Consider the following 230686-nt stretch of genomic DNA (forward strand, 5'->3'; position numbering starts at 1 on the left):
GTTCTCGTGGACCTACTCCGCGACCCAGGACAGCGACACCTACGTCTGGCGCACGCCGGACGGCACCCTCACCGGCACCGCGCAGCAACCCACTGTGGACGTCGCGGCGGCGGGTCCGCTGTGCCTTGAGGTGAAGGTCGTGCGCGCCGACGGGAAGCACGCCGCCGCCGAATGGTCGCCTCGGGGCTGCGGCGAGTAGATGCGCCGGCTGCGGTCGGTGCGGCGCTTGCGTCCCGGTTGGTGAAACGCTGTTCCAAATAGTTACCCACCGGGTGCAACGAACTCCCCTAGGGTTTCGATACGCCGGATTGGCAGCCTGAATCGCTTGCGCACTGGGGGAACCCTTGTCTTTCCTGCGCCGCCACCGCACCGCCATCGCATCGGGTGCGGTGCTCAGCGTCGCCGCCGCGCTGCTGGTCGCCTACGCGTTCTCGTCACAGGGCCACCCCGTTCGCCAGGTGGAGCTCAATGACGGTGGGATCTGGGTGACCAGCGACCGGGACGGGCTTTTCGGCCGGGTGAACAAACCGGTCGGCTCTTTGGACGCGGCCTTCTACCCGCCGGGCGGAGCACAGCAGTCCTACCAGTTGGACATCGCGCAGGACCGGGCCGCCGTCGTCGCGTGGGACCGCGCGGGCGGCAAGCTCTACCCGGTCGACACCGCGCGCGCCGTCACGCTCGGCGAACAGGGCGTCACGGTGCCCGGGTCCGCGCAGGTGGAGCTCGCGGGCGGCACGCTGGCCGTGCTCGACCCGGCCGAGGGCCGCGCGTGGGCCGTGCGGGTCGACCCGAAGGCCGGCGTCTCCGCACTGGCCGAACTGGACGCCGCTGGTCCGCCGATCGCCGACGTGGACGGCAAGGCCGCCATGGCGGTCGGTGTGGACGGCGTGCTGCACGTGGTCGCCGAGTCGGGCAAGACCGCGGCGGTCCGCCCGGACGGCGCGGGGTTCGCCGCCACCGAGCACGGCGACCTCGGCCGTTCGGTGGACGACCCGAAGGTGACCGCGGTCGGCGACCTGCTCGTCGTCCTCGACGCCGGCTCCGGCACGCTGCTGCTGCCCGACGGCGGCACCGCCTCGGTGGGCCAGGACGCGGTCCCCCAGCAGCCCGGCCCGCGGGCCGACGCGGTCGTGGTCGCGACCAGGACCGCGCTCAAGTCCGTCAAGCTCGGCGGTGGCGGTGTCACCGAGCTGTACCGCTCGGACGGCGCGCCGGCCGCGCCGGTCCGGCTCAACGACTGCGTGCACGCCGCGTGGGCGGGGGCGACCGGCGGTTACGCGCGCTCGTGCGGCGGCGCGCCGGTCGCGCCGGGCAACCTGAAGGACGAGGCGGCCCTGGTCAAGCCCGCGTTCCGGGTGAACCGGGGCGCGGTGGTGCTCAACGACCTGGACACCGGCGCGGTGTGGGACCTGACGTCGCAGAAGAAGGTCGACGACTGGTCGTCGGTGAAACCGCCGCCGCAGCAGGAGAACGACGAGGACCGGGACAAGAACAACACCGACGCGGCGCGGGACAAGCCGCCCAAGGCGGTGGACGACGTGCTGGGCGCGCGTCCCGGCCGGACCACCGTGCTGCACGTGCTGGACAACGACTCCGACCCGTCCGGCGACATCCTGGCGGTCTCCGAGGTCACCGCGCCGGACAACGCCGCGGCCACGCTCGCCATCGCGCCGGACGGCCAGACCGTCGAGGTCACCCTGCCCGAGGACAGCGGCGACGTGCACTTCCGGTACACCGTGGACGACGGGCGCGGTCTCAACGCGACCGCCGCGGTGACCGTGCAGGCCCGCACGCCCGAGCAGAACGCGCTTCCCGCGCCGCGCAAGGCCGCGCGGCCCAAGGACTGGACGGTCGCCTCCGGCGGCCGGCTGACCATGCCGGTGCTCGCGGACTGGCGCGACGACGACGGCGACCCGATCGTGCTGGTGGAGGCGAACGCGCCGGCGGGGCTGGCGACCACCACGCCCGCCGGGTTCGTGGAGTTCGCCGCGCCGGTCGCGGGCGGGTCGCAGCCGGTCGACTTCACGGTCACCGACGGGGTCGGCGAGCGGACCCGGGGTTCGGAGCGGGTCACCGTGCAGGCCGCGTCGGACGCGACCACGGTCGCCCCGACCGCGCAGCCGGACGTGGTGCGCGGCCAGGTCGGGCGGCCGGTCGAGGTGCAGCCGCTGGACAACGACCTGCCCGGCTCGGACCCGACGGACCCGACCGCCGCGCTGCGGCTGGCCGCCGAGGTGGCCACGCCGGAGGGCGTCACCGTGGTCTCCGACCTCAAGGCCGGCACCGTCGTGGTGACCGGCGCCAAGCCCGGCACGATCGTGCTGGAGTACACCGCCGCGTTCGGCAACGCGCCGTTCGCGAAGGCCGGCATCCGGGTGGACCTGTCGGCCGCGCCGGACTCGCCGGTCCCGCCGGTGGCGATGCCGGACACCGCCGTGCTGCGCGGCCAGCAGCCGGTGCTGGTGGACGTGCTGGCCAACGACTTCAGCCCGTCCGGCGGGCTGCTCGCGGTGCAGCGGGCGACCGCGGTGGGCGAGCAGCTCGAAGTGGCCGTGGTGAAGGGCCGCTGGCTGCGGATCAACGCGCTGGACCCGGTGCTGGAGCCCAACCCGCAGCTCGTCCGGTACACCGTCACCGACGGCGTGACCGGTCCGGTCAACGGCGAGGTCACCGTCACCCAGCTCCCGCCGCCCGCCGACGACACCCCGGTGCCCAAGGACGACCGGGCCACCGTGCGCGCCGGTGACGCCGTCGCGATCCCGGTGCTGGACAACGACATCTCGCCGGACGGCAGCACGCTCACCCTCCAGGCCAACGTCCGCGACGCGCCCGAGCGCGGCCGGCTCAACACCACCACCCGGGACGGCCGCACGGACGTGGGCACGGCGTACGTGTCGGGCCGGCTGGTCCGCTTCGTCGCACCGTCCACTGTGGACGTGCCGACGTCGGTGACGGTGGAGTACGTGGCGCAGAACGCGTCCGGCGACCAGGCCGTGGGCCGCGCGCACGTCACGGTCAACCCCGCGCCGACGCCGACCACGCCGAACCAGCCGCCCGCGCCGCGCCCGGTGGAGGTGCGCGCGGTGGCCGGCGACACGGTGGTCATCCCGGTGGCGACCAGCGGCGTCGACCCGGACGGCGACTCGGTCGCGGTGTCCGGCATCGGCTCGCCCGCCACCCTGGGCCGGGTGCTCGGCCTGGGCGCGACCTCGCTGACCTACCAGGCGTTCCCGGCCTCGGCGGGCACCGAGCAGTTCACCTACGTGGTGACCGACTCGTTCGGCAAGCGCGGCGAGGCGACGATCCGGGTGGCCGTCGTGCCGCCGGGCGACCCGCAGCCGCCGGTCGCGGTGGACGACGTGGTGACCGCCGCGCCGGGCACCGAACTGGTCGTCGACGTGCTGGCCAACGACTTCCGCGACGACACCGCCGAGCTCGAACCGCTGGCCGGCCGCAACCCCGGCGTGCAGGTGACCGGCGAGGACGGCCTGGTCAAGCTGACCGCGCCGAAGGCGGACGGCAAGCCGACCGTGGTCGCCTACGGCATCAGCAACGGCATCGGCCGGATGTCGGTGGCCACGCTGACCGTGCGCGGCCAGGAGGACTACAACGCCCCGCCCACGGCCGGCGACCTGTTCCCGCGCCCGTCGTTCGACGCCAGGACCGTCGAGGTGGAACCGCTCAAGGAAGCGGGTGACCAGGACAGCGCGGAGCTGAAGATCACCAGGGTGTTCCGCGACGACGCGAAGGTCTCCGGCGAGAAGGTCACCGTGCCGGTCGGCGAGCACCCGCGCACCATCGCCTACGAGGTGACCGACGACGGCGGCGCGACCGCCGTGGGCTTCATCCACGTCCCCGCGCCCGGTTCCGGCGGCCCGTACGTCAAGCCGGACCAGGTGGTCGACGTCCCGGTGGACGGCACGGTCACCGTCACGATCGCCGACCACCTGGTGGTGCCCTCGGGCCGCAAGCCCCGGCTGACCCTCACCGACAAGGTGTGGGCCGCGCCGGCCGGGCTGACCGTCGTGCCGCAGGGCGACCAGGAACTGGTGCTCACCGCCAAGAACGGCTACACCGGCCCGGCGGCGGTGACGTTCCAGGTCACCGACGGCGAGACGCTCACCGACGGGCTGACCGCCGTGGTCACCATCCCGGTGCAGGTCGGCCCGGACACGCCGGTGCTGCGCTGCCCGGACGGCGCGCTGACCCTGATCGAGGGCGGCCTGCCGGTGCGGGTGGACGTCACGACCGTCTGCCACGTCTGGGTCGCCGACCGCGCCAAGGCCAAGGACCTGCGCTACTCGGCGTCGTGGAAGGACCAGCCGGCCGGCGTCTCGGTGGACGGCTCGGGCAGCCGGGTGCTGGCCATCACCGCCGCCGCCGGCGCGGCGCCCGGCTCGTCGGGCGTGCTGGAGGTCTCGGTCGACGGGGCGGGCTCCGCCAAGGCGCTGCTCGCGGTCCGGGTGGCCGCCGCGCCGCCGCCGTCGGTCTCGCCGGTCACCGTGGACGGAGTGAAGGCCGGCGACACGGCGTCGGTGAACCTGCTGCCGTACGTGCGCTCCCAGCTGCGGGACCAGAAGGTCTCCGTGGTGGCGATCAACCAGGTGTCGGGCGGTGCGGCGTCGGCCACCCCCGAGGGCTCGTCGGTGCGGATCGTGCCGGGCCAGGACACCAACGGCACGCTGGTGTTCAACGTCGTGGTGACCGACGTCCCGGACGCCGGCCGTGACGACCGCAAGGTCACCGGCCGGATCACGCTGAACGTGCTGGGCGTGCCCGACGCGCCCGGCACCCCGGCGCCCGGCCGCGCGGTGCAGAGCAAGGTGGTCGAGCTCTCGTGGGCGGCCCCGTCGGGCAACGGCACGCCGATCGACTCCTACGAGGTCGACTACGGCAGCGGCAAGCAGACCTGCGCCGCGTCGCCGTGCGCGATCACGAACCTGGACAACGGCACCGCGTACACGTTCACCGTCCGGGCGCACAACCTGGTCGGCTGGAGCAAGCCCAGCGGCCGGTCCGACTCGGCGCAGCCGAACACCGTGCCCGGCGCGGTCACCGGGCTGGTCGTCGCGGACCCCCGGGACGGGTCGCTGCGGTTGAGCTGGACGGGCGCGCAGAACGACGGCTCGCCCGTGCTGCGGCACGAGGTCTCGTGGGCGGGCGGCGGCCGGACCACGGTCACCGGGAACAGCGCGACGGTGACCGGCCTGGACAACGAGACCAAGTACGTGTTCACGGTGATCGCGGTCAACTCGCAGGGCCCCGGCCCGGCGGCGACCGTCGAGGGCCAGTCCTCGGGCTCGCCCGCCCGGCCCGGCGCGCCGACGTTCAGCGCCGCCGACTCGACCGGCGGCGGCAGCAAGGCGGTGACGGTGTCGTGGGGCGCGGTGAGCCCGAACGGCCCCGGCCCGACCACGTACACGGTGCAGCGCACCGGCCGGGGCGACAAGACGGTGTGCTCGAACGTCCAGGCCACCAGTTGCACCGACGACGGCCTGGCCAACGACGGCACGGTCTACAGCTACGCGGTGACCGCGAGGAACGCGGCCGGCGAGTCGTCCGGGGCGGGGCCCGCCGCCGAGCTGGAGGCCACCTCCACACCGGACCCGATCCGGAACTTCACCGCCGAGCCGACCGGCAAGGACGGCCAGGTCGAGATCGCCTTCGACGCGCCGCCGTCGCACGGCCGCACGAACACCGTGACCTGCACGTGGAGCGGTGGTTCCTGCGGCACGTGGAACTACGACCCGGACGGCCGGGACAACGTGGAGCACACGATCAACGGCCTGCCCAACGGCGCGGCCGTGCCGATCACCCTGCAGACCTGCAACGGCAGCGGCGGCGGCTCGCACGCGGGCAACCCGTGCAACACCCCGGTCACCGCCGAGGCCACCCCGTACGGTCCGATCAAGGATCTGAAGATCGTGACCTGCGACTGCGACGGCGCGGTCGAGTTCACCGTGAGCGTCAACCCGAACGGCAAGCCCGCCACGGTCCGGATCCAGACCAGCAAGCAGGACCGGACGTTCACCACCTCCGGGTCCGCGTGGAGCTGGTCCGGCAAGGACAACGTCGGCTACAACGCCTCGGACACCATCCGGGTCACCGTGACCGACAACGGGCGTGCGCCGGTCAGCGGGGAGAAGACGCAGACCACCGGTCCGCCGCCGGCGGCGGTGTTCGTGACCAAGGGCGCGGCCTGCGGTTCGGGCGGCTGCACCGGGGCCGGCGTGTGCACGACGAGCGACTGCGCCTACATCACCGTGCAGACCAAGGACTTCACCGCTTCGGTCACCTGCACGTTCACCAGCGACCACGGCCCCGACGGCTTCGTCAACGAGACGTTCGGGCCGAACGAGACCAGGCAGACCCGCAACTACTACGGCTACAAGGGCGAAAAAGTCACCGTCACCTGCGGCGGTGTCTCCGGCTCGATGGTCTGGTAGTGGCGCACGATTCGAGAAAAGGAACTCCCATGGCGGCCTCACCGGAGCAGGCGCGCATGTTCGCGCAGACCTTCGACCAGATGGTGCTCAACATCTCCCGGGCGATCGTCGGCAAGGACGACGTGGTCCGGCTGGCGTTGACCTGCCTGCTGTCCGAGGGGCACCTGCTGCTGGAGGACTACCCCGGCACCGGCAAGACCTCGCTGGCCAAGGCGGTCGCGGGCACCGTGCAGAGCTCCAACTCGCGCATCCAGTTCACGCCCGACCTGCTGCCCTCGGACGTGACCGGCGTGCAGGTCTACGACCAGCGCACCCAGCAGTTCGAGTTCAGGCCCGGCCCGATCTTCCACTCCATCGTGCTGGCCGACGAGATCAACCGGGCCTCGCCCAAGACCCAGTCGGCGCTGCTGGAGGTCATGGAGGAGGCCCGGGTCACGGTGGACGGCACCACCCGGCCGGTGGGCAGCCCGTTCATGGTGATCGCCACCCAGAACCCGATCGAGCAGGCGGGCACCTACCGGCTGCCCGAGGCGCAGCTGGACCGGTTCCTGATGAAGACCAGCGTCGGCTACCCGGACCACAACGCGACCGTGGCGCTGCTCGCCGACGCCGCCACCCGCGACCGCACCCAGGCGCTGCGGCCGGTGATCTCCGGCCAGGCGGTGGCCCAGATGGCGGCGGTGGCCGACCAGGTGCACGTCGACCCGGCCGTGCTCGGGTACGTCAGCCGGCTGGCCGAGGGCTCGCGGACGCACCCGCACGTGCGGCTGGGCGTGTCGGTGCGTGGCTGCCTGGCCTACGTGCGGTGCGCCAAGACGTGGGCCATCGCGCAGGGCCGCAACTTCGTCGGCCCGGACGACGTGAAGGCGCTGGCGCTGCCCGTGCTGGGGCACCGGATCCTGCTCAAGACCGAGGCCCAGTTCGACGGCGTGACCGTCGAGCAGGTGGTCGGCCAGTTGCTCGCGGACGTGGTGCCGCCGGTCGAGCGGGTCGCATGAGGCGGCTCGCCGACCTGCTCACCGTGATCACCCCGCTGGGCCGGGTGGTCGCGCTCGGCTCGGTGCTGCTGTGGTGGGTGGGCGCGCAGCTGGGCTGGACCGAGCTGGTGCTGGCGGGCGCGACCGGGCTCGTCGTGTTCGGCCTGGCCTGCCTGCTCACGCTCGGGCGCGCGGCGCTGCGCGTGCGGGTCGAGCTGGACCGGCAGCGGGTCGTGGTGGGGCGGCAGGTCAACTGCACGGTGGACATCGCGCAGACCACCGCGGGCCGGCTGCTGCCGTTGACCCTGGAACTGCCGGTGGGCGAGCAGGTCGAGGTGTTCGACGTGCTCGGCGGCGGCCGGCGGGCGTTCCCGATCCCGACCCGCAAGCGCGGCGTGATCGCGGTCGGCCCGGCGACGACCGTGCGCGGCGACCCGCTGGGGCTGTTGCGCCGCACCGTGACCTGGACCGACCCGGTGGAGCTGTTCGCGCACCCGGTGACCGTGCCGCTGGACTCGCTGGCCGCCGGCCTGCTGCGCGACCTCGAAGGGCGCGCCACCACCGACCTGTCGATGAGCGACCTGGCGTTCCACGCGCTGCGCGAGTACGCGCCGGGCGACGACCACCGGCACATCCACTGGCGCTCGTCGGCCAAGCTCGCCGCGCCCGGCCGGTTCCTGGTGCGGCAGTACCAGGACACCCGGCGCGCGCACCTGGCCGTCGTGGTGGACGGGTCCGCCGGGTCCTACCCCGACCCCGAGCACTTCGAGACGGCCGTGTCGGCGGGCGCGTCGATCGCCGCGCGGGCCATCACCGACGAGGTGGAGACCACCGTGCTGGCCGCGGGCCACGTCGCGCACCGGGCCGGGCTGCGGCCCGCGATGGACGCGCTGACCCGCTGCGACCTCGGGTCCGAACCGCTGGCGGAGCTGGTGTCCCGGACGGTCCGGATCATGCCGGACGTGACCACCGCCGTCGTGGTGACCGGTCCGAAGCCGACGTTCGTGGAGCTCCAGTCGGTGATGGCGGCGTTCGCGAGCGAGGTGCGCACGGTGGTGGTGCGGGTGGACCACGAGAACCGCACCGCGCTGACCGGTGACGTGCTCACCCTGCGCGAGCTGTCCGACCTGCCGATGCTGCTGTCCGGAGGTGGGCTCGGGTGAGGCTGTCCTGGCCGCGGCGGGCGGACTTCGCCGACGCGGGGTTCCTCGCCGCGCTGTTCGCCCTGGCGCTGGTGGGCTTCCACACCACCTACACCGGGTGGGCGTTCTTCGGCGTCGGCCTGGCCGGGCTGGTGCTGGGCGTGCTGGTCGGGTTCCTGGCCACCGGGCTGCGCCAGCCGATGATCACCGTGGCGTTCCTGACGCTCGCGGTGTTCTTCCTGCTCGGCGGCGCGGTCGCGACCCGCGAGCGGGTGGTGGCCGGGGTGCTGCCGACGTTGGAGAGCGTGAGCGGGCTGGCCGACCTGTCGGTGAACGCGTGGAAGCAGCTGCTGACCACGCTGCCGCCGGTCGACGGCGGCGGGCCGTTGCTGGTGATCCCGTACATCCTGGGGCTGCTGTGCGGGTCCGGCGGGTTCACCCTGGCCCGGCGGGTCCCGGCGAGCGCCGCGCCGGTCCTCGCGCCGCTGCTGGTGCTGGCCGCGGTGATCCTGCTGGGCACCGGCGAGGAGACCGTCTTCGTGCTCGGCGTCGCGTTCGCGCTGGTGGCGCTGGCCTGGGCCGGCGTCCGGTCCCGGCGGTCGCGCCGGTCCTCGGCCGGGCTGCGCCGCGCGGCCACCGCGCTGGTGCTGCTCGGCGTCGGCGGCGGCCTGGTCGGCGGGGTCGGCGCGCTGCTGCCCGGCGCGGGGCACCGGCTCGTGCTGCGCGACTACGTCGAGCCGCCGTTCGAGATCGGCGTGTACGCGAGCCCGCTGGTCGGCTACCGCAAGTACACCAAGGACGCCAACCAGCTCTGGGACCAGACCCTGTTCACCGTCAAGGGGTTGCCGGAGGGCGAGCGGATCCGGATCGCCGCGCTGGACGACTACGACGGCTCGGTCTGGGCGGCCACCAACGGGCCGCGCGAGGTGGGCGAGCGCAACGGGTTCCAGCGGGTCGGCGCGCGCATCCCGGCGGTCGGCGAGGGCCGCGAGGTCGAGCTGGCGGTGACCGTCGAGCCCGCGTTCGAGTCCGCCGAGGAGGTCAACGCGTGGCTGCCCGGCGCGGGCAAGGCCACCCGGATCTCGTTCGAGGGCGACCGGGCCGCGTCGCACACCGAGCAGTTGCGCTACAACCTGGCCACGGCCTCCGGGATCGTCGCCGACCGGTTGCGGGCCGGCGACAAGTACACCGTCCAGGCGGTGCTGCCCTCCGGTGACGTGCCCGAGGACCTCCAGCCCTACGGCCGGCCGGTGGTCTCGGACCTGGCGTTCGTGCGCGGCAAGGCGCAGCAGTGGGCGGGCGGCTCGCCGAACCTGGGCGACAAGCTCCGCGCGGTCGCCGGCCACCTGCGCGACAACGGCGCCTACACCGACGGCGGGCCGGGCGAGACCGAGTACCTGCCGGGGCACGGCCTGGGCCGGATGGCCGCGTTCTTCAACGCCGCCAAGCCGGTCGGCAACGACGAGCAGTACGCGGCGGCCTACGCGCTGGTCGCCAACCACCTCGGGATGCCCGCCCGGGTCGTGCTCGGCGCGACCCCCGGCAAGGACGGCGTGGTGCGCGGCGAGCACGTGCACGCGTGGGTGGAGATCCACGTGGCCGACGGCCGCTGGCTCGCGGTCTCCGACTTCGTGCCGGACCGCTCCAAGCGGCCGGACCGGCAGCCGCCGCAGCAGGTCGACAACACCGACGCCTCGATCGTGCCGCCGCCCAACGCGATGCGGCTGCCCGACTCGCTGACCGACGCCGGCCGGGTGGAGGCCAACTCCGGGCGGCGCGGCGTGGCCGAGGACGCCTGGGTGGTGCCGTCGTGGCTGCTCGGCGTGCTGACCTGGGCCGGGCCGCCGGTGCTGCTGGTGGTCTCGGTGGTGCTGGCGATCGTGCTGCTCAAGACGCGCCGCCGGGTCCGCCGGCGGTCCACCGGGCCGATGGCGCTGCGGGTCGCGCGGGCCTGGCGGGACCTCGTGGACCACGCCCGCGACCTGGGCGCGAAGGTGCCGCTCGGGACGACCCGGCTGGAGGAGGCCGAGCACCTGGCGCACGCCTGGACGGCCGGGACGGTCGTGCCGCCCGCCTCCACGTGGCCGGTGCGCTCGGGTGCCGAGGAGCTGCCCGGGTTCGTCGAGCCGACCGTGCACAGCCCGTTGCAGCTGCGCGACCTGGCGCGGGCGGCGGACGCCACCGTGTTCGGGCCGGGCGAGCCCGGCGAGGGTGTGGTGGCGGACTACTGGCAGCGGGTGGACAAGGCGCGGCGCTCGCTGGGCCGCGGCCTGCCGTGGTGGCGGCGGTGGTTCGGGGTGGTCAACCTCCGGTCGTTCCGCCACCGCTGAGACCGGTGCGCCCGAGCCGCCGGCACCCGCTCGGGCGGCCGGCCCGCCGGACCCGTCCGCCGCACCGGCTGCCGAGCCCGGCTCCGAGCACCACCGGGCCGCCGATGCCACCGGCATCCCGCCGGCGGTGATCGCCAAGGCAAGAGCGGCTGTCGACTCCGAGGAGTCGACAGCCGCTCTTGGTCGTTCAGGCGGTGCTGTGCTTCAGGTGGTGCTGTCGTTCAGGTGCCGGCAGCTCAGCAGGCGCCCAGGTCCTGCCACACGGCCCAGGAGTTCGGGTGACCCGGCTCCGCACCGGTGGAGTACCAGGTGGACTTCCACTTGTGCTCGTTGTGCGACACCTCGTCGTTGGGCACGTACGGGGAGCTGGCGCTCCACGCCGGGATCCCGTCGCAGCCGCCCGGACCGCCGCCACCGGTCACCGTGAGGGTGTAGGTGGCGGTGTGGTTGCTGTCCGTGCCGGTGGCCGTCACCGTGATGGTGTACTGGCCCTCCGGCGTGGCCGAGGTGGTGGCGATCGTCAGGGTCGACGTCTCACCGGACTCGATCGACAGCGGGTTGAACGTCGCCGTCGCGCCCGTCGGCAGGCCGGTCGCCGAGAAGTGCACCTTGTGCGGCGAACCGGCCGTGGTCGTGGTGCGCACGGTCGAGGTCACCGAGCTGCCCGCCTGGACGCTGCCGCTGCTCGGGTCGAGTGCCACCGAGAAGTCGTTGGCCGGCGGCTCGCCCCCGATCCGCAGCTGGTAGGTCGCCGAGTGCGTGGCCGCCGGGCCGGTACCCGTGACGGTCACCGTGTAGGTGCCGGCGGGCGTGGCCGCGGTGGTGGCGATGGTCAGCTTGGACGACTCGCCCGCCGCCAGCGTGGCCGGGGCGAAGCTCGCCGTCGCACCGGCCGGCAGGCCGGCCGCGGTGAGCGCGACCTTCTGCGACTCGCCGGAGGTCACCGTCGTGCCGACCGTGGTGGTCAGGGTGCCGCCCGCGTTGGTCTCGCCGCTGGCCGGGTTGAGCGCGATGGCGAAGTCGTCCTCCGCCGGGGCGGTGCCCACCGTGAGGTTGTAGGTCACGGTGTGCGTGGTGCTGCCCTGGCCGCGGACGGTCAGCGGGTAGGTGCCCGCCGCCGTGCCCGCCGCCACCGCGATGTTCAGCGTGGACGAACCGCCCGAGGTGACCGACGCCGGGTTGAGCGTCGCGGTCACGCCGCTCGGCTGGCCGGTGACGGTCAGCGCGACCGCGTGCGGCTGGCCGGTCACCGTCGTGGTGCGCACGGTGGACGAGGTGGTGCCACCGGGTGCGACCGTGCCGGCGGACGAGCTCAGCTCCAGGCCGAAGTCGTTCTGCTGGGTCGGGGTGCAGGTCGGCTCACCGGACTGGGCCGGGACGCTGACCGCCAGCCACGCCGCCTTGACCGCGTTGTACTGCGCGCACGTCGGGTCGAGCGTCTTGGCGGCGGTGAGGGTGCCGATGCGGTACTTGAAGTGCGTCTGGGTCGACGTCTTGAGCAGCATCGCGTTGTAGAACACCCGGCCCGCGGCCTGGATGCCGATGCCCTGGACCGTGGAGCTGTTGCAGGTCGGGCTGGTCGGCTTGCCGCCGCCGGGGTTGGAGCCCTCGGCGAGCAGGTAGAACCAGTGGTTGAGCGGACCGGCCGCGGCGTGCACCTCGGTGCCGGGGATGGCGCTGGACCAGCAGTTCGGGTGGCCGCCGACGGCCTGCGGGTTGTACATGTTGCGGATCGGGCCCTGGCCCACCAGGTTGACCGACTCGCCGACCAGGTAGTCCGGGGTGTCGAACGGGGACGGCTCGGCGGCGTAGGCCTCGGTCAGCGCGCCGAGGATGTCACCGGTCGCCTCGCCCAGGCCGGCCTCGCGACCCGCGCCGCCGGGGGTGTACTGGTCGATCGCGTGGCCGTGCTCGTGGCCCACGACGTCCATCGACGCGATCCACTGGTTCGCGTTGTTCCGGCCGATCTCGATGTGCTGACCGGTCCAGTAGGCGTTGACCTTGTCCAGGCCGACCTTGACCGTGACGCCGCGGCCGTTGCCGTCGATGCCGTTGCGGCCCAGCCAGTTCTTCAGCATGTCCCACTGCTTCTGGGTGGACCAGAGCGTGTCGGCGCAGCCGGTTTCCTTGCTGGTGGCCCGACCCGTGCCGAAGGAGTTCGACGGCTTGGAGAAGGGCTGGTTGGTGGAGTAGTCCACGCACCGCAGGCCGGGGCGGGTGTCGTCCACCGTGCTGTTGTTGCTGGTGTCGATGTTGAGCGGGTTGGGGCCGTTCCACTCGCTCTGCCCGGTGCCCGCGTGGACGTCGTCCACCTGGTCCTCGACGACGCCGTTGTGGGCGTTGACGTAGACGTGCAGGCGGCTCGGCGCGCCGGCCCGGGTGCCGCTCACCAGCACCTCGTAGACCAGCTTGTCCTTCTCGCCGGCCAGGACGGACAGGGTGCCGCCCTCGACCTTGTCCACCTTGGACAGCTGGGCGCGGGCGATGCTCTTGGCCCGAGCCACGCTGATCTTCGCCCTGGTGTCGACCGCCAGACCGCCTTCGTTCGCGGCGACGGTGTCCAGGACCTTGCCGGCCGCGTCGGTGGAGACGACCGCGTCGCCCCCGATGACGGGCAGGCCCTTGTAGGTGCGGTCGTAGGACACGTAGAACAGGTCCTTCGAACCGGGGATGCCGCCCTTGTGCACGGCACGGCGTTGGAACTGCTCATCAGGGCCCTTGGCCAGGGCGTCCAACCCGGACGCCGCGGCCTGGTCGGCCGCAGCCGTGGCCAGGGCGACCGGACTGGCCGGTGCCGTCGGCGCCGCTTGCGCGGCGCTCGACGCGGCCTGGACCGACAGTGCGACCAGGCACGCGGCCAGGTACACGCCGATACTGCGTTTCATGCCAGCTCCTCAGGCACGCAGGGAATACCGAGGACTCGGACGACGAATGTCCCAGTCACGAGCGGCGACCTCGATAAAAACAAGTCCCTGTGTAACGCCCGCCGGGTACCCCATCGAGGTTTAACCGTTGCCAGTAGCACCGGTCTACCCGATATTGAGCTGTTCGGGCCAATTGTCCAGGACCAGTGCGCCGGCTGGTCATATCGCCTGATCTATGGCCTGTTGATATGCCGCCGAACGGTCGTGTCCGAATTGTCGAATGTCCCGTCCGGCCGCCGGCCCGGTGTCCGCTTCCGGATAGTGTCCGATTTCCGACGCCGGTGGCAACAGTTGCGCCGCAGGTCAGGGGGCGGCCGGTCGGCGCGCGGGTGGCGCCGGCCCGGTTGGTCCGGTCCGCTCCCGCCGTGCGGCGGTCGGTGCGCCGGGTGGGCCCGCCGGGAGTCGGTGCGGGTGCTGTTCGCCGGAACGCCGGGTCGCGCCGTCCGGTTCGATTGGCGGTGTCGCCGTCCGGCTGGGTGAAATCACCGGGGCGCTTCTTCCTGCATACCCGCCCGCGCCTTCCGGGAAAACACCCGGGACAGCTCCGGTGGGTTTTTCACCGCGTTCGGCGGTGCCCGTCGGGACTGGGTGGAAGATCGACTGGGCCGGCCGGCGGCGGGGTGGCCGACCCGTCGGCGGACCGGCGGGCCGCAGCCTGCCGGGTCCGCCGCGGAACGGTCCGCGCGGTGCCCTTGCGTATCGAGACGGTTATCGAACGTGACCGCCGGAATCCATTGGTAGCGAATTGGTGACTCTCGGTCTGCGGCAACTGCTGTCCGTCCCCTGTGAGGAAGATGGACACCTCGCGGCTACTGGTTCTTGTGCTGTCGTCCACCGGCGGAACCAAGCATTCGTCGTGGCGTCGGGGGCGCATCCGAAGTGATGGGAGAAACCCGATGGCGGTCGCGCGTTTTCAGATCTACCGGTCTTCGGCGTCCGGGGTGACCTGGCGGTTCTTGTCCGCGAACAACCGCAGCCTCGGTCAGGCGGTCGGCGGGTTCCCGTCCGTGGACGCCTGTGCCCGGGCGGTGGCGGAACTGCGGGAGAGCCTGGTGAACAGCACGCCGGCGTTGTCCCGGGACACCCAGTTGTGGTCGTGGCGGCTCAGACTCGGCGGCACGGATCTCGTCGTGTCCAGCCGCAGATATCACCGGCGGGTGCAGGCGCAGTACGCCTGCCGCAGTTTCCTGGATCTCGTCGGGCCGGCCCCCGTCGCGGCCGTGGAGCATTTCTGATGCGGGATTCCGGTGTTTGTGCGCAGGGCTGTTCGGAGTATCGGACACCAATTCGTTTCGGCCGTTCGTCCGTTGTTCACGAACCCATCCGGGCCCGGCCAACTGGGCGGGATCTGCTTGCCGCGCCAGCCCCGAGCAGAACGCGGAGCCACCGAAGATGACCCAGCTGATGGACGCGCCACCGGTCGCGCCGCCGGACGAGCCACGCCGACGCGTGGCCGCGCCGGGCGGTATCGACCTGGTGTTCCGGCTGATGCTCCGGGTCGCCGGTCTCGCGGTGCTGGTGATCATGGCGACGGTCGGCCTGTTCCTGCTCACGCAGGGCACGGAGGCGTTCTCGGCGGCCGGGTTCGACTTCCTGACCACCCAGGCGTGGGAGCCGGACTCGCTGAACTTCGGCATCGCCGCGGTGCTGATCGGCACCCTGCTGATCGCCTCGGTCGCCCTGGTGGTGGCCTTCCCGCTGGCGCTGGGCGTGGCGCTCTACATCTCCGAGTACGCGCCGCGCGGCCTCAAGCGGCTGCTGACCAGCATGATCGACCTGATGGCCGCCGTGCCGAGCGTGGTCTACGGCCTGTTCGGCTCGGTGTTCCTGCAGTGGCAGGGGGTGGACATCCCGCGCTGGATCTCCATCCAGTTCGGCTGGATCCCGTTCCTGGACGTGGACGGGGCCGACCCGACCAACCCGCTGTCGACCGACGCGGCGTACGTCACCTCGACCTTCTGGGCCGGCCTGATCGTCGGCTTCATGGTCATGCCGTTCATCTGCTCGGTGATGCGCGAGTCGTTCACCCAGGCCCCGCAGGGCGAGCGGGAGGGCGCCTACGCGCTGGGCGCGACCCGGTGGGGCGTGATCCGCAGCGTGGTGCTCCCGTTCGGGCGCAGCGGCATGATCGGCGGCACCATGCTCGGCCTCGGCCGGGCGCTGGGCGAGACGATCGCGGTGGCGATGATCATCGCCCCGGTCTTCGCCGTCCAGACCCAGATCCTGGGCAGCGGCGGCAACTCGGTCTCCGCGCTGATCGCGATGCGCTGGGGCGCGGCGACCCCGTTCGGGCTGTCCGCGCTGATGGCGGCGGGCCTGGCGCTGTTCCTGCTGACGCTGGTGGTCAACTTCGCGGCCTCCGCCGTCATCGCCCGCAGCCGTTCCGGCCAGGGGAGTGACTGATGACCATGACCGAACCCGGCGCGAGACCCACCGACGTCACGCAGGAGATCCGCCTCCAGCCGCCGACGACCGCGCCCCGAGCAGGACTGCCCCAGGAAGGACTGCCCCAGGAGGGCGCGGCACCCCAGGGTGTTGCGCCGCAAGGCATGCCGCCGCAGGGAGCGCGCCAATGGGCAGCGCCACCGCCTGAGGTCCGGCGGGCGACCGGCACCCGGAGCGGCGCGGACGTCGCGGCGGTGCTCGGTGCGCTGGTCGCCGCCGTCGCGCTGACCGGGCTGCTGTTCGACCAGATCGCGCCGTTCTCCGGCGCGGTCGGGTTCATCGCCATCGCCTACCCGGTGTTCCTCGGCCTCTACGCGCTGCTGGTGTCGTTGGAGGACAACGGCCTCGCCGTGCGGGACAAGGTCGCGAGCGCCGTCGTGCACAGCCTCGCCCTGGTCGCGCTGGGCGCGCTGGTGTTCATCGTCGCCTACCCGATCGTGATGGGCGCGGAAGCGTTGAGCCACGCCAACTTCTTCACCGACGACATGGCCGACGCGGGCACCCTCGACCCGCTGGAGCTCGGTGGCGTGCTGCACGCCGCGGTCGGCACGCTGCAACAGATCACCATCGCCCTGGTGGTGACCGTGCCGCTCGGCCTGACCTGCGCGGTGTTCCTCAACGAGACCCGGGGACTGTTCACCCGCCTGGTCCGCACGGTGGTCGAGGCGATGACCGCGCTGCCGTCCATCGTGGCGGGCCTGTTCATCTACGCCTCGCTGATCCTGATCGTCGGCTTCGAGCGGTCCGGGTTCGCCGCGGGCTGCGCGATCAGCGTGATGATGCTGCCGATCATGATCCGGGCGGCGGACGTGGTGCTGCGGCTGGTGCCCAGCTCCCTCAAGGAAGCCTCGCTGGCGCTGGGGGTCGGGCAGCTGCGCACCGCGTGGCACGTCACCCTGCCCACCGCCCGCTCCGGCCTGACCACCAGCGTGCTGCTGGCCACCGCGCGCGGCATCGGCGAGACCTCGCCGGTGCTGATCACGGCGGGCTTCACCCCGTTCCTCAACTGGAACCCGTTCGTCGGGTCGCAGGTGTCGCTGCCGCTGGCCACGTTCCAACTGGTGACCTCGTCCGAGGAGACCATGAAACAGCGCGGTTTCGGCGCGGCCGCGGTGCTGATGGCCCTGGTGCTGGTGCTGTTCGTGCTGGCCCGCGTGGTCGGCGGTCGCGCTCCCGGCGAGCAGTCCACCGGGCAGTCCCGCCGCCGCGCCCGCGCCTCCGCGCACGACCTCGCCCGTTTCCAGGCCACCGAAGGAGAATCATGACCAGGCCCATCCTGGCGGTCCTCGCCGTGCTCGGCCTGCTGCTCGGGTCCACGCCGTCCGCCCTCGCCGCCCAGAACTACACGCCGATCAGCGGCGCGGGGTCGACGTGGAGCTACAACGCGCTCGACCAGTGGCGCAAGAACGTCGTCCAGTACGGGATGCGGATCAGCTTCTCCGGCACCGGCTCGACCGACGGCCGCAACCAGTTCCGGTCCGGCCAGGTGGACTTCGCGGTCTCCGAGATCCCCTTCGGGCTCAAGGACGGCGACAAGGTCGAGCCCTCGCCGGACAAGGACTCCTTCGCCTACATGCCGATCGTGGCCGGCGGCACGTCGCTGATGTACAACCTCAAGATCGGCGGCAAGCGGGTCACCAACCTGCGGCTGTCCGGTGAGGTGGTCACCAAGATGTTCACCGGCGCCATCACCTCGTGGGCCGACCCGGCGATCGCCCGGGACAACCCCGGCCTGAAGCTGCCCAACCGCAAGGTGGTGCCGGTCGTCCGGTCCGACGGCTCGGGCACCACGGCGCAGTTCACCACGTGGATGGCGTCACGGCACCCGGCGGTGTGGGACGACTACTGCCGCCGCGCCCAGCGCGCCACGCCGTGCGGCTTCACCTCCAACTACCCGCTGATCTCCCCGGTGGTCGGCCAGAACGGCTCGCTGGGCGTCGCGAACTACGTGCGCCAGGAGGGCAGCGAGGGCTCGATCACCTACGTCGAGTACTCCTACGCCCGCAACGCCCGGTTCCCGGTGGCGAAGCTGCTCAACACCAAGGGCTACTACGTCGAGCCGAAGGCGTCGGCGGTCGCCGTGGCGCTGCTCAAGGCGCGCATCCGCGACGACCTGACCCAGGTGCTCGACGACGTCTACACCAACGACGACGCGCGCAGCTACCCGATGTCGAGCTACAGCTACATGATCCTGCCGGTCAAGGAGACCGGGAAGTTCAACGGGGACAAGGGCCGGACGCTGTCCGACTTCGCCTACTACTTCCTGTGCGAGGGCCAGCAGCAGGCCGACCGGCTCGGGTTCTCGCCACTGCCGATCAACCTGGTGCGGGCGGGCATGGACCAGGTGGCCCGGGTGCCGGGGACCACCAAGCAGAACAAGGACCTCGGCAAGTGCAACAACCCGACGTTCTCGGCCGACGGGTCGAACACGCTGGCCACCAACGCGCCGCAACCGCCGGACTGCGACAAGCAGGGCCCCGCGCAGTGCGCGGAGGGCACCGGCGGCGCGACGGAGAACACCGAGTCCGGCGGGGACGACCCGGCTGACGAGGCCGCCGCCGAACAGCCCGGCACCGAGGCCGCCGCCGCCCAGACCACCGGCACCGAGGCACCCGCCGAACAAGCCGCCGTCGCGGACGAACCGGCCAACGCGCGGACCAAGTCCGTGCAGGGCGCGTCGGCCGTGCCGGTGTCGGTGGACATCCGCGAGGACGACACGGTGCTGCTGATCTCGGTCGCGGCCGTGCTGCTGGCCGCGCTCGTGGTCGGTCCGCCGCTGGTCGCCAGACACCTGCGCAGACGGGAAACCACCAGATGAGACGCCTGCTGCTCGCCGCTGTCGTGCTGCTCACCGGGCTCGCCGTCTGGCCGAGCGCGGCCACCGCCCAGAACAGCTCGTCGGAGGTCACCGCCTCCGGCCGGGACGGGTTCGCGGACCTGAAGGTCACCGTCACCCAGACCACCGGCCTGATCAACCAGACCGTCCGGATCCGCTGGACCGGCGGCAAGGAGACCGGACCGGTCGGCCGACTGGCCACCAACTACCTGCAGGTCATGCAGTGCTGGGGCGACGACCCGGCCGGCCCGACCCGCGAGCAGTGCCAGTACGGCGGCCTGGAGGCGCAGAACGGCCTGGGCCTGGGCGACTACACGCGCAGCCGCCGGATCCGGCTGTCCACCATCGTCGACCCGGCCGAGAAGGACCCGCCCGCGCCCGGCGCGTACCTGCCGTTCCGCTCGGTGCAGGGCGAGACGACCACCTCGTTCGGCAAGTACTTCGACGGCGGCACCACCAACGAGGTGCCGTTCGCCAAGACCCGCCCGGACGGCACCGGCGAACTGGACTTCGAGGTGCAGACCGCGCTGGAGGCCTACGGGCTGGGCTGCGGCAACGTCCGCGCCGACGGCCCCGACCAGGGCAGGCCGCGGCACTGCTGGCTGGTCGTGGTGCCGCGCGGCGACACCGAGGTCGACGGCCGCAAGCCCGGCGTCGACCACACCAGCGGCAACCTCGACACCTCGCCGCTGAGCCAGACCAACTGGAACGCCCGGATCGCGGTCAAGCTGGAGTTCCAGCCGGTCGGCCGGGCCTGCCCGCTCGGGGCCGTCGAGCGCTCGCTGACCGGCCACGAGTTCGTCGCCGACGCGATGGCCCGCTGGCAGCCCGCGCTGTGCGCCGACGGCGGCACCACCTACGGCTTCACCCAGGTGCCCGACGGCATCGCCCGCGACCTGCTGGTGCAGGAGGAGCCGGGGATGGTCTTCGTGGCCGACCCGCAGGCCGCCGGGGACCGGTCGCCGGACCGGCCGGTGGTCTACGCGCCGGTCGCGGTCTCCGGGTTCGCGATCGCGTTCGTCATGGAACGCCAGTCGCGCGGCCCGGAGGTGGAGCCCGACCCGGGCGTCTGGATCCAGGACGGCTCGCCGATCGCCGACCTGAAGCTCAACGCCCGGCTGGTCGCGAAGCTGCTCACCCAGTCCTACCGGGACGCGGTGCCGGGCAACCAGCCGTACCTGGCGAAGAACCAGCGGCGGCTCAACGACGACCCGGAGTTCCTCGACCTCAACCCGGAGTTCAAGACCTTCGGCGTGCTGATGAACGCCCTGGACATCCTGTCGCCGTCGGTCGACCTCGACGCCACCACCGCGCTGTGGACGTGGATCGCCGCCGACGCCGACGCGCGGGCGTTCCTCGACGGCACCCCGGACCCGTCCGGCATGGTGGTCAACAAGAACTACCAGAACCTCTCGCTGCCGCTGCCGAACTTCCCCAAGCAGGACCTGAGCTGCCGCGACGTGCCCAACGTCGGACCGGACTGCGCGCTGCTGGCCCGGCCGCTGGCCGCCGACCTGCACGAGGCCGGGCGCGGGATCAGCCGCGGCGACACGCTCGGCAAGTCGCCCAACGGCCTGCCCGACCCGGCCGACCCGACCAAGCCCGGCTACTCGCGGTCCCCGCGCCAGCCGGTCGGCGAGCGCAGCATGCTCGCGGTCGTGGACACGGCCACCGCGGCCCGCTACGGCCTGCCCACGGCCGCCCTGCGCAACGCGTCGGGCAACTACGTGAAACCGGACGACGCGGGCCTCACGGCGGCGCTGGGCCAGCTGAGCGCGACCGACGTGCCGGGCGTGCGCCGGGCGAACCCGGCCGCCAAGGCCGCCGACGCCTACCCGCTGCCCAGCGTCACCTACGCCGCCGCCGTGCCCGCCGCCATGGACACCAGGGCGGGCGCGGAGTACGCGCGGTTCCTGCGCTACGCCACCGGCCCCGGCCAGACCCGGGGCGAGGCGACCGGGCAGCTCCCGACCGGCTACCTGCCGCTGCCCGACGAGCTGCGCGAGCAGGCCGCCGACGCGGCCGCGGTGATCGAGCGCGACGCCGGCAAGCAGACCACCGCGCCGGAGGAGTCCCAGGAGACCACCGCGGCGGTCGTGAAGCCCAAGCCCGCGCCCGCCGCGGTGCCGACGGCCGCGCCCGCGCCGGCCGCCGCCGTGCCGCCGCCGGCGGCGGCGGCGAAGGCGACCTCGACGGTGCCGGTGGCCGCGCTGCGCGACACGCCGGCGACGCCGGTCGCCTGGGTGCTGCGCTACCTGCTGGCCGGCCTGCTGATCGCGGGCGGCGTGGCCACCGCGGCGGGGCCGGTGCTGCTGCGGCTGGGCGGCCGGGTGCGGCCGTGACGCCACCAAGACCTGTCCGCCGGGCCGACCCGGGCGCGACACACCGCACGACGGCCGGGTTCGGCCGCGGGGCAGGGAAGAGGGGGAGGTGAGGGCCGCCCGGCCCGCGCGGAGTTGCCGCTGCGCGCAGGCCGGACTGACACCAGCGAGACCGGCGCCGTGACCACAAGCCGAAGCGCCGGACCAGTGAGCGGACAGCAGTCCGCGCACCCTTTTGCGAGAAAAGGATACATGCAGTGAGCAGGAAGCGTTTGCTCTGCGCGGCCTTCGCCGCTGTCGCCACCGTCGCTCTCGTGGGCGGTCCCGCACAGGCCGACCCGACCGGCACGCCCACCTACCGGGACATCGCCATCGTCGGCTCGGACACCACCCAGACCGTGATGAACGGCCTGTCCGACGCCATCACCGTCGGTGGCTCCAAGCGCCTGGGCTCCTACGACGCCCGCGGCAGCGAGACCATCAAGACCAAGGAGGCCGGCTGCGTCCTCCCGCGCCCGGCGTCCTCCGGCGCGGGCGTGACCGCTCTGGTCAACTCGATCGAGGCCGGCGACAACTGCGTCCAGGCGGCGCGCTCGTCGTCGAACAACGCGGCGTCGTACGCGGGCAAGAACCTGACCTACGTCCCGTTCGCGGTCGACGCCATGACCTACTCGGTGCGCGGCGACAGCACGCTGAGCAAGAAGCTCACCACGGCGCAGCTGAAGTCGATCTACAACTGCACCGCCCCGGGCTCGGGCACCAACTTCAAGCCGCTGCTGCCGCAGTTCGGCTCGGGCAGCCGCGACTTCTTCCTCAAGCAGCTGGGCCTGACCAACGCGGCGAACTACACCACGCAGTTCCCGTGCGTCAGCGACATCGACGTCAACGGGGAGCCGATCCAGGAGCACGTCGGCACGTACCTCACCGACACCAAGCACATCCTGCCGTACTCGATCGCCGTCTACCTGTCGCAGGTCTACGGCAACGCACCGGCCGCGCAGGGCAAGGCGGTCCTGGCGACGTTCAACGGCGTGGCCCCGTCGCAGCTCAACACCGCTTCGACGTTCAAGCGGGACGTCTACAACGTCATCCCGTCGGCGAAGGTCGCCGACCCGACCTACGCCCAGGTCTTCGTCGGCAACACCTCGCTGGTCTGCGCCAACACCGGCGTCATCACGACCTACGGCTTCGGCGTGAACCCGAACTGCGGCAAGACCGACCTCGTCACCCCGCCCGCCCCGTAGTCGCCTGCTCCCCGTACCGGAAAGGTCTGCACACCTGTGCGCACTGACACCGCAATCCGTCGCCTCCTCGGTGGCGCCGTCGTGATCGCGGCCGCCGCCGCGGCAACCCTGGGCACCGCCGGCACGGCGCTGGCCGCCCCGCCCGCGGGCAACCTGGGCTCCCTGACCATCAACAAGACCAGCGGCTCCGACGTCGAGGCGCCGACCTACACCACGTCGGCGGGCTGCACCGCCGACTCGGACGGCTACAGCCTGTTCGTCTACGGTCCGGGCGGCTTCGAGAACGGCCTGATCGGCACCACGCCGACCGACGTCGGCTTCTCCACCAGCGGCCCGATCACCGTGTTGCAGGGCCAGTCCTTCAAGGACATCGCGGTCGACAACAGCACCACCGTCACGCCGGGCGTCTACACGATCGCGGTGAACTGCGTCGACCTGTTCACCACCGAGGTCAAGGGCACCTTCACCCGGACCCTGACCTTCACCAGCGCCACCCAGTGGACCGCGGTGGACGCGGTCTCGACCAGCACCGCGCTGGCCGTGTCGCCCAACGCCCCGGTCACCGCGGGCACCCCGGTCACGCTGACCGCGTCGGTCACCCCGGCGTCGGCCACCGGCACCGTGCAGTTCAAGGACGGCGCGGGCAACCTGGGCGCGCCGGTCGCGGTGTCCGGTGGTTCGGCCACCCTCACCACGACCGACCTGGCGCCGGGCGCCAGGTCGCTGACCTCGGTGTTCACCGGCTCGGCCGGCCACATCCAGGGCTCCACCTCCCCGGCGGTGTCCTACCAGGTGAACGCCCCCGCGGCGATCACCACCACGACCGCGCTCGCGGTCTCCCCGAGCGGCTCGGCGGAGCAGTACTCCGCCGTGACGCTCAGCGCGACCGTGGCCCCGGCCGCGGCGGTGGGCACCGTGCAGTTCCTCGACGGTGCGGCCAACCTGGGCAACCCGGTGGCGGTCGTCGGCGGTTCGGCCACGCTGACCACCTCCACCCTCGCCGAGGGCGCGCACAGCTTCACCGCCAAGTTCGTCCCGGCCAACGCCGCCGCCTACGAGCCCTCGTCCTCGGTCGCGGTCCCGTTGACGGTCACCCCGTTCGCGGGCAAGTCCGCCAGCGAGACCATCACCACCGAGGTGCTCGCCGGTGAGCTGCTGATCAGCGTCGCCAACCAGAACGTGGTCCTGCCCTCGCCGGTCATGGCCGCCGACGGCTCGCTGCTGACCACGGCCGGCGCGCTCAACCCGATCACCGTCACCGACACCCGCGCGGGCAACCCGGGCTGGAACGTCTCCGGCCAGGTGACCGACTTCGCCGCCGGCTCGAACGCGATCAACGGCGCCAACCTCGGTTGGTCCCCGAAGGTCGTCGACAAGTCCCCGGTGCAGAACATCACCACCGGCCCGGTCGTCGCGCCGGCCGACGCGATCGTGCCCGGCGCCTCGGCGCCGGCCGGTCTCGGCCTGGCCTCCTCGCGCACCCTGGCCACCGCGGCCGCGCTGGGCGGCAACGGCACCGCGAACCTCGGCGCGGACCTCGCGCTGAAGGTGCCGACCTCCACCCTCGCGGGCACCTACACGGCGATCCTCACGCTGACCGCCATCTGATCGGAACCACGGTGGGGGCGGGCTTCCCGTCCGTCCCCACCCTCCACAAAGGACTATGCAGATGATCTGGCGCCGCGCGTTGGTGCTCGCCGTCCTGGCGCTCGGGCTCGCCGTCCCGCAGCCCGCGCAGGCGGCCGGGCCGACCACGTTCGGGGTGCGCCCGGCGACCGCGCAGGCGCCGGACACCCGCAACAACTTCAGCTACAGCGCCACGCCCGGCGCCGTCGTCAAGGACCACGTGGCGGTGTCCAACGTCGCCGAGGAGCCGGTGACGCTGCGGGTCTACGCCAGCGACGCCTTCAACACCCCCGACGGCGGGTTCGACCTGCTCGCGGCGGGCAAGGACCCGGTGGACGTCGGCCGGTGGTCCAAGGTCGACAAGAACGAGGTGGTCCTCCCGGGCCGCACCACGGCCATCGTGCCGTTCACGCTGACCGTCCCGACCAACGCCACGCCCGGCGACCACACCGGCGGTATCGTCGCGTCGCTCACCACCGAGGCGACCAACGCCGAAGGCCAGAAGGTCGCCGTCGAGCAGCGCGTGGGGGCGCGGGTCTACCTGCGCGTCTCCGGCGACCTCCGGCCGGGCCTGGCGGTCGAGGACTTCACCGCGTCGTACTCGGGCAGCCTGTTCGGCCTCGGGACGACGGCGGTGGGCTACACCGTGCGCAACACCGGCAACGTCCGGTTGGGCGGCCGGCAGCAGGTGCGCGTCGAGACCCCCTGGGGCTCCGTCACCGACGGCCCCGCCCTCCCGGACCTGCCGGAACTGCTGCCGGGCAGCACCCGCCGGGTGGAGACCGCGGTGGACGGGGTGCTGCCCGCCGGCTGGGTGACCGCCCGCGTGCACGTCGACCCGGTCGCGCCGCAGGCCGTCGAACCCGCGCCGGCCGCCGTCGACGCGAGCGCCACCACCGCCGCGGTGCCGTGGCCGCTGGTGGCCCTGCTGCTGCTGGTCGCGGCCTTCCTGGTCCACCGGCGGCTGCGCCGCAAGCCCACCGCTCCCGAACCGCTGCCGGAGGCCGAACATGTCCCCGCGTGACCGCTTGTCGTTGGCCGGTCTGGTGTTCGCGCTGTGCGCGCTGTTCCCCGGCGTCGCGCAGGCCGCGCCGCTGGGCGACCTGGTGGTGACGCCCGGCGAGAGCAGGGACGCCGCTCCGGTGCGCATCGCCACCTCCGCCGGGTGCCCGAAGGCCGCCGACGGCTACGTCGCCACGATGCGCGGCGCGGGACTGCCCGCCGAGGGCCTGGTGATCGTGGCCAACAGCGATGTCGGGCTGTCCCACGACCACGCCTTCGAGGTGCCGGTCGCGTTGACGTTCAAGGACTTCGCGGCCGACAACAACGTGACGTTCAGCGGGAAGTACGAGCTGGCGCTGTCCTGCATCGACTCGTTCACCCAGCAGGACCACGGCGGGTTCACCGGCACGCTGGACTTCGTCGAGCCGGCCCGGTACGTGGCCCTGGGCCCGGCGAAGGGCCCGCAACGCCCGACCGCGCCGCTGGTCGTGCCCGTCGACCCGCCCGCACCCGGCGGCGAGCAGGCCACCCCGCCCGCCTCGGGCAATCCCGCCCCGCCCGCCTCGGGCGATCCCGCCCCGCCCGCCGAGCAGGAGCAGCCGGCCCAGCCGCAGGCCGCCGCGCCGGTGCAGACCGGTGGCGGACAACCGTTGCTGTACATCGCGATCGGGGTCGTCGGGGCCGTCGCGGTGATCGCGGCCGGGTCCTTCCTGCGCCGCCGCCGGTCCACTGACTGATCCACCCTGAACACGGAGGAAACGCTCATGCGCAAGCGCCAACTGGTGGCGGCCTCGGCGGCGGTGCTGGCCGCAGTCGGCACCGCGGTGGTCCTCACCGCGGCACCCGGTCAGGCCGAACCCCCGGTCGCCACGCTGGGCAGCCTCAGCGTCGACCCGGCCACCGGCAAGGACGTGCAGGCCCCCACGTACACCACGTCGGCGGGCTGCTCGGCGGACTCGGACGGCTACAACCTGTTCGTCTACGGCCCCGGCGGCTTCGAGAACGGCCTGATCGGCACCACGCCGACCGATGTCGGCTTCTCGACCGGCAACCCGATCACCGTGTTGCAGGGCCAGTCGTTCAAGGACATCGCGGTCGACAACAGCACGACCATCAAGCCGGGCGTGTACACGATCGTCGTGAACTGCGTGGACATGTTCTCCACCGAGGTCAAGGGCACGTTCACCCGCAAGCTGTGGTTCACCGACGCCACCAACTTCCGGTCGACGGACCCGGACGAGCCCACCTCGACCACGACGACCACCACCACGACCACCACCACGGAACCGACGACCACGACGACGGAACCGACCACCACCACGACGGAACCGACCACGACGACCACGGAACCGACCACCACGACGACCGAGCCGACCACCACCACGACGGAACCGACCACGACGACCACGGAACCGACGACCACCACGACGGAACCGACGACCACCACCACCGAACCCACCACGACGACCACCGAGCCGACCACCACGACCACGGAACCGACGACGACCACGACCGAACCGACGACCACGACCACGACCACCACCACGACGACCACGACGACCACCACCGCGCCGACGACCGAGCCGACGACGACCACGACTCAGCCGACGACGACCACGACCACCGCGCCCGGCCGCACGCTGACCCCGAACAAGAACAGCGGCAAGGACGTGGAAGCGCCTCGGTACACGACGTCCGAGGGCTGCGGCACGGACAACGCCGCCGACATGGTCAACCTGATCATCAGCGGCCCCGGCGTGTTCAAGGACGGCCTGGCGGGCTCGGGCAGCACGGACGTCGGCTTCTCCAAGACCGACCCGATCACCCTCCAGCAGGAGCAGAGCTTCAAGGACCTGGCGAAGGACGCCGAGGGCGAGATCGTGCCCGGTGCCTACGTCGTGACGCTGAACTGCGTGGACGGCTTCGTGGGCACGGTGTTCCGCAGCTTCGCGGTCGGCCTGAGGTTCACCACCGCCACGGACTGGGAGGTTGTCGGCCCCGTCGAGCCGACGACCACCACGACCACGACGACCACCACCACCTCGGGCGGCGCCACCACCGACCCGAACACCACCGACCCGACGACCGACCCGACCACCACCACGGACCCGGCCGGCACCGACCCGCAGGCCGGTGGCCTGGCGGACACCGGTGCCAGCGTCGGCTTCCTGGTGCTGATCGGCGGCCTGCTGCTGGCCGGCGGTGGCCTCGTGTTCGTGGCCGCGCGCAGGCGTCGGGCCTGATGCTCACCGCCCGGACCGCGCCCACCGCGCGGTCCGGGCGTCCGTCGTGGAAAGGACCGCCGTGACCATGGTCGCCGAACCGCCGCCCCCCGCCCCGCCGATCCCGCTGCCCCCACCGGCACCGCTGCCGCCGCGCGGCAACCCCGGGCTGCGGCTGGCCGGTCAGATGGTGGTCATCGTGGGCGGGCTGATGCTGTGCTTCGTGGTGCAGTTCGCGGCCCTGGGCACGCTCAAGCACGGCCGTGACCAGAACCGGGCGCACGAGGAACTGCGGGTGCTGCTCGCCAACGCCACCGCGCCGGTCTCGGCGGTGGACGAGGGCGGCCGGCTGCTCGACTCCGGGACGCCCCTGGGCATCCTGGAGATCCCCCGGCTGGGCGTGCGCGAGGTGATCGGCGAGGGCACGTCGGCGCGCGCGCTGAAGTCCGGTCCCGGCCACCTGCGGGACACGCCGATGCCCGGCCAGGCCGGGGGCAGCGTGATCCTGGGCCGGCGCGCCGGGTACGGCGGTCCGTTCGCGCAGTTGGACAAGCTCACGCCGGGTGACGTGGTCAAGGTGACCACCGGGCAGGGCGAGCACACGTTCCGGGTGCAGGGCACGCGCCGCGCGGGCGACCCGCAGCGGCACGTGCCGCAGGCGGGCAAGGGCGGGCTGACCCTGGCCACCGCGGACGGGTCGTACTTCCTGCCCACCGACGTGCTGTGGGTGGACGCGAAGCTGACCTCCGACGTGCAGCCGAACTCCGGCGCGCTGCCGAAGTTCGCGGTGCCGGACAACGAGCAGGTGATGGCGGGCGACCAGGAGGCGCTGGTGCCGGTCGCGCTGTGGGCGCTGGTGCTGGCGGCGGGCGCGATCGCCGTGGTGTTCCTGCACGTCCGCGTCGGGCGGTGGCAGGCGTGGGTGGTGGGCGTGCCGCTGCTGGGCGCGCTCGGCATCACGCTCGCCGACCAGGCCGCCGCGCTGCTGCCGAACCTGATCTAGGAGACCGAAGATGACCCAGACCACGACCCAGGCGATGACCCGGACCACAACCCAGGCGATGACCCGGACCATGGTGCCCACCGGCCAGGCGGCGCTGGACGCGCGGGAGATCTCGGCCTGGTTCGGGGACCGCAAGGTGCTCGACCGGGTGTCGCTGGCGATGCCCGCCGGGTCGGTGACCGCGCTGATCGGCCCGTCCGGCTGCGGCAAGTCCACGTTCCTGCGCACCCTCAACCGGATGCACGAGCTGATCCCGTCGGCGTCGCTGGCGGGCGAGGTGCTGCTGTTCGGCAAGGACGTCTACGACCCGGGCGTGAAGCTGACCGACGCCCGCCGCGAGATCGGCATGGTCTTCCAGAAGCCGAACCCGTTCCCGGCCATGTCGATCTACGACAACGTGGTCGCGGGCCTGAAGCTGACCGGCGGGCGGGCGCGGCGGGCGGAGAAGGACGCGCTGGTCGAGGAGTGCCTGGGCAAGGCGGGCCTGTGGGTCGAGGTCCGGGACCGGCTGCGCCAGCCCGGCGGGGCGCTGTCGGGCGGCCAGCAGCAGCGGCTGTGCATCGCGCGGTCGCTGGCGGTGCGGCCCAGGGTGCTGCTGATGGACGAGCCGTGCTCGGCGCTGGACCCCACGTCGACGCGGCGGATCGAGCAGACCATCCACGAACTGGCGCACGAGGTGACGATCGTGATCGTCACGCACAACATGCAGCAGGCGGCGCGGGTCTCGCAGCAGTGCGCGTTCTTCCTGGCCGAGCAGGGCACGCCGGGCGTGATCGTCGAGGCGGGCGACACGAAGACCATCTTCGAGGCCCCGTCCGACCAGCGCACCGCCGACTACGTGCACGGCCGCTTCGGCTGAAAACCCCCGCACCCGACCCGGGTGTTGCGCCACAATGGCCGACCGGGGTGGTGGAGCGCGGGGGTCGCGGTGGACGTCGTGGAGCTGGACCCGCATCGGGCGGGGATCGAGGAGTTGGCGGAGTACTACCGGGTCCGGCAGGACGGCCGGGACCCGGAGGACGACGACAGACCGGACTTCGAGGCCGCGGTCGAGCGGATGCGCAACCCGTTCCCCGGCCTCGGTGAGGCGTCGTTCCGCCTGGTCCGCGATGCGGGCACGGCCGTGGCCGTGGCGTACCTGCGGTTCCCGGAGGACCAGAACGCGCACATCGTCGTCGTGGACGTGATCGTGCACCCGGACCACCGCCGGCGCGGCGTGGGCACGAAGGTGCTGCGGCACCTGGCGGCGGAGTTCGCCGCGCGGGGCCGCCGGGTGGTCGAGGGCTGGCTGGTGCCCGAGGACGGTCCGGGCGACCTGTGGGGCCGGGGGCTGGGCTTCCGCACGGTCCGCGCCATCGCCCGGCTGCGACTGGACCTCGCCACGGCCGACCGCGCGCTGTGGGACGTGCCGCCGCCCGCCGGGTACCGGGTGGCGCGGTGGCCGGTCGCCGTGCCGGAGGAGTACCTGGAGTCCTACGCGGTGGCGCGCGGCGCGATCCACGACGCCCCGATCGGCCAGACCGAGTTCCGCCCACCGGAGTGGACCGCCGAGCGCGTCCGGGAGTACGAGGCGCAGGCCCGTGAGCAGGGCAACGACCAGCGCGTGGTCGTCGCACTGCACGGCGACACCGTGGTCGGCCTGAGCGAGGTGCTCATCGTGCCGCACCACCCGCAGGAGTGCTACCAGGGCGACACGGCCGTCCTGACGGCCCACCGGGGCCACCGGATCGGCCTGTGGCTCAAGGGCGAGATGGCCCGCTGGCTCACCGAGGACCGCCCGGAGGTGCGCCGGCTGTCCACCGCGACCGAAGGCGACAACGACCACATGATCCGGGTCAACCACGAGATGGGCTTCCGGTCGCTCACGTCGTCGCTGGTGATCGCCTGCCCGGTCGCCGACCTGCGCTGAGGGGTCCTGCGACGGTCTACGCCGACCGCGCTACGACCACGACAAGTACCGTCGACGCCTGCGCGCCACGGGAATCGCGCCTCGGATCGCCCGTCACGGTGAACCCCCACGGCTCCTACCGACACGTCCAGCGATTCTGTCAGGACCTCCGAGGGGTCAGCGCGCTTCCCTGGTGCGCCACAGCAGCAGCACGAAGTACGGCGTCCCGACCAGCGCGATGACCAGCCCGGCCGGCACCTGGGCCGGCGCGATCACGGTGCGGCCCAACGTGTCCGCGAGGCTCACCAGCACCGCGCCGACGGCCGCCGCCACCGGCAGGACCCGGGCGTGCCGGCCGCCGACCAGCGACCGCGCCAGGTGCGGCGCGACCAGCCCGACGAACGCCACCACGCCGATCGCCGACACCGCGGCCGCCGCCAGGATCCCGGCCGACACCAGCACCACCAGCCGCGACCGCTCCACCCGCAGCCCCAGCACGCGCGGCGTGTCGTCGTCGAGGACGTGCAGGTCGAGTTCCCGCTGCCGGGCCCACAACAGCGGCGTGAGCACGACCAGCGCCACCGCCACCGGCAGCACCTGCTCCAGCGTCCGCCCGTAGGTGGAGCCGGACAGCCAGGTCAGCGCCTTGGCCGAGTTGTACGGGTCGGAGGTCACGATCAGCAGGGTGATCAGCGCCATCCCGCCGGACCACATCGCGATGCCGATGACCACCAGCCGGTCCGGGTCCAGCCCCGAGCGCCACGCCAGCCCGTAGACCAGCGCGAACGCCGCCGCCGCGCCGAGCCCGGCGGCACCGGCGATCTGCCACGCCCCGGCCAGCGGCACGAGCGTGATCAGCGTGATCGCACCGACGCCCGCGCCGGCCGTGATGCCCAGCAGACCGGGCTCCGCCAACGGGTTGCGGCTCACCGACTGGATCCCGCAGCCCGACACGGCCAGCGCCGCGCCGGCCGTCAACGCCGCCAGCACCCGCGGCAGCCGTTGGTCCAGCACGAAGGTCAGCGCGGTGCCGGTCCGCCCGCCGACCCAGTTGACCAGGTCGCCCAGCAGCACCAGCCGGTCGCCGAACAGCATCCCGGCCACCGGGGCGAGCACCACCAGCGCGGTCAGCACGCCGCCGACCACGGCCAGCCGCCGCCGCGACCCGGCCACGCCGACCCGTCCGGCGGGAGCCGCCCGACCCGCCCGGCCGGACGACGTGCGCCCGCGCCGCGCCAGCCAGATCAGCACCACCGCGCCGAGCAACGTCGTCATGACGCCGGTCGGCACGCGCAGCGCCTCGGCCGAGCCCAGCACCGCGCGCAGCAGCACGTCCGCGCCCACCACGAGCAGCACGCCGACCAGACCGGACACCGGCAGCAGCACCCGGTGGCGGCCCAGCTTCGGCGCGACCGGCACGAGCAGCTTCACGATCACCGGCGCGCACAGCCCGACGAACCCGACCGGCCCGGCCACGGTCACCGCCGCGGCGGTCAGCGCCACGGTCAGCAGCACCGTGCCGATCCGGGTCCGGCGCACCCGCAGCCCGAGCACGGCGGCGTTGTCGTCGCCCAGCGCCAGCACGTCCAGCGACCGCCCCATGGCGACCAGCGCCAGCACGGCGAGCGCCACGACGGGCGTCATCCGCGCGGTGGCGTCGAGGTTCGCGACGGTGAGCGACCCGCTGCCCCAGGCGAACAGCCCGGAGGTCTCCTGCTCGTACATCAGCAGCAGCAGGATGGTCAGCGACTGCAACGCCAGCGCGACCGCCGACCCCACCAGCACCAGCCGGGGACTGGTTCCCCCGCCGCCGGACAGGCCGAGCACGAACGCCGCCGCGCCGAGGCCGCCGACGAACGCGGCACCGCCGGCGGGCAGCGTGGGCAGGCTCAGCCCGAACGCGGCGATCGCGACCACGGCCAGGTGCGCGCCCGCGTTGACCGCGAGGGTGTCCGGCGAGGCCAGCGGGTTGCGCGCCACGGACTGCATGCCCGCGCCGGCCACGCCCAGCGCGACGCCGAGCAGCAGCGCGGTGAGCAGGCGCGGCACCCGGGACCCGGCGAGGACCGCGTGGGTCTCCGGGGTGCCTTGTCCGACAAGGGCTTGGAGCACGTCGAAGACGCCGGTGGCGGACGTGCCCTGGGTGAGGTGGACGGCGGAGAGCACGACGATGAGCGCCGCGATCCCCGCCGTCACGGCGGCGGTGCGGACCACGTCAGGCGGTGACGGCCTTGGCGATCTGGTCGGCGAGCGCGCCGACCGTCCTCGGCCCGCCGAACATCCAGGTGCCCGACGCCAGCTTGGTGATCTTCTTCGAGGTCACGAACGGCAGCCGCTGCCACACCGGGTTCTGCTCCAGGCCGGTGGCGAACACGTCCTCCTCGGAGGCCACGTAGAACATGACGGTCTTCGGGTCGGTCACCGCGGTCAGGCCCTCGACGTCGGTCTGGCCCAGCCCCCACTGCGAGTCGACCTGGCCGGTCCAGGTGTTCTTCAGGCCGACCTGCTCGGCGATGTCGGAGATCAGCGAGCCCTTGCCGAACGGGCGGATGCTGACCGTGCTGCCCTCCAGCCAGCCGTCGGCCATCAGGAACGGGGTGCCGGTGGCGCCCTTGGCCTCGACGGCCTTCTTGCCCTCGGCGAGCTTGGCGTCCATGTCGGAGAGCAGCTTGTCGCCCTCGGCGGACTTGCCGACGGCCTTGGCGATGATCTTCACGTCGTCACGCAGCCGGTCGAGGTTGCGGGTGGCGTCGCTGGTCTTGGTCACCAGGACCGGGACGTACTTCTCCAGCTGCGGCACCAGGGTCGACTCGCGCTCCTCGGCCATCACCACGACGTCCGGGTTGAGCGCGACGATCGCGTCCACGCTGGGCTCGTTGCGCTTGCCGACGTCCTTGACCGAGGCGTCCAGCGTGACCGCGGTGTCCCAGACCTTGAAGCCCGCCACGTCGGCCACGCCGACCGGCTGCACGCCCAGCGAGGCCACGATCTCGGCCTCGGCCCACTCCAGCGCGACGACCTTCGTGGCGGGTGCCTTGAGCTCCACGGCCTTGCCCCGCGAGTCGGTCACCGTCACCGGGCCGCCGGCCGCGGCGGTCTCGCCGGTGGACGGGGCGTTCTCCGTCGTGCCGCAGGCGGTCAACGCGATCGCGGCGGCCGCGATCAGGGCGGGGATGCGCATGGTGCTCTTCTCCGTTGTGGTTTCGGGCGGAGTGCTCCTCGGGCGGAGCGTTCTCGGGTGGGGTGCTTTGGGGTGGGGTGCTTTGGGGTGGGGTGCTTCGGGTGGGGTGCTCTGGGTGGACTGCTTTGGGGTGGGTGCTGCCGGTCAGACGGGGCGGGGCGTGTGCCGGCCCAGCGGGCGGCAGTGGATGGCCCCGGTCACCGGGTCGTCGGCGACGTGGACCGCGATGCCGTAGGCCTCGCTGAGGTGCGCCGGGGTGAGGACGTCGCGGACGTCGCCGGCCGCGACCACCCGGCCCTCGTTGAGCAGCACCACCCGGTCGGCGATGATCGCCGCGTGGTCCAGGTCGTGCAGCACCACGCCCACCGCCACGTCGTGGTCGTTCGCCAGGTCGCGGACGACGTCGAGGACCTCGACCTGGTAGCGCAGGTCGAGGTGGTTGGTGGGTTCGTCCAGCAGCAGCGCGGAGGTCTCCTGCGCCAGGCAGGAGGCCAGCCAGACGCGCTGAAGCTCGCCGCCGGACAGCTCGTCCACGCCGCGCTCGGCCATGTCGGTCACGCCGGTCAGCGCCATGGCGCGGTCGACCGCGGCGGCCCCGTCGGTGTCGACGCCGCGCCAGCCGGAGCGGTACGGGTAGCGCCCGTAGCCGACGACGTCGCGCACGGACACCCCGGACGGGGTGGGGCGGTGCTGGGTGAGCAGCGTGACGTTGCGGGCGAACTCCTTGCCGGACAACGCCGAGCCGTGCCAGACCCGGCGCTCGCCGAGCTGGACGTCGCCGTCCTTCGGCTTGTGCAGCCGGGCCAGCGAGCGCAGCACCGTGGACTTGCCCGAGCCGTTGGGCCCGACCAGCGCCGTCACGGTGCCGCGGTGCAGTTCGAGCGAGACGCCGTGCACGACGGTGCGGTCGTGGTGTGCGAGCACCAGACCGTGACCGGCCAGCAGCGCGCCATCGCCCTTGGACATGAAGGGGAGCCTAACCTAAGCCGCTGATTAACCCATCCGGGCGTGATCTACTGCACTCTTCGGTCGAGTTGATCACTCTCCGGGGTTGCTCCTCGGGCGCGCCTGCCACGTGACGTGTACTCACCACGGACCGCGACCGGCACCACCACAACGGTCGAGACGCCGCCGTGGCCCGCCCCGCTTCGGAACCCCGCACCCCGGCCCGCCGCACGACCCGAAGTGGCACGTCGGAAGCGTCTCCACGGCCCGTGCGGCCGGCTCGCCCCGCGCCGCACCCGCAAAGTGCGGACACCCTGGGCACCCCGGCGTTGCGCCAAGGGGGCGACACCGCTGCCCGAACGTGTGGAACCGGCGCTGGGGGGCTTGGCCGACACACCCCGCGACTGGTTGCGTGCTCCCAGTATTCGTGTGGTCATCGGAATCGCGCGACCACCCAGAGGAAGGCACCAACCGATGCAGCCGTTCCAGTTGCCGGAGTTCTACATGCCCCACCCGGCGCGGCTGAACGCGAACCTGGAGCGCGCGCGGACCCACAGCAAGGGGTGGGCGCACCGGATGGACTTCATCGACGTGCCGCAGCACGGCACGGTGATCTGGACCGACGACGACCTCGACTCGCACGACTACGCCCTGCTCTGCGCGTACACCCACCCGGACGCCACGGCGGACGACCTGGACCTGGTCACCGACTGGTACGTCTGGGTCTTCTACTTCGACGACCACTTCGTGGAGCTGTACAAGCGCAACCCGGACGACATCCAGGGCGCGAAGGCCTACCTCGACCGGCTGCCGCTGTTCATGCCGGTCGACGGGGTGATCACCGAGGAGCCGACGAACCCGGTCGAGAAGGGTCTCAAGGACCTCTGGGAGCGGACCGTCCCGGCGCACTCGATGGACTGGCGGCGGCGCTTCGCCGACAACACCAAGCACCTGCTGGACGAGTCGATGTGGGAGCTGCTCAACATCAGCGAGGGACGGCTGTCCAACCCGCTGGAGTACATCGAGATGCGGCGCAAGGTCGGCGGCGCGCCGTGGAGCGCGAACCTGGTCGAGCACGTCACCGGCCTGGAGGTGCCCGCGCGGATCGCGCTGTCGCGCCCGCTGGGCGTCCTGCGGGACACCTTCTCCGACGCCGTGCACCTGCGCAACGACCTGTTCTCCTACGAGCGCGAGGTGCTCGACGAGGGCGAGCTGAGCAACGGCGTCCTGGTGCTGGAGAAGTTCCTCGACATCCCGACCCAGGAGGCCGCCGAGGCGGTCAACGACCTGCTCACCTCGCGGCTGCACCAGTTCGAGCACACCGCCGTCACCGAGGTCCCGCCGCTGCTGGACGAGCACGGCATCGACCCGCTGGGCCGGCTGGCCGTCGGCGCGTACGTGAAGGGCCTGCAGGACTGGCAGTCCGGCGGCCACGAGTGGCACATGCGGTCCAGCCGGTACATGAACAAGGGCGCGCTGCACGCGAACCCGGTGCTCGGCGGTCCGACGGGGCTGGGCACGCAGGCGCTGCGCTCGCTGGTTGCCACCGCGCCGCAGCGGCTGCGCTCGTACACGCGGGTCCCGTTCACCGCTGTGCCGCCGCTGCCCGCGCCGAAGTCCGTGCTGGAGATGCCGTACCCGCTCACCGTCAGCCCGCACTGGCACGACGCCAAGGAGGCCAGCGTCCGCTGGTCGGCCGAGATGGGTCTGTTCGACGACGGCTTCGGCATCTGGACCGAGGAGAAGGTGCGGGACTACGACTTCGCGCTGTGCTCGGCGGGCATCGACCCGGACGCCACGGCGGCCGAGCTGGAGATCTCGGCGATGTGGCTGACCTGGGGCACCTACGGCGACGACTACTACCCGAGGGTGTACGGCAAGGCGTCGGACATGGGCGCGGCGCGGGTCGCGACCGGGCGCCTCAAGCAGCTGCTCGCGGTCGAGGGGCCGGCCCCGATCGCGCCGGTCAACCCGATGGAGCGCAGCCTGGCCGACCTCTGGGCGCGGACCACCGCCCCGATGCCGCCGGTCAACCGGGAGAAGCTGCGCGCGGCGCTGGTGGTGATGCTGGACAGCTGGGTGTGGGAGCTGAAGAACCAGCACGAGCACCGCGTGCCGGACCCGGTGGACTACGTCGAGATGCGCCGGCAGACGTTCGGCTCGGACCTGACGATGAGCCTGGCCCGGTTCGGCCACGGGGGTCTGATCCCGGACGAGATCTACCGGACGCGCGCCATCCGCAACATCGAGAACTCCGCGATCGACTACGCGACCATGCTCAACGACCTGTACTCGGTGCGCAAGGAGGTGCAGTACGAGAGCGAGGTGCACAACATGGTCGTGGTGGCCTCGACGTTCCTCGACATCGACCTCGAACGCGCCTACGCGATCACCGCCGACCTGGCCAACCAGCGGCTGCGGCAGTTCCAGCACAGCGTCGACCACGAGCTCCCCGCGCTGTTCGAGGAATTCGACCTGGAGGCCGACCAGCGCGCCGCGCTGACCCGGCACGCGGACGAGCTCAAGGACTGGGTGGCGGGCATCCTGCACTGGCACGAGGAGGTCGACCGGTACCGCGAGTCCGCGTTGCAGCGGCACTTCGCCGGTCACCAAACCCTTGCGCCCCAGGCGTTCCGGGGTCCGACCGGGTTGGGCACGGCGAGTACCCGGATCTTGGTGAACAACGGGTAACGGGTGCGTTGACGTCCAATTTCTATTAATTGAACAATGATCGCGGCGTGATTCACGGAACTTTTTCCGGCAATTCGTGAATCCGGTGGCATCATGGCGATCGTGACCGAGGGGCGGGTGCGGTACCGGTTGCTCGGACCGGTTACCGCACACCTCGACGGCCACCAGGTCCGGCTCGGCGGCCCCAAGCAGCGGTCCGTGCTGGCCGCCCTGCTGCTCAACGCCGGCCGGGTGGTCTCCGAGGAGCAGCTGATCGGGCTGGTCTGGGACGGCGAACCGCCCTCCAGCGCCCGCGGCCAGCTCCAGGTCCGCGTCTGGGAACTGCGCAAGCTGCTCGGCAAGGCGGCGATCGTCCGCCGCGCGCCCGGCTACCTGGTCGAGGTCCGCCCCGACCAGCTCGACCTGCTGGAGTTCGCCGACCACGTCACCGCCGCCCGCGCCGACCTGGCGCAGGGCCGCGCCGAGGCGGGCATCGCCACCCTGCGCGCGGCGCTGGCGCTCTGGGCGGGCCCGGTGCTCGGCGGCACCACCGACGCCCTGGTGGAACGCGAGGCCCGGCTGCTCGAAGAGCGCCGGATGGCCGCGCTGGAAGACCTGTTCGACGCCGAGCTGACCGCCGGCCGGCACGCCGAGGTCATCGGCGAACTGCGCCGCGCCGGCGAGGAGTACCCGTTCCGCGAACGCCTCCAGGCCGCGCTCCTGCTCGCCCTGCACCGCTCCGGCCGCACCTCCGAGGCGCTGGCCGCCTACGCCGGCACCCGGCAGCGGTTCGCCGACGAGCTGGGCATCGAACCCGGCCGCGCCCTGCAGGACCTGCACGTCCAGGTGTTGCGGGGCGACGACCCCGCACCGCCGGTCGACCCCGCGCCGCCGGTCACCCCCGCGCAGCTCCCGCACGACGTGCGCGGCTTCACCGGCCGCACCGCCCAGCTCGCCCGGCTCGACACCGGCGACCTCTGGGTGATCACCGGCCCGCCGGGCGTCGGCAAGACGGCGCTCGCCGTGCGCTGGTCGCACCGGGCGCGGGGCCGCTTCCCGGACGGCCAGCTCTACCTCGACCTGCGCGGGTTCGACGCCGACCACGACCCGGTCGCGCCCGCCGCCGCGCTGGCCCAGCTCCTGCGCGCGCTCGGCGTCCGGCACCTGCCCGCCGCGGTGGACGAGCTGGCCGCGCTGTACCGGAGTTCGCTCGCCGACCGGCGGGTCCTGGTGGTGCTGGACAACGCCCGCGACGGCGACCAGGTCCGGCCGCTGCTGCCGCCGGCGGGCACCGCGCTGGTCACCAGCCGGCACCGGCTCGGCGACCTGGTCGCGCAGACCGGCGCGGGCGCGCTGCCGCTGACCGTGCTGCCCGCCGAGGACTCCCGCGCCCTGCTGCGCGGCGCGCTCGGCGACGTGGACGCGGCGGCCGTGGACGAGCTGGCCGCGCTGTGCGGCCACCTCCCGCTGGCGCGTGCGGAGTCGCCGCGGCCAACCTCGGCGGCGACCCGGCCCACACCGTCGCCGACCTGACCGCCGAGCTGCGCCGAGGCCCGCTCGCCGGGCTCACCGTGGACGGGGCCGACGAGAGCCCGCTGACCCGGGCGTTCCAGGTGTCGCTCGACGCGCTGCCGGCCGCGCCGCGCCGGCTGTTCGCGCTGCTCGGGCTGGTCCCCGGGCCGGACTTCACGGCCCGCGGGTGCGCCGCGCTGCTGGGCGCGCCGGTGCCCGAGGCGGCCCGCCTGCTGCGCCGGCTGGCCGCCGCGCACCTGGTGGAGCAGCACGTGCCCGGCCGGTACCGGCAGCACGACCTGGTCCGCGACTTCGCCCGCGCGCAGCCCGCCGAGCCCGGCGCGTGGGACCGGCTGGTCGCGTTCCACCTGGCCGCGGTGGACGCCGTGGACGGGCACTTCAGCCGGCACCCGCTGCGGCTGCCCCGCGAGTCCGCACCGGCCTGCGTGGTCGGGTTCGCCGACTCGGCCGAGGCGGTGGCGTGGCTGGAGGCCGAGCAGGACAACCTGACCGCCCTGCTGCGCCAGGCCGCCGTCCAGGGACCGCACCCGACGGCGTGGTACCTGGCCGACGCGATCCGCTCGGTGTTCCTGCACCGGGGGCTGCGCGCGGAGTGGTTGGCGGTCGCGGTCCCGGTGCTGGCGGCGGCGCGGGGCGTGCCCCGGGTCGAGGCGCTGATGTTGCAGAGCATCGGCGCGGCGTGCGTGCACCTGGGGCGGCGGCAGGAGGCCGTGCGGCACCTGGAGGCCGCGCTGGCGGCGCACCGCCGGTGCCGGTGGCCCGAGGGCGAGGCGGCGACGGTGAACAGCCTGGGCATCGCGCTGCTGGCGTGCGGCCGGCTCGGCGACGCGGCCGACCTGTTCACCCGGGCGCTCGCGCTGGAGACGGCGAACGGGTCGCCGACCGGCCGGATGATGGCGTTGAACAACCTCGGTTTCGTGCACCGGCAGCTGGGCGAGCTGGCCGAGGCCATCGGGCACCTCGACCTGGCGCTGGAGCTGAGCGCGCGGGAGCGGTCGAGCTGGGGCGAGGCGGTGGCGCGGGTCAACCTCGGTTACGTGCGCCGGCTGCTGGGCGACCCGGCGGGGGCTCGCGAGCACCTGCTGGCGGCGTGCGCACTGCACCGGGGCCTGGGAAACCGGTACGGCGAGGCGTCCGCGCTGGTCGGGCTGAGCGTGGTGCACGCCGACCTGGGCCAGCACGCGCAGGCGCGGGCGGACGCCGAGGCGGCGCTCGCGGTGGCCCGCCAGGAGGCGAACCGGGACACCGAGGTCGGCGCGCTGACCGCACTCGGCCGCGCGCTGGCGGCGTCGGGCTCGGTGGTCGACGCGGAGGCGCTGCACCGCCAGGCCGTCGAGATCGCCCGGCGGTGGGGCTCGCCGTGGCACGTGGCGGAGGCGTCGGCGGGGTTGTGCGTGACGTTGGGGTTGCGCGGGTTGCCGGAGGCGTCGGTGCTGGCGGCGGAGACGTTGGCGTTGGCGCGCGGCCATCGGATCGTGCTGGCCGACGAGGAGAGCCTGCTCGCCCTCGCCTGAGCCGGTGTGCCGGTCCGTCGCGTTGTGGGCGGCTCACGTCGTGCTGCGGCGCCTTTCCCGACTGCCGGTGTGGTGGGCGCCGATCCTGTCGCGCGGCAGATCGTCGGGCGCCGGGCGGTGGGGCTCGCCGTGGCACGTGGCGGAGGCGTCGGCGGGGTTGTGCGTGACGTTGGGGTTGCGCGGGTTGCCGGAGGCGTCGGTGCTGGCGGCGGAGACGTTGGCGTTGGCGCGCGGCCACCGGATCGTGCTGGCCGACGAGGAAAGCCTGCTCGCCCTCGCCTGAGCCCGCGCGTCTCCTGGCTGAGCCCGCGCGCCTTCGGCCGGATCCAGCCGACCGCCGGTGCACCTCTCGCTGCTCGTCCCTCCGCGCATCTTCGCACGTCAACGGCTCCCTTTCGGTCGTGGAAGCGGAACGGAACCGGCGTGGAAGCGGGCCCGCCTAGCGTCGCTGCGCTGCGCAAAGTCGACTGGGGGAGCGGTATGTCGTCGCGGAAGCGGGATGTCGGGTTGCTCGGGCTGCTGTGGACGTCCACACCGGCCAAGCTGACGGCCCTGACGCTGGTCGTCGCGGTCACCGCGACGGCCGGGGGTGACGCGGTCAACGGCTGGGGCGGGTCGGCGGAGTACGCCGCCGACGCCATCACCCAACCCGGACCCGCCCAGCGGTGGGGCACCGCGCAGGCCGGCGGGCACCTCGAAGGCGAGCCGGCCAACCACACCGTGCCCACGTCGCTGCGCGGCCGGTACCCCAAGGTCGACTGGGACGTCCAGCCGCACAACACGGCGACCACCGAGGACCCGCCCGCCACCGGGACCACCGGCTACGAGCAGGGCAAGAGCACCGAGCGCCCGGAGGCCCGCAGCCGGTACGAACGGGTCTACCGCAACCCCGACGGCACCGAGACCACCGAGTTCTCCGCCACCCCGGTCAACTACCGCGACGGCGACCGCTGGCAGCCGATCGACCCGAACCTGGTACCCACCGACCAGGGCTGGCACAACGCCGCCGACCAGGTCGACGTCCGGATCGCCGACCGCTCCGACGCGCCGGACCTGGCCACCCTGGTCGTGGACCAGGACCACCAGGTCTCCTACGGCCTCGCCGACGCCCGCCGCGCGGACGGCCGGGTCGACGGCAGCACGGTCACCTACCGCGACGTCCAGTCCACTGTGGACGTGAAGCTGGAGTCCACGGCCGGTGGTGTCAAGGAGACCCTGGTCCTCAACACGCCCGGGTCGCCGACCAGCTTCGTGTTCCCGTTGACGCTCAAGGGCCTCACGCCCCGGATCGCCGACAACCAGGTGGTGCTCGCCGACGCGTCCGGCACGACCCGCGCGGTGATCCCGCCCGGCGACATGGTCGACGCCGACAACAACCGCTCGACCGCCGTCACCTACCGGCTGATCACCCGCGACAACCGGCCCGCGCTCCAGGTCGACCTCGACCAGAACTGGCTGAAGAGCGCCAAGTTCCCGGTCGCCGTCGACCCGACCGTGCAGCTCCCGGTCGAGGGCGCGAACGCCGACAGCAGCATGTACGTGAACGGGTCGTCCTCCTCACCGGGCGGCACCACGCTGCTGGTCGGCGACAACGCCGCGTCCTACCTGAAGTTCGGCGGCCTGGTCGACAAGCTGCGCCACCACACGATCTTCGGCGCGCAGCTCTGGCTGGTGAACTACGACTCCGACTCGTGCAAGCCGCGCGAGGTCCGGGTGCACCCGGTGACCGGCGGCTGGACCTCCGGCGGCTCCTACTCCTACCCCGGCCCGGCGGTCGGTGGCGAGCTGGCGTCCCGGTCGTTCGCGCACGGCCACATCGCGTTCGGCGACTCGTCCTCGAAGTGCCCGACCGCCGGCGAACTGGTGAACCTCGGCACCGGCGGCCGCGACCTGGTGCAGAAGTGGGTCGACGGCACGCAGGCCAACGACGGCATCTCGCTGCGGGCCGGCGGTTCGCTGTCGGGCAAGAAGTTCACCGGCCCGGCCACCGCCAACCCGCCGAAGCTGTTCGTCACGCACAGCCCGTACAACGCGACCTACGCCCTGGCCGACCCGGTGCCCGACCCGCCGGTGCTGCAGAACCAGGACGGCAAGGTCAAGATCGCGGTCACCAACAAGAGCGCCGCGAACTGGGCCCCGGGCGACTACTACCTGGCCTACCGCGCCTACAACGCCAAGACCGGCGCGTCGGTGACCCAGCAGCGGTCGGCGAACCTGCCGGGCACGGTCAACCGCAACGCCCGCGTCACGCTCGACGCGACGGTCAAGGCGTTGCCGCCGGGCAAGTACTTCCTCGACTTCACCATGGTCAAGACCGGCGGCCCGGTGTTCACCGACCACCAGGTGCCGCCCGGCCGGATCGTGCTGGAGGTCTTCGACATCCCGCCGGTGGTGCAGGAGCTGTACCCGCCCAACGGCTACCGCGCGCCCACCCTCACCCCGCAGCTCTGGGCGCGGGCGCTGGACATCGACGCGCCGCCGTCGGTCTCGATGCAGTTCAAGTTCGAGGTGTGCGAGCGCGACAAGGACGGCAAGCCGGTCAACTGCACCAACTCCGGCTACCAGGCCAAACCCGCGTGGACCGTGCCCGCCGGCACGCTGGCGTGGAGCAAGGCCTACGACTGGCGGGCCTACGTCAAGGACGCGAACAACGAGATCACCTCGCCCTACTCGACCGTGCTGACCGCCGTGCCGCAGCCCGAGATCACCTCGCGCCTGGCGGGCGGCACGGCGGCCGACGAGGACCAGGACTTCGACCCGCAGTCGGGCAACTTCTCCACGGCGGCCGTCGACGCGTCGGTCACCACGGTCGGCCCGGAGCTGCGCCTGGTGCGCACCTACAACAGCCTCGACCCGCGCCGGGACGGCCTGTTCGGCGCGGGCTGGAGCACCCGGTACGACATGAAGCTGGTGCCGGACGACGACGGCTCCGGCAACGTCGTGATCACCTACCCGGACGGCCGCCAGGTCCGGTTCGGGCGCAACGCCAACGGCACGTACTCCGCGCCGTTCGGCCGCACGGCCCAGCTCACCGTCGACAGCGCCGCGTGGAAGCTGCTCGACACCGCGGGCACCACCTACCAGTTCTCGTTGAACGGCAGGCTGAACCGGATCACCGACAGCGCCAACCGCTCGGTCGTGCTGACCTACAACACGACCGACGGCAAGCTCGCCAAGGCCCAGGTGTCCAACAGCCAGACCAACACGGCGGGCCGGTTCCTCGCGTTCGGCTGGACCGGGAACCGCGTCACCAGCGTGAAGTCCGACCAGACGACGTGGACCTACACCTACACCGGCGACCTGCTGACCAAGGTGTGCGGCACCGGCTGCACCACCTACGAGCACAGCGCCGGCACGCACTACCGCAGCTCCGTGCTGGACTCGCGCCCCGAGTCGTACTGGCGGCTGGGCGAGCCGGACGGCACGGCCGCCGCCAGTGAGGTCGCGGTCAACCTCGGCAAGGACGCGGCCACCTACAAGAACATCACGCTCGGCACGGCCGGCGCGGTCACCGGCAACACGGCGGCGACCTTCAACGGCACCGGCTCCGCCGTCGAACTGCCCAAGGGCACCTTGAAGAAGAGCCGTGACGGTGCGGTCGAGCTGTGGTTCAAGGCGTCGGTCACGGGCGCGGGCGGCCCGTTGCTCGGCTACCAGGACAAGGCGCTCGGCAGCACGTCCACGACCGGCGTGCCGGTGCTCTACGTCGGCACGGACGGCAAGCTGCGCGGCCAGTTCGGCACCGGCAGCATCGCGCCCATCACCTCCGCCGCCGCCGTGAACGACGGCAAGTGGCACCACGTCGTGCTGTCGTCCATGGGGGACAAGCAGACCCTGTACCTGGACGGCGCGAAGGCCGGTGAGCTGGCCGGCAAGCCGATCGACCACTCGCTGCTGACGTTCAACCAGGTCGGCGCGGCCTACGCGACCGGCACGTGGCCCGCGTGGGGTGCCACGCCGCAGCGCCACTTCGCGGGCGTGATCGACGAGGTGGCCTACTACACCGGTCCGGTCGGTCCGCAGAGCGCTTCCGCGCACCGCAACGCGAGCAACCAAGCCGACCAGCTCTCGAAGATCACCCTGCCGAGCGGGAAGACCGCGACGACGGTCGCCTACGACACCACCCTGGACCGGGTGCGCGAGTACACCGACGAGAACGGCGGCACGTGGAAGATCGGCCCGCCCGCGGTCTACGGCGGTGACGACGACCTGCGCGGCACGGTCGAGGTGCTGGACCCGGCGAACCGGCCCAGCCTCTACGAGTACGACGCGATCGGCGGCTGGCTGCTGCGGCTCGGCCGGCCGCTCGGCCTGGAGGCCCGCCCCGAGGACCGGCCCGGCCCGCCGACGACCACCCCGGTCCCGCCGACCGAGACGTGCGGCAGGCCGGACCCGAACGACCCGGCGTTCTGCACCACGATCCCCGGCAACTCCGGCGGCCCGGTGTTCGTCCGCTACAACACCGAGGGCATGAGCATCCGGTCGTACTCCTACGACGACAACGGCCAGCTCACGACCGTGACCGACGAGAACGGCGACACCGTCGGCCTGACCTACGACAGCCGGGGCAACATCGCGTCCCGCAGGACGTGCCGCGCGGCGAACGACTGCCAGACCTCGTACGAGACCTACCCGACGACCGTCACCAGCGAGTTCGACCCGCGCAACTTCCTGCCCGCGGAGTCGCGCGACGGCCGTTCGGCCAACGCCACCGACACCACCTACCGCACGACCTACAGCTACCACCCGACCGGCCAGCTCGCGCAGGAAACCGGCCCGGACGGCAGTTTCGTCAAGCACACCTACACCACGGGCGCGGAAGCGGCGGTCAACGGCGGCAACCCGCCCGCCGCCCTGCTTGCGTCCACTGTGGACGCTCGCGGCAAGACGACCCGGTTCGCCTACTACGCCAACGGCGACCTGGCACGGATCACCGGGCCGAGCGGGCTGGTCACCGAGTACGGCTACGACAACGTCGGCCGCCGCACGTCGGCCAAGCAGATCTCGGACACCTTCCCCCACGGCGTCGTCACCACCTACACCTACGACGCCATGTCACGGCCCGCGACCGAGACCGGCCCGGTCACCACGGACGCCGTGACCGGCCGCAAGCACCAGAAGCGCAGCACGACCACCTACGACGCGGACGGCAACGCCACCCAGGTCGAAGTGGTCGACGTGCAGGGCAACGACCCGCCGCGCACCACCAAGTACGAGTACGACTCGCACAACCGGATGGTCCGCGTGACCGACGCCGAGGGCGGTGAACGGTCCTACGAGTACGACGTGTTCGGCCTGCGGACCTCGGACACCGACCCGAACGGCAACCGGGTCGACTACGCCTACACCTCCCGCAACGACATCGCCGAGGTGCGGATCCGGGACTGGCGCAGCGACCCGGCGGGCGCGCCCGCGACCGACGGCACCCTGCTCCTCCGGTCGCTGTCCTACGACTTCGCCGGCCGCCTGGCGAGCGAGACCGACGCCATGGGCCGGCGCACCGAGTTCCAGTACTGGGGCGACGGGTCGTTGCGCCGCAAGGTGCTCAAGGACTTCCACAACCCGGACGGCAGCAAGCGCGACTTCGTGCTGGAGGAGAACACCTACGACGGCGCGGGCAACCTGGTCCGCAGGGCGACCGGCAACGGCAAGTCCGTCACCGAGCACACGATCGACCGGTCCGGCCGCGTCGCCACCGCGACCGTCGACCCGGCCGGGCTCAAGCGCTACACGACGTTCTCCTACGACGGCAACGACAACGTGACCCGGACCGTCACCACCGGCAACCCGTCGAACGTGCCGTGGGCGGTGTCCGCGACGCCGGAGACCGTCGACTACCGGTACGACGACGCCGGGAACGTGGTGGAGGAGTCCGTCACCGACGGGGCCACCACCCGCACCACGACGTTCGGCTACGACCAGCGCGGCCACCAGACCTGGGTCGAGGACCCGCGCCAGAACACCACGACCTACACGTTCGACGAACTGGGCCGGCAGGTCACCGAGTCCGGCGCGGCGGTGTCGGTGGAGCGCGACGGCGGCCCGGCGAGCACGGCGATCCCGACCGTGAAGACCGGTTACAGCACGTACGACGAGGTCGCGGCGGTCGCCGACGAACTCGGCAACACCACGACGAACACCTACGACAAGCTGGGCCGGCTGACCGTCACCGCCGATCCGGGCTACACCCCGCCGGGGTCGACGCAGGCGATCACCGCGACCCTGCGCGCGTCCTACGACGGCAACGGCAACGTCACCGAACTGGTCGACGCCCGGAACAACGCCACCCGGTTCACCTACGACCAGTTGGACCGCCCGGTGGTCAAGGACCTCCCGGCGCACAGCGGTCGCGCGCTGTGGCGCTACGCCTACAGCAGGTCCGGGCGGCTGCTCTCGGAGACCGCGCCGACCGGCGCGCGGGTCGAGACGACCTACGACGACCTGGACCGGCCGATCACCGGCACCGAGTACGAGCGCAAGCCCACCACCGGCACGTACACGTCGTGGCGGCGCTTCGACGACCTGGGCAACGTGACCTCGGACGTCACCCCGTCCGGCGCGTCGGTGGCCAACACCTACGACACCCTGGGCCAACTGGTCAAGACCGTCGACCCGGCGGGCGTGCCGACGCACTACGGCTACGACCGCGCCGGCAACCGGGTCCGGGTCACCGACGGCCTGGGCCGCACCACGCAGACCGGCTTCGACCCGTTCGGCGACAAGGTCTCCGAGGCCGAGCTGAAGCCGGACGGCACCCCGTTGCGCAGCACCAGGTTCGGCCACGACGTGGTCGGCAACCTCACCAGCGTCACCGACGCCAGGCAGAACACCACGACCTTCGAGTTCGACGCCGGCAACCGCCTGGTCAAGCAGCTCGAACCCGAGGGCGTCACGCAGGCGTTCGGCTACGACGCGGCCGGCAACCTCACCCGGTACACCGACGCGCGCGGCAACACGACCATCACCACCTACAACTCGTTGGGGCTGCCCGAGAAGGTGATCGAGCCCGCCACGGCGACGCACCCGGACGACCGCACGTGGACCACCGAGTACGACGCGAACGGCAACCAGGTCAAGCTCACCGCGCCCGGCAACGTCGTGCGCACCCTGACCTACGACGCCGCCAACCAGCTCACCGGCGAGACCGGGACCGGCGCGGAAGCCCCGACCAGCGCCCGGGACATCGCCTACGACCCGATGGGCCGCACGGTCCGGGTCAACGACGACACCTACACCTACGACGACCGGGGCAACCTGATCGCCACCGCCGGCCCGGCCGGCAGCGCCGAGTTCGGCTTCGACGGCGACCGGAACCCGGTGTCCCGCAGGGACGCGGCGGGCACCTCGGCCTACACCTACGTCAAGGGCCGCCTGGCCACGGTGGCCGAGGGCCTGGCCGGGGTCACCCAGACCTACGGCTACGACGCCTCCGGTGCGGTGAAGACCATCGGCTACGGGGCCGGGCGCACCAGGACGTTCGGCTACGACGACGCCGGCCGCCAGGTCTCCGACGTGCTGGCGGGCAGCGCCGGGACGATCGCGTCCACCGGCTACGGCTACGACGACAACGGCCAGATCACCAGCAAGACCGCCAACGGCGTCGAGACCACCTACAGCTACGACGACGTCGGCCGGCTGACCGGCGAGACCACCAACGGCACCACCACCGCCTACGAGTGGGACAAGGCGGGCAACCGCACCAAGGCCGGCGCGAAGACCGCCGCCTACGACGAGCGCAACCGGCTGCTCTCCGACGGCGACTACACCTACTCCCACACCGCGCGCGGCACGGTCGCCGGGCGCACCAGCTCCGGCCACACCGAGCCGTTCACGTTCGACGCGTTCGACCGGATGACCGTGGGCGCGGGCCAGAAGTACACCTACGACGGCCTGGACCGGGTCGCCACCCGCAACGGCACGGCGTTCACCTACGCCGGCGGGGCCGACGAGGTCGTGTCGGACGGCAGCGGCACGTTCGCCCGCGGCCCGGGTGACGAGCTGCTGGCCACCAAGAAGGGCGACACCAAGCGGGTCCCGGTCGCGAACGGGCACGGCGACGTGGTCGGCGCGTTCGCCCCGGACGGCCAGAACCTCAGCGACAGCACCGCCTACGACGCGTTCGGCAAGGTCACCGCGAAGACCGGCGACACCGGCGCGCTGGGCTACCAGGGCGACTGGACCGACCCGGCCACCGGGCACGTCGACATGGGCGCGCGCTGGTACAACCCGGCGACCGGCGGGTTCGACTCGCGTGACGACATCCCGTTCCAGGGCGGGGACTCGGTGCGCGCCAACCGGTACGCGTACGGCGCGGCCGACCCGGTCGGCCAGGTCGACCCGGACGGGCACTGGTCGTGGCCGTGGGACTGGTTCGACGACGATGACGACGAGCCGTCCACCACGGTCGTGATGCAGGACTGCTACTTCTCCTGCAACACCGAGTACTCGATGTACCTGGCGATCATGAGGCAGGCCGAGGTGCAGGGCTGCCTGGCTCGTGGCGGCAAGAACTGCGGCGGCCACAAGTCCCAGAAGCCGCCGCGCACCACCTACCCGTCCTACGCGCCCGGCCCGTCCTACAGCGGTCGCGGCGGTGGCGGCGGGAGCTGCGGTGCCTGCTACAACCCGAGCGCGGCCGAGCGCGCGGAGGCGGCCCGGCGCGCCGAGCACGCCCGCAAGCAGCGGGTGACGGCGCAGGCCCGTGCGGCGGCGCAGTACTCCGCCCGGCACACTCCGCGCACGGTCGCCGGCGCGGCCGTCAAGCCGGTGCTGAACATGCCGAAGACGGTGTCCTCCAACGCGAAGCTGCCCGCCAACCAGGTCGGCGCGAACAAGGACGTGGTGGCCGACGCCAAGCGCGGCACCGACCGCATCTACCAGGCGGCGGTGCAGAAAGCCGGCCAGGTCGTGCAGAACACGTCCAAGGCCAGTCGGCCCGGCTCGGGTTCCGGGGGCGGCGGGTTCTCCTGGAAGTGGCAGGGCTGGAAGAACGAGGGCCTCGGCCTCCTGAAGGGGCTCGGCGAGATCACCGGCATCTCCGACGGCGTGCGCTGCGTCAAGGACGGCGACGGCGAGAGCTGCCTGTGGGCGCTGGCCACCGTCGGCGGCCTGATGCTGGGCGGGGTGCCCGGTGTCCTCGTGCGCGGCGCGAAGGGCGTCAAGTACGGCGTCAAGTACGGCGACGACATCGCCAACGCCGCCTGCTCGATCGTCGGCGGCAACAGCTTCGCGGGCGACACCCCGGTCCGGATGGGCGACGGGACCACCAAGCCGATCAGCGAGATCGCGGTGGGCGAGCAGGTCGCCGCCGTCGACCCGACCACCGGGCGGTCCGGGGCGCACGAGGTCACCGACCTGATCCGCGGCACGGGCGAGAAGCGGATGGTCGAGCTGACCATCACGCTCGACGGCCGCACGTCCACCCTGACCACCACCGCCGGCCACCCGTTCTGGGCCGACGGCGCGTGGGCCGAGGCGGACGAACTCCGGGCGGGCCAACACCTCTACGAAGGTGTGGTGGTCGCCACGCGGACGTGGACCGAGTCCCGCTCGGTCTACAACCTGACCGTGGACACGCTGCACACGTTCCAGGTCGTCTCCGGCGACGCGGACGTGCTGGTCCACAACAAGGGCAAGTGCGGCAAGGCGCTGGAGAAGGTCGGCAACGGCCTGCGCTCGGCCAAGAACGGCGTCGTCACCGGAGCACGGGCCGTCCGCGACGGCGTCGGCAAGGGTGCCGCCGCGGTCGGCCGGGGCATCTCGGCCGGCGCGACGCAGGTCAAGAACGGCGCCAAGTGGCTCGCGGAAGCCCTGGTCACCAGCCCCGCCAAGTACGTCCGGGCCAACCCGCGCCGGTTCTTCTTCAAGTGCGTCGGCAAACCCGCGAGCGCGCTGGGCATCGGCTACATGCTCGACCAGACCGGGATCGGCGTGACCGCGGCGGCGATCATGGCCTCCAACTGCGCGTGGGACATGTTCCACGACGCCTCGCCCACCCTCAAGCCCTAAGCCAAACCATGAGGTCCAAGGAGAAGGTGTTGTCAGCCAAGAGATTCGGCACCGGACTGCTCGCGGTCGCCGCAGCGGTGCTAGCCCTGGTCGCGGTGCCGAGCGCACCGGCGGCGCACGCGGACGCGGGCAGCGGGGGCGGTGACTACGTCCAGCTCAACGCCCACGCGCAGGTGCTCGACACCCGGGACGGGACGGGCACCGCCAAGGGGCCCAAGGGACCCGCCAGCACGACGGCGTTCCCGGTGCTCGGCGTCGGCGGCGTGCCGACCTCCGGCGTCGGCTCGGTGATGGTGCGGGTGGCGATCCTCGCGCCGTCCGCGCCGACGTGGCTGGAGCTGTGGCCCGACGGGACCACCCGGCCGACCAACCTCACCGCCGTCACCGCGAACGCCGGCGAGGACCTCGCCACGTTCACCGCGGTGAAGGTGGGCGCGAACGGCAAGATCGCGGTCTACAACGCGTCCGGCAACACCGGGATCGTCGTGGAGGTGCACGGCTACTTCAAGTCGGCGCAGGGCACCAACGGCGGCGGTTTCGTGCCGGTCACCCACACCCGGCTGATCGACACCAGGTCCGGTCTGGGCACCGCGAAGGCCACCATCCCGGCCGGCGGGACCCGGACCGTCACGCTGACCGGCGGCCTGGTCCCGGCCGGCGCGCAGGCGGCGTGGGTCAACCTCGCCACGCCCGGCACGTCGGCCAAGGGCTGGTTCAGCTACGCGCCGACCGGCGGCTCGTCGCGGCCGGTCCTGAACTACGTGCCGGGGACCACCCAGCAGGCCGCGGTGATCCAGCTCCCGGCCGACGGCAAGGTGACCTTCACCAACAAGGGCACCGCCGCCGTCGACTTCATGGTCAACGTGCAGGGGTACTACACGGCGTCGGCCACCACGGGCAGCGGGTTCCGCCCGGTCGGGCAGCGGCTGATCAACACCCGGACCGTCGGCGCGGGCGTGCCGCTGGCCGGCAAGAGCACGGTCGACGTGCAGGTCGCGGGCACGTACGGGCTGCCCACGCGCGGGATCGCGGGCGTCGCGGTGACGCTGATCGCCACGCCCCAGGTCGCCGGCGCCGGGTACCTGAGCGCGTGGCCGCTGGGCCAGGCCGACCCCGGGATCACGGTGCTGGACTTCAAGGAGAAGTGGCGCGCCAACACGATGGTCCTCAAGCCCGGGACGGACGGCAAGATCCGGGTCCGCAACGGCAGCGCCGAAGAGGTGCACCTCATCGTCGACATCCAGGGCTGGTACGCCGAGCCGCTGCCGGCCGTGCCGGTGGTCCCGGACAGCCGGACCACGATCTTCCAGGCCGCGCCGGTCGCCGGCGCGCGGGTCGGGACGCTGGAGTACGCCTACACCGACAACGCCGGGCGGGTCGTGTTCGGGCACCAGCAGGACGTCGACAACTTCGGGTCGGTCCAGTGGACGGTGATCTCGGGCAGCGAGGCGTTCACCGGGCAGCCCGCGATCGCGCAGCTGCCGGACGGGCGGATCCAGGTGACCGCGCAGAACCGGGACGGTGACGTCTGGGCCGCGACGCAGACCGCGGCCGGCGCGGCGACGTGGAACGCGTGGGCCGACTTCGGCGGTTCGATGGCGGCCGCGCCCTCGGCGGTGAAGGTCGGCGGGTCGCTGGTGCAGTTCGCGGTGGACGTCGACGGGAAGCTGTGGGCGTACGAGCAGAAGGGCCTGGTGCCGTTCTGGCGCAACCTCGGTGACCAGGACCTGGTCGGCGGGGTCACGGTGGTCGCGGTGCGCGACGGCGTGCGGGTGTTCGGGCTCGACGGCTCGGGCGCGGTGCGGACGGTGCAGTACTACAACGACGGCTCGCTGTCGGGCTGGACGAACCTGGGCGGAACCGGCTCGGCCGGCACCCCGGCGGTCGTGGTGCGGCCCGGCTACCAGTTGCAGGTGTTCGTGCGCGGCGGCGGCGGGCAGATCGTGAGCAAGGTGCAGGACGGCGCGGGCACGTGGCCGGGTGACTGGACGGAGATCGGCACCGCACCGGAGGGCTTCGCCCCGGCCGGCGCGCCGGCGGCGGTGCTGGACCCGTCGCTGGGCCGGGTGGCCGTGGTGGTGCGGGGGACCGATGGCGAGATCTCGAAGGTGTGGGAGAACTCGGTCGGCAGCAACACCTGGGGGACGTGGAGCTGGCTGGTCGAAGGTGTCTCGGACCCGGCGGGAACGGACCCGACGGTGCAGCCGTTCGCCAACGCCAACGGCGACTCGTGGCTGGTGACGTTCCGCAGCCCGAACGGCACCCCGAGGTTCGCCGACCGCCGGTGGTGAGCGCGGAGAGGTGAAGCCGGGCCGGAGTCGCTGGACGACTCCGGCCCGGTCGGTGTTACCGCTGGTGGTGGAGGAACGCGGCCCAGGCGGACTCGGTGAACGCGAGCCGAGGCCCTTCGGCCTGCTTCGAGTCGCGCACGGCCACCGGCCCGGTGGTGGGGAATCGGACGGAGACGCAGCTGCCGTTCTCGCCGCTGTAACTGCTGGTACGCCACACAGTGAGCTCCTACGTGATCAGCGATTCGATCAGCGTCGCGCTGTCGGTGGGCGACAGGGCGACTTCGTGCAGGCTCTGCGTGGTCAAAGTATAGGCGTGGACCAGGGGCGGATCGTTCACGAAGGCCGCCGCGTCCTGTAGCTCCACGTAGCAGATCGGCCGGGCGTCGACGAACTGCAACAGCATGAACTGGCCGGTGATCGCGGCGTGCGGGCCGTCTGCGGGGCGGACCACCTGGATCGTCACGTCGGGCCGCTCGCCGAGCGCCAGGAGGTGGCGGTACTGCGCGCCGCGGACCTCCGGCGTGCCGACTCGGAGGCGGAGCGCCTGCTCGGTGAAGACCGCGTGCAGCGCCAACCCCTTGTCGAGGAGCAGGGTGCGGTGCATCCGGAGGTCGACCAGGCGCTCGGCCTGGTCCGGCCGGACTCGGCTGGCGTGGGCGGTCAGCGCTCGGGCGTAGTCCTCGGTCTGGAGCAGCCCCGGCAGCAGGACCGGCTCGAAGACGAACTCCCGGTGGGCGAGTGCCTCCAGCCCGATCATCGTGCGCAGCCAGTCGGACACGACGTCGGACCAGGCGCCCAACCACGACGCCTCGTGCGCCCTCGTCGTGAGTTGGGTGATCCGGTCGACGTCCTCCCGGTGGACCCGGCACGCCGCCAGGATCCGGCGGATGTCGCCGGGGTATTGCGTCGTTCTGCCGTGTTCCAGATGGCTCAGTTTCGGTTTGCCGATTCCGCACAAATCGGCGAGTTGGGTTAGCGACAACCCGGCCTCGTTGCGGTAACGAGCGAGTTCGACCCCTATCAACCATTGCAGTGCTGTCGGTGCGACCACTTCGAACATGGTCCAACGCTATCGCGGGAGCTCGCCGCCCGCGTATCACTCGATTGTGCGATGGCAGCCCTACACGTTTAATATACTCTGGATTTCATGAATCTCACGACCCTTATGGATGTGCCGTCGGACGCGGCCATCTCCTACGAGCTGTACGCGGACCGGGCGCTCGAACTGTCCATCGGGCGCACTGGCGACTCCTCCAGCGTCGGGCTGGTGGAGGGGGTCTCGTTGGCCCTCGGTGAGGAGGCCGTGCAGCGGCTCATCGACAAGCTCACCGAGGGGCTCAACGAAATCCGGTCGGCGGTCAGCCTCTGACGTACTCCCTCCCCGACACCACCTCGAACGGCAGGTGCACCAGCGTCGCTCCACCCCGTTCGACCCGGAACTCGTCCAGTGCGCCCTTGAACCGGTCCGCGCCGTCCGGGCGCGCGCCCAGCTGGAAACCGTCCACGGCGAATCCGTCGCTGTAATTCAGCGAGCCCCGGATCTCCGCACGTCCCGACACCACTCCGTCCACCGACAATTCCAGCCGGTCCCCGGTCCGGCGCAATTCGGCCCGGTGCCACTTGCCGTCACCGAACGCGGCCACCGCCGACGGGTCCTCCGCCGCCACGCCAAAAGCGCCGGCGTCGGTCTGCACCCACGCCAACAACCGGTCCTTCGACGGCTGCGCGCGCAACCACAACGCCCGTTCCGTCGCGCCGACCCCGTACGCCCACACCAACACCTGGTCCCCACCGCCGCTGTACTTGAACGACGTCGACACCGCGAAATCCGCGCCGTCCACCGGCTCGTACGGCACGACCACCGAATCGTCCACCCCGTCGAACGCCAACCCGCGTCCGACCGCACCCGCCGTGGTCGCCGCGCCACCGCGCACCGCCGCGTGGTTGCACCGCTGTGAACCGTCCGGCGTCCCGGGGCCGGCGGGCACCCGCACGACGTCGTGCGCCTGGGTGTTCTGGCCGTCGAAGCCCCACCGCAGCACCGGAACACCCGCGATGTCCAGCTTCACGTCGTCCAGCACCCCGTCCAGCACGTCCGACCCGTCCGGCTTCGACCCGACCCGCACGCCCAACGGCCCGCCGACCGACCCCGTCAACCCCGTCGCCACGGCCGGCGCTCCGCCGTCCACCGACAGCTCCACCCGATCGCCGACGCGGCGTAGCACCAGCTGGTGCCACTTGCCGTCGCCGAACGCCGCCGCGTCCGTGCCGTCCTTCACCTGCACGGCGACCTGGCCCACGTCGGTCTGCACCCAGCCGTACAGCCGGTCCGAGCCGGGCTGCGCGCGGACCCACACCGACGGCTTGCCGGCCGTCGCGCCGTACGCCCACAGCAGCGCCTGGTCCGCGCCGCCCTTGTGCTGGAACCACAGCGAGTACGTGAAGTCCCGCCCCCCGGGGTCCAGCGCGGCCAGGTACGGCACCTCGGCGCCGGGGTGCGTGCTGTCGACGTCCAACGCCGAGCCGAACTTCCCGGCGACCGGTACCCGGTGGCCGCCCAGCAGGGTGCCGTCCGCGCAGTGCCCGGTCAGGTCGTCGGTGATCGCCACCGTCGTCCGGGTGGCCGTCGCCGCGCCGTCGACCGTGACCAGCGGCAGGTCGGCGACCACCCGGCCGGCCCTGGTCAGCGTGAAGTCCTTCAGCGTCCCGGTGAACGGGTCCGCCCCGTCCAGGCGCGCGCCCAGCCGGATCCCGGTGCGGCCGCCGACCTGGCCGACCACTCCGGCGACGCCGGTCGCCGAGGTCGAGGCCGCGTCCACCGCCAGGGTCACCTGCCCGGCCTGCCGGGTCAGGGTGAGCTGGTGCCACGCGCCGTCGGCGAACGCGCCCGGCACCGACGTGGTCGCGCCGCCGCCGCTGCCCTGCACCCAGGCCACTACCTGGCCCGACTTGGCCACCCGCAGCCAGACCTGCGGCACCGAGCCGCCTTGGCCGTAGGCCCAGAACAGCGCCTGGTCGGCGGTGGAACCGTTGTGCTTGAACGAGAAGCTGACCGTGAAGTCGTCCGCGCCGACGTCCAGCGATCGCGTCCACGGCAGGTCCGCCTGCCCGACCAGACCACCGCCCACCGAGCCGCGCACGTAGGCGTCGTTGGCCTCCGGTGAGACGTCCGGCGAGGTCGGGCCGGGTGCCGGGGTCGCCGGGCCGGCGGGGTTGGTGCCGCCGGGGACCTGTGCCTGCTGGGTGGTGAAGCGGGTGAAGCGGATCTCGTCGGCGGAGAACTTCTCGCCGCCCTCGTACAGCAGGCCGATCTCGCCCGTGGTGAGTTCCGCGAGGTCCGAGTAGCCCGCGCGGCTGCCGTTGACCAGCCCGCCGGCGGTCCACGTGACGCCGTTGTCGGTCGAGTGCCGGATTCGCATCAGCTTGCGGTCCTGCGGGTCGGACGGGCCAGCGAACAGCAGGGTTCCGCTGCGCAGCGCCAGAACGCTGCCCTGCACGTCCGGCGTGGTCAGCGTGGGGATGGCGGTCGACGCGGAGACCGACGCGCCGCCGTCCTTGCTGATCGCGCGGGTCCGGTGGTGGCCGGTGGCGATGTGGTTGCGGCCGGCCACGTAGACGTCGCCGTTGGGCAGTTCGGCCACCGACATCTCGCCGGGGTTGAGCTTGCCCTCGACCAGCGAGTCCGGGGTGGTGCTCGCGTGCCAGGTGTCGCCGTGGTCGGTGCTGTAGAGGACGCCGGCGTAGACGTGCCCGTCGACGCCCTGGTGCGCGCCGACGACGAGGTTGCCGTTGCGCAGCTGCACGCCGTGCGACGGTCCGGTGGCGAACCAGCCCCGGGTGGAACCGGCGAACGACGCCGGGATCTGCCGGGACGTCGACCAGGTCAGGCCGTCGTCGTCGCTGTGCTGCACCCACGGGAGCCGCTCGCCGCCCGGCACGGCCGGGTTCGAGGTCGACAGCAGGAACACCCGGCCGGTCTGCGCGTCGACCACGGGGGCCGGGTTGCCGCGCGTGTACGGGGCGAACGGGTTGTCGCCGAAGCCGCGCAGCACGACGCGCGTCGGGCTCCAGGTGCGGCCGTCGTTGGTGGATCGGCGCACGACCAGGTCGATGTCGCCGCGGTCGGCGCACGACGGCGACCGCCGGCCCTCGGCGAACGCCAGCAGCGCGCCGCTCGCGGTGCGGACCAGCGCGGGGATCCGGTAGCAGCCGTAACCGCCGGTCCCGGATTTGAACAGCACGTGCTCCACACCGATGCTGGACGTGGAGGGCGCCACCCCGCTCGCGGCGGCCACGGAGGAGCCGGCGAGCAGGAGGGCCAGGACGGTGACGAGGAGTCTCACCCCGGCAGGCTAGGAACCGCGGCTTGCGTTCCACTTCCGTCCGACTTCCCCGGTCCGCGACGGGAAGCGCGGACCAGTGCGTTCTCCGGAAATCCCGGCCGGTGGGGGAGCACCCACCGGGATTGCCGAACCCCTCGCGAAGACGGGACTGTGGGGTAGCCCGTCCGGGACGTCACCGGTCTGCCGTCATGCCGACCACCCTGCTCCGACGCTCCCGCGCCGACCTAGGATGAATCTTGAACCAGCACGTCAAGGGGGTGCGGCGTGGAGTTCGGGCTGCTCGGGCCGGTCGAGGCGCGCGAGGGCGGCCGGCCGGTCGACGTCGGGCACGCCCGGCAGCGGGCGGTGCTCGCGGCGCTGCTGCTGGAGGACGGCCGGCCGGTGTCGGTGGACCGGCTGGTCGACCGGGTCTGGGGCGAGCGGCCGCCGCTGCGCGCGCGGGACACCCTCTACGGGTACGTCTCCAAGCTGCGCGCCCGGATCCCGATCGAACGCCGGCCCGCCGGGTACGTGCTGGCGACCCAAGCCACCGACCTGCACGAGTTCCGCGAGCTGGTCCGGCAGGCCCGGTCCGCGCCCGCCGCGCAGGCCGCGCCGCGCTACGACCGGGCGCTGGGGTTGTGGCGCGGCGAGGCGCTGGCGGGGCTGGACTCACCCTGGTTCGCGGCCACCCGGGACGCGCTGCGGGCCGAGCGCAAAGCCGTCGAACTGGACCGCAACGACGTGGTGCTCGACCTCGGCGGGCACGTCGCCCTGCTGCCGGAGCTGCTGGCGCGCGGCCAGGACGACCCGGTCGACGAACGGCTCGCCGCGCAGGTGATCACCGCGCTGCACCGGGCCGGGCGCACGTCCGAGGCGCTCCAGCACTACGAGCACCTGCGCCGGTCGCTGGCCGAGGAGCTCGGCGCGGACCCCGGCCCGGCGCTGCGGGACCTGCACCGGGAGCTGCTCGGGCCGGAACCGGCCGTGCCGCGCCAACTGCCCGCGCCGCAACGCTGGTTCACCGGGCGGGAGCGCGAGATCCGGGAGCTCACCGACACCGGGTCGACGGTGGTGATCACCGCCATCGGCGGCGCGGGCGGGATCGGCAAGACCGCGCTGGCCCTGCACTGGGCGCACCTGCACGTCGAGGACTTCCCGGACGGGCAGCTCTACGTGAACCTGCGCGGGTTCGACCCGGCCGGCGAACCGGTCGCGCCCGGCGCGGCGCTGCGCGGGTTCCTCGGCGCGCTGGGGGTGCAGGACCCGCCGCAGGACCTCGACGCGCAGGCCGCGCTGTACCGGAGCCTGGTGGCGGACAAGCGGTTGCTCGTCGTGCTGGACAACGCCCGGGACAGCGCGCAGGTCGCGCCGCTGCTGCCGGGCGGGCCGCGCTGCACGGCGTTGATCACCAGCCGCCGGCAGCTGCTGGGCGTGATCACCGAGCACGGCGCGAAGTCCGTGTCGTTGGCCGTGCTGGACGAGCCGGCGGCGCGGGCGCTGCTCACCTCGCGGCTCGGTGACCGGGTGGCGGCCGAACCGGACGTGGTGCGGGCGCTGCTGGAGCTGTGCGGCGGGCTGCCGCTGGCGTTGAGCATCGTGGCGGCCCGCGCGGTGACCCGGCCTGACCTGCCGCTGGCGGTGCTGGCCGAAGAACTCGCGGAGAACCGGCTGGACGCGTTGGACGACCTGAGTTCCAGCCTCCGCACGGTGTTCGCGTGCTCGTTACGGGTGCTGTCCGCCGACGCGGTCGGGCTGTTCGGGCTGCTGGGCCTGACGGTGGCGGCGGAGCTGAGCCTGCGCTCGGTCGCCGCGCTGGCCGGGCTGCCGGTCGCGCGGACCCGGGCGTTGGCACGGGAGCTGGAGTCCGCGCACCTCGTGCAGCAGCACGTGCCCGGCCGGTACCGGCTGCACGACCTGGTGCGCCTGTACGCGGCGGAGGTCGCGCCGGCCGACGACGTGCCGCTGCGGCGGTTCGTCGGGTACTTCGCGGCCACCGCGTACGCCGGTGACCGGCTGATCGAACCGCACCGGCCGCCCGTGGACCCGCCGGCGGGCGAACCGGTCGCGCTGCCGGACGTCCCGGCGGCGATGGCGTGGTTCGACGGCGAGTACGAGTCGTTGCTGGCGGCGCAGCGGCAGGCCGTCGGGCGGCGGTGGCACGACCTGGTGTGGGTGCTGGCGTGGGCGTTGACGAACTACCACCTGCGGCGCGGGCACGCGGCCGAGGACCTGGCGGTGTGGCGGGAGGCGCTGCCGGCCGCCGAGGCGCTGGCGGACGTGCCCAAGCAGGTCGCGGCGCACAAGTTCGTCGGGATGGCGCTGGTCGACGTCGGGGTGTACCCGGAAGGGCTGGCGCACCTGGGGCGGGCGCTGGACCTCGTAGACGACGACTACGACCGGGCCGGCGCGCACCGGGCGATGGCGTGGGGGCTGGAGCGGCAGGGCGACCTCGCCGGGGCGCTGGCGCACGCGGACGCGCAACTAACCCTGTTCCGCACCTTGGGGATCCCGGTCCGGGTCGCGGAGGCGCTCAACGACGTCGGGTACCGGGCGGCGAAGCTCGGCGACCACGCGCGCGCCGAGGCGTGCTGCGGGGAGGCGTTGGCGCTCAACCGGGAGCTGGGGCACCGCGACGGCGAGGCGGCCACGTCGGACAGCCTCGGCTTCATCGCGTTCCGGCACGGGCGCGCGGACGACGCGGTGCGGCACTACCGGTACGCGCTGGACCTGTACCGGGAGCTGGACAACTCCTACGAGGAGGCGAGCGTGCTGCGCCACCTCGGCGACGTCCACGCCGACCTCGGTCAGCCGGACGACGCCCGCGCGTGCCGGCGGGCGGCGTTGACGTTGTTCGAGGCGCAGGGACGGGTGGAGGACGCGGCCGAGATCGCCCACCTCATCGGCTGACCGGGGCGCGGGTCGTGACCGTGCCGCTCGCCGACGCCGAGGTGACAGCCCTGTTCGCACCCGCGCGTGAAATACCCGTCGATGAGATACCCCGTTGATCGGATAGCCAGTCGACGGTGTGGGCGGCCGAGGCCCGGCCCACGGTGGGCGGAGCCTCGGCGCACTTTCACTCCGTTACAGATTGTGCTTCTTGACGTGTGATCTGCTGTCTTGCCTGGTCAACCGCAGGCGACACCGGCGTGGAGTCGGTGATGACGGTCAGGCCGGGCTCGGCTGGAACCGGTGCGGCGGCCTGGTCGGCGACCGCGCTCGACATGGGGGCGAATACCGCGCTCAGGACGAGCGCGGCGACCGCCGCGATCAATTTCCATGAAAGAATGATTCGGAGGCGACCGCGTTCTCCCGTCCACTCGATCGGCACAACTTGGACTATGTGCCGGAAACGTCTGCGCCTTTTGCCTCGGAGGTGTCGGACGGGGAAATTCTCACGGCCGCACCGTCGGCCGGTCGACCGAGCCGGACGAGCAGGTCGGCGGCGTGACCAGGGCCCGGGAGTGCGGCGAGTTCGGCGCGCAGGCGTTCGGCGGCGAGCCGGTGGGCGGGCTCCGCGAGCAGGCGCGACACCGCTTTCCCGACCTGTTCGGGAGTCGCGGTGACGGCGTCGAGGGCGAGGCCCGCGCCCAGCGCCACGCACCGCTCGGCGTTCGTGAGCTGGTCCGCGCCGAGCGGGATGACCAGGTGGGGGAGGCCGTGGGTCAGCGCGCCCATCACGGTGCCCGAGCCGCCGTGCGAGACGACCGCGGTGCAGCGGGCCAGCACCTCGTCCTGCGGCACGTACCGCTCCACCCGGATGTGCGCGGGCTGCGGCCCGAACACGGCCGGGTCGATCTCGCGGCCCACGGTCACCAGGACGTCGGCCGGCACCTCGCGCAGTCCGGCGAGCACCCGTTCGAACAGGTCGCCGGACTCCAGGCCGAACTCGGTGCCCAGCGTGAAGTAGACGAGCGGCTCCGCCGGCCGGGCGACGGCGGGCAGCGGCGGGCGGACGGCGTGCTCGGTGTCGTGCCGCCACGTGTCCGGCGCGCGGAAGCCGGGCGGGAACGGGGACAGCACCAGGTGGCGGCCCGGCGCGGTCAGCTCCGGGTCGGCCGGCAGGCCGCACTCCCGTCGGATCTCGGCCAGCGGTTCGCCGACCACGTCCGGGCGGATCAGGCCGCCGGCGGCGGTCACCAGGACGATCGCCCACGGGATCCCGCGCTCCTCGGCGGCGATCATGGCCGCGAAGTCGAACTCGTCGCACACCACCACGTCCGGCCGCCGGTCCGCCACCAGCGGCCGCACGAGCGGGAGCCGCGCGCGGGTCGCCTTCCGGGCGAAGTTCTCGCGCACCTCCCACTCGCACAGCTCCGGTGACGGCGGTATCAGCGGCTTGCGCTCGCGCGGGGACCGGTCGGCCGGCGGCCCCAGCCGGTGGAAGGCGTAGCCGGCCCGCTCGACCAGGCCGCCCAACGAGTCCGACGCGGCCCACAGGACGCTGTGGCCGGCGTCGGCGACCGCGCGCGAGATCGGCAGCAGCGGGTTGAGGTGGCCGGGCCCGCCGACGCAGGTGAACAGGTAGCGCACGGCGCCACCCTGCCGGCCCGGACCGGTCCGGGCCACCCGATTCCCCGCCGGCCAGGGCCGTTCACGATCCGCGACAGACCGGTGTGAGGTCCCGCCGCCAGGGTCTGCGTCGTGCGGGACGAGCCGCACCTGGTGAATGGGGGAACGGATGAGGTTCGGACGTATCGCGGGGGTGTTCGTCGCCGTGGTGCTCGGCCTGGTGGCGATGGCCCCGGCCGCGTCGGCGGTCCCGGACGGCACGGTGCTGGACCAGTGGCGCTGGCAGAGCTGGGCGACCGGCGGGTACCTGGACCACAACCCGGCCGACGGGGTGCACACCCGCGCCGAGAACCGCGGTCCCCACCAGTGGTGGGAGGTGACCAGGTACAGCGACGGGACGCTGCGGTTCATGAACGTCGCGACGAAGATGTGCCTGGACAACAGCGAGCACGGCGTGCGCGGCTTCGGGTGCAACGACGGCCCGTGGCAGCGCTGGCGAACGGGGTCGTGGGGCACCACGTACGAACTCGTGAGCATGTGGAACAACCACTGCTTGGACAACAGCCACGAAGGTGTTCGCACGATGGGCTGCAACGGCCTGGCGTACCAGCGCTGGAGGTAGCCGCCCGCCGGTGGGACGGCCCCGCTGCCCGGTCACCGCGAGACCGGGCGGCGGGGCCGTCCCGTCGCGAGCACGGCCGTGCCGACGACCGCCAGGGCGCCCAGGACGGCGACGCCGACCCGGAACCCGGTCGACCCGTTGCCCGCCAGGCCCGCCACCAGGGCCGCGACCGCCGGGCCGACGGTCGTGCCGAGCATCCGGGCGGTGCCGCTGATGCCGCCCACCGCGCCTTCCATGCCCGCCGGGGCGACCGACATCAGCAGGGTGTTGATCGCCGCGTTGAACAGGCCCTGCCCGACGCCGATCACGGCCAGCCGCCAGACCAGGCCCCACATGTCGTCGACCGGCAGCAGCAGGGTCGCCATCCCGGCCACGGTGACCACCGCGCCGACCACCCCGACCAGCCACGGGCCGTGGCGGTCGGCCAGGTTGCCGCCGATGGAGGCCAGTGCGGCGACCCCGCCCACGAACACCAGCAGCGCCAGGCCGACGTCCTCCGGGCTGCCGCCCAGCACGTCGGACACGAAGTACGGCACCAGGAAGAACATCAGCCCGCCCAGGGCCGCGAACAGCAGCAGCGTCACCAGCGGCCGGGCGAAGCGGGCTTGCCGGACCAGCGTCAGCACCGGTCGGGACGCGGGCAGCCGGCCCCACAGCACGGCCAGCGCCACGGCCACCAGCGCCACCCACGGCCGGTCCTCGAACGCCAGCAGCACGGCCGTGATCGCGCCGCCCAGCAGCACCGCCTCCAGCAGCAGACCGCGATCCGGCAGCGGCAGCCCGCGCCCGTCGCCGCGCACCGTCCGCAGCACCAGCAACACCACCGCGACCAGCAGCGGCATCTTCAGCAGGAACACCGCGCGCCACCCGAACGCCCCCGCGACCAGCCCGCCCAGCGGCGCACCGGCCAGCCCGCCGACGGTCATGATCGTCATCACGTACCCGACGGCCCGCCCGCGCTGCTCCGGCGCGACCGCCGCCACCACGATCGGCATGTACCCGGCGAGCACCAGCGACCCGGCCACGCCCTGCAGCACCCGGCCCAGCACCAGCACCCAGAACGAGGGCGCGACGGCCGTCAGCACGCTCGCCAGCCCGACCCCGGTCAACGCGAGCAGGAACGCCGACCGCACGTCGACGCGGTCCACCCACCGGCCGGCCGGGATCGCGATGGCCGCCATCGGCAGCGTGTAGGCCAGCAGCACCCAGGCCGCGGCGGACGGGCCGACGTCCAGCTCCGCGCCCATGCTCGGGAGGGCGACGGCGGCGACGGTCATCTCCGTGGTGACCGCCAGCATCGCCATCGCGAGCGCTACAACCGGTGCCCATCGCGTCTTGACCTGCGTGTCCTGTGTCATGACCTGAAGTTATGTGCAGGTACTGGCCAGTCGCATCCGTCGACTGACCAGTCATCCGACAGATGCCCGGCGGTCGGGCCCGTCCCTAGCGTTGTGGTCATGAGCGAACGAGTGGACAACGTGATCAAGCTGGCCGTCATCGTCGGGAGCACCCGCAAGGGCCGGTTCGCGCCGGTCGTGGCGAACTGGTTCGCCGAGCAGGCCGGGCAGCGCGAGGACCTGGCGGTGGACGTGCTCGACCTGGCCGACGTCGGCCTGCCCGACGTGCTCAACGGGTTCGGCGAGGAGCCCGCCGACGAGGTGAAGGTGGTCTCGCCCCGGCTGGCCGGCGCGGACGCGTTCGTCGTCGTCACCCCCGAGTACAACCACAGCTTCCCCGCGCCGCTGAAGAACGCGATCGACTGGCACTACACCGAGTGGCAGGCCAAACCGGTCGGGTTCGTGTCCTACGGCGGGGTCGGCGGCGGGCTGCGGGCCGTCGAGCAGCTCCGGCAGGTCTTCGCCGAGCTGCACGCGGTGACCGTGCGGGACACGGTCAGCTTCCACGGCGCGTGGTCGCGGTTCGACGACGACGGCGAGCCGCTGGACCCGGAGGGCGTGAACGGGGCCGCGAAGACCATGATCGACCAGCTGGTCTGGTGGGGCGCGGCGCTGCGCGAGGCCCGCGACAAGCGGCCGTACGGGGCCTGACGTGCACGCCGTCCTGCTGCGCGGGTTCGGGTCGCCGGCCGAGCTGCGCTACGAGGAGACCGCCGACCCGGTGCCCGGCCCCGGCCAGGCGCGGATCGCGGTGCGGGCCGCCGGGGTGCACCTGGTGGACGCGGCGATCCGGGCGGGCCGCGCGGACTGGCTGCCGCTGCCGGAGCTGCCGGCCGTGCCGGGCAGCGAGGTGGCCGGGGTGGTCGACGCGGTCGGTGCCGGGGTGCCGGACTCGTGGCTCGGGCAACGCGTGGTGGCCCAGCTCGGCCTCGCCCACGGGGGGTACGCCGAGCTGGCCGTGCGGGAGGTCGGCGCGCTGCACGTGGTCCCGGAGGGGCTGGGGTTCGCCGAGGCGGTCGCGATGATCTGCACCGGCGGCACGGCGGTGGGCGTGCTGGCGGCGGCGGCGCTCGGCCCCGACGACGTGGTGGTGGTCACCGCCGCCGCCGGGGCGGTCGGGCACCTGCTGGTGCAGGGCGCGTCCCGGGCGGGCGCGCACGTGGTCGGGCTCGCCGGCTGCGGGGAGAAGCGCCGCACGGTGCTGCGCTGCGGCGCGGCGGTCGCCGTGGACTACCGGCAGCAGGGGTGGGTCGAACGGGTGTGCGCGGAGCTGGGCGGACGTGAGGTGACGGCGGTGCTGGACGGGGTCGGCGGCGGGCTCGGGCGGGGCGCGGTGGACCTGCTCGCACCCGGCGGGCGGGTGGTGATGTTCGGCTCGTCGTCGGGCGCGCCGACCGAGGTGACCACGGCCGACCTGTTCGACCGGGCGCTGAGCGCGACGGTCGGGGTCGGACCGCACGTGGTCAAGCGCGCGGGCGGGTTGCGGGCGCTGGAGTCGCGGGCGCTGGCGGACGCGGCGGCGGGCCGGTTCACACCCGTGGTGCGGTCCTACGGGCTGGCCTGCGCGGCGCGGGCGCACGAGGAGCTGGAGAGCCGGCACACCGTCGGCAAAGTCGTCCTGGTCCCGGCCGGCTAGGGTCGGGGACATGCTGCACGGGCGTTCTTCCGCACTCGCGCGGGTCGACGGGCTCCTCGCCGACGCCCGCGCGGGCCGCAGCGGCGTGCTGGTCGTGCGCGGCGAGGCCGGGATCGGCAAGTCCGCGCTGCTCGACCACATCGTGGCCGACGGGTTCCGGGTGCTGCGCGGTGTCGCCGTCGAGTCCGAGTCCGGGCTGCCGTTCGCGGGGCTGAACCTGCTGCTGGGCCGGGTGGTGGACCGGGCCGACCGGCTGCCGCCGAACCAGGCGGCGGCGCTGCGCGCGGCACTGGGTCTGGCCCCGGCCGACGGCGTGGACCGCTACCTGGTGGGGCTGGCCGTGCTGACGCTGCTCGCCGACCTGGCCGAGCAGGGGCCGGTGCTGTGCCTGGTGGACGACGCGCACTGGCTGGACGCGGGGTCGTCGGACGCGCTGGTGTTCGCGGCGCGCCGGCTGGAGGCCGAGGGCGTGGTGGTGATCTTCGCCGCGCGGGACCTGCACGCGCCGCCGTTCCCCGCGCCGGGCCTGCCCGAGCTGCGGTTGACCGCACTGTCCACCGAGGACTCCGCCGCGCTGCTAGACGAGCACGCCGCCGACCTGCCCCGGTACGTGCGGGACCAGATCGCGGTCGAGGCGCGCGGGAACCCGTTGGCGCTGCTGGAACTCCCGGCCGCGCAGCGCGAGGGGCACCTGCCGGCGGCGCACGCCTACCGGGTCGGCGCGCTGCCCACGCACAGCCGGATCCAGCAGACCTTCGCCGACCGGATCGGCGCGCTGCCCGCCGGGACGCGGGACCTGCTGCTGGTCGCGGCGGCCGACGACACCGGCGACCCGGGTGTGGTGTTCAAGGCGGCGGCGGCGCTGGGCGCGGGCGTGGCGGACCTGGAGGAGGCCGAGCGCCGGCAGTTGCTGCGCACCGACGACGGCCGGCTGACCTTCCGGCACCCGCTGATCCGCGCGGCGGCCTACCAGAGCGCGCCGCTGGTGCGCCGGCTCGCCGTGCACCGGGCGCTGGCGGGCGCGCTGGGCGACGAGTTCCGCCGGGCCTGGCACCTGGCCGCCGCGACCACCGCGCCGGACGAGGAGGTCGCGGCGGCCCTGGCGCGGTCGGCCGAGGACGTGCGCGGGCGCGGCGGGTCGGTGGCCGTCACGGCGGCCTACCAGCGGGCCGCGGAGCTGACCCCCGATGCGGCGCAACGGGGTCGGCGGTTCACCGCCGCCGCCGCCGCGGCGGCCGAGGCGGGGCAGTTCGACCGGGCGGGCGTGCTCGCCGATCAGGCGGCCGAGCTGGTGGGGGAGCTGCTGGAGCACGTGCGGGTGTTCCAGATCCGGGCGGAGCTGGCCAGTGAGCAGGGCCGGTCGGCCGAGGCGGCGGCCACCCTCGCGCGGGCCGCCCAGTGCGCCGCGCACGCCGACCGCGAGCTGGCCGGCGAGCTGCTGTTCAGCGCCGCGCTCAGCGCGTGGACGGCCCGCGACCACGACGCCGTGCGGACGATCGCGGAGCAGTCCGCGGGGCTGCCCAACGAGGCCGAGGTGCGGGCGGTGGCGCGGGCCGCGCTGGGGCTGGAGGGCACGGACGTCGCGGGCGCGCTGGCGGCGATCCGGGAGCTGCTGGCCGCCGACCTGCCCGGCCGGCACGGCAACGCGGTGGTCTCGTGGTGGAACCTGATCGTCGGCGACGACGAGGCGGCGCAGGACAGCGCGGTCACCCTGGAGCGGGAGTGCCGCGCGTCCGGCGCGCTGGGCGTGCTGCCCCGGGCGCTGGCCTACCTGGCACGGGTCCGGCTCCACCAGGGCCGGTTCCACGACGCGTGCGCGACGGCCGAGGAGGGGCTGCGGCTCGCCGACGACATCGGCCAGGTGTTCAGCGTCGGGTACCTGCACAGCGTGCTCTCCGAGCTGGCCGCGATCGAGGGTGCCGAGCAGCGGTGCCGGGAGCTGGTCGCGAACCTGACCGGCGGTCCGCCGCTGTCGATCCGCGGGCAGTGCGCGCTGGCGTTGCTGGACCTGGGCCTGGGGCGGTACGACTCGGTGCTGGAACGGCTCGCGGACGTCGCGGCCGGCGCGCACCGGCTGTACGCGATCGGCAGCCTGCCGGACATCGTGGAGGCCGCGGTGCGGACCGGGAAGGCCGACGTGGCAAGGGATGCCGCCGACTGGTACGACGAGTGGGCGCAGACCACCGGCCAGCTCTGGAGCCGCGCGGTGGCGGCGCGCTGCCGGGCGCTGCTCACCGACGAGGAGCGCTGGTTCGCCGAGGCGGTCGAGCTGCACCGGACGTCCGGGCGGCCGTTCGAGCGGGCCCGGACCGAGCTGCTCTACGGCGAGTGGTTGCGCCGCGAACGCCGGCGCGGCGACGCCCGCGCGCACCTGCGCTCGGCGCTGGACGCGTTCGACCGGCTCGGGGCCGCGCCGTGGGCGGCCCGCGCCCGCACCGAGCTGCGGGCGACCGGCGAGAGCCACACCCAGCCGGGCCCGGACCCGTTGAGCGCGTTGACGCCGCAGGAGCTCCAGGTGGTGCGGATGGCGGCGGAGGGGTTGAGCAACCGGGACATCGGCGCGCAGCTGTTCCTGAGCCCGCGCACCGTCGGCTACCACCTCTACAAGGCGTACCCGAAGCTCGGCGTCGCCTCGCGGGTGGAGCTGGGCCGGCTGGACCTGTCCGGCTGACGCCGGCACCGGGGTGCCGGCGCGGTGACGCCGAGTGGTCTAGACCCATTGACTTGATCTCGCCGGGGTGTTCACGCTGGGCACCTGGCCGGCCGCCGCCTGCCCCCGAGGAGGTCCAACGGTGAAACTCCGAGCAAGGTCGGCGCGCGCGCTCGCCGGCCTGGTGCTGGTCGTCGGCACGACAGTGGTGTGGAACGCGGGCTCGGCCCCGGTCGCCGCCATCGCGGCCGAGCCACTGCAGAGCGTCGTCCCGGTCCCGGCCTCCGTGCAGGCGGTGCCCGGCGCGGCGCACACCCTCAACGCCACCACCAAGATCTACACCACCGCGGCGGCGCACGGCGTCGGCGACCACCTGGCCGGCGTGCTGCGGCCGTCCACCGGTTACCCGTTCCCGGTCGAGGACACCACCGGCACCCCCGCCGACGGCGTCGCGCTGCTGATCGGCGGAGCGCCGTCGACCGTGGGCGACCAGGGCTACCAGCTCACCGTCGCCGCGGCCGCGATCACCCTGCGCGCCAACACCGCCGCCGGGCTGTTCGCCGGCGTGCAGACCCTGCGCCAGCTGCTGCCCGGCAAGGTGGAGAGCGCCACCCCGCAGACCGGGCCGTGGACCGTGCCCGGCGCGACCATCACCGACCACCCCCGGTTCACCCACCGGGGCGCGATGCTCGACGTGGCCCGGCACTTCCACCCCGTCGCCACGGTGAAGCGGTACCTCGACCAGCTGGCGCTGTACAAGGTCAACTACTTCCACCTGCACCTGACCGACGACCAGGGCTGGCGGATCGTGGTCGACAGCTGGCCGAAGCTCGCCACCCACGGCGGCAGCACGCAGGTCGGCGGCGGGCCGGGCGGGTACTACACCAAGGCGCAGTACCAGGAGATCGTCGCCTACGCGGCGGCGCGGCACATCACCGTGATCCCCGAGGTCGACCTGCCCGGCCACACCAACGCGGCGCTCGCCTCGTACGCCGAGCTGAACTGCAACGGCGTCGCGCCCGGCCTGCGCACCGACATCGCGGTCGGCTACAGCTCGTTGTGCGTGAGCAAGGACATCACCTACAAGTTCGTCGAGGACGTCATCCGGGAGATCGCCGAGCTCACCCCCGGACCGTACTTCCACATCGGCGGCGACGAGGCCAGCGCCACCACCGACCAGGACTACCAGACCTTCATGAACAAGGTCCTGCCGCTGGTCGCCAAGTACGGCAAGAAGCCGATGGGCTGGCACGAGTTCATCAAGACCACCACCGACACCGCGGCCGTGCCGCAGTACTGGGGCACCACGACGTCCAACGCCGTCGTGCAGGCCGCCGCCGCGCGCGGCGCGAAGGTGCTGATGTCCCCGGCCAACAAGGCGTACCTGGACATGAAGTACAACCCCAGCACGCCGCTCGGCCTGAGCTGGGCCGGGATGATCGAGGTGCAGGACGCCTACAACTGGAACCCCGGCACGCACCTGAGCGGGGTGCCCGAAACGGCGGTCCGCGGCGTCGAGGCTCCACTGTGGACGGAGACGATCGTCACCCCGGCGCACATCGACTTCATGGCGTTCCCGAGGCTCGCCGCGATCGCCGAACTGGGCTGGTCGCCGTGGTCGACGCACAACTGGGACGCGTTCAAGGTCCGGCTCGGCGCGCAGGCCCCGCGCTGGACCGCGCGGGGCATCGAGTTCTACCGCTCGACCCAGGTCCCCTGGGACAACGGGGGGACCACGACGACGACCACCACCACGACCTCTGGTGTGCCGTCCGGTTCGTGGGCACCATGGATCGGATACGCGACCGACGCCCAGGTCACCTACAACGGCGGCACGTACCGGTGTCGCCAACCGCACACCTCGCAGCCGGGCTGGGAGCCGACCAACGTCCCGGCCCTCTGGCAGCGGGTCTAGTCCCTCCGCCGGGAGGCGTGCCCGGCACGCCTCCCGGCCGGCGCCGTCGAGCTTCTTCGCCCGCGTCGGCACGGGTCCGGCGGGACGCTCGCGCAGATCGCGCGGGTCGACGGCCACCCGTCCTCCGACCCGGCGCTGCTCCAGCCGCGGGCGGCGGTCACCCACCTGCCGGTCGCCTTCGCCCCGTCGGTGCCGACCGGCTCCACGGTCCGGATCCCCGGCTGGGGCCTGACCTGCGTGGGGTGCGCGCCCGGTCTGCAGTGCGGCGCGGGCCCGGCGGACTTCTGCGTCGGCGGGCCTGGCGTCGCGCAACGCGGCGACCGGATGCCGGGGCGGCCCGTGGGTCTTCGTCGACGTGCCGGCGCACCGGACGTGGATCGAGACCCACACCGGCGGGTGAACCACCCGTGCGGCGGCCCGGTTTCACCCGATCCGGGCCGCCGAGACGGGCCGCTGGTCGACCGGGTAGGTGGCCGACGACGAGGTGTTGACGCTCCACCGGTACCGGGTGAACTCGCCGGTCTCGTCGGAGGCGTAGAACATCATGTGCCCGATGCCCGCGCCGGCGGTCTGCGCGGTGGCGTTGAAGATCCGGCTGTCCGGGTACGCGAAGTAGCCGCCCACGCCGTGCAGGCCGTGCGGCTCGGCGGTGCAGTCCACGACCTCGACCGCGTACTGGGTCTCGCCGGGGAAGTTCAGGCTCGCCACGGGCGCGGTGTAGGTGCCGCGCACGGACCGCACCAGCACGATGTGCCCGGTGTTGGTGTCCTGCTCGTTGCGGTAGTCGACGGCGACCAGGTCGCCGGGGCGCAGGTCGGCGACCCGGAGCACCCGCCGGAAGTGCGGGACGCCGCCCCGGGCGAAGGCCGCCCGGTAGTCCCGCGCGAACGGGCTGGCCAGTCCGAAGTGGGTGGTGAAGAACTTCCGCGTGGCCCACCGGTAGGTCCGCCGCAGCACGGCGGTCTGGAACGACGCGCACTGGCTCTGGTTGACCCAGGTCGACGCGTCGCCGGGCGAACCCCACCGCACGACGTTGGGCTGGTCGGGGTCCTTGTAGGTGTTGTTGGCCAGCGGGCAGGAGGGCAGCGACAGGTAGCCGACGAGCTGTTCGGCTTCCAGCAGGTGCGGTGTGGACGTCCGGTGTGGACTCGGCGCGCCGGCCTTGTCGGGCGCGGTCGCCCTCGGAGGCGCGACGGCGGTCCCCCCTCGGGCCGATCTGCGGGACAGGTCCATCGTGCGACTCCCCCTCGTCGATGCGGGCCCGCACACCGTAGTCGACGTCGAGGCTCGGGTCAGCGGACGTAGACCAGGACCAGCGTGGTCAGGACGGTGCAGCCGGCCAGCACCGCGGCCAGCCCGGTCATCGCCGCGCCGGCCGAGAGCAGCACCCGGGTCAGCAGGCCCAGGACGCGGCGCAGCAGCCGGGCGAGGCCCAGGACCAGGGCCATCGCCCCGATCATGACCATGACGACGAAGGGCGTCCACTCGGTGGTGTCGGCGGCTTGGGCTAATGAGGCAAGCGTGTTCATGGCAACCCCCGGATGGCTTCCTGGGTGAACTTCACTCAGCTCACTGAAGTTGACTGAACCTCAGCGAGTTTCAGCGTAAGGTCCCCTGTAGTGCCTGGCAAGAGGCATGTGGGGGCTACGGGCGAGGTAACGGGTCGAAGAGAGCGCGCACGATCGTGTATGTTGCGCCCTTCAGCTTGTATGCTGAAGTTCACTGAAGGGCGTGGCGACGTGGTCGGATCGGGCGAGTCCACTGCCTTGGCGCACCGCCTGCGGGCGTTGCGCGAGGAGCGCTGGCCGGACCTCGTCATCACCCAGGGCGACCTCGCGGCGGCGTTCAGCGCCGAGAAGCCGGCGAGCGTGCCGCTGCTGTCGTCGTGGGAGAGCCGCAGCCACCCCAAGGTGCCGCCGCTGAGCCGGCTCGCCGCCTACGCCACCTTCTTCGCCACCCGGCGCTCGGTCGCCGCCCGCCCGTACCGGCTGCTGCCGGTGGCCGAGCTGACCGACGACGAGCTGCGGCAGCGCGAGGACCTGCTCGCCGAGCTGACCGCGCTGCGCGAGGCCGAGCAGCTCGACGCGGGCGCGGCGCCCGACGTCGACCGCAACGGCCGCCGCGAGTTCTGGTACTTCCCGGACCGCAACAACATCACCATCGTGGTCGCCCAGCTCCCCCGGGAGATGCGCGAGGCGATGCCGTACGCGGACCCGACCCAGCCGGACTACATCGAGCTGTACACCTACGCCGACCTCGACGCGCTGATCGAGCTGCACGGCCACATCCGGGCGCTCAACCCGCGCAGCCGGGTGCACTTCCGGACCGCCGCCGGGCTGGCCACCGACGACTACACCTCGCACCTGGTGCTGCTCGGCGGGGTCGACTGGAACGTGGTCACCCGCGAGCTGCTGGACCGGGTCGACCTGCCGGTCAGCCAGGTCGGCCGGCACGACGAGTCCGAGTCCGGCGGTTTCGTCGTCGCGCGGGACGGCACCGAGCGGATCTTCACGCCGAAGCTGAGCCGCCACGGCGACCGCGAGGTGCTGCACGAGGACGTCGCGCACTTCTACCGCGGACCGAACCCGTTCAACCACAAGCGGACGGTCACGATCTGCAACGGCATGTACGGCCGGGGGACCCTCGGCGCGGTGCGTGCCCTCACCGACGAGAGGTTCCGCGACCGCAACGCGGAGTACCTGCGCACGACCTTCCCCGGTCTGGCCGCCTACAGCGTGCTGACCAGGGTGTCGGTGGTCAACGGGCGGGTGGTCACACCGGACTGGAGCCTGCCCGGGTCCCTACTCGACGAATGGCCGGAGGGCCGGGGTTGACCAGCTCCCCAGGGTCGACCGCCACCGCCGCACGGGTGATCGGTCACCACGGGTCGCACCGCGACCTGCTGCGCACGGTGACGAGCGCGGCCGTGCCGACGTCGAGGATCGACGCGATCGTCGTGCCGACCGCGCGCCACCCGGCGGCGCTGGACGCCGCCCTCGACCTGGGCGCGCGGCTGGGCTGCGCGGTGGTCGCGCTGTGCAGCCGCTACTCGTCGGCCGACCAGGTCGCGGCCCGCGCCCGCCCCGGCGGCGAGCTGGTGGCCGTGGACACCGACCGGCTGCCCGCCGGGCTGCTGCCCGAGTTCGGGACCACGACCATGCTCGCGGGCACGATCTTCGAGCGCCGGGTGGACACCAGCCTCAAGCGCAACCTCGGCCTGCTGCTCGCGGGCGTGGCCGGCTGGCAGCGGGTCGCGTTCCTGGACGACGACATCGCGGTGCCCGACCCGCAGGACCTCAACCGCGCCGCCGGCCTGCTGGACACCGCCGACGCCGCCGCGCTGGCCGTGCAGGGGTTCCCGGACAACTCGGTGGTCTGCCACGCCTACCGGGAGGTCGGCGGCGCGCAGGAGACGTTCATCGGCGGCGGCGCGCTGGTGGTCGGGCGGTCGCTGATGCGGTCGTTCTTCCCGAACGTCTACAACGAGGACTGGTTCTTCCTGCTCGACGACCGGGGGATCGGCAGCTCGGCGGTGGTCGGCCGGGCGCTCCAGAAGGTCTACGACCCGTTCGCGAACGACCAGCGGGCGCGCTCCGAGGAGTTCGGCGACTGCCTGGCCGAGGGCCTGTTGGCGCTGCTGGACGACGGCGGCACGCTGGACCGCGCGGACGCGGAGTTCTTCGCCCGGTTCATCGCCGACCGGCGGGCGATGATCAGCGACATCGTGGCACGGGTCGCGGCCCGGCCGGTCTCCCCCGAGCGCGACCGGATGCTGGTCGCGCTCAAGGCGGCCCGCGGCCGGTGCCTGCTGATCACCCCGGAGCTGTACGTGGACTACCTGGCGGCGTGGCGGCGCGACCGCCGGATGTGGCGCACGCACCTCGCGGTGGTCGGCGCGCGACTGCTGCCGCGCAAGCGCCACCACCGGGCCGCCCCGCTCGGCCTGGCCAAGGCGCTGGCCGAACTGGGCCTGGTCGACCACGCCCGCCACGTGCAGCCCTGATCCCGGCACGTCCAACCCTGAGGCCGCTGCCCCGACCCTGGCGCGTCCGGCAGCAAGGCTGAGGCACTTCGGCCGCGGCACGTCCGGCTGCGAGGCCCTGCCCCCGACGCGGCACGTCCGGCAGCGAGGCGACGGCCCCCGACCCGGTGCGTCCGGTTGTGAGGCCCGTGGTTCCAGAGCGTGGCGTCGGGTGCCGGGGCATCGGGCCGCTCCCATGTGGCGGAACGCTCAACGATCGCGCTCGGCGGGCGATTACCCTGGTCACGCCCGGTAGCAGCGAACGTGGAGGCGGTTGGATGACGAGCACCGATGGTCGGCGGAAGTGGCTGACCGTCGCCGACGAGGTCGCCGCGGGGCTGCGGGTCGACGCCGCGCAGCGGGACCGGGCGGGGGCCGAACCGGTGGTCGAGGTCGAGGCGCTGCGGCGGTCCGGCCTGGTGACGATCGAGGACTGGGGCACCCAGCAGGCGGTGACCCGGGTGATCGGGGCGGCCGACGCCAACGTCGGGCACCTGCTCGGGTACCACTACCTCCAGGTGTGGCGGCGCGGGCTGTTCGACGGGACCGTGCTGGTCGAGGACCCCGGCCTGTTCTGGGCCGGCGTCAGCAACCCGCTCGACGCCGCGCTCAAGCTCACCCCGACCGACGGCGGCTTCACCGTCAGCGGGCGCAAGACCTTCGCCACCGGCGCGTCGGTCGCCGACCGGCTGGTGGTCAGCGCGACCCGCGCCGACACCGGCGCGAAGGTCACCTTCACGCTGGACGCCAAGTCCCCCGGCATCACCTACGCGGGCGACTGGGACAACATCGGCCAGCGCCTCACCGCCAGCGGCGGCGTCGTGTTCGAGGACGTGCCGGTGCCCGCCGAGCGGGTGCTCGGCACCCACGACGAGACCAGCCCGCGCCAGTCGCTGGCCGCGCTCGGCTTCCAGGCCGTGCTCGCCCAGGTGTACGTCGCGCTGGCCGAGGGCGCGCTGGCCGAGGCCGCCCGGTACACCCGGGGCACCACCCGGCCGTGGTTCCTCTCCGGTGTCGACAGCGCCACCGCGGACCCGTACGTGCTGGCCACCTACGGCGAACTGGTCTCCGACGTGGAGGCCGCCGGGCTGCTGGCCGACCACGCGGCGACGGCGCTCGGCGACGCGGGCGACCGGGGCGCGGAGCTGACCGTCGAGCAGCGGGCCTCGGTGGCCGCGTTGATCTCCTCGGCCAAGGTCGTCTCGACCAAGGTGGCCAACCAGACCACCAGCCGGGTCTTCGAGCTGTGCGGCGCCCGCGCGACGGCCGCCGGCTACGCCTTCGACCGGTTCTGGCGCAACGCCCGCACGCTCACCCTGCACGACCCGGTGTCGTACAAGGCGCGCGAGGTCGGCGCGTACTTCCTGACCGGCGAGCGGGCCCCGTTCACCGGGTACAGCTGATGGACCCGGTCCTCGCGCACAGCGTCCGGCTCGCCGACGACGGCGTGCACGTGCTGGACCGGCGGGACTTCCCGTTCACGCGCACCTGGGTGCGCTGCACGACCACCGCCGAGGTGGCCAAGGCCATCGAGGACATGGTCACCCAGTCGTCCGGTCCGTACTTCGCGGCGCTGTGGGGCATGGTGCTGGCCGCGCGGGAGGCGCGCGGCCTGCCCCGCGCCGAGGGCCGCGCCCACCTGGAGCGGACCGGGGAACTGCTGGTGGCGACCCGGCGCACCAACAACCACCTGCGCAAGGCGGTCGCCGCGGTGCTGGCGGGCGTCGACGCCTCCGACGACCTCGAAGCGGGCGCGTTCGCGGGCGCGGTGGCCGGTGACGAGCGGTACCGGAGCCGGAGCCGGGCGCTGGGGGAGCACACCGCGCGGCTGCTGCCCGACGAGGGCGCGGTGCTCACGCACTGCTGGGCCGACCTCTACCTGACCGAGACGGTCAAGGCGGCCGACGCGCTGGGCAAGCGGCTGCGGTACTTCTGCACCGAGACCCGGCCGTACCTCCAAGGTGCGCGGCTGACCGCCGAGACGCTGGCCGAGATGGGCGCGGACACCACGCTGATCACCGACGGCATGGGCGCGGCGGCGTTCCAGGCGGGCGAGGTCGACGTGCTGCTGACCGCCGCCGACCGGGTCACCATGGACGGGCACGTGGTCAACAAGATCGGCACGCTGGGGCTGGCGGTCGCGGCGTCCGCCTTCGCCGTGCCGTTCCTGGCCATGGTGCAGGCCCCGGACCGGCTCGCGCCGGGCGCGGCCGACGTGCCGATCGAGTTCCGGCCCGGCGACGACGTGCTGCACACGCTGGGCCGGCGCACCGCCAGCGCCCGGGTGAAGGGCTGGTACCCGGCGTTCGACGTGACACCGCCGCGGTTCGTGTCGTCCGTGGTCACCGACCGCGGCGCGTACGCTCCCGACCGCCTGCACGAGTACTACGACGGCGAGGAAGTACATGACTGAATGGGTCGTGCTCGACATCGAGGGCACGCTGTCCGCGACCGACCAGGTGCTGGTCGTGCTCTACGACTACGCCCGGCCCCGGCTCGGGCCGTGGATCGACGAGCACGGTGACGACCCCGTTGTCGCGGAAGCGGTCCGGCAGATCCGGGAACTGTCCGGTGTGGACGGTGGGACGGCCGACCTGGTGCGCGTGCTGCACGGCTGGATGGACGCCGACCAGAAGGTCACGCCGCTCAAGACGTTGCAGGGCCTGATCTGGCAGCGCGGGTACGCCGAGGGCGACCTGGTCGCGGAGTTCTTCCCGGACGTGGTGCCGGCGCTGCGCAAGTGGCACGAGGACGGCGTGCGGCTGGCCGTGTTCTCGTCCGGTTCGGTGGCCGGGCAGGTGGCCTTCTTCGGCCACACCCGGGACGGCGACCTGCGCGGGCTGTTCGAGCACCACTTCGACACGGTCAACGCGGGCCCGAAGCGGGAAGCCCCGTCCTACCGGGCGATCGCCGCCGTGCTCGGCTCGGACGACATCACCTTCTACTCCGACGTCCCGGCCGAGCTGCACGCCGCCGCCGAGGCGGGCTGGCGGACCGTCGGCGTGGCCCGCCCCGGCGAGCCGTACGGCGACGCGGACTTCAGTCCACATCGGACGGTGAGCGCGCTGTGACGCCCGGCGCGGCGTTGGCCGCCGAGTGCGCCCGGTACACCGCGATGGGCTGGATGCGCGGCACGTCCGGCAACCTGTCCGTGGTCGTGGACCGCGACCCGCTGCGGCTCGCGGTGACGGTGAGCGGGCGCGACAAGGGCGAGCTGACGGCGGACGACGTGGTGCTGGTCGACGCCGAGGGCCGGACCGACGACCCGGTGAGGGTGCCCTCCGCCGAGGCCGGCCTGCACGGCCGGATCGCGGCGGTGACCGGGGCGGGCGCGGTGGTCCACGTGCACGCGCTCGCGCCCGTCGTGGCCGCCGAGCACTGGCCCGACGGCGTGGAGCTGCGCGACCTGGAGATGCTCAAGGGGTTCGGCCGGCGGGCGCACGACGACACCGTCCTGATCCCTGTCGTGCTCAACGACCAGGACATGACGGTGCTCGGCGACGCGTTCGAGGCCGGGTACCGCGCGGACGTGCCGGCCTTGATCGTGGCCCGGCACGGGGTGTACGTGTGGGGCGCGGACCTGCACCAGGCGCGCCACCGGCTGGAGTGCCTGGAGTGGCTGCTGCGCTTCAAGGTCGAGACGAGGAGGGACCCGCGATGACGTTGCTGACCGTGTGGCCGGACACCGAGCCCGACACCGTGCTGGTGCGCACGGCGGCCCCGGACCTGATCGCCGACGAGCTCAAGCGGTTGGGCGTGCGGTACGAGCAGTGGCCGGTGCTGCCCGGGGTGACCCGGGAGAACGCCCTGGAGGTGTACGCCGACCAGGTCAAGAGGGTCACCGAGACCGAGGGCTACGTCCTGGTCGACGCGATGGAGATGACCCCGTCCGACGACCCGGAGTGGCTGGCGAAGGCCGGTGAGGCGCGGCTGAGGTTCCTGGCCGAGCACACCCACGACGACGACGAGGACCGGTTCTTCGCGCGCGGCTCGGGCGTGTTCTACCTGCACGTCGAGGGCAAGGTGCATGCCGTGCTGTGCGAGGCCGGCGACCTGCTCAGCGTGCCGGAGAACACCACCCACTGGTTCGACATGGGCACCCGCCCGGACTACGTGTCGATCCGGTTCTTCCACGACGACGACGGCTGGGTGGGCAACTTCACCGGCAGCGAGATCGCCAAGTCCTTCCCCACCTTCGACGCCCTCACCGCGGGTCGCTGAGCGAGGCGAGTTCGGCGGCGAGGTTGGCCTTGGCGCGGGCCTCCCAGCGGTCCCGGGCCTGCGGGGTCGCGTAGAGCGGGTCACGGGCCAGCAGGCCGCGCAGGACCTGCGCCCGCCCGGCCCGCCACGCCTCGTCCGGCACGTGGGCGTACTCGCGCCGCACGGCCTGCCGATAGCGCTCGTACCCCTGCGCGTCCGAGCCCAGGATCGCCAGGTCGGCGTCCATCAGCAACGCGGTGAGCTCGTCACCGGCCTCGTGGTCGATGGTGGCCAGCACCAGGGCCGCGACCCGGTCCGTGACCGGGTCCGCGTTGAGGCCGGCCTCGGTCAGCCGCTCGACCGCCCACGCCGCGCTGGCCCGCTCGTCGTCGCCGGGCTGGCCGTCGTAGACCACGTCGTGCGCCAGCGCCGCCAGCACGAGCACCGCCTGGTCGGCCAGGGAGCGGTGGGCCGCCAGGAGCTCCACGTCCCGCACGACGGCCAGCACGTGGTCGGCGTTGTGGTAGCCGCGGTGGGGTTCGCCGTACCGCGCCGCCAGGTCACCCGCCGTACCCGGCCGCCCGCCCAGGACCCGGACCGCCTTGTCCCACAGCGCCGCCAACATGCCGGCGACTCTACGGCGACGGCGACGGCGACGGTGGCGCGGCCCGGTACCGATCGGTCGCGGCCACCCAGCACCGGACCAGCAGCCGGCGCACCCCGATCCAGTGGTCGAGCAGCTCGGCGGGGTAGGCGCGCTGCACGGCGGCGCGGTCGAGCAGCCGGCTGTCGGCCGCGCACGCCACGTCCCAGCCGACCGGTCCGCGCCAGGCGTCCTCGAAGTCGTTCCACACCGGACCGCCGGCGGTGAACAGCACGTTGTGCGGGTGGGCGTCGCCGTGCAGCGCCTGGACCGGCAGCTCGGGCCACCCGGCCGCCACCGCGTCCCGCTCGGCCACTAGGTCCGCCGGCCGGCTGAGCAACGCCAGCACGGCGTCGATGTCGTCCAGGGGTCCGCGCGCCGGAAGATCGCCGGTGAAATGGGCTAGTTCCTGATGAAGCTCGCGCAGAAGGGCGGCAAACGTCGTGGAATCGAGCGTCCGCTCGGCCTGGTGCGGGACGTGCTCCGCGAGCGCCACCACCCAGCCGCCCTCCCGCACCGGAGCCGCGACCGGCGCGACCACCGGCACCCCGCGCCCGGCCAGGAACCGGCTCAGCTCGTCGGCCCGCGCGAAGTGCCCGAACACGTCCCCACGCACCGAAGCCGTCACCGCGCCCACCCGAGCCACGACCGCCGCCGGCCGCAGGTGGACGAGCAGGTTGCTGCCGTCCTTGAGCACCGCCAAGTCGTCCACAGGCAGCCCCAACCGCCCACCCACCACCCGCACCGCCCCCAACGCCGTCCCCATGACCGCCCCCATCCCCGTCCCCATGACCAGCATGTTTCCAACTGGTCGACCACCGCGCGGGGCCGCGTCGGGAGGTCACGCCCGGTTTCCGACGATTGCGCTTTTCGATCGGCGGAAACCGGGCGTGACCTGCCGACCTACCGGCGGCCCCGCCCCGCGACGCCGCAGGCGGCGCAAATCCAACACTGTGAGCTGCGCAACCTTGCTTGATCCGGCACGAGGCCCAGGCGAGCCGCCCTGAACGTGTCCGTCTACGATCCGGGGAGCCCGAGTGGCCAGCCATTCGGTCACGCCAGAAACAGGACAGTGCAGGAGGCACCGTGACGGCCGTAGCCCCGCAGCCGATCGCTACGCGGCCCTTCGGGACTCGCGAGGCGGTCAAGGGTTCGTTCCTGCTGCGGATGTTCCGCACCACGGACCACAAGCAGATCGGGATCATGTACCTGGTCACCTCGTTCGCCTTCTTCATGGTGGGCGGCGCGATGGCCATGCTGATGAGGACCGAGCTGGCCCGTCCGGGAATGCAGTTCCTCAGCCAGGAGCAGTTCAACCAGCTGTTCACCATGCACGGCACGGTGATGCTGCTGCTCTACGCGACCCCGATCGTGTTCGGCTTCGCGAACTTCGTGCTGCCGCTCCAGATCGGCTCCCCGGACGTGGCGTTCCCGCGCCTCAACGCGTTCTCGTACTGGCTGTACCTGTTCGGCGGCCTGATCGTGATGGCGGGTTTCCTCACGCCCGGTGGCGCGGCCGACTTCGGCTGGTTCGCCTACACCCCGCTGTCCAACGCCATCCACTCGCCCGGCGCGGGCGCCGACCTGTGGATCGCGGGCCTGGTCGTGGGTGGTCTGGGCACGATCCTCGGCGCGGTCAACATGATCACCACGGTGGTCTGCCTGCGCGCGCCCGGCATGACGATGTTCCGGATGCCGATCTTCACCTGGAACATCCTGGTCACGTCGGTGCTGGTGCTGCTGGCGTTCCCGATCCTGACCGCCGCCCTGCTCGGCCTGCTCGCCGACCGGCACCTCGGTGCCCACGTGTTCGACGCGGCCAACGGCGGCGTGATCCTGTGGCAGCACCTCTTCTGGTTCTTCGGCCACCCGGAGGTCTACATCGTCGCCTTGCCGTTCTTCGGCATCGTGAGCGAGATCTTCCCGGTGTTCAGCCGCAAGCCGATCTTCGGCTACAACGGCCTGGTCTACGCGACGCTGGGCATCGCGGCGCTGTCGGTGGCGGTGTGGGCGCACCACATGTACGCCACGGGCGCGGTGCTGCTGCCGTTCTTCGCGTTCATGACCTTCCTGATCGCGGTGCCGACCGGCATCAAGTTCTTCAACTGGATCGGCACGATGTGGAAGGGGCAGCTGACGTTCGAGACACCGATGCTGTTCAGCATCGGCTTCATCGTCACCTTCCTGTTCGGCGGCCTGTCCGGCGTGCTGCTCGCGGCCCCGGCCATCGACTTCCACGTGTCGGACACCTACTTCGTGGTCGCGCACTTCCACTACGTGCTCTACGGCACGATCGTGTTCGCCACGTTCGCCGGCATCTACTTCTGGTTCCCGAAGATCACCGGCCGGATGCTCGACGAGCCGCTGGGCAAGCTGCACTTCTGGACCACGTTCCTGGGCTTCCACGCGACGTTCCTGGTCCAGCACTGGCTGGGCAACGAGGGCATGCCGCGCCGCTACGCCGACTACCTGCCGTCGGACGGCTTCACCACGCTGAACACGATCTCCACGATCGGCGCGTACATCCTCGGCGCGTCCACGCTGCCGTTCATCTGGAACGTGTTCAAGTCCTACCGCTACGGCGAGACCGTGCACGTGGACGACCCGTGGGGCTTCGGCAACTCGTTGGAGTGGGCGACCTCCTGCCCGCCGCCGCGGCACAACTTCACCGAGCTGCCCCGGATCCGCTCCGCGCGCCCGGCGTTCGAGCTGCACTACCCGCACATGATCGAGCGCCTGCACGAGGAAGCGCACGTCACGTTCACCGGCAAGACCATCCCGCACGACAAGGCCAAGTCGACGGTCTTCGAGAAGGCCGGTCAGGCCGTGCAGTCGGGCACGGCGTCCGAGGGCACCGAGCACGACCACAAGTAACCTGAGCGCAGGTTCAACGACGAGCCCCGACGACCGCCTGGTCGTCGGGGCTCGTTGCTTTCTGGCAGAGGAGTTACCGGTGAGCAAGCCCAGCGCGACGCCCGTCCTGATCACGGTCACCGGCCCGGACAAACCGGGCGTGTCCTCCGTGCTGTTCGCGGTGCTGACCCGGCACGGCGTCGACGTCCTCGACGTCGAGCAGGTCGTCATCCGGGGCCGGCTGGTGCTCGGCGTGCTGGTCTCCGCCGGGCACGACCCGGAGGGGTTGCAGGAGACGGTCGAGCAGGCGATGGCCACGGTGTCCATGCACGTCGAGGTGGAGATCGGCGCGGACGGCAAGCGCACCGCGCGGCTGGAGTCCACCCACGTGGTGATCCTGCTCGGCCGGCCGGTCACCGCGCGGGCGTTCACCGAGGTGGCGCGCCGGCTCGCGTCGCTGGGCGTGAACATCGACGCCATCCGCGGCGTCGCCGACTACCCGGTGACGGGCCTGGAGCTGCGGGTCTCGGTCGCGGCGGACACCGCCGAGGCGGACGCGGCGCTGCGCGAGGCGCTGGCCGAGATCTCGGTGCGGGTCGACCTGGACATCGCGGTCGAGCGCGCGGGCCTGACCCGGCGGGCGAAGCGGCTGGTGGTGTTCGACGTGGACTCGACCCTGATCCAGGGCGAGGTGATCGAGATGCTGGCCGCGCACGTGGGCGTGGAGCCGCAGGTGAAGCAGATCACCGAGGCCGCGATGCGCGGCGAGCTGGACTTCGCCGAGTCGCTGCGCCGCCGGGTGGCGCTGCTGGCCGGGCTGGACGAGTCGGTGCTGGACGAGGTCGCCGGGTCGCTGGAGCTGACCGCCGGCGCGCGGACCACCGTGCGGACGCTCAAGCGGCTCGGGTTCCGCTGCGGCGTGGTCTCCGGCGGGTTCACCCGGGTGATCCGCTCGCTGGTGGACGACCTGGGGCTGGACTTCTGCGCGGCCAACGAGCTGGAGGTGGTGGCCGGGAAGCTGACCGGGCGGGTGGTCGGCGAGATCGTCGACCGGCCCGGCAAGGCGGTGGCGCTGCGCCGGTTCGCCGAGCAGGAGGGCGTGCCGCTGGGGCAGACCGTCGCGGTCGGCGACGGGGCCAACGACATCGACATGCTGGGCACCGCCGGGCTGGGCATCGCGTTCAACGCCAAGCCCGCGCTGCGCGAGGTGGCCGACACCGCGCTGTCGCACCCGTTCCTGGACGCCGTGCTGTTCGTGCTGGGCGTGACCCGGGCCGAGGTGGAGGCGGCGGACGCGGCGGACGGGCTGGAGCTGGAGCGGCTGTGAACGAGATCCTGCGGATGCTGGTGGACCGGCACTACGCCACCGACGAGGAGGACCCGGCCGAGGTCCGGGCGATGCCCGTGGTGCTGCGGATCGAGCGGGCCGACCCGCCGTGCCGGACCGACGTGCTGGAGGCTGCCGCCGCGGCGGCCATCGCGGTGTGCCTGGACCCCCGGGCCGAGCCCGGCGGCGAGTGGCACGACGACGTGGTGGCGTGGGTGCGCGGGCGGATCCGGAAGGTGTCGCGGCGGGCGCGCGGGGCGCACTGGGAGGCCGTGCAGGCGCTGCCCGGGGTGACGCTGACCGTGGGCCGGGCGCAGGTGCGGGCGTTCGTGCCGGCCCGGGTCGTGGACCTGCCCAAGGAGCTGTCCCGGTTGCAGATCTCGGGCAGCGAGCTGCCGGGGGACGAGCCGGGCCCGGTGCCCGAGGGCGCCCACCTGCTCTGGCTCAACCCGAGGGTGGAGATGACGGCGGGCAAGGCGGCGGCCCAGGTGGGGCACGCGTCCATGCTGCTGGCGCCCACGCTGTCCGAGGAGGAGCTCAAGGAGTGGGCCGCGCTGGACTACCGGTGCGCGGTGCGCACGCCGTCCCCGGCCGAGTGGGACGCGCTGCTGGCCCGGCCGGGCGTCGTGGTGGTGCGCGACGCCGGCTACACCGAGGTCGACCCGGGGACGGCAACCGTGGCGGTGTGTAGGTCGTGATCTGACCTACATGGCCCGTAGCGTCCCGGTCATGACGATTCTGGTGACCGGGGCGACCGGTGTGGTGGGGCGGAACGTGGTGGCGCGGCTGGTGGCGGCCGGCGAGTCGGTGCGGGTGCTGTCGCGGCGGCCCGCGACCGGGCTGCCGCCGTCGGTCGAGGTGGTGGCGGGCGACCTGCTGGAGCCGCGCGACGAGTGGTTCGCGGGCGTGGACCGGCTGTACCTGTTCCCGGCCGGGGACGGCGCGGTCGCGCGGCGGGCCGTCCGGTGCGGGGTGCGGCGGATCGTGGACCTGTCGGCCGCGTCGGTGACCATCGGGCTGTACGAGAACCCGGTGGAGGCGGCGGTCGAGGCGTCCGGCGCGGAGTGGACGCACGTGCGGCCGGGCGGTTTCATGACCAACCTGCTGCCGGCGTGGGCCCCGTCGATCCGGGCCCGACGGGTGGTGCGCCACCCGTTCCCGGACGAGGCCGGCGTGCCGGTGCACGAGGCGGACGTCGCGGCGGTCGCGGTGGCGGCGTTGCTGGAGGACGGGCACGCCGGCCGGGCGTACACGCTGACCGGGCCGGAGCTGATCACCAACCGGGACCAGGTGGCCGCGATCGCCGCCGCGCTGGGCGAGGAGGTCCGGTTCGAGGTGGTGTCCCGGGAGGTGGCGCGCGAGGAGATGCGGGCGCTGGGCGGGTTCGCCGCCGACCACGCCGACCTGCTGCTGGGCTTCGTGAACTACGGCGGCGGCGAGTCCTCCGGCGAGGGCTTCTCCGACGACGACTACTCGGCCCTGCTCAAGCCCTGGCCGGACGTCGAGACCGTGCTGGGCCGCCCCGCCCGCTCCTACGCCCGGTGGGCGCGCGACCACCTGGCCGACTTCCGCTGACGAATCCGCCGCCGAACCCGACCGGGCGCGGCGGCCGGCCCCGGTCGATCGGGGGCCCGGTCGGAGACCTCGCCACGTCCGGGTCACCGACACACCGGTGGCCGGCTCACCTCGGAGACACGAGCTAGTTCGCGGCGTCCAGGCGCTTGAGGGCGGCGCGGACGACCTCGGGGTCGTAGGTCGTCCAGAACGGCGGCAGCGACGCGCGCAGGAAGCCGCCGTAGCGGGCCGTCGCCAGGCGCGGGTCGAGGATCGCCACCACGCCCTTGTCGTTCATCGAGCGCAGCAGGCGTCCCGCGCCCTGCGCCAGCAGCAGGGCGGCGTGGGTCGCCGCCACGGTGAGGAAACCGTTGCCGCCGCGCGACTCCACGGCCTTCTGCCGGGCGGAGGCCAGCGGGTCGTCCGGGCGCGGGAACGGGATGCGGTCCATCACCACCAGTTGCAGCGCCGGCCCCGGCACGTCCACGCCCTGCCACAGCGACAACGTGCCGAACAGGCACGTCTTCGAGTCCTCGGCGAACCGCTTCACCAGCTGCCCGGTGGAGTCGTCGCCCTGGCACAGCACCGGGTAGTCGATCTTGCCGCGCAACGCCTCGGCCGCCGCCTTGGCCGCCCGCATCGAGGAGAACAGGCCCAGCGTCCGGCCGCCCGCCGCGTTCACCAGGCCCTCCAGCTCGTCCACGTAGGACGGTGGCAGGCCGTCGCGCCCCGGCGGGGGCAGGTGCCGGGCCACGTAGAGGATGCCGCTGCTGCCGTGCTCGAACGGCGAGCCCACGTCGAGGCCGGACCAGCGCGGACCGCCGTTGTCCGACGGCACTTCCTTGTCGCTCGCGGTGCCCTCGGCCTTCTTCGCGCCCGACGCGGCCGGCAGCCCCCACTGGCGGGCCAGGGTGTCGAACGTGCCGCCCAGGGTGAGCGTCGCGGAGGTCAGGATGGTGGTGCGCTTGCCGAACAGCCGCTCGCGCAGCAGCCCGCCGACGCCCAGCGGCGCGACGCGCAGCGACGGGGCCTTGGAGCGGTCGGCGAAGTCGCCGGACACCCAGACCACGTCGTGGTCGTCGTCGAACGCCGTCAGGATCCGCGCGGCGCAGTCGTGCACGTCGTCCAGCAGCGAGCGCGCGAGCTTGCGGGACGTCGCGCCCTCGACGTCCTCCTTGCGCTCCGGCCCGAGCGAGGTGATGCAGGCGTGCGCGGCGTCCTTGGTCGCCCGCAGCGCACCGGTCAGCGCGGGCGGCAGCGCGTCCAGCCGGCCGACCGGCGCGTCCTCCAGGATCATCGCCAGGCCGTCGCTCGCCTCGGCCATCCGGTCGGCCACGTCCTGGTCGATGAGCCGGCCGCAGCGGCGGGCGGCGGTGGCGACCAGCGACGCGCTGAGCTCCTCGGTGGCCACCGACGTGATGCGGTCGACCAGGTCGTGCGCCTCGTCGATCACCACCACGTCGTGGTCGGGCAGCACCTGGTAGCCCTCCAGGGCGTCGACGGCGAGCATCGCGTGGTTGGTGACCACGACGTCCGCCCGGCCGGCCTGCGCGCGGGCCCGCTCGGCGAAGCAGTCCACGCCGACCGGGCACTTCGCCACGCCCAGGCACTCGCGGGCGGTCACCGAGACCTGCCGCCACGACTGGTCGCTCACGCCCGGCACCAGCTCGTCGCGGTCACCGGTCTCGGTGTCCGACGACCACTCGTGCAGCCGCTTCACCTCACGGCCCAGCCGGGACACCGTGAACGGGTCGAACAGGCCCGCTTCCTCCGGCTCGTCCGGCGCGCCGGTGTGCACCCGGTGCATGCACAGGTAGTTGCGCCGGCCCTTGAGGATCGCGAACCGGGGCTCGCGGCCCAGTTCTTTGCGCAGCGCCTTGGCCAGCCGGGGCAGGTCGCGGTCCACGAGCTGGCGCTGCAAGGCGATCGTCGCGGTGGAGATGACCACCGTTGACTCGGCGGCCACCGCGTGCCGGATCGCGGGCACCAGGTAGGCCAGCGACTTGCCGGTCCCGGTGCCCGCCTGCACGGCCAGGTGCTCGCCGGTCCGGATGGAGCGCTCGACCGCCTCGGCCATGTCCACCTGGCCCTCGCGCTCGGCTCCGCCCACCGCCTCCACGGCCACGGCGAGCAGGGTCCTGGTGTCGGGGATGGCGGTGGTGGACGGCACGGTGAGACGGTACCCGGCGGTGCCCTCAGGACGCGGCCAGCACCCGCCGGCCGAGCTCGACCACTGCTCGGCGGTGCCCTTCGGCGAGTTGGGCGTTCGGGTCGTGCCGCGCGGCGACGATCTCCCGCACCGGCCCGGCCAGGTCGGTCCAGTGCGCGGCGGCCAGTTCACCGGCCCGCGACTTGCCCACGATCTCGCCGGTGCGGATGGTGTGCCACAGCCGCGCGGGCCCCAAACCCAGCCACAGCACGCCATCCCGGAACACCGGACCGGTCGCCGCCGCCGCGTGGTCGAGCAGTGGCTGCCAGTACTCGCGCAGGTTCGTGCGGCAGTAGTCGGCGACTTCCGCCGCGGTGACGGGGAAGTGCGGGCGCGCGCCGCGCAATGTCCGGGAGTACAGGTTCAGCTGGTGGCGCAACACGGGCGTGAGTTGGGCGGGTGGGTCCGCGTGCAGTTCGCCGTCACGGGCCCACGGGCCGGGTTCGCCGTCGACCAGGTACGCCACGTCCAGCTCGGGCGTCAGCGCGGCGGACAGCGCCGCCAGGTCGGTCTCGGTGGGCGTGCGGGACAGCTCCACCACGAGGTCGAGGTCGGATCCCGGTGCGAGGTCGTCGAGCGTGGCGGACCCCACCACGTGCACCGCGACGACCAGGCCCGGGGCCGACCGGTCCAGCAGCGCCAAGTGCCCGGTCACTTCCGCTTGACGAGAGCCCACGCGGCCGGCAACAGGCCCGCCGCGAGCGCGATCTTCAGCGCGTCACCGAACAGGAACGGGGTCACGCCCAGCGAGAGCGCCTTGCCGAAGCTCACGTTGGCCGCCGCCATCAGCCACGGCACGCCGAACGCGTAGATCACCAGGTTGCCCACGGCCATCGTGCCGACCGTGCGCAACGGGGTGCGGTCGCCGCCGCGGCCGGCCAGGTGGCCCACCAGGACGCCGGCGAACACGAAGCCCACCACGTAGCCCAGCGACGCGGGCATCCCGGAGGACGCGCCCTGGAACCACGGCACCCCGGCCACGCCCGCGATCAGGTAGAGCACCATCGCCGCGCCGCCGCGCTGCCACCCGAGGGCCGCGCCGACCAGCAGGGCGGCGAACGTCTGGCCGGTGAGCGGCACCGGGCTGCCCGGCACGGGCAGGGCGATCTGCGCGGCCAGCCCGGTCAGGCCGGCGCCCGCGACGACCAGCGCGATGTCGCGGGCCAGCGCACCGGGGACCAGGTCGGCCAGCACGCGGCGGCCGTTGACGGCGAGGACGGACACAGGGACCTCCAGGGATCGACTCGGACCGAGGTTAACCAACGATCACTTCCCCGGTCTTTGTCGGAGGTCTACAAAGTCGCCCACGTCACGCCGGCGGTCCCGCACCGTGGAACTCCTCACCCGTGGAGGGCGACCTTTCCGCCCGGCCGCTCGGTGTTGCGGCGCGTCTTGGTCCAGCCGTCGCGTCCCGCATCAGCGTGCCGAGCAGCTGCATCCAACATGGGTGTCGAGGCTGAACCCCGTGCGCCACTCCGCCGTGAGCAGGTGCACGCCGAGTTCGAAGTTCTCCAGCAGCGACCCGCGCCACGGCTGCCCGGTCGGCGTCGGCGTGCCGGCCCATCCACAGCGCGACCGTGCGGTAGGCGTCGTTGAGGGCGTCGCAGTTGACGGTCCGGTCGTCGGAGTCGTCGTCGACGATCCAGACGTGCGCGAGCGGGAACGTGGTGCGCAGGTTAGGTCAGCAACGCGGCGCTCATCGTCAGGGCGAGGCCCTGGGTGAACCCGAGCACGTCGAGGCTCACGACGCCGCCGGACCGGCCCCGGACACCACCCCGCACGTCGGGGCGGCGGGTTCCCTGGGGCTGGCGCGTCATCGCCGGGTCGCCGGCCACGCGAACGCGACCAGCGCGGCCTCCGCCGTCCGGTAAGCGCGCTGCGCGACCACCAGCCCCACCGCCGCCACGGCCAGGGGCGCTATCCCCCGATCGAGACGTTCGGTCCGAGGCATGGCACACGCCGCTGAACAGGTTCCTTCATCCGACCGGGGGCCGCCCAATGGGGCTACCCGGAGGACATCGGCCCGGAAAGCGGTGATCCGCATCGCCGGATCGGGTGACAACGTGAAGTTCTTTCGACGTAGGGGCCGACTCTGGGTGGTCGTAGTTGGGCGGTTCGAGTGGAGGCCGTCCTCCTTTGCGGTCAGCACCCCTTAATCCGACGGGTGGAACGCCGATAGGGGCAAATGCTCGATCAGAGTGGTCGAGCCCTGTGGGGAAGGGAGTTCCATGCGCGTCCGAATGACGGGCCTGGCCGGACTGGTCGCCCTCGCGGCGCTCCTGGCCGGCGTCCCGCCCGCCGCCGCGGCCCCCGGCGACGCCTCCGCCGCCGGCGTGCGAGCGGGCCTGTCGCTGCTGGGCGGCGAGGCGCTCGCGGCCGGCCCGTTCGCCGCCGCGACCGCCGACGGGCCCACGACCGGCACGTTCGCCGGCGTCGCCCTGCCCGACCTGCTCGCCACGGGCGTGATCACCACCGCCGCGTCCCGCGACGAGGGCACCGGCGCGGTCGGGTCCCGGGCGAGCACCGCCGACGTGCGGCTGGACCTGCTGGCCTCGGTCACCGGCGGCATCTCCGCCACCGCCGTCGAAGCCGGGTGCTCGGCCACCCAGAAGGGCGTCGCCGGCACCACCGAGCTGGTCGGGCTCGACCTCGGCCGGCTCGGCGAGGTCGACGCCCGACCCGCGCCCAACACCGTTGTCGACGTCGAGCTGCTGGGCGTGGACATCGCCCGGATCGTGCTCAACGAGCAGACCGCCGACCCGGACGGCGGCCTGACCGTCAACGCCGTGCACCTGTCCCTGCTCGGCGGCGTGCTCGGCTCGATCGGCACCGGCGACGTGGTGCTGTCCTCGGCGACCTGCGGCCCGGCCGGCCTGCCGATCCCGGTGGCCTCCGGCGCGGGCCTGTGGATCGGGCTGGCCGGGCTCGCCGTGGCCGCCGTCCCGGTCACCGTGGTCGCGCTGCGCCGCGGCCGCGAGAACCCGGCGGTCTGAGGTGTACAAGGTGCTCGGGATCGCCGCCGGCACCGGCCTGGGCTCGCTCGCGATGACCGGCGCGGGCGTGACGCGGTGCGTGGCCGCAGGCGTGGTGTTGCCGGCGGGCGTGTTGCCGGCCCACGCCGCCCGTCGCCGCCGCGCCGCCCCGGGCGCCTGATGCGAGCGGTGTCCGGCCGCCGTGCCCCACCGGTATCGCGGGACACCGGACACCGCGGTCCCCAAGTCGACGCGCCGCGCGGTCCGCACCGCGGCGCCCCCTGCGACGAAGGAGCGATGTGAAGGAAGTACTGCTGCTCGCCGGCACCCGCCCCGAGGCGGTGAAGATCGCGCCGGTCGCCCTGGCGCTGGCCGACCACCCGGTGCTGCGCCCGCTGATCGTCCACAGCGGACAGCACGAGGGCCTGGTGGAACAGGCGCTCGGCGCGTTCGACCTCAAGCCCGACATCGTGCTGACCACCCCGCGGGTGACCGGCAGCCAGGCCGAGCTGGTCGCCGCGCTGGTGCCCGCGCTCGACCAGGTGCTCCGGGTGCGCGACCCGGCCGTCGTGCTGGTGCAGGGTGACACCACCACCGCGCTGGCCGGCGCGCTCGCCGCGTTCTGGCGCGGGATCCCGGTGGCGCACCTGGAAGCCGGGCTGCGCACCGGCGACCTGGCCGGGCCGTTCCCCGAGGAGGGCACCCGGCAGATGATCGCCCGGATCGCCGCGCTGCACCTCGCGCCGACCGACGACGCGGCCACGGCGCTGGTGGGGGAGGCGCTGCCGGCCGCCGAGATCGTGGTCACCGGCAACACGGTGGTGGACGCGGTGCGCCGGGTGGCCGCCGCCGCCCTGCCGGTGCGCGACCCGGCGCTGGCCGCGCTGGAAGCCGACCTCGACGCGACCGGTGACCGGCTGGTGCTGGTCACGGTGCACCGCCGGGAGTCCTGGGGCGCGCCGCTGGAACGCGTGCTGCACGCCGTGCGGGCGCTGGTCGACCGGCACCCCGACGTGCGGGTGCTGCTGCCCGCGCACCCGAACCCGGCGCTGCGCGCGACCGCCCGGCAGGTGTTGGGCGGTCACGCCCGGATCGTGGTCGGTGAACCCCTGGACTACCCCGACCTGGTGCGGGCCCTGCGCCGGTCCGCGCTGGTGCTCACCGATTCCGGCGGCATCCAGGAGGAGGCCCCGTCGTTCGGCGTGCCGGTGCTGGTGCTGCGCTCGGCCACCGAGCGGATGTCCGCCGTGGACGCCGGCTGCGCGTGGCTGGTCGGCACCGACACCACCCGGATCCTGGCCGAGGCGGGCTGGATCCTCGGGTCCCGGCTGCGGTTGCCGCCGGGGCGCAACCCGTTCGGCGACGGCCGGGCCGCGATCCGGGTGCGCGGCGCGCTGGAACGGCTGGTGGGCTCGCCCGCGCTCCTCGCGCCGCTCCCGGTGCGCGCCCGCCGGTGATGGCGCAGCGTGACCGCTCACTCGATCAGGTACTCAATTTCGCCCCGAGGGTGACATGTCGCAAGGCGGGGCAGCGCACGTCCCGTGCCGATCGATCATTCCGTGGGAACGCAATTCGAGAAGGGCACCCCATGAACCACATCCTCGCGCGCCGAGCCGGGGCGGTGGCCGCTGCGCTGGCGCTCTGCCTGGTCGGCGCGCCCGCCCAGGCGGCCACCCCGCCGGGCGTCGCGTCCGCCGGTTCGGCCGACTTCACGCGGGCGGGACGGCACGTCGTCGTGCCCGCGCTCGCGCCGTGCTCGGTCGGCGGGCCCACCACCGCCTCGTCGAGCGCGGTCGCCGAGGCGGGCATCCGGTTCGGCGCGGGCAGCTCCACCTGCACCACCACGGTGATCGACGCGCAGAACAACACCACCGAGACCAGGTCCTCCGCCCAGGGCGTCGACTTCGAGCTCTCGGCGCTGACGACCGCGGGCGGCGCGCGGCTCAAGGTCGGCCGCTGGCAGGTCTCCTGCACCGGCCGGGAGGACGGCACCGCGGCCGGCTGGGAGCTGGAGGGCCTCAGCGGGTTCCCGGGGCTGCCCAAGGACATCCCGGCGAACTACCGCTACGAGGTGAAGGGCTCGACCGGCGTGGTGCTGGCCGAGATCACCTTCAGCGAGGTCCTGCTGCCCGAGCCGAACGACGGCAGCCTGACCATGAACCTCATGCACCTGCGCTTCGCCGAGGCGTCCGGCGCCACCGGTGACGTCGTGGTCGGCGCGGCCTCCTGCTCACCGACCCCGTGACCCCGTCCCGGCCCCGCCCGTCGCGGCGGGGCCGGGTGTCCCGTCAGCCGGTCTGCGAGGCCGGTTCGTTCGGCCGGTTCGTTCGGCCGGTTCGTCCGGCCCGTTCGTGGGGCTGGGTGTCGGTTCGGCCGGTCTGCGGGGGCCGGGTCGGCGTGTGGCGCACCAGGCGGGGAGTGGGTCAGCCGACGTGCGGCGCGCCCTCCAGGGTGACGCCCGCCTCGCGCAGCCGGTCCAGCGCGGTGTCGACGGTCGCCCGCGCGACACCCGCCGTGAGGCCGAGCAGGACCGTGGTGGCGAAGCCCGCCGACGCGGCGTCGAGCGCGGTGGCCCGGACGCAGTGGTCGGTGGCGATCCCCACCACGTCCACCTGCTCCACCCCGCGCCGCCGCAACCAGTCCGTCAACGACTCGCCGCCGCCCGACGCGCCCTCGAAGCCCGAGTACGCCGCCGCGTAGGCACCCTTGGAGAACACCGCCTCCACCGGGGTCACGTCGAACTCCGGGTGGAACGACGCCCCGGCCGTGCCGGCCACGCAGTGCACCGGCCACGAGTCCACGAAGTCCGGCGTCGCACTGAAGTGGTCGCCCGGGTCCACGTGGTAGTCCCGGGTCGCCACGACGTGGTCGTAGCCGCCCGCCGCGACGTGCGACGAGATCGCCGCCGCCACCGCCGCGCCGCCCGGCACCGCGAGCGATCCGCCCTCGCAGAAGTCGTTCTGGACGTCCACCACGATCAGCGCCCTGGTCATGCGCACACCTCCTGCAACCTAGAGGAACGTCGTCGGGATCGCGGGCTCGCCGCGGGACAGCTTCAGGCCCTCCCACGGCACGGTGACCAGCGCGGCGCGCAGCCGTTCCCGGCTCTCCGCCAAGGTGTCCAACCCGTCGGCGCGCTGCCCGTCGCGCACCAGCGGCACCGGCAGCAGCCGGTCGTCGGGGCCCAGCTCGGGCGTCTGGGCGTTGGGGAACACGACCTCTTCCAACGCCGTCCCGGTGTCCTTGTGCCGCCGCAGCGCGTTCTTGCGCCCGCCGCGGGACTCCTTGTGGGAACTGCGCTTCGCGACCGGCCGGCCGGCCACCTCGACCAGCTTGTAGACCATGCCCGCGGTCGGCGCGCCGGACCCGGTGACGACCGACGTGCCGACGCCGTACGCGTCCACGGGCTCGGCGCGCAGCGCGGCGATCGAGTACTCGTCCAGGTCGCCGGACACGACGATCCGGGTGTTCTTCGCGCCCAGCGAGTCGAGCTGGTCGCGCGCCTGCCGGGCCAGCACGCCCAGGTCGCCGGAGTCGATCCGGACCGCGCCCAGCTCCGGCCCGGCCACCTCGACGGCGGTCTTGATGCCCGCGGTGATGTCGTAGGTGTCCACCAGCAGTGTGGTGCCCGCGCCCAGGGCGTCCACCTGCGCCTGGAAGGCCTCTTCCTCGCTGTCGTGCAGCAGGGTGAACGCGTGCGCGCAGGTCCCGGCGGTCGGGATGCCGTGCCGCCGGGCGGCCTCCAGGTTCGAGGTCGCGGTGAAGCCCGCCAGGTACGCGGCGCGCGCCGACGCGACGGCGGCGTCCTCGTGCGTGCGGCGCGACCCCATCTCGATCATCCGCCGGCCGTTGGCGGCACCGACCATGCGGGCCGCGGCGGACGCGATCGCGCTGTCGTGGTTGAGGATCGACAGGGCCAGCGTCTCCAGCACCACGCCCACGCCGAACGAGGCCCGCACGGACAGGATCGGCGAACCCGGGAAGTACAGCTCGCCCTCCGGGTACCCGTCGACGTCGCCGGTGAACCGGTAGTCCGCGAGCCACGAGAGCGTGGCGTCGTCCACCACGTTCGTCCGCTCCAGCAGCTCCAGCTCCGCCTCGCCGAACCGGAACGCCTCGATCGCGTCCAGCAGCCTGCCGGTGCCCGCCACCACGCCGTAGCGCCTGCCCTCGGGCAGCCTGCGGGCGAACACCTCGAACACGCACGGACGGTCCGCGGTGCCGTCGCGCAACGCCGCGGCGAGCATCGTCAACTCGTAGTGGTCCGTGAACAGCGACGTCGACATGAGGTCAAAGCCTAGGCTCGACGGGGCCGTTGCCGCAGGAGGTGGACCTATGGGCTCCGCCACGCAGGGGAACATGACACCATTGGCGGTATGACCACGCCCGTCGAGCATGAGCGGACGCAGGTTGACCCGGCGCCCGAGGAGGTCCGCACCGAGGACCGCCCTTGGCAGACGCTGGTCTGGAACGACCCGGTGAACCTGATGTCCTACGTGACGTACGTGTTCCAGAAGCTGTTCGGCTACAGCCGCGACCACGCGACGAAGCTGATGCTGGACGTCCACCACAAGGGCCGGGCGATCGTGTCGTCCGGGTCCAAGGACAAGATGGAGGCCGACGTGGCTAAACTGCACGCGGCCGGGCTCTGGGCGACCATGCAGCGTTCGTCGTGAAGAAGTGGACCCGCTCCGGCGACGTCGTGCTGGGTCGGTTCGACCGGCAGGAGGCCGCGGTCGTGCGCGGCCTGGTCAGCCAGATCCAGGACATGCTGCTGGCCCGCGCCGAAGAGGCCCCGCAGGACGAGCTGGCCGAGCTGACCGGGATCAGGACCGGTTCCTCGACCCCGCCGGACGACCCGATCCTGGGCCGGCTGCTGCCCGACTTCCACCGGCTCGACCCGGACGCGCCCGACCCGTCCGAGGTCGACTCGGCCAACGCCCTGCGCTCGCTGCACGAACCCGAGCTGCTCGACCACAAGAGCGGGGTCGCCGCGGTGGTGCTGGAGACGTGCCCGCCCGACGGCGGCGAGGTGCGGCTGCGGCTGGAGCAGGCCGAGGCGTGGCTCTCGGCGCTCAACGACGTGCGGCTGGCCCTGGGCACGGCGCTGGACGTGCAGGACGACATGCCCGACGAACTGCCGTCGGACGACCCGAGGTCGCCGCACCTGGGCGTCTACCACTGGCTGACCTGGGTGCAGGAGACCCTGGTCGAAGCCGTGATGGACTGATGCCCGCCGGCCTGCTGCTCGGTCGCGGGCCCGGGGTGGCGGTGCTGCTCGCGCCCGAGGGGGCGGTGGCCGGCGTCGACGTCCGGGGCGCGCCGTGGGGGACCCGCGAGCTGGACCTGCTCGACCCGTCCACCCTGGTCCAGCGGGTGCACGCGGTCGTGCTGGCCGACGGCCCGGCGTCGGTCGGCGGCGTGGTCCGGTGGCTGGCGGAGCGGCACTTCGGGTTCCCGGTGGGACGTGCCCCGCACGAGGTGGTGCCGATCGTGCCCGCCGCCGCAGTGGGCCGTAACCCGGATGACCTGGGTTTTTCGGCGTGCGAGGCGGCGGGGCCGGTGGAGCCGGGCGCGCTCGTGGTGGTGGGGGAGACCGTCGCGGCGTTGGTCGTGGTCGACGCCGAGTTGGACAAGGCCGCGTGCCGCCGGGTCGCGATGTCCGCCCACGACGGTCTGGTCCGCGCCGGGCTGCACCTGCCCGCGACGGTGTTCGCCGTGGCCACCGGGGTCCCGACCGGCACGAGCCTCAACGACCTGTGCGCCGTGGCCGCCGACCAGGTGGCCGAGGGTGCCCGCTGACCTGCCCGATCGCAGGTGGTCGCACTGCCGCCGGCCGGTCGGGCCGCGCCCCGACCACGGGTGCAAGTGCGGGTTCTCACACACCGGGACGACTTCCGCCACCACGTAGGATGAGGGCGTGCTGGTGATTCGCCGTGACCTCGTCGACGCGATGGTGGCGCACGCCCGTCGCGACCACCCCGACGAGGCGTGCGGGATCATCGCGGGCCCCGAGGGCTCCGACCGCCCCGAGCGGTTCATCGCGATGGACAACGCCGAGCGCTCGCCGACGTTCTACCGGTTCGACTCGGCCGAGCAGCTCCGGGTGTGGCGCGAGATGGACCGCGCGGACGAGGTGCCGGTGGTCGTCTACCACTCGCACACCGCCACCGAGGCGTACCCCTCGCGCACGGACGTCTCCTACGCCAGCGAGCCCGACGCCCACTACGTCCTGGTGTCCACCAAGGACCCGGAGCAGCACGAGCTGCGCTCCTACCGGATCGTGGACGGCGTCGTGACCGAAGAACCGGTCGAGGTCGTCGAGTCGTACATGTTCGCGCACAACGGCGCGGACGACACGCCCGACTGCCGCTGAAGCGCCGTCGCCCGCCACATCTCCCGATATCCGGCTCCTCTCGGAGGTTCCAGCATGTCCGTCACCGTCTCCATCCCCACGATCCTGCGCACGCACACCGCTGGGCAGAAGTCCGTGGAGGCCGCGGGTACCACGCTCGCGCAGGTCATCGACGACCTGGAGGCCAACCACGGTGGCTTGAAGGCGCGCCTGGTCAAGGAAGGCGCGCTGCACCGCTTCGTCAACGTCTACGTCAACGACGAGGACGTCCGCTTCGCGGGCGGGCTCGAAGCGGCGGTCAAGGACGGCGACACGGTCACGATCCTCCCGGCCGTCGCGGGCGGCTGAGCCATGGCTCGGTACGAGTCGCTGCTGGACGCGGTCGGCGGCACGCCCCTGGTGGGCCTGCCCCGGCTGTCGCCCTCGAAGGACGTCCGGCTGTGGGCGAAGCTGGAGGACCGCAACCCGACCGGCTCCATCAAGGACCGCCCGGTCCTGATGATGATCGAGGAGGCCGAGCGGTCCGGGCGGCTCACCCCCGGCTGCACCATCCTCGAACCGACCTCGGGCAACACCGGCATCGCGCTGGCGATGGCCGCCAAGCTCAAGGGCTACGGCCTGGTGTGCGTGATGCCGGAGAACACCTCGACCGAGCGCAAGCAGCTCCTCCAGGCCTACGGCGCGCGGATCGTGTTCTCGCCCGCCGCCGGCGGCTCCAACCAGGCGGTGGCGCGGGCCAAGGAACTGGCCGCGCAGAACCCCGACTGGGTGATGCTCTACCAGTACGGCAACCCGGCGAACGCAGGCGCGCACTACCACGGCACCGGCCCTGAGATCCTCAAGGACCTGCCGACCATCACGCACTTCGTGGCCGGCCTGGGCACCACCGGCACGCTCGTCGGCGTCGGCCGCTACCTGCGCGAGCAGAAGCCCGGCGTGCAGATCATCGCCGCCGAACCGCGCTACGGCGAGCTGGTCTACGGCCTGCGCAACCTCGACGAGGGCTTCGTGCCCGAGCTGTACGACGCGGAAGTACTCACCGGCCGCTACTCGGTCGGCTCGTACGACGCGCTGCGCCGCACCCGGCAACTGCTGGAGGTGGAGGGCATCTTCGCGGGCATCTCCACCGGCGCGATCCTGCACGCCGCGCTGGCCGCCGCCGAGAAGGCCGTGATCAAGGGCGAATCGGCCGACGTGGCGTTCGTGGTCGCCGACGCGGGGTGGAAGTACCTGTCTACTGGGGCTTATGCGGGGACGCTGGACGAGGCGGCCCAAAGACTTGATGGTCACCTCTGGGCTTGAGGGAGGTGTTGGATTGCCGCGACTCCGTCGCGGCGGGCTCGGCCGCCTGGAAGTCGGCTCATCGCACCGTTTTCAGCCCGATCGGTAAAGCGTGATCGGGCTGAAAACGGTGCGACAAGCCGACGCGGCCTCGCGTGGTGGTCCCGTTTGGAGGATGGGTGACTACGAACGGGCCGGGGGGGACGAAAAACGGGGCCGGGGGACTGAAAGCTGGCCGGGGGGCTAAAAGCTTGCTTGGGGCTGAAAGGCTTGCTGGGTCCTGAAAGCTTGCTTGGGGTTAGGGGGCTGCTACTCGGCCCTTGGGGGTGATCTTGCCTGGGCAGAGGTGCTTGGCTTTGAGGCCCTTGACGATCTGGGGGACCGCGTCGACGGTGGTCTGGTAGCCGTCGTGCATCAGGATGATGTCGCCGGACTTCGCGGCGGTGGCGGAGCGGACGATCGCCTCGGTCGGCACGCCGCTCCAGTCGACGGTGTCGACGGTCCACAGCACTTCGGTCAGGCCCTGGCGGCGTGCTTCGGCGCGCACGGCGTCGTTCGTGTCGCCGTAGGGCGGGCGGAACAGGGTCGGCGTGCGTCCGGTGGCTTCGCGCAGCACGTCCTGGGTCCGGGAGAGTTCCGCGGTCAGCTCGGTCGGCGGGAGGGTGGTCAGGGCGGGGTGCGACCAGGAGTGGTTGCCCAGCCAGTGGCCCGCCCGCACGGTCTCGCGCACCAGGTCCGGCCGCTCCTCGGCGCGCGCCCCGACGTCGAAGAACGTCGCCCTGGCGCGGGCGGCTTTCAGCGCGGCCAGCAGCGGGCGGACGAAACCGGGGTTGGGGCCGTCGTCGTAGGTGAGCGCCACGTACCCGGAACAGCCGGGTGCGGCATTCGCCGGAACGACCGGTGCGACGAACAGCAGCGCGATCACCAAGAGGGTTCTCGACAGCATCCACTACTCCCTAGGGGACGGGCGGCCTGCGGTCCCACTATCGGTTCACCGGACGTGAGCCGACAACGGTTTCCCTTCGTTCTGCAACTTGCCGCTGTCGTGTTGGGCCGGATGAAAAGCCGTGGTCGTCCGTTCGGTGCTATCCGGCCCGTCCGAGGTGTTCCTACGATTCGGACGACCAGGGCCCGACTACCCGGTGGTGTGTGAATTGAGCCTGTCCGAACCGGACCGCGAACTGCTCGCCCGCGCGCTCGCGGTGGCGCGTGCGCACAGCCGCTGGCGGCACCACACGGTGGCCGCCGCCGCGCGGTCGGTGGACGGGCGCGTGTTCACCGGGCTCAACGTCTTCCACTTCGCCGGCGGCCCGTGCGCGGAACTCGTGGTGATCGGCGCGGCGGCGGCCGAGGGCGTCTACGACCTGGACACCGTGGTGGCCGCCGACGCGACGGGCGTGGTGCCGCCGTGCGGGCGCTGCCGCCAGGTGCTCTCCGACCTGGTGCCGGACGTGACGGTGCTGGTCACCGAGACCGAGAAGGTCCCGGTCGGCACCCTGCTCCCGAGGGCTTACCGCTGGTCGGAGCACCTGTCGACGCTGGAGCAGCGCCGCCGTCAGTGAGGGCGGGCGACGAGGTCGCGGACCAGGGCCAGCTCGCGCACCACCTGGTCGCGGGGCAGCGGGTCCAGCGCCACCTCGTCACCGGACTCGATCGGCCCGGTCGCGTACACCCGCACCGGCTCGTCCTTGTGCGGGCCCTGGAGGATCACCGTCACGGTCGTCCGGTCGACCGGGTTCAGCACCCGGTGCAGGACGTCCGAGGCGAGGAAGTAGCTGCTGCCCGCGGTCAGCTCGGCGTCGAAGCCGCAGCGCAGCCGGGCCGGGCCGGTGGGCTCCAACGAGTAGCTGGAGCTGCCCCGGTGGCCGTGGTAGCGGAAGCCCTCGAACTCCTCGCCGCGCTCGTCGGGCCGGTACTGCTGGAACCGGTAGCCGCCCACCAGGATCGCCGAGGCGAAGTCCCAGCGGTGGTCGTGCACGTTCTCCGCGGTGGGTGCCGATCCGGGTGCGGGCCGCCACACGTGCAGCCGGAGCCGGAACTCCTCCCCGGCCAGCAGGACGATCTTGAGGAAGCCGTTCGGGTGCCGGTAGGCGTGGTCGGGCAGCTCGCCCGCCGAAGCCCGCGCCAACACGCGGTCCAGGAATCGCGGGTGCGCCACCCGGCGCACGCAGTCGTGCAGCGCGTGGTCGTCGCCCGCCCGGTGCGCGGCGACGAACCCGGCGATCTCGCGGGACAGTTCCATGGAATACCGCCGTCCTCTTCTAGCCGAGGGCGATGTGCGCGTTCCGGAACAACGGTTCGCCGGTCACCTCGCGGAGCACCGGCAGGAATTCCGGCAGGAGTACCGCGTCGTCTTCCCGGTCCACTTGGACTTCGAGCAGCCAACAGGTCCGGCGGGCCGGCTCGAGGATGTGGTCCACCTCATACAATCGTCCCGTCCAGTGGAATGTCCGGCGGATTTTCCGGACGACCTGCCGGGAGTCGTCCCGGTCGGCCCGCAGCCGTTCGTACTCGGCCCGGTCCACGCCCACCTCGTCGACCATGCGCACGCCCGGCCGCAGTGTCCGCAGGTGGGCGTACTCGTAGCTGGTCAGGCCGTTGCCGGTGCGCCGGCGGATCCGCTTCTCCTCCACTTCGGTGACCCGCAGGTAGACCTGTTCGAACTCGATCCGGCCGACCGCCGATCCGGCCAATGCGGACCAATCAGGTTCCGCGCCGAGGAGGAACTTGCGTTCGATCTCGACCGACACCGGACCCCCGGTTGATGCATTCGAGTGAACCTCGTCCATTGATATTGCCAGGTCCGGCCCGAGCGCTTTCCGCAATATTGCCGTTAGTCGGCTGCTATCGTGCCGCCATGCAATTGACGGTGCTCGGGTGCTCGGGTAGCGCACCGGGTCCTGATCTGCCCACTTCGGGGTACCTCGTCGAAGTGGCCGGGGTCCGGATCGCGGTGGAACTCGGTGGCGGCGTGTTCGGCGCGCTCCAGCGGCGGTGCGACCCGTTCACGCTCGACGCCGTGCTGCTGTCGCACCTGCACCTCGACCACTGCGCGGACTTCAGCGCGCTCACCACCTACCTGCGCGCCCACCCGGCCCCGCCCGCGTCGTTCGGCCGGCTCCCGGTGTTCGCCCCGCCGCACGCGCCCGACCGGCTGGCCGCCGCGCACGCCGCGTCGGAGGAGGAACTGGCCACCCTGCGCCTGGCGGACACGTTCGACTTCGTGCCGCTGGCCGCCGGCACCTTCCACGTCGGCCCGGTGACCGTCGAGGTGGCCGCCATGCGGCACATCTGCGAGGCCTACGCGTTCCGCATCTCGCACGGCGACACGTCCCTGGTGTTCACCGGCGACACCGTGCCCTGCCCGGAACTGGTCGCCCTGGCCCGAGGCGCGGACCTGCTGCTGGCCGACGCGGCATGGCGGGAACAGGCCGGGCGCGCCAACTACCTGCACATGAGCGGCCGGGAGACCAGCGTCGTGGCCACCGAGGCCGGCGTCGGCCGGCTGGTGCTCACGCACGTCCTGCCGTGGTCGGACCGCGACGGCGTGCTGGCCGACGCGACCGAGGCGTTCGCCGGCCCGGTCAACCTCGCCCGACCGGGCGACGTCTACCAGGTCCGGGTGACCCAGGAGGCCGACACCGCCTGAGGCGCGCTACCCCGCGAACGCGGTCGACGGCCGGCCCTCGCCCACGCCCGGCAGCACCAGCACGGAGCCCGCCAGCTCGCTCAACGCGTCACCGGACAGCCCGACCCGCGCGGTCGTCACGTACAGGTCGGTGAAGTCCTGGCCCCCGAACGCGCACGCGCTCGGCTGGCCCACCGGCAGCTCGACCTCGGTGTCGATCCGCCCGTCCGGCGTGTACCGGCGCACCGCCGCGCCACCCCACAGCGCCACCCAGACCGCGCCCGACGCGTCCACGCACAGCCCGTCCGGCAGCCCGCGGTCCACCTCGACGAGCGTGCGGCGGTTCGTGGCGTCGCCGGTGTCGCGGTCGAAGTCGAGCACGTCGATCCGGCGGGTGGCCGAGTCGACGTAGTACATCAGCGTCCCGTCCGGGCTCCAGTCGATGCCGTTGCTGCACGTGACGTCGCCCAGCACGACCTTCGCGTCCCCGGTCGGGGCGACCCGGGCCAGCCAGCCGCCGGGGTCCTCGTCGTAGCGGGTGGTCCCGGCCCACAGCCGGCCCGCCGGGTCGACCGCCGCGTCGTTGCCGCGCACGCCGTCGCGCGCCCAGTAGACCAGCCACGTCTTCGCGCCGTCCCGGTCGACCAGCGCCACCCCGTCGCGCAGGTTGAGCACCAGCCCGCCCCTGGTGCGCGGCTTGGCCGCGCCGACGTGCTGCGGCACGTCGAGCACCGCGTCCTCGTCCCGGCCCGGCGAGTACCGGTGCACCTGGCTCGCGAGGATGTCCACCCAGACGAGGGTCCCACTGCCGTGGTCCCAGGTGGGTGATTCGCCCAACTCGGCCTCGGTGCGCACGGCGACTTCGATCGACACCGGCACAGCCTAGGCCCGGCGCACCGGGAAGTACCGCAGGCGCACCCCCTGACCTCGGAACTCGACCGTCTCGCAGAGCGCCTCGACCGTGACCCGGCGCGCGCGGTCGTCACGAATCCGCGCCCTGCGACCGCCCCTTCACCCGTAACCTGAAGTCGTGGATCCCACGGTTGTGTCGCCGGCCCCGCCCACCCGGTCGCCGGCCAAGCGCGTCATCCCGCCGAACCCGCTGCTGTCGGCGGCGGTCGTGGCCGGGTTCGTCGCCCTGTTGTTCGTCGTCGAGGGCATCGACACGGCCCTGGGCGGCAGCCTCGACCACGACGGCGTCATCCCCCGCGACTTCACCGAGTGGGACAACATCCTCTGGGCGCCGGTGCTGCACGGCGGCTGGGAGCACCTGACGGGCAACGCGCTGCCGCTGCTCGTCCTCGGGTTCCTGGCCACCTCCGGCGGCCTGAAGCAGTTCTTCCAGGTCACCGCCGTGATCTGGCTGACCGACGGCCTGGGCGTGTGGCTGGCCGGCTCACCCGGCAGCCACATCGGCGCGTCCGGCCTGATCTTCGGCTACCTGGTGTTCCTGCTGGTGCGCGGCGTGTTCGCGCGCGCCACGGCACAGGTCGTGGTGGCCCTGGCGGTGTTCGCGGTCTACGGCGCGATGCTGTGGGGCGTGCTGCCCGGCCAGCCCGGCATCTCCTGGGAGAGCCACCTGTTCGGCGCGCTCGGCGGCGTGCTCGCGGCCTGGGGCGTCGCCCGGGACCACCACCGGGCCGCCGCCGCGTGACGTCCGCGAACGCGCCGATCGGCATCTTCGACTCCGGGGTGGGCGGCCTGACCGTCGCCCGCGCGATCATGGACCAGCTGCCCGAGGAGAGCATCCGCTACGTGGGCGACACGGCCAACGCCCCGTACGGCCCGCGACCCATCGCCGAGGTGCGCGAGCTGACCCTCCGACACCTCGACCGGCTGGTCGAGGACGGCGCGAAGCTGCTGGTGATCGCCTGCAACACGGCGTCCTCGGCGTGCCTGCGCGACGCCCGCGAGCGCTACGACGTGCCGGTCGTGGAGGTGGTGCTGCCCGCCGTCCGGCGCGCGGTCGCCACCACCCGCACCGGCAAGGTCGGCGTGATCGGCACGGTCGGCACCATCGGCTCCGGCGCGTACCAGGACTCGTTCGCCGCCGCCCCCGACATCGAGGTCACGGCGGTCGCCTGCCCGCGGTTCGTGGACTTCGTGGAGCGCGGCACCACCTCCGGCCGCCAGGTGCTCGGCCTCGCCCAGGCCTACCTGGAGCCGTTGCAGCGCGCCGAGGTCGACACGGTCGTGCTCGGCTGCACCCACTACCCGTTGCTGACCGGTGTCATCCAGCTCGCCATGGGCGACCGGGTGACGTTGGTCTCCAGCGCCGAGGAGACGGTGAAGGACGTGGTCCGGGTGCTGACCGACCTCGACCGGTTCCGCTCCGGCGACCCGGACCTGCGGTTCTCCAGCACCGGCCCGGCCGACCTGTTCGCCCGGTTGGCGCACAGGTTTCTGCCTCGGCTGGAAAACGCGTCTTTCCACCCGCACGAATGATTTGGCACTCTCCAACGGTGCTGTTGACCATCCTCGGCTGCTCGGGCAGCCTGCCGGGGCCGGACGGCCCCGCATCCGGCTACCTCGTCGAGGCGGACGGCTACCGTCTCGGGCTCGAACTCGGCAACGGTGTGCTGGCCTCGCTGCAAGCGCACTGCGACCCGTTCTCGCTGGACGCGCTGCTGTTCTCGCACCTGCACCCGGACCACTGCGCCGACTTCACCACGCTCGCGGTGATGCGCCGCTACCACACCCACCCACCGCACGACACGACCGAGCGCAAGCTCCCGGTGCACGCGCCCTCCGAAGCGCCCCGGCGCTTCGCCCGCGCCTACGCCGAGAACGCGGAGGAACTGCGCACCGCCGACCTGTCGGACGTGTTCGAGTTCCACGCCTTGGGCGCCGAGCCGTTCCGGGTCGGCCCGTTCGAGATCACCGCCGCCCGGGTCGACCACCCCGGCGAGGCGTACGGGTTCCGCATCGCCACCGAGAACGCGGCGCTCGCGTTCACCGGCGACAGCGGCCCGTGCGCCGCGCTGGGCACTCTCGCCCACGGCGTCGACGTGCTGCTGTCCGAAGCGACGTGGACGCACGCCGACGACCGCCCGCCGGGCACCCACCTGTCCGGCGTGCAGGCGGGCGACCTGGCCGCCGCGGCGGGCGCGGGCCGGCTGCTGCTGACCCACGTCGCGCCGTGGACCGACCCGGAGGCGGTGCTCGCCGAAGCCCGCGGCCGGTACGCCGGGCCCGTCGAACTCGCACGTCAGGGCCACAAGTACGCGGTTGACGAGCCGGTCGTCCGGGTAATCGGCGGACATGGCAACTGATGTCGTCGACCTGATCCTGGCCGACCACCGCCGGTTCGAGGAGCTGTTCCGCGAGCTGCGGGACCGCTCCGCGGACCGCGCCGCCCGGCTCGGCGAACTGGCCGCCCTGCTGGTGGCGCACGCCGAGGCGGAGGAGTCCGAGGTCTACCCCGCGCTCAAGCGGTACAAGAAGGTGGACAACGACGAGGTCGACCACGGCGAGGAAGAGCACGCCGAGGGGCACCAGGCGCTGCTGGCGCTGATGGAGGTGACGGACCCGGAGACCGAGGAGTGGGAGTCGAAGCTGGAGGAACTCGTCGAAGCGCTCAACCACCACGTGGACGAGGAGGAGCGGACGCTGCTCAACGACGCGCGCGAACAGGTCGCCGACGACCGCCGCACCGAGCTGGGCAAGGCGTTCGCGGAGGCGCGCCAGGCCCTGCTGGACGACGACTGCGGTGACCTGGAGTACGTGCGCCGGATCGCCAGGGCCACCGCCGACCGGATCGACTAACGTCGGTCGGGTGTCGAACGTCGAGGTGCGCAAGGTCGGTCAGCACGAGTTCGTGGCCACGAACGACCGCGGTGCCTCGGTGCCGATCGGGCGGGCGGGCGCGCAGGGCTCGTTCAGCCCGGTGGAGCTGCTGCTGGCGGCGATGGCGGGCTGCGCGGTGGTGACCGTGGAGACGCTGGTCCACCGGCGGGTCGGCGAAGGTCTGTCGGCGCGGGCCGACGACGTGCGCCCGGAAGGCGCGCACGAGCTGCACGAGGTGCCGGTGACCCTGGAGTACGACGTGTCGGCGTTGACCGACGAGCAGCGCGCAGCGCTCGACGTGACCGTCCGGCGGGCCATCGACCAGTTGTGCACCGTCTCCCGGACCCTCCAGAAGGCCCCGCCGACCCCGCTGCACCTGCCCGGCTAACCGGGCAGCGGCGTGCGCGGGTCGCGCTGCACGGCCTTGAGCCACCACTCGGGCGGGGCGGGGCTGCGCACGTCGGCCGTGGGTTGGTCGGGGTGCAGCCCCAGCCGCCACAGCGCGTCGGCCCGGACCCGGACGGCGACCCACCCGCGCCAGCAGCCGTCCGGACCGACGCCGCAGGCCAGGTCCCAGCGGACCTCGTCGTCGCGGAACGGCAGCCAGTCGACGCCGCGCTCGCGCAGTCAAGCGCGCGTGGCCATCGCCGGCGCGGGGCGGCCCGGCAGGTTCTCGTAACCGATGACGGCGATCCACTCGGCACCCGGCGCGTCCACGGCGTCCATGGTGCCGGGTGGCCGGCCGCAGGTCACGCCGTTTCGCGGCTAGCTCTGGCCGACGCCGTCCCACACGGCCGTCGACCCGCTGTGCCCGATGCGCACGGTCTGCACGGTCACCGCCGCGCCGGCCGCGACCACCAGCACCGCCACCACGACCAGGATCCGCCGCCACGTCTTGGGCACGGCGGTGTCGTCCGCCGCGGCGGCGCGCTCCCGGTCGGCCAGCCGACCGGCGACCAGCAGCGCCACCACCAGCACGCCGAAGCCGAGCGCGAACGGCAGCAGGTCGTTGCCGAGTTCGGCGTGTCGCGCGATCAACGGGTTGCCCAGGGCCGCCATGCGCTCGTTGAGCAGCTCGCCCGCCTTCTGCGCGGGCAGCACCGAGCCGACGCCCAGCAGCGTGATCCCCAGCAACGGCCACGCGTAGCGCTGACGCCACTTCGGCACCACCGCCAGCGCGGCCGCTGCCACGGCGGACAGCGGGAGGAGCACCACCACGGCGTGCACCAGCAGCGGGTGCGCGGGAAGTCCGAAGATCGTCGAAAGGCCGTCTGCGAGTGCCATGCCTCTCCCTACGCCAGTGGGACGTCCCCAGGTTCAGCGCCTTAGGGTAGTGCCGTGCTGAGAACCGATGGCAGGAACGACGACGTACTGCGCGACATCCGGATCACCCGCGGCTACCAGCAGTGGCCGGCGGGCTCGGTGCTGATCGAGTTCGGCAACACGCGCGTGCTCTGCGCGGCCAGCGTGACCGAAGGTGTCCCCCGGTGGAGGTCGGGCTCGGGTCTCGGCTGGGTGACCGCCGAGTACGCGATGCTGCCCAGCGCCACCCACAGCCGCAGCGACCGCGAGTCCGTGAAGGGCCGGATCGGCGGACGCACCCACGAGATCTCCCGGCTGATCGGCCGGTCGCTGCGCACGTGCATCGACCTGGCCGCGCTGGGCGAGAACACGATCGTGATCGACTGCGACGTGATCCAGGCCGACGGCGGCACCCGCACCGCGGCCATCACCGGCGCGTACGTGGCGCTGGCCGACGCCATCACGTGGCTCGGCGCGGCCGGCCGGCTGGCCGACCCCCAACCGCTGTCGTGCGCGGTGTCGGCGGTGTCGGTGGGCGTCGTGGACGGCCGGGTGCGCCTGGACCTGCCGTACGAGGAGGACTCGCGCGCCGAGGTCGACATGAACGTGGTCGCCACCGACGCGGGCACCCTGATCGAGATCCAGGGCACCGGCGAGGGCGCGACGTTCGCGCGGTCCACTCTGGACAAGATGCTCGACCTGGCGCTGCAGGGCTGCGCCGAGCTCAACCGCGTGCAGTCCGAAGCGCTGGCCCAGCCCTACCCCGGCGTGCTCCCCGAACCGAAGGGCCGCAAGAAGTGAAGGTCCTGCTCGCGTCCCGCAACGCCAAGAAGCTCGGCGAGCTGCGCCGGATCCTGGTGGCCGAGGGCCTGTCCGGGATCGAGGTCGTCGGCCTGGCAGACGTCCCGGAGTTCCCCGAGGCCCCGGAGACCGACCCGACCTTCGAGGGCAACGCCCTGGCCAAGGCCCGCGACGCCTTCGCCGCCACCGGCCTGCCGGCCGTGGCCGACGACTCCGGCATCGAGGTCGACGCCCTCAACGGCATGCCCGGAGTCCTGTCGGCTCGCTGGTCGGGAGCCCACGGCAACGACGCCGCGAACCTCCAGCTGGTCCTGGGTCAACTCCGCGACGTCCCGGACGAGCGCCGGGGCGGAGCGTTCGTCTGCACGGCGGCCCTGGTGGCGGCCGACGGCGTGGAGGTGGTGGTCCGCGGCGAGTGGCGAGGCACGATCCGCCGCGAACCCGCCGGCACCAACGGTTTCGGCTACGACCCGATCTTCCAGCCCGAGGGCCAGGACGTCACGTCGGCCGAACTGTCCCCGGAGGACAAGGACAAGCTCTCCCACCGAGGCCGAGCCCTGCGCCTACTGCTGCCCCACCTGAGGGAACTCGCTCAGGGAAGGTAGCGGACCTTGACGTTCGGACCGGGCTCATCGAGCCCGGTGTGCCGGTCCGAACGCCACAAGGCCAACGACACATCATGTCCCGCAACGGGCTCAGGTCCGATCAGCGGGCGGCAAGCGGTCGGCCGGGTGATCGGGTGGTCAGGTCGTCGCGGCGGCCGAGACGACGCCGACACCGGCCGCGATGAGGGCCATGCCGGCCAGCGTGGCCGGGCCGATCGGGTCGGCGAACAGGACGCGGCCGGCCACGGCGACCAGCGCGATCCCGCCGCCGGCCCAGACCGCGTAGGTGATGGCCACCGGCAGCCCGAGTCGGATCACCTGGGATTCCAGGTAGAACGCCGCCGCGTAGCCGACCAGCAGGCCGAGGGTGGGCAGGAGTCTGGTGAAGCCGTCGGAGGCTTTCAGGCACAGCGTCGCGAAGACCTCGAACACGATGGCGAGGCCGAGCAGTGTCCACTTCAGCATTTCGGGTGTCCCGAGAACGGTGTTCGGTTGTGGGCGCGGGCGGATCAGCCCGGCGTCAACCGCCGCGAGCGGGGAAGTGGACCCGGAGGACGAACTTGGAGCGGGGAGCGTCGGGTGTCGTCGCGCGACACACGGATATCACCCTTACGGAGGTCTGAGCGGCCCGAGCGGCCTGGCCTCGACCTCCAGTCTACCCGCCACCGCGCCCGCACCGGGCGGACCGGGCGCGGGCGCGGTGGGCGTGGGAAGGGTCAGGCGGGCAGTTCGCGCAGCAGCTTCGCCACGTGACCGGTCGCGCGGACGTTGTACATCGCCTTCGCGACCTTGCCCTCGGCGTCGACGAGGAAGGTCGAGCGGATGACGCCCATGACCGTCCGGCCGTAGTTCTGCTTCTCGCCGAACGCGCCCCACTCGGCCAGCACCTTGCGGTCCACGTCGGACAGCAGCGGGAAGTTCAGGCCCTCCGCCTCGGCGAACTTGGCCAGCTTCTCCGGCTTGTCCGGCGAGATGCCCACGACGTCGTAGCCCGACGTCGCGAGGTCGCCGATGCTGTCGCGGAAGTCGCACGCCTGCTTGGTGCAGCCCGGCGTCCCGGCGGCCGGGTAGAAGTAGACGACCACCGAACGACCCAGGTAGTCGGAAAGCGAGACGGACTTGCCCTCGCTGTCGGGCAGCGTGAACGCCGGGGCCTTGTCACCGGGGGACAGGCGCTTCTGCTCGGTCATGGCGCAAACGCTACAGCCCACACCCGACAGTCCCCGGCCGACGCCGGCGGTCGACGTCCACCCGCTGATGGCGAGGGCGGGGCGGAATCGCGTGGTGCTGCCGGCCCCCGGCGCGGGATCGTGTGACGCTGCTCGCCTCGGCGCGGGATCGCTCCGCGACCGGCCACCAAGCGCCCGGCGAGGTCGTGCGGCCCGGACGGGCGGGGCCGTCACGGTGGTGGCCAAGGCCGGGGCGAGCCGGCAGGCGACCGGCTCGTGCCGCGAGGCCAAGGCCGGGCGAGCCGGGCGAGTCGTGCGCTTCGTGGCGCCGGTGGGTCAGGCGATGCCCTCGAACGTGGCGCTGGGGTCCTGGCCGGCGCCGTTGGGCTCGATCACCAACTGCATCCGGACCTGGTTCTCGGGCACGGCGAACGCCAGGGTCAGCATGGTTTCGCCGCCGGGCGGGACCTCGGTCACCGCGGCTCCCAGGCCGTTGAGGCCCTGTACCGAGTCGAGCACCTCGGCGGCCGGTTCGCCGCCGACCAGGGCGCGGACGGTGAGTTCGCTGGTGCGATAGGTGGTGCCGGTGCCGTTGACCAGGGTCAGCACGAACGCGGTGGTGCGCGCCGCCTTCGGGAACGAGGTGTCGCTCGGCTTGAGCGACTTGGCCGGCGAGACCGTGATGGACAGCCCGTCGGACCAGACCCGGCGCGAACCGAACGCGGCGGAGTCGGCCGCGGGCGGCGCGTTGTTCGGGTTGTCGTGGGTGCTGGAGGTCGTCTCGGGGACGGACGACTCGGACAGCGCGGAGTGGTCCGCGCATCCTGCCAACGCCCCCGCCAGGCACAGGCCGACGGCCAGTCTGGCGAACTTCACGAACCTCCCCTTCCCGCCCCGGCGGTGGGCTAGCGGCGACTCCCACCACCATGACGGCGCACGGGGGTGCTCGGGGACGGATCGGGGGGCTTGATTCGCACCTGGTGCCGGCCTGTGGCCAAGCCGTGATGCCCGGCCGCCGCCCGCGTGGGCGGCGCCACACTTTCGGCGGCGCTGCCCACGCGGACCGCGGCGGCGTCCGATCGGGCGGGACTCGCCACCCGGAAGTAGGGAGCGCGTCGGGGGGCCTGCGCGCTCAACAGGATCATCGCGCGCTGGCGCCCGGTTGCTACACCTCGACTTCAGTCTTCACTCGTTCGGATGAACCCGAGCTGGCGGCGAGTTCCGCGAGCAACTCGTAGGACCGCAGCCGATCAGACTGGTCGGCGACCATCGTGGTGACCATCAGCTCGTCGGCCAGCGTGTCGGCGAGGAGCTGTTCGAGCTGGTCACGAGCCGTCTTCGGGTCGCCGATGACCTGCGAGTCCAGCCGGTCGCGGATGATCAGCCGGTCGATGTCGGTGTACGGGTGGTCGGCGGCCTCCTGCGGCGTCGCCAACGGCCCCGGCCGGTTCTGCCGGAGGCGGAGGAAGGCCAGCGCCTGCGGCGCGGCGATCCACCGGGCGTGCTCCTCCGTGTCGGCGATGATCGCCGAGGCGCACACCATGGCGTGCGGCTCGGCCAGGACGGCGGAGGGTTGGAAGCGCTCGCGGTAGAGCCGCAGCGCCGGGATGGTGTTCTCCGCGCTGAAGTGGTGGGCGAACGCGAACGGCAGCCCGAGCAGGCCCGCGACCTGCGCGCTGTAGCCGCTGGAGCCGAGCAGCCAGACCGGCGGCTTGTTGCCCTGGGCGGGCACGGCGGAGAGCGCCTCGGTGCCGTCGAAGTAGCCCATCAGCTCGGAGAGCTGCTGCGGGAAGTCGTCCACCGACAGCGGCCCCTCGGTGCGTCGCAGGGCGCGCGCGGTCCGCTGGTCGGTGCCCGGCGCACGGCCGATGCCCAGGTCGATCCGGTCGGGGTGCAGGGCGGTGAGCGTGCCGAACTGCTCGGCGACGACCAGCGGCGGGTGGTTGGGCAGCATCACACCGCCCGACCCGACCCGCAGCGTGCTCGTGGCCGCGGCGACGTGACCGATCAGGATCGCCGGGGACGAGCTGGCGATCCCGGGCATGTTGTGGTGCTCGGCCAGCCAGAAGCGGTGGTAGCCGAGCTGCTCGACGTGCTGCGCCAACTCCCGGGTGTGCGCCAGGGCGGTCCGCGCATCCGTCGCCGTCGTGACCGGCGCGAGGTCTAGGACGGACAACGGGACGTCACGAAGTCGACTCATACCTCCCATCAACGCCCACCGATACAGATGCCTTCCTCATGTGACCCACCGCACCGCCCTGATGCCAAGGACGCCAAGGACGCCACAGCGGTACGCGCTGCCGGGATGCGGCAGGGCGCGGCAGGGCGCGACAAGGGCGCGGCAGGGCGCGACGCACGGGCCCCGGCCCGGACTTCAACCACCGCCGGGTAGAGCCACGCCCGTCCGGACCTCGGCCCGCACCCGAGGCCCGTCCGGCCCCTGGCACCCCTCAGGCGGTCGCGAACCATCGCGTCGGCGGCGGTCCACAGGCGCTGGCCGCCGGCAGTGCGGGGGCACCCGAGCGCCCTGACCGTCGACGTCGGCCGTGCCGCCGGTGGTGCGGTGCGGCGCGTGGACCATCGGCAGCCCGCGGGCCGCCCGGATCGCGGTCGGCGGTGGGCTTGGGCGGTCTCCGGTCGGACGGCTGAGTGGTCGCGTCAGCGCGTCAGCGCGTCAGCGGGGCCAAGGGGCCGGTGGGTCAGCGCGTCATTGGGTCAGGACTCGGTCTGCCAGGTACACCGCCTTCGTCACTGTCGTCAGGCGGTGGGCGGAGGTGTCCCAGGTCGTCCCCACCGGCTCCAGGGTCAGCACGGCCATGATCTTGCGGTCGGCCGGGCCGTAGGTGCCGGTCGTGTGCATCGCCGGGCGGGTCAGGTCGACGTCCGCCGCCGGGGCCGTCCGGGGCGGCGGGCCGTCCTTCGCGGCCGGCAGCGGGGTGCGGTCGTGGGGTGGTTCGACGCACGGGCGGGGCGGGGTGTCGCCGAAGCGGGACCAACCTTGCTTGTACGCGACTTCGCCCGGGACCGCCGACGGCAGGCCGAACGACTGGTCGAAGCCGTCCGTCGCGCACGTCGTCGCCTGGTGCAGGTTGTCCATGATGAACGCGCGGTACTTCGGGTGCGCCTCGTCCAGCACGTACCGGTAGATCTTCACCACGTCCGCCGCGCTGAGCGCCGTGTACCCCCAGAAGCCGACGTCCACCGGCGGCGCGGTGTCCTCCAGCCCCAGCTTCGCCGCCATCCGCTCGACGATCTTCTCCCAGCCGTTGAGCACCCACAGCTCGCTGGCCGCGTAGTCGTCGCTGGAGCGCAGCATCGGCACCAGCCGGTTCAGGTCCTCCGGCGGGATGGTGGCGTCCGGCCCCCGGGCCTCCAGGTAGTCGAGCGCTATCAGCAGTTTCACCACCGAAGCCGATCTGATCTGTTTGTGCGAGTTGTGCGACAGCGTGGTGCGGCCCAGTGCGCGGTCGTAGACGGCGAACGCCACCGTCACGTCCGAGGGCACGGCGGACTGCGGCGACGGGACCTCGGGCGCGGCCGTCGCGGGCAGTGCGGTCGCGGCCAGGAGGGCCACCACCGCCAGGGTCAGGGTGCGAGTCTTGATCATGCCCACGACGGTAGCGAGGGGGTCTGACATTTGGGTCACACCGGGGAAGCCCCGGGCACCGGGGGACGTTGCCCCGGGTATGGACGTCGTGGTCGTCGGTGCAGGTCAGGCCGGTCTTTCGGCCGCCTATTTCCTCGATCGGGTGAACCTGGAGCACGTCGTCCTGGATGCCGACGAAGGCCCCGGCGGCGCGTGGCGGCACCGCTGGCCGACGCTGCGGATGGCGACCGTCCACGGCATCCACGACCTGCCGGGCATGCCGTTCGACCCGCCCGACCCGGCCGCGCCCGCGAACGAGGTGCTGCCCGCCTACTTCGCCGATTTCGAACGCCGCAACGGCCTCCACGTCCGCCGTCCCGTGCACGTGCACGCCGTCCGCGACGACCACGGCACGCTCAAGGTCGAGACCGACCACGGCACGTGGCACACCAAGGCGCTCGTGAACGCCACCGGCACGTGGACCCGCCCGTTCTGGCCCCGCTACCCCGGCCAGGAGCTGTTCCGCGGCCGTCAGCTGCACTCGTCGCAGTACAACGGCCCGGAGGAGTTCACGGGCAAGCACGTCGTCGTGGTCGGCGGCGGCACGTCCGCGGTGCAGCAGATCCTGGAGATCGCCCGCTTCGGCACCACGACCTGGGTCACCCGCCGCGAGCCCGAGTTCCGCGACGAGCCGTTCACCCCCGAGGTGGGCCGCGCGGCCGTCAAGCTGGTCGAGGACCGGGTCAGGGCGGGGCTGCCGCCGCGCAGCGTCGTCAGCGTCACCGGCCTGAGCCTCACCCCGCCCGTCCTCGACGCCCTCCGGGACGGCACCCTCGCCCGCCGGCCGGTGTTCGAGCGGATCACCGAGGACGGCGTGGTCTGGCCGGACGGCCGCACCGAACGCGCCGACGTGATCCTGTGGGCCACCGGCTTCCGCGCCGCCGTCGACCACCTCGCCCCGCTCGGCCTGCGCGGGCCCGGCGGCGGCATCCGGCTCGACGGCACGCGGGTCGTCGCCGACCCGCGGATCCACCTGGTCGGCTACGGCCCCTCGGCCAGCACGATCGGCGCGACCCGCGCGGGCCGCGCCGCCGCCAAGGAGATCCGGGACCTGCTCACGCGGGAGCTGGTCGCCTGAACACCCGGTGCCCCAGCACCTTCCCGGCCAGGCCGAGCCGGTAGCGCAGCACGTCCCACCGCCCGACGCCCCGCCGCGCCAGGAACTCCCGCGCGGCGGCGGCGTCGAAGAACCACGGGAACAGCGACGACGGGTCGTCGAACCCCTCCCAGAGCCGTTCGCCGATCTCCGGGTGCCGGGAGGCGGCGATCAGCACGTCCTGCTGGTAGCCGGTCAGCGGGGCCATCAGCCCGTTGGACAACCCGTTGGCGTACCGGCCGACCTCCCAGAACTCGTCGAACCGCGCGCGCAGCCACGTCGCCGTCCCGTCGTAGTCGTCCAGGCGCGCGGCGAAGAACCGCGCCATCCGGGTCGCGTTGTTCGCGCCCTGCGCGGCGATCGGGTCGTTGAGCACGACGGCGTCGCCCAGCCCGAGCACGTGCCGCCCGGACCGCAGCACGGCCACCGGTTCGCGCACCGCCGGCACCACGGATCCTCTGATCCACGTGGTTTCCCGGGTCGGCCGCGTCGGCTCCAGGAACGCGGACTGGCCCGGCAGCATCTCGTCCACCAGCCCGCGCAGCACCGCCAGCCCTTCCGAGGCCGTGGTGACCCCGCCGAACCGGTCCGCCGGCCCGCCCGGAACCGACTCGACCACGATGCTGCGCGACGCGCCGACGTCCTTGTCCCAGAACGGGATCCAGAACACCTCGGCGACCCTGGGCACGAACGTGAACACGATGTCGCGGTGCCGGGGGTGCGCGTCGAGGTCGTAGTCCCGGACGTTCACCATGAACAGGCTGCGCTGCGCGGAGGTGTGCACCGAGCGCACCGGATCACGCGCGAACAGCCCGCGAAAACCCTTGTGCCCCACGGTGACCACGACCAGTTCGTGCGTCGCCGTCAGCGATTCCAAGTCGCCCGGCGTCACCGACCCGGTCACCACCGTCGCCCCGCGCGCGGCCAGTTCCCGCAGGCCGTGGGCGTACTTCAACCGCTGGTCCACGGCCAGCGCGGGCTTGCGCAGCGGCGCGTCGACGGAGAACGCCACCAGCCGGTCACCGGTGTAGAGGTCGAGCCGGATCCGCCCGGCGCGCGGCGCGTCGGGGAACAGGTCCAGCCCCAGCGACGCCTCGTAGTCGACCTGGTCGCCGAACAGGCACGCGGTGGGCCGGGCGCCGGACTCCAGGTGCTGCTCGGCGGTGAGGTCCGAGCACAGCGTGACCCGCCACCCCCGGCGCAGCAGTGCGGCGGACAGCACGATCCCCGCCTGTCCCGCACCCACCACCGCGACCGATCGCACCCGTCCGATCCTTCTGGGCCGGGCTGTTCGGTGCCAATCCGGCGTTCGGGTCGACTAGCCTCGACAACGTGGTCAGGGGAGTGCGCGCGGTGGCCGGCCTGCTGCTCGGGTTCTTCTCCGGGCTGGTCGGCCTGCTGGTGGTGGTGCTCGCCCGCCCCGCCGCGCAGGGGTTCGCCGACTGGGAGCGCCGCCGGATCCGCCGGTTCCTCGACCTCGACAGCGCCGAGCCGACCCGGCCGCGCGCGATCCGCTACCTGCTCGTCCGCGCCCCGGTCGGCCTGCTCGGCGGTTTCGTGCTGTCGTGGCTGTTCTACGGCCTGGCGCTGGGTGCCATCGCCGCGCAGCGGATCATCGTCAACGGCTTGGACGGCATCGACTGGTACGACGACGTCACGGCCACGGTCTGGACCGCCGCGATCGGCGGTGTCCTGCTGTACGTGGAGGTGCAGGGGATCATCGGGGTGGTGGCGCTGGAGGCCAAGGTGGCGCGGCGCTGCCTGGGCCCCAGCGAGGCGGAGCTGCTGCGCCGGCGGATCGACGAGCTGGCGGAGAGCCGCGCCGGGGTCGTGGCCGCCGTGGACGCCGAGCGCCGCCGGATCGAACGGGACCTGCACGACGGCGTGCAGCAGCGCCTGGTGGCCCTGGGGATGCTGCTGGGCCGGGCCCGGCGACACCCCGAGCACGCCGACGAGCTGCTCCGGCAGGCCCACGAGGAGTCCCGGCACGTGCTGGAGGACCTGCGCGACGTGGCCTGGCGGGTGTACCCGGTGGCCCTGGACTCGCTCGGCCTGGCCGACGCGCTGGAGACCGTCGCGGACCGCTCCTCGATCCCCATCACCATCCACTGTGGACACCACGAGACGTCCACGCCGGTGCGCACCGCGCTGTACTTCGTGGTGTCCGAGGCGGTGACGAACGCCGTGAAGCACTCGGGTGCGACGATGATCCGCGTGGACATCACGGGGGACGGGGACGAGGTGCGGGTGCGGATCGAGGACGACGGCGTCGGGGGAGCGGACCCGGCGGGCGGCGGCCTGGCGGGGTTGGCCCGGCGGGTGTCCGCGCTGGACGGGCGGTTCGCGGTGCGCAGCCCGGCCGGCGGCCCCACGGTGATCACCGCGGAGGTCCCGTGCGGGTGATCCTGGCCGAGGACTCGACCCTGCTGCGCGAGGGCCTGTCGCGGCTGCTGGTCGAGGAGGGGCACGACGTGGTGGCGTCGGTCGGCGACGCGCAGGCGCTGCTCGACGCGGTGGCCGCGCACGTGCCGGACGTCGTGGTCACCGACGTGCGGATGCCCCCGACGAACTCCGACGAGGGCCTGAAGGCCGCGCTGGAGATCCGCCGGAGGCATCCGGGGGTGGGTGTGCTCGTGCTGTCCCAGTACGTCGAGCAGCGCTACGCCGTGGACCTGCTGACCGGGCACGCCGAGGGCGTCGGCTACCTGCTCAAGGACCGCGTGGTGCAGGTGGAGGAGTTCCTGGACGCGCTGCGCCGGGTGGGCGCGGGCGGCGCGGCGTTCGACCCGGAGGTGGTCCGCCGCCTGCTGGCCAGGTCCGCGCACCCGCTGGACGTGCTGACCGCGCGGGAGCGGGAGGTGCTGGCGCACATGGCCGAGGGCCACACGAACAACGCGATCGCGGCGAAGCTGCACGTCTCGCGCAGTGCCGTGGAGAAGCACGTGAACTCGATCTTCGACAAGCTCCGGCTGTCCGATGTGGACGGCTACAGCCGAAGGATCCTGGCCATCCTCCGCTACCTCCGCGCCTGAACCACCCCCCGCACTACCTCCGGGCCCGTTCCTTGCCCTTCACCAGCCGCGCGACCACGAACCAGCCCACCGCCAGCACGACCGCCCCCAGCACGACCTTCGACGCCACCCCGAGGTACTGCTCCACGACGTGCCAGCTCTCGCCCAGGTAGTAGCCGGCCAGGATCAGCGCGGTGTTCCAGATCGCGGAGCCCGCCGCGGTCAGCGCGAGGAAGCCGGGCAACGGCATCCGCTGCACGCCCGCCGGGATCGAGATCAGGCTGCGGAAGATCGGGATCATCCGGCCGAAGAACACCGTCGCCTTGCCGTGCTTGTCGAACCACGCCTCGGTCTTGTCCACGTCGGACACCTTGACCAGCGGCATCTTCGCGGCGATCGCCCGCACCCGGTCCCGGCCGAGCAGCGCGCCCACCCAGTACAGCACCAGCGCGCCCACGACCGACCCGGCGGTGGTCCACAGGATCGCGGCGAGCAGGCTCATCCCGCCCCGGCTCGCGGTGAACCCGGCCAGCGGCAGGAACACCTCGCTGGGCAACGGCGGGAACAGGTTCTCCAGCGCGATCGCCAGCCCGGCGCCCGGTGCGCCGAACTTCTCCATCAGGTCCACGACCCAGTCGACATCCATGATCGCCACGCTACGAAGGGGACGGGGGCCGGTGCCATGATGCGGGCCGTACAACCGGGGTGTGGAAAACCTCAGTGCGCGGCGCGCGCGGCCAACCCCTTGGAGTACTGGGTGATCACCAACTGGAGCACCCACCGGTAGAGCCACCCGGTGCCGCGCACCTTCGGCTCGAACGACGAGTGCCAGCGGATCCGCGTGCCACCGCTGTCCGGGGCGAGGTCGATGGACGCCCGGTAGCCCCGGATGGCGAGGCCCGACAACAGCACGTAACCCACCCTCCGGTTGGGCGTGAGCTCGACCACCTCCTCCCTGGTGGGGTTCCTCCTGCCGCGGTTGTGAAACACCCGCACCTCGCCGACGCCGTGCGCGTCACCCGCCTTCTCGCGCTCGTAGCGCAGTACCGGCGACCAGTCCGGCCAGGTCGCGCTGTCCGCCGCGAGCCGGTACACCCGGGCCGGGTCGGCCGGGCTGTGCACCGTGACGTCCACTATCTGTACCATGTGGTACATGTACCATCCGGTACATGGCTGGACAAGAGGCGAAGGACCGCCTGCTGGAACGGGTCGTCGAACACCTCGCGCGGCACGGGATCGGCGAACTCAGCCTGCGCCAACTCGCCGCCGCTCTCGGCACCAGCCACCGGATGCTGATCTACCACTTCGGTTCGAAAGAGGGCCTGCTGGTCGAAGTCGTGCGGGTCGTGGAGGCGAACCAGCGCGCGCTCCTGGCGTCGCTCGAAGCCGACGACCACGCCGAACTCGGCCGCGCGTTCTGGCGGGCGCTGACCGATCCCGCCCTGCGCGCCCACGAGCGGCTGTTCTTCGAGCTCTACGGCCAGGCCGCGCAGGGCCGTCCGGGCACCACGGCGCTGCTGGACGGCATCGTGGACTCGTGGGTGGAGCCCGTCGCCGCCCTCGAACGCGCCCGCGGCCACCCGCCCGAGCGGGCCCGCGTCCGCGCGCGGCTGGGCCTGGCCGTCGCCCGCGGCCTGCTGCTCGACCTGGTCGCCACCGACGACGAGGAGGGCGTCACCGCCGCGATGGACCTCTTCCTGGACCTGATGGCCGACTAGGATCGGCGCGGTGCGGCAGATCCCGGTGATCATCGTGGCCGGGTTCCTCGGCTCCGGCAAGACGACCCTGCTCAACCACCTGCTGACCACCGCGCGCGGCACCCGGATCGGCGTGGTGGTCAACGACTTCGGCGCGATCGGCATCGACGCGATGACCGTCGCCGGCCAGGTCGACTCCACGGTCTCGCTGAGCAACGGCTGCCTGTGCTGCGCGGTGGACGCGAGCGGGCTGGACGACCTGCTCGACCGGCTCGTGGCGCAGGTCGACGTGATCGTCATCGAGGCCAGCGGACTGGCCGAGCCGCAGACCATGGCACGGCTGGTGCTCGGCAGCGAGAACCCGCGCGTCGCGTACGGCGGCCTGGTGCTGCTGGTCGACGCGGCGGAGTTCCCGCACGACCTGGAGAAGCACCTGCGCGTCGCGGACCTCGTGGTGCTGAACAAGATCGACCGGGTGGACGACCCGGAGCTGATGCTCGACGTGGTCGACCACCTCAAGCCGGGCGTGCCGGTGGTGCCGGCCGACCACGGGCGGATCGACCCGGCCCTGCTGTTCGACCCCCGGGAACGCCCCGCGCACGGCCAGCTCTCGTTCGAGGACCTCCTGGACGAGGAGCACACCCACGTCCACTACGACTCCGTGGAGTTCACCGGGGAGGCCATGAACCCGGTGCGGCTGATGGCTTTCCTCGACCAACGCCCGGCGGGCCTGTACCGGGTGAAGGGTTTCGTGCGGTTCGACGTGCCCGGCCACCGGCAGCGGTTCTCGCTGCACACCGTCGGCGCGTTCCTGAGGTTCGAGCGCTCGCCGTGGGGCAAGCACCCGCGCCGGACCGAGCTGGTCCTCATCGGCACCGACCTGGACGCGGAGGCGATTCGCGGGCAACTCGCCGACTGCACCGAACCGGACCCGAACGCGGTGGACCCGCGGACCATGCTCGAAGTCCTGCGCCACCTGCCCGCCTGACACACCGGTCAGGAATCGAGAAGCGCAGGTCAACGCCCCCCGCCTAGCGTTCTCCCCATGACCTCGATCGACAGCGTCACCCTTGAGGTGGCCGACCCCGCCGCCGCCGAACGCTTCTACGCCACCGCCTTCGGCCTGACCGCCCCACTGCGCCTGCGGGCCGCGCAGGAGCCCACCGCCGGCTTCCGCGGCTTCACCCTCTCGCTCACCGTGTCCCAGCCGGCCGACGTCCGAGCCCTGGTCGACGCGGCCCTCGACGCCGGCGCGACGGCGCTCAAGCCCGTCTCGAAGTCGATGTGGGGCGTCGGCGGCGTCGTCCAGGCCCCCGACGGGACGATCTGGAAGATCGCCACCTCGGCGAAGAAGGACACCGGTCCCGCCACCCGCGAGATCAACTCCATCGTGCTGCTGCTCGGCGTCGCCGACTTCGTCGCGAGCAAGCGGTTCTACGTCGAGCAGGGCTTCACCGTCGCGAAGAGCTTCGGCCGCATGTACGCCGAGTTCGCCACCGAGACGAGCCCCGTCAAGCTCGCCCTGTACCGCCGCCGCGCCCTCGCCAAGGACGCCGGCGTCGCCCCCGAGGGCAGCGGCTCGCACCGGATCGCGGTCGGCGGGTCCACCGGGCCGTTCACCGACCCGGACGGGTTCGCCTGGGAAACCACCACGATCGCCGCCACGTCCTGATGTGCCGCCACCGCCCGCCGCACGCCACCGCGCCCGCCGACGACAGCGCCGAACCACCGTCCGACCACCGACCAGACGACGAGACCGCACCCCACGACCACCCGGTCCCCCAGGAGACAGCACGATGAGCACCTACACCGGTTTCACCGCCGAAGAGCGGGCCGCGATGAAGGAACACGCCCAGCAGGCCAAGAAGGACGCCCGGCGGACCCCGCGCGCCGCCAAGGAGGCCGAAGCGGAACGCGACCTCCTCGCGAAGATCGCCGCGCTGCCCGATCACGACCGGGTCATGGCCGAACGCGTCCACGCCCTCGTCACCGCCAACGCCCCGACGCTCACGCCGAAGCTCTGGTACGGGATGCCCGCCTACGCCCTTGACGGCAAGATCGTCTGCTTCTTCCAGAACCGCGACAAGTTCAAGGCGCGCTACGCCACCCTGGGCTTCAACGACCCGGCGAACCTCGACGCCGGCGCGATGTGGCCGACCAGCTACGCGCTGACCGAGATGACCCCCGAGGTGGAGGACCGCATCGCCGCCCTCCTCCGCCAGTCGGTCGGCTGACGCCGAGCCCGACCTGCTCCGCCACCCGCACGGCCCCGCCTCAGCGACCAGAACGCGCTCGGCCCCTCAGCCGCCACAACTCCACCCCGCAACGCCTGCCGGGGTGCTCGTCCGCGCTGGTTGTGGGGCCGGAGAGACTCGAACTCTCACTGGCACGGACCTAAACCGTGTGCCTCTGCCAATTGGGCTACGGCCCCGCGCCGGCAAGCCTATCGGCAGGGCGGGTCGGGCCGGAACCAGGGACGCCACGCCCGGTCCCGACTGCCGCCCGACCCCTCCCACCACCGTGAAACACCGTTATGAATGCTGTTCACGCCGCCGGACGGCGACGCCGGTCAACGTCGGTTCCCCGCCTCAACTACGGTTACCGGCAGACCGCTGCTAGGAGGAGACTGTGGCTCGCGACCCCGACACCATCCAGCGCGAGATCGAGCAGGCTCGTGACGCGCTGGCCGCGACCTTGGACGAGCTCGGCACGAGGGCCAGCCCCACGCGCTTCGTCGAGGCGGGCAAGGACAGCGTGCGCGCGAAGCTCGACGAACCCAAGATCCGGTACTCGCTGATCGCGGTGGCCGTGCTCGTCGGGTTCGCCTTGCTGCGCAAACTGTTCCGCTGACCAGCGGCTACTGCCCCTTGGCGACGAGGGGCAGTAGCACCTGCTCGACCACCCGGTCCACGAACGCCAGGTCGAGCGGGTCGCCGGTGAGCATCAGCCGGTAGATCAGGGCCGCGCCCGCGAGTTCCACGGCCATGCCGCGGGACGCGTCCTCGCGCAGCTCGCCCCGGGCGTCGGCGCGCTCCAGGATGCGCCGCAGCACGTCGCGCTGCGCGATCAGGAACGTCTCCCGGAACGCCGTGGCCAGCTCCGGCTCGTGCGGCAGCTCGCCCACCAGTGCCTGTGCCGCCTTGCCGATCGGACCCGACAGGAACGCCGCGAACGAGGCCAGGAACTCCCGCAGGTCGCCCCCGAGCGACCCGCTGTCCGGCTCGGCGAGGTTCTCCGCCGCGAGGTGCGTGCACGTGTCGATGACCAGGTCGAGCTTGGACTCCCATCGTCGGTAGATGGTGGCTTTGCCCGCCCGCGCCCGCGCGGCGACGGCGTCCATGGTCAGCGCGCGATAGCCGACCTCCGCCATCACCTCCAACGCGGCCTGGCGCAGCGCGTCGTCGCGGCTGGCGTCCCTGGGTCTGCCTCGCTGCGGGGTCCGTGCCGCAACGCTGTACACCGGTGTGGCCATGTCTGCGCTCCCGTTCGCCTTTGGCCGGACATCCTAGGCGGGGGAGCCCGGTCTCAGGCCTCGATTACCTGGTCATGAGGGGTGCTCGCGTCGGGTGTCCGGCTCGGCGGCACGGCCAGCCCGTGGCGCGTGTGCAGGTACACCACGGAGAACGCGAACGCGTCACCGTCGAGCATATGCACCACGGTCCGGTTGCGGCGCCCTCCGGCGAGCTCGTCGACCAGTTGATCGGCCCGGACGCGGGCCGCGATCAGTCCGGGCGCTCTGGCCTCCAGCGACCGGGCGTCGGAGCGCACGGTCACCACCCAGTCGTCGCCGTCGCGTCGGTAGTTCGCGGTGAGGTGGGGTGCGGGCATGGCGTGACCTCCGTCCTGCACCTATCTGACCGGGATTCCTCCCTGATCATGAGGTGAGTCCCTCGAACGTGTGACGCCCACCGCCGCCCCCCAAGTACTGCTTCCCCTGGCGGAAACCTCGCCCCTACAGCCCCTCTTCACCCTTCCCATCGCGTGGTCTGGAACCCCACCCGCAGCGCGTCCAATTCGTCCGCAGTCGGCTCATGCCCGGCAGCAACCATCCGCGACACCTCGCGGAAGTAGTCCTCGTACCCGGCAGGCGTGAACACCATCAGGCAACGGGCAGGCAGGGCGGTGTCGTTGCGAAACCCGTGCGGCGTCCCACGCGGCACCGCCAACGACCCGCCCGCACCCACCGCCAGGCCACCGTCAGCGGTGTCGAACGTGATCTCCCCGTCCAGCACCACGAAGTCCTCTTCGTGCCCGTGGTGGACGTGCGGCGCGGCCCCCAGCGCGCCCGCGTCCAACGTCAACTCGACCACCGCCAGCCGTCCGCCCGTATCGGTCCCGGCCAGCCTGATCGAGTACCAACCCCCCACCGCCGGCAACCGCTCCACGTCCTCGGCCCGGCGAATCCCCAGCGTCATGGCCACAAACCAGTGATCGCCCCGCCCGGAACCCTCGCCCGCACCTACCGGGCTCCCCCCAGCCGATCCGCCACTCCCCGCCACACGACCTCCATCACGTAGGTCGTGGCCAACTCCGGCCCCACCTCCGGACGGCGCTCGCACCACAACGCGAGCCGTTCCGTCGACCCGACCACGATCTCCGCGAACGCCTCCGCCTCGACCGGGTCCACGTCACGGTCGAAACTCGCGATGACCGCCGCGATCAGGTTCGTCTGCTGCCGCCGGATGCCCTCGATCTCCTCCACGGCGGAGGGCACCGTCACGGCGGCCTCCTGGCGGATCAGCGACCACGACCGGTTGTGCTCGGCGATGAACTCGAAGAACGCCAACAGCCCGAGCCGCAGCATCTCCTCGGCCGACGACGCTCCGGTGATCGCCTGCTGCGTGCGTTCGAGGAGTTCGGTCCGGGCGCGGTGGATGCAGCCGATGAGCAGGCCCTCCTTGGAGCCGTAGTACTCGTAGAGCATCGGCTTGGAGACGCCCACGCGTTCGGCGATCTCGTCCATGGAGGCCGCCAGGTAGCCGCGTTCGGCGAAGACCCGCTCGGCGACGTCGAGCATCTGGGCCTTGCGCTGCGCCTTGGGCATCCGCTTGCGACGCGGCTCCGCGGTGGTCACGAGCCGAGACTACCGGAGGTAACTTACTTCGAGTAACCTACTGGGTAGTACGCAGCCGGACTTGGAGGACGGGATGCACCGAGAGGTCAAGGTCCTGGTCGTCGGCACGGGTTTCTCGGGCCTGGGCATGGCGATCGAGCTGAAGCGCACGGGCGAGCGCGACTTCGTCGTGCTGGAGAAGGCGGGCGACCTGGGCGGCACCTGGCGGGACAACTCGTACCCCGGCTGCGCCTGCGACGTGCCGTCGCACATGTACTCGTTCTCGTTCGAGCTCAACCCCCGGTGGTCGAGGATGTTCGCGAAGCAGCCGGAGATCTGGGACTACCTGAAGAAGGTCGCCGACAAGTACCGCCTGCGCGACCACATCAGGTTCAACACCAAGGTCGACGGGGCCAGGTGGGACGAGGACGCGAAGGTCTGGCACGTCAGAACCGCGAACGGCGACACCTACACCGCGAAGGCCGTCGTCGCCGGCGTCGGAGCGCTGCACATCCCGAACGTCCCGAAACTGCCCGGCATCGAGAAGTTCAAGGGCAAGACGTTCCACTCGGCGGAATGGGACCACGACTACGACCTCAAGGGCAAGAAGATCGCTGTCGTGGGTACCGGCGCGTCGGCGATCCAATTCGTCCCCCGGATCGCCGACGACGTGGAAAAACTGACCCTCTTCCAGCGCACGCCGCCGTGGATCATGCCCAAGGTGGACCGGTCGATCAACACCTGGGAACAAAAACTGTTCCGTGCGATCCCGGCCACCCAGCGCCTGTACCGGAACTTCGTCTACTGGACTCGGGAATCCAGCGCGCTCGGTTTCGCGGTCAACCCGAAGATCATGGAACTGGCCCAGAACATCGCCAAGCGCCACCTGCGCACCCAGGTACCCGACCGCGAACTGCGCGCCAAGCTCAAGCCCGACTACACCATGGGCTGCAAGCGGGTGCTCATCTCGAACGACTACTACCCGGCGCTGATGAAGCCCACGGTCGACCTCAACACCGACGGCATCGCCCAGGTGAAGACGAACAGCATCATCGACAACGCGGGCGTGGAGCACAAGGTCGACGCGATCATCTACGGCACCGGCTTCCACGTCGTGGACAGCTTCGACTACCTCGACATCCAGGGCAAGGACGGGCAGGACCTGTCCAAGCTCTGGAAGGACAAGGGCATCGAAACCTATTACGGCATCACCGTCTCAGGCTTCCCGAACCTCTTCTTCCTGCTCGGCCCCAACACCGGTCTGGGCCACAACTCGGTCGTCTTCATGATCGAATCCCAAATCCGCTACGTCCGCCAATGCCTGGACCTCCTCGACCGCCACCACGCGGACGAACTGGACGTCCGCCCGGACGTCCAGGCGAGGTTCAACAAGCAACTGCAACAAAAGCTCACCAAGGGCGTCTGGACCGAAGGCGGCTGCAAGAGTTGGTACCTCGACGCCCAGGGAATCAACCGCACGGTCTGGCCGGGCTTCACCTGGCGCTACTGGATGCGCACGAAGTCGGTCAAAGCCCAGGACTACACCCTCACCCGAGCACGCCGAGACCGAGTCTCGGCATAGAACCACACACAACCCACCTACCGCGTCGTGTCATCCCCGTATGGCCCGCGCGCCAGCGAACCGCGCTTGACCAGGGACTGCAAGCACGCTTTTCGCTTGCAGTCCCTGGTCAAGGGTGGTTGTCTCCGACCGGGCCATACGGGGATGACACGACGCCCACCGCACTACCCATCCTTGGCGGCTCGCCCGTCCGGCGAGGACGCTTTTCGCTTGTTTTCGCAGGTCAACCCACCCGCAAAGCCACCCAGGCGCGGCCGCTGGCCCCCGATCACCATTATCCCACGCCCCACCGACAACCACGCCGCTCTCGGGCCGACGCTGAGAACCGGATGCTGACAACCAGGCGCTGACAACCAGGCGTACCGCCGAACGAGACCCGCAGAGCAGGACAAACCGCAGGTCTCTCCACCCGAGTCCCAGTCCGCTCAGAATGAGAGCGGCCTGGATCCCGGGATCACACTCCGGCAGCCTTCGCCCGTTCGACCCGCAAGCGGTCCACCGCAGGCAGGTCCAACGGGGCCAGTTCGTCTCCAGTAGCCCACTTGATCAGCAGGTCGGCCAACTGGGGGTTTCGCGGCAGCACGGGTCCGTGCAGGTAGGTGCACAGGATTCGCCCCTGCACCGCACCTTCCACCGACCCGTCGTTGCCCGTCCCCACCTTCACGTGCGCCAGCGGTCGGGCCGACGGGCCGAGGACCGTCCGGCCCTGGTGGTTCTCGAACCCGGTCAGCATTCCCTCGAACAACCCGTTCGCCGGCGTCGCCACGACCTCGCCGATCGCCCGGCTCCCGCCGGCGTGCGACGTCGAGTCGATCAGGCCCAGGCCGCCGTGCGTGACCTGGTCGGCCCGGGTGAACGACTCGCCGAAGATCTGGATGCCCGCGCACACGCCGAGCACCACGGCCCCGCGCTGGGCCGCCCGTTGCATCCCGGGGTGTTCCCGCAGGTGCCGGACCGCCAGCGTCTGGGCGGTGTCCTCGCCGCCGCCCACCACGTAGATGTCGCACGACGACGGCACCGACTCGCCGAACTTCACGGTGACGATCTCGGCGGGGATCCCGCGCCACGTCATCCGCTTCTCCAGCACCACCGCGTTGCCGAAGTCGCCATACGTGCCCAGCAGGTCGGGCAGCACCAACGCGATCGACACGGTCACTGGGCAGCCCTCGCGTTCAGGTCCCGGAAAGCGGTGTAGTTGGCGATGACCTCGACCGGCCCGGCCGGCATGGCGTCGATCGCCTGCAACGGGTCCGGCACGATGGTGTGCTCGACCTCGGCGTACGTCAGGCGCACCGCCAAGTCCGTCGCCCGCTCACCCGACGCGATGACCTGCCTGCCGCGCAACCGCTCGAACGGCACGTCCCACAGCCACGACAGGTCCCGCCCGTCGGCTTCCTGGGCGTTGATCACCAGCACCGCCGGGTGGTCGGCCTCGCGCACCACGGTCAGCGTCTCGCTCCAGCCGGCCGGGTTCTTCGACAGCAGCAGGCGCGCCCGGTGGCCGCTGCGCTGGATCGTCCGGTACCGCCCGGCCACGTTCGACACGCCGCGCAGCCGTTCCACGGCCTCCGTCACGGGCACGCCGAGCGCGAACGCCGCCGCGACCGCCATCACCGCGTTGGCCTGGTTGAACTTGCCCGGCAGGCGCAGCGCCAACGGCACCTTCGCGCCCTCGGGCGTGACCAGGAAGCCGTCGCCGGTGACCCAGTCGGGCCGCGGCCGGGCCAGGTCGCAGCCGGTGCACTGCCAGTGCTCGCCCTGCCAGCGGATCGGGTCGCCGCACCGCGGGCAGGACGCCGCGTCGTTGTGCCAGCCGGTGCCGGTCGCCACCCACACCACGCGGCCCGCGTCCCGCGCCGCCGACGTGACCATGATGTCGTCGCAGTTCGCCACGACCACGCCGGGCACGCCGGTCAGCGCCGTGCGCAGCGACTTCTCGATGGTCCGCACCTCGCCGACCCGGTCGAGCTGGTCGCGCGAGAGGTTCAGCAGCACGGCCACCGCCGGCGCGGACGCCCGGCAGACCTCGGGGAAGTACCCCTCGTCCACCTCCAGCACCGCGTACGGGGCGTCCGGCTGCTTCGACAGCGCCGTCACGTGCCCGTCGGGCATGTTCGCGCCGCCGTGGTTGGTCGCGATCTGCCCGAGGTAGGACATGGCGCGGCTGAGCATCATCGTGCTCGTGGTCTTGCCGTTGGTGCCCGTGATCAGGGCGACCGAACGGCCGGACGTCAGGTGCGCCAGCGCCTGCGGGTCGAGTCGGAGCGCCACGCGGCCACCGATCATGCCGCCCGCGCCCAGGCCCATCTTCTGCGACAGCTTCGAGCTCATGTTGCCCAGCCGCACGGCCGCCGCGGTGCGCAACGGCAAGCGGGCAGGGTCTGCACCAGGAGTGTTCGGCAAGCGACTTCCCGCGTCGGTAGAAGGGATGCCGCCGATGCTACCGGTACCCCGCCGTGCCCCATCCCGCCCGCCTCGCTCTGCCCTACCTCGCCTCGCTCTGCCCTACCCCGCTCTACCTCGCCCCGGGGTCTTGCTCCCCCTCGACCTCGAAGTGGTCCGGGCCCGGCCTCAGCCAGGTCGGTTCTTGTCGAGTTCTCGCAGGATCCGGATCAGGTCCACGGTGCTGAGCCGGCACAGTTGCGCCATGTACTCCAGGGCCGGCAGGTCGAGGTGCACCTCGGCGGCCTGTCCGGGCGTGAGCTGGTTCAGCCGGCCCTGCGCCCAGCGGCGCAGCGGGAGCAGTTGCGGTCGGGTGTCGGCCACGACCGCGGCCAGGTCGACCGACAGGTGCCCGGCGGGGGCGTCGCCGAACACGCGGTCGTGCACCCTGGCCAGCACTTGGTGCGCGGGCACGCCGAGCGCGACGCAGATCTCCACGAGTCTCACCACGGAGCACTGACGGGTGCCGAGTTCATAGGTGGCCAGCGTCTGTAGCGAGATTTCGCTTTGCAGCCGGCGGTTGAGCTCCTTGCGGGTCCATCCACGCTGCTTGCGAAGGCTACGGAGCTCATCACCGAGCACGCGTTGGTATGCCGCTGTGTCGATCTGCACCGTCGATCCTCCATGTTCGCGGGGGCCCGACAGACCCCACGGAGATGGAAAGCGCGACGAGGCGTCCGCTTACGCGAGTCGACCCAAACATAACCCGATCGGGCTAATCGAGAAGTACTCACAGTAGCTGTTCAGTACTCAAGAGCCCTGGTCACACCGCTTTCCAGGGGGCCGAGGAACGTCGGATCCCGCCGAACGACGAGGCTGTCCCACATCGCCTTGCCGCTCGCGAACGCCTCCCGGGCGTAGCCGTAGGCGGTCGTGGTCGTCCACTGCCACGTGTCGTGGCCCACCCCGAACGCCTCCAGACCCGCCTCCCGGCACAGCGCCACCGCGCGCGGCAGGTGGAACTCCTGGGTCACCACGGTGGCCCGCTCGACGCCGAAGATCCGCCGTGCCCGCGTGCACGAGTCCCACGTGTCCAGCCCGGCGTAGTCCGCGACGATCACCCGATCGGGCACGCCGTGGCCGACCAGGTACGCCCGCATCGCGCTCGGCTCGTCGTAGTCCTGGCGGCTGTTGTCGCCGCTGACCAGCAGGACCTTGACCTTCCCGCGTCGGTACAGGTCGGCCGCCACGTCGAGCCGGCCCGCCAGGAACGGCGTCGGCCGGCCGTCCCGCAGCCCCGCGCCGAGCACCAGCGCCACCGGCGCTTGCGGCACGTCCTCCGCGGTGTACCGGTGCGCCGCGGACGACGTCAGCACCCACACCCACGGCGTCGACCCGACCGCCGCCAGCAACACCGCCACCAACAACACCCGCCGCCACCTAATTCGGCGGACCCTCTCCACAAACCCCACTCGTCCCCCGCCCCGATTCAAGCCCCGATCCCAGCCCAGCCCCGTTCCCAGCTCCGATCCCGACCCAGCCCAGAGCCCAGCCGAGCCCCGACGCGACGTGAAGTCAGTTCACGCAGCGCACCCCGTCAGCGGTGATCGGCGGCTCGGTCGTGCCCGCCGGCTGCCGCCGTGCCCCGTCCAGGCCCACCAGCGGCGTGCCCAGCAGGTTCTGCGTGCCCGGACCGGAGTAGTCGCTGCCCACGATCACCCGCACCCGGCCGGCCGGGATGTTCACGTCCTCCTCGGTGGTCAGGCCGCCCAGCGCCTCCGCCACCGAGTTCGCCCCGGCCTCGCTGCCCTTGCCGAACCGCACCGCCGACGCCACCGCCGGGTCGCCGTTGGCCGCGCCGCCGTCCACGTACTTCTTCGCGACCAGCGCTTGGAGCACCCGCCCGGCCAGCCCCGGCGTGCCCGAGGCGTTGCGCACCTCGACCGTCACCGTCGCCGGGTCCACGGCGGTGCTGGTCGGCGCGGACGCGTTCGGGTCGCCGTTGAGCTTCTTGAAGAACTTCCGGACGTCGGACTCGTTGACCTCGATCGCCTGGCCGTCCTCGGGCGTGTCCAGCTCGGGGTTGCCGGTCGGGATCGTGTCGAACTGGATGTTGCCGCCGGACAGGTCCTTCATCTGGTTGGCGAACTTCAGCACGTCCCAGTTCTTGTCCAGCACGATCGACTTGGTCAGCGCGTCGATCAGCGCGCGCAGCTTGCCCGGGTCGGACAGCGTGCCGGCGGAGAGCATCTTCTTCGCCAGGCCCGCCATGAACACCTGCTGGCGGACGATCCGGTCCAGGTCGCCGCGCAGCAGCCCGTGCCGCTGGCGGACGAACGCGAGCGCCGCGCGGCCCTCGATGCTCTGCGGGCCGGCCGCGAAGTCGGCCCCGGAGAAGTCGTCCTGGGTGGCCTCGTTCAGGCACACGTCCACGCCGCCCACGGCCTTGGTGATGTCGTAGAACCCGACGAGGTTGATCTCCGCGTAGCGGTCGATGGTGACGCCGGTCAGGCCCTCGATCGTGGCGATGAGGTTCTTGGCGCCTTCCTTCTTCGACTCCTGCTCGACCTGCGCGGGGTCGGTGACGCCCTTCTTCTGGAGGTTCGCCACCGCGTCGTTCTTGGCGTACCCGTACGCCGAGTTGATCTTGTGCTTGCCGTAGCCGCCGGCGATCTTCACGTACGCGTCGCGCGGGAACGACACCGCGACGGCCTTGCCGGTGTCGTTCGGGATGTGCATCAGGATCAGCGTGTCGGTGTTCAGGCCGCCCGCCGTCTCGTCACCCGCCTGGAGCTCGTCCAGGACGTGCTGCGGCAGCGGGTTGCCCTTGGCGTCGGTGCGGCTGTCCATGCCGACCATCAGGATGTCGACCGACCCGTCCGCCGGGCGCTCGCCGCCGTCCTCGCCGATCACGTCCGTCGTGGCCAGGTTCTCCGTCAAAGAGTGGAAGTTCGACCACGCGTAACCCGTGCCCAACAGCACGGCCACCGAGAAGAACGCGACCACGCTCCGCCCGACCAGCGACCCGGACTTCTCCGGACGCCCACGCGTCGGCCCGCCCCGACCGTTCGTCGGCCTGCGCGGCGGTCCTCCGGGCCCGGTCCGGCCGCTCGGCGGTCCGGTCGGCGCGCTCCGGCTGCTCGGTGTGCTCCGCGCGCTCGGCGCGTTGCGGCTGCTCGACGCGTTGCGGCCGCTCGGTGTGCTCCGGCTGCTTGGCGCACGTTCGGAGCGCGCGGCCTCGGGGGTGCGACGCGGTGGCGTGCGGGCGGGGTCCTGCGGCGCGCGCCGTGCACCCTGCCGCGGTTCCTCCCCACGCGACTCAGAGCTGCGGGGCTCGGAGCGGCGAGGTTCCGCGCTGCGTGGCTCGGAGCTGCGTGGCTCGGAGCGGCGCGGTTCAGGCGGGCGGGATTCGGAGCGGCGGGCGCCGGACCACGGTTCGGGGTCGCGGTGCTCGACGCGTGGAGGTTCGGACCTGGGCGCGGATCTGGGCAGGTCAGGGCGTGGGCGGGGCGGCCCGGAACGGCCTCTCGGCTCGTCCCGACGAGGGGGAACTGGTCGCCTGCCGAACCCGTCGGGTTCGCCTGGCCTCGGCGGCCGGTTGTCCACTCGTGCTCCTCCCTGTGTTCCGGGGTGTGCCCTGGTGGACGTCCCGGCTTGCTCTGGGGTTGCCCAAAGCCTGACACAGCTACCTCTCGTGACGAGGTGATACCGGGTCTTGACGAACGGTGACCAGCGAAGTAGCCCGATTGTGAACCGGGTGACGCCCCGTTCGTAGACTCTCCCCCCGTGCTCACCATGCAGGACGCGCTGCTCGCGCTGACCAGGTACTGGACCGAACGGGGCTGCATCGTCGTGCAGCCGTACAACACCGAGGTCGGTGCCGGCACGCTGAACCCGGCCACCGTGCTGAGGGTGCTCGGCCCCGAACCGTGGCGGGTCGCCTACGTGGAGCCGAGCGTCCGCCCCGACGACGCCCGGTACGGCGAGAACCCCAACCGGTTGCAGACGCACACGCAGTTCCAGGTGATCCTCAAGCCCGACCCGGGCGACCCGCAGGAGCTCTACCTGGGCAGCCTCGAAGCGCTGGGCATCGACGTGCGCGCGCACGACGTGCGGTTCGTCGAGGACAACTGGGCCTCGCCGGCGCTCGGCGCGTGGGGTCTGGGCTGGGAGGTGTGGCTGGACGGGCTGGAGATCACCCAGTTCACCTACTTCCAGCAGGCCGGCGGCATGTCGCTGGACCCGGTGTCGGTGGAGATCACCTACGGCATCGAACGCATCATGATGGCGTTGCAGGGCGTGGACCACTTCAAGGACATCGCCTACGCGCCCGGCATCTCCTACGGCGAGGCGTTCGGCCAGGCCGAGTACGAGATGTCCCGCTACTACCTCGACGACGCCGACGTCGAGGCCAACAAGCGGCTGTTCGAGGAGTACGCCGGCGAGGCCCGGCGGATGCTGGACGAGCGCCTGCCGGTGCCCGCGCACAACCTGGTGCTGAAGTGCTCGCACACGTTCAACGTGCTCGACGCCCGCGGTGCGATCAGCACCACCGAGCGCGCCCGCGCGTTCGCCCGGATGCGGGGGCTGGCGCGCGAGGTCGCGGCGCTGTGGGCCGCGCGACGCGAGGAGTTGGGCCACCCGCTCGGCATCGTCCCGCCGCTGGCTCCCGCCGTCGCGGGGTCTTCCGCCGTCGCCGGGTCTTCCGCCGGGTTCGAGGCTGGCGCTGGGTCCAAGGCGGGGACCGGGTCCGAGGCAGGGGATGAAGCGGCCGCGCCGGCGACGTTGCTGTTCGAGATCGGGACGGAAGAACTGCCGCCGGCCGAGGTGACCCGGACCGTCGAAGCGGTGCGGACCGCCGTGACCGAGAAGCTCGCCGGCACCCGCCTGGAGCACGGGGCCGTCGAGGCGTACGGGACGCCGCGACGGATCGTCGTGCTGGTGGCCGACGTCGCGCCGCGGGAGCCGGATGCCGAGAAGACCATGCGCGGACCGCGCGTGTCCGCGGCGTTCGACGCTTCGGGCGAGCCGACGAAGGCTGCTGCCGGGTTCGCCCGCGGCCAGGGCGTCGACGTGTCGGAGCTGGGACGCGTGGTCGAGAACGGCGTCGAGCACGTCGCCGTGGTGAAGACCGTCGTCGGCGGTGGCGCGGTCGAGGTGCTCGGCCCGCTGCTCGCCTCTGTGGTGGCGGAGCTGCGGGCTGAGAAGAACATGCGGTGGAACGACCCGAAGCTGTCGTTCACCCGACCGATCCGCTGGCTGCTCGCGCTGCTGGGGACCGTGCCCGTGCCGGTCGCGGTGTCGTCGCTGGCCGCCGGGACCACCACGCGGGTGCACCGCACCGCCGAGTCGCCCACGGTTCCGGTGTCCAAATCGGACGGTTACCCGGAGTTCCTTGCCGCGCACGGGATCGTGCTCTCGGCCGACGTCCGGCGGTCCGAGATCGTGGCCGGGGCGGACCGGTTGGTCGCCGGGGTCGGCGTCGTCGACTTCGACGGCGTCCTGGACGAGGTGACGAACCTGGTCGAGCGGCCCACGCCGATCCTCGGGGCGTTCGACGCCAAGTACCTGGACCTGCCGCCGCAGATCCTGACCACTGTGATGCGCAAGCACCAGCGGTACCTGCCGGTGCGCGACGCCGACGGGGCGTTGCTGCCGCACTTCGTCGCCGTGGCGAACGGCGATGTGGACGTCGACGTCGTGCGCGCGGGCAACGAAGCCGTGCTGCGGGCCCGGTACGAGGACGCGGCGTTCTTCTGGCGGGCCGACCTGCGGACGCCGCTGGCGGACATGAAGGCCGGGCTGGAGAAGCTGACGTTCGCCGACAAGCTGGGGTCCATGGCGGACCGGGCGCGGCGGATCGCGTCGCTGGCGCAGCGGCTCGCGGCGGAGGTCGGCGGCCAAGACCCGACGTTGGAGCGGGCCGGCGAACTCGCCAAGTTCGACCTCGGGTCGCAGATGGTGGTCGAGCTGTCCAGCCTGGCCGGCGTGATGGCGCGGGAGTACGCGGTGCGCGCGGGCGAGACGCCCGAGGTCGCGCAGGCGCTGTACGAGATGGAGCTGCCGCGCTCGGCGGGTGACGCGCTGCCGGCGTCGAAGGCCGGGGCGTTGCTGTCGCTGGCCGACCGGTTCGACCTGCTGGCGGGCCTGTTCGGGATCGGCGCCAACCCGACCGGCAGCTCGGACCCGTTCGGGCTGCGACGGGCCGCACTCGGCGCGGTGAGCGTGCTCCGGGCGTTCCCGGAGTTGCGCGAGATCACCTTGTCGCGCGCTTTGGCGTTGGCTGCGGAGGGCGTTGCCGGCGGTGGTGTTGGCGGCGGTGGCGTTTCAGGGGAAGGTGTTTCTGCGGTGGAGGTTTCCGCTGCGGCGCTGGAGACGGCGAGGGAGTTCGCGGTTCGGCGGTACGAGCAGCAGTTGTTGGACGCGGGCCACGACCACCGGTTCGTCCAGGCCGTCCTGCCGTTGGCGGACGCACCGGCGTCGGCGGACCAGGCGTTGGCGGAGCTGACGGAACTGGTCGGGTCGGACGGCTTCGCCGAGCTGGTGGCCGCGTTGCAGCGGGTTCGCCGGATCGTGCCGGCGACGGTGGAGGCCGGCTATGACGTCTCGGTGTTGGTGGAGCCGGCGGAGTTGGCCCTGCACAAGGCTGTGAGCGAGGTACCGGCCGGCGTCACCGGCGTGGCGGCGTTCGTGGCCGGAGTCGGCGGATTGAGCGGCGCGGTCAACACGTTCTTCGACGACGTGTTGGTGATGGCCGACGACCCGGCGGTAAAAGCCGCCCGACTGGGCCTGCTGGCCACGATCCGGGATTTGGCCGCACCTGTGCTGGACTGGGAAGCGCTGGGAACCGCACTGAGCTGACATCGAGGGGGTCACCGTGCGGGTGGCCCCCTTCAGCGCAGCGCTGAGCTGAGGAAGGTCTCAGCTCTTGTGCGCCGGAATGTCGGTAGGCGCTGGGATAATGGTGTCGGGGGCCGGAGGCCGCGCCGGAGCGCGGTGAGAGAGCGCGGCGGTGCGGTGCGGCGGCGCGCGGTGAGGGCGCGGTGAGGGCGCGGTGAGGGCGCGGGGACGCATGGCAAGGCGTGGCAAGGCGTGCTGAGAGGCGTGCTGGCGCGCGGTGAAGACGTGGCGGCGTGCGGTGGGGGCGGCGGCGGGTTGAGGGCAAAGCGAAAAGCGTCCTCGCCGGACGGGCGAGCCGCCAAGGATGACGGCGGTGGTGCGGTGGGCGTCGTGTCATCCCCGTATGGCCCGGTCGGAGACAACCACCCTTGACCAGGGACTGCAAGCGAAAAGCGTGCTTGCAGTCCCTGGTCAAGCGCGGTTCGCTGGCGCGCGGGCCATACGGGGATGACACGACGCGGTAGGTGGGTTGTGCGCTGCGCGCACGGGTGGTGTGTGTTTGGTTGATGCCCCGCCGGTTGGGCGGGGCGTGTTGTGGTTAGAGGAAGTTGCCGCCTCGGGTGACTGCTCCGTAGGCGTCCACGATGCCGTGGCCGTAGAAGCCGTTGAACTTCGTGTCGCCCGTGCACGTCGCCGTGAACTCGGCCGAGCGGCCGACGTTCTCGTACGACACCGTGCGGGGGACCGGGCAGGCGCGTGGGGTGGCGGTCTTGATCAGGACCTTCTCCACCTTGTCCGGCGGGAGGGTCAGGGTGCCGGGGTGCGCCTTGTCCTTCTTGCCGTACTGGCTGACGACCAGGGCCGCGACGCCCGCCGCGTGCGGGGCCGCCATGGACGTGCCCTGGAGGAACTCGTAGTAGCCGCAGGTCGTGCCCTGGCAGTACTTCACCACTCCGGCGGCTTCGCCCTTCGGGGTGATGTTGCCCGCTTCGTCGATGTTCCCGTCGGCCAGTGCGACGTTGCGCGGGTACGTCGAGCGGATCAGGTTCTCGTTCGCCCGGTACCAGGGGGTGCCGAAGCCGTCGCGGAAGTAGCCGCCGGGGGCCGCGAGGTCGGTCTGCTCGGTGCCGTAGTTCGAGTAGTCGGCCTTCAGGCTCGACGGGCCGAGCGCGGAGATCGAGATGACGTGGTCGCCCTCGGTCGGGAGGTGGATGCACGTCTTGTTGTCGATCTTGCGGTCGTACGCCGAACCCGCCGGGTAGTTGGGGCTGGCGGCGTCGTTGCGCGGGTTGCCGAGGTCCTCGTGGTTGTTGCCGCCGGCCGCGATGAGCGTCACGCCCTTGCGGTGGGCGTAGTTGAGGGCCCGCTGGACCGCGGTGATGGTGGCGCGCTGCTCGATCTTCGCCTGGGGGCTGTCGGCGGGGTTGTCGATGCAGTTCATGTACCACGGGTCGATGTAGAACGACATGTTGATCACGTCGAGGCCGACGTCCGCGCCGTAGGTGATGGCGTCCAGGACCGGCTGGAGGAAGAAGAAGCCCGAGTCCTGCGCGCCGCGGATGTTCACCAGCGAGACGTTCGGGGCCACGCCGGAGACGCCGAAGCCGTTCGCCGCCGCGCCGATGGTGCCCGCGACGTGCGTGCCGTGGCCGTTGTCGTCGTGGTCCGCGGGGTCGACGCAGCCGCGGAACTCGCACGGGCCGTCGACCACGGCGCCGGTCTCGTCGGTGGGGATGTCGATGGTGAAGTTCCGGGAGAGCTCGCGGTTGAAGTTCGGCGCGATGTCCGGGTGGGTGCCGTCGACGCCGGTGTCCAGGATGCCGACGTGGACCCGCTTGTCACCGGACTGCCGGCTGCGGGCGAGGTCGGAGCGGACCATCTTCAGGCCCCAGAGGCTGTCGTCCAGGGGGTCCAGGCCGGCCGCGGGGGAGGTGGGTGCCTTGCGGGTCGTGGTCGTGGTCGCGCCGACGTGCTCGCGCTCGACGACCTTCCACTCGCGGTTGCCGGGGCCGGTGCCGGCCTTGGGTGCTTCGCCGATCGGCCGCACCGCGGCCGCGCCGAGCACCGCGTCGGAGGCGGAGACGCGCTGCACGAAGCCGGCGGCGGGAGCCTTCACGGTGAGGGTGCCCACAGCGGTGTTCTCACCGGTGATCCGGCCACCCGCGGCCGTGATGGCGGCTCGGGCCGCGGCCGCGTTCGCGCCCTCTTCGACGACGACGGTGAAGTCGGCGCTCTCGCCTTGCCCGGCGGCGGGCTGGGCGCCGCTCGCCAAGAGGGCCGCGGTGGTCGCCACCACCAGCGCCGACGGAACGATTCTGCGTGTTCTCACGCTGTCTCCTCACACCCGGTCAGGGTTGGGTCGGGCGACACCCTGGCACAGAAAACCTCACATCGTTAGACGCCTTTCGTCGTCAGTCGGGAACGTAGCCGAATGTGCGCGCAGCGTGACTTGTCGGCCCTTTGGTAACGGGGCTGCCAGCAGGTTCGATGTTCCCTAAAGGTCAACAAGCCCATTGGTGCGGACCATTCGGCGCTCCGTCGTTGCTACGTCTTGACGAAGCCGTGGTCCGGGGGATGAAATCCGCACAATCCGAATTTCGGCGGTCAGCGGGCGGGCGGCCCGTGCTAGGGGTTGGCGAATGCGAAGACTACGCGGAGCGGCGTCCTGCGCTGTGCTCGTCATGCTCGTGGCTTCGTGCGGGAGCAAGGCTGATCCGCTCGCACCCCCGCCGACCGAGACCTCCGGCGCACGCCCGGTGGTCGGCGTGATCCTGCCGGACCGCGAGTCGTCCTCGCGCTGGGAGGAGCAGGACCGGCCGCTGCTGACCGCGTCGCTCAACTTCGCGGGCATCGAGCCGATGATCGAGAACGCCGAGGGCGACGAGGCGAAGTTCGCGAGCATCGCCGACGCGATGATCCAGCGCGGCGTGAAGGTGCTGATGACCACGCCGCTGAGCACCGAGGGCGGCGCGACCGTCGAGCGCAAGGCCAAGGCGGCGGGCATCCCGGTGATCAACTACGACCGGATCACCCTCGGCGGGATGGCCGACTACTACGTTTCCTTCGACAACCTGAACGTCGGCGAACTCCAGGCCGACGGCCTGTTGCAGTGCCTGGGCAACCGGCCGGGCGCGCAGATCATCGAGATCCAGGGCGCGCCGACGGACAACAACGCCACCCTGTTCGCGGACGGCCAGCGCCGCAAGCTCGGCCCCAAGTACGAGTCCGGCGCGCTGAAGCTGGTCAAGAGCCAGCCCATCGACAAGTGGGACCCGGTGGCCGGCAAGGGCGTGTTCGAGCAGATCCTCAACGGCAACGCGGGCCGGGTGGACGGCGTGATCGCCGCCAACGACGCCCTGGCCGGCGCGGTGATCGAGGTGCTCAAGACCAAGGGGCTGGCCGGCCGGGTGCCGGTGACCGGGCAGGACGCGACGGTGGACGGCCTGCGCGCGGTCCTGCTCGGCGACCAGTGCATGACGATCTACAAGCCGATCCGGGACGAGGCGGAGGCGGCGGCGCGGTTGGCGATCGCGGTGGCCCGCGGCGACATCAGCGGCGCGGACGACCTGGCCACCGGCAACACCCGTGACCTGGTCTCGCGCCGGGACGTGAAGTCGGTGCTGCTCGGCGCGGACCTGATCACCCGGGACAAGGTGCGGGGTCTGGTCGCGCAGAGCGTTGTGAAGTCGGCGGACCTGTGTGCGGGGGAAGTCGCGGCGGAGTGCGAGGACCTCGGGATCCTCGTCAACTAGCGTCGGCCAGGGGTGGCGGCGGTATGGGGCGGTTGCTGGGAGCCGGGGCCTGGTAGTACGTCGATGTCGTCGGCGCTCATGGGGGTGCCGCAGCCTGAGCACGTCAAGGTGACGTGGGTGATCTCGCCGCACGTGTGATGGCGGTAGAGCACGGGCGGGCCCGCGTCGCCGGCCAGCCACTTGTCGCCCCAGCTGACCATGACCATCAGGACGCCGACCAGTTCGCGGCCGCGTTCGGTCAGTGCGTACTCGTGGCGGTTGGCGGCGTACTCGCGGCGTTCCAGCACCTCGGACTCGACCAGCCACCGCAGGCGTTCGGCCAGCACCTTGCGCGAGATGCCGAGCTGCTGCTGGATCTGGTCGAACCGGTTGATGCCCACGTACACGTTCCGCAGGATCAGCGGCGACCACGGTTCGCCGATCACGTCCATCGTGCGTGCGATCGAGCACGCCATCCCGCCGAAGTCCGTCCGCTGCACGGGGAGAAGTCTACGCGACTGGGTTCCCTGAGGGAACCGATGCTGTTATGGTTCCCTCAGGGAACTTGAAGCCGCAAGCGGAGGTGCGTGGACGTGAACCGCCCGAACGTGGTGTCGGTGGAGGAGTGGCAGGCCGCCTTGGACGACCTGCTCGTCAAGGAGAAGGCGCAGACCCGGGCCTTGGAGGCGCTGGCCGCCGAGCGCCGTCGGCTGCCGATGGTCCGGCTGTCGACCGACCACCGGTTCGTCGCGCCGGACGGGGCCGAGGTGGGGCTGCTGGACGTGTTCGACGGCCTGCACCAGCTCGTCGTCTACCACCACATGCTGGAGCCGGGTCAGGACTGGCTGTGCGAGGGCTGCACGTCGTTCACCGACAACATCGCGGACCAGGTCCACCTGAACCACCGTGACACCCGGCTGGTGCTGATGTCGCGCGCGTCGCGCAAGGAGATCGACGCGGTGCAGGCGCGGCTCGGGTACACCGTGCCGTGGTACTCCGCCGACCCCTCGTTCTACGAGGAGATCCGGCTGTCCGGCGGGTTCCGGATGAGCGTGTTCCTGCGCGACGGCGACGAGGTCTTCCACACCTACTACACGTCCGCGCGCGGCGTCGACCGGCTGCGACTCGACTTCAACCTGCTGGACCTGACGCCGTTCGGGAGGCAGGAGGAGTGGGAGGACTCGCCGGAGGGCCGGCCGCAGACGCCCACCATGCAGTGGCTGCGCATCCGCGACGAGTACGAGAGCTGAGCAAGTCGTGGCGGGGGAGCGCGTTGTGGGTGTGGGGTCGGCGGTGGGCGTGCGGGACGAGTTCTTCGGGCGGCCGTGGGTGGGGGTGTTGGGGGTGGCGTCGGATGACGGGCGTCCGCCTCTGACGGTGCCCGTGTTCTACGCATACGTGGACGGGCTCGTGACGTTCTTCACCGGCACACAGGGGCGTAAGGCGCGCAAGACGCGGCTCATCGCGCGTGCCAAGCAGGTGAGTCTGTGCGTGCAGCAGACCGAAGGGGCGTTGCGCACCGTGACGGCGGAGTGCGCGGTGGTCCGCACGGACCGTGCTCCGTCGGTGGACCAGGTCGTGGCGATCGCGGGGCGGTACATGCCGGCGACTGACGCCCGTGCGTTCGCGGCCGCTGAGCTTGACGCGCCTACGGGAACGTTTGTGCTATTCACCGCTCGTCCGGAGCGGTGGTTGGAGATGGGTCTGTAGGGGCTAGTCGTCGTCGTGCCTGCCGGAGATGAACTCCTGGAAGCGGATCTTGGCGCGGATCAGGGGCTGCCTGATCTTCGCCTCACGGCGGTAGGCGCGGCGGAGCTTGCGGGAGCCTTCGGTGTAGCGCCAGCGGGCCCACGGTGAGCCCGGCCGGGCCAGGCGCAGGGCGCCGATCTCGGGCAGGACGGGCACCAGCAGGCCCAGCAGGCCCGTCCACACCTTGCCCTTGAGCAGGGCCACTATCGCGAAGGCCAGGTTGATCATGATCACCACCAGGCGCAGGCCGACGCCCTCGTCGTACAGCTCGTCGTAGCCCAGCGGGCGCGCGCCGAGCAGGAGCAGGCCGGTCAGGCCGATGGCCAGGAACACCGCGTCGACGGACAGCCGGCCGTCCTTGGACCAGTAGACGTCGCGCAGGTGCAGTATCAGCGCGAACTCGTCGAGCACCAGGGCCGCACCGATGCCGAGCAACGCCGCTGCGGACACCCGCAGCCCGTGTTCGTCGTCCGGGGCGGCCAACCCGAGCACTCCGCCGAGCAGCATGAAGACCGTGCCGAACACCACGTGGTGGATGTGCGTGCCGCCCGGCTTGATGTTGCCCGGCCACCAGCGCACCTTCGCGCGGATGAGCCGCACGCTGATCCTGATCAGGACGAAGGTGAGGACCAGGCCGAGTAGGAAGAACAGCAGCCGGGACTGGGGCAGGTGGAGCGTCGACACCACTCCATCTTCACGCGAGGAGGCTGCTCCGCGCCGGCTATTGGCCACCCGTAGCAGCTCTGGAGCCAACGGTCCACAGCGGGTTCCCGTAGAGGGGCTCCGGGCCGTTTCTTGCGGTCTGTCCGGTGCGCGCTCCAGCCGTCCGACCGTGCGTTCGGTGGATGCGGGCTTGACCTCGGGCAACGTCTGGACCTGCGAGGGGAGTTCCGATCAGCGGTTTTCGCGGAGTTCGGAGCGGGGGTGCGCGTCGTCGCTGGTCGCGGCGGGTATGACTATAGGTTACCGGTTTGTAGCGCTAGGTAGTGGTGCGACTCGCCGCGTTCTACCGCTCGACTGCCGGCCGCCTGTCATGGTTGACTGTCTTCGGTCGTACCTTTCTGTGTTCGTGTTCCACCACGCTCGCGGAACGGAGTTGCGGGCGCCGAACTTTCCTCCAGGAAGGACCGTCGCCCTAGCTGACCCGGTGGTCGCAAGCGCGATCCGGCACCTGTTAGAGGAGAAGTAGCAAGATGGCAGTTCAGGGCACCGTCAAGTGGTTCAACGCGGAGAAGGGCTTCGGCTTCATCTCCCCGGACAACGGTGGCGCCGACGTGTTCGTGCACTACTCGGAGATCCAGAGCAACGGCTACCGCACCCTGGAAGAGAACCAGCGGGTGGAGTTCGAAATCGGCCAGGGCCAGAAGGGCCCGCAGGCACAGGCGGTCCGACCGCTCTGACCTAACATCCGAGTTCGCTAGTTCACTCGGAGATCCGAGCCGCCACTCCCGGTGACGGGTGTGGCGGCTCGTTTTCTTGTTCACGGGCGGGCGCGTGCGGGTCGCCGCAGAGCCGCTGGCCGACCAGCCTGGCCCCGTCGAACACGAAGGACGCTGTCGACCGCCGATCCGTGCCGTCGAACGCCAGCTCCACGATCACCGCGGCGTCGGCGTGGTGCAACTCCACCACGCGACAGCACCGGTCCGGCCACGCGGCGTGGACCCGCGCGTAGTACCCGGCCAGGGCCGCCGGCCCCTCGAACACCTCGCCGGTCGCCACGACCTCGCAGCGCGGGTGGTCGAACGCCGCCACGGCCGCCGCGAACTCGTGCTCGTTCTCCGACTCCAGGAGCTCCAGCACGATCGCCTCGCGCAGCGCCCGCAGTGACTTGGACGCGGTCATGCGTCCCCCTCCCTCGCCCGGTGCCCGACCAAACACCGGCCCGGCCCACCAGTCAAGACGGCACCCGGTGGACGGGTGCCGCCGTGACCGGTCGTCGGGTCAGGGGTTCATCTCGTACCTGCCGGACAGCGCGGCGACCTGCGCCCACACGCGGTCGAACCGGCCGCGGTCCACCACCGGCTTGCGGACCTGGCCCAACGCCCACTCCTGCTGCGCCTCGGTGGACGACGCCTTGCCGTGCAGCGCCACCGCGTAGCCGGCGAAGTCGCGGACCAGCACGTCGAAGACCTGGTCCAGGACGTCCCCGTCGAGCCCGGTCAGCGCGGCCTGCTCCAGGATCAGCTGGCCGTAGACCACCAGGGTGAACAGGTGGCCGACGGCGAGCAGGAAGTCCAGGTCCCCCTGCTGCTCCTGGTCGGGGCCGGCGGTGCTGAGAAGGGTGCGCATCGCCTGCGCCTGCTCGTGGAAACGGGCCACGTTGGGGACGTGCGCGTGGTCGCGGTAAGGCCCCTCCCAGTCGTGGAAGGTGATCTTGCCGAGCCCGCGCGCCGGGCCCTGCCGCCAGCAGAAGTCGTCGTCGGCCGCGTCGTGGCGGGTCGGGACCTCGGGGTACTCGGTGGGGGAGAACAGGTAGGCGGGCATGAACTTGAGCACCAGGGCCAGGTTGACGTGCACCGTGCCCTCCAGCTTGGGCAGCGCGCCGATGTCCCGGCCGGCCATCGCGAAGTAGGTGTCCTTCTCGAACCCCTTGGCCGCGATCACGTCCCACAGCAGGTCGATCACCCGCTCACCCTCGCTGGTGACCTTCATCTTGGTGACGGGGTTGAACAGCAGGTAGCGGCGGTCGTCCGGGGACGCGGTGCGGAAGTAGTCCACGGCCCGGTCGGAGAACAGCTTCATGGCGACCAGCCGGGCGTAGGCGTCCACGAAGTTCTGCCGGACGTGCGGGAAGTCGGTCACCCGCTTGCCGTACAGGACCCGGTTGTGGGCGTGCGTGATCGCCTCGTACATGGCGTGCTCGCTGATGCCGACGGATGCTGTGCACAGGTTGAACTTGCCGACGTTCACGGTGTTCAGCGCGGCGCTGAACGCGTCCTGGCCGGTGTGCAGGATGTCGTCGGCGGTCAGCGGGTAGTCCTCCAGCCGGAACTCGCTGACGAACATCTGCGAGTCGACGACGTTCTTGACCAGCCGGAAGTTCGGGTGCCGACTGTCGACGGCGAAGAAGACGTAGCCGTCCGGCCCGTCGACGTCGGCCCGCCTGCCGAACACGGACACCATGCCGGCGACGTTGCCGTTGCCGATGTAGTACTTGCCGCCGGACGCGCTGAACCCCGTCGCGGTGGGGGTGAGGAGCATGTCGGTCGAGTAGACGTCCGCCCCGTGCTCCTTCTCCGACAGCCCGAACGCGAACACTGCCCCACCGTCGAGCAGCTCGGCGGCCCGCTTGCGGGCGACAGCGTTGTCGCTCATCCAGATCGGACCCAGGCCCAGGACGGTGACCTGCCACGCGTACCAATACTGGAGGCCGTAGAAGCCGAGGATCTCGCTGAGCGCGGCGTTGCGCGCGGCGTCCCAGCGCTTGTCGGGCGCGCCGTCGGCCTCCGCGCGCGGGGTGCAGAAGGTGGCGAACAGCTTCTCGCGGGCGACGAAGTCGAGGAACTCGGCGTACCAGACCCGGGACTGGTCGTCCGCGATGAGCCGCCGCTTGCCGCGCTCCTCGAACCAGTCGACGGTGGCCCGCAGCAGCCGCCTGCTCTCGGGGTCCAAGTCGAGGTGCGCGGCCTCGAAGTCGTGCGGATCGAACAACACCGGCGTTCTCCCTTCGTCCCGCCCGCACGCTACCAGCCGGTAACTTATTCGGCCCGGGACCGGACACGCGCGGTGCGTCCCGGGATTTCGGCAGGTGGGCGTGAGGGAGTAGCAGAGGGATGGGGGCGCTACGGGTGGGGCAGCCGGGCAGCAGGTGTTCGTGGGTCAGGTGGCGAAGCGGCGGTAGAGCGGGCGGAGGTCGTCGGTGAGCGAGCGGCCGTTGACGGTCAGCGGGGGGAGTTCGTCCAGGATCGCGTCCGGGCGACGGGTCGGGAGTTCGTCCGGCTCGGGCACGGCAGGGGCCTTCGGGCGCAGCCAGAACGCGGCCAGGTCGTCCTCCGGGTCGGGCGGGGTGTCGTCCGGGCGGTCCTCGGGCGGTGGCATCGGGTCGCGCAGTTCGCGCAGGCGGTCGAGGAGGTCCTCGCGGGACCTGCCGCGCCACGCCAGGATCTCGAACGGGTCGGTGTCGAACGACTCGGCCAGCAGATAGCAGGTCGCGGCGAGGTGCTTGCACGGCACCTCCCAGTCCGGGCACGTGCAGTCCATCGACAGCTCGCGCGGCGACTGCGGGAACAGCGTCAGCCCGAGCCCGGCGAACACGTCCTCGATCTCCGGCGGCATCTCGCCCGCCAGCAGCTTCGCCGCGAACACCGCCCGGTCGGCCAGCACGTGCTCGATCCGCCGCCAGTCCTCGTCGGAGAACTTCCGCACCCCGATCCGTGCCCGGTACGGCTCCGGCCGCGACCCCATCACCAGCGCCACGACCAGGCTGGTCGACAGCGACAGGCTCATCACCTGCCCGGTCCGCGCGTAGGCCCGCCCGCGGTCCAGCCGGCCGCCCATGCCGAACGACTCCAGCACCTCGACGAACCGCCGCGACCACCACGTCCGGGCGACGTCGCCGCGCTTGCTGCGCAACGTCAGCCCGCCCTCGACCCGGATCGGCCGCGCCGCCGGGTGCCGGCCCGCCGGCGGACGTTCGCCGTGCCAGTCGCTCACGACCCGCCTCCTCGTGGCCCGCTCGCCCGGTCCCGGCCGGCCGGTTCGCCGTCCTGCTCGATCCGGTCGTCGCCGACGGCGTTGCCGGACAGGGCGAACAGGTCCCGCAGCTCCCCGGTCGACATCCCGGTCAGCCAGTCCTCGCCCGCGCCGACCACGAGCTGCGCGAGCCCGCGCTTCTCCTCGATCATCCGGTCGATCCGCTCCTCCACCGTGCCGACGCAGACGAACTTGCGCACCTGCACGTGGTTGCGCTGCCCGATCCGGAACGCCCGGTCGGTCGCCTGGTCCTCGACCGCCGGGTTCCACCAGCGGTCCAGGTGGATGACGTGGTTCGCGGCGGTCAGGTTCAGCCCGGTGCCGCCGGCCTTCAGCGACAGCACGAAGATCGACGGCCCGCCCTCGGACTGGAAGCGGCGCACCATCTCGTCCCGCGCGCCCTTCGACGTGCCGCCGTGCAGGAACAGGACCTCCGTGTCGAACCGCGCGGCCAGGTGCGGCACGACCAGCGCGCCGAACTCGGTGAACTGGGTGAAGCACAGCGCCTTGTCCCCGTCGGCCAGCGCTTCCTCCAGGATCTCCTCCAGCCGCGCGATCTTGCCCGACCGGCCCGCGACCCGCGAGCCGTCGCCGAGCAGCTGGGCCGGGTGGTTGCACACCTGCTTGAGCCGGGACATCGTCGCCAGCACCAGGCCCTTGCGCTTGATGCCCTCGGACTCGGCGATCCGCGCGAACATGTCGTCCAGCACCGCCTGGTAGAGCGTCGCCTGCTCGGCGGTGAGCGTGCAGAGCTGCTTGACCTCGATCTTGTCCGGCAGGTCGGTGATGATCAGGGGATCGGTCTTGAGCCTGCGCAGCACGAACGGCCGGGTGATCCGGCGCAGTCGGACGGCCGCGTCCTCGTCGCGGTGGCGTTCGACGGGCACGGCGAACCGCGCGCGGAACGTGTTCACCGTCCCGAGCACGCCGGGATTGGCGAAGTCCATGATCGACCAGAGTTCGGCCAGCCTGTTCTCCACCGGCGTCCCGGTCAACGCGACCCGGTGCCGCGCGGGCAGCGCCCGCACCGCGCGCGACTGCCGCGTGGCGCTGTTCTTGATGTTCTGGGCCTCGTCCAGCACCACCCGGTCCCACTCGATCGCGGCCAGCGCCTCGACGTCCCGCGCGACCACGGCGTAGGTGGTGACCACCAGGTCGTGCCCGACCCCGAGCCCGGCCGCGGACCGCTCGCCGCCGTGGTGCACGCGGACCCGCAGCCCCGGCGTGAACCGCGCCGCCTCCCGCTGCCAGTTGCCCACCACGGACATCGGGCAGACCAGCAACGTCGGCGGCCGGGCGCCGTGCTGCCGGTTGTGCGCCTCCAACGCCAAGAGCTGGACGGTCTTGCCCAGGCCCATGTCGTCGGCCAGGCACGCGCCCAACCCGAGCCGGTCCAGGAACGCCAGCCAGGCCAGCCCGCGCAACTGGTACGGCCGCAGCGTCGCGGTCAACCCGGCCGGCGGCTCGACGGGCTCCAGCCGGTGCTCCACCTCGCCGGACAGCAGGTCGCCCAGCCACCCGTCGCCCCGCACCGCGTTGAGCGGCAGCGGCAGGTCCGCGTCCTCCGGCCCGAGACCGGAGTGCAGCAGCACCTGGGCGGCCGACATCTGCCCGCCGCCGCGAGCCAGGAACGCCAACCCCTCCGCCAGCCGCTTCCGGTCGACGTGCACCCACTGGCCGCGCAGCCGCACCAGCGGTGCCTTGGCCCTGGCCAGCGACGTCAGCTCGGCCTCGGTCAACCGCTCGTCGCCCAGCGCCAGGTCCCAGCGGTAGTCCACCAGGACCTTGAGCCCCAGCTCGCTCTCCTTCGCGACCGTGCCCGCGACGCCCCGACCGGCGGCGGTCAAGGTCAACCCGAGCCGGCGCGGCTGCCGCCACCACGAGGGGAGCAGCACACCCAAACCCGCCTGGGTCAGCAGGGACGCGTGGGTCAGGAACTCGTGCGCCCCGTCGACGTCGAGGTCCATCCCGACCGGGCGGCGGTCGGCGAGCGCGTGCTCCAGCGCCGGGTAGAGCCGGGCGGCCCGCCCGAGATCGCCGAGCAGCACCTCCTGCGGCCGGTCCACCCACCGCCGCAACACCGCGTCCTCGCGCCGCCACACCCGGGAGGCGGGCACCAGGGCACTGGGCTCGTCGACGGCCTGGAGCAGGAACTCCAGCCGCCACCCGTCGTCCCCCGGGCCACCCTGGTCGGGCGAGGACAGCCGGAAGCAGACGCGGACCTGGCTGCCCCGGGCCTCGTCCTGCGCCCACCCGGCGACCTTCGCCCGCAGCAGGTCGACGTCGGTCGGGTCGGCCTCGAACTCGGCCCGCCCGGCCAACGCGGCCAGCCACCGGCCCGTGGTGCCCCGGTCGGTCCGGTCGCGGATCGCTGTCGTGTCGTGTCCGTTCGCCTCCTGGTCTGGTGTGTTGTTCCGGGTCGAGGTCGAGGTCGAGGTGGGTGGGGTGAGCCGGCGGCGGATCTCGCCGTCCACGAGGAAGTCGACGGTCGCGCGGAGTGCGTCGCCGACGCCTTCGGCCGCGCCGAACGCCGGGGGCATCCCCGCACGCAGGCCGGCGTGGCGCACCGAGTCCACGCCGGACAGCGACGCCCGCCACCGCCCCACCGCGTACCGGCCTTCGCGAGGAGCGGTCGGTCGCGCCGGGTCGGCGACCACCGGCAGCACGCGCCCCCTGGAGACCAGGTCCCGGGCGAACTCCACGACCTCGTCCAGGAACTTCGCGGACGCGCCCATCCGGCAGTCCGGCAGCCCGGACGGCAGCTCACCGTCCAGCCACACCACCGGCACCAGCCAACTCCGCCACCGCGGCACACCCCGCCGCGAGGGCGGCTTGGCCAGCGGATCGCGCACCAGCTCGGGCGAGTCGACCGGACCCGAGGCGTACGACGGCAGCCGTACCGCGACAGTGCCCGAAACGCCCCCGACCAGGTCCGCCAGCGTCGTGCCGTCGACCGCGAACGGGTGACCCACGGCCGTTTTCGGCAGCCGCCCTTCGACGCGTGCGGGCAGCAGCGAATCCTCCGCCCACAGCGCCGGACGACCGTCGGCCGCGCAGAGGCCGTGCAGCACCAACACCGGCACGACTCTAGGTGGTGCTGGTGTGGGCCGCCCCGGCGACCGTCGGACCTTCTCCCTCGGCCCGAGCGCGACCGTCAGTCCTTGTCGGGACTGGACGATTGGCTCGGCCCAGTGGAGGCGGGTCGACCTGTCGTCGTGCGGGTCTCCGTCACCGCCGTTGCTGCGTTGTGTGTCGGTGGTGTGGCGGCCGGGTGGGCGGTGGCTGGTGTGGCGTGCGCCCACCCGGCCGGTGGGCCTCGGTGTTCAGGAGGGGTCAGTGGTCCAGGCGGACCTTGGCGCGGCCGGCCAGGGCCGTCACGCCGACACCTGCCAGACCCACCTGGAGGGCGAGCTCGATCCAGTCGACGCCGTCCGTGTCGGCGACACCGAGCGCCGTGGCGGTGAACGTGCCGACCAGGGCCGCCCCGATGCCGACCAGGATCGTCAGCAGCAGCGAGATCTTCTGCTTGCCCGGCACGACCAGTCGTCCCAGGCCGCCGATGATCACGCCGATGAACAGGGCCGAGATGATGCCGGTGATTTCCACGTGAGGTCCCCTCCGCCGAACTACGTCTGCACCACGAGCATCACCCGCCGACCACCCCCGTCGAATCGGGTGTGGCCCTGACCTCGCCCTGATCCCGACCCTGAACTCCCAGCAGGTGCGCCGCCTCCGGACTCAGGGGCCGGCCCGCTATGTCCGGGTCGCAGCCCACCCTGGCGAGGCGGGAGCGGATGGACGCGGGGGAGCGTTCCTGCTGCTTGGCGATGGCGCGGATCAGGTCGGCGGCGGGTGCGCCCGGCGAGGCGGCCAGCCAGGTGTCGCGGAGGTCTTCGTCCAGCTCGTCGGTCCAGGGTTGGTTGGCGTTCGCCGGGCGGTGGCGGCCCCCTCTCGGCGGCGGCGCGCCGAGTTTGCCCAGGGCGTCGAGGACCTGGCCGAGGAGCTTGCCCACGGAACTGCCCGCGCCGGCGGGCAGGCGGAGGTTGCCCTCGGCCACCAGCAGGCCGGAGGTGTCCGTGCCGGACACCTCCACGAACAGATCGGGATCGGCGAACGCCCGCAGGCGGTAGGTCGTCGGGCCGATCCGGGTTTCGGTTTCATACGTGGTTGTCGTCATGCGGATGACGTTAGACCAGGGGTACGACAATTTCCGTTGGCGCTGGTCAGCGGCCCGTTTTCAGCGACAGAGGGGACACTGCGAGGTGGTCGGCGCGGCACCGGTGAGGTACGGCTCGAGGTGGGTGGCGATGGCCCTGGCCAGCGACGGCGGGACGGCGTTGCCGATCTGCCGGGCCACCTCGATCTTCGTGCCGCACCACTCGAAGTCGTCCGGGAAGCTCTGCAGGCGCGCGGCTTCCAGGTGGGTGATCGGCCGGTCGACGCGGTGGCCGTCCTCGCCGGGCTCCCACTGCGGGTGCAGGTACTGGCCCTTCTCGGGCTTGTAGAACTCGGTGCGGATGGTCAGCGACGGCTCGTCCCAGCGCATCCGGCCCATCACGTCCGTGGTGCCGGTCTTCTTCTCCCGCCAGCACCGGGGGAGCAGCTCGTCCGGCAGGTCGAACCGCCCGCCGCCGGGCGGGACGTGCCGGTAGCGCTGCACGGACAGCGGGGTCGGGTTGCGGCCGATGTGCAGGTCCGGGCTCTTGTGGCGGCCGGGCATGGTCTGGCCGAAGAACTCGACCGTGGAGTCCGGCAGCGCCGTGGTCGTGGGGAGTTCGGGCAGGCCGGTGAGCACGTCGCGGACGGTGTGCCAGCTACCGCGCGGGTGGGTGGGCGCGGGCAGCGGGATCGGGCCGATCCGGGAGCCGATCACGATCGCGCGCCGCCTGCGTTGCGGCACCCCGAAATCGGCCGCCAGCAGGATGCCCGAGCTCAGCTCATAGCCCTCGGTCTCGGCCTGGAGCAGGGCGAACTCGGTGGAGGACAGGAACCGGTCGACGTTCTCGATCACGAACACCTTGGGCCGCGCGGTGCGCACGAACCGCAGGTACTCGCGCCACAGTGAGTTGCGCGGGTCGTTGACGTCGCGCGAGCCGAGGTTCGAGAAGCCCTGGCACGGCGGTCCGCCGACGATCAGGTCGACCTCGGGGATGCTCTCGTCCGGGATCGCGGCGATGTCGGACCAGCGCATGTGGTCCTCGCCGAAGTTCGCGGCGTACGTCGCCGCCGCGCGCAGGTCCCACTCGACCGCCATGACCGGCCGGTAGCCACCAGCCGAGGCGAACCCGGCGGTCATGCCGCCGCAGCCGGCGAACAGGTCGATCATGGACAGCACGTCGGTCAGGTTAGCCCACGTCGGGGCGCGCGCGGGGCCGGCGCGCCGGCGACCGGCCGGCGGGGTGTGGTGGGTCAGTCGGGCGTCGGCGGGGCGGGTGTGGCGGGGGTCGGCCGGCGGCGGGCCAGCACGGTCTCGCGGACGCGGTTCGCGGCCTCGGCCGGGTCTTCGTGCTCCCAGACGCGGACCGCCAGCCAGCCCGCCTCGGCCAGCCGCTGGTCGGTGTTCGCGTCCCGGGTCTGGTTCGTCTCGATCTTCGTCCGCCAGAAGTCGCCGTTGTTCTTCGGCCACGTGCCGTGCGTCGGGCAGCCGTGCCAGAAGCAGCCGTCCACGAACACCGCGACCTTCGCGGGACCGAACACGACGTCGGCCTCGCGGCGGACCGCGCGCACCGGGCGTTGGTGCACGCGGTAGCGCAGGCCGAGGCGGTGCAGCTCGCGGCGCAGCGCGATCTCGATCTCGGTGTCCCGGGACCGCTGCCTGCTCATCCGGGCGCGGACCTCGTCCGTGGTGTCCAGCTTCGTCTCCGGCTTGCCCACCGGGCCATGATGGCTCACCGCGGGTACAGGATCGCGCGCAGGCTCCGCACCGCCCGGCCGAGCTGGGCGCGGGTGGGCAGGGGTACCCCGCCGACGTGCTCGGACTCGGTGAAACCCAGGTCGTGGAAGAAGAACGGCGGCATCGCGTGCACCAGCAGCGCCTCGGACCGCTGCGCCCCGCCGCGCGGGTTGAGGATGAGGCGCTCCACCCAGGCGTCGACCTGGAACACCACGTCCGCCAGCGGGTGCACGCGCACGTCGAGGCCGTTGCGGCGCAACTCGGCGACCACGTACGTGTCCCGCAGGAACGCCGTGAAGTCGGCGAGGACCTTGCGGCGCATGGCGTCCCGCGCCTGAGCCTTGTCGGCACGGGCGTCCGCGATCGCCTCCTGGGCGGGCGTCCACAGCATCGACCTGGTCCGGTCGTCGGTCTCGCAGAACTCGCGGAACTCGTCCCAGCCGGGTAATCGGCCCAGCGTCTCGACCACGTGGTGGGCCACATGGGTGAAGGCGAACTCGGGCCGCCACTCCCTGATGTCGACGACGTCCGGCGGTGGACCGGCACCGGGCGTGCTGAGGCAGGCGTCGACGACCTCCTCCGGGGCGAGCCGCAGGACGGTGTCGGTGGTGTGCGCCATGACGTGGTCCACCACGTGCTTGCGCTTGCTGAACCAGCCGTTGAAGTGGAACCGGGTTTCCTGGGTGACGTTGAAGGTCCGGCGGACGTCCAGCGCTGTCGTGGTCATGACGGAGAGGTTACGGACGGGCACCGACAGTTCGTGGAACGCGCAGGTCAGACCGTCAGCGATCGACGTCGAGGTCCGCCCGGTCGGCCGCCGCCCGGCCCGCGTCCCAGCCCGCCTCGCTCCGGATCGCGGTGGACTTGCTCGTGGTGTTGGTGAACAGGGTCGAGAACAGGTCGTCCACCGCGCGCTTCCGGGCGGCCAGCACCGGGAGCAGGCGGTCGTCCTCGGGTGGGGTGTTGGCGGCTTTCAGACGTTCGCCGACGCGGTGCGCGTAGGCCAGCAGGAAGGACTTCCGGAACGCCAGGCTGCGGGACTCGTCGCCCTTGCGCGCCTTGTCACCCGCCGCGACCATCGCCCGGGTGGCCTGTACGAGCAGCGACGCCGTGAGGAGCTCCACGATCTCCAGGTCGAGTTCCTCGCCCACCAACGCCACGAAACCCAGGTCGTAGACGACCGCACGGCACCGGTTCGCGTCCGCGACCACGTGCACGACCTGCGCCTTGCCGTCGAAGTAGCGCTTGTCCAGCCACACGCGGCGGGAGATCGTGGTCGGTTCCTCGGACGGCATCCGCTCCAACGCGTGCCGGGTCACCAGCTCCTGCGCTTTCGCCGAGAGCGCCTCGGCCTCGTCCGGGAACGGCGTGGACTCGGCCTTGGCCAGCAGCGACCGGACCCGCTTGAGGATCTTCGGGGCCACGCTGTGGTGGGTGATCTCGGCCAGCGGCGAGCCGGGCCGGGGCACGATCAGCGGCAGCGCGGGCAACGTGGACAGGGTGGCGAGCAGCGTGACGACAACGGCCAGCGCGTCATCGGGCAGCTCGATGTGCTTCACGGCCCACTGCGCGAGGTGGGGCTGTGACCGGTCCCACCAGATCGTCGCGCCGATGTCGGTCAACTGCTCGGTCCAGCGCGGGTGCAGCGACGTGTAGCGGGACGTGTTGTGCGCGATCGCGTCCACGACGAACGACAGCGCGCGCTCGTCCTCGTTGCGCCGGACGGTCTCGTATACGTCGGTCGGCAGCCAACCGTGGTCCCACAGGTTGTCCAGCGCACGGTCCAGCACCTCGTGCACGGCACCGTCCACTTCGGTCGGCGACAGGCCCGCGGTACGGGGTTTCGGCGCACGGCGATTCACGGCGGCACGTCGGATCGCCTCGCCCAGAGAGTCCACGATGGGTGATTCTCCCCCGTGGCGTGGTGTCGCTGCGGCCGGTGGGGCAGGTGGCGTGCCAGCCTCGCGCGGTGAGCCGGAAGACGCAGCGCCCCAGGCGGCGCCCGATCGTGGTGGTGCAACGTCCACTGGGGACGGCGTTGAGCCCGGCGCAACGCGCGTTCGTGGACGGCTGCCGGTCGCTGCCGCAGTTGACCGACCCGTTGGACGCGGAACTCGCGGTGAGTGCGGCGGTGGCCGACGTGTCCACGGACGAGGAGTTCTGGGCGGGGGTCGTGGAGCACGCGGTGTCGTTGCCGAGCAGGCGCAACGACCGGCTGCTGCGGGTGCTGGCGGCGATGCTGACCGGCCGGCCGCGGGAGTGGGCGGCGAGCGCCGTGCCCCCGGATGGCCCCGACCTCACGGTGGGCCGCGCGTGGATCTGCGACCGGTCGATCGACGCCGGCTACCTGGCGTTGGTGTGCACGTACAGGTTCGAGGACGAGCACGCGATGGTCTTCTTGATCGACGAGTTGGCCGGCGGTGTGGTGCGTAAGGCGTTCGTCACACGTGACGTGCAGGCGGCACGTGAGGAACTCGGCGGGCAGGGATCGTTGAACGAGATAGGCGCGGAGGCGGCGCACTGGCTGCTGGCCAAGTCCTACCACCGGCTGGACCGCAACCCGGACGTGCCGGTGGGCCTGGACGTGCGGCGGACCAGGCTGTCGGCCGACCGGCGGATCGCGTTGGCCTTCGGCTGATCAAAGCTGGTCACGGTGGTTGCGCACTGGACTGTCCACCTTGGACTCCGAGAGCCACCGGGTGGTCGGGATCAGGCCGTCCAGTCCGGGTCGCGGCCGAGCAGCGCCAGCGTGCGGTTCCAGCCCGTCGAGTCGGCGGCGATCGGGAGGACGGGGGCGAACGCCGCGCCGGGTGCGGTGCGCATCGGGCCGTCCGGGACCAGTTCGGCCTGTTCGAGCGCGGCGGCGACGAGGTCGTCGTCGTAGTCGAGCTTGCCGCCGACGGCGACCGCGACGTCCCAGCCGTGCACCAGGGTGTCGATCAGGTGAAAGCCGATCACGTTGCGCAGCGGGAACCGGCGACCCTCGAACTCGGCCAGCAGCACCCGCCGGTCGGGGTCGGCGGCGGCGAACGCGGCGGCCACCACGGCCAGACCGGCCTCGTGTGCGCTGGTCGAAGGCTCGCGGGGCGCGAACGCCTCCTCGCCGACGTCGGCCAGCACGGCGGCGGCGAAGCCGTGGTCCTGGCCGATCATGTGTGCCAGCAGAGCCGTCAAATCCCAGCCCGCGCACGGGGTCGGGCGGTGCAGGTCGGTGGGCCGGACACCCGCCACGATCGGCTGGATCGCGGCGAGGGAGCGGCGGTGGAGTTCCAAAATGGTCTGCATGTGCTTACTATCTACCCCGGTAGATCGTTGGTCAAGCGGTATCGTCCTGCGGGTGACCGGACAGCGCCACGACCTCGGGGCGTCGTTCGCCCGACTGGCGCGGGCGATGATCGACGCCGAAACGCCGATCTTCGGCGCGCACGACGTGGAAATGTGGGACTACGTAGTCCTGACCGCCCTGGAATCCGGAGCCGCACCCACCCAGGCCGAACTCGCGGCGGCAGTACGCCGGGACAAGACCCGCCTCATCCCGATCCTGGACCGGCTGGAAGCACGGGGCCTGCTCAGCCGAACACCCGACCCGGCGGACCGACGCAACCGGGTAGTCGCGTTGACCGAGGCAGGGCGCGCGCTCTTGGTCGCTTGTCAGAGTGAGGTGCGCGCCATGGAGGCGGAGTTCCTGGCATCGGTGCCGGCGGCCAGACGGCGTGTGTTCGTCGAAGTTCTGGAAGAACTCGCCGACGGCTTGTAGCCCGGCCGACATCCCCCACGGAAGGTTCACGCACCGACATTCCGGGCGCTGATAGAGGGGGGTTAAGCGGGGGAGAAGTATGGCGCCGCCAGGGTAAGCAAAAAGGCCCCGGTCAATGACCTGGGCCTTTGGTGCGCCGCCAGGGACTCGAACCCCGAACCCGCTGATTCCGAGCCGAAGTGCGCCGTCTTTCGGCGTTGATCACGGATAGGGCTCACTAGCAGCGGTAACCGCTAGCAAAATTGGCCGCGATAGACGGATACCCCTGGTCGTTCGACGTTGTTTTCCAAGGGTAAGCCATGGTGTTGATCTTGGTCGTCTGGCCGTTGTGATCGCTCGATGGCAAGGGGGCGAAGCCGTCGCGGCAGCCGATCTCCGGGCCCAGGGCAGCCCAGCCGCGCGACACCGCGATCGATCCGACAGTAGGGCAACGTGAGCCGAGTGGTTGGCGCGAGCGGTGGGGAGGCGCCGCCGATCAGGCTACCTGCACTGCGCCCCACGCAGAGCTACTCAGTACGAGACCCGGCGTGCCACGACACGGAAGGGGTTGGTGCCACACCGGCGGGGCCGAGACTTGACCGTCTCAAGCTCAATTGGACGTAGGTTCCTCACGAGGATGTCCGACAGGAGCGTGGCGAGCCATCGCGACTTACCGAGGCGGAACCTCTAGGCTGCTGACATGACCGTGGACGACTTGCAGCTACTGGAAGAGCAGCTTGCGGTTGAACGCCGCAAGGTGGATGTGGCGATTCACAATTTCTCCACACGCGAGCTTGTTCGTATGATGGCAGATGAAGAACTGAATACTGCTCCCGCCTATCAGAGGAAGTTTCGATGGACAAAGGAAGGGGAATCGCTCTTTATTGAATCAGTATTCTTGGGTCTGCCTATCCCGCCTCTTTTCGTTGCGACCAACATAGGTTTTCAATGGGAGGTTGTTGACGGTTTGCAGCGTCTGTCTACTCTGCATCACTTCATGTCAGACTCCGATAGCAGTTTGGATCTGGTTGGCCGTACTGAACCTCTGCGGCTAGCTGGACTTGAAAAGCTGAGTCAACTAAATGGGAGAGGCTACAAAGATCTTCCGAAGAACATTCAGATCTACTTCGGTAGGCAGCCGCTCCAAGTTGTATCGCTGACAGATAAGAGTGATCTCCAGATCCGATTCGATCTGTTTGAGAGGTTGAATAAGGGCGGTATCGTGCTGACGCCGCAGGAGGTACGTGCCTGTGTCTATCGCGGTCAGTTCAACGACTTTATCGAGCCGCTTGCCCAATTTCCGGACTTTGCAAGTCTTTTGAAGTTGCAGCAGGCTCGACAAAGTGACGGTACTAGTGTCGAGCAAGTACTCAAGTTTTTCGCTTACAAGAATGATCGAGATCGGTTCGATGGTCGTGTGGAAAAGTTCTTGAATCGGTATATGGGTGAAGCCGAGAAAGCTTTCAACTACGACAAAGAGCGGCGACTCTTTGAGTCGGCTGCTCATGAATTGGCGGCAATTTGTGGAGGACCGTTCCTTGCTGGCACGCATCCGCTTACTCCGCTCGTGCAATTCGAAGCCTGCATGGTGGCCTTGGGCGAGCTTATTGACGGTGGAGTGAAAGTTGTTGCGCCAGCGTCAGGCTGGGTGAATGATCCTCAGCTTCGTGAGGCTTCGGGTGCTGGCACCAATACAAAGTCCATGCTGGGGCGTCGCATCGATCGCGCGAAGGCAATTTTCAGTGGCCAAGCATGAAGACCTGGTAGCTGAGATAGCTGCGCAATGTGATCGACTCTTGACGCGTGCCGACCAGCTTAAGAGGTACATGGTAATCAGTGCTGCACTTGCGCAATCGGACCCAAAATCACTTTACTTTCTTACGGTTGAATCTCGTGGTGCCGCTATTGTGGGGATTTGCGCAGAATTGGAGGCTTTGACGCGGACAATACTGCAACGATCCCATGAGGAGATTAATGAAAGCAGCATCCCGTACAGTCAAATGTCGGCATCACTTAGGCAGCTGGCGGCCCACGAGACATTTGAAAGCCTGCGATCACTTCGTGATCACTCGAGACTTTGGGATCGGAGGGCTCACGCCACCACTCTAGAGTTCTGCAATGATTTCGTTAAGTTGCCGATAGAAAGGCGGCACGCTCAACCGCCTCTAGACGGCCGGACTTTGAAGCCGGAACATTTTTATCGAATATGGGCAATCTACAACCTGCCGGGAGAGGCTTTCCCTGTCGTGGGCTGGGCCGCTTCGCTTCAAAAAGTGGCGCTTCTTCGCAATGATATCGCGCATGGCAATGTGGCATTTGCCGACGTTTTTAAGCAAGCTGGCACTTCGATGCGTGAAATCGAGGCGTATTTGGATGATCTTTCACACTTCTCGATACATGTGGCTATCCAATGGCAAGAATACCTGTCGGTTGGCGGTTATCTACTGAATTCCTAGTAGGTGTGCAGGGTTTGAATGATGGATCGTAGTCTTCGGTATCGAAACCGACGTCGTGGTCCCCAGTTTCTGGCGGGGCTCGACGCGGCGGTCAATTCTGGGCATTCTTTGACCTGTGAGGCGATGGGCACTCGAATGCTCTTGCGGTTCCTCCGGGGGTCGGTGGCCGTTCCTTGCCGACGGCGGGACCGGTGCCCATGCCGTACGCGGCGCGCCCGGACGCCGCCAGGCGGCCTTGGGCGGGCCGCACTACACAGGGTGCCGGTCTCCGTCACCGGCCTGGCACCAACGGCCAGCGGCCCCCCGCAGGGGGCCGCCTTGACCAAGAAAAGAAACTCTGAACACCGTGGTCGCGGGCCTGAGCGCTGAGTGTTGGCGGGGCGTTGTCGCGCCTCGGGGCTGGGTGGCGTAGGACTAGGGCATGGTCGCTGCGGTGGTGTTTGACGTTGGGGAGACGTTGTTGGACGACTCCCGCGAGTGGGGTGCGTGGGCTGACTGGGTTGGGGTGTCTCGGCATACGTTCTCGACGGTGTTGGGGGCCGTGACCTCTGCTGGGCGGGACAACGCTGAGACGTTCCAGTACTTCCGGCCTGGGTTTGACCTTGCTCGGGAGCGGGAGTTGCGGGAAGCCGCGGGGGTGGGGGAGCGGATCGAGGAGGTTGATCTGTACCCGGATGTGCGGGGTGGGTTGGCTCGGTTGCGGGAGTTGGGGTTGTGGGTTGGGGTTGCCGGTAACCAGACGGCTCGGGTGGGGGAGTTGTTGCGGGAACTGGAGTTGCCGGTGGATGCGGTCGCCACTTCTGGGGAGTGGGGTGTGGCTAAGCCGTCTGCGGGGTTCTTTGAGCGGGTGGTGGGGATGACGCCTGCGGGGGCCGCTGGGGACGTGTTGTACGTGGGGGATCACCGGGACAACGACGTGGTGGCGGCCAAGGCGGCTGGGTTGCGGACGGCGTTGATCCGGCGTGGGCCTTGGGGGTACCTGTGGGCCGATGATCCGTTGGTGCGGCGGGATGCCGACTGGGTGATCGACTCGTTGCACGACTTGCCGGGGGTGTTGTTTCCGGCTTAGCGGGCACCTGCCCAGGCTGCCAGGTCTAGGAGACCGGAGCTTAGGGACGGGTGCGTGCGTAGGAGGACGGAGAGGGCCTGGCGGACCTGTGGGTGGGAGCGAGTGTGTTCTGGGGCGGCCTGGCGGGCTGCTTGTAGGCAGATGTGGGCCTCTTCGTAGTGGCCCAGGTCTAGCTGGGCTCTGGCCAGGTCGATGAAGTAGTGCGAGCGGCGTTCGGCTGGGAGGTGGGACGGGGGTTCCCATGTTGCGGCTCGTTGGATGCCTGCTGGGTCGCGGAGTTCGGCGGCTACGGCTAGTTCGTGGATGCGGAGCGATGCCGGGCCGAACGCGGTGCCGTCATAGATGCCTTCGGGAGCGGTGTGGGCTGCGTGGCGGGCCGTTAGGAGGTGGTCGGCGGCTACGTCTGCCTTGCCTGCTCGGGCTGCGACCACTGCGGCTCGCATGTGTAGGGAGCCGAACGCTGCCGCTGTTGCTGCCTGCTTGAGGTTGCGGGTCGGGATCTGGTCCGCGGCTTGGTCTAGGGCGCGGGAAGCCGTGTGTAGGTCGCCGCTGGCGAAGAACGTTTCGGTGCGCACGTACGAGACGGCGGCGGGTAGGAGGATGTTGTCTGACTCCTGGGCCGTGGTGCGCATCAGGTCGATCAGGCGGGCTGACAGGTCGAAGTAGCGGAACTTGTAGGCCACGCCGTCCGCTGCGCGTAGGGCCAGGGTGAGCAAGGACGCCACGTGGCGGCGGTCGGCTGTGGTGAAGAGCTGGCGAGCGCGGGAGAGTTCGCCGATCAGGGCTGGGAGGTGGCGGACCAGCTCGCCGTAGCGGGCCTCCAGGCGGTGGGTGTTCATCGTGGTGACGTCTGCTTGGAGCTCGGCGAGCGTGCGGGTTGGGCCGTCGTCGGGGATGTCGAGGATGTCCAGAGCGCGCCGTAGGCGTGGGACGGCTACGTGGACGATGTTCTGATCTTGGGCGGTGGGGCTGTCGTTGGTCTGGTCGGTTGGTGCCCACGGTTGTGGTGTGTAGGGCGTAGGTGGTTCTACGGTGCGGGCCGCGTAGAGGGTGGCGGCGTCGGGGAGTCGGCGAGCGCCGCCGGTGAACCACCTCAGGTGGTGTGGGACGTGTAGGGCGTCGCACCAGCGTTCTAGGCGTTCTAGGTCGGTTACGGCGCGGCGGGTGCGTTCTAGTTCGCTAATCCGGCCTTGGGTGAGGTCCAGCCAGGCGGCGAGGGTGGTTTGCGGGACCTTGGGGCTCTGGGCCTGGCGGTAGGCGCGGAACAGAAGGCCGATGTTGCGGGCTTCGAATGCCTCGCGGAGGGTGGGTCGGGTCCAGAACTCCGGCGGGAGGTTCGGCGGACTGAGCGTTGCGGCGGCGGCGCATCTGCTGCACTGGGTGCCTTGGTTGTCGCTGGCCAGCAACGTGTTGCACGTGTGGCATCGGCGCTTCGGCACGCTCACCCCCTGCGCTAGCTGCGTCTACTTCGGAGTGTAGCGCGCCGGTTACGTGGCTGACCCGGTACTAATAGGACGCCTATTATTCCGAGTAGCTGCTGGTATGGAATCGGCCTTCTGTACGCGTGAACCTGATCAAACAAGAACCAGGTTTGCTACATGGAGGTGGGGCCGATGGCCTTTTACTTGCTTCTCCAGCCCGAGGAGGGCACGGAGTCGGCGCTGGTCGAGCGTGCCCAGGGGCATCCGTCTTTGGTGATCTCGTCCGGTGACGCTCGGCTCACGGTGCAGATCGCGGGGCAGGAGGACGGCGCGCAGCTCGCCATCAAGTTCGCGCGGGAGTTGGCCGGCTCGGCGGCGGCGTTCGCGGACCGGTGCGAGGCGTTGACGAAGCTCGCTCCGTTGGACTTCGAGCACTTGGCCGCGTTGGTCGGGACCACGCCGGAGGAAGTGGACGCGTTGACGGCCGGCGGGCGCGATGAGGACGTCGAGCGGTGAGCGATGTTGACGGCCTGAAGCCGTTGTGCGGCAGGGAAGAGTTCGCTGTGATCGTTGACCAGTTGGTGGCGATCGAGCCGCCCCGGATCTTTGCTGTGGTGCAGGAGTACGGGGAGCGGCTGAACGCGTGGGTCATCGCGTGGGGCATGGCGTTTGAGGACCACGCGGAGGTCTACACGGTTGATCAGAGGACGCGGCTGAGCTTGAGCCGGCCGGACAGCGCGCCGGCGTTGTTCGCCAGTGAGCGGGAGTCGCTTTCGGCTCGTCGGAGGCTCGGGAGCGGCTGGGGCCGGAGAGGGCGGAAGTCTGCAACGTGTAGCGGGTCGGTGCGGCGGGGACTGGTCGAGGGGTGGAGCGTGATGGTTGGCGGGGCTGAGTGGACTGATGAGGAACGACGCGTGCTGGGGGCTGGGTTCGCCGAGCTGCTGGGGCGGGTGGACGAACTCAGCGCGCGTCTGAGTCGGATTGAGGATCACTTGGCTTCCGACCGGAAAGCTCAGCCTCAACCGCCGAAACGCGCCTGCTGAGGTCGTCCAAGACGGTGTTGATCTGCTGGAACATCTCCCGAAGCTCATGCGGTGAGGGCGCGTCGTCCCCCGCATGGGCTTCGGGCTTCTTGACGACGATCGTGCCTTCGCCCTGGCGGGAGATCACCAGTCCCTCGTTGCGGAGCTGGTCCAGAGCCTTCTGCAGCGTCATGACGGCTCGGCCGTACTTCACCTGGAGTTCGGCCAGGGAAGGGAGCTTGTCTCCGACCTGGATGGCGTCGGACGCGATGAGGCGGCGTAGGTCTTCTGCGATCTGCTGGTACGCCGGGCGGGGGTCGGTTGCGTCTAGGCCCATGGCGAGACTGTACCGACACAGCTAGCTCAGTTGAAAGTCACCTGATCGGCCTAGTGAAACTCCTAGCTCTACTAGTTATGTTGGTGGTGTAGTTGGTGGCGGTTCGGCCGCCCTGATCTGGTGGAGGTTCTTGGATGGCGTTGCAGGACTTGCCGGTGATGTTGAGCGGCTATCGGCTGATGATCACGGAAGCGCCGGTGGCGAAGGTGCGGGAGGCCGATGACGGCACCGTGACGCCGGTCGTGGATCGGGTGTCGGGTGCGGTGCAGTACGTGGTGACGCTGTTCGCCAAGCCGGTCCCGGTGGAGGGGCGGAAGGTAGGCAAGGGGGAAGAGATCCGCGTCAACCTGCCTGGTGACCCTGGGAAGGGGTTCGAGGAGGGCACGTACGTGGAGTTGGTCAACGCGGTGGTCAACACGTACGAGATTCCGGATCGGATCGACCCGCGCAAGATCGCCTCGGCTGGGTTGTGGTTCAAGGCGGCGGGGTTGAAGTCGGTCACGCGGTCGGCGCGTAGCGCGGCCTGATCTGGTCGCGTCTGGAGAGTTCCGTCTAAGCCCTTTTGTTGGGCTGCTTGGTCTTTGTCAATTCCACAGTGGATAGACCCATGCCTGAAACCGGTGGGTGTGGGTGGTTGTTGAGTCGTGCGGAGGTCGGTCACTGGGTGGTGGTCGGCCGCCGCCATGAGCAAAGGAGGTGTTCATGGCTGAACCTTCGGGGAGGTCCCGGCGGTCGGTCGGGTGGGAGTTCCGCACCTTGCGGTGGTTGGTGCGGCATCCCGGCGCGGTGGTGGGGCCTGGTGGGCTTGGGGCCTCGGTGGTCGAGTTCGGGCCTTGGGTGGCCGGCGGTGTGGTTGGTGGGTTGGCCACAGGTACGGCTGCTTGGTATCGGGCGCATCCGGACACGTTCGACGTGTGGGCGGCTCCGGTGTTGAGGGCTTGGCGGCGGCGCTGGGTTGGGGCGTTCGGCGGGCGTCGGTGGGTGAACCTCATGGGCGCGTGTGGGCTGACCTCGGTGCATCACCGGACTGGGGAAGTCCTGGTGCCGCGTGTGCTGCGGGTTCGGTCTTGGTCGCCGTCGCTGGATGTGGTTCGGGTGCGGTTGGTGCCTGGGCAGGCGTTGCGGGCGTTCTCCAAGGTCGTGCCGGAGCTGGCCTCGACGCTCAAGGCTGAGCGGGTCGCGGTTGAGCAGGGACGGCCTGGTGAGGTCGCGTTGATCGTCCAGTGGCGGGAGCCGTTCACGTCGGTGATTCCTGCTCCGGCCATGCCTGAGCGTTCGGACGCGGTGGATCTGCGGTCGTTGTGCCTCGGTGAGGACGAGTTGGGTGGGGAGTGGCGTGAGCCGTTGATCGGCACGCATCACCTGACGGCGGGAGCTACCGGGGCGGGCAAGAACTCGGTCGTGATGGCCAAGCTTCGGGCTGTCGCGCCACTGATCCGGGATGGGGTGGTTCGGCCGTGGGTGTGTGATCCGAAGCGGTTCGAGTTCGTGGCGTTGCGGCCGATCTTGGATGGGCGGTACGCGGACACGCCGGAGGACTGCGCCGAGTTGATCGGCCGGTTCGTGGACAACATGGAGCGTAAGCAGAAGCGCTTGCAGCGTAAGGGGAAGCGGTCGGTTCCGGTGTCGGTGGATCATCCGGTGGACTGGCTGATTCTGGACGAAGTGGGCTTCTTGATGGCCTACAACTCCGAGTACGCGAGCGAGATCACCAACGCGTGCGCGGTCGTCTCCTCGATGGGGCGGGCGACGAATGACGTGCTTGACGTCTACGTGCAGGAGCCGTCCAAGGACGTGCTGCCGATCCGGGATCTGATCCCGCATCGGGTGTGCCTGCGGGTGACCTCTGAACGGCACCCGGACATGGTGCTGGGTGATGGTGCCCGGGAGCGCGGGGCGATTGCCGACGAGATCGGGGCTGACCAGTCCACTGCGGGGATCGGCTTCCGGGTTGATCCGCGTTCTCGTACGCCGCGCCGTGTGCGTGCGGCCTACACGACTGATCGGGACATCGCTGAGTTGGTCGAGTTCATCAAAGACGGTCCTGCCTACGGGTTGCGGGCCGTTGCCTGAGTATGGAGGTTTTCCTTGTCTTCCAACAGTTCGCGGTCGCTTGACCGCATCATCCGGACTCTGCGGTCGCTCATGCGGACGTCGGGGTTGCCTCGGCCTGATCGGGTGGTCATCTCGGCCCGGTCAGGCTCGGTGCAAGTCGAGTTCAGCGCCGGTACTGCGCCGGATCGGCTCGCGGCGTTGTTGCTGTGGGTCGTGTGCCTGGACGGCGTGACGCTCACGTGGAACCTGCGGACGGATCGAGTCCTGACCGTGGCTGCCACGGCGCGGAACCGTGCGGGGTTGGAGTTCGGGTTGACGGCCTCGGTGGGCCTGGCGGAACTCGGCGTGGTGGTGGCGGGGCAGTCCGCGGTGAAGGTGGGGCCGTTCCGGCTGGTGCCATCGGTAGTCGAGCCGGTGACCTTCGAGGAGGTCTCCCGGCTGGTTCACCTCGGGCGGGCTGTGGCTCGTCGGCAGGGTGTCGGCCACGTCGAGGCGGCGTGACATGGCGACGACGGTTGCACTGCGGACCCGCCGATTCCAAGCGGCGGCACAGCTCGCGGGGTTCAGGTCTGACTACGCGTTGGCCAACGCGATGGAAGTTGAGCGGTCGACCTTGTCTCGGGTTCTCAAGGGCTCGCAGCGGCCAGGACCGTTGTTCATCGGCGGGGCGTTGAAGGCGCTCGCGCCCTTGCAGTTCGAGGACCTGTTCGAGGTCGTTCCGGTGAGGTTGTGAAAGGGGGCGCTATTGGTAGTCACGCTGGATGAGCGGATCGCGGATCGGTTGCGGCGCAACGACTATCGCGACTGGCGGGACAAGGTCACGGCTACGGGTGGGTGTGCTCAGCCCATCCGGTTGAACGGGGCCTGGGAGCTGCGGAGCCTGGACGGGGCGCGCGTCTTGGCGCAGCTCGGCGGGGACGTGATGGTGCCGTGCGGCAACCGGCGGGCGTCGGTGTGCTCGGCCTGCTCGGACCAGTACGCGGCGGATGCGTTTCACCTGATGCGGGCGGGGCTGTCGGGTGGGAGTAAGGGCGTGCCGGTGGCGGTTGCCGAGAAACCGCGCGTGTTCGCGACGCTGACCGCCCCGTCGTTCGGCGCGGTCCACAACCGGGCGACGACTGCCGGCGGCAAGGCTCGGCCGTGTAGCGGGTGCGGGCAGTTTCATCACGAGGACGATCCGCGCATTGGGGCGGCCGTCGATCCGGACCGGTACGACTACGTCGGGGCGGTGTTGTGGCAGGCGCACGCGGGGAAGCTCTGGCATCGGTTCACGATCGCGGTTCGGCGGGCGCTGGCTCGGTCGGTTGGGCTGACGGTGCGGGACTTCGGCAACCATGCCCGCGTCTCGTACGCCAAGGTCGCCGAGTACCAGCGGCGGGGCCTCGTCCATTTCCACGCGGTTATGCGCATCGACGGGCCGGAAGGATCTGACGATCCGGCACCCGCGTGGGCTACGGCTGAGCTGCTTGACCAGGCGGTTCGTGCCGCTGCGCGTGTGGTCTTGGTCGAGTCGCACCGCCCGGACGGCACGGTGCTTGATCTCGTGTGGGGTGCACAGGTCGACGTGCGGCCGATCCGCGCGGCCTCGGCGGACCAGGTCGAGGAAGCCGGGGCGGTCAGTGACGCCAAGTTGGCCGCGTACGTCGCCAAGTACGCGACCAAGGGGACCGGTGCGCGGGACACGCCGGATCGGTCGATCAGGTCGCAGCTCGACATTGATCACCTGCGGGTGTCCCCGCATCACCGACGCATGATCCAGGCCGCGTGGGACCTCGGTGACCTGGGGTTCTACACCGATCTGAACCTGCGGAAGTGGGCTCACATGCTCGGGTTCCGCGGGCACTTCCTGACCAAGTCCAAGCACTACAGCACCACGTTCAAGCGCATTCGTGAAGACCGGCGGGCGTACCGGGCCGCTGAGGTGCTGGACCGGCTTGGGCTGGACGCGGAGTCGGTCCTGGTGGTCAACGACTGGGCGTATGCGGGGTCGGGCTACGCCGATGACGCCGAACGGGAGCTGGCTACGGCGCTTGGCGAGCGGCTACGCGCCCAACGGCAACGCAACTACACAGAGGAGACAGCATGACTGAACACCTTGAGCCCTTGTGGACGGTCACGGACGTGGCGTCGTTCCTCGGTGTCCCCGTCCACACGCTCTACGGATGGCGCACCAAGAGGTACGGGCCACCAGCTCGGCGGGTCGGGAAGCACCTGCGGTACCTGCCGGCGGAGGTTCGGGCGTGGGTTGAGCGGCAGAACCCGGAGGTGGCGTGATGGGTCGTCCACCTATGCCGATCGGCACCTACGGGAAGATCCGGTGCTACCAGACGTCCACCGGGTGGCGGGCGACTACGTACTTCCGCGACTACGACGGCAAGACTCGGCCGGTCGAGCGGCTGGGCAAGACCAAGGCGGCTGCGGAGCGGAACCTCAAGAAGGCGCTGACGGAGCGGGCCGGGCCGTCCGGTGGGGCGCTCAACGCTGACAGTCGGGTGAAGCAGGCAGCCGAACTGTGGTTCACGGCGTTTCAGGCGGCTGCCGACTCGGGGACGCGCTCACCGGGCAGTGCAGAGACGTACCGGGGGATCTTGGATCGTCACGTGCTGCCGGGGCTGGGGGAGTTGTTGCTGCGGGAGGCGACGGTTTCGCGCATCGATACCTTCCTGGGCTCGGTGAGGGACCTGGTTGGCGTCTCGACCGCCAAGACGGCTCGATCCGTCGTCTCCGGGGTGCTCGGCCTGGCGGTGCGTCACGGAGCGCTCGACGCGAATCCGACTCGGGAGACGTCACGTCTGGAAGGCGGCCGGAAGAAGGGGCCTCGGGCGCTCACGTTGGAGGAGCGGACGCGGTGGCTCGCGTTGATGGACTCCGACGAGAGAGCGGTTCGGAAGGACGTACCCGACCTGTCGCGGTTCATGATGGCGACCGGTGTTCGGATCGGGGAAGCGCTGGCCGTCTATTGGGATGACGTCGACCTTGAGGCCGGGACGGTCGCCGTGGACTTCACGGTCATCCGGGTCAAGGCCGCTGGGTTGGTTCGGAAGTCGACCAAGACCGAAGCGGGGGAGCGGACGTTGCCGCTGCCGTCGTGGGCGGTGAAGGTGTTGGCTCGGCGGCGGGCGGCTACCGACTACCCGGAAGGGCCGGTGTTCCCCGACGCGCTGGGTGGGCTGCGGGACCCGTCCAACACCCGGCGGGACCTTCGGGACGCTCGGGGCAGCGACGAGTTCGTCTGGGTGACCTCGCACGTGTTCCGGAAGACGGCGGCCACGATCCTGGACGAGGCCAACCTGACGGCCCGGCTGATCGCGGACCAGCTCGGGCACTCCCGGCCGTCGATGACGCAGGACGTGTACCTCGGTCGGAAGGCCGTTGATAGGCGCACGGCAGAGGCGTTGGAATGCGCATTCGGCGTGCCGGAGAACGGCGACGAGGAGGCGCAGGAATCGACTTCGGATGGTGAGTCGTCGCCTGCGGCGTGACCCGCTGGGGTTAGGGAGTCAGCCCGTAAACCATGGGTAAGTCATGGGGGCGATCTTGCAAGCAAAAAGGCCCCGGTCAATGACCTGGGCCTTTGGTGCGCCGCCAGGGACTCGAACCCCGAACCCGCTGATTAAGAGTCAGCTGCTCTGCCAGTTGAGCTAGCGGCGCTTGTCGGGCTTCGTGGTGCTCCGTCCGACGTGAAGAACATTAGCACAGCGTCCTACGCGGCTCCCAATCGCCTGGTCAGGACGGGTGTGCGCCGTGTCCGGGCGGGAACTTCGCGTGGGTAACGATCCAGCATCTCGGGCAACGTCGTCAACCCTCCAGGCGTCACCTTGTCAGGGGACACCAAAGCTGGGAATCGGTGTCCTGGGGAGTGAATCGGAGGCTTGGCATGACGGTCGGCCGGGGGGCGCGGAGAGCGCTGGGGGCTGTCGCGGTCGGTGTGGTCGCGGTGGTGGTCGCGGCTTGTTCTTCCGGGGGTGGTGGGACTGCCTCGGGGGACAGCGGCGGGGTTGGCGGTGGGGGGACGACATCTTCGTCGACACCTCCGCCGAAGCCGGTTTCGTTGAGCACGGGGCCTCTCGACAAGGCCGTCGACGTGGCTCCCGGGGCGCCGGTCGTGGCCACGGCCACCGACGGGAAGATCACCGAGGTCGCGTTGACCAACCCGGAGGGCAAGGCGGTCGCGGGCCAGGTCTCCTCCGACGGCACGCAGTGGGCGAGCACCGAGGTGCTCGGGTACTCCAAGGCCTACACCTTCGCGGTCACGGCGCAGGGGGCCGACGGGAAGCCGGTCACCAAGACCTCGACCTTCACCACCGTCAAGCCCCGGACGTTGACCTACCTCTCGGTCAACCCGATGGACGGCACGACGGTGGGCATCGGGCAGCCGCTCGCGTTCTACTTCGACGAGCCGATCGCGGACAAGGCCGCCGCCGAGGCGATGATCTCCATCACCACCGAGCCCAAGGTGGACGGCGCGTTCTACTGGTTCGACGAGAAGCAGGTGCACTGGCGTCCGCAGAACTACTGGGCGGCCGGCACCAAGATCTCCATCAACGCCAAGATCTACGGCAAGCACCTCGGCAACGGCGTGTACGGCGAGGAAGACCGCGTCATCAGCACCGCGATCGGTGACGCCGTCGTGCACGAGGCCGACGGCGGCACGCACCAGGTCGTCACCAAGATCAACGGCCAGGTCGCCCGCACCATGCCGACCTCGATGGGCAACGCGGCGAACCCGACCCCCACCGGCACGTACGTGCTGACGGAGAAGCACGACCACATGGTCATGGACTCCCGCACGTACGGCCTCGCGCTCGACGCCGGCGGTTACGTCACCCCGGTCGACTGGGCGACCCGCATGTCCAACAGCGGCATCTTCTTCCACAGCGCCCCGTGGTCGGTCGGCGACCAGGGCAACCGGAACGTCAGCCACGGCTGCCTGAACCTCTCGCCGGAGAACGCGAAGTGGGTCTTCGACCTCTCCAAGCCCGGCGACGTCGTGGTGGTCGCCAACTCCGGGGGTCCGCCGCTGGAGGCGTGGGACGGCTTCGGCGACTGGCAGATCCCGTGGGACCAGTGGGCCAAGGGCAACCGCTGAGCCCGACTAGAGATCCGCGACGCGACCCGCTGCCACTTCCAGGCGGCGGGTCGTTCTCACGTGGTCGAGCATCCGGCGGTCGTGGGTGACCAGGAGCAGCGTGCCGGGGTAGGTCTCCAGGGCCGCTTCGAGCTGCTCGATCGCGGCCAGGTCCAGGTGGTTGGTCGGCTCGTCGAGCACCAGCAGGTTGACGCCCTTGGCCTGGAGCAGGGCCAGCGCGGCGCGGGTGCGCTCACCGGGGGACAGCGACGCGGCGGTCCGCAGCACGTGCGCGGCTTTGAGCCCGAACTTGGCCAGCAGCGTCCGCACGTCGGCCGGCACCAGCTCGGGCACCGCGTCCTGGAACGCGTCCACCAGCGGCTGCTCGCCCAGGAACAGGCCGCGGGCCTGGTCGATCTCGCCGACGACGACGCCCGGACCCAGCGACGCCGTGCCCGAGGTCAGCTCGACGCGGCCCAGGAGGGCGGCCAGGAGGGTGGACTTGCCCGCCCCGTTCGCGCCGGTGATGGCGATCCGGTCGGCCCAGTCGACCTGGAGGTCCACCGGGCCGAGGGTGAACTCCCCGTGCGTCACGACCGCGGCGCGCAGGACCGCCACCACCGCGCCGGCCCGGGGCGCGGCGGCGATCTCCATCCGCAGGTCCCATTCCTTGCGCGGTTCCTCGACCACGTCGAGGCGTTCGATGAGGCGTTCCGTCTGGCGCGCTTTCGACGCTTGTTTCTCGGTCGCCTCGCTGCGGAACTTGCGTCCCGCCTTGTCGTTGTCGCCCGCTTTGCGCCGGGCGTTCTTGACGCCCTTCTCCATCCACGCCCGTTGGGAGCGGGCGCGTTCTTCGAGCGACGACCGGGTGTTCGCGTACTCGTCGTAGTCCTCGCGGGCGTGCCGACGCGCGATTTCCCGTTCTTCGAGGTAGGACTCGTAACCGCCGCCGTACGCCCGCACCTGCTGCTGGGCGAGGTCCAGTTCCACCACCCGGGTGACCGTCCGGGCCAGGAACTCGCGGTCGTGCGACACCAGCACGGTCCCGGCGCGCAGGCCGGTGACGAACGCCTCCAGCCGGGCCAGGCCGTCCAGGTCGAGGTCGTTGGTCGGCTCGTCGAGCAGGAACACGTCGTACCGGCTCAGCAGCAGCGACGCCATGCCGGCGCGGGCCGCCTGGCCGCCGGACAGCGACGTCATGGGCTGGTCGAGGCTGACGTCCAGGCCGAGGTCGGCGGCGCTCTCCGCGGCGCGTTCGGGCAGGTCGGCACCGCCGAGCGCGAGCCAGCGCTCCAACGCCTCGGAGTACCCGTCGTCCACGCCCTCGGCCAGCAGGTCGGTGGCCCGGTCGAGCTCGGCCTGGGCCGCGGCGACGCCGGTGCGCCGGGCCAGGAAGTCCCGCACGGTCTCGCCGGGCCGGCGCTCGGGCTCCTGCGGCAGGTGCCCCACGGTCGCACTGACGGGGGAGAGCCGGATCACACCGCTCTCCGGCGGGACGAGGCCCGCGAGGGTGCGCAGGAGGGTGGACTTGCCCGCGCCGTTCACGCCGACCAGCCCGACGACGTCGCCCGGGGCGACGACCAGGTCCAGGCCGGAGAACAGCACGCGGTCCCCGTGCCCGGCCGCCAGGTCTTTCGCGACGAGTGTGGCGCTCATGTGGCGGAAACTCCCCGTGGACATCGGAAAAACGCCCCCTGACCGGCGTGGCCAGGGGGCGTTTCGCTTGGGGTGAGTGACGGGACTTGAACCCGCGACACCTGGGATCACAACCCAGTGCTCTGCCAGCTGAGCTACACCCACCAAGACCGGTCGACCCGGCGGAACGAAGCATACAGTGCCAGACCGCCGGTGCCGAAATCGACCCTATTCTTCCCGGTCGGCGGCCAGCAGCGCGCTCGCCACGGCCTGCGCCTGCTCGGTCGACGGTCCGGGCTGCGCCACGAACGCGGTGCGCCGGTAGTAGGCCAGCTCCCGGATGGACTCCCGGATGTCGGCCAGCGCCCGGTGCGCCAGGCCCTTCTCCGGCTGCGCGTAGTAGATCCTCGGGTACCAGCGCCGGCACAGCTCCTTGATCGACGACACGTCGACCATCCGGTAGTGCAGGTGGGCGTCGAGCACCGGCATGTCGCGGGCGATGAACCCCCGGTCGGTGGCGATCGAGTTGCCCGCGAGCGGCGCGGTGCGCGGGTCCGGGACCCACTGCTTGATGTACGCGAGGACCTGTTCCTCGGCTTCGGCGAGCGTCACGGTGGAGCGCCGCACCTCTTCGGTCAGCCCGGACTTGGCGTGCATCGCCGTGACGATCTCCGGCATCGAGTCGAGCGCTGGGTCGTCGGCGTGGATCACCACGTCGACACCCTCTCCGAGCACGGTCAACTCCGCGTCGGTCACCAGCGCCGCGATCTCGATCAGAGCGTCTTTGCCCAAGTCGAGCCCGGTCATCTCGCAGTCGATCCACACCAAGCGATCCATCACCCGCGCGAGCCTAGTCGTCGGGTCGGCGGACACCGCCGGCGCTTCGAGTGGCGGGTCCTTCCAATCTCATTACGCTCTGCGCAATGACGGCTCAGACCGATATCGCGGCGGGATACGCGGCCGAGGGCGCGGCCATCGAGCTGGGTTCCGTCCTGGTCGACGGGGCGGTCGAGCCGGGCGCGCACGTCCGGATCCCGCTGGCGATGCTGAACCGGCACGGGCTGGTCGCGGGGGCGACCGGCACCGGCAAGACCAAGACGCTGCAACTGCTCGCCGAGCAGCTGTCCGCGGCGGGCGTGCCGGTCGTCATGGCGGACGTGAAGGGCGACCTGTCCGGTCTGTCGCAACGGGGTTCGGCCGACGACCGGGTGACCTCGCGCGCGAAGGAGACCGGCGACGACTGGCAGCCGCAGGCGTGCCCGGTGCAGTTCCTGTCGCTGGGCACGGGCGGCGCGGCGGTGCCGGTGCGGGCGTCGATCACCAGCTTCGGACCGATCCTGCTGTCGAAGGTGCTGGGGCTCAACGACACCCAGGAGTCGACGCTCGGCCTGGTCTTCCACTGGGCCGACACCCGCGGCCTGGCGCTGCTGGACACCAAGGACCTGCGGTCCGTGATCACCCACCTGACCTCGGACGAGGGCAAGGAGGACCTCAGGGGGCTGGGCGGGGTCTCGTCGGCGACGGCCGGGGTGATCCTGCGGTCGCTGGTGAACCTGGAGGCGCAGGGCGGCGACACGTTCTTCGGCGAGCCCGAGCTCGACCCGCGCGACCTGATGCGGCAGGTCGACGGGCGCGGCGTGGTGACGTTGCTGGAGCTGGCCGATCTGCAAGCCAGGCCCGCGCTGTTCTCGACGTTCCTGATGTGGCTGCTGGCCGAGCTGTTCGAGGTGCTGCCGGAGGCGGGCGACCTCGACCGGCCGAAGCTGGTGTTCTTCTTCGACGAGGCGCACCTGCTGTTCTCCGGCGCGTCGAAGGCGTTCAAGGAGCAGATCACCCGGACCGTGAAGCTGATCCGGTCCAAGGGGGTCGGGGTGTTCTTCTGCACGCAGCTGCCGACCGACGTGCCGAACGAGGTGCTGTCGCAGCTGGGCGCGCGGATCCAGCACGCGCTGCGCGGGTTCACGCCGGAGGACCAGGCGGCGCTGGCGAAGACGGTGAAGACGTACCCGACGACGCCGCACTACCGACTGGACAAGGCGTTGACGTCGCTGGGGATCGGCGAGGCGGTGGTGACGGTGCTCAGCGAGAAGGGAGCGCCGACACCGGTCGCGTGGACCCGGCTGCGCGCGCCCCGGTCGCTCATGGACACGATCGGCCCGGACGCGATCCGGACGGCGGCGGAGTCGTCGGAGCTGCACGCGAAGTACGCCGAGACGGTGGACCGCGAGTCGGCCTACGAGGAGCTGGCCGCGAAGGTCGCCCCGCCTCCCGCCGAACAGCAGCGGGAGGCGGCGCCCGGCCGGGATCGCGAGGAGCCCGGTCTGGTGGACAAGGTGCTCGGCAACTCGGCGGTCAAGTCGTTCTTCCGGTCCGCCGCGAGCGCGTTGGGGCGCGAGATCACCCGAGGGATCTTCGGGACCTCCCGCAAGCGCCGATAGGCGGTGTCGGGGTCGTCGCCGGCCGTTAGCGTGGGAGACAGGTCGGGGGACCGTCTCGTCGGAGGGAACCCCGATGTCCTCGACCCACCGTGTCACGGCTTGGTTCGCCGCCGCCCTCGCCGTGCTCGCGCTCGTGTGCACGGGCGCGGTGGCCAACGCGTCGGCCCGCACTTCGATGGGCGATCCGTTCGACTGGTCCGCCACGTTCGACTGGGCCTACAACTCGCCGACGTGGACCGCGTCGACGAACGGCTACACGGCCGTGTCCGTCGTCGTCGGCCACCGGGTCAACGACAACTCGTGCGCGTCGTTCACGATCCGGCTGGAGAAGCAGACCATCGGCGGGTGGCTGGACCAGGGCACCAGAGCGGCCGACTGCCCTCGCCCGAACTACCCCGTGTGGAACACCACGCCGGGCACGTACCGGTTCCGGGCCGAGGTGACCAGTCCGGGGACCGGCAACGTGCAGGCGTCCGGCCGGGTCTACTACTCCTGATCAGGTCCGCGTCGGTTGGAGGTCGCCGGTCGGGTCCCCGGAGCCGACCGGCGAGCGGCGGATCCTCATCGACAGGAACGCCGCGCCGATGCTGAGGAACCCGGCCACGTACCAGGCGGGTGCGTAGTTGCCGAAGTGGTCGCGGGTGAGGCCGGCGGCGGTGGCGGCGATGGCCGCGCCGATCTGGTGGGAGGCGAACACCCAGCCGAACACGACCGGGGCGGACAGGCCGAACACCTCCCGGCACAGGGCGACCGTCGGCGGCACGGTCGCCACCCAGTCCAGGCCGTAGAAGATGACGAACACGAGCATGCTCGGGTGCACCGAGTCCTGGAACAGCTGCGGCAGCACGAGCAGCGACGCGCCGCGCAGCACGTAGTACGCGGCGAGCAGGATGCGCGAGTCCACCCGGTCGGTCAGCCAGCCGGAGAAGATCGTGCCCACGATGTCGAACACGCCGACCAGCGCGAGCAGGCCCGCCGCCGTGGTCGTGGGCATCCCGTGGTCGTGCGCGGCGGGGATGAAGTGGGTGCCGACCAGGCCGTTGGTGGTCGCGCCGCAGATCGCGAAACCGCCTGCCAGGTACCAGAACGGGCCGGTGCGCGCGGCCGACGTGAGCGCGGTGATCGCGCGCTTGGCGGCACCGCCGGCCGGCACCGGGCGCGGCACGACCTCGGTGCCGCCGTACGGGGGCACGCCCAGGTCGGCCGGGTACTCGCGGAGCAGCAGCAGCACCAGCGGCACCACGGCCAGTGCCGCCACCGCCACCACGATCGACGCCGAGCGCCACCCGGAGGACTCCGCCAGCGACGCCACGACCGGCAGGAACACCAGCTGACCGGTCGCGCCGCCGGCCGTGAGCACGCCGGTGACCAGGCCGCGCTGCTTGACGAACCAGCGGCCGGTGATGGTCGCCACGAACGCCAGCGCCATCGACCCGGTGCCCAGGCCCACCAGCACGCCCCACAACAGCACCAGCTGCCAGCTCGTGGTCATGAACACGGTCAGCCCGCTGCCGATCGCGACCACGGTCAGCGCGCACGCCACCACCTTGCGCACCCCGAACCGCTCCATGAGCGCGGCGGCGAACGGCGCGGTGACCCCGAACAGCAGGAGGTTCACCGAGACGGCCAGCCCGATCGTGGCCGTGGACCAGCCGAACTCCCGCTGGAGGGGTTCGATCAACGCACCGGGGGTCGCCCGGAACCCGGCGGCCCCGATCAGCGCCACGAAGCTGACGCCCGCGACCACCCATGCCCATCTGCTTCGAGTCACGTCAGGAGCGTGCTCGACCGTCCGCACCGGGGCCAGTGGCCGGACGGCCATCATGTGCAAGAATCCGGCCATGACGCACTTGGTGGCCGTGCTGGCGTTGGACAACGTCGTGGTCTTCGACCTGGGCACCCCGTCGCAGATCTTCAACGCCGCCCGCGCCGGTGACGACGACGCCCGCCACTACAAGGTGTGCGTCTGCACGCCCGGCGCACGTCCGGTGCGCAGCTCGGCGCAGTTCACCGTCACCCCGGACCACGGTCTGGAACTGCTCGCCGAAGCCGACACGGTGATCGTGGCCGGCGTGTACGGCGGCGGTCCGATGCAGGACGGCACGATCGACGACGACGTGCGTGACGCCCTGCGCGCCGCTGCGGCCCGTGGTGCACGGGTGATGTCGATCTGCACGGGGGCGTTCGTGCTCGCCGCAGCGGGGTTGCTGGACGGGCGCAAGGCCACCACGCACTGGATGCACGCGGACACCTTCCGGCGGTTGTACCCGCACGTCGACCTCGACCCGGACGTGCTGTTCGTGGACGACGGCGACGTGCTCACGTCGGCCGGTGTCGGGGCGGGCATCGACCTGTGCCTGCACCTGGTGCGCAACGACCTCGGCGCGGAGATCGCCAACAAGGCCGCACGGCGGTGCGTGGTGCCGCCGTGGCGTCCGGGCGGGCAGTCGCAGTTCATCGAACGGCCGGTGCCCGACGCCGCGGCGGCGTCCACCGCGCCGGCCCGCGCGTACGTGCTGGCGCACTTGGACGAGCCGCTGGAACTGCGGGTGCTGGCCGGGCACGTGCGGATGAGCGTGCGCACGTTCACCCGCCGGTTCCGCGAGGAGACCGGGGTGAGTCCGGGCAAGTGGATCACCCAGCAGCGGGTCGAGCGGGCCCGGCACCTGTTGGAGACCACCCAGCTCGGGGTCGACCAGGTGGCCCGGCACGCCGGGTTCGGCACCGGCGCGGCCCTGCGGCAGCAGATGAGCGCGCTGGTCGGGGTCTCGCCCAGCGCCTACCGGACGACGTTCCGCCCGGCGGGCTAACGGGCCTTGAGCGAGTCGAGCCAGGCGCGCGTCACGGGAACCGTTCCACCGTCGGGATTCTTGCTGTCCCGCACCAGGAACCCGTTGCCCCGCAAGGTGATCTCGACGCAGTTCCCGCCGCCGGTGCCGCCGCTTCCGGAGTAACTGCTCTTGCGCCAGTCGCTCATCGCACGCCCCTCGTCCGTCGATCACCCGTAAGTCTTCACCGCCTCACCGATGACGTCCAGGGAATCCGCCGGTGACAACGCGCGCTCGGTCAGGACACCCCACCGTTCGATGCACTCGCGGACCTCGGTACGACCTTCGACGTAGACCGCGCCACCCGGGCCTTCCGCGTACCCGAAGTCCGGAATCGGTTCGGGCAGGCTCAACACCGAGAACGGGCCGTCGAGCGCCGGGCTCGCGCCCGCGGCCTTGGGCAGGACCTGGATCTTGATGTGGCTCTGGTCCGCCGTGTCGAGCAGTCGGCGCAGTTGCAGCCGCATCACGAGCGGGGTGCCGACCGGCCGTTCCAGGATCGCCTCGTCCAGGATCACGTGGTACTGCAACGGGTTCGGCCGGGCGAGGACCTGCTGGCGGGCGAGCCGGGCGACCACCCGGCGGTCCACGACCTCGTGCGCCATGCCCGGGTTCGCGCCGTAGATCAGGGCCCGGGTGTAGTCGCCGGTCTGGAGCAGGCCGGGGACCACCATGGTCTCCAGCTGGCGCAGCGCCACGAGCGCGGCCTCGACGTCGAGGAAGTCGTGGAAGTCCTCGGGCAGGTCCTTGCGGATGGCCAGCCAGTAGCCGCGCTCGTGCGCGGTGGTGGCCAGGTCCGCCAGCCACAGCCGGGTGGCCAGGTCGGTGACCTCGTAGGCGTCGAGCAGCTGGTCGACCTCGTGCGGCTTGACCCGTTGCTCGCGCGTCTCGATGCGGCTGATCTTCGACCGGGACCACTTGCCGGGCTTGTCGCGCAACAGCTCCAGCGTCTGGTCGATGGTCAGCGACCGCTGCTCGCGCAGCCGGCGCAGCGTCTCGGTGAGCTGCCACCTGCGCACGGTCGCGCTGGCCGCCGCGCCGATGTCCTGCGTCATGAGGTACTCCGATTGGGTGTAGAAACGGGATCCCGGCTCGATACTGCAATTCCAGCCGGCACTCTAGCGTCATGTCGCTCACGCCGGACCAGTCGGAATACCACCAGTTCGTGGCCGAGATGATCACCGAGGAGCAGCCGCGCCTGTTCGCCGTGCTGCGGGAGTTCGGCGAGTACGAGGACGCCGAGATCGCGGCGTGGGGACTGGCGTGGGAGGACCATATCGAGGTGATCGGTCCGCACGGGGTGCGCTTGAGCTCCGATTCAGCCGAACGTGTGGTGCGGCGGTTCTCCCGCGGCGACGACAGCAGCGCGCGGCTCGTGTGGCTGGGCCGGGAACCCTGACCTGAGGGCGAGAATGTCCTGCCGCACCAACCCGAAGCCGTGTCTGTCGGCCAACTCCGACGCCTGCCGCAACGACTCCTCGTCACCGAGGCCGACCAACGACTGCGCCACGGTGTAGGGCGACTTGATCCGCTTCGCCACGTCCAGCGCCTCCTCGTGCAGCGCGCGGGCGCGGGCGTGGTCGCCCAGGGCGGCCCGGATCGTGCCCAGGCAGTTCAGGGCGTCGATCTCGGCGGCCCGTTCGCCGGTGCGCCGGTTGAGTTCCAGCGCGACCTCGGCGGTGGCCAGGGCGGTGGTCGGGTCGCCCGCCGCGAACTCCACCTCGGCCAGCACCACCAGGGTCTGGCTCTCCGACGCGAGGTCGCCGATCTCCCGGAAGTACGCCAGCGAGCGCAGCCCGTGCTCGCGCGCCTCGGTGATCCGGCCCTGCCGCCGCAGCACGCCCACCATCGCGCCGGACGCCATCGCCTCCACGTAGTGCGACCCGATCGACCGGCACAGCCGCGCCGCCTCCTGGTAGCGCCGTGCGGCCTGGTCCAGGTCGCCGCCGGTGTAGGACACGTTGCCCAGCAGCACCAAAGTGGTGCACCGGGTCCGCTCCGAACCGGCCGCCAACAGGTTGTGCTCCAGGTGCGCGGCGGCCCGGTCCATCTCGCCCATGTGGTAGAGCGACGCGGCGAGCGTGCCGCCGGCCGCCACCTCGCCCTCCCACCACCCGGCCGCGCGGGCCAGGTCGAGCGTGACGGCGCTCTGCCCGGCCGCCGCGACCTGGTCGCTGCTGCGCAACCGGGCGCTGCTCAGGCTCAGGCTCGCGGCGGCCGCGGCGGCGGTGTCGCCCCGGGCGCGGGCCAGCGCCAGCGCGGCCTGGGCGGTCGACTCCCACAGCGCGATCTTCATGGTCAGCCAGAAGTAGCCGCGCAGCGCGTCGGCCAGCAGGCACGCCGTCCGGGCCACGTCGGGGAACCGGCGGTCGGCCACGGCGGCGGCCAGGTTGGCGATCTCGTCGTTGAGCCACCCCATCGCGGTCTCCTGGTCCGCGAACGACCTCGTCTCGCCGATCCGCGCGGGCAGGCGCAGCATGTGCGGGTAGGCGGCCCGCGCCGCGCCGTCCGCCCCGTCGAGGTACCAGCGGTACAGCCGGCGCGCCGCGGCGGTCTCCGGTTCGGCGAGCTCGCGGGCGTAGAGGCGGAGCAGGTCGTGGAAGCCGTACCGGTCGGGGGAGAGCTGTTGGACCAGGTGCGCCGACGAGAGCACCCGCAGGCCGTGCTCGGCGGCGCGCCGGTCGGCGTCCAGCAGGGCCGCCGCCGCGTCGGCCGTGAAGTGCGGTCCCGCGACGACGCCGAGCAACCGGAACAGCCGGCGGTGCGGTTCGGCGAGCCTGCGGTAGGACAGCTCGAACGCCGTGCGCACGGCGGCCTCCCCGGTGCCGTCGATGCCGAGCTGGGCCAGCCGGTTGCCCTCGCGCAGCTCCCCGACCTGGTCGGCCAAGGCCCGGTGCGGCTGGTCGGCCAGGTTCGCCGCCACCACCCGCAGCGCCAGCGGCAGGTGCGCGCACAGCTCGGCCAACTCCCGCGCGGCGTCCGGTTCCGCCGCGACGCGCGCCGCGCCGAGCGCCCGTTCCAGCAGCGCCCGCGCGTCCGGCGCGGGCAGCACGTCCAGCGCGAGCCGCACCAACCCCTCGCGCGCCGCCATCCCGCCGAGCCGGTCGCGGCTGGTGATCAGGGCCAGGCTGCCCGGACCGCTGGGCAGCAGCGGCCGGACCTGCTCCGCGCCGGCCGCGTTGTCCAGCACCACCAGCACCCGCCGGGTCGCCACCGTCGTCCGGTACAGCGCGGCGGCCTCGTCCGGGTCGGCGGGCACCCGTTCCGGCGGCACGCCGAACGCGCGCAGGAACCGCCCCAGCGCCTCGGCGGGCCGGACCGGTTCGTGCTCGGCGAACCCGCGCAGGTCGATGTAGAGCTGCCCGTCCGGGAACCGGTGCCGCACGTCGTTGGCCCACCGCACGGCCAGCGCGGTCTTCCCGACCCCCGCGGTGCCCGCGATGGCGGTGATCCCGACCGTCCGGCCCTGGTTCGCGAGCAGCCCGTCCAGCCGCAGCAGCTGGGCCCGCCGGCCGGTGAAGTGGCCGGTGGCCGGCGGCAGCTGGGCGGGCACCGGGTCCGCCGGTTCGGGCAGGTCGCGGCGCAGCACCCGGACGTGCGCGGCGCGCAGCTCGGCGCCGGGCTCGACGCCCAGCTCGTCCACCAGCCGGGCCCGGACCCGGGCGAACTCCTCCAGCGCGGCGGCCTGCCTGCCGTCCGCCGCCAGCGCCAGCACCAGCCGGGCGTGCAGCCCCTCGTGCAGCGGCTCCTCGACCACCAGCCGGCGCAGGTGGTCCACCGCCTCGCCGGCCACGTCGTGCTCCCGCGCCAGGTCCGCCAGGGCCAGGGCCGCGGCGACGCGGCGGGCGGTGATCGCGTGCACGGTCGGGTGGCCGCGCACCTCCTCCGGCAGGTCGGCCAGCAGCGGCCCGCGCCACAGCTCCAGCGCCTCGGACAGCAGCCCGATCGCCTCGACCGGCGGGGCCGCGCGGGATCGCGCGACCAGCGCGTCGAACCGCAGCAGGTCCAGGTCCCGCACCACGAGCCGGTAGCCGTGCCGGGACGCGCGCACCGCCGTCGGGTCGTCCAACGCCGCCCGCACCCGCGCGACGTAGCCGTGCACCAGGTTCTGCCACGTGGGCGGCACGTCCTCGCCCCACAGCACGTCCACGATCTCGGCCTGCGACACCGGCTGCCCGGCGTGCACGGCGAGCACCGCCAGCAGCACCCGGGGCTTGCGCGACTCCCAGCGGACCGGGCCGCCCGCGTCCACCGCCAACGGGCCCAGCACGCCGATCCTCGGCCCGGCGGGCGGCCAGTCCAGCCCGACCGCCGCCGCGAGCTTGGCCAACGACGCGGCGTGCGGCCGGGTCGCGTGCCCCTGCTCGACCGCGCGGATGGTCCGCACGCTCACCCCCGAGCGGGCCGCCAGCTCCGCCTGGGTCACCCCGTTGGCCAGCCGGTGACCGCGCACAGCGCGGGCGAAGCGCGCGAGCTGGTGGGCGTCGGGCATGGGGCAATCGTGTCAGCGTCTCGACACGTTTGCCGCCGGTATTGCCGATCGTCCCGGATAGCGGGTCGTCCCCGCAGGTAGGGGTCGGCCCGGCGCTCTACAGCGCTACCACCACCGACGCGCCCTAACGTGCGGTGTGCGCGGATCGTCGAGCGGTCCGGCGCAACGAGGTGAGTGGGGCGCCCGGAGGGGGAAGTGGCGCGGCAGGGGCGTCGGACCCGCGTGACCGCCGTGAACGCGGGTCCTTCCGGTCCTGGGGGGCGCCGGGTGCCCCACTCACCGTTCCAGGAACGGCCGCAGCAGGTCCGGCACCGCCTCCTCGGCCATCGCCAGACCTTCGGCCTCGTCGACGTCCACCACGTGGTAGGCCCCGTCGCCCGCCGCGGTGGTCGCCGAGATCGTGACCAGGCCCGCCCGGCGCTGGAAGAACGACCGCGACACCCGCCAGCCGATGATGCCGGTGCGCTGCAACGCGAACGTCTCGCGCACCGCCGAACCCTGCCGGGCCACCAAGTACCGCTCGGTCAGCACGTGGCCCAGCGACCGGTACCGGTCCCAGCCCAGCAACGCCGAGAACGGCACCAGCGCCAAGGTCACCTGCCACGTCCACGCCGGCGCGAAGACCGCCAGCCCCGCCGCCAGCGCCAGCAACGGCGCCACCGCGCGCACCATCCGGCGGCGGAACGCGGCAGCGGGGTGCCGGCGCAGCGCGGCGACGGTCGGCGGCGGCGTCTGCCGCAACACCTCCGCCGTCACCCGGTGCGCCTCGGCGACCGGTGCGGGCGGCAGCAGCAGGTTGCTCTCGCCCTTGCGGCCCAACCCGGTCGTCACGGTCTTCGCGTGCGCGCCGCGCCCGGCCCGCAGCAGCAACGGCTCGGTGATCTCGACGCCGCGAAGTCGTTGCTCGGCAACGGAAACCGACCGGGTCGTCACCAGGCCCCGGCGCACCCGGACGGTGTCGTCGGGTTCGCGGGTCAGCCGGTAGCCCCAGAACTGCACCACGTACACGACCACCGACCCGAACCCGGCGATCATTAGCACGGCGGCGGCGAACAGCCCCACGGTCAGCCCGATCGGCTGGTCCACCACCCAGTGCGCGGCGTCGGTGAGCGGCCCGAGGACCTCCACCTCCAACTCCCGCGCGAAGTTCGCCGTCAACCCGGACAGCGCGCCGACCGCGACCAACCCGGACAGCGTCAACGGCGCGAACCGCAGCCACCGCGTGTCCCAAGCGGACAGTTCGACGCCCTCCGCGACGCCCTCCGCGACACCTCCTGGGACACCTCCTGGGACGCCCCCGACCGGCTCCGACGCGCCGCCGGTCTCGCGCGCGACCTGCGTCAGCAACAACACCCGCAGCCGTTCCGCCTCGGCCGACGACACCGCGTCCAGCGTCAGCCCGTCCTCGCCCGGCTGGTCGCGCTGACCCGTGCCGACCCGGATCGCGGAGAGCCCGAACAGCCGGTGGCCCAGCTTCGCGGTCAGGTCCACCGTCCGGATCCGGTCCCGGGGCACCGCCAGCCGCTTGCGCACGAACAACCCGGAGTTGATCTCCACCTGGTCGACGGTGATCCGGTACCGGGTGGTGACCCAGCGCAGCAGCCCGAACAGCACGATCGCCACGATCACGCCGATGCTGACCAGGATCCGCCAGGTCTCGCCCTTGCCCAGCACGATCAGCCCGATGAACAGCGGCACCAGGCCGATGATCTCGTTCAACGGCCGCACGACCAGCATCCGCACGTCCAGCCGGTGCCAGTCCACCACCGGCTCGACGAACGCCGGCGCGGCCGGGAACCGCCCGTCGGGGAGATCGCCGGTCACGTGGCGTCCCCCGGCGTGGCCTGCGTGGTGGAGGTCAGCTCGTCGGCCAGCCGCACCGCGTCGTCGTGCGCCAGGCCCTCGATGTGCACCGGCCCGGCGGCCGACGCCGTCGTCACGGTCACCGTCGAGAGGCCCAGGAGCTGCTGCAACGGCCCGCGCTTGGTGTCGACGGTCTGGATCCGGGACACCGGGGCGATCCGCCACTCCTGGTTCAGCCAGCCGGCCAGCGTGTACACCGCCTCCGGCGTGGCCTCCCAGCGGTGCACCCGGTACCGCCAGCGCGGCATCACCAGGGTGTGCGCGGTGCCCACGACCAGCGTCGCCACGGCCACCGCGACCTGCCACGGCGAGCGGCTGAACACCAGCGCCACCGCCTGCGGCACCAGCAGCACGGCCCAGCCGATCAGGGCGTTCAACGTCCACAGGGTGATCGACTTGCGGCTCACGCGGTGCCGCGGCGCACGCAGGCGCAACTGATCGGTGCTCACGGCGTCCACAATGCCCCAAGGCCGGGCCCGCGCGGACGCGGACCCGGCCTCGGCGGTGCGTGACCTACGGCGCGACGTACGGCGGCATGAAGATCTCCGTCGAGGTGCCTTCACGCTGCACGTCCGCGCTCGCCGGCGCGGCCAGGACGGCGCCGAGCCCGGCGCAGAGGGCCACGACGGCGAGGATCCTGCGGATCGCGTTGACAACCATCGTCAAGCTCCATTCGTTGGTAGCGGCCTGGAGGAGGACGACGACCGGGGTCGTCGCCGGGTGGCCGGCCGGGCCGGCGCGTGGTTCGGCGCTCGGCTGCGCGTGGCACGTCGGCGGCGTCGGACGCCGTCCGGCCGATCGGGGGCCGGCTGAGTGCCGCGGCTGCGTGAGCCGGAGACGCTGCTCGGGGCGGCGGACGGGCCGTGCGCCGGCCGTCCGCCCGGTGCTGGAGGGGGCCGGTGCGAAGCCGTGCGACGCGACGGGCACGCGCCGCCGCCGGGCGACCTCTCGCGGGCTCGAACGCCCACCGACCACCCGCATCGCACTACCGCCGCTTCGCCAGGGGACGCAGGGACAAGCGTCCAAGCGGAGCATGACACACAGGTGTCATGCGGCTCATCACCCAGTTCTGTCGCATCGGGATAGGCAAAACCCCCAAGCGGGACGTTCCGGTTGTCGTGAACATCCCACCATTGGCGGCAACGAGAGGGCCGTTCGCCCGGTTACGCGTCTCAACCCGTGGAATCGTCGACGAGGTCGAGCCACCACACCGCGGCCCCCGCGCGGTCCCGGACGCCGATGGTCCGGTAGATCCGCTGGAGGTGGTTCTGGACCGTCTTCGGGGACAGTTCCAGCTCCTGCGCGATGGCCGTCGTGCTGGCCCCGCCCGCGACCCTCCGCAGCACCTCGATACCCCGCTTGGTCAGGCCCGCGGCCAGCGCCCGCGCGATCCGCCGGTTGACCTGTTCGGCGGAGGACGACGTGCGCAGCGACGGTTCGTGCCGCGGCGCCCGGACCACCGTGTTCTCCCGGCGCGGCTCGAACCGGTGGTGCGCCAACTGCTCGACCAGCCGGGCCGACAGGTCGTGCTCGCGCATCCGCAGCAGGTCACGACCTTCCTGGAGTTCCCACAGCCGGTACTGCTCCAACTGCGCGCGCGCGTGGTGCAGCGCGGCACCGAGCTGGCCGGACCGCTCGTGCGCGACGCTCAGCGCCCCGTGCGCCCGCACCGCCACCTCCCGCGCGAGGCAGCTCATGGCCAGCTCGGCGGCCTGCGTGAGCTGGCGCACCTGGTCGACGGTCCGCCCCCGGGCGCCGTTCACCCGGGCCCGCGCCATCAGCAGCTCGGCCCGCAGCACCGGCCGTTCCCGCCCGGCCAGCAACTGGTCGGCCCGCTGGCACGAGCGCAGCGCCCGGTCCAGCTCGCCCAGGTCCAGCCGGACGTGCGCGAGCAGCAGGTTCACCCGCGCCATCCGGACCGGCTCGTCGAGGTTCTTCCACTTGTCCCGGACCTGCGCGCACAGCGCTTCGGCCCGCCGCAGCTTGCGCACGCACGGCTCGCCGTCCGGGCTGCACCGGGTCGCCTCGGCCCGGACCATGCAGTGCTCGTGGTACTGGGTGCGCATCAGGTTGGCCTGCTCGAACAGGATGGACCCGGTCAGCTCGGCGTCCCCGGTCAGCTCGGCCAGCCCCAGCGCGCGCGCCAGCGAGTGCAGGGACCGCTCCCGCGAGTCCAGCCGCAGTTCCACCACGGCCCGGGAGAAGCTGCACCACGCCTGGAGCAGCGCGTGCCGGTTGGCCGACGCGATCTGCTGCACCCGGTCGATCGTGTCCAGCGCGCCCGGCAGCAGCCCGCGCTTGCCCAGCGCGACCGACTGGGCGAGCACGCTCTGCGCCACGCCTTCCGCGTCGTCCAGCCAGGAGAACGCCGCGACGGCCTTCTCGGCGGACTCCAACGCGTCCCCGGGACGGCCCTCGTCCAGGGCCATCCGCGCCTCACGCAGGTTCGTCACCGCGTTGGCGCGAGGATCGGCCGCTCGCTGAACGGGAATCGTCATCCGGTCCATCAGCCCCCTTGAAGGCCGAAGGATACTCACCGGAGATCCCGCTTGAGCACCTTTCCGGTCTCGTTACGCGGCAGCGCGTCGAGGAAGACCACCTCGCGCGGCACGGAGAACTTCGCCAGGTTTGCCCGCACGTGCTCGCGCACCGCGTCCTCGTCCAGCACGCCGGGCTCCTCGCGCACCACGTACGCGGCCAGCCGCTGCCCGAACCGCTCGTCCGGGACCCCGACCACGGCCACCTCACGCACCCCGGCCAGCCCCGCCAGCAGGTCCTCGACCTCACGCGGGTAGACGTTCTCGCCGCCGGAGACGATCATCTCGTCGTCCCGCCCGGCCACGAACAGCAACCCCGAGTCGTCCCGGTACCCGACGTCCCCGGTGGACATCAGCCCGTCGCGGGTCTCCTTGTTGCCCCCGTTGGTGTAGCCGTCGAACAGCATCTCGTTGGTCACGAAGATCCGTCCGGTCGTCCCGGCCGGCACCGGCTGCCCGACCTCGTCGAGGATCTCCACCCGTGTGCCGTGCGGCGGCATCCCGGCCGTGTCCGGGTGGCGTTCCAGCTCGTCGGGCCGGGCGATGGAAACCCACGACACTTCGGTGGACCCGTACAGGTTGTAGAGCACCGGCCCGAACTCGCGCAGACACCGCCGTGCGACCGGCGGCGGCAAGGCCGACCCGCTCGACGCGATCACGCGCAACCCCGGCAGGTGCGGACGACCCGTGAGTTCCAGAATCCGTTGCAGCATCACGGGAACCACGAACAACGCCGTGCTGTCGTGCCGCCGCGCGTCCGCCAGCGTCGCCGCCGGGTCGAACGTGCGCCGCAACACGAACGTCGCCCCGAGCACCAACCCGATCTGGAACGCCGCGAGCCCCCAGGTGTGGAAGAGCGGTGCGGGCACCGAAAACCGGTCACCGGCCTGCAACGGAATCCGCGACAACAACGCCGCCGCAGGCGTCAGCGAGGCCGGCTCCGGCCGCCGTGCACCCTTGGGAGCCCCCGTGGTTCCGGACGTCAACACGATCACCCGCCCACGCGGCGGCCGTTTCCCCAACGGCCCGCCCGGTGCGGACGCGATCAGCTGCTCCACCGTCCGGCTCTTGGTGGTTCCGTCCACCCACGCCATTACACGTCGGACCTTGCGCGGCGCGTGTGCCAACAGGTCGCGGAACTCCGTGTCGGCCACCACCACCGACACCTCCTGCTCGCGCAGCACAACGGCGATCTGCGACGCGCTCAACCCCGTGTTCAACAACACGACGTGCGCACCCAACTTCACACACGCCGTCACGGTCTCCACGAACCCCCGGTGGTTGCGGCACAACACGGCCACCCGCCCACCGGCGTCGACACCCAGCCCACGCAAACCGTGTGCCAACCGCGTGGTCCGCAGGTCGACTTCGCGGTACGACAACGACCCCAGGTCATCCACGACCGCCGTACGATCAGGGTGGCGAGCCGCCCCGATCGCGAACCCGGACGCGATCGTCAAGTCCCAGCGCAAATAGGCGTCCAGCACCCCGACCAGCCGCCCTGGACCCATCGGCCGCACCACACCGGCCCGGACCAAGGTCACCAACGCCCGGATCACCGGACGGCTCGCAGCACCAGGCGCGTCACACCCGCCGCGACCGACGTCAACGGCGAGGTGCGCGGTTGGTCCTCTCCGGCATAGCGCGATATCCGAGATGCACCAGCGACCTCATCGTCCTGGGAACGGCCTTGCGGGCAAGCTCGACCAGCACGCCGAACGGCAGGTTCACGTCCTCCGGCCGTTCCCGCATGTGCGGCAACAACCCTGGATCTCGCCGACGACCGCGTCCAACTCGTCCGCACGTCGAGCCAAGGGTCATCACGCCCGAGCAGCCTCTCCACCAGCCGCCGCCCGATGAAACCCGTACCAGGGACGAAGTAGGTACTCACAACCTCGATACTGACACTACCTACCCGCGAGTAGGAAGACTCAACCTGCAATTAGGGGCGTGCGACGCGCGCAGACGGCCCGCCGACTCCCTCATGTCATCCTTGGCGGCCGGCCCGTCCGGCGGGACTCTTTCTTCCACGGTCTCCGACTTGACCTGCGATCGGCCCGCATCACACTGCGAACCCGCAGAGTCGAGGTCGCTGAACGCGGACCCCGGTCGTCAAGCCCTGGTGCGAAGTGCGGGCGCGGGTCAGTTGTCGGGCGTGCCCGAAGCGTTCACCACCGCATCGCGCAGAGCGGCTCGCAGCCGCCCCACCTCCAGTGGCGTCAGCACGGCGGCTTCGCCCGGCGGCACGGTGACCACCACGTGCCCCTGGCTGACGAACACTGTCATGTCACGGCGACGGGATGCGATGTCGCGACAGGAAACCTGCCACTCCTTGCCTGTACCCACGGCCCCGAACCTCCAATGTCTCGACACGGGTGCTCGGACCAATCCGGGCGCTCGCGGAAGTGAGACGCACGCGGGTTGGTGCCATGACGGGAACTCCCGACGGGCGACCGTGCCGAGCTGCCGATAGCGTCGCATGCAGTCATCACTCCAGTCACCTGGGAGGGTGAAAAATGGCTGAACCGCAACGGATCGTGATAATCGGATCAGGGCTCGCGGGGGCCTCGGCAGCGGGCGCGTTGCGGGAACGGGGGTATGACAAGGGGCTGGTGCTCCTCGGGCGGGAGGCCCACCAGCCCTACGAACTGCCTGCTCTTTCCAAGAACGTGCTGCTCGGCAGCGCCGACGGGCCCAACCGCGTGCACGAGCCGGACTTCTACGACTCCCACTCGGTCGACCTCCGCTTGGGCGTCGAGGTCACCGAACTCCGTCTCGGCGAGCGGGTGGTCGTGGACACCACTGGAGCAACGCACTCGTACGATCGGGTGGTCCTGGCGACCGGCTCGACGCCGCGCACCCTGCCCGTTCCCGGTGAAGACCTCCCAGGTCTGCGGACCCTTCGAACGGTCGAGGACTCGTTGGCCTTGCGTGCCGCGCTCGCCGAGCGTCCCCGGGTGGTCGTCGTCGGCGCCGGTTGGATCGGCTGTGAGGTCGCTGCCGCGGCCCGGTCGCACGGCGCGGACGTGACCGTGATCGATCCCGTCGACCTGCCGTTGCGCCGGGTTCTCGGTCCGGTCGTCGCGAAGGTGTTCCACGACCTCCACGAGCAGAACGGCGTGCACTGGCGGTTGGGCGTCGGGGTCGACGGGTTCCTGCCGGGCGGCGTGCGGTTGGCCGACGGGTCCGAGGTGCACGGCGACCTGGTGGTGCTCGGCGTGGGTGCGAAACCCAACACCGAACTCGCCGAGAAGGCCGGTCTCGCCCTCGCCGACGGCGGCGTCGCGGTGGACGGCGCGCTGCGCACGTCACACCCCGACGTCTGCGCCATCGGCGACATCGCGGCCCACGACCACCCGCGCTACGGCCGTCGCGTCCGCGTCGAGCACTGGGCGAACGCCAAGGACCAGGGGGCGCACGTCGCGGGCACCCTGCTCGGTCTGGACGAGCCGTACACCGCCGCCCCGTACTTCTTCTCCGACCAGTACGACCTGGGGATGGAGTACCGGGGTCTGGCCGATCCCGAGCACGACCAACTCGTGGTCCGCGGCGACCTCGACAGCCGCGACTTCACCGCGTTCTGGTTGCGGGAAGGGCGAGTGCGAGCCGCGATGAACGTCAACCAGTGGGACGACGGCGTCGCCCTCCAAGCGCTGACCGACGCGCAGGCGACCATCCCACCCGACCAACTGCGCAGCGCCACACTCTCCGACCTGGCCTGACTCTTCCCGACTCAGCCCGACGACCTCCGACTTCGCCCGCCGCTCGCCGACCTACAGGCAGGAACCGCTGTCCGGTCGGTGGTCGGACACGATCAACCGCTGCAACAACGCCCGCAGGACGTGCGCTTCGGCCGGTTCCAGACCGGCGGTGAACTCGGACTCCACTCGCACGTGGAGCTTCTCCACCTCGGCCTGGACCGCGCGCCCACGTTCGGTGATCACCGGCACCCGCACCCGCCGGTCCGCGGGGTCGGGTTTGCGCACGATCAGCTCGGCCCGCTCCAGCCGGTCCAGCTCGGCGGTCAACGTCGTCTTGTCCAGCCCCAGCGCCTGGCCGAGCGCGAGCTGCGACCGCCGGAACTCCTCGCTGATCAGCGCGCTGAGCACGAGCTGACCGCGGGTCGTGACGCCGTGCCGGGCGGCGGCCTCCTGCGCGAACGCGCCCAGCTTCTGCGCGGCCCGGTGCAACAGCCAGTTCAGGTCCGACCGGGACACGCAACCGGGGTCGACGGGCGCGTTCATGACACCGATCATACGCGAACGACGGTTACTTCTCGCCTGAGAATATCTTGACTCGGAACAACCCGACCAATATGTTCTCAACCAAGAACTTCTGAGGAGGGAACATGACGGGTCTGCTCCACATCGACTCCAGCGTGCGCACCGAGGGCTCGGTCTCCAGGGAGGTGACCGCCGCCTTCGCCACCGCGTGGCGGGAGGCGCGCCCGGACGTCGGCTACACCTACCGGGACCTGGCCGCCCGACCGCTCCCGCACGTGGACGGCGCGGCGGTCGAAGCCCGCCAGACCACCGACCGGCACCGCGTGGAACAGGAACTGGTGGCCGAGCTGACCGCCGCGGACACCGTGCTGATCGGCGCGCCGATGTACAACTTCTCGCTGCCGTCGGGCCTGAAGGCCTGGCTGGACTGGATCCTCGTGCCCGAGCACTTCGCGAACCCCGAGACCGGCGTCGGCGCGCTCTCCGACAAGCACTTCGTGATCGTCACCGCCCGCGGCGGCTCGTACGCGCCCGGCACCCCGCGCCACACCGACGACTACCAGGAGCCCTACCTGCGGTTCATCTTCGAGCGCTTGGGGGTGCGGCAGACGTTGGAGTTCGTCCACACCGAACTGACCCTCGCGCACACCGTGCCGCACCTCGCGCAGTTCCGGGACAAGGCCGACGAATCGCGCGAGGACGCCCACCGCACCGTCCGCAAGCTGGCGCTCGCCTGAGCCCACCGACCCACCGACCACCGAGTCGACGCGCTACACCGCGTTCCCGGTCGACAGGAACTCGAAGTGCGCGGTGTGGTCGCGCACGTAGGCCCAGTACGCCTCACGGGCCAGCCGCACGATCGTCGGCAACCACCCGGCCAACGTCCCCTCGCGCGGGCAGACCAGGACGTGCCGCATCGACACCGGGTTGCCGGCGATCGGCCGGACGACCACCTCGTCACTGGGCAGGTACACCGGCTGGCACGCCGCCACCGCCCGACCGCCCGACACCAGCGCGCGGATCGAGTCGCTGCTCGGCGTCGTGTACCGGACCCTCGGCCGGAAACCCTCCTGCTCGCACGCCGCGTGGAAGCAGTCGGGCCAGCCCGCGCCGTCCGAGGGCGTCATCACCCAGGTGCGGTCGGCCAGCTCGCCCAGCGGGATCTCGGCGCGGTCGGCCAGCGGGTCGGTCGCGGCGACCGCGACGAACACCGGTTCCCGCACGATCGGCTCGCAGTGCACGGCCGGCGTCGGGTGCAGCTCGTAACCGGGGTAGTCGACGGTCGTCGCGACGTCCAGCCGGCCGGCCGTGACCAGGTCCCACAGCAGCAGCGGCGAGTAGTCCATGGTCAGCCGCACGTCGCGGTCCGGCAGGTGGTCGGCCAGCCGTTCGGCCAACCCCACCGACACCGACCCGACCACGCCGCCGAGCGCGACGACGGCGGTGGCGTGCCGGGTGTAGCGGGCCGCGTCACGGCGCAGCTCGGCCACCCCGTGCAGGATCGCGCGGGCGCGCAGCAGCACGAAGTCGCCGACGCTCGTCGGCACCATGCCCTGCGGGTGCCGGGCGAACAGCGGCGCGCCGACCTCCTGCTCCAGCCGCTTGAGCCGGGCCGACAGCGCGGGCTGGGACATCCGCAGCACCGCCGCGGCCTTGGTGAGGCTGCCGGTCTCGGCGATCACGCACACCGTCCGCAGGTGGCGAAGCTCCAGCTCCATCCACCAGAGCGTAGGGAGGCCGGGCGGTGCCATCAATCGGCCGACAGCCCATAAACCGCTTCGATCACGACTGGGATTTCCGCAGGTGAGCCCGGACGGCCCAGAGTGGGCGACGCCGGTCACGAGACCGCCGCCTCGTGGCTCCGTACCGACCTTGGAGCCGTTCCATGCGCACCCGATTCCTGCCTGTCCTGGTCGCGCTCGCCGCGTCGACCGCCCTGGTGACAGCGACAACCCCAGCCACGGCCGCACCGCCCGCTTCGGCCGCGCGGGCCACATCGACCGTCGTGAAAGAGGTGTTCTCGCCCGATGGGGGCATCTCCCGCGTCCGCGTCCCACGCCCGCCCTCCGCACCCGCCCTCACCCTCGCCGCGGCGGACGTGGTCCCGATCCAGCAGACCGGACCGTCCGCGTCCCGGTTCGACCTGGTCTTCGTCGGCGACGGCTACACCGCGTCCGAACTGGCCACCTACCACGAGCACGTGCTCGCCCGGTGGGCCGAGCTGACCCGGATCGAGCCGTACAAGTCGCTCAAGCAGTCGTTCAACGTGTGGCAGGTCAACGTCGTCTCGGCGCAGTCCGGGGTGGACAACGACCCGACCCAGGGCGTGCGCCGCAACACCGCGCTGGACATGTACTTCTGGTGCGGCGACACCGAACGCCTGCTCTGCGTCAACGAGACGAAGGCCCGCCAGTACGCGAACTCCGCGCCTGCCGTCGACCAGGTCCTGGCCTTGGCCAACACCACCAAGTACGGCGGCGCGGGCGGCGGTGTCGCCACCGCGTCCGGCGGCAACGCCCAGGCGACCTGGATCGTGGCGCACGAACTGGGCCACTCCGTGGGCGGCCTGGCAGACGAGTACGACTACCCGAACGACCTCTACACCGGCGCGGAACCCCGTGAGGTCAACGTCTCCACGCACCCCAGCGCCACGATGACCCAGCGCCGCGCGAAGTGGTACGCGTACCTGGGCAAGCAGTCCCCGGACGGCGGCGTGATCGGCACCTACCAGGGCGGTTACTACCATAAGCGCGGCGTCTACCGCCCGACCGACAACTCCCTGATGCGCTCCCTAGGCCGCCAGTTCAACCTGATCGGCCTGGACGCCGTCCGCGGCGGCATCCAACGCAAAACCACCCCCTAGCCCCACACCCACGCCGCACCCACGTCACGCCCCCCACGCCACGCCTTCGACGTAACGCTCCCGACTCACGCCTTCTCCACCACGCCCTTCGCTGGCAATGGACCACCACGCGAGGCCGCGTCGGCCTGTCGAGCCGCCTTTCACCCCGATCACGCTTTCCGATCGGGGTGAAAGACGGCTCGATGGGCCGACTTCCAGGCGGCCGAGCCCGCCGCGACGAAGTCGCGGCAATCCAACACTGCCAGACTGTCGGCGAAGTCCGGGAGGTGTGGATGTCCGAGCCCATTGCCGCCGTCGTGGTTCGTGCGGCGGAGCTCACGGCTCGTGGGTTTCCGCAGCGGGCCATCGAGTTGTTGCGGCCCGCGTTGGCGGCGAACCCCTTGCACGCCGAGGCGTGGTGCCGGTTGGCCGCCGCGCACCTCGACGCCGGGCAGCCCGATCCCGCGCTGGACGCCGCCAAGCGCGCGCTCGTGCTGGACGGCGACCACGCGTGGGCGCAACGGCTGGCCGCGTTGGCGCTGAGCGAACTCGGCCGGCACCAGGAGGCCGTGGTCGCGGCGCGGGAGTGCGTGCGGCGCAAGCCCGGCGACTGGCGGTGTCAGGTGGTGCTCGCCGAGGTGCTCTCGGCGGCACCGGACACCAGGCGCGAGGCGGTCGAGGTCGGGCAGGAGGCGGCCCGGCTCGCGCCGACCGAGGCGAGGGCGTTCCAAGTGCTCGGTGACGCCGCGTTGCGCGTCCGGGACTGGGGCACCGCCGAGTGGGCGTACCGCAGCGCGTTGCGGCTCGACCCCGCCGACGAGGACGTGCGCGCGAACCTGGCCACGGTGCGGCGCAAGCGCGCCGCCGCGCCCGCGCACCCGTCCGGCGACGCGTTGACCCTCGCGCACGCGATGGTCTGGCCCGCGCTGTCCCGGCTGGCCGTGCTGCTGGTCGGGGGCGGTCTGCTGTTGCTGCTCGCCGGGATGCCCAAGCCGACCCCGCTGCTCGGGTGGTTCTCCGGGGTGCTGGTGGTGGGTGTGGGCGCGGTCGTGCTCCAGTTGCTCGTGCGCGCGCGGCGCGGCGTGCGCAAGGCGTTGTTCGCGCTGCCCCGCCACCGGCCGAAGGTGGCCGCCGTCACGACGATGTTCGGTCTGTCCACCCTGGTCCTCGCCGGCTGGACGGTCGCGTTGTTCCTGGGTGCCACCACCATGCAGCCGCTGGTGATCGCGTGGCTGTGCGCGCTGGTCGGCGGATCCGTCGTGGTGCTCGCCGGGGGCCGCTAACCTGGAGGGTGGAGAGGAGGGCCGACCGTGACGCGACTGCTGGTGCTCCTGGCGCTGATCGCCGGGTTCGTCGTCGCCGGTCCCGCCCACCACGCCCCGGTCGACCTGGTCGCAGTTTCGGCCACCGTCGACGCCGCCCACCTGCCCGGCACGGCGACCCGCGCCACCGCGCACCCCGTGCAGCAGTACGGGCTGCCCGGTCAGCCGCTGGACGGCGTGCAGCCGCCGGTGCACGTCCCGCCCGAGCCCCGGCTCGCCGAGGACGTCGTCGACCCGACCCACCGCACCCCCGAGCGCACCGGCCAGGCCCCGCTCGGCGAACGCGCCCCACCCGCACACCTCCGGTAGTCGAACCCACCCCGCACCCCGACCCCGGAGGTCACTTCGCCATGCCGCGCTCCTCAGCGCGGCGGGAACTGCTCGTCCGAGGACTGCTGTCCCTCGGTGTTCTCGCCGCGTCCGCGTTCATCCTGCTCACCAGCCAGCCGCGCCTCGGTCTCGACCTGCGCGGCGGCACCCAGATCGTGCTGCAAACCCCGGCCGAGGCCACGTCCGACAACACCGACCGGGCGATGGAGGTGCTGCGCCGCCGGATCGACGAGCTGGGCGTCGCCGAACCCGTCCTGGCGCGCTCCGGCGACCACCGGATCATCGTGGAGCTGCCCGGCGTGCAGGACCCGGCCGAGGCCATCGACGTGCTCGGCCGCACCGCCCAACTGGCCGTCCAGCCGGTCACCGGACCCGGTGACACGCCCACCGGCGAAGCCGGCGACTCGGTGGCGCTGGGACCGATCGCGATGACCGGCGAGGGGATCAAGGGCGCGGTGGCCTCGCCCAACCAGCAGGGCGCGGGCTGGCAGGTCACCGTCGACTTCCAGGGCGACGCGCCCTCGACCTGGCAGAAGGTGACCGGCGAGGCCGCGTGCTTCGCGCCCGGCGACCCGCAGCGCCGGGTGGCGTTCGTGCTGGACGGCAAGGTCGTGTCCGCGCCGCAGGTCGACCCGTCCGTGCCGTGCCGCACCGGGATGATCGGCACCAGCACCCAGATCACCGGCAAGTTCGCCAAGGCCGAGGCGGAGGAGCTGGCGCTGGTCATCCGGTCCGGGGCGCTGCCAGTGCCGGTCGAGGTGGTCGAGCAGCGGACCGTCGGCCCGACGCTCGGCGCGGAGGCCATCGAGGCCAGCAGCCGGGCGGCGGTCGTCGGCATCGCGCTGACCGGCCTGTTCCTGATCTTCGTCTACCGGCTGGCCGGGCTGGTCGCGGTGCTCGCGCTGGTCGGCTACGCGGGCATGTCCTACGCGGCGCTGCTCGCCGTCGGGGCCACGCTGACCTTGCCGGGCCTGGCCGGGTTCGTCCTGGCGATCGGCATGGCGGTGGACGCGAACGTCCTGGTCTTCGAGCGGTCACGGGAGGAGTACGCGCGTCGCAAACGTTTGCCGCGGTCGGTGGACCAGGGGTTCAAGGGCGCGTTCAGCGCCGTCGCCGACTCCAACGTGACCACCCTCCTCGCCGCCGGGCTGCTGTTCTTCCTGGCCACCGGGCCGGTGAAGGGGTTCGGCGTCACGCTGTCCATCGGCGTGCTCGCGTCGCTGTTCAGCGCCCTGGTGCTGACCCGCGTGCTGCTCCAGCTGGCCATGCCGCTGCTGGAGCGGCGACCCACCTGGAGCGGTCTGCACGACCTGGGCCGGGTGCGGACGTGGCTGACCAGCCGCGGCATCCGGCTGTTCCAGCGGCCCAAGCGCTGGCTGGTCACCGCGGCGGCCGTGCTGCTCGTCGCGCTGGCCGGGCTGTTCGTGCGCGGCCTCGACCTCGGCGTCGAGTTCACCGGCGGCCGGATGATCGACTACACCGCGTCCGCCGTGGACGCCGGCGAGGTCCGCGCCGAGCTGTCCGCCGCCGGCTTCGCCGACGCGGTCGTCGCGACCTCGGGCGACACCGGCGTGTCGGTGCGCACCGGCCCGATCGACGAGGCCGCGGCGGCCCGCGTCACCGAAGCGGTGAACAAGGCCACCGGCGGGGCGCAGCAGGTCAGCAACGAGCTGATCGGCCCGAGCCTGGGCTCCGAACTGCGGCGCAACGCGATCATCGCACTGGCCATCGCCGTCGCCGCGCAGCTGGCCTACCTGGCGGTCCGGTTCGACTGGCGGCTCGGCCTGGCCACGGTCGTGGCGCTGGTCACCGACGTCGTCGTGCTGGTGGGCGCGTTCGCGTGGCTGGGCAAGACCGCCGATGGCGTGTTCCTGGCCGCGCTGCTGACCGTCATCGGCTACTCCGTCAACGACTCGGTGGTGGTGTTCGACCGGGTGCGCGAGCTGCGCAAGGCACGGCGCAAGGACCCGTACGCCGACGTGGTCGGTGCGGCCGTGCTGCAAACCGTGCCGCGGACGGTGAACACCGGGATCGGCGTGCTGTTCGTGCTCGCCGCGCTGCTCGTGCTCGGTGACGGGTCGCTCGCCGACTTCGCCACCGCGCTGCTGGTCGGCGTCGTCGCCGGGACCGTCTCGACGGTGTTGACGGCCGCGCCCGTGGCCATCGCCCTGGACGGGCGCGCGGGGGGCCGCCGGTGAGCACCGGTCACGAGCTGCTCGCGGTCGGCGGGGCGTTCCTCGCGGCCGGTCTCATCGGACGCGCGGGCGTCCGGATCGGACTGCCCACCATCCCGCTGTTCATGGTGGCGGGTATCGTGTTCGGGCCCCACACGCCCGGCGTGTCACTGGTCAGCGACCCCGGTGAGCTGGGCGTGCTGGCCGGGCTCGGCCTGGTGTTCCTGCTGTTCTACCTCGGGCTGGAGTTCTCGGTGGACGACCTGGTCGCCGGCGGCCGCACACTCGCCCTGGCCGGCACCGGGTACCTCGCGCTCAACATCGGCGGCGGGCTCGCGTTCGGGTTCGCCCTCGACTGGGGCACCCGCGAGGCGCTGGTCATCGCCGGCGCGATCGGCATCTCGTCGTCCGCGATCGTGACGAAGCTCCTGGTCGAGGCCAACCGGCTGCGCAACCCGGAATCCCGGCTGGTCATGGGCATCATCGTGATCGAGGACGTGTTCCTGGCCCTGTACCTGGCGGTGCTGCAGCCGGTGCTCGGCGGCACGTCCGGCGTCGACGCGCTGCTCGACTTCGGCAAGGCGTTCCTGTTCCTGGTCGTGCTGGCCGCCGTCGCGCGCTGGGGCGGCCGGGTGGTGACCCGGCTGTTCGGGTCGGCTGACGACGAACTGCTGGTCGTGTGCTTCGTCGGCGTCGCGGTGACCGGGGCGGCCGTCGCGCACGAACTGGGCGTGTCCGACGCGATCGGGGCGTTCATGGTCGGCGCGGTGCTCGGCGGGTCCGGCGTCGCGCCGCGCGTGCACAAACTGGTGCTGCCGCTGCGGGACGCGTTCGGGGCGTTGTTCTTCTTCATCTTCGGGCTGAGCATCGACCCGAACGCCGTGGGCGGGGTCGTCGTGCCGGTGCTGGCGGCGGTGGCGGTGACCATCGTGCTGAACCTGGGAGCGGGGCTGTTCGCGGCCAAGCTGCACTCGTTCGACCGGCAGCAGGGCGTCGACATCGGGCTGACCGTGCTGACCCGGGGCGAGTTCTCGCTGGTGCTCGCGGCCATGGCGGTGACGGCGGGGCTGGACTCGCGCGTCGCGCCGTTCGTGGCGGGGTACGTGTTGCTGCTGGCCGTGATCGGGCCGTTGGCGGTGTTGCGGTCGCACAGGCTGAGCTGGCTGCTGCCGAAGAAGCTGTTCGCGTAGGAAGGCGGTGTGGCCGACTCGCACGCCTTCTTCGACGCCCGCGCCGAGCGCTGCACCACCGATCTCCAAGTGGTGCTGGAGATCGCTCTGCGTGAGGCGCAACGGTCGCGGGCTGACGAGGTCGGGTCGACTACCTGTGATTGGGCGTCTTGGCCCGACCTGTGGCGTACCAGGCGTTGGCGGCGGTCGGCGCCGACGTCGAGGCGGAGAACCTGATCGAGTGATGGACCTGGTCGACACCGGCCACCTGGTGGTGGCGCTGCTGCGGCAGGACCCGCTGCCGGCGTCACGGAGGCGGGTTTCCTGGCCGTCGAACAGGCGGTGCCGACGACCTGGCAGAACCGGTTCAGCGAGCAGACGTCCCGGGCGCTGGCCCACGCGTACGCCCACGCCCGACAGGACGGCCGACGGGCAGCCGGAACCAGCGACCTCTGGCTGGGCTTGCTCTCGTTGGAGGACAGCGTCGCGGTGGCGGCGCTGTCCGTGCTGGACGTCGACCTGGCCGTGCTGTGGAACGAGACCGGCGGACGTGACAACCGCACACCGCCCGCCCGCTTGGGCAGGTGGCTGCTCGCCCTGCTCTGCCACAACCCGCCGCCGAGCGTCCACAACGTCACCGAGGCCGCGGCAGCCCGCATCCGTGACCGCGAAAGGGAACGGCTGCGCGAACTGGAGGCCGATGCCGGGCCGGCGTGACCACCGGAACCGCCGTCGGCCACCGGGATCGCCGCTAGTGTTCGGGCTCGGGATGTTCTCTCGGAGGCGGTGGTTGGATGGCGGCTTGGGCCTCTCTCGTCGTGTCACTGCTCGCGTTGACGGTGTCGGCGGTGACGTTGTGGCGTGCGCAGCTGACGCCGTTCCGGCTGCTCGTCACCGCCGACCAGGTGCAACTGCGGATCCACCAGATGGAGAGCGAGACCGGCGAGACCTGGTTGCTGCCGCACTTCGCGCTGTCGGTCGGCTTCGCCAACTCGGGCACGCAGGTCGGGCGCGTGCTCGGCGTGCGCCTGGTGCTCCGCTACACCTCGCTGCCGATCCCCGACGCGTACGAGGTGTTCGCCTGCCACGGCGAGTACGACCCCGTGAAGTACCAGGCGCACGGTGGCAAGCGGTTCACCATGATCGACCAGGCGAAGCTCGGCGACTTCCACTCGTTCGTCGTCCTGCCGAAGGCCACCGCGTCCAAGTTCTACGTGTTCACGGTCAGGTGGGACAAACCCGTGCGCCAGGCGGAACTGCGACTGGACCTCGAAGTGCTGCACGACCGTTCAACGGACTGGAAGACCACGCACACGTGGCAGCTGGCCATGCCCGGGTGGGCCTGGAACTCGGTCGAACAGGGCTCGTCGTTCACCTTCGTCGCCGAGGGCGGCGCGGCGAAACGTTCGTCACGTGACGTCAATCCGCCTGATCTGCACAAGTACACACTCGACGAGGAGATGCGCGCGGTGACCGACGATTCCGTGAGCGTCGTCCGGGAGATCACTCCCGACTGACCCCGGACCCCGTGGTTGCGGGCGGAGCCGCACGGGCAGAGCATGATCCGGACGCCGACGGCCGCTGTGGAGGACGGATGACGGGCTTCGCCGGGTACCAGAACGAGATCTACCTGCAAGGACTGGCGGGCACCGTGCCGCCGTTCACCACCGACCCGGAGGGGTTGGAGGCGTCGGCGCGGCAGCGGCTCGGGCCCGGACCGTTCTGGTACGTGGCGGGTGCGGCCGGGACCGGGGCGACCGCTCGGGCCAACCGGGAGGCGTTCGACCGGTGGCGGATCGTGCCCCGGATGCTGACCGACGCCACCCAGCGGCACCTCGGGACGTCCGTGCTCGGGACCGCCGCGCCGGCGCCGGTCCTCCTGGCGCCGCTGGGGGTCCAGTCGATCCTGCACCCGGACGGCGAACTCGCCACCGCCCGCGCCGCCGCCGAGCTCGGCGTGCCGTTCGTGCTCTCCACCGCCTCCTCGCACACCATCGAGGACGTCGCCGAGGCCGCCGGGGACGGGCCGCGCTGGTTCCAGCTCTACTGGCCGAACGACCCCGACGTGTGCGTGAGCATCCTCGACCGGGCCCGCGCCGCCGGGTACCGGGTGCTCGTGGTCACGCTCGACACCTGGACGCTCGCCTGGCGACCGCACGACCTCGACCAGGCCTACCTGCCGTTCCTGCGCGGCGTGGGCACCGCGATCCCGTTCTCCGACCCGGCGTTCCGGGCCGGGCTCGCGGCCGCCCCGGAGGACGACCTGCCGATGGCGATCCTGCGCTGGGTGCAGCTGTTCACCGGCACCGACAAGTCCTGGGAGCAGCTGTCCTTCCTGCGCGAGCACTGGGACGGGCCGATCGTGCTCAAGGGCGTCCAGCACCCGGACGACGCGCGCAAGGCCGTCGACGCGGGCGTCCAGGGCGTCGTGGTCTCCAACCACGGCGGACGTCAGGTGGACGGCGCGGTCGGCTCGCTCGACGTGCTGCCGGAGATCGCCGACGCCGTGGGGGAGCAGGTCGAGGTGCTGTTCGACTCCGGCATCCGCAGCGGCGCGGACATCGTGAAAGCCCTCGCCCTGGGCGCGAAGGCGGTGCTCGTCGGGCGGCCGTTCGCCTATGGGCTCGCGCACGGCGGGCAGGCGGGCGTGCGGCACGTGCTGCGCGGCCTGCTCGCCGACTTCGAACTCACCCTGGCGCTGTCCGGGCACCGCAGCCCGGCCGAGCTCAGCCGCGAGGTGCTGCGTCCGCGCTGAGCTGCCGCATCCGGTTCTGCAAGGTGGCGAAGTCGGCGGGCTGCACGGTGATCCACGGGGTCCCGTCGCCGCCCTTCGACTTCGCCGACACGTACCGGCCGGTGATCGTGTCGAAGAACGTCAACGGCGTGGCGCAGCGCTGCTTGCGGCCGAACCGGTCGCGGCGGGCGGCGTAGAGCTGGCCGCCGCCGGTGCGCTTCTCGGCCAACAGCTTGCGGATGTTCTGCACCTCCGCCACGTACGTGCCGGTCGGCCTGCTGGCCTGTAGGAACGAGCCGCCGTCGTCGTCGTTGAACTGCCGGCGGCGCGGCTTGTCCTCCAGGGCGTCGGCGGGCAGGGACAGCACGCCGCCCCGGCCCGGCTTGGCCTCCGGCAGCGCCGACAGCAGCGACTGCACCGCGTCCTGCGCGCGCACAGGCTCCAGCACGAAGTGCTTGTCCGGGCGCAGGACCACGCGCAGCGCGTCATCGCCGGACTGCGCCACGAGCGCGGTGCGCGTGTCGCCGTCGTCCTGGTTGAAGAACGCGTAGTACTCGGTGCCCGCGTCGGCGATCAGCCGCAGCGACTTGGCCAGGTCGGCGTGCACCTGCCGGCCCCGGGCCAGCCCGAGCCGCTCCAGTTCCGCCCACGCGCGCCGCACCAGGTCCGACAGGCCGCTCACGTCGCCCTCGGCCACCCGGTCCTCGTCGAAGTCGACGGCCGTCAGCAGCGCGTTGTGCAGGGTCGGCAGACCTTCGGCCTGCCAGGCGGTGTAGAGCGCGACGACCGGGATCGCCACCTTGGTGCGCAGCACAGTGCCCCTCACTCCCCGATGACCGGCGGGGCCACCATCGTGCCGTCGTCGAAGATGTCGTCCGCGCCCTGGAGGTACGAGGCGGCCTTGTGCTCCAGGTCGTCCTCGCCCTGACCCTGGCCGGCACCCGCGCCCATGCCGCCCATGCCGGCCGCACCACCGGGACCACCGCGCCCGGCCGCACCGCCACCACCCGGCCCGAACCCGCCACCACTGCCACCGGGCCCGAACCCGCGCTCACCGGGCATCGCGCCGGACGTGCCACCGGGCCCGAACCCGCCGGGCCCGAACCCACCCGGGCCGGGCATGCCGGGCATCCGCCCACCGCCACCCCCGGGACCGCCGCCACCGGGGATCCCGCCCATGCCGCCACGACCGCCGCCCGACCCGCCACCGGGCCCACCGGGGCCGTTCGCGCTGGGCACCCGGACCGGCGGGTTGTTGGGGTTGCGCGGGAAGTTCGGGTTGTTCGGGTTCCGCGGGTTGTTCGGGTTGCGGGGGTCGTTCGGGTTGCGCGGGTCGTACGGCAGCCGCGGGTCGAACGGCGGGAACCTCGGGTCGTGCGGCGGCGGCTGCACGCGCGGCGGGTCGACGGTGCCCGGCGGGATCGTCGGCCGGTCCGGCGGGTCGGCCAGCGACTTGCGCGTCGTGCCGTCGTCGTTGCCACCGGGCGGGGTGGGCGGCGGCACGGTCGGCTCGCCCCACTGCTTCTTGGTGTCGTCACCGCCGGACGAATCGTCCCCGTCGCCGTCCCGGCCCTTGGGCTCGTAGGGCTTGGGCTTCCACTCCGGCGGCGGCTCGATCGGGGGCGGGTCGATCGGCGGCGGGTCGATCCCCGCGCCGATCTCGTCGGGGGACTGGAAGGTTGGCATCGACGCGCCCGCGGCGTTCGCGGACGTGCCGTAGGTGCTGAGCACCTGCATGTTCTTGGAGTTGACCTCTTGACTCTTCTCGACCGCGTCGTCGTAGTCGGTGTCCCACGGGACACCGTCGTTGTACCAGGGTTTGTCCGGCACGTCGACGGGCTTGTCCACCGAGTCCCGCGCCAGCCGGAACGACTCGCTGATCGACGAGGCGCCGGCCGCGGCGGTCTGCGCGCTCGTCCCGGCCGCCTCGGCCCAACTCCCCAGCGGGGCGGTCGAGGACCGCGCCTGGTCGCCGGCGGCACCCTCCCAGGACGCGCCCGAGTCCTGGACGGCCTTGTTGATCAGGTACGAGATGTCGGTGTGCCCGCGGTTGACCTGCTCCCAGTTCAGCTGGGTGGCGTCGGTGGTCTGCTCCGGACCCTTGCCGTCCTTGAACCAGCCGTAGATCTTGTCCGCGCCGACCCCCAGCTGGAGCAGCGCGAAGCCACCGAGGTCCATGTCCACGTTGCCGGGAGGAGCCATCGCTACCCCTTCAGGTTCCCGATGATCGTGGCGGCGACCCGCTCGGTCGTCCCACAGGCGTTGCCGTCGTTGAGCTTGGTGTCGTTCTTCGCGATGCTGCCCTGGATCAGGATCGCGTCCTTGCCGGACGTGCCGATCGCGGTGTTGCAGTCGCGCTTGCCGTCCGGGGTCGCGAAGCTCGCCGTCGGGTAGCCGAGGACCGTGTTCTCCCGGGACACCGGGAAGTTGGCCTTGCCCTCCCGCGCGAACGTCTCGACGGTGTTGCCCTTGGTCACCATGACGATCTTGAAGGTGGAGTTGGCGAGGACGTCCTTGCCCTGGTAGGTGCAGCTCGGGCCGTTGACCCCGTCCTGCTCGACCTTGGCTTCGCGGAACGTGCCGAGTTCGCTCTGCTGGGCCTGGGTGAGGACCGAGCACGGGTTCGCGACGTACTCGGCGATGTCCAGGTCCGGCGCGCCGCTCGGGGAGCCGCTCTTCGTCGTCGTGGGAGCCGCCGAATCGCCCGTGCCGGGTGCCGCGGTGGGGTTGCCGCCCACCGGGTCCGCACCGCACGCGCCCAGCGCGCCCGCCGCCGCGGCGATCACGAGAAGGGTCCGAAAAGTGCGATTCAAGGAATTCAGTCCTTCGGCTTGAGTGCGTCGGCCGCCGCCGAGTCCGTGGCCTTGTACTCGTCCAGCGCCTTTTGGATGTTCTCGATGGTGTTCTCGAGTGCTTCCTGCGCTTTGGAGTTGGCCCAGCCGTACCCGCCCGGGTCGGTGCCCGCCGTCTGCCGGATGGCCATCGTGGCGAACCCGCTGTACACGTCCTTGCCGGGTGATCCGGACGCCATGATCTCGTCCGAGACGTCCCGGATCCCGATCAGCTTTTCCAGCGCCAGCTTCAGGCCGTCGATGAGGCGCTGTGCCTCGTCCGGCTCCACGTAGAACTTCGTCTGGGTGGACACGTAGTCCGCGCCAGGGCCTTTCGCGACCGTGTCGGCCACAAAGCCCAGCTTCCCGCCACCGCCCCCGGCGTCCAGCATCGCTCGCGCTCCCCTCACGCCAACCGGGGGTCAATGATGGCATAGCGCCCCGGGCGTGTCCGGTGATTCGGCGTGGTTTCGCCCGGCCGGGGAGGATGTCCGATTCGTTCAAGACGGGCCGGGTCGGCGGTGCCTAGGGTCGACGCATGATCGAAGCAGCGAGGTCCTTTCTCTGGCGTCACGCCCGCGTGCTGGAGCAGCGGCGGTTCTCCTTCCTGTTCGACGGCGGCGCGGCGGAGCCCGTCGTCACGGCGGTGGCGGCGTACCGGAACGACGACGGCGGGTTCGGGCACGCGTTGGAGCCGGACGGGCGGGGGCCGTCGAGCCAGCCGCTGCACACCTACACGGCGGTGCGGTTGGGCAACGAGGTGGGGGACGACCGGTTCGCGGCCGGGGCCGCGGACTTCCTCGCCTCGGTGGCCAACCCGGACGGCGGGGTGCCCAACTGCCTGGGCACCGCGCGCGACCACCCGCGGGCGCCGTGGTGGCAGGTCTCCGCCGACAGCGACCTGCTGATGACCGCGCTCGCCGCCGGTGAGCTGCACCGGGCCGGGGTCGAGCACGAATGGCTGGACCGGGCGTCCGCGTTCTGCCGGCAGCGGATCGACGCGCTGGGCAAGTCGCACCCGTACGAGGCAAACGCCTGCGCCCAGTTCCTCCAGCACGCCCCGGACCGTTCATGGGCCGAGGCCGCCGCCGCACGGCTGGGCGACCTGGTGCGCGAGCAGGGGCTGGTCGACCTCGGAGAGGGCAAGGCCCCCGAGGGGTACTCGGCGGGCGAGACGCACAAGCCGCACCACTACGCGGCCACGCCGGACAGCATCGCGCGGGGGTGGTTCAGCGACGACGAACTGGCCCGCGACCTCGACGAGCTGGTGGCGGCCCGGCAGGACGACGGCGGCTGGACGTTCCCGTGGCCGGTGTGGACGCCGGTGACCGAGTTCGAGTGGCGGCCGATCGTGACGATCGAGGCGTTGCTGACCCTGCGTGCCTACGGGCGGATCAGCTGACCGAGCGGCACGCCGGCCAGGTCCTTCACCTCGCGGGACAGGTGCGCCTGGTCGGCGTAGCCGGTGCGGTGGGCGATGTCGGCGAACGGCGCGCCCGTCCACGCCAGCTTCACCGCCCGGTCGAACCGCAGCACGCGGTGCAGGGTCTTGGGGCCGTAGCCGAACGCGTCGAGGCTGCGGCGGTGCAGTTGGCGGGTGCTCAGGCCCAGGTCGTCGGCGAGCGCGGCGACCGGGGTGCCGGCGGAGCCGGCGATCGCGCCGGTCAGCGGGTCGGGCGGGGTGGTGCGCAGGCGGTGCCGGGCGGCGTCGGCGAGGACCGCGCACGGGTCGGCCGCGGCGGCCAGTGCGTCTTCCAGGGCCGCCACGTCGTCCCACAGCTCGGCCAGCGGGACGCGCAGGTCGCGCAGCACGTGCGCCGGCACGCCGAGCGCGGACGGGCCGACGCCCGGCCCGAACCGGACGCCGAACATCTCGCCGGGACTCAGCGCGGTGACGTGGCCCACGGTGTCCGGGCCCGCCACGGACAGGCCGTCCCGCGGCGTCCAGATGATGTCGGTGCGGCCGTCCGGCACGACCCGGCCCGACGTCGCCGTGCCCGACGTCCGTTGCCAGACGCAGTCCAGACCCGCCGCGGCCCGCTCGAAGTAGGTGTTCACGTCCTGGTGAGGGTTGCTCTGGCGGTGCCGGGTCCCGGGCCGAGCCGGACCGCGGCCTCGCCGCCCGGACGCCACACGCCGCTGCCGCCGCACGTGTCGTAGCCGCCGGTGCGCCCGGAGAACTGGGCCATCACCGCCCACATGCCCAAGCTCGCGGCGTGGCCCATCTGCCGGTCGATCCGGCCTTCGGAACCCTTGGCGTACAACGCGCTCACCACGTACGCGTCCGCACCGCCGGCCGCCACCTCGGCCGGGTGCGACGTGACCGCGGCGTCGTAGCAGATCGCGAGCCCGAGCCGCCACCCGTCGACCTCCAGCAGGAGGTGGTGGCCGCCGGGCGTGAACAAGTCGAGTTCGGGGCCGTGCAGGTGGCGCTTGCCGTAGTAGCCGAGGGTGTCGCCGTCCGGCCCGATCACGACGGTCGCGATGACCGCGCCGTCCGGGGTCGACAGCGGCGCGCCGACCAGCGCGTACGCGTCGTGTGCGGTGCAGGCGCGGCGGATCGGCGACCAGCGCGGGTCGTCCTCGGTGATCGCCGCGGCCGGGTCGAGGACGTAGCCGGTGAGGGAGAGCTCGGGGAACACGCAGACGCGTGCGCCGGCCTCGCCGATCAGCCGGGCGTGGGCGGCGGCGTTGGCGTCGAGCCCTGGCTCCGGCGTGGTCTGGATCGCGGCGACCTGCACGGACTCCAGCCTAACCGCCGCCCGGCGGGCCGCAGCGGAGGATGCGGCCCGCCGGGGTTCACGCAGCGAACTTCACCCAGTTCAGGCTCACGTACGCGGCCGGCTGACCGCTGGTGAACGTGACGTACACGTCGTGCGTGCCGGTGATGCCCGAGATGTTCGCGGGCACCGTGCGCCACGACTGCCAGCCGCCGGTGCCGGCGATGGCGAAGCTGCCCGCCGGCGGCGCGGTCGGGCTGTTTAGCCGGACCTCGACCAGGCCGCTGACGCCACCGGTCGCACCGGACGCGGCGCGGGCGAGGAACTGGCGGGCGGTGGCTGAGCCGAAGCGGACGTCGGCGAAGCGCAGCGAGTCGCCGTTCTTGAGCTTGCCGATGGCCTGGCCGCCCTCCGAGGCGTTCTCCAGCACGCCACCGGAGCGCGCGGTCGCCTGCTCGGCCTGGATCTCGGCGTAGGCGTCCCAGCCCGGGTTGTCGGGCCGGGTTGTCGTCGGCGGGGTGGTGCCGGTGGTCCACACGGCGACGTAGTCGACCACCATCGAGTGGCCGGGAACCGTTGCGGGAGTGGGGGTCTTGCCCGCGAGGGCGTCCGGGAACGCGCCGCCGACCGCGAGGTTGAGCAGGACGAAGTAGCCGGCGTGCGAGGTCATGTTGTTCCACGTGCCCGCGTCGAACTGGTTCTGGCTGACGCTGTGGAACCGCTGCCCGTCGACGTACCAGCGGAACTGCTGGGGGCTGACGCTCTCGTCCCACTCGAAGCGGTAGGTGTGGAACGCCGACTGGCAGGACGCGCCGGGGCACGCGCGGCTGTTGCCGATGCCGGAGGTCTCGTCGCACGGCCCGCCGGGGTTCACGCCGCAGTGCAGGACGCCCCAGACGGAGTTGAGGCCGTTGACGTTCTCCATGATGTCGAACTCGCCGATGCCGGGCCAGTTCCAGTAGTTGCCCCGGTAGGGGGAGCCCAGCGCCCAGAACGCGGGCCAGTAGCCGAGCGCGGCCTGCCCGGTGACGTCGGGCAGCCGGATCCGGCTCTCGATGGCGACCTTGCCGCCGGCGGGCGGGCGGAAGTCGGCGCGGCGGGTCTCGATCCGGGAGGACGTCCAGGTGCCCGCGCCGTCGCGCAGCGCGGTGATGCGGAGGTTGCCGGCGCCGTCGAGCGCGATGTTGCGGGTGGAGTCGGTGTAGTTCTGAACCTCGCCGGTGCCCCAGTTCGCGGGGCCGCCGGGGTAGCCGTGACCGAGGTCGAAGATCCAGTTCGCGGCGGAGGGCTGGGTGCCGGCCGGGCCGGTGAAGTCGTCGCTCCAGCGCAACGACCAGCCCGGCGGGGTCGGCGGGACCGCGGCCTGGGCCGGATCGGTCGGGGTGGTGGCGAAGACCGCTGCGGGAACGGCGGCGAGCAGGGCGGCGGCGGTGACGAGCACGCGCCGCGTTCGGCTGGGCTCCATGCGCGGGTGACCTCCTTGTCAGTGGTCCTGCGCGGCGGCACGGGGTGCACAGGTCTATGAGAGCGCTCTCACCGCTGGTGCTCAATAGGCCGAAGGAACGAACGCGCGTCTCGCGCACCGGATTCGGCCTCTCACACCACTCCCACGCCTCCTTCCGCCCCGGCTGCCGGCGCGCAGGGCCATGACCGCTCGCGCACCAAGGTTCCTCGCGCCCGGGGTTCCCGCGCGCGGGGCCGGTTCGGCTGGAGACAGGCTTGCCGTTGGCTACTCTCGGATCGAGGCGATCAACAGGGGGCGAGCGTGGCCGGAACCGAGCTGTACGACGACATCGGCACGGGGTACTCGCTGGGACGACGCACCGACCCGAGGTGGATGGCGGCGATCGTCACGGCGCTCGGTGACGCGCGTTCGATCGTCGACGTGGGCGCGGGCACGGGCTCCTACGAGCCGGGCGACCGGGCGGTGCTCGCCGTCGAACCCTCCGGCGAGATGATCCGCCAACGACCACCGGACGCCTGCCCCGCCGTCCGCGCGATCGCCGAAGCCCTGCCGGTCCGTGACAACGCGGTCGACGCCGCGCTGGCGGTGCTCACCGTCCACCACTGGACCGACTGGCGGCGCGGGCTCGCCGAGCTGCGACGGGTTGCGCCGCGCCAGGTCGTGCTCGCCTACGACACCCGCCTGCACACCGAGTTCTGGTTCGTCCGCGAGTACGTGCCCGAGATCGCCGACCTGGAACTGGGCCGACCCTCCGCACCCGACATCGCGCACGAGCTGGGTGCCGAGAGCGTCACGCCGCTGCCGCTGCCCTGGGACTTCACCGACGGGGTCTTCCCCGCCTACTGGCGACGCCCGACCGCCTACCTCGACCCCCGCGTCCGCCGCGCCTGCTCGGCACTCGCGCAGACCGACCCCGGCGCGGTCGAACGGGGCGTGCGACGGCTGCGCGAGGACCTCGACACCGGCCGCTGGCACGACCGCCACCGGGACCTCCTCGACCGCGACCACTGGGACGCCGGCTTCCGCCTCATCGTGGCGGGCACCTGAGAAAGCGGTCCACCACACGTCCCGCGCTCCGCTCGACCCGGTCGGCGCAAGCGCAACCGCGCGGAACCCTGGACAAGGCTTCGGCGCGTGCCAGGCGCGACGGGTGGGTCATTTGGCGTCGGCGTAGCTGTTGACGGGGGTGGCGTTGATCGGGAAGTGCACCGGGGTGTCGCCGAAGACCAGCCGGGAGGCTTCGACGCCGGCGGCGGTGATCTCCGCGCACACCACGTCGGCCATCTCGACCGGGCTGTGCACCAGGACCTCGTCGTGCTGGAAGAACACCAGGTGGGCCTCCGGCGCGGACTGCTGCAACCGCCGCCGCAGGGCGCCCAGCAACGCCGCCGTCCAGTCGGCCGCGCTGGCCTGCACCACGAAGTTGCGGGTGAAGCGGCCCCACTCGCGGGCGGCCCGGCGGCCCTGGCGGGCGGCGTCCTCGCCCTCGTCGGCGTTGCCGGTCGTCTCGTGCCACGCCTCGGACGGCGGCGGGCTGGTGCGGCCCAGCCTGGACCGGACCAGCCGACCCTGCTCGCCGGCCGTCGCGGCGGCTTCGACGTAGCCGACGGCGTCCGGGAAGCGGCGGCGCAGGACGGCCAGCAGGGGGCCCGCCTCGCCGCTGGTGCCGCCGTACATCGCGGACAGCATGGCGATCTTGGCCCGGCCCCGGTCGCCGTCGAACGCGTCCGCCGCCAGGTTCGTGTACAGGTCGTCGTCGCCGGAGACCTCGGTCAGCCGGCGGTCGCCGGACAGCGCCGCCAGCACGCGCGGTTCGAGCTGGGACGCGTCGGCGGCCACCAGCTGCCAGCCCGGGTCGGCCAGCACGGCGCGCCGCAGCGTGCGCGGGATCTGCAACGCGGCACCGCCCCGGGTCGCCCACCGGCCCGACACGACACCGCCGACCACGTAATCGGCCCGGAACCGGCCATCGGACACCCACTGGTCCAGCCACGACCAACCGTGCGCGACCCACAGCCGGGCCAGTTCCTTGTACTCCAGCAGCGGTGCCACGGCCGGGTGGTCCACGTCCTTGAGCACCCACGCCCGCGCGGACGGGATCTCGATGCCCTCGCGGCCGAACGCGCGCACGATGCCCGGCGGGTGGTCCGGGTTGACCGCCCGGCCGCCGAACGCCGCGGTGATCCGGTCGGCCAGCTCGGCCAGCCGGCTCGGCCGGGCACCGGCGGCCGGCCGCGGCCCGAGCAGCTCGACCAGCAGGTCCTCGTGCACGTCCGCCCGCCACGGCAGCCCGGCGTGGGTCATCTCGGCGGCGGCCAGGGCACTGGCCGACTCGGCGGCGAACAGCAGGCGCAACCGGTCGGCGTGCGGCAGGTCGGCCACCACGCGCTGCTGCTCGGCGTGCACGGCCAGCACCGCCGCCAACGGGTCCTCCGCGCCGGGCAGCGGCTCGCGCTCCGGCTCGAACAGGGTCGGCTGGGTGTCGCGCTTGCGCGGGCCGTGGTCCGGTGGCACGGGCAGGCCGCGCAGCCGCGCCAGCGCCGCGCCCAGCTCCCGGGGCTCGCGGTGCCGGCCCTGGTGGGCGAGCAGCAGCGACTCCACGTGGTGCAGGTCGAGGCAGCGCTCCACCCGCACGCCGCGGGCCAGCAGGTCGGGGTAGACCTCGGCGGTGGCGGGCCACAGCCAGCGCGGGCGGGTGCGCTCCAACCCGGCCACGGTCGCGGCCAGGTCGGTCGTCTCGACCACCGGCCCCTCGGGCACGCCGGTGTCGGAGAGCAGCCGGACCCGTCCGGCGTTCTCCGCGTGCGACACCAGGGCGGCGAGCATGTCCTGATTGTGCACGGGGGGTACGACAGCCCCGGTCGACCGACGCCGCCGGTCGGGCGCACCCCGGACGGGGACACCCGTTCGTGGCGGGAGGTGGCGGGCAGTATGTGCGCCGTGGAACGGATCCTGTCCCCCGGCGAGCTGCTCGACGCCCGGCACGAGGTGGTGCCCTTCCACGGCCGGGTCCGGGAGTCGGCGGCGGTGGCGCGGTGGCGGGACGGGGCCGCGCCGGCGGCGCTCCTGCTGCTGCACGGGCCGTCCGGGGTGGGCAAGACGCGGCTGGCCGACCGGTTCGCCGACGACGTGGTGCGGGTGGTGGACGACGCCGACCTGGTGCCGTGGCGGGAGCTGGTCCGGCTGCTCGGCGAGCCGGTCGGGCGGGCCCGGGTGCTGCTGGTGGCGCGCCGCGCCGGCTGGTGGTGGTCGGCGTTGCGCCAACGCGCGGGCGATCTCGACTACGCGGCAACGGAGTTGGCGCTCACGCCGTGCCCTGAGGAGCACGCCGCGTCGTTCGCGTCGGCGTGCGCGCACTTCGCGGACTTCCTGGGCCGCCCGCGCCCCGAGGTGCCGACGCCGGCCGCCGGGACCTTCCACGACCTGCACCTGGCCGCGCTCGCCGCGGTGCACGGCTCGTCCGCCGACGACCCGGTCGAGCTGGTCCGCTGGCTGTCCGACACCGACCCGGCCGCGCCCGCGACCCGCCGGCTCGCGGAGGACGTGCTGGCGGTGACCCTGCTGGACGACCGGATCGAGCCCGAGCGCACCCCGGACGCGCTGGAGACCCTGCTGCGCGCCGCCGAGCGCTGGCCGCACGCCCTGCGCCGCGCCGAACGGCTGTTCGCCGCCGACCCGGGTCTGGTCGCGCTGGTCGGCGCGGCACCGCTGACCGTGCTGGCCGAACGCCCCGAGCCGGCGAGAGCCGTCGCGCGCCAGGTGTTCGACGACCCGAGGTTCCACGGCGACGCGCTGCCCGCCGTGCTCACCCGGACCCTGCTGCACGACCACGCGCGCAGCGCGCGGAAGCCGGAACTGGCCGAGCTGCACGGGACGCTGGGCGCGCGGGCCGCGCTCGCCGCGCTGCGCGAGGAGGCGCTGGAGGCCGCCCGCACCGAGGTCGCGCTGTACCGGGAACTGGTCCAGGACGACCCGGGGGAGTACCGCTCGGCGCTCGCGGACGCGGTGGGGGACCTGGGTTTGCGGCTGATCGCGGTGGGCCGGGACGGCGCGGCGCTGGCCGCGTCGGAGGAGGCCGTGGCGCTGTGCCGGGAGGTCGCCGCCGACGATCAGGAGTGCACGCCGCAGCTCGCCGCCGCGCTGGACCGGCTCGCCCTGGGGCGGGCGGCGCTGTGCCGCCGGGACGCGGCGCTGGCGGCGGTGAGCAGGGCCGCCCTGCTCTACCAGGAGCTGCACCGGCGCAACCCGGCGCTGTTCCGGTTGGACTTCGCGAAGGTCACCCACCACCTCGCGGTGCGGCTGTTCGAGGTGGACCGGCAGGTCGAGGCCGGTGACGCGGCGCGGTGGGCGGTGCTGCGGTGGCGGCAGGTCGCGGACGCCGATCCGCGCTACGAAGCCGAGTTCGCCCGCACGCTGACCTCCGTCGCGGCGCTGCTGTCGGCGTTCGGGCTGCCCGACGACGCGGCGTCGGCGGCCCGTGAGTCGATCACCGTGCTGCGCCGGCTGGCGTCGGCGAACCCGCGCGACTTCGAACCGGAGCTGGCCGCCGCGCTGGCGCACCTGGGCGCGGTGCTGCACCGGTCGGGCCGCCGGGTCGACGCGCTGGCCGCGTCCCGCGAGGCGGTCGGGCTGTGGCGGGCGGTGGGCGGCGCGGGGCTGGCGGCGGCGCTGGGTGAGCAGGTCGACCTGCTGGCCGGCCCGGAGCGGGTCGCGGCCGCGGCGGAGGCGGTGGAGCTGTTGCGCCCCTTGGCGATCCGGTCCCCGCTGGAGCACCAGGTGGACTTCGCGGTCGCCCGCTCCCGGCTGGCGCGGCTGCTGTTCGACGTCGACCCGGTCGGCGCGCTGCGGATCGCGCGGGAGGAGCTGGCCGAGCGGCGGCGGGTGCCGCGACAGGTCCTGGTGTCCGGCGGCGGGAAGCTCGCGGTGGCGTGGCGCGGCCTGTCCGACGCGCTCGCGCGGGCCCGGCACGGCGAGCCGGCGCTGGCGTTCGCCGAGCGGGTCGCCGACCTGTGGCGGGACCTGGTCGGCCGGCACCGGGGCGCGTCGGTCGGCTACCCGGTGGCGGTGCACCGCACGGCGGAACTGTTGCGGGCGAACGGGAACCCGGAGGCGTTGTCGAGGGCTCGGCGGGCCGTGCTGGCGTGGCGGCTGACCCGGACGCCGGACGAGCTGGCGGCCGAGTTCCGCTACGCCGACGCGCTGTCCCTCTACGCCCGGCTGTGCGCGCAGGCGGGGGAGGAGCTGGACCGCGCGCTGCCGGCGGCGCACCGCGCGGTGCTGGTGCTGCGGGACGGGCGGGCCGCGCCGGACCGGCTCGCGCGCGCCGTCGAGGTGGTGGACGCGGTGGTCCGGGCGCACGACGACCCGCAGGCCGCGCGCGCCCGGACCCGGGCGGCGCCGCGCCCGTGACCGTCCTGGTGGCTAGCTCTTGGTGAGCATGGCGCGCAGGAAGAACGCCACGTTCGCCGGGCGCTCGGCGAGCCGCCGCATGAAGTAGCCGTACCACTCGTCGCCGTAGGGCAGGTAGACCCGCATCCGGTTGCCGTCGGCGGCGAGCCGGCGCTGCTCCTCGGGCCGGATGCCGTAGAGCATCTGGAACTCGTAGCTGTCCTTCGACCGCTCCGACGCCAGGTCGGCGGCGATCGCGATCAGCCTCGGGTCGTGCGAGGCGACCATCGGGTAGCCCTTGCCGGCCATCAGCACCTTCAGGCAGCGCACGTAGGACAGGTCGACCTCGGCCTTGTCCTGGAACGCGACCGAGGCCGGCTCCTGGTACGCGCCCTTGCACAGCCGGACCCGCGACCCGGCGTGCGCCAGGTCCCGGCAGTCCTGCTCGGTGCGCTTGAGGTAGGCCTGGAGCACCGCGCCGACCCACGGGAAGTCCACCCGCAGCTCGCGCAGGATGCCCAGCGTCGAGTCGGTGGTGGTGTGGTCCTCCATGTCGAGGGTGACCGTGGTGCCCACGACCCCGGCGGCGGAGCAGATCCTGCGCGCGTTCTCCAGCGCGATCTTCTCGCCGTCCACGGGCAGGAACTGGCCCACCGCGGACAGCTTGACCGACACCTCGGCCCGGTCGGCGTAGCCCGCCTTCTGCAAGCGGCCCAGCAGCTCCAGGTAGGCCTCGACGGTGCCGGTGGCCTGCGCCGCGTCGCGGGTGTCCTCGCCGAGGTGGTCGAGGGTGACCAGCCGGCCGTCGGCCAGCACCTCGCCGGTGGTGGCGATCGCGGCGTCCACGTCGTCACCGGAGATGAAGCGCTTGACGACCGGCCGGGTCAGCGGCGTGCGTTCGACGAGCCCGCGGATGGCCCCGGATCGCGAGGCGGCGAGCAGTGTGGAGCGGAGCATGGTCACCCCTGGTGCGGGTAGCGGTGGGAAGTCGGAGCCGCGAACGTCTCCTTGATGGAACGGGGGCTGACCCAGCGCAGCAGGTTGTGCACCGAGCCCGCCTTGTCGTTGGTGCCCGACGCCCGGCCGCCGCCGAACGGCTGCTGCCCGACGACCGCGCCGGTCGGCTTGTCGTTGACGTAGAAGTTGCCCGCGGCGAACCGGAGCTCGTTCTGCGCGTGCGCGATGGCGGCGCGGTCGCGCGCGATGATCGCGCCGGTGAGGCCGTACGGGGCGGCGCTCTCCATCTGCTTGAGCACGGTGTCGTAGTCGGCGTCGTCGAACACGTGCACGGCCAGCACCGGGCCGAAGTACTCGGTGGTGAACACCTCGTGCGACGGGTCGGAGCCCAGGATCACGGTGGGGCGCACGAAGAAGCCGTCCGAGTCGTCGGCGGTGCCGCCGGCCGCGACCTCCAGCTTCGGGTCGCCCTTCGCGGCCTCCAGCACGCCGGACAGCTTGTCGAACGAGCGCCGGTCGATGACCGCGCCGAGGAAGTTCGACAGGTCGGTGACGTCGCCCATGGTCAGCGACTCGACGTCGGAGATGAAGTCGTCCTTGACCCGGTTCCACACCGAGCGCGGCACGTAGGCGCGGGACGCGGCGGAGCACTTCTGGCCCTGGTACTCGAACGCGCCGCGGACCAGCGCGGTGCGCAGCACGTCGACGTCGGCCGACGGGTGCGCGAGCACGAAGTCCTTGCCGCCGGTCTCGCCGACGATGCGCGGGTAGGAGCGGTAGCCGGCGATGTTCGCGCCGACCTGGCCCCACAGGTGCTGGAACGTCCGGGTCGAGCCGGTGAAGTGGATGCCGGCCAGGTCCGGGTGGGTCAGCGCGACCTCGGACACGGCCAGGCCGTCACCGGGCAGCAGGTTGATCACGCCCGGCGGCAGGCCGGCCTCCTCGAGCAGCCGCAGGGTCAGGTGCGCGGCGAGGCTCTGGGTGGGCGACGGCTTCCACAGCACCACGCTGCCCATCAGGGCGGGCGCGGTGGGCAGGTTGCCCGCGATGGCGGTGAAGTTGAACGGGGTGACCGCGTAGACGAAGCCCTCCAGCGGGCGGTGGTCGGTGCGGTTCCACACGCCGGGCGAGGACTGCGGCTGCTCGGCGGTGAGCTGCCGGCCGAAGGCCACGTTGAAGCGCCAGAAGTCGATCAGCTCGCAGGCGGCGTCGATCTCGGCCTGGATCGCGGTCTTGGACTGGCCGAGCATGGTGGCCGCGTTCAGCGTCTGCCGCCACGGGCCGGCCAGCAGGTCGGCGGCCTTGAGCAGGATGGCCGCGCGGTCGTCGAAGGACAGCGCGCGCCACGCCGGGGCGGCCTGCTGGGCGGCGGCGATAGCGTCCCGGGTGTCCTGGGTGGTCGCGCCGTGCAGGGTGCCCAGGACGGCGCGGTGGTTGTGCGGCTGGACGACGTCGAAGCGCTCGCCACCGCCGACCCGCTGCTCGCCGCCGATGGTCAGGGTCAGTTCGGTGGGCTCCTTGGCCAGCTCGGCCAGCTTGGCCTGCAGCTGCGCCCGCTCGGTCGAGCCGGGGGCGTAGTTCAGGACGGGCTCGTTCACCGGCACGGGGACCCTGGTCACGGCATCCACAAAGCAGCTCCTTCGCCACGGAAAGACTGTGTCGTCCCACGGTAGGACTACCGAGCGTGCACGCTGTTGTCCGCCCGTCTAGGCTTGCGACCCCGGCGTTGTTCGCACGGACAAACGTGCGGCCGGTCGGCTGCCGTCCGAAAGGGGGGCACGGGTGAGCCTGCGGCAGGTGCTGATCGCTCTCGGTGACCCCCTGGTGGAGATCCAGGTCGCCCCGCACGGCCTGGAGGTCGACGTCCACGACGTGGTGATCCTCGACCCGGACGACGTGCCCGACGTGCGGCCCGGTGATCTCGCACTGGTCGTCGGTGCTCGCGGACGTGCGGCGTTGTCGCTGGTCAGGGCGGCTGGGCAGGGCGGTGCGGCGGCGGTGGCGGTGAAGGTCGACGCGCCCGCCCCGATGCTGCGCCAAGCCGCGGCGGACGCGGGCGTGGCCCTGCTCGCGGTCCGCCCCGAAGTGCGCTGGGAACACTTGGAGTCACTGGTCCGGGGCGTGGTCAGCAGTGCCCGGCTGACCGCCGACGCGGGCGCGGGCGAGGTGCTCGGCGACCTGTTCGCGCTGGCCCAGACGATCGCCGCGCTGACCGGCGGGATCGTCAGCATCGAGGACACCGCGAGCCGGGTGCTCGCCTACTCCCGGTCGTCGGACGAGGTCGACGAGCTGCGCCGGCTGTCGATCCTGGGCCGGCAGGGGCCCGAGCCGTACCTGAAGATGCTCCGCGAGTGGGGCGTCTACCAGCGGCTGCGCTCCGGCGAGGAGGTCGTCCGGATCGAGGAGCGGCCCGAGCTCGGCATCCGGCGGCGGATCGCGGTCGGGATCCACGCGGGCAGCCAGCCGCTGGGCACGATCTGGGTGCAGGAGGGCACGACCCCGCTGACCGGGCAGTCCGAGCGGGCGCTGCTGGGCGCCGCCCGGGTGACCGCGCTGCACCTGGTGCAGCAGCGCGAGCCGGCCGCCGCGTTCCGGGAGAACCTGCTGGCGTCGTTGCTGGCCGGCCGGATGGACGCCGCGTCGGTCGCCGGCCAGATCGGCGCGGACCCGGACAAGCCCGCCGCCGTCGTCGTGTTCGCCCTGCGCGGCCAGGAGAGCGCGGACCGCACCCAGCACGAGCTGCGGCACACCGAGATGACCGGGCTGATCTCGGTGCACGCGGCGGCCTACCGGCGCAGCGCGCTGGTGAGCCGGTCGGCCGGGCGCACCTACGTGCTGCTGCCCGACCTGCCGCCGACCGCGCCGCTGTTGGCCCTGACCAAGGAGATCGTGGCCACCGCGCGCAAGCACATGGGCCTGCGGGTGCAGGGCGCGATCGGCTCCACGGTGTCCACCGTGGACGAGGTGATGGTCTCGCGCAACGAGGCCGACCGGGTGCTCGACGCGATGGCGCGCGACCTCGACGCGGACGTCGCCACGCTCGCCGACGTCCGGTCGCGGGTGCTGGTCAGCGAGACCCTGGCGCTGCTCGCCGACCACCCCCGGATCCGCGATCCCCGGCTCGCCGCCCTCGACCCGGAACTGGCCCGTTCCCTTTTGGCGTACTTGGACGCGTTCGGTGACGTGCGCACCGCGGCCGGTGTCCTGCACGTCCACCCGAACACCCTGCGCTACCGGGTCCGCCGGGCCGCTGAGCTCGGTGGTTTCGACCTCCAGGACCCACTGCTCCGGGTGTTCGCACAGTTGCAACTAAGGCTGCCCTGAGCACGTCACCGTCCGGCCCTTAAGCTCCGCGCGTGAACCTCGATGCGTCGCCCAGGCGCGGCAGTGACTTCGCGGAGTTGTCCAGGTCGGTCAAGCAGGCGGGTCTGCTCGACCGCCGGATCGGCTTCTACGTGCTGTGCCTGGTCGGCGGCATCGCCGCACTGGGCGCGACCATCACCGCGATGGTGGTGGTCGGTGACTCGTGGTGGCAGCTGGCCCTGGCGGCCCTGCTCGCCGTCGTGTTCACCCAGCTCGCGTTCCTCGGCCACGACGCGGGCCACCGGCAGATGTTCGCCACCAACAAGGTCAACGGCGCTATCGGCCTGGTGCTGGGGAACCTGCTGGTCGGCGTCGGCTTCGGGTGGTGGATGGGCAAGCACAACCGGCACCACGCCAACCCCAACCACGAGGACGAGGACCCGGACGTCGACATCGCCGTGCTGGCGTTCAGCGCCGAGCAGGCGCAGCGCAAGCGGGGCTTCTTCCGCTGGGTGGTGAAGCACCAGGCGTGGCTGTTCTTCCCGCTGCTGCTGCTCGAAGGCTTCAGCCTGCACGCCATCAGCATCGGTGCCGCCGTCCGCCGCGAGGTGCGCGGCTGGCAGGTGGAGCTGGTGCTGTTCGCGGTCCACGTCGTCGCCTACTTCGGCCTGGTCTTCACGATCATGTCCCCCGGCAAGGCCATCGCGTTCATCGCCCTGCACCAGGGCCTGTTCGGCGTGTACATGGGCTGCTCGTTCGCCCCGAACCACAAGGGCATGCCGGTGCTCACCGCCGGCCACCAGCTGGACTTCCTGCGCAAGCAGGTCCTGACGTCCCGCAACGTGACCGGCGGCTGGTTCACCGACTTCCTGCTCGGCGGCCTCAACTACCAGATCGAGCACCACCTGTTCCCGAACATGCCGCGGCCGCACCTGCGCCACGCGCAGAAGCTGGTCCGCGACTTCTGCCACGAGAAGTCGATCTCCTACGCCGAGTGCGGGCTGTTCAGGTCCTACGGCTACGTGCTGGAGTTCCTGCACGAGGCGGGAGCTGAACTGCGCGATACAGATAGGCTCGCTCCATCAACGTCCAAGTAGTCGTGGTCAGCAGGTAGATCCCGGCGGCCAGCGGCAGCACGGCGGAGATGACCACCGTGCCGAACGGCAGCAGCCGCAGGACCTTCGCGAACGGCGGCTGCGGCCCGCCCGTCCGCGCGGCGACCGCCGCCTGCCGGCGCGACGTCGCGAACGCGACCGCGGTCAGCACCGCGAACAAAGTCAGGAAGACCGCGTTGTGCTCGTACACGCCGAACCAGTGCGTGCCCAGCGAGGTGCCGAACAGGGTGCCGTCCAGCAGCGGGTTCGGCGTGCTGACCAGGCGGTACATCACCATGAAGAACGGCGCCTGGACGAGGGTGGGCAGGCAGCCCGCGAACATCGAGGTGCCGTTGCCCCGGTACAGCTCCAAGGTCTTCTCTTGGAGCTTGCGGGGGTCTTTCCGGTACTTCTCCTGGATCACCCGCATCTCCGGGGCGAGCGCGGCGCGGGCTTTCTCGCCGCGCACGGCGGCACGGCTGAGCGGGTGCATGAGCAGTCGGACGAGCGCGGTGAACGCGACGATGGCCAGGGCGGGCGTGGCGACGCCGGCCAGGGCTGAGCCCAGGTCGTAGAACAAGGTATGACTCCGTTTGCACGAGCGGGAACGGGGACGTCAGGCGCTCAGGCCGAGTCCCGGTGCTCGTGGACGGGGACGCCCTGCGGCGTCGGGGTCGCGCAGGCGCAGGAAAGCCGATTTCAGGGCCTTCTCGCGCAACGAGAGGGACCGCGCCCAGGTCGGGACGGTCTGCGCCGTCGGCGCGGCGGAGAGCAGCAGCAGGACGACGGCGACGGCCGTGACGACCGCCAGCAGGTCGGCCGGCGAGTGCGGGAGGGTGAGCGCGAACAGGCCCGGCAGCCAGAGCGCGAGCAGCACCTGCAACCTGGCCACGTCCACCTCCCCGGATCCGTCAGTCGAGACTACCCACCAGAGCGGGCCTGGTGGGGTGGTCGTAGCGCACGATCACATCCGCCGCCGGTTCGTAGCCGGCGTACGCGGGCAGCGTCCACGCCTGTCCGGGCGCGGTCTGGCGGGCCAGCGCGGCCTCCGACAGCCACAGGTGCACGGTCAGCTCGGCGGGCAGCCACTTGTCCAGCAGCAGGGTCCCGTCCAGCAGCAGCACGCCGCCCTCGGGCAGGGTGACGTAGTCGGCCCGGCTGGCTCGGTCGGCGGCGGCGTTCCACAGCGAGGGCAGCACCCGGCCGGTGCCGCCCGGCTCCAGCGGGTCGAGCACCTCGCGGAGCAGGCCGCCGGTGTCCAGCCAGCTGTCCCGGAACGAGTCGGGGTCGGTGTGGCCGAACTCCAGGCGGACCGAGGCGGGGCGCAGGAAGTCGCCGGCGGACACCCGCAGCACCGGGCGGCCCCGGGCCCGCAGCGGCTCCACCAGGGCGTCGGCGAGGGCGTCCGGGCGGGCCGGCGGCGCGCCGTCAAGCAGCACCCGGGTCCACGCCGTGCGCGGCCCGTCGGTCCGCTCGACCAGTTCGGCGACGAGGGTCTGCGGGGTCAGCGGTCGGACCTTCACGGCTGCGGGTAGTCCTCCCAGCCGGCCGGCAGCGCCGGCACCGGCCAGCCGGGGTCCGGGGCGAACTCCGACCACGCCGGGTCCCACCAGGTCGTGCCGGCGTCCAGCATGGCCTCGATCTCCTTGCCGGTGCGGCGGATCGCGTCGCCCTGCTCGGCGGTGTACTTGCCCTGCGCGACCTGCGCCTCGAACTCCTCGCGGTCCCGGTCGGTCCAGCCGCCGCCGACCGGCACCCAGTAGTCCAGCTCGTGGTCGAGCGTGTCGAACCCCAGCGGCGTGCGCCGGAACGGGTCCTGCAGGTTGAGGTACCAGCCGGCGAAGCGGCGGTCGTCGGCGTCGCCCTGCCAGTAGAGGTCGACCGAGTAGGCGTCGCCGGGGCGGTGCAGCTGGAGCTTGCCGTGGCCGTTCCAGCGCTCCCGGCCCAGCTCCCGCCAGTGGTGCGGGACGGGGTGCGGCGGGAACCCGAACCGGGTGCCCGGCACGGTGAAGACGGCCAGCAGGTCCGGCCCGTCCTCGACCACCCTGGTCGGCGTGACCGCCCACGGCCGGCCGTGCAGCACTTCCCGGCGCAACGCCACGTCCCCCGGCGCGAAGAACCCCATGCCGACCAGCCTAGGCGGGCGGGACCGGGCGGCTACCCGAGCGCCCGGCCGAGCCGGGCCCGGGTCAGCGCCCGCCGGGGATCGGCCCGGGGGAGCAGCCGGACCAGCCGTTCCAGGACCTCCGCGTCCTCCCCGATGCCCGCGAGCGAGAGCACCGGTCTTCGCCGGGTCGGGCGCGGCACGCGCAGCAGGAAACCCTCGTCCAACGGCTCCACGACGGCCTCGCGCCCGTCGGCCAGCCGGACCGGCCCGCCGGACACGTCCACCCGGGCTGCCGGCAGGTCCGAGGCCGCCGCCAGCACCCGCCCGCTCGGGCTGAGCAGCGCGCCGGGCTCCCCGCGCAGGTCGATCAGCCGGCCCAGGTGCGCCGAGCGCACCCGCTCGTCGCGCAGCGCCTGCTGGACCTGCAACTGGCTCTCCACCAGCCGCGCGGCCGTCGCGACCAGGGCGGTCATCGCCGGGTGCACGCTGGTCAGCGGGCCGCTCACGTCGACCACGCCGAGCGTGCGGCCGGTGTCCGGGTCGCGCACGGGCGACGCCGTGCACGTCCACCCGTGGTAGGTGCGCACCAGGTGTTCCGCCGAGTGCACGGTCACCGGGCGGCCCAGGGCCAGCGCGGTGCCCATGGCGTTGGTCCCGATCGCGTCCTCGCTCCACCGCGACCCCTCGGTGAGCCGCACCCGCTCGGCCCGGCCGCGCACCGACGCCGCGCCCTCGCACCACAGGACGTGGCCCTCCGCGTCGGTGATGATCATGATGTGCTCGGCGTCGTCGGCGATGGCCACCAGCGTCTCCCGCAGCATCGGCAGCATCGCCGCCAGCGGGTGCGCCCCGCGCCGCTCCACCACCTCGTCCGGGGCCAGCACGACCGGCGCCTCGTGGCGGTCCGGGTCGACCAGCGCGGCCAGCGAGCGCCGCCACGACTCGACGATCACGGCGCGCGCGCCGGGCGTCGGCGTCCCGCTCAACGTCGCCTCGCGCAGACGGGCGAGCCGGCGCGGGTCTGGGTGCATCGGGCAACCTCCTGGCTGACCAGGATGACCCGTCGCCGCGCGGGGCGGCAAGCCGATCGCTGCTCCGATCGGGTGCAACGTGACTGCAACGTTGTGCGCCTTACGTTCACCCGGCGATCAACGCGACGACGCGGGAGGCGACGAGATGACCAGGTACGCGGCACCCGGCCGGCCGGGCAGCGTGATGACCTACCGCGAGCGGTACGACCACTTCATCGGCGGCGAGCCCGTGCCGCCGGCCAGGGGCGGCTACTTCGCCGACACCTCACCGGTCACCGGCGAGGTGTTCACCGAGGTCGCCCGCGGCACCGCCGAGGACGTCGACCGGGCGCTGGACGCCGCCCACGGCGCGGCGCGCCGCTGGGGCCGCACCTCCCCGGCCGAGCGGGCGACCGTGCTCACCGAGATCGCCGACCGGATCGAGGACCACCTCGAAGTCCTGGCCGTCGCCGAGACCTGGGAGAACGGCAAGCCGGTCCGCGAGGCGCTGGCCGCCGACCTGCCGCTCGCGGTGGACCACTTCCGCTACTTCGCGGGCGTCATCCGGGCCCAGGAGGGCGGCATCTCGCAGATCAGCGAGGACCTGGTCGCCTACCACTTCCCGGAGCCGCTCGGCGTCGTCGGGCAGATCATCCCGTGGAACTTCCCGCTGCTGATGGCCACCTGGAAGCTCGCACCCGCCCTCGCGGCGGGCAACACCGTCGTGCTCAAGCCCGCCGAGCAGACCCCCGCCTCGATCCACGTCCTGCTGGACCTGATCGCCGACCTGCTGCCGCCCGGCGTGGTGAACGTCGTCAACGGCTTCGGCGAGGAGGCGGGCAAGCCGCTCGCCTCGTCCCGGCGGGTCGCCAAGGTCGCGTTCACCGGCGAGACGTCCACCGGCCGGCTGATCCTGGAGTACGCGAGCGAGAACCTGATCCCGGTCACGCTGGAACTGGGCGGCAAGAGCCCCAACATCTTCTTCGCCGACGTCGCCGCGCGCCGCGACGCGTTCTACGACAAGGCGCTGGAGGGCTTCACCATGTTCGCCCTCAACCAGGGCGAGGTGTGCACGTGCCCGTCCCGGGCGCTGATCCAGAGTTCCATCTACGACCAGTTCCTGGCCGATGCGACCGAGCGCACCAAGGCCGTGCGCCAGGGCGACCCGCTCGACACCGAGACCATGATCGGCGCGCAGGTCAGCGCCGGGCAGCGGGACAAGATCCTGTCCTACATCGACATCGGCCGGCGCGAGGGCGCGCGGCTGGTGTGCGGCGGCGAACCCGCCGACCTCGGCGGCGAGCTCTCCGGCGGGTACTACGTGACGCCGACGATCTTCGAGGGCGACAACAAGATGCGGGTGTTCCAGGAGGAGATCTTCGGGCCGGTCGTCTCGGTGACCCGCTTCGACGACTTCGACGACGCCGTGAAGACCGCCAACGACACGGCGTACGGGCTCGGCGCGGGCGTGTGGTCGCGCGACGGCGGCACGGCGTACCGCGCGGGCCGTGAGATCCAGGCCGGCCGGGTGTGGGTGAACAACTACCACTCCTACCCGGCGCACGCGGCGTTCGGCGGCTACAAGCAGTCCGGCATCGGCCGTGAGAACCACCGCGTGCTGCTCGACCACTACCAGCAGACCAAGAACCTGCTGGTGAGCTACTCGCCCGACGCGCAGGGGCTCTTCTAGGACCACCAGGGGAGGCGACCCGCCGGCCGCCTCCCCACCTCGGCTGTCCCGGCCGATTCTCCGCAGCCGATTCTCCGCGGCCGGCTATCCCCGGCCGACTACTTCCACGGGACCTGCGGCGAGGGGTAGAAGTTCACGCCCTGCGCCTTCCACCGCGGACCCTGCGCAGCCAGCCGCTCCTTGAACTTCGCCCAGTCGTGGGTGCTCCACGGCGACCACCCCAGCTCGGCGATCGCGGGCAGCCGCGGGAACGCCATGTACTCGACCTCCGCCGAGTTCGTCAGCGTCTCCGACCACAGCGGGGCCTCGACCCCGCGCACCGCCGACTCCGGCAGGTCCTGGACGTACGCGCCGGGGTTCCAGTCGTAGGCGTCCTCCACGTCGGTGTACCCCGCCCACTTCAGGCCGAGCTTGGTGTTCTCGTCGTACTTCATGTCCAAGTACGCCTTGGTCGCCGGCGACAGCACGATCCGGTTGCCGCGCGCGGCCGCGGCGACCATGTCCGCGGCCACCGTCTTGGTGCCCCAGAACTGCGGCACGGCCGACGCGTCCGGCGTCGCCTTCACGAACTCGTGCCAGCCCGACGCGACCTTGCCGTGCTTGCGCACCAGCGGCAGGACCTTGTCCATGAACTTGATGAAGTCCGGGTCCGTCGTCACCAGCGCCTCGTCGCCGCCGATGTGCAGGTGCTTGCCGGGCGTCAGCGCCGCGACCTCGCGCAGCACGTCGTCCACGAACTTGTAGGTGATGTCCTTGTCGATGCACAGCGAGCTGAAGCCGACCTCGATGCCCGTGTAGAGCGGAGGGGCGACGCCGTCGCAGTTCAGCTCGGCGTAGGAGGACAGCGCGGCGTTGGTGTGGCCCGGCAGGTCGATCTCCGGGATGACCTCGATGTGCCGGGAGGCCGCGTAGGCGACCAGGTCGCGGTACTGGTCCTGGGTGTAGAAACCGCCCGGCCCGCCGCCGACCTCGGTGCTGCCGCCGTGCTTGGTCAGGTTGGGCCAGCTCTTGATCTCCAGCCGCCAGCCCTGGTCGTCGGTCAGGTGCAGGTGCAGCCGGTTGACCTTGTACTGGGCGATCTGGTCGATGTAGCGCTTGACCTCGTCCACGGAGAAGAAGTGCCGCGCCACGTCGAGCATCGCGCCCCGGTGCTCGTAGCGCGGGTAGTCCAGGACGCTCACGCCGGTCGCGTTCCACGGCCCGCGCTGCCTGGTCTTGGACTCGACCTTCGCGGGCAGCAACTGCCGCAACGTCTGCACGCCCGCGAACAGGCCGGCCGCCGTCCGCGCCCGGATGACGACCCCGCGCCGGGTCACGTCGAGCTGGTAGCCCTCCTTGCCGACGCGGTGGTCCGCGCCGGTCAGCAGGAGCGAGATGCCCCGGCCGGACGCGCCGGGCACGACCGGCAGCCGGAAGCCCGTGGACGGCCGCAGCACGCCCGCCAGGTACTCGCCGACCTGCTTGGCCTCGCGGGACCCGGGCTGGGTGTGGATGCGGGTGCCGCCGGTGAGCGAGTAGGTCACGCCCGGCTTGGGCGCGGCTTTCACGGGTGCGGGCACGATGCTCAGGGGCACTGGTTTCTCCGGGGCTGCCGGTTCGGCGACCGCGGTGCTCGCGGCGCCCAGGACCAGCAGGGCGGCGAGCGCCGGGCCGAGCAAGCGGCCGGCACGACTGGTCGGTTCCACTCTTCGAGGCACGGACATCCTCCATGATCGGCGTGGATCACCCGTGCGGCGGCTCCGATCACCGTTTCAGCCGTGCCCCGACAGTGTCAAGGTCCAGACCAATCAGACGAACTTCGGCGTGCCGAGTTCCCGCCAGACGGCCGGGAAGTGCTCTTCCACGCGTGCGGCCTTCGCCTGCTCCAGCCCGTGCAGCAGACCGAAGGTGAAGCCGTTCTCGCCCTCCCGGAACGCCTGCGCACCGAGTTCGCGCAGCACCGGCCGCGCCACGACGCTGTCCTGGTGGTCGCCCAACAGCGTCTGGAGATCCTTGAGGCGCTTGCGGTACTCCTGGGCGCTCTTGCCGTACAAGGGCTCCACGGTCTCCACCGCGTACCGCAGCCGCTTGGCCGCCTTACGCGACTCGTGCAGCGATTCGTCGTCGTGCGCGTTCTCCGCGTGACGGGCCAGCCGCGTGTACGTCTTCACCACGAACTTCGGCAGGACGTCCTTCGCCTTGCCACGGGCCAACGGCGTCAACGGCGGATCGGCGATCAACGCGTCCACGGCGTTCAACAGCGAGAAGTAGCGGCGGCTGTTCATCGCCGTCATGGCCGACTCGTGCGCACCGGCCTCCATCGGCGCGAAGTGCCGCGTGAGCAGCGCGGACACCGACCCGAGCACCAGCGTGGGGTCCAGCTTCGCCACGTTCGCCTCGTACCCGGCGCGCATCACCTCCGCGTCGCGCGCGTCACCCAGGACACCCGCGAACCACTTCAGCTCGTCGGTCAGCTCACGGGTCCGCTCACGGTCCACGACCTTCCCGAACGCCTGTAGCGCGCTGCGCATCCGACGTGACGCCACCCGCATCTGGTGCACCGCGTCCTCCTCCTTGCGGCGCACCTTCGGGTCGTGGAACTTGAGGGCGTCCGCCTGCTCGCGCAGGTACGCCAGCACCACGTCACCCGCGGACTTCCCCCGCTTGGGCGGAGGCGGTGCGGGCGTGAGCCGGCCGGAGAGCAGGCGGGTCAGCTTGGCCGACGACGTCGACCGGGTGATGCCCACCTCGGCCAGCCGGCGCTCCACCTGGTCGAGCAGCGCGAGGTCGCCCCGCTCGCCCAACTCCACCTCGATCTCGCGCCAGGTGTCCACCGACGCGTCCGCGACGTCCTGCGCGGACACCAGGTCCTCGACCACCTCGACCAGCAGCTTGCCGCGCTCGTCCACCAGCTGCCAGCGCTGCCGGGTGGTCTGGATCCGGGCCACCGGCGTCAGGGCGTCACCCCGGGCGTGCACCTGGACCAGCGAACCGAGCTCCTTGGGCGGGTGCTTCGCGGCCCGTCCGGGCGGCAGCCGCACCTCCTCGCGGGTGTCCTCGGCCACCGGCAGCTTCAGGTGCCAGCCCGCGTCGTCACCCCCGACCCGACGGCGCAACGTCAGACCGGCACGGGCCAGCCGCAGGTCGGCGGTGTCGTAGTAGACCGCCTCCAGCCGCTGCTCCTCCGGGCCCGCGGCGGCGGCCACCCCCGGCAGATCGGCCAGTTCCGGCAGCGCGACGCCGGTCGGGGCCTCGTACTTTCGTTCCGTCTCGTGAACCGATGTCGACATGTACCAGGCATACACCGTTGAATGGGTGTTTACGCTAGGTAACTGTGGGTGAGCGGCCGTTGACCTGCACGGGGGTTTGTCCCGGCCCGTCCGCGTGGTTTTCCCGGCGGGCGGCTCGACGGGCGTGGTTCGTGGGGTTGGCTGGATCGCGTGCCCACGGAGAAAGAGCGGCTCGACGCGGTCGAGCCGACCGTCGCCGAACTCGTCACCCGGCTCCAGCTGCTGACCGCCGAGCTGGGGCGGGTCGGTGCGCGGCTACAGGTGCTGGAGCGCCGGCTGGCCGGTGCCGGCTCCGGCCCGGACGAGGACTTCGACGCGCTCGACGGCGAGGTCGGCGACATCGTGGCCGCGCTGCGGGCCGCGTGGGAGGCCGAGCAGGAGGTGCTGGCCGACTCGGTGCGGATCGAGCTGCGCCAGGAGGTCGCCGAGTACGAGGCGCTCAAGGAGCGGCGGGACGCCGGGCGGGCGCGGCTGGCCGCCGGCCGGATGCCCCGGTTCGAGCGCGACCAGCTCGACCACGAGGTGCACCAGCTCGACTGGCAGATCGGCGCCGCGGAGCCGGGGGCCCAGGACGCGGCGGCCCGGCTGGAAGCCGACTCGGCGGCGGCCGAGGACCCGAGGCGCCAGGAGGCCATCCTGGCCGGCGAGAAGGCCCGCGAGGAGATCTGGGACGCGGCGACCAGGCGCCTGGAGCGAGCCCTGGCCGCCGACACCCGCCTGCCGGTGTGGTTCCGCGTGGGCCTGGGCGAGATCCCCAGCCCCAACCCCAACCCGTGGGTACGAGCCGCCACCGGTCTGATCGCCTACCGCCTGGAGTACGGCGTCACCACGGCCGTGGACCCGCTGGGCGATCCCCCCACCGCCGGCTCCGGCTCAGCGGCGTGGGTCCGCCGCACCGAGGTGCACACCGACCTGGCCGACCAACTGGAAACCCTCCGCCCCTGACCCGCGCGCCGCCCTACTTCGGGCAGATCGCGATCATCGCGGCCAACGCGTCGTGCTCGGCCTGGTCGACGGTCAGCCCGTAGGTGCTCTTCACGGTGATCCAGTTGGCGGCGTAGACGCACCAGTACCCCTCGACCGGCGGCTTCCACTTCGCCGGGTCCTGGTCGCCCTTGGCCCGGTTGCTGGTCGCGGACACCGCCACGAGCTGGACGCCCCCGAGGTCGTTGGCGAACTTCTGCCGCTGCTCGTCGGTCCACTTGTCCGCACCGGACCGCCACGCCTCGGCCAGCGGCACGGTGTGGTCGATGTCCAACTTCCCCGCGTCGGTGAAGGTCACCCCGTCGTAGGCACTGACCCACGTTCCCGAAGTGGCCTTGCAGTCCTTGTCGCTGCGGACGTCCGCGCCCTGCCGCTGCAACACGACCTCGCGCGTGTCACACGAGTTCCCCTGCCCGCTCCAGTGCGGGAACCGGTCCCGGCTGTAGCCCGCCATCTTCCCCTCGGCCGCGACCGCCAACCCGGCCAACAACGGGGCCGGGTCCTGGGCGGGCGCGGTGCCGGGCGGTTGGCCGGCGGTGGACGTGGGCTGGGTCGGGGTCTTCGACTCCTGGTAGCGGGTCAGGTAGTAGCCGATCGCCAGCAGCAGGATCAACACCGCCACGCTCGCCCACGTCGTCGTCCGCTTCCGGCTCATGGGCACCAATGATCAGCGATCACCACCACGACCTGACCACCGGGTGGCACGGATCGCGAAAACCCTTCCCGTTCGCCGGATCCGCCCGACCCGCAGCCGGCGAATGACCCGACTGCCTCAGCGCCCTGCCTTGACCAAAGCACTGACGGAGATCGGGCGAATCCGGTTACCGCTGCGGGCGTGCCGGCGGGGAGTCGTCAGGGTCGGGTGGTGAGGTAGCCGCCCATGTGCGTGAAGTACTCCGTCGCGCCCAGTTCGCGACCGTCCGCGGTCCGGACCCGCTTCACCAGCAGGGCGTGGTTGCGGCCTCGGCGGGAGTCGGCGCCGGCGACGATCGCGACGCCGTCGCCCTCGCGGTAGAAGATGCGGCCGGGGGTGCCGCCGTAGCGGGCCTCGGAGACCTCCGCCTCGACGATCTCCAGGCGCTCGCCCTTGTGGAAGGTGAACGCGCTCGGGTACGGGGCGCACTGCGCGCGCACGAGCCGGTCCAGTTCCTCCGCCTGCCACGTCCAGTCGATGCGCAGGTCCTCCTCCGCCCGCTTGTGGAAGAAGCTGGCCTTCGACCGGTCCTGCTTGGTGAAGTCCTTGCGGCCCTTGGCGATCTCCGCCAGGCCGTCCACCGTGATCGGGCCGAACAGCTCCAACGTCTTGTGGAACAGGTCGGCGGTCGTGTCGCGCGGGCCCACCGGAACCGCGCGTTGCAGGACGATGTCGCCCGCGTCCAGCGTCTCGTCCATCATGTGCGCGGTGACGCCGACCTCCTTCTCGTCGTTGATCAACGCCCAGATCAACGGCGAGAAACCCGCGTAGGCGGGCAGCAGCGAGTCGTGCACGTTCAACGTCCCGTGCGGCGGCAGCGTGAAGATGTGCGGCGGGATCCACGTGCGCCAGTTGGTCGCCACGATGACGTCCGGCGCGACCTCCTTGAGCCGCTGGAACAACTCGTCGTCGTCCGGCCGGTTGCGGATGATCGTCTCGACGCCGTGCTCGGCGGCCAGGTCCGCGACCGAGTCGCTCCAGATCCGCTCGTACGCGTGCTCGCTCTTCGGGTGGGTCACCACCAGGACCACCTCGTGCTCGGAGTCCAGCAGCGCCTGGAGCGTCCGGTGCCCCCAGGTCTGGTAGCCGAACATGACGACCCGCATGGGACTCCTCCAAGGTTTTAGGCTTGCCTAAGTTACCCGACCCTAACTCAACCCGGCCGGGTTGTGACCCGTCCGGTCGGTCACAGGTGCGGTCAGGCCGGCGGGCCACCGGCCGACCGGGCGCGCGCGGACCGTTCGGGAATTGCCGGAATGGTGGAACAGGAATCCGGGAAATCGGGGTGTAAACGATTCAGGGGTCCTGGATGCAGATTTTCTAAGGACCCCTCATATCGCCTTGTGTGGTAGTCCTTGACGGCGGTAACCCTGTCCCCGTGAAGCGAGGAGAACTCGTGTCCACCGTCCCGACCACGACAGCGGGCGCACGATGAACGGCCGCCCCGAACGCCCGTGGGCGCCCGGTCCGAACGTGCCGTTCGACTACGTCCTGGCGAGCCCCGCCGGCATCAACCACCTGGCTTTCGACCACCGGACCGGAATCTGGCACCGGCTCCACGAGAACGGCTCCGCCGAACCCCTGCACGTCGGGCAGGCCATCCTGCTCCGGCCGAGCGACGTCGATTCGATCCTGACCTTCAGCATGTCCTGGTGCCTGGGCGCGGGTCACGGCAAACCGCGTTCCGAGGAACTCGTCGACGAACTGGCCAACTCGATCGGGGTGCTGGTGCGGCACCTGGCCGAGCGCGCGGGCGTGCCGAAGGCGTGACGGGCCGCAAGTCGTTTCGGGGTCCCGCAGCGCCGCGCTATTTCCGCCGCAGACCGGACACCAGCAGCGCGACGCCGCACACGGCGCACACCAGGCCGATCGCGGTCCACAGCTGCTGGCCGGTCATGAAGCTGCCCGCCAGGTAGCCGAGGCCCTGCGTGGTCCACACCGCGCCGAGCACGACGAGCAGGACGCCCGCACCGATCGACCACCCCTTGCGCATGCCGCGAGGCTACGCCGGGTCCACGCGCCGCCGACTAACCTGCGGGGGTGATCCTCGACCTGAAGGTGGTCGGCGGCCGGTTCGCGACCTTGGACCCGGCGCGACCCGCGGCGACCTGCCTCGGGGTGTGGGGCGGGCGGGTCGTCGGTCTGGACGAGGACGTGGCCGACCTGCCGGCGCGGCGCGTGGTGGACCTGGGCGGGGCAGTGGTGCTGCCGGGGTTCGTCGACGCGCACAACCACCTGGCATGGGCCGGGCGGGCGTCCCGGACGGTCGACATCTCCGGGTGCGCGACCGTGGCGCAGGTGCTGGACCTGCTGCGCGGCGCGCCCCGCTCGGCGTGGCTGGAGGTCGCCGGGTACGACCACCGGGGGCTCGACCGGCCGCTGACCGCGCGCGACCTCGACGCCGTCGGGTCCCGGGTCTACGTGCAGGACCTGTCCGGGCACGCGTGCGTGGTGAGCAGCGACGTGCTGGCCGACCTGCCGCCGCTGGGCGAGGTGCAGCGGGACGCGGCCGGCGCGCCGACCGGGTTCCTCGCCGAGCGGGCGCAGTCGGCGGTGCGGGCGATGGTGCTGCCCTACTCGATCGCCGACATCGCGTCGGACGTGCGGCGGGGCGCGCAGCAGTGCCTGCGCGAAGGGGTCGTGCTCGCCGCCGAGGCCGGGGTGGGGGAGGGGCTGATCGGCAGCAGCCCGCTGGAGATCGCGGCCTACCAACGGGAACCACTGCCGATCCGGGTGCAGCTGATGGTGTCCTCGGGCGAGCTGCGGGACGTGCGGGCGCACGCGGCGGACGGCGTGCGGCGCGCGCTCCCGCTCGGCCTGCGCACCGGGTTGGGCGACGAGTGGCTGTCGATCGGCGCGCTGAAGCTGTGGACCGACGGCGGGATGATCGCCCGGACGGCGGCGCTGACCGTGCCGTACGTCGGCGTGGCCGGCTCGGGCCAGTTGCAGGACGACCCGGAGGTGATGCGCGCCGCGATCCTCGACGGGCACGCCGCCGGCTGGCAGCTCGCGGTGCACGCGATCGGCGACCGGGCGGTGGACTTCGCGCTCGACGCGCTGGCCGGTGCGCTGGCCCGACGGCCGCGCCCGGACGCCCGGCACCGGATCGAGCACTGCGGGCTGGTGCGCCCCGACCAGCTCGACCGGATTGCCGCGCTGGGCGTGATCCCGGTGGTGCAGCCGACGTTCCTGTGGGCCTACGGCGACGACTACTCGGCGATCATGGGCCCCGAGCGCGCGCCGTGGCTCTACCGTGGCCGGGCGTTCCTGGACCGCGGGGTGGTGCTCGCGGGCAGCTCGGACCGGCCCGTCGCGGACGGGAGTCCGTTGCGGGCGGTGCAGTTCATGGTCGAACGGCGGTCGCGCACCGGGCTCGCGGTCGGGCCCGACGAGGCCGTGACGGTGACCGAGGCCCTGCGCGCCTACACCCACAACGCCGCGTACGCGTGCCGGCGCGAGGACCTGCTGGGCTCGCTCACGCCCGGCAAGCTGGCCGACTTCGTCGTGCTGGACGACGACCCGCGCACGTGCGAGGTCTCCCGGATCGGCGACATCGGCGTGCTGGCGACCGTGATCGGCGGCCAGTTCCGCCACGACCCGACCGGGTTCGCGGGCTGACCGCCGGGACGCCGCTCCCGGCCCGTCGAGCCCGCCGCCCGCCGAGCCCGCCGAACCCCACCCGGTCCGCCGGCCTCAGCCGTCCACGGTGCCCACGCCCCTCACGCGCTCATCCGCCAGTGCACGACGTACCCCGCCGCCTCGGCCGCGATCAGGGCGTCGAGCTTGGCCAGGTTGGTCCGCTTGGCCATCTTGAACGCCCGCCCGCGCCGCGCGTCGAGCAGCAGCGGTGTCGCGCCGGGCAGGATGTCGGCGGTGGTCTGCTGGAGGATGCGCAGCCCGACGTTCGCCGACTCCTGCGTCATCACCGCCTCCTTGGTGTAGACCAGCACGGCGGCCGTCGACCCGTCCGGCATCCGCAGCCCCAGGTGGGGCCGCACGCGCAGGGACAGCTCGCCCTCGGTCCAGCGGGCGGCCTGGACCGGCACGCCGGTTGCCCGCGTGCCGCGCAGCCACGGCAGGAACCCCTCGCGCAGCTCCGCGAACGCCCGCGACTGGCCGTTGCGGTTCGCCGCGCGCACCGCGACCTCCAGCTCCGCCTCCGGGTCGGTCGAGTTCGCCGCGCGGCGCATCGCGTCCCGCATGGGGTTGTAGAACCCGCACACCCACGGGTCGACCCCCAGGTACACCTCGCGCTGCTCGGACACGATGCTGATCCGTCCGCGCTGGCCGCTCATCACGTACTCGGTGAACGACAATGCGGTGACGCTGACCGGTTCCACGACCACGACAGGCTCCCCTCGCCGTACCGAACTGATGTTCGAATTCTACCCGTCGGGTACGACAATCCGGGGTTACGACCGGACCCTCCCGAGCAGCGGGCCCAGCTCGGGGTCCGCCGCGACCTCCTCGAAGATCGAGGCCAGCGTCTCCTCGTAGAACGGGGACGCGGTGCGGTAGACGTCGCGGCCGGCGGGCGTGATGCAGCTGAACACCCCGCGCCGGTCGGTCTCGCAGATCTCCCGGGTGGTCAGGCCGGACTGCTCCAACCGGGCGACCAGGCGGGAGACCGAGCTCTGGTTCAGGCCGACGACCTCGGTCAGCTCCTGCATCCGCAATTCGCCCTCCGGCGACTCGTGCAGCGCTCCGAGCGCGGTGAACTCCGACATCCCGAAGTGGAACTTCCGTTGCAGCGCGCGCTCCAGGCTCGCGTTGATCCGGTTGTGCAGCGTGCGCAGGCCGGACCAGGTGGCGCGGACGGACAAGACGACCCTCCCCGGAGTGCAGGTATGGGTCTACATCCTATGCCGGGTTGTCGCTGACCAGCCCGAGCGCGCTCAGCCGCACCGCGAACGGCTCCACCAGCGCGATCACGTCGTCGCCCTCGGACACCGCGACCTCCTCGTAGCGGCCGTCGCGCAGCGCCAGGCAGCGCAGCGACGGCAGGTCTGGGTCGACCAGCCAGTAGTGCGGGCAGCCCGCCTGCTCCAGCTTCACCCGCTTGAGCTCCAGGTCCAGCGTGCGGGTGCGGGGCGAGTGCACCTCCACGGCCAGTACCGGCGGCCCGACCAGCGCGCGGGAGGTGAACGCCTCGCGGTCGCCGACCACCACGTCCGGGATGAACACGGTGTCGTCGGCCAGCACCACGTCCACCGGGGCGGGCAGCACCTCCCAGTCCGGCGGGCAGACCGCGGTCAGCGCGATCACCAGCCGGGCGACGGCGCGCTGGTGCACGGGGCGGGGTGAAGGGCTCACCAGGAGCACCCCGTCCACGAGCTCGTAGCGCCGACCGTCATCGGGCATCGACTCCAGGTCCACCCACGTCAGCGGCCTACCGCTGTCGGACGCGGGGGGTACACCCGTCATGGTGCGTGCCTTCCCTCGTAAGGTCCACAACGCGGAGAACGGCCCTGGAGGTGTAATTACACCCTGAATCACGTCGCACGCACGACTGCGGACGCCCGAACGGCATAGCGCACGAATGCGCACGGGGCGTGCACCACCCGGCGGGCTCGCCTAGCGTCGCCGGACGTTTCACCTGTTCAGCGCAGCGGAGGGACTGAACGGGCGCACTCGGACGGCTGGCGGAAAAATGAGTGAAATTCGTCCCAACAGCATTGAAAGGCAGCTCATGGGGGAGCGCCCGGACATCGATCTGACCAGGCCCAGCGCGGCCCGCGTCTAC

At 72.0% G+C, this 230686-nt stretch carries 208 protein-coding genes and 3 tRNA genes (2 of these 211 running past the window's edge); 113 read left to right on the forward strand and 98 right to left on the reverse strand.

The window, feature by feature from the left end:
* The 5 genes from BN6_RS05400 to BN6_RS05420 form a co-directional block, all read left to right on the forward strand.
* A protein-coding gene (locus BN6_RS05400; protein ID WP_015098535.1) for a serine/threonine-protein kinase crosses the window boundary here: on the forward strand, positions 1 to 199 show its 3' portion. The gene continues 1283 nt to the left of window position 1, outside the view; the window shows 199 of its 1482 coding nt (coding positions 1284-1482); its start codon lies beyond the left edge, outside the window; it ends in the stop codon at positions 197 to 199.
* Positions 200 to 344: 145 nt separating this feature from the next.
* Positions 345 to 6446 carry an Ig-like domain-containing protein gene (locus tag BN6_RS05405; protein WP_015098536.1) on the forward strand — a complete coding sequence of 2034 codons (6102 nt, stop codon included), beginning with the start codon at positions 345 to 347 and terminating at the stop codon, positions 6444 to 6446.
* Between the two features lie 29 nt (positions 6447 to 6475).
* Positions 6476 to 7444: an AAA family ATPase gene (locus BN6_RS05410; RefSeq protein ID WP_015098537.1), complete on the forward strand. Its 969-nt coding sequence runs from the start codon at positions 6476 to 6478 to the stop codon at positions 7442 to 7444.
* Positions 7441 to 8586 (forward strand): DUF58 domain-containing protein, encoded by a 1146-nt coding sequence (locus BN6_RS05415; protein ID WP_015098538.1) that lies wholly within the window; start codon positions 7441 to 7443, stop codon positions 8584 to 8586. Before BN6_RS05410 ends, BN6_RS05415 begins: the two co-directional genes overlap by 4 nt.
* Positions 8583 to 10895, forward strand: a complete 2313-nt coding sequence (locus tag BN6_RS05420) for a transglutaminase-like domain-containing protein (RefSeq protein WP_015098539.1) — start codon at positions 8583 to 8585, stop codon at positions 10893 to 10895. Before BN6_RS05415 ends, BN6_RS05420 begins: the two co-directional genes overlap by 4 nt.
* 236 nt (positions 10896 to 11131) lie before the next feature.
* Here the strand turns inward: BN6_RS05420 and BN6_RS05425 are convergent, their stop codons facing one another.
* Positions 11132 to 13780 (reverse strand): M4 family metallopeptidase, encoded by a 2649-nt coding sequence (locus BN6_RS05425; RefSeq protein ID WP_015098540.1) that lies wholly within the window; start codon positions 13778 to 13780, stop codon positions 11132 to 11134.
* Between the two features lie 935 nt (positions 13781 to 14715).
* Here BN6_RS05425 and BN6_RS05430 point away from each other — a divergent pair.
* From BN6_RS05430 to BN6_RS05490, 13 genes are all read left to right on the forward strand, one after another.
* Positions 14716 to 15054, forward strand: a complete 339-nt coding sequence (locus BN6_RS05430; RefSeq protein ID WP_015098541.1) for a YegP family protein — start codon at positions 14716 to 14718, stop codon at positions 15052 to 15054.
* 157 nt (positions 15055 to 15211) lie between these two features.
* Complete coding sequence (pstC, locus tag BN6_RS05435; RefSeq protein ID WP_015098542.1) at positions 15212 to 16222, forward strand: phosphate ABC transporter permease subunit PstC; 1011 nt, start codon at positions 15212 to 15214, stop codon at positions 16220 to 16222.
* Entirely contained in the window at positions 16222 to 17529 is a 1308-nt protein-coding gene (gene pstA, locus BN6_RS05440) for a phosphate ABC transporter permease PstA (RefSeq protein ID WP_015098543.1), read from the forward strand. The genes pstC and pstA overlap by 1 nt, the downstream gene beginning before the upstream one ends.
* Positions 17526 to 19082: a phosphate ABC transporter substrate-binding protein PstS gene (pstS, locus tag BN6_RS05445; RefSeq protein ID WP_015098544.1), complete on the forward strand. Its 1557-nt coding sequence runs from the start codon at positions 17526 to 17528 to the stop codon at positions 19080 to 19082. Before pstA ends, pstS begins: the two co-directional genes overlap by 4 nt.
* Entirely contained in the window at positions 19079 to 21442 is a 2364-nt protein-coding gene (locus BN6_RS05450) for a hypothetical protein (protein ID WP_015098545.1), read from the forward strand. The genes pstS and BN6_RS05450 overlap by 4 nt, the downstream gene beginning before the upstream one ends.
* A gap of 236 nt (positions 21443 to 21678) precedes the next feature.
* A complete protein-coding gene (locus tag BN6_RS05455; protein WP_015098546.1) occupies positions 21679 to 22665 on the forward strand; it encodes a hypothetical protein in 987 nt (328 codons plus the stop codon).
* 81 nt (positions 22666 to 22746) lie between these two features.
* Complete coding sequence (locus tag BN6_RS05460) at positions 22747 to 24273, forward strand: Ig-like domain-containing protein (RefSeq protein ID WP_231905005.1); 1527 nt, start codon at positions 22747 to 22749, stop codon at positions 24271 to 24273.
* Between the two features lie 61 nt (positions 24274 to 24334).
* Positions 24335 to 25315, forward strand: a complete 981-nt coding sequence (locus tag BN6_RS05465; RefSeq protein ID WP_015098548.1) for a WxL protein peptidoglycan domain-containing protein — start codon at positions 24335 to 24337, stop codon at positions 25313 to 25315.
* The gene (locus BN6_RS05470; protein ID WP_015098549.1) at positions 25302 to 26030 is read left to right on the forward strand and encodes a hypothetical protein; all 729 of its coding nucleotides are present in this window, start codon (positions 25302 to 25304) and stop codon (positions 26028 to 26030) included. Before BN6_RS05465 ends, BN6_RS05470 begins: the two co-directional genes overlap by 14 nt.
* A 27-nt stretch (positions 26031 to 26057) precedes the next feature.
* Positions 26058 to 27536: an LPXTG cell wall anchor domain-containing protein gene (locus BN6_RS47620; protein ID WP_015098550.1), complete on the forward strand. Its 1479-nt coding sequence runs from the start codon at positions 26058 to 26060 to the stop codon at positions 27534 to 27536.
* 67 nt (positions 27537 to 27603) lie between these two features.
* A complete protein-coding gene (locus BN6_RS05480) occupies positions 27604 to 28518 on the forward strand; it encodes a sortase (protein WP_015098551.1) in 915 nt (304 codons plus the stop codon).
* A 70-nt stretch (positions 28519 to 28588) separates the two neighbouring features.
* Positions 28589 to 29377 (forward strand): phosphate ABC transporter ATP-binding protein, encoded by a 789-nt coding sequence (locus tag BN6_RS05485; protein WP_197540301.1) that lies wholly within the window; start codon positions 28589 to 28591, stop codon positions 29375 to 29377.
* Positions 29378 to 29446: 69 nt separating this feature from the next.
* Positions 29447 to 30427, forward strand: a complete 981-nt coding sequence (locus BN6_RS05490; protein ID WP_015098553.1) for a GNAT family N-acetyltransferase — start codon at positions 29447 to 29449, stop codon at positions 30425 to 30427.
* A 156-nt stretch (positions 30428 to 30583) separates the two neighbouring features.
* Here BN6_RS05490 and BN6_RS05495 read toward each other — a convergent pair whose 3' ends face one another.
* From BN6_RS05495 to BN6_RS05505, 3 genes are all read right to left on the reverse strand, one after another.
* A complete protein-coding gene (locus tag BN6_RS05495; protein WP_015098554.1) occupies positions 30584 to 32620 on the reverse strand; it encodes an iron ABC transporter permease in 2037 nt (678 codons plus the stop codon).
* A gap of 1 nt (position 32621) precedes the next feature.
* Positions 32622 to 33587, reverse strand: coding sequence for an ABC transporter substrate-binding protein (locus BN6_RS05500; RefSeq protein WP_015098555.1), 966 nt, complete (start codon positions 33585 to 33587; stop codon positions 32622 to 32624).
* 144 nt (positions 33588 to 33731) lie between these two features.
* Complete coding sequence (locus BN6_RS05505) at positions 33732 to 34553, reverse strand: ABC transporter ATP-binding protein (RefSeq protein WP_015098556.1); 822 nt, start codon at positions 34551 to 34553, stop codon at positions 33732 to 33734.
* A 453-nt stretch (positions 34554 to 35006) separates the two neighbouring features.
* On the opposite strand from BN6_RS05505, the gene BN6_RS05510 reads away from it, so the two are divergent.
* The 6 genes from BN6_RS05510 (at position 35007) to BN6_RS41595 (ending at position 52548) form a co-directional block, all read left to right on the forward strand.
* A complete protein-coding gene (locus tag BN6_RS05510) occupies positions 35007 to 37223 on the forward strand; it encodes a terpene synthase family protein (RefSeq protein WP_015098557.1) in 2217 nt (738 codons plus the stop codon).
* 93 nt (positions 37224 to 37316) lie between these two features.
* On the forward strand, positions 37317 to 38735 hold the full coding sequence (locus BN6_RS47625; RefSeq protein ID WP_051075446.1) for an AfsR/SARP family transcriptional regulator: 1419 nt from the start codon (positions 37317 to 37319) through the stop codon (positions 38733 to 38735).
* Positions 38654 to 40249 carry a tetratricopeptide repeat protein gene (locus BN6_RS43285; protein ID WP_051075447.1) on the forward strand — a complete coding sequence of 532 codons (1596 nt, stop codon included), beginning with the start codon at positions 38654 to 38656 and terminating at the stop codon, positions 40247 to 40249. The genes BN6_RS47625 and BN6_RS43285 overlap by 82 nt, the downstream gene beginning before the upstream one ends.
* 4 nt (positions 40250 to 40253) lie before the next feature.
* Positions 40254 to 40532, forward strand: coding sequence for a hypothetical protein (locus BN6_RS05520; RefSeq protein WP_015098560.1), 279 nt, complete (start codon positions 40254 to 40256; stop codon positions 40530 to 40532).
* A gap of 197 nt (positions 40533 to 40729) precedes the next feature.
* Positions 40730 to 50257: an RHS repeat-associated core domain-containing protein gene (locus BN6_RS05525; RefSeq protein WP_015098561.1), complete on the forward strand. Its 9528-nt coding sequence runs from the start codon at positions 40730 to 40732 to the stop codon at positions 50255 to 50257.
* Between the two features lie 29 nt (positions 50258 to 50286).
* A complete protein-coding gene (locus tag BN6_RS41595) occupies positions 50287 to 52548 on the forward strand; it encodes a hypothetical protein (RefSeq protein ID WP_148302743.1) in 2262 nt (753 codons plus the stop codon).
* Between the two features lie 55 nt (positions 52549 to 52603).
* On the opposite strand, the gene BN6_RS05535 is transcribed toward BN6_RS41595, so the two are convergent.
* Positions 52604 to 52765: a DUF397 domain-containing protein gene (locus tag BN6_RS05535; protein WP_015098563.1), complete on the reverse strand. Its 162-nt coding sequence runs from the start codon at positions 52763 to 52765 to the stop codon at positions 52604 to 52606.
* A 9-nt stretch (positions 52766 to 52774) separates the two neighbouring features.
* Positions 52775 to 53608, reverse strand: coding sequence for a helix-turn-helix domain-containing protein (locus BN6_RS05540; RefSeq protein ID WP_015098564.1), 834 nt, complete (start codon positions 53606 to 53608; stop codon positions 52775 to 52777).
* Between the two features lie 87 nt (positions 53609 to 53695).
* Between BN6_RS05540 and BN6_RS05545 the strand changes: the two genes are divergently transcribed.
* Positions 53696 to 53917 (forward strand): hypothetical protein, encoded by a 222-nt coding sequence (locus BN6_RS05545; RefSeq protein ID WP_015098565.1) that lies wholly within the window; start codon positions 53696 to 53698, stop codon positions 53915 to 53917.
* Here BN6_RS05545 and BN6_RS05550 read toward each other — a convergent pair.
* Positions 53907 to 56891, reverse strand: a complete 2985-nt coding sequence (locus BN6_RS05550; protein WP_015098566.1) for an exo-alpha-sialidase — start codon at positions 56889 to 56891, stop codon at positions 53907 to 53909. The genes BN6_RS05545 and BN6_RS05550 overlap by 11 nt on opposite strands.
* A gap of 264 nt (positions 56892 to 57155) precedes the next feature.
* Between BN6_RS05550 and BN6_RS41600 the strand changes: the two genes are divergently transcribed.
* A complete protein-coding gene (locus BN6_RS41600; RefSeq protein WP_015098567.1) occupies positions 57156 to 59780 on the forward strand; it encodes an AfsR/SARP family transcriptional regulator in 2625 nt (874 codons plus the stop codon).
* A gap of 166 nt (positions 59781 to 59946) precedes the next feature.
* Here BN6_RS41600 and BN6_RS05560 read toward each other — a convergent pair whose 3' ends face one another.
* Both BN6_RS05560 and BN6_RS05565 read right to left on the reverse strand, forming a co-directional pair.
* Positions 59947 to 60201 (reverse strand): hypothetical protein, encoded by a 255-nt coding sequence (locus tag BN6_RS05560; RefSeq protein WP_148302744.1) that lies wholly within the window; start codon positions 60199 to 60201, stop codon positions 59947 to 59949.
* 8 nt (positions 60202 to 60209) lie between these two features.
* Positions 60210 to 61403 carry a glycosyltransferase gene (locus BN6_RS05565; protein WP_015098568.1) on the reverse strand — a complete coding sequence of 398 codons (1194 nt, stop codon included), beginning with the start codon at positions 61401 to 61403 and terminating at the stop codon, positions 60210 to 60212.
* 148 nt (positions 61404 to 61551) lie between these two features.
* On the opposite strand from BN6_RS05565, the gene BN6_RS41605 reads away from it, so the two are divergent.
* On the forward strand, positions 61552 to 62004 hold the full coding sequence (locus BN6_RS41605) for an RICIN domain-containing protein (RefSeq protein WP_084672572.1): 453 nt from the start codon (positions 61552 to 61554) through the stop codon (positions 62002 to 62004).
* 32 nt (positions 62005 to 62036) lie between these two features.
* Here the strand turns inward: BN6_RS41605 and BN6_RS05575 are convergent, their stop codons facing one another.
* Positions 62037 to 63362 carry an MFS transporter gene (locus tag BN6_RS05575; protein WP_015098570.1) on the reverse strand — a complete coding sequence of 442 codons (1326 nt, stop codon included), beginning with the start codon at positions 63360 to 63362 and terminating at the stop codon, positions 62037 to 62039.
* 99 nt (positions 63363 to 63461) lie between these two features.
* On the opposite strand from BN6_RS05575, the gene BN6_RS05580 reads away from it, so the two are divergent.
* The 4 genes from BN6_RS05580 (at position 63462) to BN6_RS05595 (ending at position 69602) form a co-directional block, all read left to right on the forward strand.
* Positions 63462 to 64052 (forward strand): NADPH-dependent FMN reductase, encoded by a 591-nt coding sequence (locus BN6_RS05580; RefSeq protein ID WP_041312033.1) that lies wholly within the window; start codon positions 63462 to 63464, stop codon positions 64050 to 64052.
* A 1-nt stretch (position 64053) separates the two neighbouring features.
* Positions 64054 to 65037, forward strand: coding sequence for a zinc-binding dehydrogenase (locus BN6_RS05585; RefSeq protein ID WP_015098572.1), 984 nt, complete (start codon positions 64054 to 64056; stop codon positions 65035 to 65037).
* A 10-nt stretch (positions 65038 to 65047) separates the two neighbouring features.
* Positions 65048 to 67708 carry an ATP-binding protein gene (locus tag BN6_RS05590; protein ID WP_015098573.1) on the forward strand — a complete coding sequence of 887 codons (2661 nt, stop codon included), beginning with the start codon at positions 65048 to 65050 and terminating at the stop codon, positions 67706 to 67708.
* 121 nt (positions 67709 to 67829) lie between these two features.
* Entirely contained in the window at positions 67830 to 69602 is a 1773-nt protein-coding gene (locus tag BN6_RS05595; protein WP_015098574.1) for a family 20 glycosylhydrolase, read from the forward strand.
* Between the two features lie 423 nt (positions 69603 to 70025).
* Here BN6_RS05595 and BN6_RS05600 read toward each other — a convergent pair whose 3' ends face one another.
* Both BN6_RS05600 and BN6_RS46480 read right to left on the reverse strand, forming a co-directional pair.
* Complete coding sequence (locus BN6_RS05600; RefSeq protein WP_015098575.1) at positions 70026 to 70835, reverse strand: hypothetical protein; 810 nt, start codon at positions 70833 to 70835, stop codon at positions 70026 to 70028.
* Positions 70836 to 70894: 59 nt separating this feature from the next.
* The gene (locus BN6_RS46480; protein ID WP_158509347.1) at positions 70895 to 71050 is read right to left on the reverse strand and encodes a hypothetical protein; all 156 of its coding nucleotides are present in this window, start codon (positions 71048 to 71050) and stop codon (positions 70895 to 70897) included.
* A gap of 261 nt (positions 71051 to 71311) precedes the next feature.
* Between BN6_RS46480 and BN6_RS05605 the strand changes: the two genes are divergently transcribed.
* From BN6_RS05605 to BN6_RS05635, 7 genes are all read left to right on the forward strand, one after another.
* The gene (locus BN6_RS05605) at positions 71312 to 72436 is read left to right on the forward strand and encodes a hypothetical protein (protein ID WP_051075449.1); all 1125 of its coding nucleotides are present in this window, start codon (positions 71312 to 71314) and stop codon (positions 72434 to 72436) included.
* A 35-nt stretch (positions 72437 to 72471) separates the two neighbouring features.
* Positions 72472 to 73605 carry a hypothetical protein gene (locus BN6_RS05610; protein WP_051075450.1) on the forward strand — a complete coding sequence of 378 codons (1134 nt, stop codon included), beginning with the start codon at positions 72472 to 72474 and terminating at the stop codon, positions 73603 to 73605.
* Between the two features lie 296 nt (positions 73606 to 73901).
* Positions 73902 to 75026 carry an acyl-CoA dehydrogenase family protein gene (locus BN6_RS05615; RefSeq protein ID WP_015098579.1) on the forward strand — a complete coding sequence of 375 codons (1125 nt, stop codon included), beginning with the start codon at positions 73902 to 73904 and terminating at the stop codon, positions 75024 to 75026.
* On the forward strand, positions 75026 to 76036 hold the full coding sequence (locus BN6_RS05620) for a s-methyl-5-thioribose-1-phosphate isomerase (protein ID WP_015098580.1): 1011 nt from the start codon (positions 75026 to 75028) through the stop codon (positions 76034 to 76036). The genes BN6_RS05615 and BN6_RS05620 overlap by 1 nt, the downstream gene beginning before the upstream one ends.
* Positions 76029 to 76694, forward strand: a complete 666-nt coding sequence (mtnC, locus tag BN6_RS05625) for an acireductone synthase (protein ID WP_015098581.1) — start codon at positions 76029 to 76031, stop codon at positions 76692 to 76694. The genes BN6_RS05620 and mtnC overlap by 8 nt, the downstream gene beginning before the upstream one ends.
* Entirely contained in the window at positions 76691 to 77284 is a 594-nt protein-coding gene (mtnB, locus tag BN6_RS05630; protein WP_015098582.1) for a methylthioribulose 1-phosphate dehydratase, read from the forward strand. The genes mtnC and mtnB overlap by 4 nt, the downstream gene beginning before the upstream one ends.
* Positions 77281 to 77844 carry a 1,2-dihydroxy-3-keto-5-methylthiopentene dioxygenase gene (locus BN6_RS05635; protein WP_015098583.1) on the forward strand — a complete coding sequence of 188 codons (564 nt, stop codon included), beginning with the start codon at positions 77281 to 77283 and terminating at the stop codon, positions 77842 to 77844. The genes mtnB and BN6_RS05635 overlap by 4 nt, the downstream gene beginning before the upstream one ends.
* On the opposite strand, the gene BN6_RS05640 is transcribed toward BN6_RS05635, so the two are convergent.
* The gene (locus tag BN6_RS05640; protein WP_015098584.1) at positions 77828 to 78448 is read right to left on the reverse strand and encodes an HD domain-containing protein; all 621 of its coding nucleotides are present in this window, start codon (positions 78446 to 78448) and stop codon (positions 77828 to 77830) included. The genes BN6_RS05635 and BN6_RS05640 overlap by 17 nt on opposite strands.
* A gap of 10 nt (positions 78449 to 78458) precedes the next feature.
* A complete protein-coding gene (locus BN6_RS05645) occupies positions 78459 to 79256 on the reverse strand; it encodes a phosphotransferase (RefSeq protein ID WP_148302745.1) in 798 nt (265 codons plus the stop codon).
* 296 nt (positions 79257 to 79552) lie between these two features.
* Between BN6_RS05645 and ctaD the strand changes: the two genes are divergently transcribed.
* The 4 genes from ctaD (at position 79553) to BN6_RS05665 (ending at position 84221) form a co-directional block, all read left to right on the forward strand.
* On the forward strand, positions 79553 to 81340 hold the full coding sequence (gene ctaD, locus BN6_RS05650) for an aa3-type cytochrome oxidase subunit I (protein ID WP_015098586.1): 1788 nt from the start codon (positions 79553 to 79555) through the stop codon (positions 81338 to 81340).
* Between the two features lie 79 nt (positions 81341 to 81419).
* Positions 81420 to 82646 (forward strand): phosphoserine phosphatase SerB, encoded by a 1227-nt coding sequence (gene serB / locus BN6_RS05655; RefSeq protein ID WP_015098587.1) that lies wholly within the window; start codon positions 81420 to 81422, stop codon positions 82644 to 82646.
* Positions 82647 to 82660: 14 nt separating this feature from the next.
* Positions 82661 to 83344, forward strand: a complete 684-nt coding sequence (locus BN6_RS05660; protein WP_084672871.1) for a peptidyl-tRNA hydrolase — start codon at positions 82661 to 82663, stop codon at positions 83342 to 83344.
* A 31-nt stretch (positions 83345 to 83375) separates the two neighbouring features.
* Positions 83376 to 84221, forward strand: coding sequence for an NAD(P)H-binding protein (locus BN6_RS05665; RefSeq protein ID WP_041312037.1), 846 nt, complete (start codon positions 83376 to 83378; stop codon positions 84219 to 84221).
* Between the two features lie 124 nt (positions 84222 to 84345).
* Here BN6_RS05665 and BN6_RS05670 read toward each other — a convergent pair whose 3' ends face one another.
* The 4 genes from BN6_RS05670 to BN6_RS46485 all read right to left on the reverse strand — a co-directional run bounded on the left by BN6_RS05670 (position 84346) and on the right by BN6_RS46485 (position 88226).
* On the reverse strand, positions 84346 to 86277 hold the full coding sequence (locus tag BN6_RS05670) for an ATP-dependent DNA helicase (protein ID WP_085983585.1): 1932 nt from the start codon (positions 86275 to 86277) through the stop codon (positions 84346 to 84348).
* A gap of 118 nt (positions 86278 to 86395) precedes the next feature.
* Positions 86396 to 87064, reverse strand: a complete 669-nt coding sequence (locus tag BN6_RS05675) for a nucleotidyltransferase domain-containing protein (RefSeq protein ID WP_041312040.1) — start codon at positions 87062 to 87064, stop codon at positions 86396 to 86398.
* Entirely contained in the window at positions 87061 to 87633 is a 573-nt protein-coding gene (locus BN6_RS05680; RefSeq protein ID WP_041312044.1) for a biotin transporter BioY, read from the reverse strand. The genes BN6_RS05675 and BN6_RS05680 overlap by 4 nt, the downstream gene beginning before the upstream one ends.
* A 452-nt stretch (positions 87634 to 88085) precedes the next feature.
* Positions 88086 to 88226 (reverse strand): hypothetical protein, encoded by a 141-nt coding sequence (locus BN6_RS46485; protein WP_158509348.1) that lies wholly within the window; start codon positions 88224 to 88226, stop codon positions 88086 to 88088.
* A gap of 411 nt (positions 88227 to 88637) precedes the next feature.
* Here BN6_RS46485 and BN6_RS05685 point away from each other — a divergent pair, with 411 nt between their 5' ends.
* The 4 genes from BN6_RS05685 to BN6_RS05695 all read left to right on the forward strand — a co-directional run bounded on the left by BN6_RS05685 (position 88638) and on the right by BN6_RS05695 (position 91626).
* Positions 88638 to 89402 carry a choice-of-anchor P family protein gene (locus BN6_RS05685; RefSeq protein ID WP_015098594.1) on the forward strand — a complete coding sequence of 255 codons (765 nt, stop codon included), beginning with the start codon at positions 88638 to 88640 and terminating at the stop codon, positions 89400 to 89402.
* A 10-nt stretch (positions 89403 to 89412) separates the two neighbouring features.
* Entirely contained in the window at positions 89413 to 89562 is a 150-nt protein-coding gene (locus tag BN6_RS44790) for a hypothetical protein (protein ID WP_015098595.1), read from the forward strand.
* A gap of 118 nt (positions 89563 to 89680) precedes the next feature.
* On the forward strand, positions 89681 to 90838 hold the full coding sequence (gene wecB, locus BN6_RS05690; protein WP_015098596.1) for a non-hydrolyzing UDP-N-acetylglucosamine 2-epimerase: 1158 nt from the start codon (positions 89681 to 89683) through the stop codon (positions 90836 to 90838).
* Positions 90839 to 90969: 131 nt separating this feature from the next.
* On the forward strand, positions 90970 to 91626 hold the full coding sequence (locus tag BN6_RS05695; RefSeq protein WP_015098597.1) for a hypothetical protein: 657 nt from the start codon (positions 90970 to 90972) through the stop codon (positions 91624 to 91626).
* 178 nt (positions 91627 to 91804) lie between these two features.
* Here the strand turns inward: BN6_RS05695 and BN6_RS05700 are convergent, their stop codons facing one another.
* Together BN6_RS05700 and BN6_RS05705 are read right to left on the reverse strand one after the other, a co-directional pair.
* On the reverse strand, positions 91805 to 92374 hold the full coding sequence (locus BN6_RS05700) for an isochorismatase family protein (protein ID WP_015098598.1): 570 nt from the start codon (positions 92372 to 92374) through the stop codon (positions 91805 to 91807).
* A gap of 18 nt (positions 92375 to 92392) precedes the next feature.
* Positions 92393 to 93667 (reverse strand): nicotinate phosphoribosyltransferase, encoded by a 1275-nt coding sequence (locus BN6_RS05705; RefSeq protein WP_041312047.1) that lies wholly within the window; start codon positions 93665 to 93667, stop codon positions 92393 to 92395.
* A 90-nt stretch (positions 93668 to 93757) separates the two neighbouring features.
* Here BN6_RS05705 and clpS point away from each other — a divergent pair, with 90 nt between their 5' ends.
* From clpS to BN6_RS05735, 6 genes are all read left to right on the forward strand, one after another.
* Entirely contained in the window at positions 93758 to 94057 is a 300-nt protein-coding gene (gene clpS, locus BN6_RS05710) for an ATP-dependent Clp protease adapter ClpS (RefSeq protein WP_015098600.1), read from the forward strand.
* Positions 94054 to 94611 (forward strand): DUF2017 domain-containing protein, encoded by a 558-nt coding sequence (locus BN6_RS05715; RefSeq protein WP_015098601.1) that lies wholly within the window; start codon positions 94054 to 94056, stop codon positions 94609 to 94611. The genes clpS and BN6_RS05715 overlap by 4 nt, the downstream gene beginning before the upstream one ends.
* Positions 94611 to 95183, forward strand: a complete 573-nt coding sequence (locus tag BN6_RS05720; RefSeq protein WP_063641786.1) for a P1 family peptidase — start codon at positions 94611 to 94613, stop codon at positions 95181 to 95183. The genes BN6_RS05715 and BN6_RS05720 overlap by 1 nt, the downstream gene beginning before the upstream one ends.
* A 118-nt stretch (positions 95184 to 95301) precedes the next feature.
* A complete protein-coding gene (locus BN6_RS05725) occupies positions 95302 to 95757 on the forward strand; it encodes a Mov34/MPN/PAD-1 family protein (RefSeq protein WP_015098603.1) in 456 nt (151 codons plus the stop codon).
* Positions 95758 to 95811: 54 nt separating this feature from the next.
* Positions 95812 to 96084 (forward strand): MoaD/ThiS family protein, encoded by a 273-nt coding sequence (locus tag BN6_RS05730; RefSeq protein WP_015098604.1) that lies wholly within the window; start codon positions 95812 to 95814, stop codon positions 96082 to 96084.
* Between the two features lie 3 nt (positions 96085 to 96087).
* Entirely contained in the window at positions 96088 to 97038 is a 951-nt protein-coding gene (locus BN6_RS05735) for a PLP-dependent cysteine synthase family protein (RefSeq protein ID WP_015098605.1), read from the forward strand.
* 277 nt (positions 97039 to 97315) lie between these two features.
* Here BN6_RS05735 and BN6_RS05740 read toward each other — a convergent pair whose 3' ends face one another.
* Positions 97316 to 97963, reverse strand: coding sequence for a polysaccharide deacetylase family protein (locus BN6_RS05740; RefSeq protein WP_015098606.1), 648 nt, complete (start codon positions 97961 to 97963; stop codon positions 97316 to 97318).
* 199 nt (positions 97964 to 98162) lie between these two features.
* Between BN6_RS05740 and BN6_RS05745 the strand changes: the two genes are divergently transcribed.
* On the forward strand, positions 98163 to 98579 hold the full coding sequence (locus BN6_RS05745; RefSeq protein ID WP_408005282.1) for a cytidine deaminase family protein: 417 nt from the start codon (positions 98163 to 98165) through the stop codon (positions 98577 to 98579).
* Here BN6_RS05745 and BN6_RS05750 read toward each other — a convergent pair.
* Positions 98573 to 99259: a hypothetical protein gene (locus BN6_RS05750; protein WP_015098608.1), complete on the reverse strand. Its 687-nt coding sequence runs from the start codon at positions 99257 to 99259 to the stop codon at positions 98573 to 98575. The two genes, BN6_RS05745 and BN6_RS05750, sit on opposite strands and share 7 nt — an antisense overlap.
* A gap of 19 nt (positions 99260 to 99278) precedes the next feature.
* Complete coding sequence (locus BN6_RS05755) at positions 99279 to 99767, reverse strand: CYTH domain-containing protein (protein ID WP_015098609.1); 489 nt, start codon at positions 99765 to 99767, stop codon at positions 99279 to 99281.
* Between the two features lie 107 nt (positions 99768 to 99874).
* Here BN6_RS05755 and BN6_RS05760 point away from each other — a divergent pair, with 107 nt between their 5' ends.
* On the forward strand, positions 99875 to 100666 hold the full coding sequence (locus BN6_RS05760; RefSeq protein WP_015098610.1) for an MBL fold metallo-hydrolase: 792 nt from the start codon (positions 99875 to 99877) through the stop codon (positions 100664 to 100666).
* Positions 100667 to 100672: 6 nt separating this feature from the next.
* Here the strand turns inward: BN6_RS05760 and BN6_RS05765 are convergent, their stop codons facing one another.
* Positions 100673 to 101518, reverse strand: coding sequence for an SMP-30/gluconolactonase/LRE family protein (locus tag BN6_RS05765; RefSeq protein ID WP_148302747.1), 846 nt, complete (start codon positions 101516 to 101518; stop codon positions 100673 to 100675).
* 157 nt (positions 101519 to 101675) lie between these two features.
* On the opposite strand from BN6_RS05765, the gene BN6_RS05770 reads away from it, so the two are divergent.
* The 5 genes from BN6_RS05770 to BN6_RS05790 are packed head-to-tail and all read left to right on the forward strand — an operon-like array spanning position 101676 to position 104819.
* Positions 101676 to 102299: a rhomboid family intramembrane serine protease gene (locus BN6_RS05770; protein WP_015098612.1), complete on the forward strand. Its 624-nt coding sequence runs from the start codon at positions 101676 to 101678 to the stop codon at positions 102297 to 102299.
* Positions 102296 to 103090 carry a glutamate racemase gene (gene murI / locus BN6_RS05775; protein ID WP_015098613.1) on the forward strand — a complete coding sequence of 265 codons (795 nt, stop codon included), beginning with the start codon at positions 102296 to 102298 and terminating at the stop codon, positions 103088 to 103090. The genes BN6_RS05770 and murI overlap by 4 nt, the downstream gene beginning before the upstream one ends.
* 17 nt (positions 103091 to 103107) lie before the next feature.
* Positions 103108 to 103917, forward strand: a complete 810-nt coding sequence (locus BN6_RS05780) for an MBL fold metallo-hydrolase (RefSeq protein WP_041312054.1) — start codon at positions 103108 to 103110, stop codon at positions 103915 to 103917.
* Positions 103907 to 104410 carry a hemerythrin domain-containing protein gene (locus BN6_RS05785; RefSeq protein ID WP_015098615.1) on the forward strand — a complete coding sequence of 168 codons (504 nt, stop codon included), beginning with the start codon at positions 103907 to 103909 and terminating at the stop codon, positions 104408 to 104410. Before BN6_RS05780 ends, BN6_RS05785 begins: the two co-directional genes overlap by 11 nt.
* 10 nt (positions 104411 to 104420) lie before the next feature.
* The gene (locus BN6_RS05790) at positions 104421 to 104819 is read left to right on the forward strand and encodes an OsmC family protein (RefSeq protein ID WP_041312057.1); all 399 of its coding nucleotides are present in this window, start codon (positions 104421 to 104423) and stop codon (positions 104817 to 104819) included.
* A gap of 377 nt (positions 104820 to 105196) precedes the next feature.
* Here BN6_RS05790 and BN6_RS05795 read toward each other — a convergent pair whose 3' ends face one another.
* A complete protein-coding gene (locus tag BN6_RS05795; protein WP_015098618.1) occupies positions 105197 to 105715 on the reverse strand; it encodes a DUF2231 domain-containing protein in 519 nt (172 codons plus the stop codon).
* Positions 105716 to 105769: 54 nt separating this feature from the next.
* Here BN6_RS05795 and rph point away from each other — a divergent pair, with 54 nt between their 5' ends.
* The gene (rph, locus tag BN6_RS05800; protein ID WP_015098619.1) at positions 105770 to 106534 is read left to right on the forward strand and encodes a ribonuclease PH; all 765 of its coding nucleotides are present in this window, start codon (positions 105770 to 105772) and stop codon (positions 106532 to 106534) included.
* Complete coding sequence (rdgB, locus tag BN6_RS05805) at positions 106531 to 107139, forward strand: RdgB/HAM1 family non-canonical purine NTP pyrophosphatase (RefSeq protein WP_015098620.1); 609 nt, start codon at positions 106531 to 106533, stop codon at positions 107137 to 107139. The genes rph and rdgB overlap by 4 nt, the downstream gene beginning before the upstream one ends.
* Positions 107140 to 107277: 138 nt before the next feature.
* On the opposite strand, the gene BN6_RS05810 is transcribed toward rdgB, so the two are convergent.
* The 5 genes from BN6_RS05810 to BN6_RS05830 form a co-directional block, all read right to left on the reverse strand.
* Positions 107278 to 107604, reverse strand: a complete 327-nt coding sequence (locus BN6_RS05810; protein WP_015098621.1) for a DMT family transporter — start codon at positions 107602 to 107604, stop codon at positions 107278 to 107280.
* Positions 107605 to 107855: 251 nt separating this feature from the next.
* Positions 107856 to 108329: a thioredoxin-dependent thiol peroxidase gene (gene bcp, locus BN6_RS05815; RefSeq protein ID WP_041312060.1), complete on the reverse strand. Its 474-nt coding sequence runs from the start codon at positions 108327 to 108329 to the stop codon at positions 107856 to 107858.
* A gap of 315 nt (positions 108330 to 108644) precedes the next feature.
* Positions 108645 to 109184: a hypothetical protein gene (locus BN6_RS05820; protein WP_015098623.1), complete on the reverse strand. Its 540-nt coding sequence runs from the start codon at positions 109182 to 109184 to the stop codon at positions 108645 to 108647.
* Between the two features lie 289 nt (positions 109185 to 109473).
* On the reverse strand, positions 109474 to 110508 hold the full coding sequence (locus BN6_RS05825; RefSeq protein WP_041312062.1) for an LLM class flavin-dependent oxidoreductase: 1035 nt from the start codon (positions 110506 to 110508) through the stop codon (positions 109474 to 109476).
* Between the two features lie 507 nt (positions 110509 to 111015).
* Positions 111016 to 111915: a serine hydrolase family protein gene (locus tag BN6_RS05830; RefSeq protein ID WP_051075452.1), complete on the reverse strand. Its 900-nt coding sequence runs from the start codon at positions 111913 to 111915 to the stop codon at positions 111016 to 111018.
* A gap of 79 nt (positions 111916 to 111994) precedes the next feature.
* On the opposite strand from BN6_RS05830, the gene BN6_RS05835 reads away from it, so the two are divergent.
* A complete protein-coding gene (locus BN6_RS05835; protein WP_041312065.1) occupies positions 111995 to 113032 on the forward strand; it encodes an NAD(P)-binding domain-containing protein in 1038 nt (345 codons plus the stop codon).
* Here BN6_RS05835 and BN6_RS05840 read toward each other — a convergent pair.
* Entirely contained in the window at positions 113010 to 114314 is a 1305-nt protein-coding gene (locus BN6_RS05840; protein WP_041312068.1) for a styrene monooxygenase/indole monooxygenase family protein, read from the reverse strand. The two genes, BN6_RS05835 and BN6_RS05840, sit on opposite strands and share 23 nt — an antisense overlap.
* Before the next feature lie 68 nt (positions 114315 to 114382).
* Here BN6_RS05840 and BN6_RS05845 point away from each other — a divergent pair, with 68 nt between their 5' ends.
* Positions 114383 to 115453, forward strand: coding sequence for a sensor histidine kinase (locus BN6_RS05845; protein ID WP_015098628.1), 1071 nt, complete (start codon positions 114383 to 114385; stop codon positions 115451 to 115453).
* Positions 115444 to 116082 (forward strand): response regulator transcription factor, encoded by a 639-nt coding sequence (locus tag BN6_RS05850; RefSeq protein ID WP_041312070.1) that lies wholly within the window; start codon positions 115444 to 115446, stop codon positions 116080 to 116082. Before BN6_RS05845 ends, BN6_RS05850 begins: the two co-directional genes overlap by 10 nt.
* 13 nt (positions 116083 to 116095) lie before the next feature.
* Here the strand turns inward: BN6_RS05850 and BN6_RS05855 are convergent, their stop codons facing one another.
* Positions 116096 to 116707, reverse strand: coding sequence for a DedA family protein (locus tag BN6_RS05855; protein WP_041312073.1), 612 nt, complete (start codon positions 116705 to 116707; stop codon positions 116096 to 116098).
* 71 nt (positions 116708 to 116778) lie between these two features.
* Positions 116779 to 117216 carry an SRPBCC family protein gene (locus BN6_RS05860; protein WP_015098631.1) on the reverse strand — a complete coding sequence of 146 codons (438 nt, stop codon included), beginning with the start codon at positions 117214 to 117216 and terminating at the stop codon, positions 116779 to 116781.
* 14 nt (positions 117217 to 117230) lie between these two features.
* On the opposite strand from BN6_RS05860, the gene BN6_RS05865 reads away from it, so the two are divergent.
* The 4 genes from BN6_RS05865 (at position 117231) to BN6_RS05880 (ending at position 119992) form a co-directional block, all read left to right on the forward strand.
* The gene (locus BN6_RS05865) at positions 117231 to 117779 is read left to right on the forward strand and encodes a TetR/AcrR family transcriptional regulator (RefSeq protein ID WP_015098632.1); all 549 of its coding nucleotides are present in this window, start codon (positions 117231 to 117233) and stop codon (positions 117777 to 117779) included.
* A 10-nt stretch (positions 117780 to 117789) separates the two neighbouring features.
* Positions 117790 to 118746: a CobW family GTP-binding protein gene (locus tag BN6_RS05870; RefSeq protein ID WP_015098633.1), complete on the forward strand. Its 957-nt coding sequence runs from the start codon at positions 117790 to 117792 to the stop codon at positions 118744 to 118746.
* 57 nt (positions 118747 to 118803) lie between these two features.
* Positions 118804 to 119430, forward strand: a complete 627-nt coding sequence (locus BN6_RS05875; protein ID WP_015098634.1) for a VOC family protein — start codon at positions 118804 to 118806, stop codon at positions 119428 to 119430.
* A gap of 124 nt (positions 119431 to 119554) precedes the next feature.
* Complete coding sequence (locus BN6_RS05880) at positions 119555 to 119992, forward strand: iron chaperone (RefSeq protein WP_015098635.1); 438 nt, start codon at positions 119555 to 119557, stop codon at positions 119990 to 119992.
* A gap of 123 nt (positions 119993 to 120115) precedes the next feature.
* On the opposite strand, the gene BN6_RS05885 is transcribed toward BN6_RS05880, so the two are convergent.
* Positions 120116 to 120189, reverse strand: a tRNA-Leu gene (locus BN6_RS05885).
* 197 nt (positions 120190 to 120386) lie between these two features.
* Between BN6_RS05885 and BN6_RS05890 the strand changes: the two genes are divergently transcribed.
* Positions 120387 to 120608, forward strand: a complete 222-nt coding sequence (locus BN6_RS05890; protein WP_015098636.1) for a DUF3618 domain-containing protein — start codon at positions 120387 to 120389, stop codon at positions 120606 to 120608.
* A 7-nt stretch (positions 120609 to 120615) separates the two neighbouring features.
* On the opposite strand, the gene BN6_RS05895 is transcribed toward BN6_RS05890, so the two are convergent.
* The 4 genes from BN6_RS05895 to BN6_RS05910 form a co-directional block, all read right to left on the reverse strand.
* Positions 120616 to 121230, reverse strand: a complete 615-nt coding sequence (locus BN6_RS05895; RefSeq protein ID WP_015098637.1) for a TetR/AcrR family transcriptional regulator — start codon at positions 121228 to 121230, stop codon at positions 120616 to 120618.
* A 53-nt stretch (positions 121231 to 121283) separates the two neighbouring features.
* Complete coding sequence (locus tag BN6_RS05900) at positions 121284 to 121586, reverse strand: hypothetical protein (RefSeq protein ID WP_015098638.1); 303 nt, start codon at positions 121584 to 121586, stop codon at positions 121284 to 121286.
* Between the two features lie 137 nt (positions 121587 to 121723).
* Positions 121724 to 122173: a cupin domain-containing protein gene (locus tag BN6_RS05905; RefSeq protein WP_148302748.1), complete on the reverse strand. Its 450-nt coding sequence runs from the start codon at positions 122171 to 122173 to the stop codon at positions 121724 to 121726.
* A gap of 44 nt (positions 122174 to 122217) precedes the next feature.
* Complete coding sequence (locus BN6_RS05910; protein WP_015098640.1) at positions 122218 to 122832, reverse strand: TetR/AcrR family transcriptional regulator; 615 nt, start codon at positions 122830 to 122832, stop codon at positions 122218 to 122220.
* 73 nt (positions 122833 to 122905) lie between these two features.
* Here BN6_RS05910 and BN6_RS05915 point away from each other — a divergent pair, with 73 nt between their 5' ends.
* A complete protein-coding gene (locus tag BN6_RS05915; protein ID WP_015098641.1) occupies positions 122906 to 124393 on the forward strand; it encodes a flavin-containing monooxygenase in 1488 nt (495 codons plus the stop codon).
* Between the two features lie 454 nt (positions 124394 to 124847).
* On the opposite strand, the gene BN6_RS05920 is transcribed toward BN6_RS05915, so the two are convergent.
* The 5 genes from BN6_RS05920 to BN6_RS05940 form a co-directional block, all read right to left on the reverse strand.
* The gene (locus tag BN6_RS05920; RefSeq protein ID WP_015098642.1) at positions 124848 to 125549 is read right to left on the reverse strand and encodes a type 1 glutamine amidotransferase; all 702 of its coding nucleotides are present in this window, start codon (positions 125547 to 125549) and stop codon (positions 124848 to 124850) included.
* On the reverse strand, positions 125546 to 126763 hold the full coding sequence (locus BN6_RS05925) for a Mur ligase family protein (RefSeq protein ID WP_231905007.1): 1218 nt from the start codon (positions 126761 to 126763) through the stop codon (positions 125546 to 125548). Before BN6_RS05925 ends, BN6_RS05920 begins: the two co-directional genes overlap by 4 nt.
* Positions 126764 to 126964: 201 nt before the next feature.
* Positions 126965 to 127447, reverse strand: a complete 483-nt coding sequence (locus tag BN6_RS05930; protein WP_015098644.1) for a helix-turn-helix domain-containing protein — start codon at positions 127445 to 127447, stop codon at positions 126965 to 126967.
* Positions 127448 to 127578: 131 nt separating this feature from the next.
* The gene (locus BN6_RS05935; protein ID WP_231905008.1) at positions 127579 to 128205 is read right to left on the reverse strand and encodes a SanA/YdcF family protein; all 627 of its coding nucleotides are present in this window, start codon (positions 128203 to 128205) and stop codon (positions 127579 to 127581) included.
* Positions 128206 to 128350: 145 nt separating this feature from the next.
* Positions 128351 to 129781, reverse strand: a complete 1431-nt coding sequence (locus tag BN6_RS05940; RefSeq protein ID WP_041312079.1) for an LCP family protein — start codon at positions 129779 to 129781, stop codon at positions 128351 to 128353.
* 789 nt (positions 129782 to 130570) lie between these two features.
* Here BN6_RS05940 and BN6_RS05945 point away from each other — a divergent pair.
* Positions 130571 to 133636 carry a glycine--tRNA ligase gene (locus BN6_RS05945; RefSeq protein WP_015098647.1) on the forward strand — a complete coding sequence of 1022 codons (3066 nt, stop codon included), beginning with the start codon at positions 130571 to 130573 and terminating at the stop codon, positions 133634 to 133636.
* Between the two features lie 577 nt (positions 133637 to 134213).
* On the opposite strand, the gene BN6_RS05950 is transcribed toward BN6_RS05945, so the two are convergent.
* On the reverse strand, positions 134214 to 135944 hold the full coding sequence (locus tag BN6_RS05950; protein ID WP_015098649.1) for a S8 family serine peptidase: 1731 nt from the start codon (positions 135942 to 135944) through the stop codon (positions 134214 to 134216).
* Between the two features lie 310 nt (positions 135945 to 136254).
* On the opposite strand from BN6_RS05950, the gene BN6_RS05955 reads away from it, so the two are divergent.
* A complete protein-coding gene (locus BN6_RS05955) occupies positions 136255 to 137367 on the forward strand; it encodes a sugar ABC transporter substrate-binding protein (RefSeq protein WP_015098650.1) in 1113 nt (370 codons plus the stop codon).
* On the opposite strand, the gene BN6_RS05960 is transcribed toward BN6_RS05955, so the two are convergent.
* On the reverse strand, positions 137364 to 137846 hold the full coding sequence (locus BN6_RS05960) for a winged helix-turn-helix transcriptional regulator (protein ID WP_041312081.1): 483 nt from the start codon (positions 137844 to 137846) through the stop codon (positions 137364 to 137366). The two genes, BN6_RS05955 and BN6_RS05960, sit on opposite strands and share 4 nt — an antisense overlap.
* A 93-nt stretch (positions 137847 to 137939) precedes the next feature.
* On the opposite strand from BN6_RS05960, the gene BN6_RS05965 reads away from it, so the two are divergent.
* Complete coding sequence (locus BN6_RS05965) at positions 137940 to 138596, forward strand: DUF899 domain-containing protein (protein ID WP_015098652.1); 657 nt, start codon at positions 137940 to 137942, stop codon at positions 138594 to 138596.
* 43 nt (positions 138597 to 138639) lie between these two features.
* Entirely contained in the window at positions 138640 to 139056 is a 417-nt protein-coding gene (locus tag BN6_RS05970; RefSeq protein WP_148302749.1) for a pyridoxamine 5'-phosphate oxidase family protein, read from the forward strand.
* A 3-nt stretch (positions 139057 to 139059) separates the two neighbouring features.
* Here BN6_RS05970 and BN6_RS05975 read toward each other — a convergent pair whose 3' ends face one another.
* Positions 139060 to 139779 carry a hypothetical protein gene (locus tag BN6_RS05975; protein ID WP_231905025.1) on the reverse strand — a complete coding sequence of 240 codons (720 nt, stop codon included), beginning with the start codon at positions 139777 to 139779 and terminating at the stop codon, positions 139060 to 139062.
* A gap of 509 nt (positions 139780 to 140288) precedes the next feature.
* Here BN6_RS05975 and cspE point away from each other — a divergent pair.
* Positions 140289 to 140495: a transcription antiterminator/RNA stability regulator CspE gene (gene cspE, locus BN6_RS05980; RefSeq protein WP_015098655.1), complete on the forward strand. Its 207-nt coding sequence runs from the start codon at positions 140289 to 140291 to the stop codon at positions 140493 to 140495.
* A 22-nt stretch (positions 140496 to 140517) separates the two neighbouring features.
* On the opposite strand, the gene BN6_RS41610 is transcribed toward cspE, so the two are convergent.
* The 10 genes from BN6_RS41610 to BN6_RS06030 all read right to left on the reverse strand — a co-directional run bounded on the left by BN6_RS41610 (position 140518) and on the right by BN6_RS06030 (position 151578).
* Positions 140518 to 140937 carry a nuclear transport factor 2 family protein gene (locus BN6_RS41610; protein WP_015098656.1) on the reverse strand — a complete coding sequence of 140 codons (420 nt, stop codon included), beginning with the start codon at positions 140935 to 140937 and terminating at the stop codon, positions 140518 to 140520.
* A gap of 99 nt (positions 140938 to 141036) precedes the next feature.
* Complete coding sequence (locus BN6_RS05990) at positions 141037 to 142749, reverse strand: acyl-CoA dehydrogenase (protein ID WP_015098657.1); 1713 nt, start codon at positions 142747 to 142749, stop codon at positions 141037 to 141039.
* 165 nt (positions 142750 to 142914) lie between these two features.
* The gene (locus tag BN6_RS05995; protein ID WP_015098658.1) at positions 142915 to 143748 is read right to left on the reverse strand and encodes an SWIM zinc finger family protein; all 834 of its coding nucleotides are present in this window, start codon (positions 143746 to 143748) and stop codon (positions 142915 to 142917) included.
* Positions 143745 to 146864: a DEAD/DEAH box helicase gene (locus BN6_RS06000; RefSeq protein WP_148302751.1), complete on the reverse strand. Its 3120-nt coding sequence runs from the start codon at positions 146862 to 146864 to the stop codon at positions 143745 to 143747. The genes BN6_RS05995 and BN6_RS06000 overlap by 4 nt, the downstream gene beginning before the upstream one ends.
* Positions 146865 to 147120: 256 nt before the next feature.
* Complete coding sequence (locus tag BN6_RS06005; protein WP_015098660.1) at positions 147121 to 147393, reverse strand: GlsB/YeaQ/YmgE family stress response membrane protein; 273 nt, start codon at positions 147391 to 147393, stop codon at positions 147121 to 147123.
* Positions 147394 to 147433: 40 nt separating this feature from the next.
* Entirely contained in the window at positions 147434 to 147964 is a 531-nt protein-coding gene (locus BN6_RS41615) for a hypothetical protein (protein WP_015098661.1), read from the reverse strand.
* 60 nt (positions 147965 to 148024) lie between these two features.
* Entirely contained in the window at positions 148025 to 149113 is a 1089-nt protein-coding gene (locus tag BN6_RS06015; protein WP_041312084.1) for a DNA cytosine methyltransferase, read from the reverse strand.
* A gap of 83 nt (positions 149114 to 149196) precedes the next feature.
* A complete protein-coding gene (locus BN6_RS06020; protein ID WP_051075938.1) occupies positions 149197 to 149610 on the reverse strand; it encodes a very short patch repair endonuclease in 414 nt (137 codons plus the stop codon).
* A 65-nt stretch (positions 149611 to 149675) separates the two neighbouring features.
* Positions 149676 to 150407, reverse strand: coding sequence for a hypothetical protein (locus BN6_RS06025; RefSeq protein WP_041312087.1), 732 nt, complete (start codon positions 150405 to 150407; stop codon positions 149676 to 149678).
* Positions 150408 to 150462: 55 nt separating this feature from the next.
* On the reverse strand, positions 150463 to 151578 hold the full coding sequence (locus BN6_RS06030; protein ID WP_015098665.1) for a DUF2786 domain-containing protein: 1116 nt from the start codon (positions 151576 to 151578) through the stop codon (positions 150463 to 150465).
* A 71-nt stretch (positions 151579 to 151649) separates the two neighbouring features.
* Between BN6_RS06030 and BN6_RS06035 the strand changes: the two genes are divergently transcribed.
* Positions 151650 to 152318 (forward strand): hypothetical protein, encoded by a 669-nt coding sequence (locus BN6_RS06035; protein WP_148302752.1) that lies wholly within the window; start codon positions 151650 to 151652, stop codon positions 152316 to 152318.
* A 71-nt stretch (positions 152319 to 152389) separates the two neighbouring features.
* On the opposite strand, the gene BN6_RS06040 is transcribed toward BN6_RS06035, so the two are convergent.
* Positions 152390 to 152965 (reverse strand): TIGR03086 family metal-binding protein, encoded by a 576-nt coding sequence (locus BN6_RS06040; protein WP_015098667.1) that lies wholly within the window; start codon positions 152963 to 152965, stop codon positions 152390 to 152392.
* Positions 152966 to 153017: 52 nt separating this feature from the next.
* On the opposite strand from BN6_RS06040, the gene BN6_RS06045 reads away from it, so the two are divergent.
* From BN6_RS06045 to BN6_RS06055, 4 genes are all read left to right on the forward strand, one after another.
* Entirely contained in the window at positions 153018 to 153437 is a 420-nt protein-coding gene (locus BN6_RS06045; protein ID WP_231905029.1) for a MarR family winged helix-turn-helix transcriptional regulator, read from the forward strand.
* 679 nt (positions 153438 to 154116) lie between these two features.
* Positions 154117 to 155172 (forward strand): DUF262 domain-containing protein, encoded by a 1056-nt coding sequence (locus BN6_RS43295; protein ID WP_148302754.1) that lies wholly within the window; start codon positions 154117 to 154119, stop codon positions 155170 to 155172.
* Positions 155159 to 155872 carry a HEPN domain-containing protein gene (locus BN6_RS45340; RefSeq protein ID WP_148302755.1) on the forward strand — a complete coding sequence of 238 codons (714 nt, stop codon included), beginning with the start codon at positions 155159 to 155161 and terminating at the stop codon, positions 155870 to 155872. Before BN6_RS43295 ends, BN6_RS45340 begins: the two co-directional genes overlap by 14 nt.
* 421 nt (positions 155873 to 156293) lie before the next feature.
* Positions 156294 to 156941, forward strand: coding sequence for an HAD family hydrolase (locus BN6_RS06055; protein ID WP_015098671.1), 648 nt, complete (start codon positions 156294 to 156296; stop codon positions 156939 to 156941).
* On the opposite strand, the gene BN6_RS06060 is transcribed toward BN6_RS06055, so the two are convergent.
* Positions 156938 to 158347 (reverse strand): hypothetical protein, encoded by a 1410-nt coding sequence (locus tag BN6_RS06060; protein ID WP_051075454.1) that lies wholly within the window; start codon positions 158345 to 158347, stop codon positions 156938 to 156940. The genes BN6_RS06055 and BN6_RS06060 overlap by 4 nt on opposite strands.
* A 207-nt stretch (positions 158348 to 158554) precedes the next feature.
* Here BN6_RS06060 and BN6_RS06065 point away from each other — a divergent pair, with 207 nt between their 5' ends.
* Positions 158555 to 158878, forward strand: coding sequence for a hypothetical protein (locus BN6_RS06065; protein WP_015098673.1), 324 nt, complete (start codon positions 158555 to 158557; stop codon positions 158876 to 158878).
* A gap of 444 nt (positions 158879 to 159322) precedes the next feature.
* Here the strand turns inward: BN6_RS06065 and BN6_RS43305 are convergent, their stop codons facing one another.
* Positions 159323 to 159721 carry a GntR family transcriptional regulator gene (locus tag BN6_RS43305; RefSeq protein ID WP_015098675.1) on the reverse strand — a complete coding sequence of 133 codons (399 nt, stop codon included), beginning with the start codon at positions 159719 to 159721 and terminating at the stop codon, positions 159323 to 159325.
* 134 nt (positions 159722 to 159855) lie between these two features.
* On the opposite strand from BN6_RS43305, the gene BN6_RS06080 reads away from it, so the two are divergent.
* The 7 genes from BN6_RS06080 (at position 159856) to BN6_RS06110 (ending at position 165258) form a co-directional block, all read left to right on the forward strand.
* Positions 159856 to 160248, forward strand: coding sequence for a hypothetical protein (locus BN6_RS06080; RefSeq protein ID WP_015098676.1), 393 nt, complete (start codon positions 159856 to 159858; stop codon positions 160246 to 160248).
* A gap of 175 nt (positions 160249 to 160423) precedes the next feature.
* A complete protein-coding gene (locus tag BN6_RS06085) occupies positions 160424 to 161794 on the forward strand; it encodes an FtsK/SpoIIIE domain-containing protein (RefSeq protein ID WP_015098677.1) in 1371 nt (456 codons plus the stop codon).
* Positions 161795 to 161926: 132 nt separating this feature from the next.
* Complete coding sequence (locus BN6_RS06090; protein ID WP_231905037.1) at positions 161927 to 162277, forward strand: hypothetical protein; 351 nt, start codon at positions 161927 to 161929, stop codon at positions 162275 to 162277.
* A gap of 1 nt (position 162278) precedes the next feature.
* Entirely contained in the window at positions 162279 to 162509 is a 231-nt protein-coding gene (locus BN6_RS06095) for a hypothetical protein (RefSeq protein WP_015098679.1), read from the forward strand.
* A gap of 12 nt (positions 162510 to 162521) precedes the next feature.
* Positions 162522 to 163862, forward strand: a complete 1341-nt coding sequence (locus BN6_RS06100) for a replication initiator (protein WP_015098680.1) — start codon at positions 162522 to 162524, stop codon at positions 163860 to 163862.
* Positions 163859 to 164050 carry a helix-turn-helix transcriptional regulator gene (locus BN6_RS06105; protein ID WP_015098681.1) on the forward strand — a complete coding sequence of 64 codons (192 nt, stop codon included), beginning with the start codon at positions 163859 to 163861 and terminating at the stop codon, positions 164048 to 164050. The genes BN6_RS06100 and BN6_RS06105 overlap by 4 nt, the downstream gene beginning before the upstream one ends.
* 218 nt (positions 164051 to 164268) lie before the next feature.
* Entirely contained in the window at positions 164269 to 165258 is a 990-nt protein-coding gene (locus BN6_RS06110; RefSeq protein ID WP_231905046.1) for a tyrosine-type recombinase/integrase, read from the forward strand.
* Positions 165259 to 165351: 93 nt separating this feature from the next.
* Here the strand turns inward: BN6_RS06110 and BN6_RS06115 are convergent.
* Positions 165352 to 165427: transfer RNA gene (locus BN6_RS06115), tRNA-Lys, on the reverse strand.
* 226 nt (positions 165428 to 165653) lie between these two features.
* Here BN6_RS06115 and BN6_RS06120 point away from each other — a divergent pair.
* Positions 165654 to 166865, forward strand: a complete 1212-nt coding sequence (locus tag BN6_RS06120; protein WP_015098683.1) for a L,D-transpeptidase — start codon at positions 165654 to 165656, stop codon at positions 166863 to 166865.
* 6 nt (positions 166866 to 166871) lie between these two features.
* Here BN6_RS06120 and BN6_RS06125 read toward each other — a convergent pair whose 3' ends face one another.
* The 3 genes from BN6_RS06125 to orn all read right to left on the reverse strand — a co-directional run bounded on the left by BN6_RS06125 (position 166872) and on the right by orn (position 169319).
* The gene (locus tag BN6_RS06125) at positions 166872 to 168500 is read right to left on the reverse strand and encodes an ABC-F family ATP-binding cassette domain-containing protein (protein WP_015098684.1); all 1629 of its coding nucleotides are present in this window, start codon (positions 168498 to 168500) and stop codon (positions 166872 to 166874) included.
* 68 nt (positions 168501 to 168568) lie between these two features.
* Positions 168569 to 168644: transfer RNA gene (locus tag BN6_RS06130), tRNA-His, on the reverse strand.
* A 63-nt stretch (positions 168645 to 168707) separates the two neighbouring features.
* Positions 168708 to 169319 carry an oligoribonuclease gene (orn, locus tag BN6_RS06135; protein WP_041312103.1) on the reverse strand — a complete coding sequence of 204 codons (612 nt, stop codon included), beginning with the start codon at positions 169317 to 169319 and terminating at the stop codon, positions 168708 to 168710.
* Positions 169320 to 169402: 83 nt separating this feature from the next.
* Here orn and BN6_RS06140 point away from each other — a divergent pair, with 83 nt between their 5' ends.
* Positions 169403 to 170917 carry a helicase HerA-like domain-containing protein gene (locus BN6_RS06140; RefSeq protein ID WP_015098686.1) on the forward strand — a complete coding sequence of 505 codons (1515 nt, stop codon included), beginning with the start codon at positions 169403 to 169405 and terminating at the stop codon, positions 170915 to 170917.
* Between the two features lie 73 nt (positions 170918 to 170990).
* Positions 170991 to 171413: a hypothetical protein gene (locus tag BN6_RS06145; protein ID WP_015098687.1), complete on the forward strand. Its 423-nt coding sequence runs from the start codon at positions 170991 to 170993 to the stop codon at positions 171411 to 171413.
* On the opposite strand, the gene BN6_RS06150 is transcribed toward BN6_RS06145, so the two are convergent.
* Positions 171414 to 172739, reverse strand: coding sequence for an MFS transporter (locus BN6_RS06150; RefSeq protein ID WP_173430515.1), 1326 nt, complete (start codon positions 172737 to 172739; stop codon positions 171414 to 171416).
* Positions 172740 to 172758: 19 nt separating this feature from the next.
* Between BN6_RS06150 and BN6_RS06155 the strand changes: the two genes are divergently transcribed.
* On the forward strand, positions 172759 to 173727 hold the full coding sequence (locus BN6_RS06155; RefSeq protein ID WP_231905081.1) for a GlxA family transcriptional regulator: 969 nt from the start codon (positions 172759 to 172761) through the stop codon (positions 173725 to 173727).
* Here the strand turns inward: BN6_RS06155 and BN6_RS43310 are convergent.
* Positions 173724 to 173894: a DUF397 domain-containing protein gene (locus tag BN6_RS43310; RefSeq protein ID WP_015098690.1), complete on the reverse strand. Its 171-nt coding sequence runs from the start codon at positions 173892 to 173894 to the stop codon at positions 173724 to 173726. The two genes, BN6_RS06155 and BN6_RS43310, sit on opposite strands and share 4 nt — an antisense overlap.
* Positions 173895 to 173915: 21 nt before the next feature.
* Positions 173916 to 174800 carry a helix-turn-helix domain-containing protein gene (locus BN6_RS06160; protein ID WP_015098691.1) on the reverse strand — a complete coding sequence of 295 codons (885 nt, stop codon included), beginning with the start codon at positions 174798 to 174800 and terminating at the stop codon, positions 173916 to 173918.
* A 71-nt stretch (positions 174801 to 174871) separates the two neighbouring features.
* On the opposite strand from BN6_RS06160, the gene BN6_RS06165 reads away from it, so the two are divergent.
* Entirely contained in the window at positions 174872 to 175144 is a 273-nt protein-coding gene (locus BN6_RS06165) for a hypothetical protein (protein WP_015098692.1), read from the forward strand.
* Here BN6_RS06165 and BN6_RS06170 read toward each other — a convergent pair.
* The 7 genes from BN6_RS06170 to BN6_RS45345 all read right to left on the reverse strand — a co-directional run bounded on the left by BN6_RS06170 (position 175064) and on the right by BN6_RS45345 (position 184983).
* Positions 175064 to 178237, reverse strand: a complete 3174-nt coding sequence (locus BN6_RS06170) for a BTAD domain-containing putative transcriptional regulator (RefSeq protein ID WP_015098693.1) — start codon at positions 178235 to 178237, stop codon at positions 175064 to 175066. The genes BN6_RS06165 and BN6_RS06170 overlap by 81 nt on opposite strands.
* A 276-nt stretch (positions 178238 to 178513) precedes the next feature.
* Positions 178514 to 180061 (reverse strand): PH domain-containing protein, encoded by a 1548-nt coding sequence (locus BN6_RS06175; protein ID WP_015098694.1) that lies wholly within the window; start codon positions 180059 to 180061, stop codon positions 178514 to 178516.
* A complete protein-coding gene (locus tag BN6_RS06180; RefSeq protein ID WP_231905082.1) occupies positions 180058 to 180549 on the reverse strand; it encodes a PH domain-containing protein in 492 nt (163 codons plus the stop codon). Before BN6_RS06180 ends, BN6_RS06175 begins: the two co-directional genes overlap by 4 nt.
* 64 nt (positions 180550 to 180613) lie before the next feature.
* Positions 180614 to 180760 carry a hypothetical protein gene (locus tag BN6_RS46490; RefSeq protein ID WP_158509349.1) on the reverse strand — a complete coding sequence of 49 codons (147 nt, stop codon included), beginning with the start codon at positions 180758 to 180760 and terminating at the stop codon, positions 180614 to 180616.
* 512 nt (positions 180761 to 181272) lie between these two features.
* Entirely contained in the window at positions 181273 to 182598 is a 1326-nt protein-coding gene (locus tag BN6_RS48405) for a helix-turn-helix transcriptional regulator (RefSeq protein ID WP_015098696.1), read from the reverse strand.
* 35 nt (positions 182599 to 182633) lie between these two features.
* A complete protein-coding gene (locus tag BN6_RS06190) occupies positions 182634 to 184148 on the reverse strand; it encodes an AMP-binding protein (protein ID WP_231905084.1) in 1515 nt (504 codons plus the stop codon).
* Positions 184149 to 184779: 631 nt separating this feature from the next.
* Positions 184780 to 184983 carry a hypothetical protein gene (locus BN6_RS45345; RefSeq protein ID WP_041312109.1) on the reverse strand — a complete coding sequence of 68 codons (204 nt, stop codon included), beginning with the start codon at positions 184981 to 184983 and terminating at the stop codon, positions 184780 to 184782.
* Between the two features lie 170 nt (positions 184984 to 185153).
* Here BN6_RS45345 and BN6_RS06200 point away from each other — a divergent pair, with 170 nt between their 5' ends.
* Entirely contained in the window at positions 185154 to 186359 is a 1206-nt protein-coding gene (locus tag BN6_RS06200) for an NAD(P)/FAD-dependent oxidoreductase (RefSeq protein WP_015098699.1), read from the forward strand.
* 51 nt (positions 186360 to 186410) lie between these two features.
* On the opposite strand, the gene BN6_RS06205 is transcribed toward BN6_RS06200, so the two are convergent.
* Complete coding sequence (locus BN6_RS06205; RefSeq protein ID WP_231905087.1) at positions 186411 to 186881, reverse strand: MarR family winged helix-turn-helix transcriptional regulator; 471 nt, start codon at positions 186879 to 186881, stop codon at positions 186411 to 186413.
* Positions 186882 to 186985: 104 nt separating this feature from the next.
* Here BN6_RS06205 and BN6_RS06210 point away from each other — a divergent pair, with 104 nt between their 5' ends.
* Positions 186986 to 187597, forward strand: a complete 612-nt coding sequence (locus BN6_RS06210; protein WP_015098701.1) for an FMN-dependent NADH-azoreductase — start codon at positions 186986 to 186988, stop codon at positions 187595 to 187597.
* Positions 187598 to 187630: 33 nt separating this feature from the next.
* Here BN6_RS06210 and BN6_RS06215 read toward each other — a convergent pair whose 3' ends face one another.
* On the reverse strand, positions 187631 to 188578 hold the full coding sequence (locus BN6_RS06215; RefSeq protein ID WP_015098702.1) for a LysR family transcriptional regulator: 948 nt from the start codon (positions 188576 to 188578) through the stop codon (positions 187631 to 187633).
* Between the two features lie 167 nt (positions 188579 to 188745).
* Here BN6_RS06215 and BN6_RS06220 point away from each other — a divergent pair, with 167 nt between their 5' ends.
* The 8 genes from BN6_RS06220 to BN6_RS06255 all read left to right on the forward strand — a co-directional run bounded on the left by BN6_RS06220 (position 188746) and on the right by BN6_RS06255 (position 197452).
* Positions 188746 to 189723, forward strand: a complete 978-nt coding sequence (locus BN6_RS06220; protein ID WP_015098703.1) for a M64 family metallopeptidase — start codon at positions 188746 to 188748, stop codon at positions 189721 to 189723.
* A gap of 272 nt (positions 189724 to 189995) precedes the next feature.
* On the forward strand, positions 189996 to 190985 hold the full coding sequence (locus BN6_RS06225; RefSeq protein WP_015098704.1) for a tetratricopeptide repeat protein: 990 nt from the start codon (positions 189996 to 189998) through the stop codon (positions 190983 to 190985).
* Positions 190986 to 191012: 27 nt separating this feature from the next.
* Positions 191013 to 191333: a hypothetical protein gene (locus tag BN6_RS06230; RefSeq protein WP_015098705.1), complete on the forward strand. Its 321-nt coding sequence runs from the start codon at positions 191013 to 191015 to the stop codon at positions 191331 to 191333.
* Positions 191334 to 191374: 41 nt separating this feature from the next.
* A complete protein-coding gene (gene secD / locus BN6_RS06235) occupies positions 191375 to 193552 on the forward strand; it encodes a protein translocase subunit SecD (RefSeq protein WP_015098706.1) in 2178 nt (725 codons plus the stop codon).
* Positions 193549 to 194718, forward strand: a complete 1170-nt coding sequence (locus BN6_RS06240; RefSeq protein WP_015098707.1) for a cation:proton antiporter — start codon at positions 193549 to 193551, stop codon at positions 194716 to 194718. Before secD ends, BN6_RS06240 begins: the two co-directional genes overlap by 4 nt.
* Positions 194719 to 195039: 321 nt before the next feature.
* A complete protein-coding gene (locus tag BN6_RS06245; RefSeq protein ID WP_015098709.1) occupies positions 195040 to 195414 on the forward strand; it encodes a hypothetical protein in 375 nt (124 codons plus the stop codon).
* Between the two features lie 77 nt (positions 195415 to 195491).
* Complete coding sequence (locus tag BN6_RS06250) at positions 195492 to 196214, forward strand: hypothetical protein (RefSeq protein ID WP_015098710.1); 723 nt, start codon at positions 195492 to 195494, stop codon at positions 196212 to 196214.
* 77 nt (positions 196215 to 196291) lie between these two features.
* On the forward strand, positions 196292 to 197452 hold the full coding sequence (locus tag BN6_RS06255; protein ID WP_015098711.1) for a lactate 2-monooxygenase: 1161 nt from the start codon (positions 196292 to 196294) through the stop codon (positions 197450 to 197452).
* Here the strand turns inward: BN6_RS06255 and BN6_RS06260 are convergent.
* The 4 genes from BN6_RS06260 to BN6_RS46505 are packed head-to-tail and all read right to left on the reverse strand — an operon-like array spanning position 197424 to position 200654.
* Positions 197424 to 198257: an ESX secretion-associated protein EspG gene (locus BN6_RS06260; protein ID WP_084672574.1), complete on the reverse strand. Its 834-nt coding sequence runs from the start codon at positions 198255 to 198257 to the stop codon at positions 197424 to 197426. The two genes, BN6_RS06255 and BN6_RS06260, sit on opposite strands and share 29 nt — an antisense overlap.
* Positions 198254 to 199633, reverse strand: coding sequence for a hypothetical protein (locus BN6_RS46495; RefSeq protein ID WP_015098713.1), 1380 nt, complete (start codon positions 199631 to 199633; stop codon positions 198254 to 198256). The genes BN6_RS06260 and BN6_RS46495 overlap by 4 nt, the downstream gene beginning before the upstream one ends.
* 2 nt (positions 199634 to 199635) lie before the next feature.
* Positions 199636 to 200244 carry a DUF3558 domain-containing protein gene (locus BN6_RS46500; RefSeq protein ID WP_015098714.1) on the reverse strand — a complete coding sequence of 203 codons (609 nt, stop codon included), beginning with the start codon at positions 200242 to 200244 and terminating at the stop codon, positions 199636 to 199638.
* Positions 200245 to 200249: 5 nt separating this feature from the next.
* Positions 200250 to 200654, reverse strand: coding sequence for a hypothetical protein (locus BN6_RS46505; RefSeq protein WP_041312115.1), 405 nt, complete (start codon positions 200652 to 200654; stop codon positions 200250 to 200252).
* A 146-nt stretch (positions 200655 to 200800) separates the two neighbouring features.
* Here BN6_RS46505 and BN6_RS06280 point away from each other — a divergent pair, with 146 nt between their 5' ends.
* The gene (locus BN6_RS06280; protein WP_015098716.1) at positions 200801 to 201664 is read left to right on the forward strand and encodes a hypothetical protein; all 864 of its coding nucleotides are present in this window, start codon (positions 200801 to 200803) and stop codon (positions 201662 to 201664) included.
* Here the strand turns inward: BN6_RS06280 and BN6_RS06285 are convergent.
* Genes BN6_RS06285 through BN6_RS06295 form a run of 3 tightly spaced genes read right to left on the reverse strand, consistent with a single transcriptional unit; the run spans position 201646 to position 204447 of the window.
* Positions 201646 to 202320, reverse strand: a complete 675-nt coding sequence (locus BN6_RS06285) for an AraC family transcriptional regulator (RefSeq protein ID WP_015098717.1) — start codon at positions 202318 to 202320, stop codon at positions 201646 to 201648. The genes BN6_RS06280 and BN6_RS06285 overlap by 19 nt on opposite strands.
* Positions 202317 to 203003 (reverse strand): carbon-nitrogen hydrolase family protein, encoded by a 687-nt coding sequence (locus BN6_RS06290; protein ID WP_015098718.1) that lies wholly within the window; start codon positions 203001 to 203003, stop codon positions 202317 to 202319. The genes BN6_RS06285 and BN6_RS06290 overlap by 4 nt, the downstream gene beginning before the upstream one ends.
* A 58-nt stretch (positions 203004 to 203061) precedes the next feature.
* Positions 203062 to 204447, reverse strand: a complete 1386-nt coding sequence (locus tag BN6_RS06295; RefSeq protein WP_015098719.1) for a carbohydrate-binding protein — start codon at positions 204445 to 204447, stop codon at positions 203062 to 203064.
* 372 nt (positions 204448 to 204819) lie between these two features.
* On the opposite strand from BN6_RS06295, the gene BN6_RS06300 reads away from it, so the two are divergent.
* Positions 204820 to 205494: a class I SAM-dependent methyltransferase gene (locus BN6_RS06300; protein WP_084672875.1), complete on the forward strand. Its 675-nt coding sequence runs from the start codon at positions 204820 to 204822 to the stop codon at positions 205492 to 205494.
* 108 nt (positions 205495 to 205602) lie between these two features.
* On the opposite strand, the gene BN6_RS06305 is transcribed toward BN6_RS06300, so the two are convergent.
* Positions 205603 to 207273 (reverse strand): bifunctional 3'-5' exonuclease/DNA polymerase, encoded by a 1671-nt coding sequence (locus BN6_RS06305; RefSeq protein WP_015098721.1) that lies wholly within the window; start codon positions 207271 to 207273, stop codon positions 205603 to 205605.
* A gap of 114 nt (positions 207274 to 207387) precedes the next feature.
* On the opposite strand from BN6_RS06305, the gene BN6_RS06310 reads away from it, so the two are divergent.
* A complete protein-coding gene (locus tag BN6_RS06310; RefSeq protein ID WP_148302757.1) occupies positions 207388 to 209856 on the forward strand; it encodes a hypothetical protein in 2469 nt (822 codons plus the stop codon).
* 12 nt (positions 209857 to 209868) lie between these two features.
* On the opposite strand, the gene BN6_RS06315 is transcribed toward BN6_RS06310, so the two are convergent.
* Positions 209869 to 210792 (reverse strand): proline dehydrogenase family protein, encoded by a 924-nt coding sequence (locus BN6_RS06315; protein ID WP_015098723.1) that lies wholly within the window; start codon positions 210790 to 210792, stop codon positions 209869 to 209871.
* Positions 210793 to 210794: 2 nt separating this feature from the next.
* Positions 210795 to 212420 (reverse strand): L-glutamate gamma-semialdehyde dehydrogenase, encoded by a 1626-nt coding sequence (pruA, locus tag BN6_RS06320; protein WP_015098724.1) that lies wholly within the window; start codon positions 212418 to 212420, stop codon positions 210795 to 210797.
* A 154-nt stretch (positions 212421 to 212574) separates the two neighbouring features.
* Between pruA and BN6_RS06325 the strand changes: the two genes are divergently transcribed.
* The gene (locus BN6_RS06325) at positions 212575 to 214116 is read left to right on the forward strand and encodes a PucR family transcriptional regulator (RefSeq protein ID WP_015098725.1); all 1542 of its coding nucleotides are present in this window, start codon (positions 212575 to 212577) and stop codon (positions 214114 to 214116) included.
* 32 nt (positions 214117 to 214148) lie between these two features.
* Positions 214149 to 215192, forward strand: a complete 1044-nt coding sequence (locus tag BN6_RS06330) for a fatty acid desaturase family protein (protein ID WP_041312121.1) — start codon at positions 214149 to 214151, stop codon at positions 215190 to 215192.
* On the opposite strand, the gene BN6_RS43320 is transcribed toward BN6_RS06330, so the two are convergent.
* Genes BN6_RS43320 through BN6_RS06355 form a run of 5 tightly spaced genes read right to left on the reverse strand, consistent with a single transcriptional unit; the run spans position 215101 to position 218327 of the window.
* Positions 215101 to 215769 (reverse strand): YidC/Oxa1 family membrane protein insertase, encoded by a 669-nt coding sequence (locus tag BN6_RS43320; protein ID WP_015098727.1) that lies wholly within the window; start codon positions 215767 to 215769, stop codon positions 215101 to 215103. The genes BN6_RS06330 and BN6_RS43320 overlap by 92 nt on opposite strands.
* A gap of 36 nt (positions 215770 to 215805) precedes the next feature.
* Positions 215806 to 216081 (reverse strand): DUF6412 domain-containing protein, encoded by a 276-nt coding sequence (locus BN6_RS06340; RefSeq protein ID WP_015098728.1) that lies wholly within the window; start codon positions 216079 to 216081, stop codon positions 215806 to 215808.
* 19 nt (positions 216082 to 216100) lie between these two features.
* Positions 216101 to 216712 carry a nucleoside/nucleotide kinase family protein gene (locus BN6_RS06345; protein WP_041312127.1) on the reverse strand — a complete coding sequence of 204 codons (612 nt, stop codon included), beginning with the start codon at positions 216710 to 216712 and terminating at the stop codon, positions 216101 to 216103.
* Positions 216709 to 217314 carry a DUF402 domain-containing protein gene (locus BN6_RS06350; RefSeq protein ID WP_015098730.1) on the reverse strand — a complete coding sequence of 202 codons (606 nt, stop codon included), beginning with the start codon at positions 217312 to 217314 and terminating at the stop codon, positions 216709 to 216711. Before BN6_RS06350 ends, BN6_RS06345 begins: the two co-directional genes overlap by 4 nt.
* Positions 217315 to 217346: 32 nt before the next feature.
* Positions 217347 to 218327, reverse strand: coding sequence for a GAF domain-containing protein (locus BN6_RS06355; RefSeq protein ID WP_015098731.1), 981 nt, complete (start codon positions 218325 to 218327; stop codon positions 217347 to 217349).
* Between the two features lie 145 nt (positions 218328 to 218472).
* On the opposite strand from BN6_RS06355, the gene exaC reads away from it, so the two are divergent.
* The gene (gene exaC / locus BN6_RS06360; protein ID WP_015098732.1) at positions 218473 to 219996 is read left to right on the forward strand and encodes an acetaldehyde dehydrogenase ExaC; all 1524 of its coding nucleotides are present in this window, start codon (positions 218473 to 218475) and stop codon (positions 219994 to 219996) included.
* A 98-nt stretch (positions 219997 to 220094) separates the two neighbouring features.
* Here exaC and BN6_RS06365 read toward each other — a convergent pair whose 3' ends face one another.
* Together BN6_RS06365 and BN6_RS06370 are read right to left on the reverse strand one after the other, a co-directional pair.
* Positions 220095 to 221699, reverse strand: coding sequence for a beta-N-acetylhexosaminidase (locus tag BN6_RS06365; protein ID WP_041312130.1), 1605 nt, complete (start codon positions 221697 to 221699; stop codon positions 220095 to 220097).
* Between the two features lie 84 nt (positions 221700 to 221783).
* Positions 221784 to 223265, reverse strand: a complete 1482-nt coding sequence (locus tag BN6_RS06370; RefSeq protein ID WP_015098734.1) for a CYTH and CHAD domain-containing protein — start codon at positions 223263 to 223265, stop codon at positions 221784 to 221786.
* 150 nt (positions 223266 to 223415) lie between these two features.
* Between BN6_RS06370 and BN6_RS06375 the strand changes: the two genes are divergently transcribed.
* Positions 223416 to 224210: a hypothetical protein gene (locus tag BN6_RS06375; RefSeq protein ID WP_015098735.1), complete on the forward strand. Its 795-nt coding sequence runs from the start codon at positions 223416 to 223418 to the stop codon at positions 224208 to 224210.
* A gap of 13 nt (positions 224211 to 224223) precedes the next feature.
* Here BN6_RS06375 and BN6_RS06380 read toward each other — a convergent pair whose 3' ends face one another.
* Complete coding sequence (locus BN6_RS06380; RefSeq protein ID WP_015098736.1) at positions 224224 to 224904, reverse strand: HNH endonuclease family protein; 681 nt, start codon at positions 224902 to 224904, stop codon at positions 224224 to 224226.
* Positions 224905 to 225101: 197 nt separating this feature from the next.
* Entirely contained in the window at positions 225102 to 226049 is a 948-nt protein-coding gene (locus tag BN6_RS06385; protein WP_015098737.1) for a methionyl-tRNA formyltransferase, read from the reverse strand.
* Between the two features lie 325 nt (positions 226050 to 226374).
* Between BN6_RS06385 and BN6_RS06390 the strand changes: the two genes are divergently transcribed.
* On the forward strand, positions 226375 to 226713 hold the full coding sequence (locus BN6_RS06390; RefSeq protein ID WP_015098738.1) for a hypothetical protein: 339 nt from the start codon (positions 226375 to 226377) through the stop codon (positions 226711 to 226713).
* A gap of 37 nt (positions 226714 to 226750) precedes the next feature.
* On the opposite strand, the gene BN6_RS06395 is transcribed toward BN6_RS06390, so the two are convergent.
* Positions 226751 to 226936, reverse strand: coding sequence for a hypothetical protein (locus tag BN6_RS06395; RefSeq protein WP_015098739.1), 186 nt, complete (start codon positions 226934 to 226936; stop codon positions 226751 to 226753).
* A 47-nt stretch (positions 226937 to 226983) separates the two neighbouring features.
* Between BN6_RS06395 and BN6_RS06400 the strand changes: the two genes are divergently transcribed.
* On the forward strand, positions 226984 to 228561 hold the full coding sequence (locus BN6_RS06400) for an amidohydrolase (RefSeq protein ID WP_015098740.1): 1578 nt from the start codon (positions 226984 to 226986) through the stop codon (positions 228559 to 228561).
* Positions 228562 to 228662: 101 nt separating this feature from the next.
* On the opposite strand, the gene BN6_RS06405 is transcribed toward BN6_RS06400, so the two are convergent.
* From BN6_RS06405 to BN6_RS06415, 3 genes are all read right to left on the reverse strand, one after another.
* Complete coding sequence (locus BN6_RS06405) at positions 228663 to 229289, reverse strand: hypothetical protein (protein WP_015098741.1); 627 nt, start codon at positions 229287 to 229289, stop codon at positions 228663 to 228665.
* Positions 229290 to 229355: 66 nt separating this feature from the next.
* Positions 229356 to 229766 carry a MarR family winged helix-turn-helix transcriptional regulator gene (locus BN6_RS06410; RefSeq protein ID WP_015098742.1) on the reverse strand — a complete coding sequence of 137 codons (411 nt, stop codon included), beginning with the start codon at positions 229764 to 229766 and terminating at the stop codon, positions 229356 to 229358.
* A 37-nt stretch (positions 229767 to 229803) separates the two neighbouring features.
* Entirely contained in the window at positions 229804 to 230367 is a 564-nt protein-coding gene (locus tag BN6_RS06415) for a Uma2 family endonuclease (protein WP_015098743.1), read from the reverse strand.
* A gap of 265 nt (positions 230368 to 230632) precedes the next feature.
* On the opposite strand from BN6_RS06415, the gene BN6_RS06420 reads away from it, so the two are divergent.
* A protein-coding gene (locus BN6_RS06420; RefSeq protein WP_041312132.1) for an SAM-dependent methyltransferase crosses the window boundary here: on the forward strand, positions 230633 to 230686 show its 5' end (the start). The gene runs 738 nt beyond the window's last position; the window shows 54 of its 792 coding nt (coding positions 1-54); the start codon lies at positions 230633 to 230635; its stop codon lies beyond the right edge, outside the window.

The sequence above is a fragment of the Saccharothrix espanaensis DSM 44229 genome (assembly GCF_000328705.1).
GTDB classification, from domain to species: domain Bacteria; phylum Actinomycetota; class Actinomycetes; order Mycobacteriales; family Pseudonocardiaceae; genus Actinosynnema; species Actinosynnema espanaense.

Bases quoted from the DNA above. Each gene is read 5' to 3' on its own strand.
- BN6_RS06220 (WP_015098703.1), top strand. From the start codon at position 188,746: ATGCGCACCCGATTCCTGCCTGTCCTGGTCGCGCTCGCCGCGTCGACC.
- BN6_RS06380 (WP_015098736.1), bottom strand. From the start codon at position 224,904: ATGAGCCGGAAGCGGACGACGACGTGGGCGAGCGTGGCGGTGTTGATC.
- BN6_RS06085 (WP_015098677.1), top strand. From the start codon at position 160,424: ATGGCTGAACCTTCGGGGAGGTCCCGGCGGTCGGTCGGGTGGGAGTTC.
- BN6_RS05465 (WP_015098548.1), top strand. From the start codon at position 24,335: ATGATCTGGCGCCGCGCGTTGGTGCTCGCCGTCCTGGCGCTCGGGCTC.
- BN6_RS05580 (WP_041312033.1), top strand. From the start codon at position 63,462: ATGAGCGAACGAGTGGACAACGTGATCAAGCTGGCCGTCATCGTCGGG.
- BN6_RS06390 (WP_015098738.1), top strand. From the start codon at position 226,375: ATGAACGGCCGCCCCGAACGCCCGTGGGCGCCCGGTCCGAACGTGCCG.
- BN6_RS06040 (WP_015098667.1), bottom strand. From the start codon at position 152,965: ATGCAGACCATTTTGGAACTCCACCGCCGCTCCCTCGCCGCGATCCAG.
- BN6_RS06205 (WP_231905087.1), bottom strand. From the start codon at position 186,881: ATGAACGCGCCCGTCGACCCCGGTTGCGTGTCCCGGTCGGACCTGAAC.
- BN6_RS47620 (WP_015098550.1), top strand. From the start codon at position 26,058: ATGCGCAAGCGCCAACTGGTGGCGGCCTCGGCGGCGGTGCTGGCCGCA.
- BN6_RS43305 (WP_015098675.1), bottom strand. From the start codon at position 159,721: ATGGGCCTAGACGCAACCGACCCCCGCCCGGCGTACCAGCAGATCGCA.
- BN6_RS06190 (WP_231905084.1), bottom strand. From the start codon at position 184,148: ATGGGTCCAGGGCGGCTGGTCGGGGTGCTGGACGCCTATTTGCGCTGG.
- BN6_RS05880 (WP_015098635.1), top strand. From the start codon at position 119,555: ATGAGCACCTACACCGGTTTCACCGCCGAAGAGCGGGCCGCGATGAAG.
- BN6_RS05640 (WP_015098584.1), bottom strand. From the start codon at position 78,448: ATGTTGGCGGCGCTGTGGGACAAGGCGGTCCGGGTCCTGGGCGGGCGG.
- BN6_RS06170 (WP_015098693.1), bottom strand. From the start codon at position 178,237: ATGCCCGACGCCCACCAGCTCGCGCGCTTCGCCCGCGCTGTGCGCGGT.
- BN6_RS05735 (WP_015098605.1), top strand. From the start codon at position 96,088: ATGGCTCGGTACGAGTCGCTGCTGGACGCGGTCGGCGGCACGCCCCTG.
- BN6_RS05410 (WP_015098537.1), top strand. From the start codon at position 6,476: ATGGCGGCCTCACCGGAGCAGGCGCGCATGTTCGCGCAGACCTTCGAC.
- BN6_RS06145 (WP_015098687.1), top strand. From the start codon at position 170,991: ATGTCCTCGACCCACCGTGTCACGGCTTGGTTCGCCGCCGCCCTCGCC.
- BN6_RS05865 (WP_015098632.1), top strand. From the start codon at position 117,231: ATGGCTGGACAAGAGGCGAAGGACCGCCTGCTGGAACGGGTCGTCGAA.
- BN6_RS05750 (WP_015098608.1), bottom strand. From the start codon at position 99,259: ATGGAACTGTCCCGCGAGATCGCCGGGTTCGTCGCCGCGCACCGGGCG.
- BN6_RS06415 (WP_015098743.1), bottom strand. From the start codon at position 230,367: ATGACGGGTGTACCCCCCGCGTCCGACAGCGGTAGGCCGCTGACGTGG.
- BN6_RS05695 (WP_015098597.1), top strand. From the start codon at position 90,970: ATGAACCACATCCTCGCGCGCCGAGCCGGGGCGGTGGCCGCTGCGCTG.
- cspE (WP_015098655.1), top strand. From the start codon at position 140,289: ATGGCAGTTCAGGGCACCGTCAAGTGGTTCAACGCGGAGAAGGGCTTC.
- BN6_RS06365 (WP_041312130.1), bottom strand. From the start codon at position 221,699: ATGTCCGTGCCTCGAAGAGTGGAACCGACCAGTCGTGCCGGCCGCTTG.
- BN6_RS05720 (WP_063641786.1), top strand. From the start codon at position 94,611: ATGCCCGCCGGCCTGCTGCTCGGTCGCGGGCCCGGGGTGGCGGTGCTG.
- BN6_RS06120 (WP_015098683.1), top strand. From the start codon at position 165,654: ATGACGGTCGGCCGGGGGGCGCGGAGAGCGCTGGGGGCTGTCGCGGTC.
- BN6_RS06125 (WP_015098684.1), bottom strand. From the start codon at position 168,500: ATGAGCGCCACACTCGTCGCGAAAGACCTGGCGGCCGGGCACGGGGAC.
- BN6_RS06165 (WP_015098692.1), top strand. From the start codon at position 174,872: ATGTCGCTCACGCCGGACCAGTCGGAATACCACCAGTTCGTGGCCGAG.
- BN6_RS05810 (WP_015098621.1), bottom strand. From the start codon at position 107,604: ATGCTGAAGTGGACACTGCTCGGCCTCGCCATCGTGTTCGAGGTCTTC.
- BN6_RS05830 (WP_051075452.1), bottom strand. From the start codon at position 111,915: ATGATCAAGACTCGCACCCTGACCCTGGCGGTGGTGGCCCTCCTGGCC.
- BN6_RS43310 (WP_015098690.1), bottom strand. From the start codon at position 173,894: ATGAGCGACTGGCGCAAGAGCAGTTACTCCGGAAGCGGCGGCACCGGC.
- BN6_RS06350 (WP_015098730.1), bottom strand. From the start codon at position 217,314: ATGGGGTTCTTCGCGCCGGGGGACGTGGCGTTGCGCCGGGAAGTGCTG.
- BN6_RS06295 (WP_015098719.1), bottom strand. From the start codon at position 204,447: ATGGAGCCCAGCCGAACGCGGCGCGTGCTCGTCACCGCCGCCGCCCTG.
- BN6_RS05915 (WP_015098641.1), top strand. From the start codon at position 122,906: ATGCACCGAGAGGTCAAGGTCCTGGTCGTCGGCACGGGTTTCTCGGGC.
- BN6_RS41615 (WP_015098661.1), bottom strand. From the start codon at position 147,964: ATGACGACAACCACGTATGAAACCGAAACCCGGATCGGCCCGACGACC.
- BN6_RS46480 (WP_158509347.1), bottom strand. From the start codon at position 71,050: ATGGCCCTGGTCCTGGGCCTCGCCCGGCTGCTGCGCCGCGTCCTGGGC.
- clpS (WP_015098600.1), top strand. From the start codon at position 93,758: ATGACCACGCCCGTCGAGCATGAGCGGACGCAGGTTGACCCGGCGCCC.
- BN6_RS06395 (WP_015098739.1), bottom strand. From the start codon at position 226,936: ATGCGCAAGGGGTGGTCGATCGGTGCGGGCGTCCTGCTCGTCGTGCTC.
- BN6_RS06200 (WP_015098699.1), top strand. From the start codon at position 185,154: ATGGCTGAACCGCAACGGATCGTGATAATCGGATCAGGGCTCGCGGGG.
- BN6_RS06105 (WP_015098681.1), top strand. From the start codon at position 163,859: ATGACTGAACACCTTGAGCCCTTGTGGACGGTCACGGACGTGGCGTCG.
- pstS (WP_015098544.1), top strand. From the start codon at position 17,526: ATGACCAGGCCCATCCTGGCGGTCCTCGCCGTGCTCGGCCTGCTGCTC.
- BN6_RS06160 (WP_015098691.1), bottom strand. From the start codon at position 174,800: ATGACGCAGGACATCGGCGCGGCGGCCAGCGCGACCGTGCGCAGGTGG.
- BN6_RS05670 (WP_085983585.1), bottom strand. From the start codon at position 86,277: ATGGCCGAGGCGGTCGAGCGCTCCATCCGGACCGGCGAGCACCTGGCC.
- BN6_RS05895 (WP_015098637.1), bottom strand. From the start codon at position 121,230: ATGGCCACACCGGTGTACAGCGTTGCGGCACGGACCCCGCAGCGAGGC.
- BN6_RS06065 (WP_015098673.1), top strand. From the start codon at position 158,555: ATGGCCTTTTACTTGCTTCTCCAGCCCGAGGAGGGCACGGAGTCGGCG.
- BN6_RS05955 (WP_015098650.1), top strand. From the start codon at position 136,255: ATGCGAAGACTACGCGGAGCGGCGTCCTGCGCTGTGCTCGTCATGCTC.
- BN6_RS05485 (WP_197540301.1), top strand. From the start codon at position 28,589: ATGGTGCCCACCGGCCAGGCGGCGCTGGACGCGCGGGAGATCTCGGCC.
- BN6_RS05795 (WP_015098618.1), bottom strand. From the start codon at position 105,715: ATGGCACTCGCAGACGGCCTTTCGACGATCTTCGGACTTCCCGCGCAC.
- BN6_RS43295 (WP_148302754.1), top strand. From the start codon at position 154,117: ATGACCGTGGACGACTTGCAGCTACTGGAAGAGCAGCTTGCGGTTGAA.
- BN6_RS05605 (WP_051075449.1), top strand. From the start codon at position 71,312: ATGCTGAAGTTCACTGAAGGGCGTGGCGACGTGGTCGGATCGGGCGAG.
- BN6_RS41605 (WP_084672572.1), top strand. From the start codon at position 61,552: ATGAGGTTCGGACGTATCGCGGGGGTGTTCGTCGCCGTGGTGCTCGGC.
- BN6_RS05525 (WP_015098561.1), top strand. From the start codon at position 40,730: ATGTCGTCGCGGAAGCGGGATGTCGGGTTGCTCGGGCTGCTGTGGACG.
- BN6_RS05430 (WP_015098541.1), top strand. From the start codon at position 14,716: ATGGCGGTCGCGCGTTTTCAGATCTACCGGTCTTCGGCGTCCGGGGTG.
- BN6_RS05415 (WP_015098538.1), top strand. From the start codon at position 7,441: ATGAGGCGGCTCGCCGACCTGCTCACCGTGATCACCCCGCTGGGCCGG.
- BN6_RS05615 (WP_015098579.1), top strand. From the start codon at position 73,902: ATGACGAGCACCGATGGTCGGCGGAAGTGGCTGACCGTCGCCGACGAG.
- secD (WP_015098706.1), top strand. From the start codon at position 191,375: ATGCCGCGCTCCTCAGCGCGGCGGGAACTGCTCGTCCGAGGACTGCTG.
- BN6_RS05665 (WP_041312037.1), top strand. From the start codon at position 83,376: ATGACGATTCTGGTGACCGGGGCGACCGGTGTGGTGGGGCGGAACGTG.
- BN6_RS06255 (WP_015098711.1), top strand. From the start codon at position 196,292: ATGACGGGCTTCGCCGGGTACCAGAACGAGATCTACCTGCAAGGACTG.
- BN6_RS05860 (WP_015098631.1), bottom strand. From the start codon at position 117,216: ATGTACCACATGGTACAGATAGTGGACGTCACGGTGCACAGCCCGGCC.
- BN6_RS05575 (WP_015098570.1), bottom strand. From the start codon at position 63,362: ATGACACAGGACACGCAGGTCAAGACGCGATGGGCACCGGTTGTAGCG.
- BN6_RS05760 (WP_015098610.1), top strand. From the start codon at position 99,875: ATGCAATTGACGGTGCTCGGGTGCTCGGGTAGCGCACCGGGTCCTGAT.
- BN6_RS46495 (WP_015098713.1), bottom strand. From the start codon at position 199,633: ATGGCTCCTCCCGGCAACGTGGACATGGACCTCGGTGGCTTCGCGCTG.
- BN6_RS05505 (WP_015098556.1), bottom strand. From the start codon at position 34,553: ATGTCCAAGGGCGATGGCGCGCTGCTGGCCGGTCACGGTCTGGTGCTC.
- BN6_RS06020 (WP_051075938.1), bottom strand. From the start codon at position 149,610: ATGAGCAGGCAGCGGTCCCGGGACACCGAGATCGAGATCGCGCTGCGC.
- BN6_RS05905 (WP_148302748.1), bottom strand. From the start codon at position 122,173: ATGACGCTGGGGATTCGCCGGGCCGAGGACGTGGAGCGGTTGCCGGCG.
- BN6_RS05425 (WP_015098540.1), bottom strand. From the start codon at position 13,780: ATGAAACGCAGTATCGGCGTGTACCTGGCCGCGTGCCTGGTCGCACTG.
- BN6_RS06015 (WP_041312084.1), bottom strand. From the start codon at position 149,113: ATGATCGACCTGTTCGCCGGCTGCGGCGGCATGACCGCCGGGTTCGCC.
- BN6_RS41610 (WP_015098656.1), bottom strand. From the start codon at position 140,937: ATGACCGCGTCCAAGTCACTGCGGGCGCTGCGCGAGGCGATCGTGCTG.
- exaC (WP_015098732.1), top strand. From the start codon at position 218,473: ATGACCAGGTACGCGGCACCCGGCCGGCCGGGCAGCGTGATGACCTAC.
- BN6_RS05590 (WP_015098573.1), top strand. From the start codon at position 65,048: ATGCTGCACGGGCGTTCTTCCGCACTCGCGCGGGTCGACGGGCTCCTC.
- BN6_RS46505 (WP_041312115.1), bottom strand. From the start codon at position 200,654: ATGCTGGACGCCGGGGGCGGTGGCGGGAAGCTGGGCTTTGTGGCCGAC.
- BN6_RS05900 (WP_015098638.1), bottom strand. From the start codon at position 121,586: ATGCCCGCACCCCACCTCACCGCGAACTACCGACGCGACGGCGACGAC.
- BN6_RS06095 (WP_015098679.1), top strand. From the start codon at position 162,279: ATGGCGACGACGGTTGCACTGCGGACCCGCCGATTCCAAGCGGCGGCA.
- pstA (WP_015098543.1), top strand. From the start codon at position 16,222: ATGACCATGACCGAACCCGGCGCGAGACCCACCGACGTCACGCAGGAG.
- BN6_RS05730 (WP_015098604.1), top strand. From the start codon at position 95,812: ATGTCCGTCACCGTCTCCATCCCCACGATCCTGCGCACGCACACCGCT.
- BN6_RS05645 (WP_148302745.1), bottom strand. From the start codon at position 79,256: ATGGGGACGGGGATGGGGGCGGTCATGGGGACGGCGTTGGGGGCGGTG.
- BN6_RS06370 (WP_015098734.1), bottom strand. From the start codon at position 223,265: ATGTCGACATCGGTTCACGAGACGGAACGAAAGTACGAGGCCCCGACC.
- mtnC (WP_015098581.1), top strand. From the start codon at position 76,029: ATGACTGAATGGGTCGTGCTCGACATCGAGGGCACGCTGTCCGCGACC.
- BN6_RS05600 (WP_015098575.1), bottom strand. From the start codon at position 70,835: ATGGACCTGTCCCGCAGATCGGCCCGAGGGGGGACCGCCGTCGCGCCT.
- BN6_RS05855 (WP_041312073.1), bottom strand. From the start codon at position 116,707: ATGGATGTCGACTGGGTCGTGGACCTGATGGAGAAGTTCGGCGCACCG.
- BN6_RS05835 (WP_041312065.1), top strand. From the start codon at position 111,995: ATGGACGTCGTGGTCGTCGGTGCAGGTCAGGCCGGTCTTTCGGCCGCC.
- BN6_RS06025 (WP_041312087.1), bottom strand. From the start codon at position 150,407: ATGACCACGACAGCGCTGGACGTCCGCCGGACCTTCAACGTCACCCAG.
- BN6_RS05875 (WP_015098634.1), top strand. From the start codon at position 118,804: ATGACCTCGATCGACAGCGTCACCCTTGAGGTGGCCGACCCCGCCGCC.
- BN6_RS05785 (WP_015098615.1), top strand. From the start codon at position 103,907: ATGGCAACTGATGTCGTCGACCTGATCCTGGCCGACCACCGCCGGTTC.
- BN6_RS05510 (WP_015098557.1), top strand. From the start codon at position 35,007: ATGCAGCCGTTCCAGTTGCCGGAGTTCTACATGCCCCACCCGGCGCGG.
- BN6_RS06155 (WP_231905081.1), top strand. From the start codon at position 172,759: ATGACGCACTTGGTGGCCGTGCTGGCGTTGGACAACGTCGTGGTCTTC.
- BN6_RS06355 (WP_015098731.1), bottom strand. From the start codon at position 218,327: ATGCACCCAGACCCGCGCCGGCTCGCCCGTCTGCGCGAGGCGACGTTG.
- BN6_RS05450 (WP_015098545.1), top strand. From the start codon at position 19,079: ATGAGACGCCTGCTGCTCGCCGCTGTCGTGCTGCTCACCGGGCTCGCC.
- BN6_RS05685 (WP_015098594.1), top strand. From the start codon at position 88,638: ATGCGCGTCCGAATGACGGGCCTGGCCGGACTGGTCGCCCTCGCGGCG.
- BN6_RS05740 (WP_015098606.1), bottom strand. From the start codon at position 97,963: ATGCTGTCGAGAACCCTCTTGGTGATCGCGCTGCTGTTCGTCGCACCG.
- BN6_RS06140 (WP_015098686.1), top strand. From the start codon at position 169,403: ATGACGGCTCAGACCGATATCGCGGCGGGATACGCGGCCGAGGGCGCG.
- BN6_RS06315 (WP_015098723.1), bottom strand. From the start codon at position 210,792: ATGCTCCGCTCCACACTGCTCGCCGCCTCGCGATCCGGGGCCATCCGC.
- BN6_RS48405 (WP_015098696.1), bottom strand. From the start codon at position 182,598: ATGACGATTCCCGTTCAGCGAGCGGCCGATCCTCGCGCCAACGCGGTG.
- BN6_RS06055 (WP_015098671.1), top strand. From the start codon at position 156,294: ATGGTCGCTGCGGTGGTGTTTGACGTTGGGGAGACGTTGTTGGACGAC.
- BN6_RS05500 (WP_015098555.1), bottom strand. From the start codon at position 33,587: ATGCGCATCCCCGCCCTGATCGCGGCCGCCGCGATCGCGTTGACCGCC.
- BN6_RS05620 (WP_015098580.1), top strand. From the start codon at position 75,026: ATGGACCCGGTCCTCGCGCACAGCGTCCGGCTCGCCGACGACGGCGTG.
- BN6_RS05825 (WP_041312062.1), bottom strand. From the start codon at position 110,508: ATGAGTCGACTTCGTGACGTCCCGTTGTCCGTCCTAGACCTCGCGCCG.
- BN6_RS06385 (WP_015098737.1), bottom strand. From the start codon at position 226,049: ATGCGGGTCGTCATGTTCGGCTACCAGACCTGGGGGCACCGGACGCTC.
- BN6_RS46490 (WP_158509349.1), bottom strand. From the start codon at position 180,760: ATGGTTGTCAACGCGATCCGCAGGATCCTCGCCGTCGTGGCCCTCTGC.
- BN6_RS06305 (WP_015098721.1), bottom strand. From the start codon at position 207,273: ATGCTCGCCGCCCTGGTGTCGCACGCGGAGAACGCCGGACGGGTCCGG.
- BN6_RS06280 (WP_015098716.1), top strand. From the start codon at position 200,801: ATGATCGAAGCAGCGAGGTCCTTTCTCTGGCGTCACGCCCGCGTGCTG.
- BN6_RS05480 (WP_015098551.1), top strand. From the start codon at position 27,604: ATGGTCGCCGAACCGCCGCCCCCCGCCCCGCCGATCCCGCTGCCCCCA.
- BN6_RS06215 (WP_015098702.1), bottom strand. From the start codon at position 188,578: ATGGAGCTGGAGCTTCGCCACCTGCGGACGGTGTGCGTGATCGCCGAG.
- BN6_RS06150 (WP_173430515.1), bottom strand. From the start codon at position 172,739: ATGGCCGTCCGGCCACTGGCCCCGGTGCGGACGGTCGAGCACGCTCCT.
- BN6_RS05470 (WP_015098549.1), top strand. From the start codon at position 25,302: ATGTCCCCGCGTGACCGCTTGTCGTTGGCCGGTCTGGTGTTCGCGCTG.
- BN6_RS46485 (WP_158509348.1), bottom strand. From the start codon at position 88,226: ATGACGCGCCAGCCCCAGGGAACCCGCCGCCCCGACGTGCGGGGTGGT.
- BN6_RS05945 (WP_015098647.1), top strand. From the start codon at position 130,571: ATGCAGGACGCGCTGCTCGCGCTGACCAGGTACTGGACCGAACGGGGC.
- BN6_RS47625 (WP_051075446.1), top strand. From the start codon at position 37,317: ATGGCGATCGTGACCGAGGGGCGGGTGCGGTACCGGTTGCTCGGACCG.
- BN6_RS05635 (WP_015098583.1), top strand. From the start codon at position 77,281: ATGACGTTGCTGACCGTGTGGCCGGACACCGAGCCCGACACCGTGCTG.
- BN6_RS06300 (WP_084672875.1), top strand. From the start codon at position 204,820: ATGGCGGCGATCGTCACGGCGCTCGGTGACGCGCGTTCGATCGTCGAC.
- BN6_RS06225 (WP_015098704.1), top strand. From the start codon at position 189,996: ATGTCCGAGCCCATTGCCGCCGTCGTGGTTCGTGCGGCGGAGCTCACG.
- BN6_RS05705 (WP_041312047.1), bottom strand. From the start codon at position 93,667: ATGTCGACGTCGCTGTTCACGGACCACTACGAGTTGACGATGCTCGCC.
- BN6_RS05660 (WP_084672871.1), top strand. From the start codon at position 82,661: ATGCTGGTGGACCGGCACTACGCCACCGACGAGGAGGACCCGGCCGAG.
- BN6_RS05540 (WP_015098564.1), bottom strand. From the start codon at position 53,608: ATGTTCGAAGTGGTCGCACCGACAGCACTGCAATGGTTGATAGGGGTC.
- BN6_RS05545 (WP_015098565.1), top strand. From the start codon at position 53,696: ATGAATCTCACGACCCTTATGGATGTGCCGTCGGACGCGGCCATCTCC.
- pstC (WP_015098542.1), top strand. From the start codon at position 15,212: ATGACCCAGCTGATGGACGCGCCACCGGTCGCGCCGCCGGACGAGCCA.
- BN6_RS06250 (WP_015098710.1), top strand. From the start codon at position 195,492: ATGGCGGCTTGGGCCTCTCTCGTCGTGTCACTGCTCGCGTTGACGGTG.
- bcp (WP_041312060.1), bottom strand. From the start codon at position 108,329: ATGACCGAGCAGAAGCGCCTGTCCCCCGGTGACAAGGCCCCGGCGTTC.
- BN6_RS05700 (WP_015098598.1), bottom strand. From the start codon at position 92,374: ATGACCAGGGCGCTGATCGTGGTGGACGTCCAGAACGACTTCTGCGAG.
- BN6_RS06080 (WP_015098676.1), top strand. From the start codon at position 159,856: ATGGCGTTGCAGGACTTGCCGGTGATGTTGAGCGGCTATCGGCTGATG.
- BN6_RS06210 (WP_015098701.1), top strand. From the start codon at position 186,986: ATGACGGGTCTGCTCCACATCGACTCCAGCGTGCGCACCGAGGGCTCG.